Source organism: Amycolatopsis keratiniphila (genome assembly GCF_000400635.2).
GTDB lineage: Bacteria > Actinomycetota > Actinomycetes > Mycobacteriales > Pseudonocardiaceae > Amycolatopsis > Amycolatopsis keratiniphila.
Genome location: NC_021252.1, coordinates 2451942 through 2677462, shown reverse-complemented (window position 1 = coordinate 2677462; position 225521 = coordinate 2451942). Strand labels below are relative to the sequence as shown.

217 protein-coding genes and 1 tRNA gene (2 of these 218 cut by a window edge) are annotated in these 225521 nt (G+C 69.7%); 83 read left to right on the top strand and 135 right to left on the bottom strand.

What is annotated here, in order from left to right; genetic code table 11:
• The 3 genes in view from AORI_RS53530 to AORI_RS53520 are tightly spaced (at most 19 nt apart) and all read left to right on the top strand, a layout consistent with a single transcriptional unit that may run on beyond the window.
• Positions 1-267 carry the final stretch of a ferric reductase-like transmembrane domain-containing protein gene (locus AORI_RS53530; protein WP_016332878.1) on the top strand. Its footprint begins 339 nt before the window's first position, so only the last 267 of its 606 coding nucleotides appear in the window; its start codon lies beyond the left edge, outside the window; the stop codon is at positions 265-267.
• Between the two features lie 19 nt (positions 268-286).
• Complete coding sequence (locus AORI_RS53525) at positions 287-523, top strand: ferredoxin (RefSeq protein ID WP_007033644.1); 237 nt, start codon at positions 287-289, stop codon at positions 521-523.
• Complete coding sequence (locus AORI_RS53520) at positions 516-1835, top strand: NAD(P)/FAD-dependent oxidoreductase (RefSeq protein ID WP_016332877.1); 1320 nt, start codon at positions 516-518, stop codon at positions 1833-1835. The genes AORI_RS53525 and AORI_RS53520 overlap by 8 nt, the downstream gene beginning before the upstream one ends.
• A 300-nt stretch (positions 1836-2135) precedes the next feature.
• On the opposite strand, the gene AORI_RS53515 is transcribed toward AORI_RS53520, so the two are convergent.
• A complete protein-coding gene (locus tag AORI_RS53515) occupies positions 2136-2585 on the bottom strand; it encodes a winged helix-turn-helix transcriptional regulator (RefSeq protein WP_016332876.1) in 450 nt (149 codons plus the stop codon).
• A 67-nt stretch (positions 2586-2652) separates the two neighbouring features.
• Here AORI_RS53515 and AORI_RS53510 point away from each other — a divergent pair, with 67 nt between their 5' ends.
• The gene (locus AORI_RS53510; RefSeq protein ID WP_016332875.1) at positions 2653-3795 is read left to right on the top strand and encodes an MFS transporter; all 1143 of its coding nucleotides are present in this window, start codon (positions 2653-2655) and stop codon (positions 3793-3795) included.
• Here the strand turns inward: AORI_RS53510 and AORI_RS53505 are convergent.
• The 4 genes from AORI_RS53505 to AORI_RS53490 are packed head-to-tail and all read right to left on the bottom strand — an operon-like array spanning position 3779 to position 7415.
• Positions 3779-4930, bottom strand: a complete 1152-nt coding sequence (locus AORI_RS53505; protein ID WP_016332874.1) for an acetyl-CoA C-acetyltransferase — start codon at positions 4928-4930, stop codon at positions 3779-3781. The genes AORI_RS53510 and AORI_RS53505 overlap by 17 nt on opposite strands.
• Positions 4923-5525: a TetR/AcrR family transcriptional regulator gene (locus AORI_RS53500; protein ID WP_016332873.1), complete on the bottom strand. Its 603-nt coding sequence runs from the start codon at positions 5523-5525 to the stop codon at positions 4923-4925. Before AORI_RS53500 ends, AORI_RS53505 begins: the two co-directional genes overlap by 8 nt.
• Before the next feature lie 7 nt (positions 5526-5532).
• Positions 5533-6300 (bottom strand): SDR family oxidoreductase, encoded by a 768-nt coding sequence (locus AORI_RS53495; RefSeq protein ID WP_016332872.1) that lies wholly within the window; start codon positions 6298-6300, stop codon positions 5533-5535.
• Positions 6297-7415, bottom strand: a complete 1119-nt coding sequence (locus AORI_RS53490) for an acyl-CoA dehydrogenase family protein (RefSeq protein WP_016332871.1) — start codon at positions 7413-7415, stop codon at positions 6297-6299. Before AORI_RS53490 ends, AORI_RS53495 begins: the two co-directional genes overlap by 4 nt.
• 72 nt (positions 7416-7487) lie before the next feature.
• Between AORI_RS53490 and AORI_RS53485 the strand changes: the two genes are divergently transcribed.
• From AORI_RS53485 to AORI_RS53460, 6 genes are read left to right on the top strand one after another with little or no spacing between them, the layout of a single operon-like run.
• On the top strand, positions 7488-8978 hold the full coding sequence (locus tag AORI_RS53485) for a FadD3 family acyl-CoA ligase (protein WP_016332870.1): 1491 nt from the start codon (positions 7488-7490) through the stop codon (positions 8976-8978).
• On the top strand, positions 8975-9808 hold the full coding sequence (locus AORI_RS53480) for an enoyl-CoA hydratase (RefSeq protein WP_016332869.1): 834 nt from the start codon (positions 8975-8977) through the stop codon (positions 9806-9808). The genes AORI_RS53485 and AORI_RS53480 overlap by 4 nt, the downstream gene beginning before the upstream one ends.
• On the top strand, positions 9808-10941 hold the full coding sequence (locus tag AORI_RS53475; protein ID WP_016332868.1) for an acyl-CoA dehydrogenase family protein: 1134 nt from the start codon (positions 9808-9810) through the stop codon (positions 10939-10941). Before AORI_RS53480 ends, AORI_RS53475 begins: the two co-directional genes overlap by 1 nt.
• Entirely contained in the window at positions 10938-11867 is a 930-nt protein-coding gene (locus AORI_RS53470) for an acyl-CoA dehydrogenase family protein (RefSeq protein WP_016332867.1), read from the top strand. The genes AORI_RS53475 and AORI_RS53470 overlap by 4 nt, the downstream gene beginning before the upstream one ends.
• Complete coding sequence (locus AORI_RS53465; protein ID WP_016332866.1) at positions 11864-12835, top strand: acyl-CoA dehydrogenase family protein; 972 nt, start codon at positions 11864-11866, stop codon at positions 12833-12835. The genes AORI_RS53470 and AORI_RS53465 overlap by 4 nt, the downstream gene beginning before the upstream one ends.
• Before the next feature lie 4 nt (positions 12836-12839).
• The gene (locus tag AORI_RS53460) at positions 12840-13247 is read left to right on the top strand and encodes an HIT family protein (RefSeq protein WP_016332865.1); all 408 of its coding nucleotides are present in this window, start codon (positions 12840-12842) and stop codon (positions 13245-13247) included.
• Here the strand turns inward: AORI_RS53460 and AORI_RS53455 are convergent.
• Positions 13238-14143: an RNA polymerase subunit sigma-70 gene (locus AORI_RS53455; protein WP_016332864.1), complete on the bottom strand. Its 906-nt coding sequence runs from the start codon at positions 14141-14143 to the stop codon at positions 13238-13240. The two genes, AORI_RS53460 and AORI_RS53455, sit on opposite strands and share 10 nt — an antisense overlap.
• Before the next feature lie 63 nt (positions 14144-14206).
• Here AORI_RS53455 and AORI_RS53450 point away from each other — a divergent pair, with 63 nt between their 5' ends.
• Positions 14207-14578 (top strand): nuclear transport factor 2 family protein, encoded by a 372-nt coding sequence (locus AORI_RS53450; protein WP_016332863.1) that lies wholly within the window; start codon positions 14207-14209, stop codon positions 14576-14578.
• 230 nt (positions 14579-14808) lie between these two features.
• Here the strand turns inward: AORI_RS53450 and AORI_RS53445 are convergent, their stop codons facing one another.
• Positions 14809-16002, bottom strand: a complete 1194-nt coding sequence (locus tag AORI_RS53445) for an HNH endonuclease signature motif containing protein (RefSeq protein WP_228688341.1) — start codon at positions 16000-16002, stop codon at positions 14809-14811.
• A 237-nt stretch (positions 16003-16239) separates the two neighbouring features.
• Between AORI_RS53445 and AORI_RS53440 the strand changes: the two genes are divergently transcribed.
• Entirely contained in the window at positions 16240-17286 is a 1047-nt protein-coding gene (locus AORI_RS53440) for a fatty acid desaturase family protein (RefSeq protein WP_016332861.1), read from the top strand.
• A 31-nt stretch (positions 17287-17317) separates the two neighbouring features.
• Positions 17318-17668, top strand: coding sequence for a hypothetical protein (locus AORI_RS53435; RefSeq protein ID WP_016332860.1), 351 nt, complete (start codon positions 17318-17320; stop codon positions 17666-17668).
• Here AORI_RS53435 and AORI_RS53430 read toward each other — a convergent pair.
• The 6 genes from AORI_RS53430 to AORI_RS53405 form a co-directional block, all read right to left on the bottom strand.
• Positions 17656-18819 carry a S8 family peptidase gene (locus AORI_RS53430; RefSeq protein WP_420806977.1) on the bottom strand — a complete coding sequence of 388 codons (1164 nt, stop codon included), beginning with the start codon at positions 18817-18819 and terminating at the stop codon, positions 17656-17658. The two genes, AORI_RS53435 and AORI_RS53430, sit on opposite strands and share 13 nt — an antisense overlap.
• A gap of 92 nt (positions 18820-18911) precedes the next feature.
• Positions 18912-19466: a 3-hydroxy-9,10-secoandrosta-1,3,5(10)-triene-9,17-dione monooxygenase reductase subunit gene (hsaB, locus tag AORI_RS53425; RefSeq protein ID WP_016332858.1), complete on the bottom strand. Its 555-nt coding sequence runs from the start codon at positions 19464-19466 to the stop codon at positions 18912-18914.
• Entirely contained in the window at positions 19463-20377 is a 915-nt protein-coding gene (gene hsaC, locus AORI_RS53420) for an iron-dependent extradiol dioxygenase HsaC (protein WP_016332857.1), read from the bottom strand. Before hsaC ends, hsaB begins: the two co-directional genes overlap by 4 nt.
• A complete protein-coding gene (hsaD, locus tag AORI_RS53415; protein ID WP_016332856.1) occupies positions 20377-21225 on the bottom strand; it encodes a 4,5:9,10-diseco-3-hydroxy-5,9,17-trioxoandrosta-1(10),2-diene-4-oate hydrolase in 849 nt (282 codons plus the stop codon). The genes hsaC and hsaD overlap by 1 nt, the downstream gene beginning before the upstream one ends.
• Complete coding sequence (gene hsaA, locus AORI_RS53410; protein WP_016332855.1) at positions 21225-22400, bottom strand: 3-hydroxy-9,10-secoandrosta-1,3,5(10)-triene-9,17-dione monooxygenase oxygenase subunit; 1176 nt, start codon at positions 22398-22400, stop codon at positions 21225-21227. The genes hsaD and hsaA overlap by 1 nt, the downstream gene beginning before the upstream one ends.
• Positions 22401-22443: 43 nt before the next feature.
• A complete protein-coding gene (locus tag AORI_RS53405; protein WP_016332854.1) occupies positions 22444-24042 on the bottom strand; it encodes an FAD-binding protein in 1599 nt (532 codons plus the stop codon).
• A 99-nt stretch (positions 24043-24141) separates the two neighbouring features.
• On the opposite strand from AORI_RS53405, the gene kstD reads away from it, so the two are divergent.
• The 7 genes from kstD to AORI_RS53370 all read left to right on the top strand — a co-directional run bounded on the left by kstD (position 24142) and on the right by AORI_RS53370 (position 30462).
• A complete protein-coding gene (kstD, locus tag AORI_RS53400) occupies positions 24142-25812 on the top strand; it encodes a 3-oxosteroid 1-dehydrogenase (protein ID WP_016332853.1) in 1671 nt (556 codons plus the stop codon).
• Positions 25809-26948: a 3-ketosteroid-9-alpha-monooxygenase, oxygenase component gene (locus AORI_RS53395; protein WP_016332852.1), complete on the top strand. Its 1140-nt coding sequence runs from the start codon at positions 25809-25811 to the stop codon at positions 26946-26948. Before kstD ends, AORI_RS53395 begins: the two co-directional genes overlap by 4 nt.
• Positions 26945-27205, top strand: a complete 261-nt coding sequence (locus AORI_RS53390; protein ID WP_016332851.1) for a hypothetical protein — start codon at positions 26945-26947, stop codon at positions 27203-27205. The genes AORI_RS53395 and AORI_RS53390 overlap by 4 nt, the downstream gene beginning before the upstream one ends.
• Positions 27202-28227, top strand: coding sequence for a ferredoxin--NADP reductase (locus tag AORI_RS53385; protein WP_016332850.1), 1026 nt, complete (start codon positions 27202-27204; stop codon positions 28225-28227). Before AORI_RS53390 ends, AORI_RS53385 begins: the two co-directional genes overlap by 4 nt.
• An 11-nt stretch (positions 28228-28238) precedes the next feature.
• The gene (locus AORI_RS53380; protein ID WP_016332849.1) at positions 28239-29102 is read left to right on the top strand and encodes a MaoC/PaaZ C-terminal domain-containing protein; all 864 of its coding nucleotides are present in this window, start codon (positions 28239-28241) and stop codon (positions 29100-29102) included.
• 52 nt (positions 29103-29154) lie between these two features.
• Positions 29155-29904, top strand: a complete 750-nt coding sequence (locus tag AORI_RS53375) for a class I SAM-dependent methyltransferase (protein WP_043848007.1) — start codon at positions 29155-29157, stop codon at positions 29902-29904.
• Positions 29905-30003: 99 nt separating this feature from the next.
• Positions 30004-30462 (top strand): riboflavin kinase, encoded by a 459-nt coding sequence (locus AORI_RS53370; protein WP_016332847.1) that lies wholly within the window; start codon positions 30004-30006, stop codon positions 30460-30462.
• An 81-nt stretch (positions 30463-30543) separates the two neighbouring features.
• Here AORI_RS53370 and AORI_RS53365 read toward each other — a convergent pair whose 3' ends face one another.
• From AORI_RS53365 to AORI_RS53335, 7 genes are all read right to left on the bottom strand, one after another.
• Positions 30544-31113: a DUF5134 domain-containing protein gene (locus tag AORI_RS53365; protein WP_016332846.1), complete on the bottom strand. Its 570-nt coding sequence runs from the start codon at positions 31111-31113 to the stop codon at positions 30544-30546.
• A 73-nt stretch (positions 31114-31186) separates the two neighbouring features.
• Positions 31187-32356 carry a lipid-transfer protein gene (locus tag AORI_RS53360; protein ID WP_016332845.1) on the bottom strand — a complete coding sequence of 390 codons (1170 nt, stop codon included), beginning with the start codon at positions 32354-32356 and terminating at the stop codon, positions 31187-31189.
• Positions 32356-32751, bottom strand: a complete 396-nt coding sequence (locus AORI_RS53355) for a MaoC family dehydratase (protein WP_016332844.1) — start codon at positions 32749-32751, stop codon at positions 32356-32358. Before AORI_RS53355 ends, AORI_RS53360 begins: the two co-directional genes overlap by 1 nt.
• On the bottom strand, positions 32748-33662 hold the full coding sequence (locus tag AORI_RS53350; protein WP_016332843.1) for a bifunctional MaoC family dehydratase N-terminal/OB-fold nucleic acid binding domain-containing protein: 915 nt from the start codon (positions 33660-33662) through the stop codon (positions 32748-32750). The genes AORI_RS53355 and AORI_RS53350 overlap by 4 nt, the downstream gene beginning before the upstream one ends.
• Entirely contained in the window at positions 33659-34831 is a 1173-nt protein-coding gene (locus AORI_RS53345) for an acyl-CoA dehydrogenase family protein (RefSeq protein ID WP_016332842.1), read from the bottom strand. Before AORI_RS53345 ends, AORI_RS53350 begins: the two co-directional genes overlap by 4 nt.
• 4 nt (positions 34832-34835) lie before the next feature.
• The gene (locus tag AORI_RS53340) at positions 34836-35900 is read right to left on the bottom strand and encodes an acyl-CoA dehydrogenase family protein (RefSeq protein WP_016332841.1); all 1065 of its coding nucleotides are present in this window, start codon (positions 35898-35900) and stop codon (positions 34836-34838) included.
• Between the two features lie 87 nt (positions 35901-35987).
• On the bottom strand, positions 35988-37379 hold the full coding sequence (locus tag AORI_RS53335) for a WS/DGAT/MGAT family O-acyltransferase (protein WP_016332840.1): 1392 nt from the start codon (positions 37377-37379) through the stop codon (positions 35988-35990).
• Positions 37380-37445: 66 nt separating this feature from the next.
• On the opposite strand from AORI_RS53335, the gene AORI_RS53330 reads away from it, so the two are divergent.
• The gene (locus tag AORI_RS53330) at positions 37446-38693 is read left to right on the top strand and encodes an alpha/beta hydrolase (RefSeq protein ID WP_016332839.1); all 1248 of its coding nucleotides are present in this window, start codon (positions 37446-37448) and stop codon (positions 38691-38693) included.
• A gap of 272 nt (positions 38694-38965) precedes the next feature.
• Here the strand turns inward: AORI_RS53330 and AORI_RS53325 are convergent, their stop codons facing one another.
• The 3 genes from AORI_RS53325 to AORI_RS53315 form a co-directional block, all read right to left on the bottom strand.
• Positions 38966-40150 carry an SWIM zinc finger family protein gene (locus AORI_RS53325; protein ID WP_016332838.1) on the bottom strand — a complete coding sequence of 395 codons (1185 nt, stop codon included), beginning with the start codon at positions 40148-40150 and terminating at the stop codon, positions 38966-38968.
• Positions 40150-42915: a DEAD/DEAH box helicase gene (locus AORI_RS53320; protein ID WP_016332837.1), complete on the bottom strand. Its 2766-nt coding sequence runs from the start codon at positions 42913-42915 to the stop codon at positions 40150-40152. The genes AORI_RS53325 and AORI_RS53320 overlap by 1 nt, the downstream gene beginning before the upstream one ends.
• A 115-nt stretch (positions 42916-43030) precedes the next feature.
• Positions 43031-45106 carry an acyl-CoA dehydrogenase family protein gene (locus AORI_RS53315; protein WP_016332836.1) on the bottom strand — a complete coding sequence of 692 codons (2076 nt, stop codon included), beginning with the start codon at positions 45104-45106 and terminating at the stop codon, positions 43031-43033.
• Between the two features lie 145 nt (positions 45107-45251).
• On the opposite strand from AORI_RS53315, the gene kstR reads away from it, so the two are divergent.
• Positions 45252-45899 carry a cholesterol catabolism transcriptional regulator KstR gene (gene kstR / locus AORI_RS53310; protein ID WP_038523880.1) on the top strand — a complete coding sequence of 216 codons (648 nt, stop codon included), beginning with the start codon at positions 45252-45254 and terminating at the stop codon, positions 45897-45899.
• A gap of 253 nt (positions 45900-46152) precedes the next feature.
• Here the strand turns inward: kstR and AORI_RS53305 are convergent, their stop codons facing one another.
• From AORI_RS53305 to icmF, 3 genes are read right to left on the bottom strand one after another with little or no spacing between them, the layout of a single operon-like run.
• Positions 46153-47142 carry a TIGR03557 family F420-dependent LLM class oxidoreductase gene (locus AORI_RS53305; RefSeq protein WP_007033688.1) on the bottom strand — a complete coding sequence of 330 codons (990 nt, stop codon included), beginning with the start codon at positions 47140-47142 and terminating at the stop codon, positions 46153-46155.
• Complete coding sequence (locus AORI_RS53300) at positions 47139-47984, bottom strand: LLM class F420-dependent oxidoreductase (protein ID WP_016332833.1); 846 nt, start codon at positions 47982-47984, stop codon at positions 47139-47141. The genes AORI_RS53305 and AORI_RS53300 overlap by 4 nt, the downstream gene beginning before the upstream one ends.
• 43 nt (positions 47985-48027) lie before the next feature.
• Positions 48028-51264: a fused isobutyryl-CoA mutase/GTPase IcmF gene (gene icmF, locus AORI_RS53295; RefSeq protein ID WP_016332832.1), complete on the bottom strand. Its 3237-nt coding sequence runs from the start codon at positions 51262-51264 to the stop codon at positions 48028-48030.
• 135 nt (positions 51265-51399) lie between these two features.
• Between icmF and AORI_RS53290 the strand changes: the two genes are divergently transcribed.
• The 3 genes from AORI_RS53290 (at position 51400) to AORI_RS53280 (ending at position 53052) form a co-directional block, all read left to right on the top strand.
• The gene (locus tag AORI_RS53290; RefSeq protein ID WP_016332831.1) at positions 51400-51738 is read left to right on the top strand and encodes an ArsR/SmtB family transcription factor; all 339 of its coding nucleotides are present in this window, start codon (positions 51400-51402) and stop codon (positions 51736-51738) included.
• Positions 51731-52384, top strand: coding sequence for a DUF899 domain-containing protein (locus AORI_RS53285; RefSeq protein WP_016332830.1), 654 nt, complete (start codon positions 51731-51733; stop codon positions 52382-52384). Before AORI_RS53290 ends, AORI_RS53285 begins: the two co-directional genes overlap by 8 nt.
• A gap of 110 nt (positions 52385-52494) precedes the next feature.
• The gene (locus tag AORI_RS53280) at positions 52495-53052 is read left to right on the top strand and encodes a dihydrofolate reductase family protein (RefSeq protein WP_016332829.1); all 558 of its coding nucleotides are present in this window, start codon (positions 52495-52497) and stop codon (positions 53050-53052) included.
• A 37-nt stretch (positions 53053-53089) separates the two neighbouring features.
• Here the strand turns inward: AORI_RS53280 and AORI_RS53275 are convergent, their stop codons facing one another.
• From AORI_RS53275 to AORI_RS53260, 4 genes are read right to left on the bottom strand one after another with little or no spacing between them, the layout of a single operon-like run.
• Positions 53090-53653 carry a GTP-binding protein gene (locus AORI_RS53275; RefSeq protein ID WP_007033694.1) on the bottom strand — a complete coding sequence of 188 codons (564 nt, stop codon included), beginning with the start codon at positions 53651-53653 and terminating at the stop codon, positions 53090-53092.
• A gap of 28 nt (positions 53654-53681) precedes the next feature.
• Complete coding sequence (locus AORI_RS84255; RefSeq protein WP_228688340.1) at positions 53682-54428, bottom strand: DUF742 domain-containing protein; 747 nt, start codon at positions 54426-54428, stop codon at positions 53682-53684.
• A 7-nt stretch (positions 54429-54435) separates the two neighbouring features.
• Positions 54436-54888 carry a roadblock/LC7 domain-containing protein gene (locus AORI_RS53265; RefSeq protein ID WP_005166055.1) on the bottom strand — a complete coding sequence of 151 codons (453 nt, stop codon included), beginning with the start codon at positions 54886-54888 and terminating at the stop codon, positions 54436-54438.
• Entirely contained in the window at positions 54885-58298 is a 3414-nt protein-coding gene (locus AORI_RS53260; protein ID WP_043848006.1) for a sensor histidine kinase, read from the bottom strand. The genes AORI_RS53265 and AORI_RS53260 overlap by 4 nt, the downstream gene beginning before the upstream one ends.
• Positions 58299-59276: 978 nt before the next feature.
• Between AORI_RS53260 and AORI_RS53255 the strand changes: the two genes are divergently transcribed.
• Together AORI_RS53255 and AORI_RS53250 are read left to right on the top strand one after the other, a co-directional pair.
• A complete protein-coding gene (locus AORI_RS53255; protein ID WP_016332826.1) occupies positions 59277-59702 on the top strand; it encodes a DUF485 domain-containing protein in 426 nt (141 codons plus the stop codon).
• On the top strand, positions 59699-61273 hold the full coding sequence (locus AORI_RS53250; RefSeq protein ID WP_016332825.1) for a solute symporter family protein: 1575 nt from the start codon (positions 59699-59701) through the stop codon (positions 61271-61273). The genes AORI_RS53255 and AORI_RS53250 overlap by 4 nt, the downstream gene beginning before the upstream one ends.
• A gap of 51 nt (positions 61274-61324) precedes the next feature.
• On the opposite strand, the gene AORI_RS53245 is transcribed toward AORI_RS53250, so the two are convergent.
• The gene (locus AORI_RS53245; protein ID WP_016332824.1) at positions 61325-61894 is read right to left on the bottom strand and encodes a TetR/AcrR family transcriptional regulator; all 570 of its coding nucleotides are present in this window, start codon (positions 61892-61894) and stop codon (positions 61325-61327) included.
• Between the two features lie 136 nt (positions 61895-62030).
• On the opposite strand from AORI_RS53245, the gene AORI_RS53240 reads away from it, so the two are divergent.
• Positions 62031-63452, top strand: a complete 1422-nt coding sequence (locus AORI_RS53240; protein ID WP_043848700.1) for an MFS transporter — start codon at positions 62031-62033, stop codon at positions 63450-63452.
• Here AORI_RS53240 and AORI_RS53235 read toward each other — a convergent pair.
• The 5 genes from AORI_RS53235 to AORI_RS83765 form a co-directional block, all read right to left on the bottom strand.
• Positions 63449-63802 carry a DUF3817 domain-containing protein gene (locus tag AORI_RS53235; RefSeq protein ID WP_016332822.1) on the bottom strand — a complete coding sequence of 118 codons (354 nt, stop codon included), beginning with the start codon at positions 63800-63802 and terminating at the stop codon, positions 63449-63451. The genes AORI_RS53240 and AORI_RS53235 overlap by 4 nt on opposite strands.
• Positions 63803-63825: 23 nt before the next feature.
• The gene (locus AORI_RS53230) at positions 63826-64197 is read right to left on the bottom strand and encodes a hypothetical protein (RefSeq protein ID WP_016332821.1); all 372 of its coding nucleotides are present in this window, start codon (positions 64195-64197) and stop codon (positions 63826-63828) included.
• Between the two features lie 635 nt (positions 64198-64832).
• Positions 64833-65717 carry a lytic transglycosylase domain-containing protein gene (locus AORI_RS53225; RefSeq protein WP_016332820.1) on the bottom strand — a complete coding sequence of 295 codons (885 nt, stop codon included), beginning with the start codon at positions 65715-65717 and terminating at the stop codon, positions 64833-64835.
• 131 nt (positions 65718-65848) lie between these two features.
• Positions 65849-66331, bottom strand: coding sequence for a hypothetical protein (locus tag AORI_RS53220; RefSeq protein WP_016332819.1), 483 nt, complete (start codon positions 66329-66331; stop codon positions 65849-65851).
• Positions 66332-66685: 354 nt separating this feature from the next.
• Positions 66686-66841: a hypothetical protein gene (locus tag AORI_RS83765; protein WP_162182762.1), complete on the bottom strand. Its 156-nt coding sequence runs from the start codon at positions 66839-66841 to the stop codon at positions 66686-66688.
• 133 nt (positions 66842-66974) lie between these two features.
• On the opposite strand from AORI_RS83765, the gene AORI_RS53215 reads away from it, so the two are divergent.
• Positions 66975-67760, top strand: coding sequence for a crotonase/enoyl-CoA hydratase family protein (locus tag AORI_RS53215; protein ID WP_016332818.1), 786 nt, complete (start codon positions 66975-66977; stop codon positions 67758-67760).
• A 10-nt stretch (positions 67761-67770) separates the two neighbouring features.
• Positions 67771-68295 carry a GNAT family N-acetyltransferase gene (locus AORI_RS53210; protein WP_016332817.1) on the top strand — a complete coding sequence of 175 codons (525 nt, stop codon included), beginning with the start codon at positions 67771-67773 and terminating at the stop codon, positions 68293-68295.
• Positions 68296-68369: 74 nt separating this feature from the next.
• On the opposite strand, the gene AORI_RS53205 is transcribed toward AORI_RS53210, so the two are convergent.
• Positions 68370-69518: a CaiB/BaiF CoA transferase family protein gene (locus AORI_RS53205; protein ID WP_016332816.1), complete on the bottom strand. Its 1149-nt coding sequence runs from the start codon at positions 69516-69518 to the stop codon at positions 68370-68372.
• Between the two features lie 28 nt (positions 69519-69546).
• Positions 69547-70698 (bottom strand): acyl-CoA dehydrogenase family protein, encoded by a 1152-nt coding sequence (locus AORI_RS53200; protein WP_043848699.1) that lies wholly within the window; start codon positions 70696-70698, stop codon positions 69547-69549.
• A 104-nt stretch (positions 70699-70802) separates the two neighbouring features.
• Between AORI_RS53200 and AORI_RS53195 the strand changes: the two genes are divergently transcribed.
• The 4 genes from AORI_RS53195 (at position 70803) to AORI_RS53180 (ending at position 74969) form a co-directional block, all read left to right on the top strand.
• Positions 70803-71417, top strand: a complete 615-nt coding sequence (locus AORI_RS53195) for a TetR/AcrR family transcriptional regulator (protein ID WP_016332814.1) — start codon at positions 70803-70805, stop codon at positions 71415-71417.
• Positions 71418-71426: 9 nt separating this feature from the next.
• On the top strand, positions 71427-72344 hold the full coding sequence (locus AORI_RS53190; protein ID WP_043848005.1) for a hypothetical protein: 918 nt from the start codon (positions 71427-71429) through the stop codon (positions 72342-72344).
• 103 nt (positions 72345-72447) lie between these two features.
• Positions 72448-73239, top strand: coding sequence for a hypothetical protein (locus AORI_RS53185; RefSeq protein WP_016332812.1), 792 nt, complete (start codon positions 72448-72450; stop codon positions 73237-73239).
• 116 nt (positions 73240-73355) lie between these two features.
• A complete protein-coding gene (locus AORI_RS53180) occupies positions 73356-74969 on the top strand; it encodes a succinic semialdehyde dehydrogenase (RefSeq protein ID WP_016332811.1) in 1614 nt (537 codons plus the stop codon).
• Positions 74970-75017: 48 nt separating this feature from the next.
• On the opposite strand, the gene AORI_RS53175 is transcribed toward AORI_RS53180, so the two are convergent.
• The 8 genes from AORI_RS53175 to AORI_RS53140 all read right to left on the bottom strand — a co-directional run bounded on the left by AORI_RS53175 (position 75018) and on the right by AORI_RS53140 (position 84834).
• Entirely contained in the window at positions 75018-78044 is a 3027-nt protein-coding gene (locus AORI_RS53175) for a helix-turn-helix transcriptional regulator (protein WP_043848004.1), read from the bottom strand.
• A 63-nt stretch (positions 78045-78107) separates the two neighbouring features.
• Positions 78108-78320, bottom strand: a complete 213-nt coding sequence (locus AORI_RS53170; protein WP_016332809.1) for a hypothetical protein — start codon at positions 78318-78320, stop codon at positions 78108-78110.
• A 161-nt stretch (positions 78321-78481) separates the two neighbouring features.
• Positions 78482-78691, bottom strand: coding sequence for a DUF397 domain-containing protein (locus tag AORI_RS53165; protein WP_016332808.1), 210 nt, complete (start codon positions 78689-78691; stop codon positions 78482-78484).
• A complete protein-coding gene (locus tag AORI_RS53160; RefSeq protein ID WP_016332807.1) occupies positions 78688-79590 on the bottom strand; it encodes a helix-turn-helix domain-containing protein in 903 nt (300 codons plus the stop codon). The genes AORI_RS53165 and AORI_RS53160 overlap by 4 nt, the downstream gene beginning before the upstream one ends.
• Positions 79591-80033: 443 nt before the next feature.
• Positions 80034-80933 (bottom strand): acyl-CoA thioesterase, encoded by a 900-nt coding sequence (locus AORI_RS53155; protein ID WP_043848003.1) that lies wholly within the window; start codon positions 80931-80933, stop codon positions 80034-80036.
• A gap of 289 nt (positions 80934-81222) precedes the next feature.
• Complete coding sequence (gene pyk, locus AORI_RS53150; RefSeq protein ID WP_043848002.1) at positions 81223-82647, bottom strand: pyruvate kinase; 1425 nt, start codon at positions 82645-82647, stop codon at positions 81223-81225.
• Positions 82648-82758: 111 nt separating this feature from the next.
• Positions 82759-83424 carry a DUF2461 domain-containing protein gene (locus AORI_RS53145; protein ID WP_016332804.1) on the bottom strand — a complete coding sequence of 222 codons (666 nt, stop codon included), beginning with the start codon at positions 83422-83424 and terminating at the stop codon, positions 82759-82761.
• Positions 83425-83613: 189 nt separating this feature from the next.
• Positions 83614-84834 (bottom strand): glycoside hydrolase family 18 protein, encoded by a 1221-nt coding sequence (locus tag AORI_RS53140; protein ID WP_016332803.1) that lies wholly within the window; start codon positions 84832-84834, stop codon positions 83614-83616.
• A gap of 164 nt (positions 84835-84998) precedes the next feature.
• Between AORI_RS53140 and AORI_RS53135 the strand changes: the two genes are divergently transcribed.
• Complete coding sequence (locus AORI_RS53135) at positions 84999-85307, top strand: ArsR/SmtB family transcription factor (RefSeq protein ID WP_016332802.1); 309 nt, start codon at positions 84999-85001, stop codon at positions 85305-85307.
• Here AORI_RS53135 and AORI_RS53130 read toward each other — a convergent pair.
• Positions 85301-85504 carry a winged helix-turn-helix transcriptional regulator gene (locus AORI_RS53130; RefSeq protein WP_016332801.1) on the bottom strand — a complete coding sequence of 68 codons (204 nt, stop codon included), beginning with the start codon at positions 85502-85504 and terminating at the stop codon, positions 85301-85303. The two genes, AORI_RS53135 and AORI_RS53130, sit on opposite strands and share 7 nt — an antisense overlap.
• 83 nt (positions 85505-85587) lie before the next feature.
• On the opposite strand from AORI_RS53130, the gene AORI_RS53125 reads away from it, so the two are divergent.
• Positions 85588-86058: a group II truncated hemoglobin gene (locus AORI_RS53125; protein WP_016332800.1), complete on the top strand. Its 471-nt coding sequence runs from the start codon at positions 85588-85590 to the stop codon at positions 86056-86058.
• Positions 86059-86096: 38 nt separating this feature from the next.
• Positions 86097-87539, top strand: a complete 1443-nt coding sequence (locus tag AORI_RS53120) for an aromatic amino acid ammonia-lyase (protein ID WP_016332799.1) — start codon at positions 86097-86099, stop codon at positions 87537-87539.
• Between the two features lie 11 nt (positions 87540-87550).
• Here AORI_RS53120 and AORI_RS53115 read toward each other — a convergent pair whose 3' ends face one another.
• Positions 87551-89053, bottom strand: coding sequence for an amidohydrolase family protein (locus AORI_RS53115; RefSeq protein ID WP_016332798.1), 1503 nt, complete (start codon positions 89051-89053; stop codon positions 87551-87553).
• Positions 89054-89187: 134 nt separating this feature from the next.
• On the bottom strand, positions 89188-90213 hold the full coding sequence (locus AORI_RS53110; RefSeq protein ID WP_016332797.1) for a 6-phosphofructokinase: 1026 nt from the start codon (positions 90211-90213) through the stop codon (positions 89188-89190).
• Positions 90214-90496: 283 nt separating this feature from the next.
• Here AORI_RS53110 and AORI_RS53105 point away from each other — a divergent pair, with 283 nt between their 5' ends.
• Positions 90497-91573, top strand: a complete 1077-nt coding sequence (locus AORI_RS53105; RefSeq protein ID WP_016332796.1) for a 3-deoxy-7-phosphoheptulonate synthase — start codon at positions 90497-90499, stop codon at positions 91571-91573.
• 345 nt (positions 91574-91918) lie between these two features.
• Here AORI_RS53105 and AORI_RS53100 read toward each other — a convergent pair whose 3' ends face one another.
• Together AORI_RS53100 and AORI_RS53095 are read right to left on the bottom strand one after the other, a co-directional pair.
• Positions 91919-92404, bottom strand: a complete 486-nt coding sequence (locus AORI_RS53100; protein ID WP_016332795.1) for a polyadenylate-specific 3'-exoribonuclease AS — start codon at positions 92402-92404, stop codon at positions 91919-91921.
• Positions 92405-92424: 20 nt separating this feature from the next.
• Positions 92425-93186 carry a lysophospholipid acyltransferase family protein gene (locus tag AORI_RS53095; RefSeq protein ID WP_016332794.1) on the bottom strand — a complete coding sequence of 254 codons (762 nt, stop codon included), beginning with the start codon at positions 93184-93186 and terminating at the stop codon, positions 92425-92427.
• A 214-nt stretch (positions 93187-93400) separates the two neighbouring features.
• On the opposite strand from AORI_RS53095, the gene AORI_RS53090 reads away from it, so the two are divergent.
• Genes AORI_RS53090 through AORI_RS53080 form a run of 3 tightly spaced genes read left to right on the top strand, consistent with a single transcriptional unit; the run spans position 93401 to position 95834 of the window.
• Entirely contained in the window at positions 93401-94171 is a 771-nt protein-coding gene (locus AORI_RS53090; protein WP_016332793.1) for an alpha/beta hydrolase, read from the top strand.
• Positions 94168-94671 carry a hypothetical protein gene (locus AORI_RS53085; protein WP_016332792.1) on the top strand — a complete coding sequence of 168 codons (504 nt, stop codon included), beginning with the start codon at positions 94168-94170 and terminating at the stop codon, positions 94669-94671. Before AORI_RS53090 ends, AORI_RS53085 begins: the two co-directional genes overlap by 4 nt.
• A gap of 20 nt (positions 94672-94691) precedes the next feature.
• On the top strand, positions 94692-95834 hold the full coding sequence (locus AORI_RS53080; RefSeq protein WP_016332791.1) for a glutamate--cysteine ligase: 1143 nt from the start codon (positions 94692-94694) through the stop codon (positions 95832-95834).
• On the opposite strand, the gene AORI_RS53075 is transcribed toward AORI_RS53080, so the two are convergent.
• Genes AORI_RS53075 through AORI_RS53045 form a run of 7 tightly spaced genes read right to left on the bottom strand, consistent with a single transcriptional unit; the run spans position 95831 to position 100937 of the window.
• Positions 95831-96694, bottom strand: a complete 864-nt coding sequence (locus AORI_RS53075; protein WP_016332790.1) for an NUDIX domain-containing protein — start codon at positions 96692-96694, stop codon at positions 95831-95833. The two genes, AORI_RS53080 and AORI_RS53075, sit on opposite strands and share 4 nt — an antisense overlap.
• A 4-nt stretch (positions 96695-96698) precedes the next feature.
• Positions 96699-97658: an ROK family protein gene (locus tag AORI_RS53070; protein ID WP_016332789.1), complete on the bottom strand. Its 960-nt coding sequence runs from the start codon at positions 97656-97658 to the stop codon at positions 96699-96701.
• A 16-nt stretch (positions 97659-97674) separates the two neighbouring features.
• A complete protein-coding gene (locus AORI_RS53065; RefSeq protein WP_016332788.1) occupies positions 97675-98094 on the bottom strand; it encodes a hypothetical protein in 420 nt (139 codons plus the stop codon).
• Entirely contained in the window at positions 98091-99233 is a 1143-nt protein-coding gene (locus AORI_RS53060; RefSeq protein ID WP_016332787.1) for an ArsA family ATPase, read from the bottom strand. The genes AORI_RS53065 and AORI_RS53060 overlap by 4 nt, the downstream gene beginning before the upstream one ends.
• A 14-nt stretch (positions 99234-99247) precedes the next feature.
• Positions 99248-99688, bottom strand: a complete 441-nt coding sequence (locus AORI_RS53055; protein ID WP_016332786.1) for an SRPBCC family protein — start codon at positions 99686-99688, stop codon at positions 99248-99250.
• Between the two features lie 26 nt (positions 99689-99714).
• The gene (locus AORI_RS53050; RefSeq protein ID WP_016332785.1) at positions 99715-100503 is read right to left on the bottom strand and encodes a metallophosphoesterase family protein; all 789 of its coding nucleotides are present in this window, start codon (positions 100501-100503) and stop codon (positions 99715-99717) included.
• 23 nt (positions 100504-100526) lie between these two features.
• Positions 100527-100937, bottom strand: a complete 411-nt coding sequence (locus tag AORI_RS53045) for a hypothetical protein (protein ID WP_016332784.1) — start codon at positions 100935-100937, stop codon at positions 100527-100529.
• A 125-nt stretch (positions 100938-101062) separates the two neighbouring features.
• On the opposite strand from AORI_RS53045, the gene AORI_RS53040 reads away from it, so the two are divergent.
• The gene (locus tag AORI_RS53040; RefSeq protein ID WP_016332783.1) at positions 101063-102853 is read left to right on the top strand and encodes an AMP-dependent synthetase/ligase; all 1791 of its coding nucleotides are present in this window, start codon (positions 101063-101065) and stop codon (positions 102851-102853) included.
• Positions 102854-102920: 67 nt separating this feature from the next.
• Here AORI_RS53040 and AORI_RS53035 read toward each other — a convergent pair whose 3' ends face one another.
• The 4 genes from AORI_RS53035 to AORI_RS53020 form a co-directional block, all read right to left on the bottom strand.
• A complete protein-coding gene (locus tag AORI_RS53035; protein WP_016332782.1) occupies positions 102921-103301 on the bottom strand; it encodes a hypothetical protein in 381 nt (126 codons plus the stop codon).
• A gap of 106 nt (positions 103302-103407) precedes the next feature.
• Positions 103408-104505 carry an FAD-dependent oxidoreductase gene (locus AORI_RS53030; protein ID WP_016332781.1) on the bottom strand — a complete coding sequence of 366 codons (1098 nt, stop codon included), beginning with the start codon at positions 104503-104505 and terminating at the stop codon, positions 103408-103410.
• Positions 104506-104571: 66 nt separating this feature from the next.
• Complete coding sequence (locus AORI_RS53025; RefSeq protein ID WP_016332780.1) at positions 104572-105522, bottom strand: ferritin-like domain-containing protein; 951 nt, start codon at positions 105520-105522, stop codon at positions 104572-104574.
• Between the two features lie 581 nt (positions 105523-106103).
• Positions 106104-107348 (bottom strand): aspartate aminotransferase type Ic, encoded by a 1245-nt coding sequence (locus AORI_RS53020; RefSeq protein ID WP_016332779.1) that lies wholly within the window; start codon positions 107346-107348, stop codon positions 106104-106106.
• A gap of 175 nt (positions 107349-107523) precedes the next feature.
• Between AORI_RS53020 and AORI_RS53015 the strand changes: the two genes are divergently transcribed.
• A complete protein-coding gene (locus AORI_RS53015) occupies positions 107524-107994 on the top strand; it encodes a hypothetical protein (protein ID WP_016332778.1) in 471 nt (156 codons plus the stop codon).
• Here the strand turns inward: AORI_RS53015 and AORI_RS53010 are convergent.
• The 13 genes from AORI_RS53010 to AORI_RS52950 form a co-directional block, all read right to left on the bottom strand.
• Positions 107991-108485 carry a hypothetical protein gene (locus AORI_RS53010; RefSeq protein ID WP_016332777.1) on the bottom strand — a complete coding sequence of 165 codons (495 nt, stop codon included), beginning with the start codon at positions 108483-108485 and terminating at the stop codon, positions 107991-107993. The two genes, AORI_RS53015 and AORI_RS53010, sit on opposite strands and share 4 nt — an antisense overlap.
• Positions 108482-108970, bottom strand: a complete 489-nt coding sequence (locus AORI_RS53005; RefSeq protein ID WP_016332776.1) for a hypothetical protein — start codon at positions 108968-108970, stop codon at positions 108482-108484. Before AORI_RS53005 ends, AORI_RS53010 begins: the two co-directional genes overlap by 4 nt.
• Positions 108970-110205: an MCE family protein gene (locus tag AORI_RS53000; RefSeq protein WP_016332775.1), complete on the bottom strand. Its 1236-nt coding sequence runs from the start codon at positions 110203-110205 to the stop codon at positions 108970-108972. Before AORI_RS53000 ends, AORI_RS53005 begins: the two co-directional genes overlap by 1 nt.
• Positions 110202-111404 carry an MCE family protein gene (locus tag AORI_RS52995; protein WP_016332774.1) on the bottom strand — a complete coding sequence of 401 codons (1203 nt, stop codon included), beginning with the start codon at positions 111402-111404 and terminating at the stop codon, positions 110202-110204. Before AORI_RS52995 ends, AORI_RS53000 begins: the two co-directional genes overlap by 4 nt.
• On the bottom strand, positions 111401-112582 hold the full coding sequence (locus tag AORI_RS52990) for an MCE family protein (RefSeq protein ID WP_016332773.1): 1182 nt from the start codon (positions 112580-112582) through the stop codon (positions 111401-111403). Before AORI_RS52990 ends, AORI_RS52995 begins: the two co-directional genes overlap by 4 nt.
• Positions 112579-113610, bottom strand: a complete 1032-nt coding sequence (locus AORI_RS52985; RefSeq protein WP_016332772.1) for an MCE family protein — start codon at positions 113608-113610, stop codon at positions 112579-112581. The genes AORI_RS52990 and AORI_RS52985 overlap by 4 nt, the downstream gene beginning before the upstream one ends.
• Entirely contained in the window at positions 113607-114644 is a 1038-nt protein-coding gene (locus AORI_RS52980) for an MCE family protein (protein ID WP_016332771.1), read from the bottom strand. The genes AORI_RS52985 and AORI_RS52980 overlap by 4 nt, the downstream gene beginning before the upstream one ends.
• Before the next feature lie 247 nt (positions 114645-114891).
• Positions 114892-116214 carry an MCE family protein gene (locus AORI_RS52975; protein ID WP_016332770.1) on the bottom strand — a complete coding sequence of 441 codons (1323 nt, stop codon included), beginning with the start codon at positions 116212-116214 and terminating at the stop codon, positions 114892-114894.
• Positions 116215-116222: 8 nt separating this feature from the next.
• Positions 116223-117071 carry an MlaE family ABC transporter permease gene (locus AORI_RS52970; RefSeq protein ID WP_016332769.1) on the bottom strand — a complete coding sequence of 283 codons (849 nt, stop codon included), beginning with the start codon at positions 117069-117071 and terminating at the stop codon, positions 116223-116225.
• 1 nt (position 117072) lies between these two features.
• Entirely contained in the window at positions 117073-117858 is a 786-nt protein-coding gene (locus AORI_RS52965) for an MlaE family ABC transporter permease (protein ID WP_016332768.1), read from the bottom strand.
• A gap of 91 nt (positions 117859-117949) precedes the next feature.
• On the bottom strand, positions 117950-118711 hold the full coding sequence (locus tag AORI_RS52960) for a glucose 1-dehydrogenase (protein WP_043848695.1): 762 nt from the start codon (positions 118709-118711) through the stop codon (positions 117950-117952).
• 16 nt (positions 118712-118727) lie between these two features.
• Complete coding sequence (locus AORI_RS52955) at positions 118728-119612, bottom strand: 3-oxoacyl-ACP reductase (protein ID WP_016332766.1); 885 nt, start codon at positions 119610-119612, stop codon at positions 118728-118730.
• Positions 119613-119683: 71 nt separating this feature from the next.
• Positions 119684-119875 (bottom strand): ferredoxin, encoded by a 192-nt coding sequence (locus AORI_RS52950; RefSeq protein WP_043847999.1) that lies wholly within the window; start codon positions 119873-119875, stop codon positions 119684-119686.
• A gap of 103 nt (positions 119876-119978) precedes the next feature.
• Between AORI_RS52950 and AORI_RS52945 the strand changes: the two genes are divergently transcribed.
• The 4 genes from AORI_RS52945 (at position 119979) to AORI_RS52930 (ending at position 124915) form a co-directional block, all read left to right on the top strand.
• Entirely contained in the window at positions 119979-121160 is a 1182-nt protein-coding gene (locus tag AORI_RS52945) for an acyl-CoA dehydrogenase family protein (protein ID WP_016332764.1), read from the top strand.
• A gap of 9 nt (positions 121161-121169) precedes the next feature.
• Positions 121170-122243: an acyl-CoA dehydrogenase family protein gene (locus AORI_RS52940; protein ID WP_016332763.1), complete on the top strand. Its 1074-nt coding sequence runs from the start codon at positions 121170-121172 to the stop codon at positions 122241-122243.
• The gene (locus AORI_RS52935) at positions 122240-123751 is read left to right on the top strand and encodes a long-chain-fatty-acid--CoA ligase (protein ID WP_016332762.1); all 1512 of its coding nucleotides are present in this window, start codon (positions 122240-122242) and stop codon (positions 123749-123751) included. The genes AORI_RS52940 and AORI_RS52935 overlap by 4 nt, the downstream gene beginning before the upstream one ends.
• A 66-nt stretch (positions 123752-123817) precedes the next feature.
• Positions 123818-124915: an alpha/beta hydrolase family protein gene (locus tag AORI_RS52930; RefSeq protein ID WP_016332761.1), complete on the top strand. Its 1098-nt coding sequence runs from the start codon at positions 123818-123820 to the stop codon at positions 124913-124915.
• Here AORI_RS52930 and AORI_RS52925 read toward each other — a convergent pair.
• Positions 124867-125472 carry a TetR/AcrR family transcriptional regulator gene (locus AORI_RS52925; RefSeq protein WP_016332760.1) on the bottom strand — a complete coding sequence of 202 codons (606 nt, stop codon included), beginning with the start codon at positions 125470-125472 and terminating at the stop codon, positions 124867-124869. The two genes, AORI_RS52930 and AORI_RS52925, sit on opposite strands and share 49 nt — an antisense overlap.
• Positions 125473-125535: 63 nt before the next feature.
• Here AORI_RS52925 and AORI_RS52920 point away from each other — a divergent pair, with 63 nt between their 5' ends.
• Positions 125536-125973: an SgcJ/EcaC family oxidoreductase gene (locus AORI_RS52920; protein ID WP_016332759.1), complete on the top strand. Its 438-nt coding sequence runs from the start codon at positions 125536-125538 to the stop codon at positions 125971-125973.
• Here the strand turns inward: AORI_RS52920 and AORI_RS52915 are convergent.
• The 3 genes from AORI_RS52915 to AORI_RS52905 are packed head-to-tail and all read right to left on the bottom strand — an operon-like array spanning position 125957 to position 130721.
• The gene (locus tag AORI_RS52915) at positions 125957-128650 is read right to left on the bottom strand and encodes a bifunctional acetate--CoA ligase family protein/GNAT family N-acetyltransferase (protein ID WP_016332758.1); all 2694 of its coding nucleotides are present in this window, start codon (positions 128648-128650) and stop codon (positions 125957-125959) included. The two genes, AORI_RS52920 and AORI_RS52915, sit on opposite strands and share 17 nt — an antisense overlap.
• Before the next feature lie 2 nt (positions 128651-128652).
• Complete coding sequence (locus AORI_RS52910) at positions 128653-129825, bottom strand: acetoin utilization protein AcuC (RefSeq protein ID WP_016332757.1); 1173 nt, start codon at positions 129823-129825, stop codon at positions 128653-128655.
• A 47-nt stretch (positions 129826-129872) separates the two neighbouring features.
• A complete protein-coding gene (locus tag AORI_RS52905; protein ID WP_016332756.1) occupies positions 129873-130721 on the bottom strand; it encodes a sulfurtransferase in 849 nt (282 codons plus the stop codon).
• Positions 130722-130829: 108 nt separating this feature from the next.
• Here AORI_RS52905 and AORI_RS52900 point away from each other — a divergent pair, with 108 nt between their 5' ends.
• The 3 genes from AORI_RS52900 to galE all read left to right on the top strand — a co-directional run bounded on the left by AORI_RS52900 (position 130830) and on the right by galE (position 133795).
• A complete protein-coding gene (locus AORI_RS52900; protein ID WP_016332755.1) occupies positions 130830-131549 on the top strand; it encodes an iron-dependent transcriptional repressor DtxR in 720 nt (239 codons plus the stop codon).
• On the top strand, positions 131546-132724 hold the full coding sequence (galK, locus tag AORI_RS52895) for a galactokinase (protein ID WP_016332754.1): 1179 nt from the start codon (positions 131546-131548) through the stop codon (positions 132722-132724). The genes AORI_RS52900 and galK overlap by 4 nt, the downstream gene beginning before the upstream one ends.
• A 117-nt stretch (positions 132725-132841) precedes the next feature.
• Entirely contained in the window at positions 132842-133795 is a 954-nt protein-coding gene (galE, locus tag AORI_RS52890) for a UDP-glucose 4-epimerase GalE (RefSeq protein WP_123798858.1), read from the top strand.
• A 164-nt stretch (positions 133796-133959) separates the two neighbouring features.
• Here galE and AORI_RS52885 read toward each other — a convergent pair whose 3' ends face one another.
• The 3 genes from AORI_RS52885 to AORI_RS52875 form a co-directional block, all read right to left on the bottom strand.
• Entirely contained in the window at positions 133960-135009 is a 1050-nt protein-coding gene (locus tag AORI_RS52885) for a DUF4192 domain-containing protein (RefSeq protein WP_016332752.1), read from the bottom strand.
• A 149-nt stretch (positions 135010-135158) separates the two neighbouring features.
• On the bottom strand, positions 135159-136013 hold the full coding sequence (locus tag AORI_RS52880) for a M23 family metallopeptidase (protein ID WP_016332751.1): 855 nt from the start codon (positions 136011-136013) through the stop codon (positions 135159-135161).
• A gap of 156 nt (positions 136014-136169) precedes the next feature.
• Complete coding sequence (locus AORI_RS52875; protein WP_016332750.1) at positions 136170-137981, bottom strand: Xaa-Pro dipeptidyl-peptidase; 1812 nt, start codon at positions 137979-137981, stop codon at positions 136170-136172.
• Positions 137982-138064: 83 nt separating this feature from the next.
• Here AORI_RS52875 and AORI_RS52870 point away from each other — a divergent pair, with 83 nt between their 5' ends.
• Positions 138065-139630 (top strand): DUF4139 domain-containing protein, encoded by a 1566-nt coding sequence (locus tag AORI_RS52870; RefSeq protein WP_016332749.1) that lies wholly within the window; start codon positions 138065-138067, stop codon positions 139628-139630.
• An 81-nt stretch (positions 139631-139711) separates the two neighbouring features.
• Here AORI_RS52870 and AORI_RS52865 read toward each other — a convergent pair whose 3' ends face one another.
• From AORI_RS52865 to AORI_RS52855, 3 genes are read right to left on the bottom strand one after another with little or no spacing between them, the layout of a single operon-like run.
• Entirely contained in the window at positions 139712-140143 is a 432-nt protein-coding gene (locus AORI_RS52865) for a CBS domain-containing protein (protein WP_016332748.1), read from the bottom strand.
• A 47-nt stretch (positions 140144-140190) separates the two neighbouring features.
• On the bottom strand, positions 140191-140673 hold the full coding sequence (locus AORI_RS52860) for a hypothetical protein (RefSeq protein WP_016332747.1): 483 nt from the start codon (positions 140671-140673) through the stop codon (positions 140191-140193).
• Positions 140670-141590 carry a neutral zinc metallopeptidase gene (locus AORI_RS52855; RefSeq protein ID WP_016332746.1) on the bottom strand — a complete coding sequence of 307 codons (921 nt, stop codon included), beginning with the start codon at positions 141588-141590 and terminating at the stop codon, positions 140670-140672. Before AORI_RS52855 ends, AORI_RS52860 begins: the two co-directional genes overlap by 4 nt.
• Before the next feature lie 85 nt (positions 141591-141675).
• Here AORI_RS52855 and AORI_RS52850 point away from each other — a divergent pair, with 85 nt between their 5' ends.
• Positions 141676-143682, top strand: a complete 2007-nt coding sequence (locus tag AORI_RS52850) for a prolyl oligopeptidase family serine peptidase (RefSeq protein ID WP_016332745.1) — start codon at positions 141676-141678, stop codon at positions 143680-143682.
• A 65-nt stretch (positions 143683-143747) separates the two neighbouring features.
• On the opposite strand, the gene AORI_RS52845 is transcribed toward AORI_RS52850, so the two are convergent.
• Together AORI_RS52845 and AORI_RS52840 are read right to left on the bottom strand one after the other, a co-directional pair.
• The gene (locus tag AORI_RS52845) at positions 143748-144062 is read right to left on the bottom strand and encodes a DMT family transporter (RefSeq protein WP_016332744.1); all 315 of its coding nucleotides are present in this window, start codon (positions 144060-144062) and stop codon (positions 143748-143750) included.
• Positions 144062-144709, bottom strand: coding sequence for an FMN-dependent NADH-azoreductase (locus AORI_RS52840; RefSeq protein ID WP_016332743.1), 648 nt, complete (start codon positions 144707-144709; stop codon positions 144062-144064). The genes AORI_RS52845 and AORI_RS52840 overlap by 1 nt, the downstream gene beginning before the upstream one ends.
• Positions 144710-144803: 94 nt before the next feature.
• Here AORI_RS52840 and AORI_RS52835 point away from each other — a divergent pair, with 94 nt between their 5' ends.
• Entirely contained in the window at positions 144804-145388 is a 585-nt protein-coding gene (locus tag AORI_RS52835) for a TetR/AcrR family transcriptional regulator (protein ID WP_016332742.1), read from the top strand.
• Here AORI_RS52835 and AORI_RS52830 read toward each other — a convergent pair whose 3' ends face one another.
• Complete coding sequence (locus AORI_RS52830) at positions 145389-145787, bottom strand: SRPBCC family protein (RefSeq protein WP_016332741.1); 399 nt, start codon at positions 145785-145787, stop codon at positions 145389-145391.
• A gap of 55 nt (positions 145788-145842) precedes the next feature.
• Here AORI_RS52830 and AORI_RS52825 point away from each other — a divergent pair, with 55 nt between their 5' ends.
• From AORI_RS52825 to AORI_RS52815, 3 genes are read left to right on the top strand one after another with little or no spacing between them, the layout of a single operon-like run.
• Positions 145843-146442 carry a CGNR zinc finger domain-containing protein gene (locus tag AORI_RS52825; protein WP_043847998.1) on the top strand — a complete coding sequence of 200 codons (600 nt, stop codon included), beginning with the start codon at positions 145843-145845 and terminating at the stop codon, positions 146440-146442.
• Between the two features lie 18 nt (positions 146443-146460).
• Positions 146461-147510: a DUF2293 domain-containing protein gene (locus tag AORI_RS52820; protein ID WP_016332739.1), complete on the top strand. Its 1050-nt coding sequence runs from the start codon at positions 146461-146463 to the stop codon at positions 147508-147510.
• 39 nt (positions 147511-147549) lie between these two features.
• Positions 147550-147906, top strand: a complete 357-nt coding sequence (locus AORI_RS52815; protein ID WP_016332738.1) for a DoxX family protein — start codon at positions 147550-147552, stop codon at positions 147904-147906.
• Here the strand turns inward: AORI_RS52815 and AORI_RS52810 are convergent.
• The 4 genes from AORI_RS52810 to AORI_RS84250 form a co-directional block, all read right to left on the bottom strand.
• Positions 147894-148586, bottom strand: a complete 693-nt coding sequence (locus tag AORI_RS52810) for a hypothetical protein (RefSeq protein WP_046199771.1) — start codon at positions 148584-148586, stop codon at positions 147894-147896. The genes AORI_RS52815 and AORI_RS52810 overlap by 13 nt on opposite strands.
• A gap of 38 nt (positions 148587-148624) precedes the next feature.
• Positions 148625-151441 carry a vitamin B12-dependent ribonucleotide reductase gene (locus AORI_RS52805; protein WP_016332736.1) on the bottom strand — a complete coding sequence of 939 codons (2817 nt, stop codon included), beginning with the start codon at positions 151439-151441 and terminating at the stop codon, positions 148625-148627.
• Between the two features lie 34 nt (positions 151442-151475).
• Positions 151476-151964 (bottom strand): transcriptional regulator NrdR, encoded by a 489-nt coding sequence (gene nrdR, locus AORI_RS52800; RefSeq protein ID WP_034311932.1) that lies wholly within the window; start codon positions 151962-151964, stop codon positions 151476-151478.
• Between the two features lie 301 nt (positions 151965-152265).
• Positions 152266-152760 carry a LysM peptidoglycan-binding domain-containing protein gene (locus tag AORI_RS84250; RefSeq protein ID WP_016332735.1) on the bottom strand — a complete coding sequence of 165 codons (495 nt, stop codon included), beginning with the start codon at positions 152758-152760 and terminating at the stop codon, positions 152266-152268.
• Positions 152761-153078: 318 nt separating this feature from the next.
• On the opposite strand from AORI_RS84250, the gene lexA reads away from it, so the two are divergent.
• Positions 153079-153795: a transcriptional repressor LexA gene (lexA, locus tag AORI_RS52790; RefSeq protein ID WP_037343289.1), complete on the top strand. Its 717-nt coding sequence runs from the start codon at positions 153079-153081 to the stop codon at positions 153793-153795.
• A gap of 82 nt (positions 153796-153877) precedes the next feature.
• Here the strand turns inward: lexA and AORI_RS52785 are convergent, their stop codons facing one another.
• The 3 genes from AORI_RS52785 to AORI_RS52775 form a co-directional block, all read right to left on the bottom strand.
• Positions 153878-154891 carry an SdiA-regulated/phytase-like domain-containing protein gene (locus AORI_RS52785; RefSeq protein ID WP_016332734.1) on the bottom strand — a complete coding sequence of 338 codons (1014 nt, stop codon included), beginning with the start codon at positions 154889-154891 and terminating at the stop codon, positions 153878-153880.
• 202 nt (positions 154892-155093) lie between these two features.
• On the bottom strand, positions 155094-156527 hold the full coding sequence (gene hflX / locus AORI_RS52780; RefSeq protein ID WP_016332733.1) for a GTPase HflX: 1434 nt from the start codon (positions 156525-156527) through the stop codon (positions 155094-155096).
• A gap of 43 nt (positions 156528-156570) precedes the next feature.
• Positions 156571-157068: an ArsR/SmtB family transcription factor gene (locus AORI_RS52775; protein ID WP_016332732.1), complete on the bottom strand. Its 498-nt coding sequence runs from the start codon at positions 157066-157068 to the stop codon at positions 156571-156573.
• 61 nt (positions 157069-157129) lie between these two features.
• Between AORI_RS52775 and AORI_RS52770 the strand changes: the two genes are divergently transcribed.
• Positions 157130-158374, top strand: coding sequence for an MFS transporter (locus AORI_RS52770; protein ID WP_016332731.1), 1245 nt, complete (start codon positions 157130-157132; stop codon positions 158372-158374).
• Here the strand turns inward: AORI_RS52770 and dapF are convergent.
• Genes dapF through AORI_RS52755 form a run of 3 tightly spaced genes read right to left on the bottom strand, consistent with a single transcriptional unit; the run spans position 158371 to position 160791 of the window.
• Positions 158371-159195 carry a diaminopimelate epimerase gene (gene dapF / locus AORI_RS52765; protein WP_016332730.1) on the bottom strand — a complete coding sequence of 275 codons (825 nt, stop codon included), beginning with the start codon at positions 159193-159195 and terminating at the stop codon, positions 158371-158373. The genes AORI_RS52770 and dapF overlap by 4 nt on opposite strands.
• Positions 159196-159205: 10 nt before the next feature.
• Positions 159206-160108 carry a tRNA (adenosine(37)-N6)-dimethylallyltransferase MiaA gene (miaA, locus tag AORI_RS52760; RefSeq protein WP_016332729.1) on the bottom strand — a complete coding sequence of 301 codons (903 nt, stop codon included), beginning with the start codon at positions 160106-160108 and terminating at the stop codon, positions 159206-159208.
• Positions 160105-160791 (bottom strand): class III extradiol dioxygenase subunit B-like domain-containing protein, encoded by a 687-nt coding sequence (locus AORI_RS52755; protein WP_043848692.1) that lies wholly within the window; start codon positions 160789-160791, stop codon positions 160105-160107. Before AORI_RS52755 ends, miaA begins: the two co-directional genes overlap by 4 nt.
• 235 nt (positions 160792-161026) lie before the next feature.
• On the opposite strand from AORI_RS52755, the gene AORI_RS52750 reads away from it, so the two are divergent.
• Both AORI_RS52750 and AORI_RS52745 read left to right on the top strand, forming a co-directional pair.
• On the top strand, positions 161027-162340 hold the full coding sequence (locus AORI_RS52750; protein ID WP_016332727.1) for a DUF349 domain-containing protein: 1314 nt from the start codon (positions 161027-161029) through the stop codon (positions 162338-162340).
• A gap of 174 nt (positions 162341-162514) precedes the next feature.
• Positions 162515-162967 (top strand): hypothetical protein, encoded by a 453-nt coding sequence (locus AORI_RS52745; protein WP_016332726.1) that lies wholly within the window; start codon positions 162515-162517, stop codon positions 162965-162967.
• On the opposite strand, the gene AORI_RS52740 is transcribed toward AORI_RS52745, so the two are convergent.
• Positions 162964-163425 (bottom strand): Rv2732c family membrane protein, encoded by a 462-nt coding sequence (locus tag AORI_RS52740; protein WP_016332725.1) that lies wholly within the window; start codon positions 163423-163425, stop codon positions 162964-162966. The two genes, AORI_RS52745 and AORI_RS52740, sit on opposite strands and share 4 nt — an antisense overlap.
• Positions 163422-164936, bottom strand: a complete 1515-nt coding sequence (gene miaB, locus AORI_RS52735) for a tRNA (N6-isopentenyl adenosine(37)-C2)-methylthiotransferase MiaB (protein ID WP_016332724.1) — start codon at positions 164934-164936, stop codon at positions 163422-163424. Before miaB ends, AORI_RS52740 begins: the two co-directional genes overlap by 4 nt.
• 16 nt (positions 164937-164952) lie before the next feature.
• Here miaB and AORI_RS52730 point away from each other — a divergent pair, with 16 nt between their 5' ends.
• Complete coding sequence (locus AORI_RS52730) at positions 164953-165864, top strand: TAXI family TRAP transporter solute-binding subunit (RefSeq protein ID WP_123798361.1); 912 nt, start codon at positions 164953-164955, stop codon at positions 165862-165864.
• Here the strand turns inward: AORI_RS52730 and AORI_RS52725 are convergent.
• Together AORI_RS52725 and AORI_RS52720 are read right to left on the bottom strand one after the other, a co-directional pair.
• Positions 165850-167250: a sensor histidine kinase gene (locus AORI_RS52725; protein ID WP_016332722.1), complete on the bottom strand. Its 1401-nt coding sequence runs from the start codon at positions 167248-167250 to the stop codon at positions 165850-165852. The two genes, AORI_RS52730 and AORI_RS52725, sit on opposite strands and share 15 nt — an antisense overlap.
• Positions 167251-167254: 4 nt before the next feature.
• Positions 167255-167944 carry a response regulator transcription factor gene (locus AORI_RS52720; protein WP_016332721.1) on the bottom strand — a complete coding sequence of 230 codons (690 nt, stop codon included), beginning with the start codon at positions 167942-167944 and terminating at the stop codon, positions 167255-167257.
• A gap of 396 nt (positions 167945-168340) precedes the next feature.
• On the opposite strand from AORI_RS52720, the gene AORI_RS52715 reads away from it, so the two are divergent.
• The 5 genes from AORI_RS52715 (at position 168341) to AORI_RS52695 (ending at position 172229) form a co-directional block, all read left to right on the top strand.
• Positions 168341-169069 carry an amino acid ABC transporter ATP-binding protein gene (locus AORI_RS52715; protein WP_007029281.1) on the top strand — a complete coding sequence of 243 codons (729 nt, stop codon included), beginning with the start codon at positions 168341-168343 and terminating at the stop codon, positions 169067-169069.
• A gap of 79 nt (positions 169070-169148) precedes the next feature.
• Positions 169149-169982 carry a glutamate ABC transporter substrate-binding protein gene (locus tag AORI_RS52710; protein WP_016332720.1) on the top strand — a complete coding sequence of 278 codons (834 nt, stop codon included), beginning with the start codon at positions 169149-169151 and terminating at the stop codon, positions 169980-169982.
• Between the two features lie 84 nt (positions 169983-170066).
• The gene (locus AORI_RS52705; RefSeq protein WP_016332719.1) at positions 170067-170762 is read left to right on the top strand and encodes an amino acid ABC transporter permease; all 696 of its coding nucleotides are present in this window, start codon (positions 170067-170069) and stop codon (positions 170760-170762) included.
• Positions 170759-171664, top strand: coding sequence for an amino acid ABC transporter permease (locus AORI_RS52700; RefSeq protein WP_016332718.1), 906 nt, complete (start codon positions 170759-170761; stop codon positions 171662-171664). Before AORI_RS52705 ends, AORI_RS52700 begins: the two co-directional genes overlap by 4 nt.
• 121 nt (positions 171665-171785) lie before the next feature.
• The gene (locus AORI_RS52695) at positions 171786-172229 is read left to right on the top strand and encodes a class I SAM-dependent methyltransferase (RefSeq protein ID WP_016332717.1); all 444 of its coding nucleotides are present in this window, start codon (positions 171786-171788) and stop codon (positions 172227-172229) included.
• Between the two features lie 147 nt (positions 172230-172376).
• On the opposite strand, the gene AORI_RS52690 is transcribed toward AORI_RS52695, so the two are convergent.
• The 5 genes from AORI_RS52690 to AORI_RS52670 form a co-directional block, all read right to left on the bottom strand.
• Positions 172377-172448 (bottom strand) — tRNA-Glu (locus AORI_RS52690).
• A gap of 324 nt (positions 172449-172772) precedes the next feature.
• On the bottom strand, positions 172773-173525 hold the full coding sequence (locus tag AORI_RS52685) for a succinate dehydrogenase/fumarate reductase iron-sulfur subunit (RefSeq protein ID WP_005164720.1): 753 nt from the start codon (positions 173523-173525) through the stop codon (positions 172773-172775).
• Positions 173522-175438 (bottom strand): fumarate reductase/succinate dehydrogenase flavoprotein subunit, encoded by a 1917-nt coding sequence (locus AORI_RS52680; RefSeq protein WP_016332716.1) that lies wholly within the window; start codon positions 175436-175438, stop codon positions 173522-173524. Before AORI_RS52680 ends, AORI_RS52685 begins: the two co-directional genes overlap by 4 nt.
• A 51-nt stretch (positions 175439-175489) precedes the next feature.
• On the bottom strand, positions 175490-176320 hold the full coding sequence (locus tag AORI_RS52675; RefSeq protein ID WP_016332715.1) for a hypothetical protein: 831 nt from the start codon (positions 176318-176320) through the stop codon (positions 175490-175492).
• Positions 176317-176604, bottom strand: a complete 288-nt coding sequence (locus tag AORI_RS52670; RefSeq protein ID WP_016332714.1) for a hypothetical protein — start codon at positions 176602-176604, stop codon at positions 176317-176319. The genes AORI_RS52675 and AORI_RS52670 overlap by 4 nt, the downstream gene beginning before the upstream one ends.
• A gap of 264 nt (positions 176605-176868) precedes the next feature.
• Here AORI_RS52670 and edd point away from each other — a divergent pair, with 264 nt between their 5' ends.
• Together edd and eda are read left to right on the top strand one after the other, a co-directional pair.
• Positions 176869-178758, top strand: a complete 1890-nt coding sequence (edd, locus tag AORI_RS52665) for a phosphogluconate dehydratase (protein ID WP_016332713.1) — start codon at positions 176869-176871, stop codon at positions 178756-178758.
• Complete coding sequence (eda, locus tag AORI_RS52660) at positions 178755-179375, top strand: bifunctional 4-hydroxy-2-oxoglutarate aldolase/2-dehydro-3-deoxy-phosphogluconate aldolase (RefSeq protein ID WP_016332712.1); 621 nt, start codon at positions 178755-178757, stop codon at positions 179373-179375. The genes edd and eda overlap by 4 nt, the downstream gene beginning before the upstream one ends.
• 45 nt (positions 179376-179420) lie before the next feature.
• Here eda and AORI_RS52655 read toward each other — a convergent pair whose 3' ends face one another.
• The 7 genes from AORI_RS52655 to AORI_RS52625 form a co-directional block, all read right to left on the bottom strand.
• Positions 179421-179858 (bottom strand): GNAT family N-acetyltransferase, encoded by a 438-nt coding sequence (locus AORI_RS52655; protein WP_043848689.1) that lies wholly within the window; start codon positions 179856-179858, stop codon positions 179421-179423.
• An 89-nt stretch (positions 179859-179947) separates the two neighbouring features.
• The gene (locus tag AORI_RS52650) at positions 179948-180388 is read right to left on the bottom strand and encodes an iron chaperone (RefSeq protein WP_016332710.1); all 441 of its coding nucleotides are present in this window, start codon (positions 180386-180388) and stop codon (positions 179948-179950) included.
• 50 nt (positions 180389-180438) lie between these two features.
• Positions 180439-181062 carry a VOC family protein gene (locus AORI_RS52645; protein ID WP_016332709.1) on the bottom strand — a complete coding sequence of 208 codons (624 nt, stop codon included), beginning with the start codon at positions 181060-181062 and terminating at the stop codon, positions 180439-180441.
• Positions 181063-181680: 618 nt separating this feature from the next.
• Positions 181681-182208, bottom strand: a complete 528-nt coding sequence (locus AORI_RS52640) for a regulatory protein RecX (RefSeq protein WP_123798856.1) — start codon at positions 182206-182208, stop codon at positions 181681-181683.
• Positions 182209-182287: 79 nt separating this feature from the next.
• A complete protein-coding gene (gene recA, locus AORI_RS52635; protein WP_016332707.1) occupies positions 182288-183328 on the bottom strand; it encodes a recombinase RecA in 1041 nt (346 codons plus the stop codon).
• Between the two features lie 207 nt (positions 183329-183535).
• Positions 183536-183730 carry a DUF3046 domain-containing protein gene (locus AORI_RS52630; RefSeq protein ID WP_016332706.1) on the bottom strand — a complete coding sequence of 65 codons (195 nt, stop codon included), beginning with the start codon at positions 183728-183730 and terminating at the stop codon, positions 183536-183538.
• A gap of 46 nt (positions 183731-183776) precedes the next feature.
• Positions 183777-185687 (bottom strand): Hsp70 family protein, encoded by a 1911-nt coding sequence (locus tag AORI_RS52625; RefSeq protein ID WP_016332705.1) that lies wholly within the window; start codon positions 185685-185687, stop codon positions 183777-183779.
• 171 nt (positions 185688-185858) lie between these two features.
• Between AORI_RS52625 and AORI_RS52620 the strand changes: the two genes are divergently transcribed.
• Together AORI_RS52620 and def are read left to right on the top strand one after the other, a co-directional pair.
• Entirely contained in the window at positions 185859-190481 is a 4623-nt protein-coding gene (locus AORI_RS52620; RefSeq protein ID WP_200870995.1) for an ATP-dependent helicase, read from the top strand.
• A gap of 37 nt (positions 190482-190518) precedes the next feature.
• Entirely contained in the window at positions 190519-191022 is a 504-nt protein-coding gene (gene def, locus AORI_RS52615; protein ID WP_016332703.1) for a peptide deformylase, read from the top strand.
• 18 nt (positions 191023-191040) lie between these two features.
• Here the strand turns inward: def and AORI_RS52610 are convergent, their stop codons facing one another.
• From AORI_RS52610 to AORI_RS52595, 4 genes are all read right to left on the bottom strand, one after another.
• Positions 191041-192126: a GNAT family N-acetyltransferase gene (locus AORI_RS52610; RefSeq protein WP_016332702.1), complete on the bottom strand. Its 1086-nt coding sequence runs from the start codon at positions 192124-192126 to the stop codon at positions 191041-191043.
• 95 nt (positions 192127-192221) lie between these two features.
• Positions 192222-192905 (bottom strand): VOC family protein, encoded by a 684-nt coding sequence (locus AORI_RS52605; RefSeq protein ID WP_016332701.1) that lies wholly within the window; start codon positions 192903-192905, stop codon positions 192222-192224.
• A gap of 61 nt (positions 192906-192966) precedes the next feature.
• A complete protein-coding gene (locus AORI_RS52600) occupies positions 192967-193731 on the bottom strand; it encodes a maleylpyruvate isomerase family mycothiol-dependent enzyme (RefSeq protein WP_016332700.1) in 765 nt (254 codons plus the stop codon).
• A 24-nt stretch (positions 193732-193755) separates the two neighbouring features.
• Positions 193756-194238: an SAV_6107 family HEPN domain-containing protein gene (locus tag AORI_RS52595; RefSeq protein ID WP_016332699.1), complete on the bottom strand. Its 483-nt coding sequence runs from the start codon at positions 194236-194238 to the stop codon at positions 193756-193758.
• A 221-nt stretch (positions 194239-194459) separates the two neighbouring features.
• On the opposite strand from AORI_RS52595, the gene AORI_RS52590 reads away from it, so the two are divergent.
• A complete protein-coding gene (locus tag AORI_RS52590) occupies positions 194460-194981 on the top strand; it encodes a YbaK/EbsC family protein (protein ID WP_016332698.1) in 522 nt (173 codons plus the stop codon).
• The gene (locus AORI_RS52585; protein ID WP_016332697.1) at positions 194978-195541 is read left to right on the top strand and encodes a GNAT family N-acetyltransferase; all 564 of its coding nucleotides are present in this window, start codon (positions 194978-194980) and stop codon (positions 195539-195541) included. The genes AORI_RS52590 and AORI_RS52585 overlap by 4 nt, the downstream gene beginning before the upstream one ends.
• Here AORI_RS52585 and AORI_RS52580 read toward each other — a convergent pair.
• From AORI_RS52580 to AORI_RS52570, 3 genes are all read right to left on the bottom strand, one after another.
• Complete coding sequence (locus AORI_RS52580) at positions 195538-196419, bottom strand: DMT family transporter (RefSeq protein ID WP_016332696.1); 882 nt, start codon at positions 196417-196419, stop codon at positions 195538-195540. The genes AORI_RS52585 and AORI_RS52580 overlap by 4 nt on opposite strands.
• Positions 196420-196714: 295 nt before the next feature.
• Positions 196715-198400, bottom strand: a complete 1686-nt coding sequence (locus AORI_RS52575; RefSeq protein ID WP_043847995.1) for a DUF885 domain-containing protein — start codon at positions 198398-198400, stop codon at positions 196715-196717.
• A 42-nt stretch (positions 198401-198442) separates the two neighbouring features.
• Positions 198443-199327 carry a methylenetetrahydrofolate reductase gene (locus tag AORI_RS52570; RefSeq protein ID WP_016332694.1) on the bottom strand — a complete coding sequence of 295 codons (885 nt, stop codon included), beginning with the start codon at positions 199325-199327 and terminating at the stop codon, positions 198443-198445.
• Positions 199328-199463: 136 nt separating this feature from the next.
• On the opposite strand from AORI_RS52570, the gene merB reads away from it, so the two are divergent.
• Positions 199464-200141 (top strand): organomercurial lyase, encoded by a 678-nt coding sequence (gene merB, locus AORI_RS52565; RefSeq protein WP_016332693.1) that lies wholly within the window; start codon positions 199464-199466, stop codon positions 200139-200141.
• On the opposite strand, the gene AORI_RS52560 is transcribed toward merB, so the two are convergent.
• Entirely contained in the window at positions 200138-200443 is a 306-nt protein-coding gene (locus tag AORI_RS52560) for an AzlD domain-containing protein (RefSeq protein ID WP_016332692.1), read from the bottom strand. The genes merB and AORI_RS52560 overlap by 4 nt on opposite strands.
• Entirely contained in the window at positions 200440-201108 is a 669-nt protein-coding gene (locus AORI_RS52555; protein WP_016332691.1) for an AzlC family ABC transporter permease, read from the bottom strand. Before AORI_RS52555 ends, AORI_RS52560 begins: the two co-directional genes overlap by 4 nt.
• 47 nt (positions 201109-201155) lie before the next feature.
• On the opposite strand from AORI_RS52555, the gene AORI_RS52550 reads away from it, so the two are divergent.
• The 5 genes from AORI_RS52550 to AORI_RS52530 all read left to right on the top strand — a co-directional run bounded on the left by AORI_RS52550 (position 201156) and on the right by AORI_RS52530 (position 206050).
• Positions 201156-201704 (top strand): CGNR zinc finger domain-containing protein, encoded by a 549-nt coding sequence (locus AORI_RS52550; RefSeq protein ID WP_016332690.1) that lies wholly within the window; start codon positions 201156-201158, stop codon positions 201702-201704.
• 68 nt (positions 201705-201772) lie between these two features.
• Entirely contained in the window at positions 201773-202864 is a 1092-nt protein-coding gene (locus AORI_RS52545) for a polyprenyl synthetase family protein (protein WP_016332689.1), read from the top strand.
• Entirely contained in the window at positions 202864-204339 is a 1476-nt protein-coding gene (gene crtI, locus AORI_RS52540) for a phytoene desaturase family protein (RefSeq protein WP_016332688.1), read from the top strand. Before AORI_RS52545 ends, crtI begins: the two co-directional genes overlap by 1 nt.
• Positions 204336-205265, top strand: coding sequence for a phytoene/squalene synthase family protein (locus AORI_RS52535; RefSeq protein WP_016332687.1), 930 nt, complete (start codon positions 204336-204338; stop codon positions 205263-205265). The genes crtI and AORI_RS52535 overlap by 4 nt, the downstream gene beginning before the upstream one ends.
• Positions 205262-206050, top strand: a complete 789-nt coding sequence (locus AORI_RS52530; RefSeq protein WP_016332686.1) for an LLM class F420-dependent oxidoreductase — start codon at positions 205262-205264, stop codon at positions 206048-206050. The genes AORI_RS52535 and AORI_RS52530 overlap by 4 nt, the downstream gene beginning before the upstream one ends.
• A 59-nt stretch (positions 206051-206109) precedes the next feature.
• On the opposite strand, the gene AORI_RS52525 is transcribed toward AORI_RS52530, so the two are convergent.
• Positions 206110-206670 carry a CGNR zinc finger domain-containing protein gene (locus AORI_RS52525; protein WP_016332685.1) on the bottom strand — a complete coding sequence of 187 codons (561 nt, stop codon included), beginning with the start codon at positions 206668-206670 and terminating at the stop codon, positions 206110-206112.
• A 22-nt stretch (positions 206671-206692) separates the two neighbouring features.
• Between AORI_RS52525 and AORI_RS52520 the strand changes: the two genes are divergently transcribed.
• Positions 206693-207859 (top strand): MFS transporter, encoded by a 1167-nt coding sequence (locus AORI_RS52520; RefSeq protein WP_016332684.1) that lies wholly within the window; start codon positions 206693-206695, stop codon positions 207857-207859.
• On the opposite strand, the gene AORI_RS52515 is transcribed toward AORI_RS52520, so the two are convergent.
• Positions 207828-208196: an Rv2175c family DNA-binding protein gene (locus AORI_RS52515; protein ID WP_016332683.1), complete on the bottom strand. Its 369-nt coding sequence runs from the start codon at positions 208194-208196 to the stop codon at positions 207828-207830. The genes AORI_RS52520 and AORI_RS52515 overlap by 32 nt on opposite strands.
• Positions 208197-208381: 185 nt before the next feature.
• Here AORI_RS52515 and pknB point away from each other — a divergent pair, with 185 nt between their 5' ends.
• Together pknB and AORI_RS52505 are read left to right on the top strand one after the other, a co-directional pair.
• Positions 208382-210439, top strand: a complete 2058-nt coding sequence (pknB, locus tag AORI_RS52510) for a Stk1 family PASTA domain-containing Ser/Thr kinase (RefSeq protein ID WP_016332682.1) — start codon at positions 208382-208384, stop codon at positions 210437-210439.
• A gap of 123 nt (positions 210440-210562) precedes the next feature.
• Complete coding sequence (locus AORI_RS52505) at positions 210563-211327, top strand: hypothetical protein (RefSeq protein ID WP_016332681.1); 765 nt, start codon at positions 210563-210565, stop codon at positions 211325-211327.
• Between the two features lie 58 nt (positions 211328-211385).
• Here AORI_RS52505 and AORI_RS52500 read toward each other — a convergent pair whose 3' ends face one another.
• Complete coding sequence (locus AORI_RS52500; protein ID WP_016332680.1) at positions 211386-212219, bottom strand: NAD(P)H-binding protein; 834 nt, start codon at positions 212217-212219, stop codon at positions 211386-211388.
• A gap of 95 nt (positions 212220-212314) precedes the next feature.
• Between AORI_RS52500 and AORI_RS52495 the strand changes: the two genes are divergently transcribed.
• A complete protein-coding gene (locus AORI_RS52495) occupies positions 212315-213064 on the top strand; it encodes a TetR/AcrR family transcriptional regulator (protein WP_016332679.1) in 750 nt (249 codons plus the stop codon).
• Between the two features lie 84 nt (positions 213065-213148).
• Here the strand turns inward: AORI_RS52495 and AORI_RS52490 are convergent, their stop codons facing one another.
• The 9 genes from AORI_RS52490 to AORI_RS52450 all read right to left on the bottom strand — a co-directional run.
• On the bottom strand, positions 213149-213985 hold the full coding sequence (locus AORI_RS52490; RefSeq protein ID WP_016332678.1) for a cell division protein FtsQ/DivIB: 837 nt from the start codon (positions 213983-213985) through the stop codon (positions 213149-213151).
• Between the two features lie 26 nt (positions 213986-214011).
• On the bottom strand, positions 214012-215421 hold the full coding sequence (murC, locus tag AORI_RS52485; RefSeq protein WP_016332677.1) for a UDP-N-acetylmuramate--L-alanine ligase: 1410 nt from the start codon (positions 215419-215421) through the stop codon (positions 214012-214014).
• Positions 215414-216541 carry an undecaprenyldiphospho-muramoylpentapeptide beta-N-acetylglucosaminyltransferase gene (gene murG, locus AORI_RS52480; RefSeq protein WP_016332676.1) on the bottom strand — a complete coding sequence of 376 codons (1128 nt, stop codon included), beginning with the start codon at positions 216539-216541 and terminating at the stop codon, positions 215414-215416. Before murG ends, murC begins: the two co-directional genes overlap by 8 nt.
• Positions 216538-218016, bottom strand: a complete 1479-nt coding sequence (ftsW, locus tag AORI_RS52475) for a putative lipid II flippase FtsW (RefSeq protein ID WP_016332675.1) — start codon at positions 218014-218016, stop codon at positions 216538-216540. The genes murG and ftsW overlap by 4 nt, the downstream gene beginning before the upstream one ends.
• On the bottom strand, positions 218003-219406 hold the full coding sequence (gene murD / locus AORI_RS52470; RefSeq protein ID WP_016332674.1) for a UDP-N-acetylmuramoyl-L-alanine--D-glutamate ligase: 1404 nt from the start codon (positions 219404-219406) through the stop codon (positions 218003-218005). The genes ftsW and murD overlap by 14 nt, the downstream gene beginning before the upstream one ends.
• A 3-nt stretch (positions 219407-219409) precedes the next feature.
• The gene (gene mraY / locus AORI_RS52465; protein ID WP_016332673.1) at positions 219410-220495 is read right to left on the bottom strand and encodes a phospho-N-acetylmuramoyl-pentapeptide-transferase; all 1086 of its coding nucleotides are present in this window, start codon (positions 220493-220495) and stop codon (positions 219410-219412) included.
• Positions 220492-222012 (bottom strand): UDP-N-acetylmuramoyl-tripeptide--D-alanyl-D-alanine ligase, encoded by a 1521-nt coding sequence (locus tag AORI_RS52460; protein ID WP_016332672.1) that lies wholly within the window; start codon positions 222010-222012, stop codon positions 220492-220494. Before AORI_RS52460 ends, mraY begins: the two co-directional genes overlap by 4 nt.
• Positions 222009-223514 carry a UDP-N-acetylmuramoyl-L-alanyl-D-glutamate--2,6-diaminopimelate ligase gene (locus AORI_RS52455; RefSeq protein WP_016332671.1) on the bottom strand — a complete coding sequence of 502 codons (1506 nt, stop codon included), beginning with the start codon at positions 223512-223514 and terminating at the stop codon, positions 222009-222011. The genes AORI_RS52460 and AORI_RS52455 overlap by 4 nt, the downstream gene beginning before the upstream one ends.
• 365 nt (positions 223515-223879) lie before the next feature.
• A protein-coding gene (locus AORI_RS52450) for a peptidoglycan D,D-transpeptidase FtsI family protein (RefSeq protein ID WP_016332670.1) crosses the window boundary here: on the bottom strand, positions 223880-225521 show its 3' portion. 287 nt of this gene lie beyond the right edge of the window; the window shows 1642 of its 1929 coding nt (coding positions 288-1929); its start codon lies off the right edge, out of view; its stop codon occupies positions 223880-223882.

Below are 225521 nucleotides of genomic sequence, written 5' to 3'. Positions count from 1 at the left end.
CTCGAGGTCATGATCGCCGTCGCGCTGACCGGCGGGATCAGCCGGTTCAGTTCCTATCGCCGCTTTCTGTGGATCCACCGCCTCGCCTATCCGGCGGTCGGGATCACCGCGCTGCACTCGTTCTTCGGCGCCATGGCCAACGGGCATCTCGGCCTGCTGTGGTTCGGCGGGATCACGCTGCTGGTCCCCGTGGTGCTGCTGACCGCGCTGCGGTTCACGCCGACCCGGTACCTGGAACGGCTGGGCCTGGTCGAAGAGCTGGTCTGAAGACTTGGAGAGACGAAAGATGATCTTCGGAAGCATACGGCGTGGCACCCGCGTCAGCGTCGACAACGAGCGGTGCGAGATCTTCGGCTTCTGCGAGATGGAGGCGCCGTCGACGTTCAAGATCGGGCCGGACGGCAAGCTCCGCATCCGCCGCATGGTCGACCGGGACGGACTGGACCAGGCCATCTCCGCCGCGCGGCTCTGCCCGAAACAAGCCATCAGAGTCAAGGGAGAAGGAGCGTACGACGATGAGTGACGGAGATCGGATCGTCATCGTCGGCGCGGGCGTCGCCGGGCTCCGCTCCGCGGAACGGTTGCGGGAGCTCGGTTTCGACGGCGAGATCGTGCTGGTCGGCGACGAGCCCCGGAAGCCGTACCACCGGCCGATGGTGTCGAAGGAGCTCATCACCGGCGGGGTGAAACCGGTCGCCGCGAGCCTGGAGCCCTACGTCGACCTGGACGTCCACTGGCGGCTCGGCACCCGCGCGACCTGGCTGGACAGCAAGGAGCGCACGGTGCACCTGCCGGGCGGGGAATCCCTGTGGTACGACGGGCTGATCATCGCGACCGGGGTGTATCCCCGGCATCTCCCCGGCTCGCCGCGCCACGACCCCCGGGTCCGGGTGCTGCGCACCGTGGAGGATTCACTGGCCGTCCGGCGGGCTTTGGGCAACAGCAGCAAATCCGTCGTGGTGATCGGCAGCGGCCTGATCGGGAACGAGTTCGCCGCGTCGATGCGGTACATGGGCCGCGACGTCACGCTCATCGGCCACGCGAAGGCGCCTTTGCACCGCTTCGGGGAGCGGATCGCGTCGGCGCTCACCAAGGAGCATCAGCACCATCGCGCCAAGCTGGCGATGAACACCGAGGTGCGGAACTGGATCAGCACCAAGGAGACGGTCGGGCTGCACCTGACCAACAATCAGTTCCTGGTGGCCAGTTGCGTGGTGCTTTCGATCGGCAGCGTGCCGGCCGTGGACTGGCTGCGCGGGTCGGAGCTGACCATCGACGACGGCGTCCTGTGCGAAGCGACGCTGTTCGCCACCGGGGCGGAGGACGTCGTGGTCGCCGGTGACGTCGCGAAATGGCCGAACCTGCGGATCGACGAGACCCCGCGGCGGGTCGAGCACTGGATGAACGGCGTCGAATCCGGGCGCGCGGCGGCGGAAAGCCTGATGCTGGGCCGGGGCAACGCGCGGCCGTACACGCCGCTCCCCCGCGCCTGGTCCTCCCTCTACGACGCGCGGTTGCAGACCGTCGGGATGCCGTCGCTGGGCAAGGACACGATCGAACTTTCCGACGGGGTCACCGGTTTCGTCCGCGACGGCAGGCTGATCGGCGCCGCGGGCTGGGACCGGCCGAAGGCGATGATCCACTGGACCGCCGAACTCGAGCGGCGGCTTCCGGTGCCCGAGCCGGTGTTCCCCGCGCCCGTTCCTTCGCCGGCGGACACGCCGATCGGGGAGGACATCCTCGCCCCGTTCGAGCGGGACTTCCTGTCCGAGACCCCGACCGAAGCCGTTCCGGCGCCGGAAAGGATGCCCTGGGCTCGCGTTCCCGCCGGGTGACCCGGGAGCGCGAACGGACCGGGGCCGCGCGCGGCGGCCGCGGTCCCCTCAGGTGGCGGTGGGCAGCTGGGCCTCCGCACCCACCGCCACCCCCTGGGGACGCCGGGAGGTATCCGGCCCGACGGTGATTCGGGCTCCGTCGGGTACCGCCTCCGGGCTCCCCGTCTCCGGTCGGGGCCCTTCCAGGCTTGACTCACCTGGGAGGGCCCCGATCTACGGCGGCCGAAGGGGACTTTCCCCTCATTACACGCAGCGAAGGGCGCTTTCCCCGCATCGCATGCGGGGAAAGTCCCCTTCAGCTCACGAGGACGGCTTCACGACGACGGTGTCGTCCGGCCCGACCACACGCCCGTCCGCGGCCCGGATCTCCAGGCCCCGCAACGGAAGCCCGCCGTCGCGGTCCACCAGTTCCGACCGCGCCTCCCCGTCGGCGAAGAAGTGCGCCTCGCCCCATTGCCGCAGCGCGACGATCACCGGGAACAGGTCTCGTCCCTTCGGCGTCAGGACGTACTCGCTGTACGTGCTGCCGTCCGAAGCCGGGACCACTTCGAGCACGCCGTGCCCGACGAGCGCCCGCAGCCGGGCGGACAGGATGTTCTTCGCGACGCCCAGGCTGCGCTGGAACTCCCCGAAGCGGCGCACCCCGTCGAAGGCGTCGCGCACGATCAGGAGCGACCACCAGTCGCCGATCGTGTCGACCGAGCGCGCCACCGGGCAGGAGGCGTCGTCGAACGTCGTCCGCTTGACCATGGTTGCATCTTACAACCGCAGTGCCCTAACGTCATTCGGTAGCAACTTGAAACCACCTGGAGGGTCTGTGCATCGCGGTGTCGTCCTGTTGTTCGCCGTGGCCGCCGGGACGGCCGTCGCCACGATCTACTTCGCCCAGCCGTTGCTCGTCACCATGGGCGAAGAGCTCGGTATCGTCTCCTCGACCGTGGGCGGCATCGTCACGCTCACGCAGTTCGGCTACGGCCTCGGCCTGTTCTTCCTGGTCCCGCTCGGTGACCTGCTCGACCGGCGGCGGCTGGTCGCCGGCCTGCTGACGCTGCTGGCGATCGCCGAACTGGTCGCCGCGACCGCCGTGAACGGCTTGACGCTGTTCGCCGGGATGGCGGCGATCGGCGTGCTCGCGGTGGTCACGCAGCTTCTGGTCGCGTTCGCCGCGTCGCTCGCGGACCCCGGCGAACGCGGGCGCGTGGTCGGTCTCGTGACGACCGGCGTCGTCCTCGGGATCCTGCTCGCGCGCACCGTGTCCGGCACACTGGCCGACCTCGCCGGCTGGCGCGCGGTGTACGTCGTGTCCGCCGCGGTGACGGTGGTGATCGCGATCGTGCTGTATCGCATCCTTCCCGCCACGGCCCCGGGCGAGACCATGAACTACGGGCGGCTGCTGCGGTCCACGTTGTCCCTCTTCGCCGAGGAGCCCGTCTTCCGGACACGCGGAATGCTGGCGTTGCTGATCTTCGCCGCGTTCGGCACGTTGTGGAGCTCGGTCGCCTTGCCGCTCAGTGAAGACGGCCTGTCGCACACCGCCATCGGCGCGTTCGGGCTGGCCGGGGCCGCGGGCGCGCTGGCGGCGGCACCCGCGGGACGGCTCGCCGATCGCGGCCGGGCGCGGTCGACGACCGGGCTCGCCCTCGGCCTGCTCCTGTTTTCCTGGGTACCGCTGGGTTTCACCCGCTCGTCACTGTGGGCGCTGGTGGTGGGCGCGATCCTGCTCGACCTCGCCGTCCAGGCCGTGCACGTCACGAGCCAGACCCTGATCTACCCGCTCCGGCCGGACGCCGGAAGCAGGCTGATCGGCGGGTACATGATCTTTTACTCGGTCGGCAGCGGCCTGGGCGCCATCGGTTCGACTGCCGTCTACGCCGTCGCCGGCTGGACTGGCGTCTGCCTGCTCGGCGCGCTGTTCAGCGCGTCGGCACTCGCCGTGTGGGGTGTCAAAGCCGCTCGATGATGGTGACGTTCGCCGTGCCGCCGCCCTCGCACATCGTCTGCAACCCGTAGCGGCCGCCCCGCCGTTCGAGTTCGTGCAGCAGGGTCGCGAACAGTTTCGTCCCGGTCGCCCCGATGGGATGACCGAGCGCGATCCCGCCGCCGTTGACGTTGACGCGGTCCGGATCGGCGCCCGTTTCTTCGATCCACGCCAGGACGACACTCGCGAACGCCTCGTTGACCTCGAACAGGTCGATGTCGTCGATGCCCAGCCCGGTCTTCCGCAGCGCGTGCGCGGTCGCCGGGATGGGCCCGGTCAGCATCCACACCGGATCGGCCGCCCGCACGGAAAGGTGGTGGATCCTGGCGCGCGGGGTGAGCCCGTGGTCCTCGACGAACTTCTCCGACGCGATGAGTGCCGCGCTGGCGCCGTCCGAGATCTGGCTGGCCACGGCCGCGGTGATGCGCGAACCCTCGCTCAGCGGTTTGAGCCCGGCCATCCGTTCCATGCTGGTGTCGCGCCTGGGCCCCTCGTCCAGGGCGGCACCGGCGAACGGAGTGATCTCGGCGGCGAAACGGCCTTCGTCGATGGCCGCGATCGCACGCTGATGGCTGCGGAAGGCGAACTCCTCCATCGCCTCGCGGGTCAGGCCCCAGTGTTCGGCGATCATGTCGGCACTGCGGAACTGCGAGACCTCGACGCTGCCGTACCGTTCCTGCCAGCCCTTCGAGCCGGAGAACGGGTCTTCGAAGCCGTACTCGCGCCCGGCCAGCATCGCCGCGCTGATCGGGATGGCGCTCATGTTCTGCACGCCGCCGGCGAGGACGAGGTCCATCGTCCCGGACAGCACCGCCTGCGCGGCGAAGTGGACGGCCTGCTGGCTCGAACCGCACTGCCGGTCGATCGTCACACCCGGCACGTGGTGGCCGAAACCCGCGGCGAGCCACGCCGTGCGCGCGATGTTCCCGGACTGTGGGCCGAGCGTGTCGCAACAGCCGAGGATGACGTCGTCGACCAGGTCGGCCTCGACGCCCGCTCGTTCGACGACGGCCTGGATGACGTGGGCGCCGAGGTCGGCGGAATGGACACCGCTGAGCGCTCCCCCGCGTTTGCCGACCGGGGTCCGGACCGCGTCCAGGACATAAGCTTCAGCCACGTCGCCTCCTCTTCGTCGCGATGCCGTCCAGCAGGATCCCGAGGTATTGCTGCGCGACGTCGTCCGCGCTGAGCGTGCCGCCGGGGTTGTACCAGCGCACCGCCACCCAGACGGTGTCGCGGATGAACCGGTAGGTGAGTTCGACGTCGAGGTCCTCGCGGAACACGCCGGCCGCGATGCCGTCGGTGAGGATCCCGTTCCACAGTTTGCGGAATTCGGTGTTGCGGTCGTTGAGGTAGCCGAACCTCGGCAGCTGCATGAGGTGCTTCGCCTCGGATTGGTAGATCGCCACCTCGGCCGGCCGCCGGTGAATGGATTCGAACGACGCCACGACGACGGCTTCGAGGGTTTCCCGCGGGCCTTTCCCTTCCGCGACGATCTCGGCGTAGGCGCCGAACAGTTCGTCGAGGAAGCCGGTGAGGATCTCGTCGGCCATCGACTCCTTCGAGTCGAAATGGTGGTAGAGGCTGCCGGAAAGGATGCCCGCCGCGTCCGCGATGTCCCGCACGGTGGTGGAGACGTACCCGCGCTCGGCGAACAGCTTCGCCGCCAGGGCGAGCAGTTCGGCGCGGCGGGACCCTGGGCTGGCTTTCATCGCTACCTCACGCATGCTGGGAACTCACGGACACGACCTCGCCGGTGAGGTACGACGAGTACTCACTGGCGAGGAACACCATCACATTCGCCACTTCCCAGGGTTCCGCCGCCCTCCCCGAGACCTCGCGCGCGGTGAGTTCGGTCAGCAGTTCCTCGCTGGTCACCTTGGCCAGGAACGGATGCATCGCCAGGCTCGGCGCGACCGCGTTGACCCGGATGCCGTGTTCGGCGACGTCGACGGCCGAACACCGGGTGAGCGCCATGACGCCCGCCTTCGCGGCCGCGTAGTGGGCCTGCCCGGCCTGCGCGCGCCAGCCGATCACCGACGCGTTGTTGACGATCACCCCGCCGTCGCCTTGGGCGATGAACCGCTTCACCGCGGCCCTGGTCGCGCGGAACGTACCGTTGAGGGTCACGTCGACGACCCGCGCCCATTCGTCGTCGGTCATGTCCACAATGGACTTGGTACCGCCGAGCCCGGCGTTGTTGATGAGCACATCGATCCGGCCGTAGTGCGCGGCGGCGCCGTCGATGAGCGCCTGTACCTGATCTTCCTGCGTGACATCGCAAGGGATCGCGTGGACGTCACCGAGCTCGGCGGCCTTCTCGCCCAGCCGTCGCTCGTGCCAGTCGCTGATCACGACGCGCGCACCTTCCTCCAGCGCGCGTTTCGCCACCGCGGAACCGATCCCGGTGCCGGCCGCCGCCGTCACCACGACCACCTTGTCCCGCAGGAGATTCGCCCCCTCGGGGTACTTCGGCACCGGGATCACGGACGTACCTCCCTTGGCAGGCCGAGCACCCGCTCGGCGATGACGTTGCGCTGGATCTCGTTGGAGCCGCCGTAGATCGTGTCCGCGCGCGTGAAGAGGAAGAGCCGCTGCCAGGCGTCGAGCCCGTCTTCCGCGACCATTCCCCGCGCGCCGCGGACGAGCATCGCGAGCTCTCCAAGGTCACGATGCCAGTTCGCCCAGACCAGTTTGGACACTTCGGCCACGCCCGGCGACGAGTCGCCCAGAGTGCGGATCGCCTGCGCCCGCATGACCTCCAGGCCCACCCAGGCGCGGTCGATCCGTTCGGCGATCACCTGATCGTCCGGCGCGATCCTGGTGAGTTCCTCGAGTTCCCGGCGGAAGCCGACCTGCTGCCCGAGCGTCGCGACACCACGCTCGAAGGCGAGGGTGCCCATCGCCACGCGCCAGCCGTCGCCGGGTTCGCCGACCACGAGGTCCTTCGCCGTCCGCGCGCCGTCGAAGAAGACTTCGTTGAACTCCGAAGTCCCGGTGAGCTGCTGGATCGGCCGGACCTCGACGCCGGGCTGGTTCATCGGGACGAGCAAATAGGACAGTCCTTTGTGGCGTTTCGAGCCGGGCTCGGTGCGGGCGAGGACGAAGCACCAGTCGGCGACGTGCGCGAGGGACGTCCACACCTTCTGGCCGTTCAGCACCCACTCGTCGCCTTCGAGGGTCGCCGTGGTCGCCACGGCGGCGAGATCGGAACCCGCGCCGGGTTCGGAATACCCTTGGCACCACAGTTCTTCGACGGCCACGATCGGCGGAAGGAACCGCTTCCGCTGCTCCGGCGTGCCGAACGCGATCAGGGTGGGGCCGAGGAGTTCTTGGGCCAGATGACTGACCCGCGCCGGCGCGTTCGCTCGCGCGTACTCCTCGTGGAAGACGACCTGCTGGTCGAGCGTCGCGCCCTGTCCGCCGTGCTCGACCGGCCAGCCGACGCAGGTCCAGCCCGCCGCCGCGAGCCGCCGCTCCCACTCCACGCGTTCGCCGAAGGCCTCGTGCTCCCGCCCCGGACCGCCCAAGCCGCGCAGTTCCGGCGGCAGGTTCTCCGCCAGCCAGGTGCGCACACGGTCACGGAAACCGTCCTGAGCCACGCCTGCCTCCTCTAGCCAAACCAGAGCCTGCTGCGTAGGCTACCCTACCAAGCACTTGCTAGGGAGACTTCGATGACTGAAGGAACCATCCCGGCGGCGCTCGACAGGGCCGCGGAGCGCTTCGCCGGCCGGGAAGCGCTGGTCGACGGCGAAATCCGGCTCACCTATGCCGAACTCGCCCGCCGGGTGCGGCAGGCCGCGCGGTTCTTCGAGGGCCACGAACGGGTCGCGATCTGTTCCCCCAACACCTGGCATTGGGTCGTCGCCGGGCTCGGCGCGTTGTACGCCGGTGCGACGCTGATCCCGGTCAACACCCGCTTCACCGCGCGCGAGACCATCGACGTCCTCGAGCGCGCGAAGGTCTCCGCGCTGGCGATCACCGGCACGTTCCTCGGCACCGACCGGCTGGCGGACCTCGGCTCCTCGCGCCCGGGCACCGTGGTGCGCATCCCCGTCGAGGGCGTCGAAGACCCCGTCGACGGCGTCACCGAATGGGACGCGCTCGCCGATCTCGACAGTGATCTCGTCAGCCCCGCGCGCCCCGGCGACGTCAGCGACATCCTGTTCACCTCCGGGACCACCGGCCGCAGCAAGGGCGCGATGAGCAGCCACCGGCAGGCGCTGAGCGTCGCCGAAGCCTGGGCCGAGTGCGGCGGGCTGGCCGAAGAGGACCGGTACCTCGTGATCAACCCGTTCTTCCACAGCTTCGGCTACAAGGCGGGAATCCTCGCCGCCGTGCTGCGGGGCGCGACCCTGCTGCCCCAGCGCACCTTCGACGTCCGGGAGACCTTGCGGCTCATCGAAACCGAGCGGATCACCGTGCTGCCCGGCGCGCCCACGATCTACCAGGTCCTGCTGGAGGCGCCCGAACGCGGGAACCACGACCTCTCCAGCCTCCGGCTCGCGGTCACCGGCGCCGCCACCGTGCCGGTCACGCTCGTCGAGCGGATGCGGACGGACCTGGACATCGACACGGTGCTCACCGCGTACGGCCTCACCGAAGCGGTGGTGGCCACGATGTCCCGCCCCGAAGACGACGTCGAACTGGTGGCGAACTTCTCCGGCCGCGCGACGGCCGGCTTCGAGGTGAAACTCGGCGAGCACGACGAAGTCCTGCTGCGCGGGCCGAACGTGATGCTGGGCTACCTCGACGATCCGGACGCCACTGCGAAGGCCGTCGACGCCGACGGTTGGCTGCACACCGGCGATGTCGGCGTGCTGAACGAACGCGGGTATCTGAAGATCGTCGACCGGATCAAGGACATGTACGTCTGCGGTGGGTTCAACGTCTACCCGGCCGAGGTCGAGCAGGTGCTGAGCCGCCTGGCCGGGGTCGCCGAAGCCGCCGTCGTCGGTGTGCCGGACGAACGGCTCGGCGAGGTCGGCAAGGCCTTCATCCGGCTCGCCCCCGGCGCTTCACTGTCCACAGAGGACGTACTGACGTACTGCGAAGGCCAGTTGGCCAACTACAAGACACCTCGATTTGTCGACTTCGTGGCGGAGCTTCCGCGAAATCCGTCGGGGAAGATCCTGAAACGCGTGTTGCGGGAGGAGAACGGATGACCGTCGAGTACGAGCGGCGCGGGCCGGTGGCCGTCGTCACGATGAACCGGCCGGAGTACCGGAACGCGCAGAACTCGGCGATGACCTACGCGCTCGACGCCGCGTTCACCCGCGCCGTCGACGATCCCGAGGTCAAGGTGATCGTGCTGGCCGGGGCGGGTAAGCATTTCTCCGCGGGGCACGACATCGGGACACCGGAACGCGACGTCGACGTCTCGTTCGAGCGCAAAGCGGTGCTGTGGTGGGACCACGTCGGTGCCGAGGGCGGTGATCAGCGGTTCGCCCGCGAGTCCGAGGTCTACCTCGGCATGTGCCGCCGGTGGCGCGAGATCCCGAAGCCGACCATCGCGAGTGTGCAGGGCGCGTGCATCGCGGGGGCGCTGATGCTGGCGTGGGTATGCGACATGATCGTGGCCTCCGACGACGCGTTCTTCGCCGATCCCGTGGTGCGGATGGGAATTCCCGGTGTCGAGTATTTCGCGCACCCCTGGGTCCTCGGTCCACGCGCGGCCAAAGAGGTGCTGTTCACCGGTGAACGCTTCACGGCGCAGCAGGCCAAGGAATGGGGCATGCTGAACCGCGTCGTCCCCCGTGCCGACCTCGAAACCGAGACGATGGCGCTGGCGGAGAAGATCGCGGTGATGCCAAGGATGGGGCTCGCGCTCGCCAAGAAGGCCGTCAACCAGGCGGAGGATCTGATGGGACTCCGGTCCGGAATGGACTCCGTGTTCGGGCTGCATCACTTCGCGCACGCGCACAACGCCGAGATCTCCGGCGGCGACTCGCTGGGCGGGCAGGACGCGCGCTCGATGCGGGACGCGAGTTCGTGATGGACCTCGAACTGGACGAGCGGACACTCGCCTTCCGCGACGAAGCCCGTGCCTGGCTCGCCGCGAACGTTCCCGCCGAGCCGCTGAAGTCGTTCGACACCGCCGAGGGATTCGCTCAGCACCGCGAGTGGGAATCCCGGCTGGCCGACGCCCGCTGGTCGGTCGTCTCGTGGCCGCGTGAATTCGGCGGGCGGGACGCGAGCCTCCTGGAGTGGGTGCTGTTCGAGGAGGAGTACTACGCGGCGGCGGCGCCGTCGCGGGTCAACCAGAACGGCATCTTCATGCTCGCGCCGACGTTGTTCTCCCATGGCACGGAAGAACAGCAGGCCCGGATACTGCCGAAGATGGCGCGTTCGGAGGAGGTCTGGGCGCAGGCTTGGTCGGAACCCGAGGCGGGCAGCGACATCGCCGCGCTCCGGAGCACCGCGGTCCGCTGCGACGGCGGCTGGCGGGTGAGCGGGCAGAAGACGTGGAGCTCGCGGGCGGCGTTCGCCGATCGCGCGTTCGGCCTGTTCCGCAGCGACCCGGATTCGGCACGGCACAAGGGACTCACCTATCTGATGGTGGATCTGCGGGCCGAAGGCGTCACCGTGCGGCCGATCCCGCAGCTGGACGGCGAACCGGGGTTCGCCGAGATCTTCTTCGACGACGTCTTCGTCCCCGACGAGGACGTGATCGGCGCGCCGGGCGAGGGCTGGCGGGTCGCGATGACCACGGCGAACAACGAACGCGGCCTCTCCCTGCGCAGCCCCGGCCGGTTCCTCGCCGCGGCCGACCGGCTGGTCTCGCTCTGGCAAGAGGCGGGTCGTCCCGCGCACACCGCGGACCGGGTCGCCGACGCGTGGATCGGCGCGCGGGCCTACCAGCTGTACACCCTGGGCACGGTCACCCGGCTCGCCGGCGGCGCCGAACTCGGCCCGGAATCGAGTGTCAACAAGCTGTTCTGGTCTCATCTCGACGTCACCCTCCACGAAACCGCGCTCGACATCCTCGGCCCGGACGCCGAACTGCGGGGCGGCTGGAGCGATGGCTGGCTGTTCTCCCTCGCGGGACCGATCTACGGCGGGACCGACCAGATCCAGCGGTCCATCGTCGCCGAACGGTTGCTCGGCCTGCCGAAGGGGGCTCGATGAGGTTCGCACTCTCCGGTGAGCAGGAGCAGTTCGCCCGCAGCCTGCACGATCTTCTGTCCGGTGTGGACACCGACTCGGCCAACCGCGCGTGGGCGGCGGGTGATCCCGGGCCCGGGCTCAAGATCTGGCGGCGTCTGGCGGAACTGGGCGTGACCGCGCTGGCGGTCCCCGAGAAGTACGACGGGCTCGGCGCCACGCCGGTGGATCTGGCCGTCGGCTTCGAACGGCTCGGCTACCACTGTGCTCCCGGGCCGTGGACCGACACCGTGGCCGTGCTGCCGTCCTTGCTGGACGACGAGCTGCTGACTTCGGTCGCGTCCGGTGAGACACTGGCGTCGGTCGCCTACGCGCCACATGTGCCGTACGCCTTGGATTCCGATGTCGCGGACGCTCGTTTGGCGGTCGAGAACGGCAGGCTGCGCGCGTTCACGCCCGGCTCAGTCCTGTCCTCTGTGGACGGTTCACGACGGCTGTTCCCGCCGATGACCGGCGACGATCTCGGCACGGCGCTCGACGCGGACCGCGCGTTCGAACTGGGCTGTCTCGCCACCGCCGCGCAGCTCCTCGGCACGGGACGGTGGCTGCTCGACACGTCGGTCGCCTATGCGTCGCAACGCAAGCAGTACGGCCGCGAGATCGGCGGGTACCAGGCGGTCAAACATCTGCTCGCCGATGTGGCGACCGCGCTCACGCTGGCGGAGCCGCTGCTGTTCGGCGCCGCGGTCACCCTGGACCGGCGCGACGTCTCCGCGGCCAAGGTGGCGTGCGGCGATGCCGCGCACCTCGCCGCCCGGACGGGGCTGCAGGTGCACGGCGCGATCGGCTACACCGCGGAGCACGCGCTCGGCCTGCGGCTGACCAGGGTCCGCGCGCTGACCGGCGCCTGGGGTACGCCGCGGTTCCACCGGGAGCGGGTGCTGTCATGACGTTCACCGCCGAACAGGACGCGCTACGGGACAGCGTCCGGAAACTGCTGGACCGGGAAGCGGATCCCTGGCCGGAACTGTGCGAGCAGATCGGCGTGGCGGCACTGGCCGTGCCCGAGCGGTTCGGCGGGCTCGGCGCCGGGACGGCGGAACTGCAGGTGGTCGCCGAAGAACTGGGCCGGGTGCTCGCCGACGTCCCGTTCCTCGGTTCGGCCGTGCTCGCCGTGCACGCCCTCCTGGCCACGGGCAACGACGAAGCCTGTGAGCGTCTGCTCCCCCGCCTCGCCGAAGGCACCGTCGGCGCGGTGGCCTGGACCGACGCCGACGGCCGGTGGGACACGCCTGCTTGCCATGCCGTCGGCTCCGCGGTGGAGGGCGAGGCGCACTACGTCCTCCACGGCGACGCGGCCGAGATCCTGCTGGTCGTGGCCGACGGCTCGCTGTACGAGGTCTCCGATGCGCGGCATGTGCGGACTCCGACCATGGACGAAACGCGTCGGCTGGCCCGTGTGAGCTTCGAGCACGCTCCCGCCCGGCTGCTCGGTCCCGTCGACCTCGGCGCGCTGCGGGACGTCGCGTGTGCCGTCCTGGCCGCCGAGCAGGCCGGTGCCGCGGCGCGGGCGTTCGAACTGACGGTGGAGTACAGCAAGCAGCGGCACCAGTTCGGCAGGCCGATCGGCGGGTTCCAGGCGCTGAAGCATCGGATGGCGGACCTCCACGTGCTGGTGGAAACCGCGCGTTCGGCGGCCTACGCGGCTCCGGAGTCGAGCAGGCTGGCGGCGGTGGCGAAGGTGCATTGTTCGGAGGCGCTGGCGACGGTGGCGGGCGAGATGATCCAGCTGCACGGCGGGATCGCGATCACCTGGGAGCATCCGGCGCATCGGTATTTCAAGCGGGCGCATGGCGCGGCGCGGTTGTTCGGCTCGCCTGGAGACCACCTCGGGCGGGTGCGGCCGCCGTTATCGTGAGCCGGTGGAGTGCGCGATCTGTGCCAAGCACCGTGGTGAAGGCCCGCTGGTGGGGCCGGTCGTCTGGGCCGATGACGTGGTCGTGGTGTCGCACCGTCCCGGCGAGTTCCCCGGGTACCTGTTCGTGGAGACCCGGCGGCACGTCGCGGCGCTGGACGGACTGACCGCGGACGAGGTGGCGGCGGTGTCGCAGGCGGCCTGGTGCGCGGCTCGCGGCCTGCGGGCGGAGCTGGCTCCGGAGCACGTGTTCTCCGCCATCGCCGGGCGGAGCGTCGCGCATTTCCATCAGCACGTTTTCGTGCGGTACCGGGGAACGCCCTCGGAGATCGGGTGGATGGACGGTCCCTCGTCGACGGGCGCGCCGGTCGTCGACATCGGCGCGCTCTGCCGTCGCCTGGCTGACTACTTCTGATCCAGGAACCGGGTGATGGCGCGGATGCGATCACCGTCGAGGGTGAGGACCATCAGCCCGGCCGGTGTCTCACCGTGACGGCAGCGGAAGGCGGGCTGGTTGTTCGCCCGCGTCGGCGTCATGGTGAAACGCTCCACGGGAACGGCCATGGTGACGCGGAGGAAGCCCGCGATCGCTTCGCGGCCGTGGTACTCGTGCGGTGCCGGCGGCATGGCGAGCCAGGCGTCGTCGGTGAGCAGGCCGAGGACGCCGTCGAGGTCGCCCGCGGTGAAGGCGTCGGCGAATCGCCTGGTCAGCTCGCGTTCGCCGGGTGACGGCCGGTGCCCGGCGCGGTCGCGATGCTTGTCGAGTGAGGCGCGGGCGCGCTGAAGGATGCCTTTGACCGCCGTCTCGGTGGTGCCGAGCATGCTCGCGACCTCGCCGGCGGGGAAGCACAGGACGTCGCGCAGGACGAGCACGGCGGCCTGCCTCGGCGGGAGAAGCTGGAGGCCAGTGATGAAGGCGAGTTCGATCGCCTCCTTGGTGCTGTAGCGCGCTTCGGGACCGGGTTCGCTGTCGGCGAGTTCGTCCGGATACGGCTGCAACCAGGTCACTTCACCGCGACGGCTCGGTTCCGGCGGGTCGAACGGCGGCACCGGCTCCGGCGGGCGACGGCGGCCCGCGTCCCTCAGGGCGTTGAGGCAGCGGTTGGTGGCGATGCGGTACAGCCAGGTGCGCAGCGACGAGCGCCCCTCGAAGCCGTCGAGGCCCCGCCAAGCGGCCAAGAGCGTCTCCTGGACGGCGTCCTCGGCGTCGGTGAGGGAGCCGAGGATCCGGTAGCAGTGCAGGTGGAGCTCGTGCCGGTACGTCTCGGCGAGCTCGCGAAACGACTGCTCGTCCGTTGCCCTGATGCTCACAGACCGTTCCTTTCGCGGCGGGGGTGGTGTCTGACCGGGTGAAGACCGACGAAAGGAACCATCATGACCAGTCCCGCCTTGGATGTCGCGCTCTCCTACCACCACGCGTGGACGGGCAAGGACTTCGAGAAGGCGATGACCTACGTCGCCGACGACATCGTCTGCCACACACCCGGCGGACCGCTTTCCGGTGCGGAGGCGTTTCGCGGGTTCATGGGCCCGTTCACCGAGATCCTGACCGGCTCGACCCTGCTTTCGGCATTCGGGGACGAGACGACGGCGTTGCTGATGTACGACACCGCCACCCTGCCGGTGGCGAGCGCGCCTGGAGCCGAGTTGCTGACGGTGCTTGCGGGGAAGATCGTGGAGTTGCGGATCGTTTTCGACCGGGCTCCTTTCGAAGCGGCTCGGGCGGCTGCTGCTGCTGGGGCTTAGGGGCTAAGCGGCCACCTCAGTCGCGCGTGAAGGACTCCTTCCCTCGGCTCAGCGAAGGGAAGGGGACCTTCACGCGCACGGTTTCGGGCGCGTGGGGGTCGCCGTCTGACGGCGCTCGGGTGGCCGTCAGGACGCGCCTGTTCTCTGTGCGGTTTTCAATCGGACGGCCCTTGGGCACGCTGGTGTTGCCACCCGGGCCGTGTCCGGGGTGGTTCTGGGTGCCGCGCCTGTCAGAAGGGTGGGGTGTCGTCCTCGGGTTGGGGTCGTGGGTCGTGGAGTGGTTCAGGTGTCGCGGTGTAGGTGCGGCCGGTGGGGGTGGTGATGGTCATGCCGCCGTTGCCGGTGGGTTCTGCGGTCCAGCCGGGTTCTTCTTTGAGCATGTTGTGGATTTTGCAGGCGGCGTGGCAGTTGTGGTGGTCGGTGCTGCCGTTGCGGGCCCAGGTGGTGATGTGGTCGATCTCGGAGAACTCGGCCGGGCGGTGGCATCCGGGGTGGGTGCACTCCCGGTCCCGGGCCTTGATCAGGCGCGCCAGCGACGCCGGGGACCGATAGGTGCCGGAGCTGGCTTCGAGGAGTTGCCCCGTGGAGGGGTCGGTGATCAACCGCGACCAGGTGGAGCCGGGATCGGCGGCGATCTCCTGGGCGAGCCAGCCAGGAATCGGCCCGTAACCAGCCAGCGTCGCGGGATCCTCCCGGACGCCGGTCAGGGTCAGCAAGTCGACATAGACATGGACATGCGCCCGAGGCGCACCACGACCGTCCTCGGCCAGCAGCCGTTCGGCGAAGATATCCGCACGATGCTGATCCAGCGTGCGGGACTGGTCGGATGCGCGGCGGGCCTTGGCCGCGCGGGACAGCGACGCGTACACCGAACTGGCGACTTCGGCGGGAAGATAACCCGACAGCTTCGACATGGTCTCGTCCTCGTGGTCCAGCGACACATGCCGCAGTGCCCGCTTGTTCTCGGCGCGTTCCCGGTAGCCGTCGGGGTCGAACTTCTGCACCGCGTGATCCACCGATTTCCGGATCGCCGTCGGGTCACGCCCGGCCAGACGGCCCGCCATCCACGCGTCCACCTGGGCGGCGACCTCGTCGGACACCTCCCGGGTCAACTGGGACACTTTCGACGCCTTGTACAGATCGATATCACCGCGCTCCAGCGCCGCCAACGTGTTCGGCAACCGCGCCATCAGCGCACAGGAGGTTTCGACCAGCAGATAGGCCTGATTACGAGAGACCGAGAAGGCCAGAGCGACCTCCTCGGTCACCGATCTTCGAGAGCCACCCACCCTGGCGAACTGGGCTATCGAGTGCACCTGCCGCCCCTGCGCACGGCGAAGCACCACCTCCTCGTCGTAGGCGGCGTCGAGAAAACGAGCGGCTTTCGGGTTAAAAGCAAGAGATTGGGTCATGACCAAGATCATACTCGAACGTGCGTTCGATCGCCATTGAATCGGCGTCGAGCGATAGAGAAACCGAAAGCGACAGTTCACCGGTCACCGACTCTCGACGCCAGGAACTCCCGCCGCGCGTTGATCTCGGCAAGGCCGATCCGCAGGTCCCACATCCGCGAACGGAATCCAAAGGTAGGGCCAACCCCCGCACCAACCCACCGGCGCACCGCATTCACCCTGCCCCCGCCCCGAACCAGACTCACAACGGTGACCGCAAACCTCCGCACAGGCAGCGATTTCGCCCGTCTGTCCCGCCGCGTCAGCGAAGCGGGCCTCCTCGACCGCCGTCCCGGCTACTACGTCTTCCGCATCGGCCTGGTCGCCACGCTCTTCGTCGGCGGCTGGATCACCTTCTTCGCGATCGGGGATTCCTGGTGGCAGCTGGGGATCGCCGTGTTCCAGGCGGTGATGTTCGGCCAGATCGCCTTGCTGTCGCACGATCTCGCGCACCGCCAGGTGTTCCGCACCCGCCGTCCGAGCGAGATCGCCGGGCGGATCGCGGGGAATCTCGGCGTCGGCATGAGTTACGGGTGGTGGATGGACAAGCACACCCGCCATCACGCGAACCCGAACCACGAGGACCTCGATCCCGACGTCGATCCGGACATCCTCGTGTGGTCGAAAGAGCAGGCACGGGCCAGCAAGGGACTCCCGCGGTTCATCGGCCGCTACCAGGCGTTCCTGTTCTTCCCGTTGCTCACGCTCGAAGGCCTGAACCTGCACTTCTCCGGGATCCGCGCGGTGTGGAAGCCGGGCCTGCGGCGGCGAGGGCTCGAAGCGGCGTTGCTGCTGACGCATTTCGCGCTCTACTTCAGCGCGCTGCTCGTGGTCCTCTCCCCCGGCAAGGCGCTCGCCTTCTTCATCGTCCACAAAGCACTGTGGGGTGTCTACATGGGATCGATCTTCGCGCCCAACCACAAGGGCATGCCGATCCTGTCCGGTGACACCGAGCTCGACTTCCTCCGCAAGCAGGTGCTCACGTCCCGCAACGTCCGCGGCGGCCGCGTCGTCGACGTCGCGCTCGGCGGGCTCAACTACCAGATCGAGCACCATCTGTTCCCGAGCATGCCGTCACCGCATCTTCGCCGCGCCCGGCCCATCGTCCAAGAATACTGCGCGGAAATCGGCGTCCCGTATCACGAGACGGGTCTCCTGGAGTCGTACGCACTCGCGTTGCGGAGCCTGCACGAAGCGGGTGAGCCGATCCGACTTTCGTCGGGTTCACCGGCTGAGACGCCCGCCGGACGCCGTTGACACTCCAGATACGGCTTCTTACGTTCAGTGCATGTCGCCCCCGAAGATCTTCCCCGGCGCCACCCTGCATCCGGAACCGTTCCCGCGCGCCCTGCGCGCGGCGATCACAGCCAGCGGGCTCCCGCTCGACCGGATCCGCCATCGCCTCGAACTCCGCGGCGTCTCCATCAGCGTGCCGACGCTGAGCCATTGGCAGTCCGGCAGACGGAGACCCGAACGCCCGGAATCGCTCCGGGCGCTCGCCGAACTCGAACAACTGTTGTCCTTGCCGCCGTTGGCCTTGCGCTCCTTGCTCGGCCCGCCCCGGCCCCGCGGACGGAAGAGCTCGGTCCCGGCACAGCGCCGGGACCGAGCCACCCCCGAGGGAACCTATCCGACGTAGAGCGTGCGGTTCGGGCTGCCGCTACCGGGGTTGGTGACCTTCCCCGGAGTCGAAGCGCCGATCAGCGCCTGGGCGACCTGCGCCGCGGTGGCGCCGGTGTGCGACGAAAGGTACAGCGCCGCGGCACCCGCCACGTGCGGCGCGGCGAACGAGGTGCCGTTACCGGTGTAGGTCGCGGTGTCGTTGTCGTTCCAGGCCGAGGTGATCGAGACGCCCGGCGCGAACAGGTCGACCACGGAACCGTAGTTGGAGAAGGAAGCGCGGCGGTCGGTGCGGTCCGCCGCGGCGACGGTGAGCGCCTCGGTGACCCGGGCGGGCGAGGTGTTCGCGGCGTTCACGTTGGAATTGCCGGCGGCGACCGTCCAGGTGATCCCCGCCTTGATGGAGTTCCGCACCGCGGTGTCCAGCGCGGTCGACGCGCCACCACCGAGGCTGGCGTTGGCCACGGCGGGTTTCTTGGCGTTCTTGGTGATCCAGTCGACGCCCGAGATCACCCCCGCGGTCGTACCGCTTCCGTCGGAGCCGAGGACGCGCACCGGATACAGCGAAGCCCCCTTGGCCACACCGTATTTCGCACCGGCGATGGTGGCCGCGACATGGGTGCCGTGACCGTAACCGTCGTCCGCGTTGGTGTCGTTGTCGATGAAGTCGTAACCCTGCTTCACCCGGCCGCCGAAATCGGTGTGCGTGGCGCGAATTCCGGTATCGAGGACGTACACGTTCACATTCGAAGCGGTCGTCGAGTAGTTGTACTTGCTGTCGAGCGGAAGATCGCGCTGATCGATGCGGTCGAGCCCCCACGACGGCGGATTCGTCTGCGTCGCCTCGGCGCGCAGCACCTTGTTCTGTTCGACGAAGGCGACCGCCGGATCGGCCGCGAGCCGTTTGGCCTGCCGCTCCTTCAGCGCCACCGAGAAACCGCTGATCCCCTGCGTGTACTGCCGCCCGATGGCACCGCCGAACTTGCTTGCCAGCGAAGGCTTGTCGGCGGTCGAGCCGTCCTTGAGCACGACGATGTAGCTGTCGGCGACGGCGCCTTCCGCACCGGCGCCGACGATCGCGCCCTCGGCCGCCTGCGCCGGCGTCACGCCTGCCAAGACCGCGGCGACGGCGGCGGCCAACCCGATTCCGGCCAGTCTGCGAGAATTCACGTTGCTGTCCCCATTCCTTGGTGAGCTTCCGCCGAAAACGCTAAGCGGAAGCCACCGGAAAGGACAGCTTTACATTTTTTCGTTTATACGGATTAAAGCCAATCATCGGGACGCGGCCACGGCATGAGCGCGGCCAGCGCGTCCGTCACCGGTTCGGTCACCGTGTACCGCCCGCGGTGGAACAGCAACGGCCGACCGTCGGACGGGTCCCCGAGTGCGGTGACCCGGCCGACGACGACGTAATGGTCCCCCGCCTCGTGCACGGCTTCGAGCGTGCAGTCGATCCACGTCAAAGCCCCGGTCAGCAAGGGAGATCCGGACGGAGCGGGCGTCCAGTCGACCGACGCGAACTTGTCCGCGCCCCGCGCACCGAACACCGCGCTGATCTCCTGCTGGTCTTCGGCGAGCACGTTGACGGCGAACCGGCCGGACTCGGCGAGTACCGCCCACGTGCGGGAAGTCTTGGCAGGACAGAAAAGCACCAGCGGCGGATCGAGAGAGAGCGCCGCGAAAGACTGGCAGGCGAAGCCCACCGGAGCTTCGCCGTCGTGTCCGGTCACCACCGCGACGCCGGTGCAGAAGTGCCCGAGCACCGTGCGGAACCGTGCCGGATCGATGTCCGCGCCGAGGTCCGTCACCGGGGTCACGACTGCCCCGGCGGCCTGGCGCCGACTGAAAAGTCGTGTCCCCACAACGAAACCGCCGTACTCTCTCGGGCGATCCAGCTCTCGTCGTCCACCTGACGCCCCTCACAGCCGTATTCGACATCGAAGCCGCCGGGGGTCTTCATGTAGAACGAGAGCATCAGATCGTTGACGTGCCGCCCGAGGGTCGCCGACATCGGCACCTTCCGGCGGATGGCCCGGTCGAGACAGAGACCGACGTCGTCGGTGTTCTCCACTTCGACCATGAGGTGCACGATGCCGCTCGGAGTCGGCATCGGCAGGAACGCGAGGCTGTGGTGCCGCGGGTTGCAGCCGAAGAACCGCAGCCAGGCCGGTGCCCCGTCGGCGGGCCTGCCGACCATCTGCGGTGGCAGTTTCATCGAGTCCCGCAGCCGGAATCCGAGCACGTCGCGGTAGAAGCTCAGGGACGCCTCATCGTCGTGTGTGGACAGGACGACGTGCCCGAGCCCTTGCTCGCCGGTCACGAACTTGTGCCCGTACGGGCTTACCACGCGCCGATGTTGCAGCGCGACACCGTGGAACACTTCGAGCGTGTTGCCGGAAGGGTCCTCAAAGGACACGAGACCGTCGACCCGGCGATCGGCCAGCTGATCCGGCGTGCCTTCCTTGTACGGCACCGAGTGCGCGTCCAGCGACGCCCGGATCTCGTCGAGTTCGCCGGCGTTGGCGACCTCCCAGCCCGCGACGGCGAGCCTGTCCCGCTCACCGGGGAACACCACCAGTCGCGCCGGGAAGTCGTCCATGCGCAGGTAAAGGGCTTCGGGATTCGTGCCGGAGCCCTCGACCATGCCGAGGACCTTCAGCCCGTATTCGCGCCACGCTGCCATGTCCGTGGCTTCGATACGCAGGTAAGCGAGCGAACGGATACCCATCAGGAGGCTCCCAGGAAGTCGAGTGCCAGCCGGTTGAATTCGTCGAATTTCTCCAGCTGCGCCCAGTGGCCGCAGCCGCCGAACACGTGCAACTGGGCACGCGGGATCGTCTTGAGCGCGAGCAGCGCGCCGTCGAGCGGGTTCACCCGGTCTTCCCGTCCCCAGATCAGGAGCACGCGCTGACGCAGGCGATGCGCCTCACGCCACAGCATGCCCTCTTCGTAGGTGTCGGGCTGGGCGAACGACTTCCCCATCGCCTTCATCGCGGCCAGCGACTCCGGCGCGCTCGCGGCGGCGAACCGCTCGTCGATCAGCTCGTCGGTGATCAGCGACTGGTCGTGCACCATGATCCGCAGGAAGGCTTCCAGCTTCTCGCGGCTCGGCCCCGGCGGAGCACTGAACCGGCCGAGGTTCTTGATGCCTTCGGTGGGATCGGGCGCGAACAGGTTCACGCTCAGGCCGCCCGGTCCCATCAGGACGAGCCGCCCGGCCCGCTTCGGATGGTTGAGCGCGAGCCGCACGGATGTCCCGCCGCCGAGCGAGTTCCCGACGAAATGCGCCCGCTCGATCCCGAGTTCGTCCATCAGCCCGGCCACGGCGTCCGCGCTGTGCCGGAAATACTGCGGATGCTCGGTCGGCTTGTCCGACCGGCCGAACCCGGGCTGGTCGATCGCCAGGGTCCGGTAGTTCTTGCCGAACACAGGGAGGTTGCGGCCGAAGTTGCTCCACGCCGACGCGCCGGGCCCGCCGCCGTGCAGCAGGATCACCGTCTCGGAATGTTCCGCGCCCGCCTCGTGGTAGTGCAGCTTGAGTCCACCTTGGACGGTGACGTACTTGCCTTCGGTCATCAGACCATCGCATTCTCGACGGGCAGCCCGAAGGCGCCGGTTCCGAACATGACGTAGGCGCGCTCGGCGTCGTTGGCCGCGTGCACCCGGCCGGCGTGGGCGTCGCGCCAGAACCGCTGGATCGGGGTTCCGGCCCGCAGCGCACGCCCGCCGGAGTTCTCGAAAAGCCGGTCGATCGCGAAGATCGCGCGTTCCGTGCCGCGGACCTGGTCACGGCGGACCCGCAGCCGCGTGGGGAACGGGAGCTTCTCCCCCTTGCACGCCAGCTGGTACAGCTCGTCGATGTTGTGCGTCAGCTGGAGCCAGGCCGCGTCGATCTCGCTGGCCGCCTCGGCGATGCGCACCTTCGCGAAAGGGTCCTCTTTGGACTGTTCGCCCGCGTACGCCGCGCGGACCCGCTTGCCCTGGTACTCCACGTGCGCGTCGTACGCGCCCTGCGCCATCCCGATGATCGGCGCGGTGATCGTGCTCGGATGCACCGAACCGTAGGGGAGTTTGTACAGCGGCCCGGGGTTGATCTCCTGCCCGGGCGTCTTACACTTCGACGTCGCGATGAAGCTGAGCGCACGGTGCGCCGGGACGAACACGTCGTTCACGATGATGTCGTTGGACCCGGTGCCGCGCAGGCCCACGGTGTCCCAGACGTCTTCGATCGTGTAGTCGGAGATCGGCACCAGGTAGGTGCAGAAGTCGACAGGCTTGCCATCCTTGAACGTCGGCCCGCCCAGCAGCACCCAGGTCGCGTGGTCACAGCCGGAGGAGAAGCTCCAGCGCCCGCTGAGCCGGTAGCCGCCCTCGACGACGTCCGCCTTGCCCATCGGCGCGTACGACGACGAGATCCGTACGTCGGTGTCGTCACCCCAGACGTCCTGCTGCGCCTGCGCCTCGAACAGGCCGAGGTGCCACGGGTGGACGCCGAGGATGGAGGCGACCCAGCCGGTGGACCCGCACGCGCTCGCGACGAGTTTGACCGCGGTGTAGAAGCTCACCGGGTCGGCTTCGATGCCACCGAAGGTCTTCGGCTGCAGCATTTTGAAGAACCCGGTCTCCTGCAGGGATTTGACGGACTCCTCGGGAACGCGCCTGGCGTCCTCCGCCTCCTGCGCCCGTTCCCGCAGGACCGGCAGCAGCTCCCGGATCCCCGCGATCACGTCCTGCGCGGCGTGCTCGCTCATATGCGTTCCCTCTCTCGCCATACTCCGTGAACCGGATCCAAGACTAGAACACGTTCTCGTTTTTGTCGACCGATCCCCGGTCGAGCGCACTGTGCAGTCCGGCACGCCGACCGGAAAACACGCAGTCGGCCAGCGACAGACCGCTCACATAGGACCTAGAACAGATTCCCACCGCGGTCCGGCCCGCCGCGTACAGACCACGGATGGGGACACCGGCCCCGGAACGCACGGCACCGGTCTCTTCGTCGACGACCAGGCCGCCCAGCGTCAGCATCGGGCACGGATAGCCGAGGTTCGGCTTGATCGAGACGTCGATCAGCGAATACGGCGCCCGATCCAGCGGCCGCGCGAATTCCGCCGGCTTACCCGTCGGATCCGCACCGGAACGCGCGGCCTCGACGGTGGCGGCCAGCCCGCCCGGGTCGACGCCCGCCTTGCGCGCGACCTCGTCCAGAGACCCGGCGACGACCCGTTGCCGCAGGAGATAACGCACCTGAAGCCCTTGGAACCATTGGCTTTGCCCGCGCGCGTCGCGTTTGACCTCCCCGACGATGGCGTCGTCGACCAGCAGCCAGCCGCGTCCGCCGTGCGCGGTGATCATGCGTTCGCCGACGGCGGCGCCGTAGCGGGATTCGTCGATGATCCGGCCGCCCGTCTCGTCCACGAGCAGGCCACCGAGGAACGCCGACGGCGGGGTGATGAACCGCCAGGCGGAGATCCGCCCGAGTTCGGCGGTGGCCCCGCCCGCCTCGACCCCCATCCGGATACCGGACCCGTCGTCGGCCGACGTCCCGAGCGCCAGCCCGCCCCGGTACGCGGGCGCGTGCTCGCGCACCATCTCGCGGTTCGCGATGAACCCGCCCGCGGCGAGAACGACCCCGCGCGTGGCGGAAATCCGCAGCTCACGGCCGTATCGGCGTTCGATCCGCTCCGCCCGCCGGTGCAGTGACTTCCGCAGCGAGGGCACGTAGATCCCGGGTTTCGCGGCATACGCGGCCAGCTTCCGGTGCGCGGCCCGGACGCGAGCGGGAGCGTTCCGCAGGGTGGACACCACGACGCCGGTGACGGTGCCGTCGTCGCTCACGATCAGGTTCCGCGCCGCCGTCTGCGGCAGCACCTGGATCCCGCGGCTCCGGACCGCCTCGGCCAGGCGTTTCATCAGCAGTTTCCCGGAAGTGCCGGGCCCCTTGACGCGATGTCCGCGTGGCGCGGGCTTGGCCGCCTCACGGAAACCGCCGGCCGCCTCGCTGCCCGAGTAGTACAGATAGTGCTTGTCGCTCGGATAAGACGTCTTGTACGGGCACAGACTGCCCTCGAAGGGGACGCCGTTGCCTTCCAGCCACGAGATCATCTCCGTACTCCCCGCGCAGAACCGCCGCAGGGTCTCTTCGGAGACGACGTCGCCGACCTCGAGCCGCAGGTAGTCGTACATCGCGTCGACACTGTCGTCGACGCCCGCGTCCCGCTGCTGCGCCGTCCCGCCACCGGCGTAGACGACACCGCCGCTGACCGCGCTCGCGCCACCGCCGGAGAACCGGTCCAGTACGAGCACCCGGGCACCGGCGTCGGCCGCTTCGATCGCCGCGCAGGCGCCCGCCGCACCGAAACCCACGATCACCACATCCGCGACGAGGGAGTCCATGGCCCCACCCTAGAACTAGAACACGTTCTCGTCTATGGTGACTGGAGCAGCGCGGATGCTGCTCGTTGCTTCCTACAACGTGTTTCAGGTGAGGGGCGTATGGAGTACGACGTGATCGTGGCGGGCACCGGTGCCGCCGGGATGACCGCCGCACTGTCCGCAGCCCACCGGGGACTCGAGGTCCTGGTCGTGGAGAAGGCCGCCCACTTCGGCGGCTCCACCGCGCGCTCCGGCGGCGGCGTCTGGATCCCCGGTAACCACGCGCTGCGGGCGGCCGGGATCTCCGAATCCCCGGAGCGGGCGCGCGAATACCTCGAAGCGATCGTCGGTGACGTGGTCCCCGCCGAACTCCGGTCGGCCTTCCTCGACCGCGGCCCCGAGGTGCTGTCCTTCGTCTGCGACCACACGCCGTTGCGCTTCCGCTGGGTCCGCGGCTACTCGGACTACCACCCGGAGGCTCCCGGCGGGCGCGCCGGCGGACGCTCGGTCGAACCGGTCGCGCTCGACGGCAACCTGCTCGGCCCGGAACTGGCGAATCTGGAGCCGCCGTACAGCGCTCCCCCGCTGGGCGCGCCGATCACCCAGGCGGACTACCGGTGGCTGAGCCTGCTCGCCCGGCACCCGCGCGGGATCCTCCGCGTGCTGAGCCTCGGCGGCCGCTGGCTCGCGGGCCGGATCCGCCGTCAGCGGCTGCTGTCCATGGGGCAAGCGCTTGCGGCCGGGCTGCGTGAAGGGCTCCGGCGGGCGGAAGTCCCCGTCTGGCTGAACACTCCCCTGGTGGATCTGGAGATCGAAGGCGACCGGGTGACCGGCGTCGTCGTCCGCCACGAGGGTGAGGACAAGACGATCCGCGCGCGGCTCGGTGTCGTCCTCGGCGCGGGCGGGTTCGAGCGCAACGAGGAGATGCGGGTCAAGTACCAGCGGGCGCCCATCGGTACGGAGTGGACCGTCGGCGCGGAGGCCAACACCGGCGACGCCATCGACGCCGGACTCAAACTCGGCGCGGCCGTCGACCTGATGGACGACGCCTGGTGGGGTCCGTCCATCCCGCTCACCGGCGGCCCGTGGTTCGCGCTCGCCGAACGGTCGCGGCCGGGCTGCCTGATGGTCAACGGGCGGGGCGAGCGTTTCGTCAACGAGTCGGCGCCCTACGTCGAGGCCGTGCACGCGATGTACGGCGACGGGGACGGCCCCGGCGAGAACTTCCCGACCTGGCTGGTGTTCGACCAGCGCAACCGCAACCGGTACATGTTCACCGGCCTCGGGCCCCGCCAGCCGCTGCCCGGCCGTTGGTTCAAAGCGGGCATCGCGGTCAAAGCGAGCACCATCGCGAAACTCGCCGAGCGGATCGAGGTCCCGGCCGACGCGCTGGAGAACACCGTGCGCCGGTTCAACGGTTTCGCGAAAAGCGGCGTGGACGAGGACTTCCACCGCGGGCGCAGCGCCTACGACCACTACTACGGCGACCCGCGGAACAAACCCAACCCGAGCCTGGGCCCGCTGGACGTCGCGCCGTACTACGCGGTGAAGATCGTGCCCGGCGACCTGGGCACCAAGGGCGGATTGAGGATCGACCCGCACGCGCGCGTCCTGCGCGAGGACGGGTCGGTCATCGACGGGCTTTACGCGGCGGGCAACACGAGCGCGGCGGTGATGGGCCGCACCTACGCCGGCCCCGGCGCGACGATCGGCCCGGCGATGGTGTTCGGCTACCTTGCGGCCGAGCACCTCGCGCAGCAAGATCACACCAAAGCGGGAGGCAGCCGATGACGACGGAATCCGTACGGCAGATCGACGCGGGCGCGCCCCCTGCGCGGTTCGCGCGCGGGTGGCACTGCCTCGGCCTCGCCGAGACGTTCCGCGACGGGAAACCGCACGCCATCACCGCGTTCGGGACGAAACTGGTGGTCTTCGCCGATTCGTCCGGCAAGCTGAACGTGCTCGACGGGTACTGCCGCCACATGGGCGGCGACCTCACCCAGGGCGAGGTCAAGGGCGACGAGATCGCCTGCCCGTTCCACGACTGGCGCTGGAACGGCAACGGCAAATGCGTGTCGATCCCCTACGCCAAACGGGTTCCGCTGCGGGCGCGCACGAAGTCGTGGCAGGTGCTGGAGGAGAACAAGCAACTGTTCGTCTGGCACGACCCGGAGGGCAACCCGCCGCCGGACGACGTCGTCATCCCACGGATCGAGGGCATCTTCACCGGCGAGTGGAGCAACTGGACCTGGGATTCGGTGCTCATCGAGGGCTCCAACTGCCGCGAGATCATCGACAACATGGTCGACATGGCGCACTTCTTCTACATCCACTACGCCTTCCCGACCTACTTCAAGAACGTGTTCGAGGGCCACATCGCCACCCAGTACCTGAACACGAAGGGCCGCCCGGACAAGGGCATGGCGTCGAACTACGGCGGCGAGGAGAACCTGCTGCGGTCCGAGGCGTCGTACTTCGGCCCGTCGTACATGATCAACAAGCTGCTCAACACCTACCAGGGTTTCGAGATCGAGAACGTGCTGATCAACTGTCACTACCCGGTCACCGAGAACTCGTTCGTGCTGCAGTGGGGCGTGAGCGTGAAGAAGTTCGAGGGCGTCTCGGACGAGCACGCGGACAAGATCGCGGGCAAGTTCGCCAAAGGCATCGGCGTCGGGTTCCTGCAGGACGTGGAGATCTGGCGCAACAAGACCCGCATCGACAACCCGTTGCTGTGCGAGGAGGACGGGCCGGTGTACCAGCTGCGCCGCTGGTACGACCAGTTCTATGTGGACGCGGCCGACGTCACCGAAGACATGACACAACGTTTCGAGTTCGAAGTGGACACCAGCCGCGCCAACGAGGTCTGGGCGGCGGAGGTGGCCGAGAACCTGGCACGGCAGCAGGCGGAAGAGGCCGGGGTGTGAAGCCCGAGACCGTCGAATTCCTCACCGCCGGACTGCGGCCGCTGAACTGCCGCTCGTGCGGGACCTGTGTGCTGGTCAAGAAGAACAGCATGCAGCACACCAGCATCCAGTGGACGAGCGACGCGTCCCGGAGCTGCCCGGTGTTCGCCGAGCAGAAGGCTTCCGGAGCACAGACGGCGTTGCTCGACACGTGCGGCAATCTCAGCGAGAGCATCGAAGCCGCGTTGAAGGACGGCTTGCTGGAGGTGCCCGAATGAGCGGTCCCGTCACCGTGACCGTGGCCGAGGTGATCACCGAGACGGCCGACGCGCGCTCGATCGTGTTCGACATCCCGGCCGAGCACGTCTCCGCTTTCGCTTACGTCCCAGGGCAGTTTCTCACCGTCCGAGTGCCGAGCGACCGGACCGGTTCGGTGGCCCGCTGCTACTCGCTCTCCAGCGCGCCGCACGAGGGCCGGGTGCAGGTCACCGTCAAACGCACCGCCGACGGCTACGGGTCGAACTGGCTGTGCGACAACCTCCGGGCGGGGCAAGAGGTCCAGGTGCTCCCGCCGGCCGGGGTGTTCAGCCCCGCGTCGCTCGACGAGGACTTCCTGCTGCTCGCGGGCGGCAGTGGTATCACGCCGGTGATGTCGATCCTCAAATCCGCGCTGGAGCACGGCACCGGCAAGGTGGTGCTCCTGTACGCCAATCGCGACGAGAGCTCGGTGATCTTCGCGAGGGAGCTGGCGGATCTCGCCGCCCGGTACTCCGACCGGCTGGTCGTCGTGCACTGGCTGGAAAGCCTGCAAGGACTGCCGACGGAGGCGCATCTGCGCGCGCTGGTGGCGCCGTACACCGCGCACGAGGCGTTCATCTGCGGACCCGGCCCGTTCATGGACGCGGCGCGCGCGGTGCTCAAGGAGCTCGGGCTGCCGCGCAAACGGATCCACCTGGAGCGGTTCCTGTCGCTGGGCGGGAACCCGTTCGAGGTGGCCGAGCCCGTCGCCGTCGAAGAGGCCGAGACCCCGGCGTCGGTCGAGGTCACCCTCGACGGCGAGACCAGGAACCTCGCCTGGCCACGCCGGACGAAGCTGCTGGACCTGTTGCTGGAAAAGGGTTTCGACGCGCCGTACTCGTGCCGCGAGGGTCAGTGCAGCGCGTGTGCCTGCCGGGTCACCTCCGGCGAGGTGAAGATGCTGAACAACGAGGTCCTCGACGGCGACGACATCGCCGAAGGCATCGTGCTGGCGTGCCAGTCCCTGCCGCTGACCGACGAGGTCACCGTCACCTACGAGTAGGAGTTCCCCCCGTGCCCATCGATCCTTCGGTCGCGATCGGCGCCGACCTCGGCGAGGTGAGTTTCGCCTGGACCGCGTCGGACGTGCAGCTCTACCACCTGGCGCTGGGCGCCGGCGCGGACCCGATGAGCCCGCGCGAACTGCGCTACACCTACGAGGACGGCCTCCAGGTGCTGCCGACGTTCGCCACCGTCGCGGCGAACCTGCGCGTGTTCGAGCCGCCCGCGGTCTCGTTCCCCGGCGTCGAGGTCGACCTCGGGAAAGTGCTGCACGGCAAGCAGGAGGTGATCGCGCACCGGCCCATCCCGGTCTCGGGGAAGGCCGTGGCGCGGACGCGGATCGTCGACGTCTTCGACAAGGGCAAGGCGGCCGTGATCGTGAACGAGACGGTCGCCACCGACTCGGACGGAGCTCCACTGTGGACACTACGGTCGAGCATCTTCGCCCGTGGCGAAGGAGGTTTCGGCGGCGAACGCGGCCCGTCCGACCGGGCCGAGCCCCCGACGCGGGAGCCGGACGCCGTCATCGACACCCCGACGCTGCCGCAACAGGCACTGCTGTACCGGCTCTGCGGGGACCGCAACCCCCTGCACGCCGACCCCGCGTTCGCCGCGGCGGCCGGGTTCGACAGGCCGATCCTGCACGGCCTGTGCACCTACGGCGTCGTCGCGAAGGCGGTCACCGACGCGTGCCTCGACGGCGGCACCGCCCGCGTCGCGTCGTTCTCGGCCAAGTTCGCCGGCGTCGTCTTCCCCGGCGAACCGCTGCGGACCCGCGTCTGGCGCGAGCCCGCCGGGCTGCTGATCGCGACCACGGCGCCGGACCGGGACGACGCGCCCGTCCTTTCCGACACTTTCTTGACCACGACAGACTGAATCATCGTTCCCGCAGGTAGCGCTCCTGGCTAGACTCGGCCGGGTGCGCCCCTTGATCTCGGACCCGTATGCCGAACTCGGCCGGGACTACGCGCGATCGAGACGGCCGGATCCCCGCGTCGCCGCCGCCATCACCGCGGCCCTCGGTGACGCGCGCTCGGTGGTCAACGTCGGGGCCGGAGCCGGTTCCTACGAGCCGGAAGACCGCGACGTGGTGGCCGTCGAGCCGTCTCTGCGGATGATCGCGCAGCGTCCCGCCACGGCGGCGCCCGCCGTCCAGGCGTGCGCGGAAGGGCTGCCCTTCGCCGACGGCGCCTTCGACGTCGCCTTGGCGGTGCTCACCGTGCACCACTGGACGGACGTGACCGCCGGGCTGGCCGAGTTGCGGCGCGTCTCCCGCCGCCAGGTGATCGTGACCTGGGACCAGGCGGTGTTCGCGCGGTTCTGGCTGGTGCGGGACTACCTGCCGGAGATCGCCGAACACGAGAGCAGGCTGGCCTGTCTCGACCGGGTCGTCGAAGAACTGACCGAGGCGGGTTCGGCGCCCACGGTGGCGCCACTGCCGGTGCCGTCGGACTGCGTCGACGGATTCCTCGGCGCGTATTGGCGCAGGCCGGAGGCGTATCTGTCCGAGCGCGTGCGCGCGGGGATGTCCGGGGTGGCCCTGCTGGACCAGAACGTCGTCGCGACGGCGGTCGAGCGGCTGCGCGCCGATCTCGCGGACGGGCACTGGCACCGGCACCACGTCGGGCTGCTCGGCCGGACGGAACTCGACCTCGGCTACCGGCTCGTGATGACGTGACCGAGTACACAGTGGACACTCTCGCGGCGTGAACGGCGGTCGACCTCGGCAGCGAGGCATGGTATTCATGGCTCTCGTGACGGCAGCGACGGGAGCGGCATGACGACGGAGTACTTCGTGGTCCGTGGCCAGGTGGAGAAGGGCGACCAGCGGGGCAGGGAGCTGGGCTTCCCCACCGCCAACATCGCGCTGCGCGACCAAGACGGCCAGGTCGGCGACGGAGTGTGGGCGGGCTGGGCCGAACGCGCCGACGGGACCCGGATCGCGGCCGCGGTCTCGGTCGGCAGGCGCCCGACCTACTACGGCGCGGACGGCTACCGGCTCGTCGAGGCGCATCTGCTGGACTTCAGCGGCGACCTCTACGGCGAGGTGCTGACCGTGTGGCTGGGCCACCACCTGCGCGAGCAGGAGGCGTACCCGTCTTCGGAGGCGCTGATCGTCGCGCTCAACAAGGACATCGCCGACGCCCGCAAGTGGGCCGCGGAAAACCCGGCCGACGGCTTGCCGGACGCGGGTGCCGCGGAGGCCGGTGTCGTGCGGCGCGTCCCCCGAGACTGAGCTGAAGGGGACCTTCCCCGCGTAAGACGCGGTGAAAGCTCCCTTCACCGCATGAGATGAGGGGAAAGTCCCCTTCGGCCCCTAGACCGCCGCGCCCAGCAGCATGTAGCCCATGCCGAGCCCCATGATCACCCGGCACACCCGCCGCGACGTCTGACCGGAGGCCGAGGCGCCCCGCGCCGCCAGCACCCCGGCGCGTACGGCGTCCGCCGCGAAATACGCGGCGACTGCGCCGAAGATCAGCGAAAGCCACAGCGCGGAAGTGCCGCCGGGGCCGGACATCACCAGCCACGGCCCGTGGGTCACGTCGCTGTGCGGCATGAAGGTCACCATGAACAGCATCGCGACGGCGGAGACCGCGTGATGCCCGCACGACGTGTGCCCGGAGCGCCGCCCCTTCCACCACGAGACGGCGAACCAGCCCGCGGTCAGCGCCAGCACCGCCTGCCAGCCCGCCGCCGGGATCGGGCCGCCGACCGGGGACAGCATCGCGACCATGGCGACGACGAGCAGCAGTTCGGCCAGGTCGCCGTTGCGGACCGCCGCGCCCTGCCTGCGGTAGTCCAGCCGGACGAGTCTCAGCACGCAGGGCAGCACGAGCGCGGCGAACACCGCGGTCGGGGTCCACGCGACGACGATTGGTCCAGACATGGCACCTCCCGGCCGGTAACCCCTTCACCGTGGCAGGTACCGCTCTAGTACACCATCGGGCATTGAGGTGATCTCAGCCCGCGGTCAGGACCAGTCCGCTCGTAGGTACGCCGGTGCCGGCGGTCACCAGCACACGCGCGGCCCCGTCCACCTGGTTGACGGCGTCGCCCCGGAGCTGCCGGACACCTTCGGCGATCCCGTTCATCCCGTGGATGTAGGCCTCCCCCAGCTGCCCGCCGTGCGGGTTGAGCGGGAGCTTCCCGTCCAGTTCCAGGGTGCCGCCACCGATGAAGTCCTTGGCCTCGCCCTTCCCGCAGAAGCCGAGTTCTTCCAGCTGCATCAGGACATACGGGGTGAAGTGGTCGTACAGCACCGCGAGGTCCATGTCGCCGGGGCCCAGCCCGGACTGCTCCCACAACTGCCGTCCGACGACACCCATTTCGGGCAGCGCCGGCAGATCGTCGCGGTAGTAGCTGGTCATCACGTACTGATCCGGCCCGCTCCCCTGCGCGGCCGCCGCGATCACGGCGGGCCGGTGCGGCAGGTCACGCGCCCGCTCGGCGCCGACGATCACCAGGGCGACCCCGCCGTCGCTCTCCTGGCAGCAGTCCAGCAGGTGCAGCGGTTCGGCGACCCAGCGGGAGGCCTGATGTTCTTCGAGCGTGATCGGCTTGCCGTAGAACCACGCCTTCGGGTTGGTCGCCGCGCGGGCGCGGTCGACGACGGCCACCCGGCCGAAGTCCTCGCTCGTCGCGCCGTACTCGTGCATGTAGCGCCGGGCGAGCATGGCGACGGTCGCGGCAGGCGTCGCGATGCCCATCGGGTAGTGGAACGCGTTGTCGACGCCGGACGAGTTCACCTGCCCCGCCGCGGCCGAGGACACCTGCCCGAACCGCATCCCGGACCGTTCGTTGAAGGCCCGGTACGCGACGACGACGTCCGCGACCCCGGTCGCGACGGCCATCGCGGCCTGCTGCACGGTCGCGGCCGCGGCCCCGCCGCCGTAGTGGATCCGGCTGAAGAACTTGAGCTCGGGGATGCCGAGTTCCCGGGCGACGGCGATCTCGCTGTTGCCGTCCATGGTGAACGACACCAGACCGTCCACATCGGACGGAGTGAGCCCGGCGTCCTTCAGCGCACTCGAAACCGCTTCCGCCGCCAGCCTCAGCTCACTGCGCCCGGAGTCCTTCGAGAACTCCGTCGCACCGATCCCGGCGATGGCCGCCCGTCCGGAGAGGGTCATCACTCGCCTCCCAGCGTGATCGCCACGGTGCCCACCACATGTTCACCCAAACTGTCCACACCGGACACCGCGATCACGACGTCGTCGCCGTCCCGTTCGGTGACCCGGCCGGTGAAGGTCAGCGTGTCGTAGGCGTAGCAAGGTACGCCGAGCCGGATCTTGATCGACCGCACGAACACCTCCGGGCCCGCCCAGTCGGTCACGAACCGTTGCACCAGGCCGGTGTCGGTGAGGATGTTGAGGAAGATGTCCTTCGAACCGCGCTGGACGGCGGCGTCGCGATCGTGGTGGACGTCCTGGAAGTCCCGCGTCGCCAGCGCGGTGCTCACCACGAAGGTCGGGGTGGCCTCGATCGTCAGCGGAGGCAGCTCGGTGCCGACCGAACAGTCCTTCATCGCGCGACCCTCCAAGCGGGCAACGTCAGTTCCTCGTCGATCTTCACGAAGGCCGCTTCCACCGGGAGTCCGATGTGGACGGTCTCGGGATCGGCGTCGAGCAGCTCGCCCATCACCCGGACACCCTCCTCCAGCTCGACGAGCGCGACCACGAACGGCAGATCCTTGCCGGGGACCTTCGGATGGTGGTGCACCACGTAGCTGTAGACCGTGCCGCGTCCGCACGCGACGACGTAGTCCGGCTTGGCGTCGAAATCACCGTCCGGCGGCATGGGCCCGGGCGGATGCCGCAGGGTCTCGCCCCACCGCTGGATCCGCAGTTCCCCTTCCCGCAGTCCCGCCCAGAAGAACTCGGTGTCCTTGCTGATCACCGGCCGCAGCACGGGCGCGGCCGCCTTGGCGGGCTCCGCGCCCGGCGGACGGAATTTCAGTACCCGGAACACCATGTCCGCCACGGCCTCGTCGCCGACGTACCAGGTGGTCTTCGTCGTCACGAACCAGCCTTCGCCCAGCGCGGTGGGTTTGGGCCCGACGACGCTTTCGAGTTTCGCGGTCGCGGCGACGCGTTCGCCGTGGCGCAGATACCGGAAGTAGTTCTGTTCGGAGTTCGTCGCGACCACCGAGGTGAACCCGGCCTCGTCGAGCACCTCCATCATCGCGCCGAGCGGATCGTCCGACGCCCTCGTCCAGTGCAGCCCGCCCATCGTCCACACCTGCGCCATCGCGGGCGGCGCGACGAGTCCCTTATGGACACTCGTGGCGGCGAACTCCTCGTCGACGTACACCGGATTGCGGTCGCCGATGGCTTCGACCCAGTTGTTCACCATCGCCTGGTTGACCGCGTCACGCGCGGCCCTCGGCGCGGATTCCCCGCGCGCGGCGATGCGTTCGGCCGCTTCCCGGATGCTCATCGCGGCACCCTCGGCAGGCCGAGCCCGGCGGTCGCGATCAGCTCGCGCTGGATCTCGCTGACGCCGCCGCCGAAGGTCAGCACCAGATTGCGTTTGGCCACCACGTCCAGCCACTGCGCCAGTTCCGCGGTTCCGGCGTCGGCCTGATCGCCGTGTCGCGCCACGATCTCCTCCAGTTTCCTGGTCAGCCCCTGGATCCGCTCGGAGCCGACGATCTTGGTGGCCGACGCGTCGGCCACCGCCACCGGCCCGGTGGCGGACGACGCCGCGACCTGCCAGTTGAGCAGTTCGTTGATCCGGGCGGTCGCCAGGGTTTCCGCGAGGACGGCCCGGACGTCGGGCAGCTGGAGCAGCGGCGTCCCGTCCGGGGTCTTCCTCGCCGCCGCCCACTCGCGGACGCGGTCGTGGAGACCGCCGATCCGCCCGGCGGGGCCGAGCATGACGCGTTCGTGGTTCAGCTGCGTGGTGATCAACCGCCAGCCCTCGTTCTCCTTGCCCACCAGCATGTTCGCGGGCACGCGGACGTCCGAGTAGTAGGTGGCGTTCACGTGGTGGGCGCCGTCGCAGGTGATGATCGGCGTCCACGAATAGCCCGGATCGCGGGTGTCCATGATGAGGATCGAGATGCCCTTGTGCCTGGGCACGCCGGGATCGGTGCGCACGGCCAGCCAGATGTAGTCGGCGTCGTGCCCGCCGGTGGTGAAGATCTTCTGGCCGTTGACGACGTACTCGTCCCCTTCGCGCACCGCCGTCGTGCGCAGCGCCGCCAGGTCCGTTCCCGCCTCGGGTTCGGTGTAGCCGATGGCGAAATGCACCTCGCCCGCGAGGATCTTGGGCAGGAACAGGGCTTTCTGCTCCTCGGTGCCGAACGCCTGCAACGTGGGGCCGACGGTCTGCAGGGTCACCGACGGCAGCTGGACGTCGGCACGGGCGGCCTCGTCGACGAAGATGTGCTGCTCGATCTCGCCGAAACCCCGGCCGCCGTACTGTTCCGGCCAGCCGACGCCCAACCAGCCGTCACGGCCCATCCGGCGCACGATCTCGCGGTACACCGGCCCGTGCCGCTCTCGCAGCATCGCGCGCCGCTCGTCGGCGCTCACCAGCCCGGCGAAGTACTCGCGCAGTTCGGAGCGCAACTCGTGTTGCGCCGCGGTCAGTTCGATCAGCATCGGTTCACCCCGCCACCAGTTCGCCCAAGCCGGCCAGCCGATGCGAGGCGCCGCCGAGCGTTCGTCCCAGATCCTTGACCGCCGACGAGAACCGGTGCAGTGGATACGTTTCGTCCACGCCGATCCCGCCGTGCAGGTGATGGCAGACGGCCAGCGCCGCGGGCGCCTCCTCCGCCAGCCAGTAGGCCGCGATGTCGAGTTCCGTGTCGGCGTCGAGCCCCGCCGCGAGCCGCCAGACCGCCGACCGCGCGGCCAGCTGGACCGTCCTCGAAGCGACGTAGACGTCCGCGATCTGTTGTGCCACCGCCTGGAACGCCGCCAAGGGGCGCCCGAACTGTTCCCGTTCGCCGACGTGTTCCGTGGTCAGCGCGAGCGCGCCGGCGAGCAGCCCGTCGCCGAACGCCACGGCACCCGCGAGCGCGAACCGGTGCAGCGTCGCGATCGACTCGCCGGGGCCGTGCCCGTTGAGGAGGTCGGCGTCGGTGACGGTCACCGAGTCCAGCGTCATCGTGTAGTCCGGTGTGCCGGAAGAGGTTCTCGTCGGCGTCAGGGTCACGCCGTCCGCGCGCGGATCGACGAGGAAGACGCCGGTGCCGCCGGGCAGCGAAGCGGGCGTCAGGATCCGGTTCGCCTCCGCCGCGAACGGCACACCGACCTTGACCCCGCTCAGGCGCCAGTCCCCGGCCGATTCCGCGGCGGTCGCGGGCCGGGTGGTGAACGGCGCGGACGGTTCGTGCAGCGCGGCGGTGAGCACGGATTCGCCCGCGGCGACCGGCGGGAGCAGCGCCGACCGCTGATCCGGCCCGCCGAGCGCGGTGACCGGCAGGACACCGAAGGCCAGCGACGCCAGCGCGGGCGCCGTCGAGGCGACGCGGCCGAGTTCGGTCAGCACCAGGGCGACTTCGGCGACACCGAGGCCGTCGCCGCCGAGTTCGGCGGGCAGCGCCAGGGCGAGCAAACCGGCGTCGGCCAGCGCGCGCCACGTGTCCGCGGGCTCACGCTCCTTGCCGAGCACACGCGCGGCCAGCGCGGTGACCTCGGTCTGCGTCTCGTCGAACTGGAAGTCCACACTGGCTCCTCACCGGGGCGAACGGGCACAATATTGAAACCTGTTCTAGTCTTAACCGGAAGGAGCCGCGACGGCAAGGGGGAGGATCTAGGAGGTGGCCTCGAGCAACTCCGCGAGCGCGTCGGCGAAGTGGTCGGCGAGCGGCCACAGGTCACCGGTGAGCTCGCGGGCGCCGAGCAGTCCGACGTCGACCCTGCCCGCGTTGGACAGCACGGTGATGTTGAGCCCGGCGCCGTGGAACACCGGCCCGAGCGGGTACAGCCCGGTGATCCGGCAGCCCAGCAGGTACAGCGGCATCGGCGGCCCCGGCACGTTGGAGACCACCAGGTTGTGCACCACCGGATGCCGTTCGGCCAGCCGCAGTGCGGAATACGCGCGGACCGCGAGCCCGAACATGGTCGCCGCCGAGAACTGCGCCCAGTCCTGGAGCATGTCCGCGTCGATGTCGTGGTGATGGTCCTTGGACAGCCGGTTCGACTCCGCGAGCATGAACACGCGCGCGGCGGGATCCTCCAGATGGGTGGGCAGCGACGCGAAGAACGCCGAGACCTTGTTGATCCCGTGCTCGCGCTCGGTGCGTCCGTGTACCGACACCGGAACGGTCGCCACCAGCGGATCCTCCGGCAGTTCACCGCGATCCCGCAGGAACTGCCGCAGGGCACCGGCGACCACGGCGAGGACGACGTCGTTGACGGTCACCCCGAAGGCGTTCTTGACCCGTTTGACGTCTTCGAGGTCGAGCGAGGCGTAGGCGACGCTGCGGTGCGCGGTGATCGTCCCGTTGAACGACGTCCGCGGCGCGGTGAACGGGACCGGCATTCCCTTGCCCTGCAACGCTTTGCCCAGCCATCTCGGCACGAGTTCGAGCAGGCCGGGGAGCAGTTTCGCCACCTCGACCGGACGTTTCGCGAACGACGTCAGCCCGGCGCCGAACAGCGCGCGCCTGCCGGGAACGTCCGCGTTGCGGCGTTCGTCCCGCGCGATCTCCGGCGGCGGGGCGTCCGGTTCGAGCCCGGCGAGGGAGGCGATCAGGCTGGCGCCGCCGACCCCGTCGACGCTGGCGTGGTGCATCTTCAGCAGGACCGCGATCCCGCCGTCCGCCAGGCCTTCGATGACGTACAACTGCCAGAGCGGCTGCGCGCGGTCCAGCCGTTGTCCCGCGATGTGGGCGCAGAGCTCGGCCAGTTCCCGCCGGTCGCCGGGCGCGGGTACGCCGATGCGGTGCACGTGGGCTTCGAGGTCGAAGTCGTCGTCCTCCACCCAGACCGGATGCGCCAGATTCCAGAGTGGATTGTGCAGCTTGCGCCGGAACGCCGGGATCAGCTCGACCCGTTCGGCCAGTTTCTCCTTGAAGCGCTCGAAATCGTAGCCGCCGGGCATGGTCGAACCGTCCAAGGTGAGCAGCCCGCACACGTGCAGTACCTGGGCCGGTGTCTCCAGGTACAGAAAACTCGCGTCCAGACCGCTCAATCTCTGCATGAGAATCACCTTAAGTGAACTTTGCAACCCGTTCTAGGCGGTCACCCGGCGGTAGGATCGGTCGCCATGCAGCCGAGTTTCGTCCTCCGCCAGGCACTCCAGCTCGCGCTCACCGCGAACGCGCTGAAGCCGCCGCGAGGCGCCCGGACGGCGGTCCCGGCGTTCTTCGCGGGCTGGCTCACCGGGGAGCTCGCCCCGCATCTGCTCGCGCTCACCGCGGCCGACGCGGCGGCGCACGTCGCCCGGCACCGCGGCGCGTCGAGCAAGACGGGGCTCGCCCTCGCGGCGGCGTCGGCGGCCGGGCTCGGCACGCTGATCGCGCAGTCCCAGCGGGCCCGCGACGAGATCGAGACGGCGCTGACCGAAGGCATCGGCGAGGCGTACACCGACGAACTCGAGCACCCGCCGAGCCCGACCGACCTCGCGACGCCGTGGGGCCAGCTGGCCCTGCCGTTCCGCATGCGCGACCCCGAGGTCCGGCGGACCCGCAACGTCGCCTACGCGCCCGGCGGGAAACGGTTCCTGCTCGACATCTACGCCCCGCGGGAACCGGTCACCGGCGCGCCGATCCTGCTCCAGGTGCACGGCGGCGCCTGGGTGATCGGCAACAAGGACCAGCAGGGCCTGCCGCTGATGCTGCACATGGCCAAACGCGGCTGGATCTGCGTCGCGATCAACTACCCGCTCTCCCCCGCCGCCCGCTGGCCCGCGCACATCGTCGCCGCGAAACGCGCGCTGGCCTGGATCCGGGACAACGCGGAGACCTACGGCGGCGACCCGTCCTTCGTCGCCGTCACCGGCGGATCCGCGGGCGGGCATCTCGCCGCGCTGCTGGCGCTGACCGCCAACGACCCGGCGCTGCAGCCCGGCTTCACCGAAGCCGACACGAGCATCCAGGCGTGCGCCCCGCACTACGGCGTGTACGACTTCGCCGCGACCAGCGGGCGGCGCTCCAGCCAGACCCGGCTGAAGACGCTCATCGCCCGGCACGTCTTCGAGGCGGACCGGGATCCAGTGAACTTTCTCGACGACTACATCGCGGCCTCCCCGCTCGACCGGATCACCGAGGACGCGCCGCCGTTCTTCGTCATCCACGGCGTCCACGACTCGCTGGTGCCGGTGGGCGAGGCGCGCGAATTCGTGCGGCGTCTGCGGGACAAGTCCCAGCGCGAGGTCGCGTACGCGGAGATCTCCGGCGCGCAGCACGCCTTCGACGTCTTCCCCTCGATCCGCAGCGCCCACGTGGTGCGCGGGGTGGAACGGTTCCTGGAGTGGAGCTACCGCACCTGGCGGCGCCGCTCCAGCTCCGCGTGAGCGGCGTCCGACCTTGGTCCCGGTCCGTGAAGGCCTCCTTGAGGGACAGCGGGGGCGAGCGAGCGTGCCAACGGCGTGGTGTGGCGCGTCTCGTGACTGGCTGGACGACACACGTGATCAGACGGACGACACACGTGTCTGGCCGGACGACTCGCGGCGAAGGCTCCGCCGCAGGCGTGTCGTCCATCTGATCACATGTGTCGTCCGTCGGATCACAGGTGCCGTCCGGTCAATCACGCGAAACCACCGGCTCGGAACAGTGGTCGTGAGTGTTAGGGCGGGTAGATCACGTCCATCGGCCGGGCGGAGGACGGGCCGTCGACCCGCCAGCCTTCGCCGTCGCGCACGAAGCGGTACCACCGTTCGTCACGGCCGTAGCGCAGTTGCAGATCGCCCTGGGTGATCCGGTTCCGCCAGGTCTTGGGCTCTCCCGGCAACCCCGACTCGGCGAGGTCCGCCTTGGCCTGGGCGAGCGGCGCCTGCGTGGGACGCCACGCCTCCCGGACCACTGCCATCCCGCCCCTGCCGGCCTCACGCCAGGCCTGCGCCCACAGGGCAAGATCCCGCACCGCCACGCCGGCTGCTTCGGCGAGCTCGACGAGCACGTGCGGATCGCTCGCCGCCGCGCGACGGGCGAGGTCCTCCTCGAACGACAGCTCCGCTTCACGCTCGGGCCCCATCACCAGCAGCTCCCAGGCCCTCGCGGCGGCGTCGGCGGCCAGCTCGACGAACATCTCCCCGCTCCAGCCGGTGCGGTGCGGCGGGTCGACGTCGAGGACCGCGGGCGGCCCGACCGTGCTCGGGACGGCCGGACGCGGCGGCAGCGAGGCGATTCGCCGGGTGTACGCGCGTTTCGGGTCCACCCCGGGCGCCGCGGGGGCGCGCACCCGCTTGCCCTGCTCGCTCGCGGGCGCGCGGCGAGACCGCAGTTCGGCGAGCACGGCCTCCCTCGGCCTGCCGCGCAGCAGGAACAGCACGAACGGATCGGCGTCGACCTCGTCCGCGACCAGGTAGTACACCGCCGCGACGTGTTTGCACGGGTTCGCGCTGTCCGGACAGGAGCACTTCGGGCGCAGATCGCCGGGGCCGGGCAGCAGGTCCGCGCCGGTGGCCCGCGCGTCCTCGGCCAGCTCGCCGGGCAGTTCGCCGTCGAGGAGGGCGGCGACGTGCCCGAGCCGCGAGCCGACCATACCGAGCAGGCTCTCCCACTGCGGCTCGGTGAACGCCCGCATGTGGATGGTCACCCGGTACGGCACCGCCCGGCTGCCCTGCACCCAGGCCGTCACCTCGCCCGCGCCGACCGCGAGCTTGCTGACGGTGCCTTTGCGCGCGTATGTCCGCCCTCGCGGCAATCGGTTCGGATCGAGCTTGGCGCGTTCCTCCAGCGCCTCGACCCACGCCTTGCCCCACCACGTGTTGCCGAAGGTGCGCCGTTTCCGCCCTGTCGCGCCGGGCATCACGTCCCCCCGAGCCGGACCAGGTCGGCCAGTTCGTCGTCGGAGAGCTCGGTGATCCAGTCCTCGCCCGCGCCGATGACCGCGTCGGCCAGGCCGCGTTTGGTCTCGAGGACCTTGGCGATGCGCTCCTCGAGCGTGCCTTCGGCGATCAGCCGGTGCACCTGGACCGGCCGGTCCTGCCCGATCCGGTACGCGCGGTCGGTGGCCTGGTCCTCGACGGCCGGGTTCCACCAGCGGTCGTAGTGGATCACATGGGTGGCCTTGGTCAGGTTGAGCCCGACCCCGCCCGCCTTGAGCGAGAGCAGGAACACCGGGACCTCACCGGCCTGGAACCGGGCGACCATGTCCTCCCGGACCTTGGGTGTGCTCGCCCCGGACAGCAGCATCGTCGGCAGCCCGCGTTCGGCCAGGCGTTTCTCCAGCAGGCGGCACAGCTGGACGTACTGGCTGAACACGAGCACGCTGTCGCCCTCGTCGAGGATGACGTCGAGCAGTTCCTCGAACGCGGCGAGTTTGCCGGACCGGCCGTGCAGCACGCCGGGTTCCTTGAGGTACTGCGCCGGATGGTTGCAGATCTGCTTGAGCTCGGTGAGCAGTTTCAGCACCTGCCCGCGCCGGGCCACCCCGTCCAGCTCGCGGATCATCGCGAGGTTCTCCCGGACCACGGCCTCGTACAGCGTCGTCTGCTCGGCGGTGAGCGGGACGAACCGGTCGGTCTCGGTCTTGCGCGGGAGCTCGGGCGCGATGTCCGGGTCGGTCTTCTTGCGGCGCAACAGGAACGGCCGGACGGTCGCGGCGAGCCGTTCGGTCGCCGCGGTGTCCCGGTCCCGCTCGATCGGGCGCGCGACCTTGCGGCGGAACCCGTCGAGCGAACCGAGCAGGCCCGGCGTCGTCCAGTCGATGATGGACCACAGTTCGGTGAGCCGGTTCTCCATCGGCGTCCCGGTCAGCGCGACCTTCGCGGCGGCCGGGATCTTCCGCAACTCCTTGGCGGTGACCGAAAGCGGGTTCTTGACGTGCTGTGCCTCGTCGGCCGCGATCATCCCCCAGTCCACTTCGGACAGTGCCTCGCGATCGCGGCGGAGCACACCGTACGTGGCGAGCACGACCTCGTCCGGCGCGACCTCGTCGAGATGCCGTCCGCCACCGTGGAACCGGCGCACCGGGATGTCCGGCGCGAACCGGGCGAACTCCCGTTCCCAGTTGCCCAGCAACGACGTCGGGCACAGGACGAGCGTCGGCCCCTCGCCGCGCGGGCGGCGGTGCAGGTGCAGGGAAATGAGCTGGATCGTCTTGCCGAGCCCCATGTCGTCGGCGAGGCAGGCGCCGAGACCGAGCCCGGTCATCGTCGCCAGCCAGGCGAGCCCGGCCTTCTGATACGGCCGCAGGGTGGCCTTCAGTTCCGCGGGCTGCTCGATCGGTTCCGCCGCGCTGTCGCGGATCCGCTGGAGCAGCCCCGTCAACGCCGACGGGGCGGTGAACTCGACCTTTTCCCCGTCCAGCTCCAGTTCGCCGGTGAGCGCCGCGGCCAGCGCCTCGGCTCCGGACAGCTTCTTAGCCCGGTGGGCGCGCACCTTGGCGATCAGGCGCGCGTCGACCTTGACCCATTTGCCCCGCAGCCGCACCAGCGGCCGCTTCGCCTCCGCGAGCGCGGTGACCTCGGCGTCGGTGAGGTCCTCGTCGCCGAGACTCATCCGCCAGCGGAACCGCAGCAGGCTCTTGAGCGTGAACTCGGGCCCGGTGACGCTGCCCGGGGCCTGCGTCGCGCTCGCCTTCGCCTTGAGCTCGCCCGCGAAGAGGTCTTTCGGCCACTGCACCTCGATGCCGGCTCCGCCCAGCGCCGCGTCCCCGTGGGTCAGCAGGTCGACGACCTCGTCGTAGTCCAGCGCCAGCCCGGTCGGCGCGGCGGACTGGAGCATGCGGCCGAGCGGCGCCCACGCCCTGGCTCCCCGGCGCAGGCCGAGCAGCAGCTGCGTCTCCACCTGCTCACCCATGCGTTCCAGCACCGCCTCCGGCGCGTCCCACAGTGTCGCCGCCTCGACGATCAGGCTCGGGTCGGCGGCGCTCCGCACGGCGAGGACGGCCTCGAACGTGGGATCGTCTTCGGGATCTTCGGGTTCGTGGACCTCCATGCGCAGGACGAGATGCGCGCCCTGGGCCTGCCGGGCGCTCAGTTCCGCCAGCCACGCGGCACCGTCCGGCCCGACCAGCGTCGGCTGGGCGGCCGCGAACGCCGGACCACCCGCCGCGACACTCGCGGCGGGCGTGCGGACCAGCACGTCCGCCGTCGCGTCCCACAGCGCGCGGATCAATGACTCCGGCGAATGCAGCCGGATCCGTTTCAGCCCGGACAACGGCAGCGCGTGCGCCTCGGGTGGCAGCGCGGCGGCGAGCCCGCGCAGCATCTCCTCGTCGGCGACGTCGAGCGGGCCGACCCGCCACGAATCCACCCCACCGGGTGAGGCCGCGGGCAGCAGCCTGCCGCGGGCGATGAGGTTCACCCCGGCCTCGGCGACGGCCGACCACGCGGCGATGGCCGGGCTCAGCTCGCCCTCCGCGGTGAGCAGCCGCGGAATCGCGCGTGACAACGGGACGAGCGCCGCGTCGACCTTCGTGCGCCGGAAGACCTTGCCCGCCGGCAGCACGAGTTCGATCGCGGTGTCACCCGCTACGCCGTCTCCCCATAGCGCCAGCACTCCGTCCCGCGGGGGATCCGAGGGGACGAAGGTGGCTTGGGTTCCTGTGCCGAACTCCACGACCCGCACGCTAGAGCACCGGACCGACATCCCTCGGGCGGCGGTGTCATGAAAGGGTCGTTCAGGACACAAAACGTCCTGAACGGCCCTTTCATGACACTCGGAACCGGCGTGACAGGGACTTTCAGGACCGCGGCAGCCCCAGCAACCGCTCCGCCGTCAGCGACAGCAGCACCTGGGTCGTCCCTCCCGCGATACTGAGGCACCGGGTCAGCAGGAATTCGTGCTGCGCCGGGTCGCCGTCCACGAGGGCGCGCTCACCGAGCGACTCCAGCGCGAACTCCGCCACCGCCTGCCGATGCCGTACGCCCAGCAGTTTGCGCACACTCGACTCGGCGCCGGGGTCCTGCCCGTCGAGCCGCCGCAGCGTCGCCCGCAGGTCCAGCACCGAACACGCGCTCCCGTCCGCGATCAACGCGCCGAGTTCCTCCAGGTCTGCGCCGTCGCCCAGGGTGGCGAGCAGGTTCTCGACGCCCTCCCCCACCGCCGAGCCGCTCCCGAGCGCTACACGTTCGTTCGCCAGCGTCGTCCGCGCGAGCCGCCAGCCGCCGTCGACCTCCCCGACCACCATCTCGTCCGGGACGAACACGTCGTCGAGGAACACCTCGTTGAAGACGGCGTCGCCGGTGATCTCGCGCAGGGGCCGCGTGCTGATCCCGTCGGCGGTCATGTCGACCAGGAAGTAGGTGATCCCCTTGTGTTTCGGCGCGTCCGGATCGGTGCGCGCCAGGCAGATCGCCCAGTCGGCTTCGCGCGCGAGCGAGGTCCACACCTTCTGGCCGTTGAGCAGCCATCCGCCGTCGGCGCGCCGAGCCGTCGTCCGCAGCGACGCGAGATCCGAACCCGCCCCCGGCTCGCTGAACAGCTGGCACCAGGTGATCTCGCCGCGCAAAGTGGGTACGGCGAACCGTTCGCGCTGCGCCGCGGAGCCGTGTTCCAGTAACGTCGGCACGGCCCAGCCGCCGATGACCAGATCCGGGCGGCGGACCCCCGCACCGTCGAGCGCGGCGTCGATCCGCAGTTGCTCGGCGGCCGTCGCGCCCCTGCCGTACGGAGCAGGCCAATGTGGGGCCAGCAGCCCCGAATCGGCCAGCGCGACCCGCCGTTCCGGCTCGGGCAGGGCGGCGATTCCGCCGACCAGGTCACGGAGTTCGGCGTCCTCGCCGACGTCGACGCGCAACGTCCGGCGGTCGCCGCGCAGCGCGAGTTCGGCCGCGCGCCGGCGCCAGCGGGTGGAACCGCCGAGCCACTGCCGCAGGGCTACAGCGCGGCGCAGGTAGAAGTGCGCGTCATGCTCCCAGGTGAATCCGATGCCGCCGAGGACCTGGATACAGTCCTTCGCGTTGGCCACGGCCGCGTCGAGCGCGTACGCCGCCGCCGTCGCGGCCGCGAGGGCGTGCTGCGCGGGGTCTTCGGCCGCCCTCGCCGCGTCCCACGCGAGCGCGTCGGTGGCTTCGGCCCGGCACAGCATTTCCGCGCACAGATGCTTGATCGCCTGGAACGACCCGATGGGCCGGCCGAACTGCTCCCGGACCTTCGCATACTCGACAGCGGTCCGAAGACACCATCGGGCGATCCCCGCGGCTTCGGCGGCACCGAGCGTGGCGGCGTAGGCATCCACCGGCAGCGCCTCGAAAACCGCTTCGGACCGCACCTTCTCGCACCGTACCCGGCCGACCGGCCGTGACAGGTCGAACGGCTCCTCCTGCTGAATGTCCATTCCGGACGCTCTAGGCGGGATGAGCGCGGAGACGGCGCCGTCGGAGACGAGCGTCCACGCCGACAGGTGAACATCGAGCGCCGGTCCCGATTCACCGTCGACGACCGAATCCTCGACGCGGAAACCGCCGCCCAGCACCACCGCCAGCCGCTCGGTCCCGTCGGCGAGACCGGGCAGGATCTCCTTGGCGGTCTGGGGAACCGTCGCGAGCAACGCCCCGCCCAGCACTGTCCCGAGGACAGGGCCGGGTACGAGCGCTTCGGCTGCTTCGGCGAGCCCGGCGGCCAGATCGGCGAGCGTGCCGCCGGCGCCGCCGACGTCTTCGGGGATCGCCACACCGAACAGCCCGAGTTCCGCCAGCCCTGGCGGAACTTCGGCGATCCGGCCACTTCGGACGGCGTCGACGGGACGGGCGGAGGCCGCCCAGGCGCGGATCGACGCGGCCAGGGCCGCCTGTTCTTCGGTGAGCGCGATCGACACGGGTGAGACCTCCTCGCCGGACCTACCCGCGAGTGTAGAACGTGTTATAGTTTCTTGCCCAGTGGGTCTCGTCTTGAACAGTTCGTCCGCTTAGGTACGCTACGTGAGGAAAGTGGAACAAGTTCCGACGAAGGGGGACGTGGCGATGCCAGGGAAGGCCAAGGCACCCACGAGCGCGAAAGCGCGAAGCGGCAACGGTCTCTCCGCGCTGGGCGGCGAGGAACTCGGCTCCGCGGCCCAGCGCGACCGGCGGCGCCGCATCATCGACGCGACCCTGACGCTCGCCGCGAAGGGCGGGTACGACGCCGTCCAGATGCGGGCGGTCGCCGAGAAGGCGGACGTCGCGCTCGGCACGCTGTACCGCTACTTCCCCTCGAAGATCCACCTGCTGGTTTCCGGGCTGGCCAGGGAATTCGAGCGCGCGCAGGAGAAACTCGACCGCGCCGCCATCCCCGGCGACACGCCGAGCGAGCGGCTGATGTTCGTCCTCGGCCGCAACACCCGGCTGATGCAGCGGGATCCGCACCTGACCGAGGCGATGGTCCGCGCGTTCATGTTCGCCGACACGACCGCGGCCGCCGAGGTCGAACAGGTCGGACGGCTCATGGAGAACATGTTCGCCAAGGCCATGGGCATCGAGGACCCGACCGAGGCCGATCGCGACATCTTCCACGTCATCGCCGACGTCTGGATGGCGAACCTGGTCGCCTGGGTGACGCGGCGCGCGTCGGCGGCCGACGTCGCGAACCGGCTGGAGCTGTCGGTGCACCTGCTGCTGGACAAGAACGTCTGAAACCTCGTGAGTGGTAAGGGCGGTTAGAGCCAAGGGTGTCTTAAGTACCTACGCGGAGCGCGGCTGCGGCCGATCCAACCTGCGCCAGTAGGCACCAGCGGAGTTGTGTGGGCTGAAGGCTCCCTTCGCCGAGTCTGATGCGGCGAAAGGAGCCTTCGCTCCCGGTCGGCTACGGGGAGCGGCGGTTCGGTCGCAGGTGTCGCCTCGTGAGTGTTTGGGTCGTTAGAACCGCCCTTACCACTCACGAGGCGGGTCAGGCGGTCAGCTTGGGCAGTACGTCCCGCCCGAAGGTCTCGATGAACTCGTCCTGGTTCCGCCCCACGTTGTGGATGTAGATCCGGTTGAAGCCCGCGTCGACGTACTTCTGCAGCGCCGCGCGGTGCACGTCCGGATCGGACGAGACGACCATGCGCCCCTCGAAGTCCTCACGCCGCACCAGTTTCGCCATCTGCGCGAAGTCGAACGGCGAGCGGATGTCGGCCTTCGGGAACTTCATGCCGCCGTTGGGCCACTGGTCGAGCGCGTTCGCCCACGCCGTCTCGTCGTCCTCGGCCCACGACAGGTGCACCTGCAGCAGCTTCGGCATCGAGTCCGGGTCCTTGCCGGCCTTGCGCGCGCCGGTGCCGAAGTTGTCGAGGATCCCCGCCAGCTTCTCGATCGACGCGCCCGGCGTGATCAGCCCGTCCGCGAGCTCGCCGGTCTTGCGCGAGGTGTACGGGCCCGCCGACGCGATGTAGATCGGCGGCGGCTCGTCCGGCAGCGTCCACAGCCGGGTCGTGTGCAGTTTGAAGAACTCGCCGCTGTGCTTGACGTCCTTGCCGGTGAACAGCTTCCGGATGACCTCCAGCGCCTCGAACATCCGCCGGACGCGCTCGGGTGCTTCGGGCCAGTAGCCGCCGATGATGTGCTCGTTGAGCGCTTCGCCGGACCCGATACCGAGCCAGGTCCGGCCCGGATAGGTCGCCTCCAGCGTCGCCGCGGCCTGCGCGACCATCGACGGGTGCAGCCGGAACGACGGGCACGTCACGCCCGGTCCGAGGTCGCCCGTGGTGTTCTCCGCCAGCGACGCGAGCACGCTCCACACGAAGGACGCTTCACCCTGTTGAGGGACCCACGGCTGGAAGTGATCGGCCGCCATCTGGCCGGAGAACCCGTGCTGTTCGGCCAGTGCGGCCAGCCGGATCGACTCGCGCGGGGAGAACTGCTCCAACGCCGCGGCCAAGCCGATTTGAACCTCAGTCACGCCTGCTGCCCCTTTCGAAAGCTCTCGGCGACCTTCGCGAACTGGTCGAGTCGGTCCAGTGTCGCCGCTTCGGGCTCGGTCGGCAGGAAGAGCGTCGCCTCGTCGACGCCGCCCTCGACGAGCCTGCCCAGCGCGTCCTCTTCCGGTGTCGCGCCGAAGGCCGAGAACTTGACGTCCTCGCGCCCCTGGTCGGCCAGCCACTGACGCGCCCGGCGAAGCTCCTCCGGCGGGGTGTACGCGTGCGGCAGCCAGCCGTCGCCGTACTTGGCGATCCGCTCCATCGCCTTCCGCCCCGCGCCGCCGATGTAGATGGGCGGATGCGGCTTCTGCACCGGCTTCGGCCACGCGAAGATCGGGTCGAAGTCGACGTGCTCGCCGTGGAATTCGGCCTCGTCCTTCGTCCAGATCTCCTTCAGCGCGGCGAGTTGCTCGTCGACGAGCGCGCCTCGGGTGCGCGGATCCGTGCCGTGATTGCGCATTTCCTCCCGGTTCCAGCCGACGCCGACACCGAAGACGAACCTGCCTCGCGAGACCAAGTCCAGCGAAGCGACCTCTTTCGCCGTGTGGATGACGTCGCGCTGCTGAAGCAACGCGACGCCCGTCCCCAGCTTCAGGGTCGACGTGGCCCCGGCCGCCGCCGTCAGCGCGACGAACGGATCCAGGGTCCGGTAGTACACGCGCGGAAGTTCGCCGCCGCCCGGGTACGGCGTTTCCCGGCTCACCGGGATGTGCGAATGCTCCGCGATGTGGAGCGAGCTGAATCCGCGCTCTTCGGCGGCTGCGGCGAGGACGTCCGGCCTGATGCCCTCATCGGTGATGAAGGTGGCGATTCCGATCTCCATGTCCAGCAACTACCCGGACACGCACCGCGATATTCCCGGCCCGCTAGACGTTGCGGCGGTACTGCCCACCCACCTCGAAGAACGCCTCGGTGATCTGGCCGAGCGAGCACACCCGCGCCGCGTCCATCAGGACACCGAACAGGTTGCCGCCCCGGGTCGCGGCCTCGCGCAGCGTCTTGAGCGCGACCTGCGCCTCGGCGTGGTGGCGGCGCTGGAAGTCCTCCAGCCGCTCCAGCTGCGAACGCTTCTCGTCCTCGGTCGCCCGCGCGAGCTCCACCTCGACGTCGTTCTCGCCGCCGTTCGGGTTGCGGAAGGTGTTGACGCCGATGATCGGCAGCGTGCCGTCGTGCTTCTGGCGTTCGTACAGGATCGACTCGTCCTGGATCTTGCCGCGCTGGTAACCGGTCTCCATCGCGCCCAGCACACCGCCGCGCTCGGAGATCCGGTCGAATTCCAGCAGCACGGCCTCTTCGACCAGGTCGGTCAGCTCGTCGATGATGAACGAGCCCTGCAACGGGTTCTCGTTCTTCGACAGGCCCCATTCCTTGTTGATGATCATCTGGATGGCCATCGCGCGGCGCACCGAGCTCTCCGACGGCGTGGTGATCGCCTCGTCGAAAGCGTTGGTGTGCAAGGAGTTCGCGTTGTCGTAGAGCGCGCACAGCGCCTGCAGCGTGGTGCGGATGTCGTTGAAGCTCATCTCCTGCGCGTGCAGCGACCGGCCGGAGGTCTGCACGTGGTACTTGAGCTTCTGCGAGCGCTCGTTGGCGCCGTAGCGCTCCCGCATCGCGACGGCCCAGATCCGGCGCGCGACCCGGCCCAGCACCGAATACTCGGCGTCCATGCCGTTGGAGAAGAAGAACGACAGGTTCGGCGCGAAGTCGTCGATGTCCATCCCGCGCGCGAGGTAGCTCTCGACGTAGGTGAAACCGTTCGACAGGGTGAACGCCAGCTGCGAGATCGGGTTCGCCCCTGCCTCGGCGATGTGATAGCCGGAGATCGACACCGAGTAGAAGTTCCGGACGCCGTGCTCGATGAACCATTCCTGGATGTCGGCCATCATCCGCAGGCTGAACTCGGTGGAGAAGATGCAGGTGTTCTGCCCCTGGTCCTCCTTGAGGATGTCCGCCTGCACGGTGCCGCGGACGTTGCGCAGCGCCCATTCGCGCAGTTCGGCGGCCTCGGTTTCGGACGGCTCGCGGCCGTGCTCGGCCTTGAACGCCGCCATCCGCTGGTCGATCGCGGTGTTGAGGAAGAACGCGAGGATCGTCGGCGCCGGCCCGTTGATCGTCATCGACACCGAGGTGCTCGGCGAGGTCAGGTCGAAGCCGTCGTAGAGCACCTTCATGTCTTCGAGCGTCGCGATGGAGACGCCCGAGGTGCCGACCTTGCCGTAGATGTCGGGGCGGGTGTGCGGGTCGTGCCCGTACAGCGTCACCGAGTCGAAGGCGGTCGAAAGGCGCTTCGCGTCGGAATCGGCCGACAGAAGCTTGAACCGCTTGTTGGTCCGGAACGGGTCGCCCTCGCCGGCGAACATCCGCGCCGGGTCCTCACCCTCGCGCTTGAACGGGAAAACGCCCGCGGTGTAGGGGAAGTATCCGGGCAGGTGCTCGCGGCGCAGGAACGACAGCAGCTCGCCGGATTCGGTGTAGCGCGGCAGTGCCACGCGCGGGATCCGGTTGCCGGACAGCGTGTCGCGCCAGAGCTGGGTGTGCAGTTCCTTGTCGCGGATCTTCACGACCAGCTCGTCGGCGCGGTAGGACTCGGCGAGCTCCCGGAACCGCGCCAGGAGATTCGTCGTTTCACCGTCCACATCGGACTCGGCGGCGGCGAGCAGGCCGTCGAGCGCGTCGGTGTTCGCGTCGACGGCGGCCAGCGCCTCCTTGGCGGCGGCGAGGTGCTCGCGTTTGCGCAGCGCGGCGACCTGCCGCTCGGTTTTGGCGTGGTAGCCGCGGACGGTCTCGGAGATCTCCGCGAGATAGCGCGTCCGGTTGGCCGGGATGATCGTGCTGGCGTCGGTGGAGACCTTGCCTTCGACCTGCGGCAGCACCCCCGCCGAAACGGTCAGCCCGCGTTCGGCGAGCGTGTCGCGCAGGTGCTGGTAGAGCGCGGTGACGCCGTCGTCGTTGAACTTCGCGGCGCTGGTGCCGTAGACCGGCATGTCCTCTGGCGAGGAGCTGAACGCCTCGCGGTTGCGCACGAGCTGGCGCGCGACGTCGCGACGGGCGTCTTCGGCGCCGCGGCGCTCGAACTTGTTGATCGCCACCGCGTCGGCGAAGTCGAGCATGTCGATCTTCTCCAGCTGCGACGCCGCGCCGAACTCCGGCGTCATGACGTACAGCGACTGGTCCACGTAGTCGACGATGCCGGCGTCGCCCTGGCCGATACCGGGCGTCTCGACGATCACGAGGTCGAAGCCCGCCGCCTTGCAGGCGAGGATGGACTCGGAAAGCCCGGTGGGGATCTCGCCGCTGGTGGTCCGCGTGGCGAGGGACCGGAAGTAGACCGGGCTGCCGTCGAGGCAGTTCATCCGGATGCGGTCGCCGAGCAGCGCTCCCCCGCCCTTGCGGCGCGACGGGTCGACGGCGAGCACGGCGATGCGGAGCTTGTCCTCCTGGTCCAGCCGGAACCGGCGGATCAGCTCGTCGGTGAGCGACGACTTGCCGGAACCACCCGTCCCGGTGATACCGAGGACCGGCACGGTCCGCGACTTGGCGGCCTCCGTGATCTTGTCGAGCACGTCCTGCGGCAGCGACTCGCGCTGCAGCTGCGTGATGACCCGCGACAGCGCCGGGATGTCACCCGAGAGCAGTTTGTCCAGCGAGCCGGGCGACTGCGCCGCGAGGTCGGTGTCGCAGGCCTTGATCATCAGGTTGATCATGCCCGGGAGGCCCATCTCGTAGCCGTCTTCCGGCGAGAAGATCCGCGCGACACCCCGCGAGTGCAGCAGGTCGATCTCCTCGCGGACGATGACGCCGCCACCGCCGCCGAACACCTTGATGTGTCCCGCGCCGCGCTCGTTGAGCAGCTCGACCAGGTAGCTGAAGTACTCGACGTGCCCGCCCTGATAGGCGCTGATGGCCACACCCTGGACGTCCTCCGCGATGGCCGCGGTGGCGACCTCGTCGACCGACCGGTTGTGCCCGAGGTGCACGACCTCCGCGCCCTGCGACTGCAGGATCCGCCGCATGATGTTGATGGACGCGTCGTGCCCGTCGAAGAGGCTCGACGCCGTCACGAAACGAACGGGGTTCACCGGCCGGTGCAGGTCGCTGCTCATCCCTCCAAAATACTAGGACTTCCTACTGTTTTAAACCCATCCACTCGCGTGACGACGCTCTCACTCGTCCTTGACAGATCGACTCGCACCAGTATATTCAACCTAAGGGTTAAACAACCGATTGATTGAGCAGCGATGACCACTGATCAGCTCAGCGCCACGTTCGCCGCACTGGCGGACCCCACCCGGCGGGCGATCCTCGCCCGGCTCGCCACCGGCGAGGCCAGCGTCAACGAGCTGGCCGAACCCTTTCCGGTCAGCCTCCAGGCCATCTCGAAACACCTCAAGGTCCTCGAGCGCGCGGGCTTGATCAGCCGGAGCCGGACGGCGCAATGGCGGCCCTGCCGGCTCGAGGCCGCCCCGCTCGGCGACGTCTCCGAGTGGGTCGAGCGCTACCGGCGCTTCTGGGAAGGCGGTTTCGACCGCATGGAAGAGCACCTGGCCGAACTTCAGAAAGGCGAAAACGATGTCTGAGACCACCACCCTGCCCGCGGTCGTCTCGCACGACGAGTGGCAGATCGCCCGAGACGCGTTGCTGGTGAAGGAGAAAGAACTCACCCGCGCCGCGGACGCGATCGCCGCCGAACGGCGACGGCTGCCGATGGTCCGCTTCGACAGCGGATACGAATTCGAAGGGCCTCAGGGCAAGATGACCCTGCTGGACCTCTTCGAGGGACGACGTCAGCTGATCGTCTACCACTTCATGCTCGCGCCCGGGCAGAAGGCGGGCTGCCCCGGCTGCTCGATGCTCGTGGACAACATCGGCCACCTCGCCCATCTGCACGCCCGCGACACCACGCTGTACGTCGTCGCGCCGGCGACGCTTCCCGAGATCGAGCGGTACAAGGAGCGCATGGGCTGGACCGTGCCCTGGGTCTCGACCCTCGGCTCCTTCAACCCGGACTGCGGTATCGACGGTGGCTTCGGCGTCAGTGTCTTCCTGCGCGACGGCGACGATGTGTTCCGCACGTACTTCACCACCGGCCGCGGCGGGGATCAGCTGGTGGGGACGCTGCGCTACCTGGACCTGACGCCGTTCGGACGGCAGGAGGCCTGGGAGGAAGGCGGCCGCGGGACCGACGGCCCCGGGTACTGGTGGAAGCGCCACGACGAGTACTGACGCATTTGGTCCTCTGAATGCGTCGGGGGCATGTCGAGAACTCCTCGACCGCTCCGACCCCTCGGTGTCCGGCGCCCGGAAGGCGGGCGCCACACCGAAGGGATCAAGCCATGCGCAAGCTCGTCTACGCCGTCCACACCTCGCTCGACGGCCGTATCGAAGGCCCCGGCGGCGAGTTCGACTGGGCTGACATGGGCCCGCAGCTGTCCGCCCACTCGCAGGAGCTCACCGACCGCGCCGACACCCTCGTCTACGGGCGGCGTGTCTGGGAGATGATGTCGTCGTACTGGCCGGAGGCCGAGACGATCTCGGACCACCCGCACGACCTGGAGTACGCCCCGATCTGGCGCGAGACGCCGAAGATCGTGTTCTCCCGGACGCTGGACAAAGCCGGCTGGAACACCGAAGTGGCGGGCGGCGACCTCACCGAGCGGGTCACCGAGCTCAAAAGCAAGCCCGGTAAGGACCTGCTGCTGATGGGCGGGGCCGGACTCGCCACGGCGATGTCGGACCGCGGCCTGATCGACGAGGCCCACGTGGTCGTGCACCCGGTGGTGCTCGGCGGCGGGAAGCAGGTGTTCGGGGGCGGCGTGCGCACGGACCTGCGGCTCACCGGCACCCGGACGATGGACGGGCGCGCGGTACTGCTGACCTACGAAAAGGCGTGAAACCTGGGCGGCAGCCCCTACGCTGCCGCCGTCAGGGTCACCTCGCGTTGCTCGCCCGCAACGCGATCCACTGCCGCATCGCGTACTCGACCAGCGTGATCAGCGTCTGCTTCGTCGACTCCCGCTCCCGCGCGTCACAGCGGACGATCGGGATGTTGGGGTCGATGGACAGCGCTTCACGCACGTCGTTGATGTCGTGCTCGAGGATGCCGTCGAAGGTGTTCACCCCGACGATGTAGGGCAGGCCCCGGTCCTCGAAGAAGTCGATCGGCGCGAACGAGTCGGCCAGCCGTCGCGTGTCGGCCAGCACCACGGCGCCGATCGCGCCGCGGACGAGGTCGTCCCACATGAACCAGAACCGCTGCTGCCCGGGCGTGCCGAACAGGTAGAGGATCAGGTCCGCGTCCAGGGAGACCCGGCCGAAGTCCATCGCGACCGTGGTGGTCGATTTGTTGGGCGTCTGGTCGAGGTTGTCGATCCCCCGACTGGCGTCCGTCATCATCGCCTCGGTGGTGAGCGGGACGATCTCCGACACCGAACCGACGAAGGTCGTCTTACCCGCCCCGAAGCCACCCGCCACGACGATCTTCGCGGATGTCATGGTCGGGGGCGCGGTTTCCCGCGGTGCCTTAAAGCCGACGGAGTCCACTCAAAACCCTTTCCATCAACACCAGATGTGCCTCGGCGCCGTCATTGCCCGAAATCGTCTTGTGCACGCTGACCAGCCCCGCGTCCGCCGCGTCGCTGATCAGCACGCGTGCCACACCCAGTGGTACGCGCAGGGTCGCCGCGATCTCGGCGACCGAACGCGGGGTGCGGCACTCCTCGATGATCGAGACGCACTCGATCTGGTCCGCGGCCACCGCGGGGAGGCTACCCGCCACGACATGGTCCTTGGTGGAGATGAGGGTCTCCAGCTCGAGAGCGTAGTTCGCCTTGGTCCGGCCCCCGGTGAGGGCATAGGGGCGGACGATCGCCGTCTCCTCGAGCGGCGACGGCGGCTGCTCGAAGACGGCGGGCATGATGAACTCGCCACTGGGCGGGCCCGGGTCGAAAAGACCACCTGGTCTCGGCCCGACGGCACCTGCGCCGCTGTCGGGTGGAGAGGCAAGTGAGGTCACGCGGTCTCCTTGATCGGTCGGCTGCGGGACTGCCGGTTCCCCGGTGGCGTGTGCCCCGCCCACCTGGGAATCCTCTGACTGCTTGCTCTTCTTGCGCTTCCGACGACCACGACCCGAATCCAAGGTGAAGCCGTTCAGGACGTCGGCGAACGTGCCGTCGTCCCGTGAACCGGCAGCATGGGCAGCCCCCGCGTGCGGAGGCTGGTGTTCACCCGTCCCCGGCGGTTCGCCGAAGGATCCGGATCCGGTGCTCATCGGGACATCATCCCACCGGTTCGCCGATCAGCGACCCACCGGCGCCCTGCAATTGTGCGCGGAGTTCCGGAGTGAGGATCTGGCCGACGCGATCGACGAGCATCGTCATCTCGTAGGCGACCTGTCCGATGTCGCAGTTGGGCGCGGCGAGGATGGCCAGGCAGGAGCCGTCGCTGATGGACATCAGCACCATGATGCCGAGTTCCATCTCGACGACGGTCTCGTTGACCGCGCCCGCCTCGAAGCAGCGCGCGGCGCCCTGGGTCAGGCTCACCAGGCCGGAAGCGACGGCGGCCAGCTGATCGGCGCGGTCCAGCGGAAGCCTGCTGGACGCCGTGAGCAGGAGGCCGTCCGCCGACACGACCACGGCGTGCGCCACTCCGGGTACCCGCTCGGCGAAGTCGTTCACCAGCCACCCGAACTGGTTCTGCTGGGGCTGGGCCGGGTTCGGCGAGGTCATTCACCCTCCAGGGTTTCGTGGTTGGCTTCGGTCGCCTGGGCTGTGTGGTGCCGTCCGCGCTGGATGCCCTGCTGGAAACTGCTCAGGCGACCGCGCACGTCGTGCGCGTCTCGCTGTGGTCGGGGGGTGACCGCCCCGGAGGGCGGTCCCGCGCTGCCCGGGAGCAGTTGCTCCCCGCGACGGCGCCTGGGTAATCCTGCCGAAGTCATCCGCGAGGGCACGGACTGGGACACCGCTTGGGCGGCTTTCCAGCCCTCGTCGGAGCCGAAGTTCCAGGCGTCCGTCCGCTCGGTGGCGGCGACCGGCTCCGGTTCCGGGCTCGCTGCCTGCGGTTTCCGGCTGGGCAACGCGGCGGGCGGGGCCGCCGGACGCTCGGCGGTCTCCGGCGTCTTCGTGGGCTCGGCCGCCTTCGCCGCTTCAGGTGCCTTCGACGGCTCGGGCGCCTTCTCGGGCTCGGGCTTCGTGTCCGGCTTGGCGGTCGCCGCCTCGGCGGCCGGCGCCGCCTTGTCCGCGGCTTCCTTGCGGCCTCGTTTGACGCCCTGCTGGAAGCTGCTCAGCCTGCCGCGCACGTTCGCGGGGTCGCGGACCGGCAGTTCCGCTTTGGCCGCGGGTTCGGCGGCCGGGACCGACGACGCCGCGCTGCCCGGCAGAAGCTGCTCGCCCTTGCGGCGACGCGGCAACCCGGCCTGGGTGAACGTCGACGGGGCGTTCTGGGAGACCTCCTGCACCGTGCGGAAGGCCTTGTCGCTGGCGAAGTCCCAGTTGCGGGCTTCCTGTTCGGCGGTAGGCGCGGCCTCGGCCGCCTTCTCCGCTTCGGGCTCCTTCGCGCCCGGCTTCTCCTTCTTGGCCGCGGATTCGGCCGCGGCCTTTTCCGGAGCGGGCGCGGGCGAACGGAACCACGCCGAGAGCATCTCGTCGAAGATCGGCGTCGTCTCCGATTTGGGCGCCGCGGTGGGCGCCGCCGGGGCGGCAGGCGCCGGGGTGGCCGCCTGGTTCCACCACTCGCTCAGCGTGGTGTTGTTCTTGGCCTCGAACAGTTCCTTGCCACTGGGCAGGTCGCCGTCCGCCGGGGCGGGCCTGTCCGCTTCCTTGGCGACCGGCTCTGGCTCGGCGGCGGGCTCCGGTTCGGGACGGCGGGGCTCCGGCGCGGGCGGTGTCGTCTCGTCCTTGGGGATCGGGCTGAACAGCGCCGTTCCCGAGATCTCCAGATCGGACGGTGGCCGCGCCTCCTGCTGGTGGCTGTGCCCGTTCACCCCGGATTTGGTGTGCCCGGCCAGATCGCCTGCCGACGGCCACCGCTCGCCGCCCTGCGACGGGACGCTCGGCATCGCCGGTCGTGAACCGTTCGCGGGCCGCTGGCGGCGGGGCAGGCCACCCGGCTGCTGCGGCGGCAACGGCGCGAGCCGCTGGGTGATCGGGCCGGTCGCGGGGCCCGGGTCTCCCCCGGGCGGGACCATCACCAGATCCGCCGGGACCGAGACGGTGGCGCGCACGCCGACGATGTCCTTGCCGCCGTGCAGCGAGACACCGATGCGGTGCCTGCTGGCCAGCCGTCCGACGACGAACAGGCCCATCCGGCGCGAAGTGGTGAGGTCGACGTTGGGGGCTTCGGTGAGCCGGGCGTTGGCCTCGGCGACCTCGGCCTCGTTCATGCCGATGCCCTTGTCGAGGATGTCGATGCCGAACGAGCCGTCTTCGACGAGTCTGGTCGCGACGGTCACCTGGGTCTCCGGCGCGGAGAACGCCGTGGCGTTGTCCAGCAGTTCGGCGATCAGGCGCATCAGGTCGTTGGCCGCGTACCCGACCAGCCGCACCGGCGGCGGGTTCTGCACGGTGACCCGTTGGTACTGCTCGATTTCGGAGACCGCCGCGCGCACGACGTCGGTGGCGGAGACGGGCTGACCGGAGCGCCTGCCCGGCTCGGCGCCGGAGAGGACCATCAGGTTCTCGTTGTTGCGGCGCATGCGGGTGGCGAGGTGGTCCAGCTGGAACAGCGTGGCCAGCTGGTCGGCGTCCTCCTCGTCGCGCTCCAGCCGCTCGATCAGCTGCAGCTGCCGCTGCACGAGGCTCTGGCTGCGGCGGGAGAGGTTCACGAACACGTTGCTGTAGCCGGTGCGCATCGAGGCCTGCTCGGTGGCCAGGCGCAGTGCCTGGTGGTGCACCTTGTCGAAGGCCCTGGCGACCTCGCCGATCTCGTCGTCGCTGCCGACCGGCACCGGCCGCACGTCGGTGCCCTGCGAACGGCCCTCCTGGATGTTGCGGACCGCGTCGGGCAGCTGCTTCTCGGCGACGTCGAGGGCGCTGGCGCGCAACACCTTCAGCGAACGCAGCAGCTGACGGGTGATGAGGAAGACGACGGCGACGGCGAGCACCATCGCGCCGAACAGCAGGACCGCGAGCAGACCCGCGCCGCTGCTGGCGTCGTCGACCAGTTCGGCCGACACCGCGCTCGTCTCGGCGCCGAATTTGTTCGCGACCTCGCCGACCTTGCCGATCACCGCGGTCGACGCGTCGGTCCAGCCCTGCGCGGACAACGTGCGGAACGCTTGCGCCGACGGGGTTCCCTGCTCGCCGAGCGCGGTTTTCGCCAGCCTGTCACGGTTTTCCATCGCCTGGTCGGTGACGGCGGCGCTGAATTCCCGGCGCTGCTGTTCCGACGCGGCGGCGCGGAAGTCGGTGAGCCGGTCGGTCAGCCGGAGTTCGGCGGTGCGCAGCTGGTCGAGCTCGCTCGGCGCGAGGCTCGACCGCGCGATGCCGAAGGAGACCAGCGCCTGGCTCAGCGACAGCTGTTCCTTCATCATCGCGAGGTCGTGCAGCGCCGTCGGGGTACCGCCGAGGTCGTCCTGGCCGGCACCGGCGGCCAGCGCGGTGTCGAGGGCGAGCAGCGCGGTGGTCACCTCGGTGTACTCGCCGATCGCCTGGACGGGGTCGAGCTGCCCGGAGGAAGCCCGCTGCCGGATGTCGGGCAGCCGGTCGAGCTGGGCGGCCGCCGCTTCACGCGCCTGGCGGAGCGACGGCTCGTTCTCCACCGCCCGCGACGCGGCGGCACCGTAGAGGGGGATGGCGGTGTCGACGTCGGCGCGGGCCGAGCCGAGCTCCAGGGTCCCGCCGACGGTGCCGGCGGTCAGCCCGGCGGCGGACTGGGTGCGTTCGCGGCCGAGGCCGTCGGCGAGCGTGCGGATGTGCCCGCTCAGCGCGACGAGACGGTCGAGCCGTTGGTAGCCGTCGGAACGGCCGACCTGGCCGGCGATGGTGGCGATGCCCAGTGCCAGCGCGATGAGGATCGGCACCAGCGTCACGGCCGACAGCTTCACTGGCAGGCTCCAGTCCCGCCAGCGCACGAGCGTGCGCCAGCCGGTGGCCCACCGAGATGGCCGGGGAGTGCGTCCCAGCAGCTCCCCGACCGGCACTTGGCCTTCTCCTGCAACGGTCACGTAGGTGACTCCCTGTCCGGCGTCCTGGCACGGTCTGAGGCGTCCGTTCCCGCGAGGTACCTGCCTGCGGGGAACTCGACCCCGGCCTGACCACGTGATCGATCGCGACGTGAGGGACCCCGTCCGGCGATCCTGGTGTTCTCTGTGTCCCCAGGAACACCGGTCCGCTTCGGGAGGTCTTGCACCTGCACGTGCAGGTCGCAACCTGCGAAGTGCATGGTCGTCGAGATCAACTTTTCTTTGCCAATCGATCACTGCGGGTCGGCCGGGCCAAAGAATCGTACACCAATCCGGGTGCCGTCAATTCCGTTCAGTACACGGGTGCTGACCAGCGAAAAGTGTGCTTCCGAACGATCCGCGAGGCCGGAAAACCGCCCGTGCGTCACAAACGAGGGAATTCCGGTTACGGGTTGCGCGGATGCACAGGGTGTCCTAATCACCCGATCAGCCTACGTACGGTAGCCGCGTCGCCCGGTCGAACTACTTTCCGTGCCCCCAACGGGTGGGTCAAGCTCAAATATGTGCCCGATGTTGTGGCCTTGCCGCCCAAGCCGGTTCGATGTCGCCCGACATGGTGATTTCTTTCGAGACAACCCCGTGAAGCGGGGGATCTTCCCCGGTCCGGGATGGCGGCACGGTATCGAAACCCGGCGCCCGCGGGTAGCGAAACTACGATCTGTCACCAATTTGAGCGACAGAGCGTGGTCATCGTCCATCGTTTGCCGCAGTGGGCCGTTCGGGCGACGACCGCGCGTGACAACTCCGCTCACTATGACGAGTGAGAAAGCCGGTTCATTCCGGCCGAAACGATTTTCCGAAACACTAATACGAGGTAAAACGGAATACCGCCTCACGCCTTCGCGGAACCGGGGTCGCCTATTCAGAGCGGGTGAAGCCGTAGTTAGTATGTGCGCTCCCCGTACCGCGCCACGGATGCAAGCCCCGGAGGAACCCATGCCCGACGTCGCGCGTCCCTACGCGGCGAGCAACGCCCTGGAGGACACCGGGCAGATGCCCGCGCTGTTCGTCCGCGAGCGCCAGCCCACTCCCCCGCCGCCGCCGCGCGCCACCGGCCCGGACTTCGACCGGATCCAGCACGGCAAGGAGTTCGTCGCGCTGCGCAAGACCTTCCGCCGCTTCGTGTTCCCGATGAGCCTGCTCTTCTTCACCTGGTACATGACGTTCGTGCTGCTGGCGGCCTACGCGCACGACTTCATGAGCCGGAAGGTGTGGGGCGAGGTCAACGTCGGCATGCTGCTCGGGCTCGGCCAGTTCGCCAGCACGATCCTGATCACGATCGCCTACCTGAAGTTCGCGAACAAGCGGCTCGACCCGAAGGTCGAGGCGTTGCGCGCCTCCGTCCGGGCGGGTGAGCGATGAGCATCCCCGACAACAACCCGGTGCTGAACATCGCGGTCTTCGCGCTGTTCGTCGCCATCACCCTGTACGTGGTGTACCGCGTCAGCACGCGGAACTCGTCCACTTCGGACTACTACGCGGCGGGAAGCGCCTTCACCGGACGCCAGAACGGCATCGCCCTGTCGGGTGACTTCCTCTCGGCGGCGTCGTTCCTCGGCATCGCCGGGGCGATCGCGATCCACGGCTACGACGGCTTCCTGTACTCGATCGGGTTCCTCGTCGCGTGGATGGTCGACCTGCTGTTGATCGCGGAACTGCTGCGCAACACCGGCCGCTTCACCATGGGCGACGTGCTGAGCTTCCGGATGAAGCAGCGCCCGGTCCGCGCCGCGGCCGCGACGTCGACCCTGGTGATCTCCTTCTTCTACATGCTCGCGCAGATGGCGGGCGCCGGCGGGCTGGTGGCACTGCTGCTGGACATCCACGGCGGGATCGGCCAGGCGCTCGTGATCGGCGTGGTCGGTGTCGTCATGGTGCTGTACGTGCTGGTCGGCGGGATGAAGGGCACCACGTGGGTGCAGATCATCAAGGCGACCATCCTGCTGCTGACCGGCGCGCTGATCACCGTGTTCCTGTTCGGCAAGTTCGGGTTCAGCTTCTCGAACCTGCTCTCGGCCGCCGCCGACAACAGCCCGCTCGGCGACGAACTGCTGGAGCCGGGCGGCTCCTACGGCAAGAGCGAGGTCACGAAGCTCGACTTCGTCTCGCTGGCGCTGGCGCTGGTTCTGGGCGCCGCCGCGCTCCCGCACGTGCTGATGCGCTTCTACACGGTGCCGAACTCGCGCGAGGCGCGGCGCTCGGTGGTGTGGGCGACCGCGTGCATGACGATCTTCTACCTGTGCACCCTGGTCATCGGCTTCGGCGCGGCCGCGCTGGTCGGCCCGGAGGCGATCAAGAACGCGCCCGGCGGGGAGAACTCGGCGGCGCCGCTGCTCGCGCTGAACATCGGCGGCACCCTGCTGCTCGGCATCGTGTCGGCGGTGGCGTTCGCGACCATTCTCGCCGTCGTCGCCGGGCTGACGATCACCGCCTCGGCCTCCTTCGCCCACGACGTCTACGCCAACATCTTCAAACGCGGCAAGGCGGAACCGGCCGCGGAGGTCCGTGTCGCGCGGCTGACCGCGGTCGCCGTCGGGGCGCTCGCGATCATCGGCGGCATCCTGGCGAACGGGCAGAACATCGCGTTCCTGGTGGCGCTGGCGTTCGCCGTCGCGGCGTCGGCGAACCTCTCGACGCTGCTGTACTCGCTGTTCTGGAAACGCTTCAACACCACCGGGACCCTGTGGGGCATCTACGGCGGGCTGATCGCCAGCCTGGTGCTCGTGTTCTTCTCGCCGGTGATGTCCGGCTCCGCGGACTCGATCATCTCCAGTGTCGACTTCCACTGGTTCCCGCTGAAGAACCCGGGCCTGGTGTCGATCCCGTTCTCGTTCCTGTGCGGGTTCGTGGGCACCTTCGTCGGCCGGACGAAGGCCGATCCGGTCAAGCACGCGGAGATGGAGGTGCGGTCCCTCACCGGGATCGGCTCCTGACGCGCGCCATGAACGGTCCGTTCCTTGCAAATTTTGCAAGGAACGGACCGTTCATGGCATCCGGAGACCGTCCAGCACGATCGTGAGAAGCCGCTTCGTGTCCTCCTCCGAAGCCTTGCTCGCCGCCGACCCCAGCCCGTGCCCGAGCCGCAGGATGTCGACACCGGCGACGTCGGCCCGGAGCACTCCCTCGTCCTGCGCCGCCTTCACGATCGTGTCGGCCGCCGCCCGCAACCGTGCCTGACACCAGGCGAAGACCTCGGAGCCGGCGTCGACCGACGCCTTCAGCGTCATCGCGAGCCCGTGCTTCTCGACCACGTAGATGACGTGCGTGGCCAGCCACGTCTCGAGCGCCTTCCCCGGCGGCAGCTCGTCGAGGAGGTCGTACGCCTGCTGCGCCAGCCCGTCGATCTCGTCGCGGTAGACGGCCTCGATCAGCTTGTCGCGGGTCGGGAAGTGGCGGTACAACGTGCCCGCGCCGACCCCGGCGCGTTTGGCGATGTCGTCGGCGGGCACGTCGACGCCGTCGGCGGTGAACGCCTCCTTCGCCACGGCCACGATGCGCTCGTAGTTGCGCCGCGCGTCCGCACGCATGGGGCGGGCCGGATCGGCCGTGACCATCTGCACCTCCTCGGGCGACGAAAACGGAGAAGCTCTCCGAATTCACTTGCGTAAGCGGAGAGCGTCTCCATATCATCGCTCCGACCTCAAGTGGAGAGTCTCTCCGCTTCATCTCGTTACGTCTTTGGAGTATTCCTTGACCGAGCGAACCCTGCGTGCCGAGCCTAGGCCGGAGGCGGCCGGGACACCGCCACCTCCGCACCGGCTGGTCCTCCCGATCATCCTGACCTGCCAGCTCATGCTCATCCTCGACGCGACGGTGATGAACGTCGCGCTCCCCCGCATCCAGTCCGAACTGGGCTTCACCGACACCGGCCTGTCCTGGGTGATGACGGCGTACAGCCTGGTCTTCGGCGGTCTGCTGCTGCTCGGCGGCCGGGCGGGCGACCTGTTCGGCCGCCGCCGGACGTTCGTCGCCGGCGCGGCCGTGTTCACCGCGGCCTCCCTGCTCGGCGGCCTCGCCGGGTCGGCGGAACTGCTGATCGCCGCCCGGGTAGCGCAGGGCGTCGGCGCCGCGCTCGCCGGGCCTAGCACGCTGGCGCTGATCACCAGCACGTTCACCGAAGCCAAGGCGCGAGTGCGCGCGCTGGCGCTGTTCTCGGCGATGTCCAGCAGCGGTTTCGCGATCGGCCTGCTGCTCGGCGGGCTGCTGACCGAATGGATCTCGTGGCGCGCGGCGCTGTACATCAACGTCCCGTTCGGGCTCGCGATCGTCCTGCTCACCTCGCGGTACGTGGCCGATCCGCCCCGGCGGCGCGCCCGGCTCGACCTCCCCGGCGCGTTCACCGGCACCCTCGGTGTCGGCTCGCTGGTGTTCGCCTTCACCCACGCCGCGTCACACGGCTGGGGCGACACGATCACCCTCGGCAGCCTCGCCGCCGGGCTCGCCTTGCTCGCCGCGTTCCTCACCATCGAGACCAGGGTGAGCGAGCCGTTGATCCCGTTGCGCCTGTTCGCCGAACGCGACCGCGCCGCGGCCTACGTCAACTTCTTCCTCGGGCCGATGGCGATGATGTCGATGTTCTTCTTCCTGACCCAGTTCCTGCAGGACATCGCGGGTTTCGCCGCGCTGGAGACCGGCTTCGCGTTCCTGCCGATGGCGGTCTGCATGTTCCTGCTGAGCAGGCTGATCCCGAAACTGCTCCCCCGGTTCGGGCCGAAGCCGCTCGCGCTCACCGGCACCGCGCTGATGACCGGCGGCGTCGTCTGGCTGACCACGCTCACCACGGACAGCGGCTACTTCTCGCATCTGCTCGGGCCGATGCTGCTGATGGGCGTGGGCGCGGGGCTGGCGTTCTCCCCGCTCAGCGTGATCATCATGGCGACCGTGCCCACCGGCGACGCGGGTGCCGCGGGCGGAGCGTTGCAGACGTTGCAGCAGGTCGGGGCGACCTTGGGACTGGCGATCCTGATCACCGTGTTCGGCGCGGTGACCCGCACTCCGTCCGGAAGCCCGTCCGAGACCACCGTCGACGGGATGACCGCGGCCTTCACCGCCGCGGCCGTGGTGACGGCGCTGTCCTTCCTGGTGGCGCTGACCTTCCGGCGCCGGGCTTAGAGCTTCGCGCCCGCCTGGACCTTGTGCGTGACCTTGCGCTCCATCACGAACGAGAAGAACGGGATGCAGCCGGCGATCAGCACGAGCAGGGTGCCCTTCATCGACCAGCGGGCCTTGATCGCGAGGTCGACCGCGAGCAGCAGGTAGATCAGGTAGAGCCCGCCGTGGACCATGGGGATCAGCTTCACGAACTGGGGAAGCTCCACGCGGAAGACGTACTGCAGCAGCATCTCGACGACCAGCCCGAGCAGGGCCACACCGGTGGCGTACGCCGCGACGCGGAACCGGATCAGCGGTCCGCCCAGCGAGACCGGGCGGGCCGGGGCGGCGTCGTCAGTTCGGGTGGTCATAGGGTCTCGAACCTCTCTGGGGACTACTTGTCGCGGGCGTTGAGTTCGCGCAGGTACCTGTTGTACGCGGCGAGCTCGTCGTCCTCGGGGGGCGGCGGCACCGGGGCACGCCGCCGCCGGGGCGCGGGCACCTCGGGCACGGCGGTCTCGGCCACCGTCTCCTGGGCGTCGGCCTCGGCGGCGCGGCGGCGGAGCTTGCGGATCCGCCAGAACATGAACGCGGGGAACAGCCCGAACAGCGGCCACTGCAGGACGTAGCCGAGGTTCTGGAACGTCCCGCTGGCCGAGGAGAACCGCTCCCACTGCCACCAGGCGAGCCCGCAGCACAGCGCCAGGCTCACCAGGCAGACGCCGGCGATGCCGAGACGGCGCAGGATGACGGGCGAAGCGGACACACATCGACGCTAGCACTGGGTGCGCGGCGAATCGTCGCCGACCTGGGCGTTCGGGACCTTGGTCCCGGGTCCGGTCTCGTGAGTGGTAAGGACGGTTAGAGCGGACCGGTATTTGGCTACCTACGCCTGACTGGGCGAAAGTGGTGGTTCCGCGGCTGCCGGGCGCGACGGTGGAGGATTTGGGACGTTCAACGTCCCAAATCCTCCACCGTCGCCAGGGACTCCCGGTCTTAGACCTTGATCAACGGAAGGATCGGGACACTCAACGTCCCCGATCCTCCGTTGATCAAGGTCGCGCCAGGCGCGACCGGTGGCAGACGAGGTGACGGGGGAAGATTCCGGACGTTCAACGGCCGGAATCCTCCCCCGTCGACCGCCAATCACACCAGTGGGCAGGTAAATACGAGTCCGTTAGAACCGTCCTTACCACTCACGAGACGTGCCGCGACGGCGATGTCACGTGACTGGACGGACGACTCGCGTGATCAGATGGACGACACGCGTGACTGGACGGACGAGACGACCGCGGCCACGTCCCGGGATCACGCGTGTCGTCCGTCTGATCACGTGTGTCGTCCGTTCCGTGCACCTGCGGCAGGTACTCAAGACGCTCTTGCCCTAGCCGTCCTCAACACTCACTTGGCGGCGGCCACGGACTTCGCGTAGCCGTCCGCCAGCCCGAAGACCTTCTGCGCGTACTCGGTCGAGTTGTTGTACGACAGGATCCCCTGCCACCACCCCGAGGCGGCCGACATGTCGCGGTTGTTCACGCACAGGTAGCGCGCCGCCGCCAGCGTCGCGTCGTCGATCTGCTGCGGGTCGCCGAGGCCGTCGCGGTTGCCGTCGGCGGCGTACCGGCGCCAGGTGCTGGGGATGAACTGCATCGGGCCGACCGCCCGGTCGACGGACGCGTCGCCGTCGAACTGGCCGCCGTCGGTGTCGCCGATCGCCTTCACCCCGGGCGATCCGTCGAGCGGGACGCCGATGATCGGCTTCGACGGCCGTCCGTCCTGGCCGAGGACGGCGCCGCCGTACTGGCCGTGGTTCGACTCGATCCGGCCGATGCCCGCCAGGGTCGCCCACGAGATCTTGCAGTTCGGCTGCATCTGCCGCATCGCCAGTTCGGCGTTGCCGTAGGCGAGCAGTGCCCTGGCCGGGATGCCGGTGGCCTGCGCGGCCCGCTCGGTCCAGGCGGTCAGCGGGTCCTTGCCCGGCTTCGGCTGCGCCTGCTGCGGCGAGGTCTGCTGGGTCGCACCACCCGCGAGGGTGGCGTTCACCGGGGCGACCGAACCGGGTTTGACGTCCGCCGCCTTGACCTGCAGCGCGGGGATCTCCATCGTCGTGGGGCTCGCGACCGGGGCGGACGCCTTGGTCACCAGCCAGATCCCGCCCCCGGCGAGGCCGAGCACGGCCAGCACGATCACCAGCCTGCCGAGTACGGCGGCGCCCACTCCGCGGCGTGGCGGAGCGGGCGTGGCCGGGTCGTCGACGAGCTCGTCGTTTTCCGGGGTGGTGCGCACGAAGCGGGTCCTCCAGCGTGGGCGGCGATCACGACCGATGCTCGAACAACGAGCCCGCGCAGGTTAGCGTTACGCGGTAGCCGAGATCGCTCTTGCCACGCCGGTTCACCCGCGCGTGCGAGAAGTTCTCATCAGGCGGACTTCTGCTGCCTCGCCAGCCGCGCGACGCACCAGGCCGGGGCGCTGCCGCGGCGGAGGTGCTGCAAAACGGTCATCGGGCCGAGACGACGGCTCAGGTCGGACGGGGCGAGCCCGGCCGCACGGTAGTCGAGCGCACGCTGGTCGAGCGGGCTGATGCCGGCGTCCCACCAGGCTTCGGCCTCGGCGACGCCGCCCACCATCTGCCACCAGCCGGCGGCCGCGACGAGGAGCTCCTGCGGGACCTCCGGGAGACGACGGCTCATGGCGTCGAGGTAGCCGGGGTCGGCGGCCTCGACCGGCGCCCAGCGCGCCTGGCCGGACTGCTGACGCTGGCCGGGGATTCCGGGAGCCTGCCTTGGCACGTCGGCCAGCCACGCCGACGCGATGCGGTCGGCCTCCTGCTCCTCGGGGGTCTGCTCACGCTCGGCCGCCCACTGCCGGATCAACGCATCGACTCCGGGATCTCCGGTCATCCCTGCCTCCTCATGATTCCCCGACTGACAAGTCCTGACTTACTTGCCCGGCTGGAAGTTCCCGCTGCCCTGGGGCTTGCACCTGCGGAAACTCCTCGCCCAGGAGGCCGGCTCCGGCGCCTGGAGGACCAACCGATCACGCAATGTGAGCACCGTAGGGGCGCGGAGGTCTCTTCCGCCAGAGCTTCCAGGGCACGAATTCGTCGACCAGCGGGTTTTCGGGGGCAATCCACCCGGATGGTCGAGTCGTCCGACCGAAATCCGAGACGGGTGACGCTGAGTGATAACCGCAGGTGGCTGCGCACGGTGATCACCGGCGCCACCGAGGACACCGGTGATCACCCGGACGAGGGGTCAGGAGAAGAGGCTCCGGACGAAGGTCACGATGGCTTCGGCACCGGACCGGAGCCAGCCGAGGGCGGTGTGGACGGCATCGGCGGATTGCGTCGGCCTGCTGATCAGAAAGAAGAGCACGAGCGCGACGACGGCGATCACAACGAATTTCTTCAAGCCGGGCGACATGGCTCCATCCCATCACACCGTAGTGTCCAGACGATGACTCCGCGCGCACTGCGGACTTTGTCACCACTTTAAGGAGAATCGGGCCCTGTTGCCCACCCGTATCCGCCTGAGGGAGCGATCGATGAGCGAAAACGTTCTCGTCCACCGGGAAGGGCCGGTGACGACGATCACGCTGAACCGTCCCGCGTCCCGCAACGCGGTGGACGGGCCGACCGCGGCCGCGCTGGCGGACGCGTTCCGCGCGTTCGACACGGACGAGGAAGCCTCGGTCGCCGTCCTCACCGGTTCGGGTGACGCCTTCTGCGCCGGAGCCGATCTGAAGGCCGTCGGGACCGACCGCACCAACGCGCTCAGCCCGGCGGGTGACGGGCCGATGGGCCCGACGCGCATGGCCCTGTCGAAGCCGGTGATCGCCGCGGTCCGCGGGCACGCCGTCGCGGGCGGGCTGGAGCTGGCGCTGTGGTGCGACCTGCGGGTCGCCGACACCACGGCCGTCTTCGGCGTCTTCTGCCGCCGCTGGGGCGTGCCGCTCATCGACGGCGGTACCGTGCGCCTCCCCCGGCTGATCGGCCACTCGCGGGCGATGGACCTGATCCTCACCGGCAGGCCGGTCGACGCCGACGAGGCGCTCGCCATCGGGCTTGCGAACCGGGTCGTGCCGGACGGCGAGGCCTTGGCGGCCGCGCAAGCGCTGGCGCGCGAACTGGCCGCGTTCCCCCAGGCGTGTCTGCGCGCGGACCGCAAGTCCGCGTACGGCCAATACGGGCTCACCGAAGACGAAGCGATGCGGGCGGAGTTCTCGAACGCGCTGATCGGCGGAGGGCTCGCCGAGGAGGCTGTCGCGGGCGCCAGCCGATTCAGTGACGGCGCGGGGCGTCACGGCAGTTTCGACGGCCCGCGACCCTAGGGTCTGTCGGATGACAGAAACCGGAGTCGCGCTCAGACCGGTGTCCGAAGACGACCTGCCGATGCTCGAAGCGCTCACGAACGATCCGCGGGCCGCGGGCCCGTTCGAGTGGCACGGCTGGCACGATCCGCATTTCCTGCGCCGCCGCTGGTCGGAGACCGGCATGCTCGCGGCGGACAACGGGATGCTGATGATCGACCTCGGCGGGCAGCGGCTCGGGTTCGTCTCGTGGCACAAGACCAGGACCGGCTCGACGTCCTATTGCTGGAACGCCGGGCTCGTGCTCATCCCCGAGGCACGCGGCCACGGCTACGGGACCGAGGCACAGCGGCTGCTGGTCCGCTACCTCTTCGCGCACACGCAGATGAACCGGGTCGAAGCGTCGACGGAGACCGGCAACGTCGCCGAGCAGCGCTCCCTGGTGAAGGCGGGCTTCACCCGAGAGGGTGTGCTGCGCGGCTACGGGTTCCGGGACGGGGCCTGGCGCGACCACGTCCTCTACTCGGTGCTGCGGTCCGATCTCGACGTGGGCTGAAAGCGTCCTTCACCGCATGAGACGCGGCGAAGGACGCTTTCGCCGCGTCTCATGCGGGCAGAGCGTCCTTCAGCTCACGCGATGGTGCCCGCGGCCCTGAGCCGTTCGATCCCGTCGGCGTCCACGCCGAGTTCGGCGAGGACCTCGGCGGTGTCGCCGCCCTTGGGGCGCGGCGGTTCCGGCGTCTCGGCCGGCGTGCGGTCGAACCTCGGCGCCGGAGCGGGCTGCAGCATGCCCCCGACGTCGACGAACGTCTTGCGCGCGACGTTGTGCGGATGCGACGGCGCCTCCTTCGGGGAGAGCACCGCCGTCAGGCACGCGTCGGTGCCCTCGGCCTTCGCCACCAGCTCGTCGCGAGTGTGCTTCGCGACGGCCTCGGCGACGATCTTGCGCAGCTTCGGCCATTCGTTCTTGTCGACGTGGACCGGCGTCTCCTCGGGATCGAGCCCGAGCACCTTCACCAGATCGCCCCAGAACCGCATTTCGATCGCGCCGATGGCGACGTATTTGCCGTCGGAGGTCTCGTAGGTGTCGTAGAACGGCGCGCCGCCGTCGAGCATGTTCTCGCCGCGCCCGCCGGACCACAGCCCGGAGTCCAGCAGTCCGTGCAGGCTGGTGGTCAGCAGCGCCGCACCGTCCACCATGGACGCGTCGACCACCTGTCCCTTGCCGGACGTCTGGCGTTCGAACAGCGCCGCCAGCACACCCATCGCGAGCAGGAGGCCACCGCCGCCGAAGTCACCGACGAGGTTGAGCGGCACCACCGGCCGCTGCCCGGCGTGCCCGATGGGTTCGAGCGCGCCGGAGATGCCGATGTAGTTGATGTCGTGCCCGGCGACGGTCGCCAGCGGGCCGTCCTGGCCGTAGCCGGTCATCCGGCCGTAGACCAGCCGCGGGTTGCGGGCGTGGACCTGTTCCGGCCCGATGCCCATCCGCTCGGCGACACCGGGACGGAAACCCTCGATGAGCACGTCGGCGTCGTCGGCGAGTTTCAGCACCAGTTCGACCCCCTCGGGGGTCTTGGTGTTGATCCCGATCGACCGCCTGCCGCGGGCGAGCGGATCGTTCGGGAACCCGATGACGTCGTCGCCCGGTGTCGCCCGGTCGATCCGGACGACCTCCGCGCCGAGATCGGCGAGGATCGTGCAGGCGAACGGTGCCGGGGCGAGCCCGGCCAGTTCGACGACCTTGAGCCCGCTCAGCGGGCCGGCCTTCTTCGCCACGTCTTTCCTTCCTACGCCAACGGTTTCGCTACAGCGTGCGGGAGATGATTTCCTTCATGATCTCGCTGGTGCCACCGAAGATCCGGGAGATCCGGATGTCGGCCCACGCGCGCGCGATCGGGTACTCGGTCATGTAGCCGTAGCCGCCGAAGAGCTGCAAGCAGTCGTCGACGACCTTGTTGACCCGTTCGGTGGTCCACAGCTTCGCCATCGCCGCGCCCTGCACGTCGAGTTCCTTGCGCAGATGCCGTTCGATGCACTGGTCGAGGAAGGCGCGGGACACCGCGGCCTCGGTCGCGGCCTCGGCGAGCTTGAACTTGGTGTTCTGGAAGTTGTAGACCGGGCGGCCGAAGGCCTGGCGGTCCTTGGTGTAGGCGATGGTCTGGTCGATCGCGGCCTCCATGCCGGCGACCGCGGTGACGGCGATGATCAGCCGTTCCTGCGGCAGCTGCTGCATGAGCTGGATGAAGCCGAGACCTTCCTGCGCGCCGAGGAGGTTGGCGGCGGGGACGCGGACGTCGTCGAAGTTCAGCTCCGCGGTGTCCTGGCCCTTGAGGCCGATCTTGTCGAGGACACGGCCACGGCTGAAACCCGGCGTGTCGGTCTCGACGGCGATCAGCGAGACACCCTGCGCGCCCGCGTCCGGGTCGGTCTTCACCGCGACGACGACGAGGTCGGCGTGGAAACCGTTGGTGATGAACGTCTTCGCGCCGTTGATCACGTAGTGGTCGCCGTCGCGTACCGCGCGGGTCTTGATGCTCTGCAGGTCCGAACCCGTGCCGGGTTCGGTCATCGCGACCGCGCCGACCATCTCGCCGGAGGCGAACTTCGGCAGCCACGCCTTCTTCTGCTCTTCGTTCGCGTACTCCAGGATGTAGTGCGCGACGATTCCATTGTGGACGGTGACGCCCCACGCGCTGTCACCGGACCGGGCCTGCTCCTCGTAGAGCACGGCCTCGTGGGCGAACGTGCCGCCGCCACCGCCGTACTCCTCCGGAATGGACAGAGCCAGCAGGCCGACCTCGCCCGCCTTCGTCCACAGCTCGCGGTCGACCTTCTTCTCGGCCGCCCAGCGCTCCTGGTTCGGCGCGAGTTCCTTCTGGCAGAAGGTCCGGGCGAGGTCCCGGAGGTCTTCGAGCTCCGTCGTGCTCCACGAACTCTTCTGGATCTGCAAGGGCACGGCCAACGCCTCCTGATCGGACCTGGAAAACATGACGCTTAGGATGTAAGTTCCATGCGGAATGTACATCCGTACCGAGCTGCACGTAAAGGGGGCCGGAACCGGTGAGCGTGCTCGGCAGGACCCACCGAACGCAGGCCGAGCGCCGGGAGCAGACCCGCACCGCCCTGCTCGACGCGACCATCGACTGTCTCGTCGACCTCGGCTACGCGCGCACCTCGGTGCAGGAGATCTGCGCCCGCGCGGGCGTCTCGAAGGGCGCCGTGCAGCATCACTTCTCCGCGAAGGCCGAACTCATGGCCGCGGCCGTCGAACATCTGACGGAGAAGCTGCGCGGACGCCTCGCGAAGTCGATCTCGGCGCTCCCCGGCGGCGCCTCGGGTGTCGCGGCGGCCATCGACCTGCTCTGGGAGGGCTACTCCGGCACGCTGTCCACGGCCGCCACGGAACTGTGGGTCGCGGCACGCACCGACCCCGAACTCCGCGAGGCGATCCGCCCGGTCGACCGGGCGCTGGGCCGCTCGACCCTGGAGCACGTCACCGCGGTCGCCGGCGATCTCCCGAAGGAACGCGCGGAGATCCTCTTCTGGCTCACCGTGAACCTCACGCGCGGGCTGGCGCTGGACGCCGAACTCGGCGGCGATCCCCAGCGGCGGCGGCAATTGCTCGACGAGTGGAAGCGTGTCGCGGTCATGTTGTACGAGGACACTTCACCGTAGGCTTCGCCCATGGGGAGACCGAGGGTGTTCGCCGCGCTGTCCGCCGCCGTCCTGATGCTCGCCGGGTGCGCGGCCGCACCGGAACCTTTGCCTTCAAGCCCCTTGACACTCCACGAAGCGCTCGGCGATCCCACGACCGTGGACTTCTGCGGCCTGCTGGACTTCGCCGAGATCGAGAAGACCCAACGGCTGGTGGCGGTCCCGATGCCCAGCATGGGCGCCTGCTCGTTCCAGACCGGAAGGACCCTGGTCAGTTTCGGTTTCCCGGACGACCGGGCGAACGAACGTCTCACCGGCGCCGCCCCGGTCGGCGAACCCTCCCTCCCCCGCGGCCTGCGTGTGGTCCGCACGGACCTCCAAGGGCAGCCCGTCCTCCACTTGCTGTTCGCCGACGACACCTCCTTGCGCATAGGCACGTTCTTCGAATCCCGTGAAGGCGCCGGACCCGACGCGCTCGCCGTGGCGACGAAAACCGCCGAAACCGCCGCCAGGGCCCTCGCCGCGGGCAAGCGGGCGAAACATCTCGACTACCGCGGCGATTCCCTGGCACGGCTGACCGCCTGCACCGCCTTGTGGTCCGATGCCGAGATCTCCGCCCGACTGGGCGCCGCCGTCACCGGGAAAGGCGACCTGTCCCGGCACTCCTGCCGCTGGGGCGAGGAGGACGCGGAACGGCTCGTGCGACTGGAGTTCGGTCTCGGCCCGCGCCCGAAGGCCGCGGCGGGCGTCCGCGAGGAAACGGTGGGCGGGCACAGGTCTTTGGTGCAGGAGGCCGGCGACGGCTGCACGATCCTGACCGGCCACATCGGCGGCCCGGACGCGAGCCGGGATCAGGTCGAGCATGCCGTTCTCGCCGTGCGGGCGCCGGACGCGTGCGGCGTCGCCAGGGCACTGGCGGCCACGGCGTGGCCGAAACTCCCGGCGTAGCACGCGCGAAAGCCGTTGACCAGAGCACAGGTGACACTTATCTCCTCGGCCGATTCGTGGTGGAATTCCTTGCTGGCCAACAAAACCGGCGGAGGAGCCGACCATGAGCGCGCCGCAGCAGCAGCCGTACCAACCGACTGGCCCGTTCAGCGCAATCCCGCCCTCCGACACGCGGCTTCCCCGCCTTTTCGCCGCGATGATGGGGGTTTTCGCCGGCCTGCTGGTCCTTCTCGCGACTTTTCTCCCGCAATCGACCTACGAACAGCTTTCCGACGGCAAACCGGTGTCGAAGTTCGCCGAAACCGGCTGGACACGGACCTTCGACATCGAGCCTTCGGCGGAGGAAAAGGAGTTCTACGACAAGACCCATGTCGCCCGCTACGGAATCCCGCTGTCGGCCGCCGCGCTGACGCTGTTCACGGGGGCCGCGGTGGGCTTCGCCGCGTACCGGCGCAGTTCGACCTCGATCGCCGCGACGACGTCGAGGACGCTTCTGGTCGCCGGCGGGGCGGGGACCGCGATCGGCGTGTGGATGCTCGGCATGGACATCTCGGCGAGCCTGAGCTTCGGGCAGGACACCGGCCGCTTCGTCTCGCGGTATGGGACCGGCGGCGGTTTCTGGATCCTGCTCGCGGGCGGGCTCGTGGCGTTGCTCACCATCGGGCTGGCGGTCGTGGCCAACCGGCGTGAACCGGCGCCGCCCCGGCAAGTCCCTTATCCGGTCGCCTATCCCCCTTACGCGCCCGGCGTCCCCCAGCAGCATTATCAGCAGCAACAGCAGCCCCGGCCCGATGAGCCGCCGTCTCCCCCGACCCCGCCCGCGGGGTCCGCGTTGCAGCAGCAGGACATCCTGCGCCCGTCCCCGGACAATCCGCCCCGCGCCGACAATATGTGAAACTTATTCATATCAGCGGTGGACAGTCTCCATACCGGCAGTATGCTGTACTCGTCGGTAACACCTGGGCTCTGCGTGGCGCCTCCCGGCTCCGCGCGGTATGGAACGGAGACGGCATGACGAGCACGACACCGGCGAGCGCGGGCCACCACACCGAAGGACCGGCCACCATCGGCGACGTCCCCGGCGCCCCGGCCGCGGCCAGGGCGGAACGGCTCGTGCACCGGGTCGTGGGCGGCGCGGATTCCGCGCCGGTCCAGATGCGCGCGCCCTTCACCGGGCAGCCGATCGCGACCCTCCCCCAAGCCACCGACGCCGACGTCCGCGCCGTGTTCGACCAGGCGAGGGAAGCGCAGCGCGCCTGGGCAGAGCGGCCGGTCGAGGACCGCCAGCGCATCCTGATCCGCCTGCACGACCTGGTCCTGAAGCGTCAGGAAGAGGCGCTCGACCTCGTGCAGATCGAGGCGGGCAAGGCCCGGATGGACGCCTTCGACGAGGTCAGCGCCACCGCCCTCGTGGCCGCCTACTACGGCAAGCACAGCGCGAAGTTCCTTTCGCCGCGCCGTGCCGCCGGGCTGATCCCGGTGCTGACCAAGGTCGGCGAGATCCGGCATCCCAAGGGTGTCGTCGGGATCATCTCGCCGTGGAACTACCCGCTCGCGCTGACCGCGATGGACGTCCTGCCCGCGCTCGCGGCCGGCAACGCCGTCGTGCAGAAGCCGGACAACCAGACCGCGCTTTCGGCGCTGTGGCTGCAGGAACTCGCCGAGGAGGCCGGGCTGCCCGCCGGTGTCTGGCAGATCGTGCTCGGCCGGGGTTCGCAGATCGGCGACGCGCTGGTCGAGGAGTCGGACTACCTGTGCTTCACCGGGTCCACGCCGACGGGTAAGGGGCTCGCCGCGAAGGTGGCGGAGCGGCTGACGAGCTACTCGCTGGAGCTCGGCGGCAAGAACCCGATGATCGTGCTGCCCGACGCGGACATCGCCAAGACCGCCACGGGCGCGGTGACCGCGTGCTTCTCCTCCGCGGGGCAGCTGTGCGTCTCGGTCGAGCGCATCTACGTCCACGAGTCGATCCGCGAGGAGTTCACCCGCGCCTTCGTCGCCAAGACCGCCGCGCTGCGACTGGGTGGCGCGCTGGACTACCAGGCGCAGATGGGATCCCTGACCTCCGAGGCGCAGCTCGAGACGGTGTCGGCGCACGTCGAGGACGCCCGGTCCAAGGGCGCGACGGTGCTCACCGGCGGCAAGGCGCGGCCCGACCTCGGCCCGCTGTTCTACGAGCCGACCGTGCTCACCGACGTCACCGAGGACGTGAAGCTGTTCGCCGAGGAGACCTTCGGGCCGGTCGTGTCGATCTACGGCTACACCGACGTCACCGACGCCATCGAACGCGCCAACGACACGAAGTTCGGGCTGAACGCGAGCGTCTGGTCGCGTAACGGCCGGGCGGGCTGGGAGGTCGCGGCACGACTGAAGGCCGGGACCGTCAACGTCAACGAAGGCTTCGCGGCGACCTTCGGGACCGTGGGGCTGCCGATGGGCGGGATGAAGGAGTCCGGTGTCGGACGGCGCAACGGCGCCGAAGGCCTGCTCAAGTACACCGAGGCCCAGGCCATCGCGGTGCAGCGCGGGATGCCGCTGCGCCCCGGCAAGGGAATCCCGCCGAAGCTGTGGGTGCGGACCCTGAGCACGAGCCTGAAGGCCCTTCGCCGACTCCCCCGCCGCTGACCCCCTCCCGCGTTTCGTCCTCTGAATGCGGCAGAGGACGAAATGCGATCAGGAGGAGGAAGACGGAGCGGCCAGCAGGCCTCGGTCGTAGGCGATCGCGACGGCCTCGGCCCGGCGGCTCGCGCCGAGTTTCGCCATCACGCGCGAGAGGTGGACGCTCACCGTCTTCTCGCTGATGTACAGCTCTTCGCCGACCTGCCGGTTGGTCCGGCCGAGCGCGACGCGCTCCAGCACGTCCCGTTCCCGGTCGGTCAGCGGGTCGACGACGTCACGACGCGGCGCCACGGCCTCTCCGGGCAGCTCGACGCGCGCCCGGTGGCTGAGCTCCCGGACGGCTTCCCGCAGCGGGCAGGCGCCGAGCCGGTCGGCCACCGCGTGCGCGGCCAGCAGCTCCGACGCGGCGAGCGCGGTGTCGCCGTCCGAGGCCAGCAACGACTTCGCGTGCTGCAGGCGGCACATGGCCTGCTCGTACACCGCGCCGTAGCCGAACGCCTCGACCGCCTTCGCCCACAACTCGGGATCCCCCGCGCCACGCAGGCAGGCGCCGAGCGCCTCCAGCCGGGCGAGCCACGCCAGCGCCTCCGGGCCCAGCGACACCGAACGCGGGATGCCGTGTTCGGCGCAGTGGCGGCCGTGGGCGAGCAGCTTCTCGCCGGCTTCCACCGCGGCCTCGGCGGTCGCCAGGTCGCCGCGCACCCGGGCTTCGGCGGCCTGGGCGACGGCCGCGGTGAGGCCGTGCACGCTGATCCGGATCCCGCCGAGCAGCGCGGGTTCGATCTCTTCGAGCCAGTCGATCAGTTCCCGTGCCTGCCGCACCGCGCCCGCGTGGTCACCTCGCCACGAGGCGAGCTGGATCGCGGCGTCGGCCGACGCGAGCGCGATCGAGTAGTCCGCGCCCCAGTGCTGGCGCAGGCTCGGCAGGATCTTGTCCGCGTCCGCGAACCGGCCCCGGCCGACGACGAACTGCGCCCAGATCCCCAGGAAGCGTCCGGCGACGACACTCGACACCCCGCGGCCCGCGCGGCCCGCGTCGTCGTCTTCCGGCCAATCCCCGCTGACGTACCGCAGCGTGAGGTGCTTGGTCCGCAGCTCGATGCCGAACGAGCTCCAGGTCAGCCCGGTCTCCTTGGCCCGCTGGATGCCCTTGGCGTAGTACTTCAGCGCGGACCGGATCTCGGCGCGGTCGTCGTAGCTCAGCCCGAGGAAGTGCAGCGCCCGCAGCTCGCCGTTGAGGGCGCCGGCATCCCTGGCCTTCCGCTCGGCCTCGCGCAGCCGCTCCCGTGCCAGCTCGACGTCGCCCGCCGAATCGGCCAGCGTCCCGAGCGAGACCAGCGCCGCCGCCTCCGCCCCGCCCGCGCCGACGGCCCTGGCGTCGGCGACCGCGGCCAGCGCGCACTGCAGGGCCTCGTCGTGCCTGTCGATCAGCCGCAGGATGCCGGCGCGGGTGGCGAGCACCCAGGCCCGCGCGGCACTCGCCTCGGTGTGTTCGACCAGCTCCCAGGCCTTGTCGATCGCCTCGACGACCTCGTCGAGCGTGCCGTCGACCGAAAGCAGCGCCTCCGCGTGCCGTCGCCAGACCTTGGCGGCCCGCTCGTTGCCGGTGTCCGGGCCGAGGGCCTCGGTCGCGGACCGCGAATAGGCGACCGCGCGCTCCGGCTCCCCCGACGTGCTCGCGAAATACGACGCCTCGTGCAGGAGGCGGAGCTCGTCGACGTCCGACGGCCGGTCCGCCGCGGGCACGGCGTCCCAAATGGACAGTGCCTGCTCGACGTGCCGCAACGCGGAACCGGGCGCGCCCAGCTTCTCCGCCTCGTCCATCGCGCGCAGCAACGCGGCCAGCGCGGAGACGAAATCCTTGCTCTCCAGGCTGTGGTGCGCGAGCCGCGCCTGCTGGCCGCGGCCCTGTGCCCGGTCACGGATCCGCGCCGCGTACGCCGCGTGCATGCGCACCCGCTCCCCCGGCAGCAGGTCGCCGTACACCGCTTCCTGCAGCAAGGCGTGGCGGAAGGTGTAGAAACCGTTCTCGATCACCAGGACGTGATGCTGCACGGCCTCGCGCAGCGCCTCGTCGAGTTCGAGCTCGTCCAGCCCGGAGATCTCGGCGAGCGCGGCGTGCGCCACCGAATCCTTGGCGACCGAGACCACGCGCAGCACCCGGCGCGTGATCTGGGAAAGCTGCTCTACCCGGGCGAGGAGCACTTCGGCCAGCCCGGCGGGGAGGTCCCGGCAGTCCTTCGCGGACGCGAGCAGCTCCTCGACGAAGAACGGATTGCCCTCGGAGCGGGAGACGATGTCGGCGATCATGTCCTGGCCGATCGGCTCGTCGGCCAGTGCCTCGACGAAGGCGCGCGCGTCCTCGGCGCCGAACGGCTTGACCTCGACGCGTTCGACCGCGCCCAGCCGGACCACCTCGGACAGCAGCGCGCGGAGCGGATGCCGCCGGTGGACGTCCTCCTCGCGATAGCTCGCCACCACCAGCAGCCGCTGGGTGCGCAGCCTCGTCAACAGGAAGGACAGCAGGTTCCGGGTGGAACCGTCGGCCCAGTGCAGGTCCTCCAGGAGGATCACCACGGGCCGGCGCTGAGCGATGACGGTCAGCACCCCCAGTACCGCGTCGAACAGCTGGAGCTGGCCGAGGTCCTGCTCGGGCCCGAGCCGTTGCGTCGACATCCGTTCGCTCGCGGTGAGCTGACCGTCTTCGATGGCGGGATAGTCCTCCGCCTGCTGCATCTGCGGGAGCAGCCTGCCCAGCGCCGGCCGGGCCCGGACCGCGGCGGTGACCGCGGGATCGGAGGTCGTCGCCAGCGGCGCCAGCGCCTCGGCGAACGGAAGATAAGGGAGACCGCCCTCATGGACGTCGATACAGCGCCCGGTGAGCACCAGGGCGCCCGCGCCCGCGGCGTACTCGCCGAGCGCGGTCAGCAGACGGGTCTTGCCGACGCCGGCGTCACCGGAGAGCAGCACCGCGCCGGCCTCGGCCCGTTCTGCACGGGCGAAGGCGGCGCGGAGCTGCCGCATCTCCTGTGTGCGGGCGACGATCGGGATTCCGGAGCCAAGACGGGGCACGAGGTGCATTCTTGCCTACCGGACCGACAACTTCGCCTGTGTTTTCGCCGAGAGCTTCATCGCACTCGACCTCTACCGGGTGATGTCGCCGCTGCGGGCGGGCACCTGCCGGACCTCGCGGCGCTCCTGGGCGGGCACCTGGACCTCGGCGCGCTGCGCGCGGATCCGCTTGCTCGCCCGGCGGGCCCGCTCGACCCACATGCTGCGGCCCGCTCGCTGCAGCTCTTCCCTCCGGTATTCGACCTCGGCCAGTACGCCGGTGAGGAGGGCGTCGTTCGTGTTCATCTTTTCCCCTTAGGAACTTCACTGCGTTGTTGGTAGTGAAGAGATTCGTCCTGAGGGGTGGCCTGAGGCATCGGGTGATCACCTACACCCGGACGTGATTCGACCCCTTACGCCAGCCCATCCCCTGCTCGGGGGGCGTAAGGGGTCGAGTACGAGGGTGTCTAGCCGTGATCCGGGCCACTCGCGCGCACCGCGCCGAGCAGCCCGCGCCAAGCCTGCGGCGAGAGGCGGAAGGCACCTCCCTCGGGGTCCTTGGAGTCCCTCAGCGCGGCACCGTCACCGGTGAAGGCGACCTCGACACAGTCGTTGCCGCCACCGCTGTGGCTGCTCTTGAACCACCGGGCCTGGGAAAGGTCATCGTTGGGCGTCATGCTCCCCACTCCTTACTTGTTTCCAGGGACTTCTCCGGAAGGGCCGCCTGTTCGGCGAACCTCCCGGCGGCCTCGGCGATCACCTCGACCGAGTCGTCCGGTTTCAACGCGGCGGCACGGAGATGGTCGAACATCAACGCGTATCGCCGGACGTCCGGGGGTTCCTCCAGGTAGAGCCCGCTGGAGGTGCTGTCGACGTAGACCACATCGGTGTCGGCCAGTTCGGGGAAGCCCATGATGAGGAACGGACCCTCCATCCCGGGATGGGCACCCGCGCCGAACGGCACGATCTGGATGGTGACGTTCGGCTGGGCAGCCATCGTGACCATCCGGTACAGCTGTTCCGCCATCACCTCGGGCCCGTCGACCACGCGATGCAGGACCGCTTCGTCCATGACGGCCCAGTACTCCGGTGGCGAAGGATCGGTCAGCAGCTCCTGCCGCGCCATCCTCGCCGCCACCCGGCGCCTGATCTCGGCGTCCTCGGCGTCGGGCCGCATCGCCCTGATCACGGCCTTGGCGTAGCGCTCGGTCTGCAACAGGCCCGGCACCAGCAGCGCCTGGAACGCCCGCAGCGAACTGGCGTCCGCCTCCAAACCGACGAAGGTGCCGGTGAACACCTCGTTGTACGCATGCCACCAGCCGCGTTTGCGGGCTTCCCTCGCCAGCTGAACGAGCGCCTCCTGCTCGTCACCGGCGATGCCGTAGAGCTCCAGCATGTCGCGCGCGTCGCGCGGGGTGACGCCGACGTGTCCCGTCTCGATGCGGCTGACCTTCGACGCCGAGCATTCGAGCTTCTCGCTCACCTCGTCGATGGTGAGGTCGGCCGCCTCGCGCAACCGCCTCAGTTCGCTCGCCAGTCTCCGGCGGCGCACGGTGGGTCCCTGACCCCTCGTCATCACGGCACCTCCACAAGCTGTCCGAGCAACACCGATCGGGACACGGCGAGGAGAACAGTGTTCAGCAACCCCGCACGAAGCACATCTAACCAGCCCGAGACACATTCGGTGAGATGGTCACACGACCATTTTCACCCACGCGTCGATTTTCATCCTGCAATTTGCAGATTGCCGTTGTAGGTTGAGCATTGTGCAACGCGGTACGCCCGCCCTCACCGGCGTCGGCGGATCCGCTCGCGGCACGGGCGCGGGGCCGCGAGCTGCACCGATGGGCTTTCGCAAGGATACCCGTCGAAGCCGGATTCACCCCCGGTGCAGGGCCGGAGCCGTCCCCCGATCGGTTCCGGCCCTCCCTTTAATTCGTAATGCTCTGGCTCCAGATGTTAATGCGTTTCGCCATTCCCTCTAAAGGGTGGACAAGCCTGGATCCCGACTGCGGAACGTCACACGACTCGGAGAAGACCTTCCTGCACGACGGTGGCGATATGCGTTCCGTCCGCGGCGAAAAACCGGCCGGTCGCCAGCCCCCGGGCGCCTGACGCCGTCGGCGAGGCGCTGTCGTAGAGGAACCACTCGTCGGCCCGGAACGGGCGGTGGAACCAGAGCGCGTGGTCGAGGCTCGCGCCGAGCACCTTGTCGAGATCCCAGTAGACGCCGTGGCGCGCGAGGACCGAGTCCAGGAGCGTCATGTCGGAGGCGTAGGTCAGGACGCAGACGTGCAGCAGCTGCTCGTCCGGGAGCTTGCCGTCGGCCCTCATCCAGACCTGGTTCCTGGCGGGCCGGTCGCCCGTCTTCCGGGTGACCCACGGCGGATCGTTGACGTACCGCAGGTCGATCGGACGCGGCCGGTCGAGATGCCCCATGAAGTACCCCTCGGCGCGTTCCTGCAGCGTCGGCAGCGAGTCGGGGGCCGGGACGTCGGGCATGGCCTCGGAGTGTTCGATACCGCCCTCGTCCTTCTGGAACGAGGCCGACAGGGAGAAGATCGCCTTGCCGTGCTGGATGCCCACGACGCGGCGGGTGGTGAACGAGCGGCCGTCGCGGATGCGGTCGACCTCGTAGACGATCGGGACGCTCGGGTCGCCGCCGCGGATGAAGTACGCGTGCAGCGAGTGGACCTTCCGCTCCTCGGGGACCGTGCGGCCGGCGGCGACCAGCGCCTGCCCCGCGACCTGCCCGCCGAACACCCGCACCGGCGAGTGGGCGGGCGAGACGCCGCGGAAGATGTTCTCTTCGATCTTCTCCAAGTCCAGCAGCGCGACCAGCCGGTCGAGCACGGGCTGTCCGCCCACCCCGCCGGCGTTGTCGAAACCGGCCGCGGCTTCCCTGGCCATCTCAGTCATGTCCTGAACTTTAGGCCGTGCGGGTGCCGGGAGCCTCCGTGAGGCGGGACGTTTGTCGCGAAGGCCACCTTCGGGACACCTGGGACGCTAGGAACGGTCCTTTCCTGGCGAAATTTGCCAGGAAAGGACCGTTCCTAGCACGTGCCGACGGGCCGAAGGGGCCTTTCACCGCATGGCATGCAGCGAAAGGCCCCTTCAGCACACGGCCGGGACACCTCGAACGCTATGAAGGACCCTTTCCTGGCGAATTTTGCCAGGAAAGGGTCCTTCATAGCGTCGGCAGGGAGGGTCAGGCGTGGTCGTCCTCGCCCAGGCGGTGCACCCGGATGAGGTTGGTCGACCCGACGGTCCCGGGCGGGGAACCGGCCACGATGACCACCAGGTCACCCTTGGCGTACTTGCCCATTTCGAGCATCGCGTGGTCGACCTGCTGGATCATCTGGTCGGTCGAGCCCACCTTCGGCACGATCCGCGTCGTGGTGCCCCAGGTCATCGCGAGCTGGCTGCGGACGCTCTCCTCCGGTGTGAACGCCAGCAGCGGCAGCCGCGTGTGCAGCCGCGCGAGCCGCCGGACGGTGTCACCGGACTGGGTGAAGGCGACCAGGGCCTTGGCGTTCAGCCGCTCCCCGATGTCACGGGCCGCGTAGGAGATGACGCCTCGCTTGGTGCGCGGGACGTGCGACAGCGGCGGCACGACCGGCGAGTCGGTCTCGACGGCTTCGATGATCCGGCCCATGGTCTTGACCACGTCGATGGCGTAGCGGCCGACGCTGGTCTCGCCCGAGAGCATGAGCGCGTCCGCGCCGTCGAGCACCGCGTTCGCGACGTCCGAGGCCTCGGCGCGGGTCGGGCGGGAGCTGTTGATCATCGACTCGAGCATCTGCGTCGCGACGATGACGGGCTTCGCGTTCTCGCGGGCGATCTGGATGGTGCGCTTCTGCACCAGCGGGACCTGCTCCAGCGGGAGTTCGACGCCGAGGTCGCCGCGGGCGATCATCACCGCGTCGAAGGCGAGCACGATGGCTTCGAGGTTGTAGACCGCTTCGGGCTTCTCGATCTTCGCGACCACCGGGAGTCGTCCCTTGCCGACGCGGTCCATCACCTGGTGGACCAGGTCGATGTCGGCGGGCGAGCGGACGAACGACAGCGCGATGAAGTCCACGCCGAGTTCCAGTGCGAACTCGAGGTCTTCGATGTCCTTTTCGGACAGCGCCGGCACGGAGACGTCCATGCCCGGCAGGGAAACGCCCTTGTTGTTGCTGACGGGGCCGCCTTCGGTGACCTCGCAGACGACGTCCGGTCCGTCGACCTCCTTGACCACGAGGCCGACCTTGCCGTCGTCCACGAGGAGACGGTCGCCGGGCTTCGCGTCGTCGGCGAGTCCCTTGTAGGTGGTCGAGACGCGGTCGTGCGTACCGGCCACGTCCTCGACGGTGATGCGCACGATGTCGCCGTTGTGCCACTCGACCGGCCCGCCCGCGAAGGTGCCGAGACGGATCTTCGGCCCCTGGAGGTCGGCGAGAATGCCCACCGCGCGGCCCGATTCGGCGGCGGCGGTGCGGATGAGGTCGTAGACCTGCTTGTGGTCGCTGTGCGTCCCGTGGCTGAAGTTCATCCTCGCGACGTCCATCCCGGCGTCGACGAGTTGCCGCATCTTCTCCGGCGTAGCGGTCGCGGGGCCCAGGGTACAAACGATCTTCGCGCGTCGGCTCACGTTCGCACAGCGTAGTCCCTCATCGTGGCTACGTCTGTACCGATACCGAAAGTTCAAGAAAAGTGTCAGTTGACCTGGGCGACGAGGAAACCGCCGAACCTGGTTCGGCGGTTATCGGCGCGGCTTCTCGCTCGGCCCGACGCGGTCCCGCGCCCATTCGTTGAACGCGCGGACCTGCCGCCACGCCTTGCGCACCCGGTCGAGGGCGCCGCGTTCGTGCAGGACGTCGTCCGGCTCCCAGCCTCGGACGGCGTACACGGAGCGGTACTTCAGCAGGTCGATGCGGGGATGGTCTTCGGCGAAGCCGCGCGGCTTCGACTTGAGCCTGTCCCCCTTGATCTCCCAGCCCGCCTTCTCCAGCTTCGCGAGGATCTTGGCGAGCTCGGCGCCCCGGAGTTCCGTGTCGACGGCCTTGCGGAAGCGGGCGAGCTGATCGGACTCGAAGTGGAAGCAGCCGCCGCCGACGCGCAGCCCGGCCGGGCCGACCTCGACGTAGTACGCGCCGCCGCCGCGGCCCTGCTCGATCACCGCGCCGCAGTGGGTCTTGTACGGCGTCTTGTCCTTGGCGAACCGGACGTCGCGATACGGGCGGAAGACCTTGCCCTCGCCGAAGCCGTCGCCGAACTCCGGGACGAGTTCGGCGAGCAGCGCCTCCATCGGCGCGCGCACGTCGGCCTTGTAGGTGGCGAGGTTCGCGTCCCAGTAGGACTTGGAGTTGTCCGCCTCGAGACCGTCGTAGAAGTCGATGGCGTACTCGCCGAAACCCTCGAAACCCATGGGGTGACCGTAATCCTCGCCACCGGCATGTCCCTGAAGGCCCCACGATCCCCGAGGCAACCGCGCCTGATTCGAGTGCTTTGCCTGGTTTGCGATGGGGTCGTGAGTGCTAATGAGGGTTCTAACCCTCATTAGCACTCACGACCCCCTCACCTCGCGCGAGGAAGGGGACCTTCACGCACTTCGGCCTTACTTGGCCAGGGCGGTGATCAGTTCGCCGTCGGCCGTGTCACCGGACAGCTCCCAGAAGAAGGCGCCGCCGAGCCCCTGGTTCTTGGCGTAGGTGACCTTGCCGCCGATCGTCGCCGGAGTGTCGTAGCTCCACCAGTCGCTGCCGCATTTGGCGTACGCGGTGCCCGCCACGGTGCCGGTGGCCGGACAGGTGGTCTTCAGGACCTTGTAGTCCTGGATGCCCGGCTCAGTGCCCGCCGCCGGACCGGTCGCGGTGCCGCCCGGGGCCTCCTGGGTGACGCCGGTCCAGCCTCGGCCGTAGAAGCCGATGCCCAGCAGCAGCTTGTTCGCCGGGACGCCCTTGCTCTTCAGCTTCTGGATCGCCGCGTCGGAGTGGAAGCCGGCGGTCGGGATGCCCTCGTAGCCGGTCAGCGGCGAATGCGGGGCCGTCGGGCCCTGCGCGGCCCAGGCGCCGAAGTAGTCGTAGGTCATGACGTTGTACCAGTCGAAGTACTGCGCCGCGCCGCCGTAGTCCGCGGCGTCGATCTTGCCGCCGTCGGTACCGTCCGCCGTGATCGCGGCGGTGACCAGCTTCGAGCCGAACTTCTCCCGCAGGGCCTGCGCGAGGTTCTTGATCGCGGCCGGACCGCTGGTGTCACACGAGAGCCCGCAGGCGTTCGGGTACTCCCAGTCGATGTCGATACCGTCGAAGACACCGGCCCAGCGCGGGTCGTTGACGAGGTTGTAGCAGGACTCCGCGAACTTGGCGGGGTTCTTGGCGGCCTCGCCGAACCCGCCGGACCAGGTCCAGCCGCCGAACGACCACAGCACCTTGAGGTTCGGGTACTTGGCCTTGAGCTTCTTCAGCTGGTTGAAGTTCCCGCGCAGCGCGCCGGTGTCCCAGCTGTCGGCGACGCCGTCCACACTGCCCGCGGCGTCGTAGAACTTGCTGGTCGCCGCCTCGGCGTCACCGATCGCGCAGCCACCGTTCGTCACGTTGCCGAACGAGTAGTTGATATGCGTCAGCTTGCTCGCCGAGCCCGACGTGTCGATGTTCTTCACATGGTAGTTCCGCTGGTAGACGCCCCATTCGGCGAAGTACCCGAGTACCTTGCCGACCGAGGCGTCCGGCGTTTCCGGTGCGGCGGAGGCCTGCTGCGCCGGCGCGGCGACAGCCAGCGCGCCGAGCGCGACGGCCGCGGCACCCAGGATCGCGGTGAGCCTTTTCGAACGGGGCATGCGTTCTCCCTTCACGGTCACCAGGGGTGACGAGAGGACTGCGGCGGGACACGCACAAGCTAAGTGGACTAGACCACTCCGTCAATGGTTCAGACCAAGACTTTCGGATGGACATTTTCGAACATTCCTTGACGGAAATATGCCGCACGGGGCACATTCCCCGGATGATGCAGACCTTCGAGATCCTCGCCGAACCGCGGCGGAGGACCATCCTCGACCTCTTGCGCGGCGGCGAGAAATCGGTCAACGAGCTGGTCGAGGTGCTCGAATTGAGCCAACCGGCCGTATCGAAGCACCTGCGCGTCCTACGCGAGGCCGGTCTGGTCACCGTCCGCGTCGCCGCCCAGCGCCGCTGCTACCGGCTCCGCCCGGAACCGCTCGCGGAGGTCGACGCGTGGCTCGCGCCGTACCGCCGGTTCTGGGAAGGACGGATCGACGCGCTCGAACGGCACCTCGACGACGACAGTCAGTGAATAGGTAACGGCTCGAACGCGATGCCGCGGTCGGCCGCGCGCCGCGTCCCCCAGTCGTAGAGCGCCTGGAGTGCGGGGCGTAACCGCTCCCCCTCCTCGCTCAGCCGGTACTCGACGTGCCGCCGCCAGAGTTCGCCGTAGCGGTGCACGCCCTCCTTGATATGCGCCAGGATCACCGGCTCCCCCTTGGCACGCACCGGAAAGTAAGCGGTTGTCCCCGCCGATCCGGGGTGGTTGCCTGTGCCGGACCGGAAGATCGTCGCCGCTGGGAGGACCTTACGTGACCGGGACACCGACGTTGTACGAATGGGCCGGCGGGCTGGACGCCCTGCGCAGGCTGACCACCGTCTTCTACGGCCACGTGCTGAAGGACCCGTTGCTGGAGCCGGTCTTCCGCCACATGGACCCCGGCCATCCCGAGCACGTGGCGGTCTGGCTGGCCGAGGTGTTCGGCGGGCCGGAGACCTACAGCGGCGAACACGGCGGGCACCGGCACATGGTCGGACGGCATCTGGGCCGGGCCATCACCGAGGAACAGCGCCGCCGCTGGGTGAACCTGCTCTTCGACGCCGCCGACGAAGCCGGGCTCCCGGCCGACCCCGAGTTCCGCTCCGCGTTCGCCGCGTACGTCGAATGGGGCAGCAGGCTCGCGGTGATGTTCTCCCAGCCGGGCCGCGAGGTCACCGTTCCCGAGCCGATGCCTAAGTGGGACTGGGGCAACCGGCCGCCCTGGCAGCCTCCGTCGGACTGAAGGCGTTCATAGTGGGGCGGTCGTGAAAGGAGGCCGCCGTGATCCGGGTGGACGGCCGGACCCTGCGCTGCGCGGACGTCGTGACCGCCGCGAGCACCGAGGGCCCGCTGGGCATCGACGTTTCGATCGCCGCGCTGCGCGGCGCCGAAAGCGCGTGGAAGCTCGCCGAAGAACTGAGCACGCGCAGGATCGTCTACGGCCGCACCACCGGCGTCGGCGCCAACAAGGAGGACCCGGTCGGCGAGGGCGAGTCGCCGGATCACGGGCTGCGGCTGCTGCGCAGTCACGCGGGCGGCAGCGGCGACGTCATGTCCCCCGGCCAGACCAGGGCGATGATGCTCATCCGGCTCAACCAGCTGCTGGCCGGGCGCGCCGGGCTCAGCCCCGTGCTGATCGGGGCGCTCGCCGACGCGGTGCGGACCGGGGCGCTGCCGCTCGTGCACCGGCTCGGCGCGATCGGCACCGGCGACCTCGCGCCGCTCGCGGAGACCGCGCTCGCCCTCACCGGCGAACGGCCGTGGCTGACCGGCGGGGTGCCCCCGGTGCCGGTGCAGGCGGGTGACGCGCTCGCGTTCATGAGCAGCAACGCCGCGACGCTGGCCGAGGCGACCCTCGCGGCGATGCGGCTCGACACGCTGACGCGGGCGAGCCACGTCGTCGCGGCACTGACCTACATCGCGCTCGACGGAAACCCGGAGGCGTACGCGACCCCCGTGCACGAGGCGCGTCCGCACGCCGGGCAGGTCGCGTGCGCGGCGGAGATGCGGCGGCTGCTCGGGATGGAGGGCACACCCAAACCCGGCAGGCGGATCCAGGACCCGTTCGGGCTCCGCGCCTTCCCGCAGGTGCAGGGGCCCGCGCTGGACGCGATCCACTACCTGCGCGACGTCCTCGCGGTGGAGATCAACGCCAGCACCGAGAACCCGATGATCTCGACGGTGCACCAGGACGCCTATCACCACGCGCATTTCCACACCGCGTACGTCTCGACCGCGCTCGACCAGGTGCGCGCGACCGTCCATCAGGTCGCCGAGCTGTCGGTGGCCCGGCTGGGTGATCTGGTGGAGCCGGAGTTCACCGGGTTGCGGCCGTTCCTGGCGGCCGGGCCGTCGGGCAGCTCGGGCGTGATGATCCTGGAGTACGTCGCGCACGACGCGCTCACCGAACTGCGGCAGGCCGCGCTCCCGGCGACGCTGGGCACGGCCGTCGTCTCACGCGGGATCGAGGACCACGCGAGCTTCTCCACCCAGGCCGCGCGTGCGGCGACGGCGGCCGGGGCGGCGTACCAGCAGGTGCTGGCGTGTGAACTGGTCGCGGCCGTCCGGGCACTGCGGATGCGCAAGGCCGAACTCGTCTCCCTGCCCGCGCGCGACGCCTACGAGACCGCCGCGGCCGTGCTCGACCCGAGCGTCGAAGACCGGCCGCTGACCGACGACATCGCGCGCGCCGTGTCCCTTTTGGACACCTTCGCCCGCGTCTGAACCCCGCGAGGTCAACAGCAGCAACCGCGGCGCGCGAGGGAGCGGAGCCGGGCATTCACCGGCGCCGGCCGGTTCGCGGCGGCCTCGACGGCGTCGAGCATCCGCCGCCGCTCCGCCCGGTCGAGCACCCGGCCTCGAGTGATCACCGTGTCGATCTTCGCGACGTTGCGGATGTCCGCGGCCGGGTCCGCGTCCAGCAGCACGAGGTCCGCCTCCTTCCCCACCGCGACCGTGCCCGACGTCCCTTCCCGGCCGAGGAACCTCGCCGCGTCGGCCGTGACGGTCTTCAGCGCCCGCACCGGCGAGAGCCCGGCCTCGACCAGGAACGCGAGCTCCTCGTGCAGCCCGCTGCCGGGGAAGGTGTACGGATTGAGGCAGTCGGTGCCGCCGATGAGCCCGACACCCGCTTCGTGCGCGACGCCGACCAGCCGCAGCGTCTCCCGCAAGTACCGCTCCTGGAGGGCGACGTCCGCCGGGGTCTTCGGCGCGAAGCGTTCGATGCCGACGGCCCAGCTCTCACGCACGTCCACGGGGACGTACTTCAGCCGCGGGTCCCGCTGGTGGGTCTCGGCGGGCTGCGTGACGACCCGGTTGATCGTCAGCGTCGGCGAGTGCCAGGTGCCGTTGCACCGCAGCCGCTCGAAGTAGGCCCGCGCCGCGCCGCGGTCGTACGTGGTGACCGACTCGAACTCCAGCCGCCGCGCCAGGTTGAAGAAGTCCCGCGGCGCCGCGGGGTCGTAGGGCGTCGCCTTCAGCCTGGCCAGGATCTCGTCGCGCCGGGACGAGCAGTGGATGGACACCCCGAAGAAATGCTCCAGGCTGTGCTGGCCGAGGTCGCTCGCCTGGAGGTGCGACAGCTTGTACGGCCAATGCCCGGAGAACCGCAGGCCCTGAGCGCGGGCCTCGTCCGCGATCGCGCGCACGGCCTCGGGTGCGAGGTAGGAGTAGATCTTGACGAGCTCGGCGCCAGCGGCCTTCTCGGCACGGACGGCGGCTCGCGCTTCGGCCTCCGTCGCCACCTGGAGCACCGGCGGCCCCAGGAGCGTGACCGGCCCGTCGACGATCCCGCTCGCCAGCACGACACGCGGGCCGAGCAGCTCGCCGCGTTCGATCTTGCCCTTCGTGGCACGGTTTTCCGCGTACCCCCACATCTCGCGGACACCCGTGACGCCGTGCGCCAGATGCAGCGGCGGGACGATGTCCTCGAGGTCCGCGCCGTGGGTGTGCATGTCCCACAGTCCCGGGATGAGGTACTTGCCTCGGCCGTCGATCACCCGCGCGCCGCCGGTTTCCGGGACCGGACCGGAGCCGACCCAGGCGATCCGGTCGCCGACGAGCACGACCGAGACGTCACGCCGGGGCGCCGACCCCGTGCCGTCGATCAGCGTGACGTGGGTGATGACGACGATCGCGCCCGTTTCCGCGGCGGCCGTACCGGGCAGCAGCCCGGCGAGCGCCACCCCGGTCCCGCCGGCGGCCAGCCACCTCAGGAACTCGCGTCTGCTGGATCCCATGCGAACCGCCGCCCTTCCACCCCTGATCCCCCAGGTGGCCGATTCAACTCGCCGCGATGGCGGGGCCGCAAGAAAAGCGAAGGCCCCTTACCCGAGGTCAGCACAAAGTAAGGGGCCTTCTCCTGGAACAGGGCTCAGCCGAAGAAGACTTCGGCCTCTTCGTACCGTTCGACCGGGACGGTCTTCAGTTCGGCGGTCGCCTCGGCGAGCTTGACGCGGACGATGTCCGTGCCGCGCAGCGCCACCATCACGCCGAAGTCGCCGTCGGCCACGGCGTCGACGGCGTTGAGCCCGAACCGGGTGGCGAGCACGCGGTCGTATGCCGTCGGGGTGCCGCCGCGCTGGACGTGCCCGAGCACGACCGCACGCGACTCCTTGCCGGTGCGGGCGGCGATCTCGTCGGCCAGCCAGGTGCCGATGCCGCCGAGCCGGACGTGCCCGAAGGCGTCCTTCTCCCCGGTCAGCAGCTTCTCCTCGCCGCCCTCGGGCAGCGCGCCCTCGGCGACCACGATGATCGGCGCGTACTCCTTCTCGAAACGGCGCTCGACCCACGAGACGACCTGGTCGACGCTGAAGTGCCGCTCCGGCACCAGGATCACGCTCGCGCCGCCGGCGAGGCCCGAGTGCAGCGCGATCCAGCCCGCGTGCCGCCCCATGACCTCGACGACCAGCGCGCGATGGTGCGACTCGGCCGTGGTGTGCAACCGGTCGATGGCCTCGGTGGCGATCGAGACGGCCGTGTCGAAGCCGAAGGTGTAGTCGGTGGCGCCGAGGTCGTTGTCGATCGTCTTGGGCACCCCGACGACGCCGACGCCGTCGTCCGTGAGCCGCTTCGCGACGCCGAGAGTGTCCTCGCCGCCGATCGCGATCAGCGCGTCGACCTGCTGCTCGGCGAGCACGGCCTTGATCTTGTCGACGCCGCCGTCGACCTTGTACGGGTTGGTCCGCGACGAGCGCAGGATCGTGCCGCCGCGGGTCAGGATGTCCTCGACGTCGTTCAGGCCGAGCGGGCGGCTGTCCCCGGTGAGGGGACCGTTCCAGCCGTTGCGGAACCCGACGATGTCCCAGCCGTGCACCTCGATGCCCTTGCGCACCACAGCGCGGATCACCGCGTTGAGCCCCGGGCAGTCCCCACCGCCGGTCAGCACACCGACACGCATCAGAAGCCTCCGTCTTGTGTTCCGTAGAGATGACAGTCACATGTCCCGACGCCAGCGTAGCGGCAGTTCTCTGGATCGGTGCAGGGCGGACCACCTCGGGAATCGGTCCGCGCGGCGGATGTGCTAGCTTGGCGTCGTGCAGCGCTATTTCTGGTTTACGAAGCCGGCCCCGGGTGGGCACGGCGGCGTGAACCTGCGCTGACCTCCACCCCGAGCCGGATTTCCCACCGGCTCGGCGAGTTCCCGCGGGTCGGTATCCCTTTCGAAAGGAACCAGACCCGCGATGTCTCCCTCCGCTGACACCCTGATCGCCCTCGACGGGCACCGCACGGCGGCCATCAACCCGCTGCTGTCGCCCGCGATGCTGCGGCACGAACATCCGATGACGGCGGAAATCGCCGATACCGTCCTAGCCGGGCGGGCCTCGGCCGTCGACATCCTCGACGGCCGGGACGACCGGCTCCTCGTCGTCGTCGGGCCCTGCTCGGTGCACGACGCGGACGCCGCGCTCGACTACGCCCGCCGCCTCGCCGCCAAGGCCGAAGAACACCGCCGCGACCTGCACATCGTCATGCGCGTCTACTTCGAGAAGCCGCGGACCACGCTCGGCTGGAAGGGCCTCATCAACGACCCCGGTCTCGACGGCACCTACGAGGTCAACCAGGGCCTCCGGATGGCGCGCAAACTGCTGCTCGACATCTCCGCGCTCGGCCTGCCGGTGGGTTGCGAATTCCTCGACCCGATCACCCCGCAGTTCATCTCCGACACCGTGACCTGGGGTTCCATCGGCGCGCGGACCGCGGCGAGCCAGGTGCACCGGCAGCTGTGCAGCGCGCTGTCGATGCCGGTCGGGATCAAGAACTCGACCGAGGGCGACGTCCAGGTCGCCGTCGACGCCACCCGCGCGGCCGGCGCGAGCCACGTGTTCGCGGGGATCAACCCCGACGGCCTCGCCGCTTTGATCACCACGGCGGGCAACGAGGACTGCCACGTCATCCTGCGCGGCAGCTCCGCCGGGCCGAACTACGACCCCGCGACGGTGGCCGACACGCTGGCGCGGCTGGCGAAGTCGGGGCTGCCGGAACGCGTGATCATCGACGCGAGCCACGGCAACAGCGCGAAGGACCACGTGCGGCAGGCTTCGGTCGTGCGCGAGCTCGCCGGGCGGATCGGGGCCGGTGAGCGGGGCATCGCGGGGCTGATGCTGGAGAGCTTCCTGGTGGAGGGGCGCCAGGACCTGACGCTGGGGTCGGCCGCGTCGCTGACGTACGGGCAGTCGATCACGGACGCCTGCCTCGGGTGGGAGACGACGGCGGAGCTGCTGGACACCCTCGCCGAGGCGGTCGACTCACGCCGCTGAGTGCCCCCTCGCGAACGCTAGGAACGGTCCTTTCCTCGCAAATTTCGCAAGTAAAGGACCGTTCATTGCACGGCACTCGGGGCGGCGAGGGGCTGGAGGGGCTCGCGTCTCGTGTTGCGAAGGGGGCCTTCGCCGCATGGCACGCGGGGATGGCGCCCTTCACCCCGGGATCGTCAGGCCGATGTCGTGGCCGTGAAGGACTCCTTGAGGGACCCAGAGTCCCTCAAAGTTCCCCTCACCCCGCCGGAACCGGCAACTCCAGTCCCACCAGCCACAACGGCCTCGCGTGAAGGCCCCCTTCCCTCGGCTGAGCCGAGGGAAGGGGGCCTTCACGCGCTCAAGGGCCTACCGGTGCCAGTAGGACTCGATGATCTGCCACCGCTGGTAGTTGTGCCGCGCGTCCGCCAGCGCGTCGTGCTGGTCGTCCGGGGCCGACGGCAGCTTCGGCTTGCCCGCGTCCTCCCAGCGTTGCCGCAGGTCACGGGTGAAGCGCGGCAGCTGGCGCGGCAGCGCGGGCATCGGCCCCCACAGCTGCGCCAGCGCGACGTGGTCGTAGGCGGCGAACCAGGCCCACAGTTCGATCCCGCCGGGCGGTTTGCCGAAGAACTCGAGCAGGTCCGTGCGGATCTTCTCGCGGCTGCGCCACGCCGGGTCGGCGGGCGACGGGAGTTTCGGGAGCACGTTGTCGCGGACCCAGGGGCCGGCCTTGCCGGGATCGAAATCGGTCGAGACCGCGTAGAACTCGCGGCCTCTTTCGTCCACGACACCGATCGACACCAGATCGATGGTCACGCCGTCCTCAATGAATTCGGTGTCGTAGAAAAAGCGCACCGGAGAACCCTAGTGGGGCCTCAGCCGACCTTGGTGTCCGGGATACGGGCGACGTCCTGGGCGGAGGGCTGCGCGGGCACCTTGGGGCGGACTCCCGCCTCCTCGGCGGCGAGCAGTTCCTTCGCCTTGGCGGCGTAGATGTCGACGTACTCCTGGCCGGAGAGCTCCATGAGCGCGTACATGATCTCGTCGGTGATGGACCGCTCGATGAAGCGGTCGCCGGCGAGGCCCTCGTAGCGCGAGAAGTCGAGCGGCTTGCCGAAGCGGATCTCGAGGCGGCGCGGCCACCACATCTTCGAGCCGATCGGGTTGACCTTGTCGGTGCCGATCATGGCGACCGGGACCACGACGCCGCCGGATTCGAGCGCGATCCGCGCGACGCCGGTCTTGCCCTTGTACAGGCGGCCGTCCGGGGAACGGGTGCCTTCGGGGTAGATGCCGAGGAGGTGTCCTTCGCGGACCAGCCGGGTCGCGGTGTCGAGCGCGGCCTGCGCGGCGTTGCCGCCGGAGCGGTCGATCGGGAACTGGCCGACGCCGGTGAAGAACCACTTCTTCAGCAGGCCCTTGAAGCCCTTTTCGGTGAAGTACTCCGATTTGGCCGGGAAGGTCACCTTGCGCTTGACGCGCAGCGGCATGAAGAAGGAGTCGGCCACCGCGAGGTGGTTGCCCGCGAGGATCGCGCCGCCGTCGTCGGGGATGTTCTCCGCGCCGACGACTTTGGTGGGCCACAGCGCCTTGAGCAGTGGCCCGATAAACACGTGTTTCATGAGCCAGTACAGCACTGCGAAAACTCCTCCTAGCAGCTCAACCCCTGCGCCCGATGGTCAAGACTACGAATCGCGCACCTCAGGCACAACGAAGTCCACCCGGTTACCCGCACCCAGCGACGGATCTCACACCCGATCCGGCCCGATTCCGGCAGTGGCCGGGGCCCCACAAGCCGCTCCGGTCGTGCGAACATAGTAGACCTACCCAGCTCTCACGGAAGGCGATCGCATGGCCGTCCTCGCCGGCGCGGAACCGTTCGCTCACACCGGTTCGACCGAAGCAGGGTTCCTGCTGTGCCACGGATTCACCGGCACTCCCGCGAGTATGCGGCCGTGGGGCGACCATCTGGCCGAAGCCGGTTACACGGTGCGCTGCCCGCTGCTCCCCGGGCACGGGACCCGGTGGCAGGACATGAACCGGACAGGCTGGGAGGACTGGTACGGCGCGGTCCGCGAAGAGCTGCTGGCGCTCTTCGCGACCTGCGACACGGTGTTCGTCGCCGGGATGTCGATGGGCGGGACGCTGACGCTGCGACTGGCCGAGGAGTTCGGCGACCGGATCGCCGGCATCGTGCTGGTGAACCCGTCGGTGCTGACCCTGCGCTGGGACGCCAAGCTGCTGCCCGTCCTGTCGCGGATCCTGCCCTCGGTCCCGGGCGTGGCCAACGACATCGCGAAGCCCGGCGAAACCGAACTGGCCTACTCGCGGACGCCCGTGCGCGCCGCGGCGAGCCTGGCGAAGCTGTGGAAACTCACCCGCGCGGATCTGCGCAAGGTGACCCAGCCGGTGCTCCTGCTCCACTCGGCCGTCGACCACATCGTGGAACCGGTCAACTCCCAGGTGATCCTCGACGGGATCGGCAGCGACGACGTGACCGAGGTGGTGCTGGAGAACAGCTTCCACGTCGCCACCCAAGACCACGACGCAGGCCTGATCTTCACGCGTACGGTGGACTTCGCCCGGTCCGTGCGCCGGGCGGGACAGGTGGACGCCGGATGAGCAGAGGCAAGGACGGGCCGGAGGACGTCGACGCGACGTTCGCCGAGATCGTGGCCGACCTCCGTGCGGAGGGCGTCGGCCTGTTCCCGGAAGACGACCTGGAGAAACCGGCCGGGAAGACGGCGGAGAAGCCCGCTGAGAAGACACCCCGCCCCGAACCGTCGGACGCCGAACCCGAACCGGGCTGGCGCGGCGGCGGCACCAGCTGGGACAAGACCCTCTTCGAGGACGACCCGGCCGGGCCGGGCGACGACGAGGGCCACTTCGTGCCGCCCGAGCCGCCTCCCCTGCCGCGTCCGCGCAAGGGCGCTTTCATCGTCCTGTTGTTCTTCCTGCTCGGACTGCTGCTGCTGATCGCGCCCACCCTGATCGGCATGGGCACCCGGCTCGGCACGCCGCTCGGGATCCTCGCCCTCGCGACCGCGATCGCCCTGCTCCTGCTGCGGGTGCGCCAGGGGCCGCCGCCCGGCGCGGATCCGCACAACGGCGCTCAGGTCTGATCTGCCGGACAATTCGGAAGATGAAGATCGACTTCACTCCCTCGCGCCGGTCGACGGTCGGCGCGGAATGGGAACTCGCCCTCGTCGACCGGCGGACCGGTGAGCTCTCGTCGGTCGCGGAACAGGTGCTCGACGCCGTCCGGCCCGACGGACAGGAAGAGCATCCGAAGATCAAGCAGGAACTGCTGCTCAACACCATCGAGGTGATCAGCGGGATCTGCGACACGATCGCCGAGGTCAAGGCCGATCTGAACGACTCGCTCGACGTGGTGCATTCGGTGCTGGACCCGCTGGGCGTCGAGCTGTTCTCCGCCGGGTCGCATCCGTTCTCGACCTGGTACCAGCAGAAGGTCACCGACAAGGAGCGCTACGCCAAGCTCATCGACCGGACCCAGTGGTGGGGACGGCAGATGCTGATCTACGGCGTCCACGTGCACGTCGGCGTCGACCACCGGGACAAGGCCCTGCCGATCCTCGACGCCCTGCTCAAGTACGCGCCGCATCTGCAAGCGCTTTCGGCGTCTTCGCCGTACTGGGGCGCGGAGGACACCGGGTACGCGTCGAACCGCGCGCTGATGTTCCAGCAGCTGCCGACGGCCGGGCTGCCGTTCCAGTTCCGGAAGTGGACCGAGCTGGAGAGCTACGTCGACGACATGTTCACCACGGGCGTGATCGACCATTTCTCCGAGATCCGCTGGGACATCCGGCCCGCGCCGCATTTCGGGACGGTCGAGATGCGGGTGTGCGACGGGTTGCCGACGCTGGAGGAGGTCGGCGCGATCTCCGCGCTGACCCAATGCCTGGTCGACGACTTCAGCGCGCGCCTCGACGACGGCGAGATCCTGCCGACGCTGCCGCCGTGGCACGTCCAGGAGAACAAGTGGCGCGCGGCGCGGTACGGCGTCGACGCGATCGTCATCCTCGACGCGGCGGGCAACGAGCGGCTCGTCACCGACGACACCTACGACCTGCTGAACCGGCTCGAACCGGTGGCCCGGCGCCTGGACTGCGCCGACGAGCTGCGGTCGGTGGAGACCATCCTGGCCTACGGGCCCAGCTACCTGCGCCAGCGCGCGGTGGCGAAGCAGTACAACGGCAGCTTGCGCGCCGTCGTCGCTTCGCTGATCGCGGAGATGCGGGACGGGAAGATCGCGCGTCCCTAGCCGAGGTGCCCCAAAAGGGTGCCCGGGCCGAAGGTCGAAGCGCCCAGTGCCTCGACGCGGGAACGCAGCTCCCGGTCGGCGGTCACCACGACGACGTGGTCGTCCGGGCCCGCGGCACGGGCTTCACGCGTGACGGCGACGATCGTGTCGTCGCCTTCGCCGTCGGCCTCGACGACCTCGACACCCGGCACCGGCTCGACTCCCCGCGCCTTGCCCTCGACGACCAGCACGACCTTCGGCCACCACGACCATCCGCCGCCCCCGGGCAGGGCCGGATCGACGAGCCCGGTCTCGGACAGGGGCACCAGCTTGTCCCGCAACCGTTCCGCGGCGCCGCGCCGGTCACGCCACCAGCCGTCCGGCCGCGATCCGACGACGTTCGCGCCGTCGACCACCAGTACCAGCCCGCGATCCAAGTGTTCCCTCAATCCCGGCCACGCCGCCGCGAAGTCGCGATGCAGCCGGAAATCGGCGACCTCGCCCGCGTGGACCCATCGCAGTTCCGCGCTCTCCGCGCTCTTCACCCTGGCCGAAAGCGGGCCGATCGGCGCGGCGAGCACCGTGGTGTAGCGCCAGTTCCCGTGGTCGACGTGCGACGCGGCCAGCGGCCGGACCCGGGCGGGCGGGATGTCGGCCTCCTCGTGCGCCTCACGGGTGGCCGCCTCACGCGGGCTCTCCCCCGCCTCGACGGCGCCACCGGGCAGCGCCCAAGTACGTCCATGGTGGACCCACCAGGCCCGCCGCTGCAGCAGGACCCCGCGGGCGGGATCGGACAGCAGCAAGCCGGCCGCGCCGTGCAAACCCCAGTGAAGATGCCCGAAGTCGCACTTCACGAAGCCGTTGCCGTCCTGCCGGGTCACCGCTTCAGCGTGTCACACCGATCTCGGCGCCGGGAGCCTTCGCCGCGTCGGCGGCGAGGGCGGCGGCGCCGACGATCGCCGAATCGTCGCCGTGGTGCGCGGCCCGGATCCGTGCCAGCGGACGGTGCCCGGCGCCGGTGATCTTGTCCGCGTAGTGCTCACGGGCCTCGTCGAGGAACAGCGGAGCCGATTCGGACACGCCGCCGCCGATCACGATGAGCTCGGGATCGAAGACGTCGGCGACCAGCGCCAGCCCCTCGGCGAGCCACTTCGCCAGCTCGGTCATCGCGCGCTGGGCGATCGGGTCGCCGTCGCGGGCGGCCCCGGCGACCCGGCGGCCGGTGACCGAGCCGGGGTCTCCCCTGGTCTCGCGTGCCAGCACGGTCGAGCGACCGGGATGCCGGGCGAGCAGTTCCACCGCCGTCGCCGCCAGCGCCGTCCCGCTGCAGTACCGCTCCCAGCAGCCGTACTTCCCGCACGGGCAGGGCCTGCCACCGGGGACGACGGTCAGGTGCCCGAGTTCCGGCGCGACGCCGTACGCGCCCCGGTAGATCTTGCCGTCGAGCAGCAGTCCCGCGCCGATCCCGGTGCCGAGGGCGATCAGCGCGGCGACATGAGCGCCGCGGGCGGCCCCGAAGCGGTATTCGCCGACCGCGGCGGCGTTCACGTCGTGCTCCAGGGTCACCGGCAGGCCGACCCGCTTTTCGATGCGCTCGGCGACCGGCGCGGCACGCCAGGACAGATGCGGCGCGAACATCACCGTCCGCCGGTCCTTGGCGACGAATCCGGCGACCGCGAGGCCGACGCCGGACACGTCGTGCCGGTTGCGGAGGTCTTCGACGACGCCGGCGATGGCGTCTTCGAGCGCGTCCTCCCCGCTGGGCGTCCCGACCCTGGCGGTGTCCATCAGCGAGCCGTGCTCGTCCACCACGCCGGCGCGCACACTCGTGCCCCCGACGTCCACCCCTACCGTCAGCAACTCAGTTCTCCCGGTCCGGCTGCCAAGCGTCGCGCCTGGTCACCGTGATGTGCTGGACCCGCGAAGCTCCCATCGGCTCATCTTCGGCCGCGGGCTCCTTCCGCGCAGGCTGGAACCCCGGCATGTGCACGCCTGCCTCGGGTTCCCACCGATCGGCGAGCACCGCCCGCAGCAACGCGACGAGCTGCGCGGCCTGCTCCATCAGGCGGGCCACGAACTCGGGCCGTTCCCCGCGGAAGACCCCGACGATCGCGCAGAGCGGGCACCACCCGTCGGCGTCGTGGTCGGTGCAGCCGTGCCCGGCGGAGATCAGGCCCTCCAGCCACGGCGCGGCGTGCTCGACGACCAGTTCGACCAGGAGCCGGATCTCTTCGGCCAGTTCGAGCGGCTTCGATCCGGTGTACTCGTTGTTCTCGCTCACCCGGGTCCCCGGTTCCCGGCCAGGCTCACGACCAGGCCGTGCGCGTCGGATTCCGCACCGGTGATCCGGCACGGGCGCAACATCTCCGGCAGCGCGATCAGCCGCCGGAAACCATCCACGGTGACGGCGAGATCATCGTCCACTCTGGCCAGGTCCACTTCGGAATCGAGGTGCAGAGGCACCGCGATGCGCAGCTCGTAGCCGCCGTCCGATTCGGACACCTGCAGCAGCGGGGTCACCCCTTTTTCGTTCCCTGCCAAGGGATCCAGCCCTTGGTAAAGCTCATACGCGATTTCCTGCAGAGCTTCGAGCCCCACCGGCTCGACGGCACGATGCTCGACGGGTTTCACCTGTCCCGGCCCGAAACCGGCGTCGGCGAGTTCGGCGAGGACGGCGTTCTGCTGGGTGCGCCGGGTCCGCATCCACGTGGCCGCGGCGCCGCGCCAGAACCCGGGCGCGGGCATGAGCCGGTTGACGATCAGGCCGTCGACCGAGATTCCGCGCAGGGCAAGGGAACTGAGCGTGCGGCGGGCTTCGGCGACGACGACGCGCTCCGGTGTCAGCACGAGCCGCACGGTGGTGGTGGCCGGATCGGTCAGCAGCGTGCGCAGCGACTCCAGATGCGCGCCGAGCCGCCGCACCGCGGCCGCCGTCCGCCGCGCGCCCGGTTTGAACATCCTCGACAGGTAGCCGGAGACGGCTTCGGGCAAGGCCAGCAGGCGCAGGGTTTCCGCGGTCGGTCCACAGTCGACGACGACCGTCTCCCAGGGACCGTGCTCGGCGAGACGCTGGACTTCGGTGAGGGCGAGGAGTTCGTCCACGCCGGGCACCACGGTGAGTTCCTCGGCGTCGAGCGAGTCGAGGCCCACTCCCGCGAGCGCGGTCTGCAGTTCCCGCCGGAGTTCGCGCCAGGTGCTGTCGACGAGGCCGCGGGTGTCGATCTGGGCGGCGTGGAGCAGCGTGTCCACTTCGGACGGTTCACCGCCGAGCGGGCGGCCGAAGGCGTCACCGAGGGAATGCGCCGGGTCGGTCGAGACCACGAGCGTCTTCCTGCCCCGCCCGGCCAGTGCCGCCGCCGTCGCCGCGGCCAGCGTGGTCTTGCCGACACCCCCCTTGCCGGTGAACAGCAGGATCCGCATGCCTACCCTTCGACTCAGGATGCTTCAGCGCGCTTCTTGAGCTCCTTGAGCGCGGTGTCCATGACCATCTTCTCGGCCTTGCGGCGCAGCAGCCCGATCATCGGCAGCGCCAGCTCGACGGACAGCGTATACGTGACCTTGGTGCGTCCGCCGCCCAGCGCTTCGAGGGCGTAACGGCCGTTCTGCGCCTTCTGCATCTGGCCCTTGACCAGGTGCCAGCTGACTCCGTGGCCGTCGGCGTCCCAGTCGTACTCGAGGGTGTAGACGTCCTTGATGGGTCCGGCGTCGAGGGTGAGTTTCACCTGCTTGGCGCGGCCGTCGGCGTCCTCGCCGAGCACCTCGGTCTCCCGGACGGCCTTGGCCCATTCCGGGTACGCGGGAAAGTCGGCGATGACGGCCATGACCCGCTCGGGCTCGGCGTCGACCTCGATGGATTGCGTGGACTGCTCGGCCATGAACGCAGCCTAGCCGGAGCCGAGGGTCACCAGCGCAGCACGTACGGCTGTGCGGTCTCTTTGAAGTGACCGACGTTACGGCATTCGGTCCTGCCGAGCCTCGTCCTCGGGGTCAGCGGCTGGTGGACGTGCCCGAAGACCGACCAGCGCGGCCGCTGCTCGCGGATGAGGTCCACCAGCGCCGCCGAGCCGATCTCGGACCGCCGCGCGATCACGTCGTAGGTCAGTTCCGGGACGGCGGGCGGGATGTGGGTGCACAGGACGTCGACGTTCTCCAGCCCGGCGACCGCGGCGTCGTACTCCTCGCGGGTGCGCAGGTACGGCCGCCAGAAGCCGTTGCGGCGCGGGACCACGTTCGGCGGGAGCAGCGCGCCGCCGATGAACCCCAGCCGCAGGCCGCCGAACTCGGCGACCTCGCCGTCGAGGACGGTGATGCCGTCGCCGGCGAACTCCGGCCACAGCGAGGGGTCGTCGACGTTGCCGGGGGTCGCGAACGTCGGCGCGGTCAGCGCGCCGAACAGGACGCCGTACTGGTCGTGGATCGCCTCGCCGACGGCGGCGGCCGGATCGGCCAAAGTGGCCCACAACGATCGCGAGAAGGCAACGGTCTCATCACGAGTGCCCTCACGCCGCAGGCGCGCGAACTCGCCGACCTTCTCGGCGCCGAACAGCGCGCCCATGATGCCCTTGTCGTGCTCGCGGTAGTCGACGAAGTCCAGCAGGTCGCCCAGGACGACCAGCGCGTCGGCGCCGTCACCCGCGCGTTTGAGCGCGTCGGCGTTGCCGTGCACGTCCGACACCACGTGAACCCGCATGCTCTCCCCTGTGCTCCCCGTGCCTACTGAGCCCGGGGGCCGACCCCGGGCTCCCGCCCGTCCTCCAGGATCTCCTTGAGCCCGAGCGCGATCGCCTTGGCGGCACGGGCACGGCGGTCGAACTCGCGGCGCAACTCCCGTGGTGCCAGGCCGATCGGCTCCCCGCCGGGACCGGCGGGGGTGGCGCGCAGGAAGTAGTGCAGCAAGGTGCCGTCGAGCACCGGCTCGAGCCAGACCTCCATCGTACCGATCAAGGCACCGCGCACGGTCCAGCGCAATCCCTGGTCCCCGCGGTCGGTGTAGACCTCTAGGACGAGGTCCGGCCAATAACGTGACCAAGATCGCGGATCCGCGAAAGCGGCGGCCACGGTGGAGGGCGGGACCACGAGGAAGGTCTCGTCGACGATGTCGAGAGCTGGCGGCGCCTGGTTCACAGCGGCAGAATGTCATGCCCTGGGTATGGCCGATTCGTCAGCATGGTCTTAAGGTGCACGGCACGCTAAGTTGACTGGCGGGTAACACCGGTCACACCACTTGCACGCGAACACGGAGGTTCCTCGTGCGCGAATACAGCGCCCCCGCCGCCACTCCGGTGACCGACGACGAAAATCTCGCCGACGTCGTCTGGGCGAACGCCGAGCGGTTCTCCGATGTGGTGAGTTTCCGCCGTCAGGTCGACGGTACCTGGTTGGACGTCACCGCCAAAGACTTCGCCGCCCAGGTTCTGGCCGTGGCCAAGGGAATGGCACAGGCGGGCATCGCTCCGGGCGACCGGGTCGGGCTCATGTCGAAGACCCGCTACGAATGGACCCTGATCGACTTCGCGATCTGGGCCGCCGGCGCCGTCACCGTCCCGATCTACGACACCTCGTCGGCCGAACAGGTCCACTGGATCCTCTCGGACTCGGCCGCGAAGGCCGTCTTCGTCGAGACCGACGAGCACGTCGCGACGCTGGAAACCGTCAAGGGCCGCCTCGACGCGCTGGAGCACACCTGGCAGATCGAGGCGGGCGCCGTGGACCAGCTCACCGAGCAGGGCGCCGACCTCGGCGACGACGACCTGCACGAGCGCCGCCGCACCGTGAAGGCCGGCGACCTGGCCACGATCGTGTACACCTCGGGCACGACCGGCCGCCCCAAGGGCGTCGAGCTGACCCACCGGAACCTCCTCGCCGAGATCCGCGCCGACATCGCCGCGTTCCCGCAGCTGATGGAGCAGGGCAACTCGCTGCTGGTGTTCCTGCCGCTCGCGCACGTCCTCGCGCGCGCCATCGCGGTGACCGCGCTCAGCGCGCGCGTGACCCTCGGGCACACGTCGGACGTCAAGAACCTCGTCGCCGACCTCGGCACCTTCCGGCCGACGTTCGTCGTCGCCGTGCCGCGCGTGTTCGAGAAGGTCTACAACGGCGCGAAGCAGAAGGCGCACGGCGACGGCAAGGGCAAGATCTTCGACGCCGCCGAAGCCACCGCGGTCGCGTACAGCCAGGCGCAGGACACCGGCGGCGCCGGGCTGGGCCTGAAGGTCAAGCACGCGCTGTTCGACAAGCTGGTGTTCAGCAAGCTCCGCGCGGCCCTCGGCGGCCGGTGCGTCGCCGCGGTGTCCGGCGGTGCCCCGCTCGGCGTGCGGCTGGCGCACTTCTTCCGCGGCATCGGTGTCCCGGTGTTCGAGGGTTACGGCCTGACCGAGACCTCCGCGGCGGCCTGCGTCGGCACCCAGACCGGGTTCCGCGTCGGCACCGTGGGCCGCCCGGTCGCCGGCACTTCGGTCCGGATCGCCGAAGACGGCGAGATCCTGCTGAAGGGCGACGTCGTGTTCGGCGGCTACTTCAACAACCCCGAAGCGACCGCCGAAGCGCTGGAGGACGGCTGGTTCCACACCGGCGACCTCGGCGAACTGGACGACGACGGGTTCTTGAAGATCACCGGGCGCAAGAAGGAGATCATCGTCACCGCGGGCGGCAAGAACGTCGCCCCGTCCGGGCTCGAGGACACCATCAAGGCCAGCCCGCTGGTCAGCCAGGCGATGGTCGTCGGCGACCAGCGGCCGTTCATCGGCGCGCTGATCACCATCGACGAGGAGTACTTCCCGTCGTGGAAGTCGCAGCACGGCAAGCCCGCCGACGCGTCGGTGTCCGATCTGGCCGACGACGCCGAACTGCGCGCCGAGATCCAGACGGCCGTGGACCAGGCCAACAGCGCGGTGTCGCAGGCCGAGGCGATCAAGAAGTTCACGATCCTCTCGAAGGACTTCACCGAGGCGGGTGGGGAGATCACGCCGAGCCTGAAGCTGAAGCGCAACATCGTGAACAAGAACTACGCGACCGACATCGAGGCCCTGTACAAGAAGTAGCCTTTCGCGCGTGAAGGCCCCCTTTCCTCGGCTGAGCCGAGGGAAGGGGGCCTTCACGTACTTCTGGCTACCAGTTCTGGTAAGTCCCGGTCTGCGGTCCGTTCGCGTTCGCGTCCTTCACGAGACCCCGGAAGCCGGCGCCACCCTTGTTGCACAGCGACTGCGTGTTGACCGAGACGCCGGTGGCGTTGGCGCGCTGCACATCGTCGTCGATGAGCATGCCGCCGCTGACCACCTGCAGGATCACCTCGTCACCGATGCGCATGCTCTTGCCCTGCGCGTGGATGCACCCGTTGTCGTTGTTACGCCACAGGTACACCTGCCTGCCGAACGAGCTCGCATAGCCCACCTGCGTGTACGTGGCGGCGTGTGCGGCCGGCGCGCTCACCACGGCCAGCCCCGTCACCGCGAAGGTGGCGAGCAGGAGCGCACGAACCTTGTTGTACATCATTAACCCCCCAGGGTGATTTGGTCGGTACGCCGCGTACCGTACTGATGATCGACAAGCGTCACCCGGAAATCTCGCGACGTATGACCGGCATCACAGGGCTGGTTCACCCGGTGATCTTCGCGTCCCACTCGATGTGGTGCCGATAAAGCCAATTCCGGTCCCGATCGGACGTCGTGCTCGCGGACACCGCCGCGCTGCTCGCCACCAACTGCTCCACCCGCGCCCGCCGCAGCCGCTCGTAGGCCGCGAAAGCCGTTGGCGCGTCAGGAAGATCCCGCAAGCACTGGGCCAGCACGACACTGTCCTCCAGCGCCATCGACGCCCCCTGCCCCGCGGCGGGCGACGCCGCGTGCGCCGCGTCGCCGACGAGCACCATCGACTCGGTGAACCACACCGGTGTCGAGGGCACGTCGTAGGAATGTCCGCCGAAGACCTCGTCCCCGGTGGACTGGATGATTTCCGCGGCGGGCAACGGTTCCCCGTCGAAAGCGGCGAAAGCGGCCGCGCGCCATTCGGCCGGGGTCAGGCCGGAGCGCACGCCTTCGGCCGTGGGAAGCCGCGCGAACCAGTACGTCGAGCCGTCGGGAGTGCTGGTGTAGCCGAAGTAGGCGTGCAGGCTTTGGATCATCCGATAGAGGGAAGGCGCCTGCGGGATGCTCGTGTCGGTCGTGTAGCCGTAGACGACGTCGAGCCCCGTCGAACGCGGCGGCGGGCAGTCCGGGTCGATGATCGTCCGGACGACCGACCGCAGGCCGTCGGCGCCGATGAGGATGTCGCCCTCGGCCACGGAACCGTCCTCGAACCGGGCGATCCCCGGCGAGGCGGAAACCAGCCGCTTCCCGCGTTCGAAGGTGATCCCGCGCGAGATCACCTCCTCCTGCAACGCGCGGTAAAGCGCCGCCCGCTTCATCGTGCGCGGCCCGGCGAGGCCGTCGATGTCGAAGGAACGCCGATCGACGGTCCGCCCGTCCGGCGTCACGAGTTCCAGGCCCGCCGCACCGAACGAAATGTCGATCACCGGTGCCTCGGCGCCGATCGCGCGCAGGGCGTCCATGCCGTTGTGCATGATCGTCAGGAACGCGCCCGCGTCCTCGCCGCCGGACGGGTACGCCTCGTGGACGCTCGCCTCGATCCCGGCCCGGTGCAACGCCATCGCGGTCACCGTGCCGGAGATGCCGCCGCCGATGATCACAGCCTTCACCGCGTACCCCCTGTCGTGTCGCCGGCCCTCGACGGTACCGGGAAACGGCGACACGACAGAGGGAGATCACGCGCCGCCGCTGGCGACGATGTCGCCGTTGACGCCCTTGGGGAAGAACCCGCCCTCCTTCACCGCGCCCGGGTTCAGGTAGACGACGTTCAGCACGCGGTCGGCGCCGCGGCCGAAGCAGATGCCGTTCTGGTCGGTCGGCACGATGTTGGCCTGGTTGCCGAGCAGGACACCCTGGTCGTCGTCACCGGGGCCGTCGAGGGCGTCGCGCGCGTTGGAGATCTTGGCGGCCGCGTCGCCGAGTTCCCGGTCGAACAGCGCGGTCCGGATGGTGGCGGCGTGGTAGGCCTCGGCCGCCAGGATGCCCGCGGCCGCGTCCAGGAACGTCTTGTTGGTGATCAGCGGCGCGGCGCCCTTGTAGGCCGTCACGCCGACGTCCTCGAACAGGAACGCCGCCAGCAGGAAGTTCTTCTCGCTGGCGAACGGGTCGAACTGCTGGTACTCGCTGATCAGCCCGGCGGCGCGAGCGGCGGCTGTGAAGCTGTTCTTCAGGTCGATTTCGGGTCGCGAGACCGCGGCCTCGCCGAGCGCCCCGCGCAGGAATTTGACGTGCGCGACCTCGTCGCCCGCGATCTCCTTCGCGAACTGGTGCAGCGCCTTGTCGTGGAACATCACCTTCTTGCCGCCGGAGACGCCGCCCTGGGTGCCGGCGCCACCGGTGAGGTCGTCCGGCAGCCCGCGGCCGTGGACGGCGAAGGAGTAGAACTCGGCTTCGAGGTACTCCAGGTTGAGCGCGAAGTTGAGCACGGCGGCGTCGCTGGGAGCACCCGCGGCGGCAGCGGCGGCGTCACCCGTGGCCGAAGCCGACGAAGTGGCCTGGACCCCGAGGTAGGTCGCGCCGACCACACCGAGCCCCGCCGCGCCCGCGGCCTTCAGGAACCGGCGGCGATCCGTGGGGTTCTCCGCGCTGCGGGAGATCAGGGTACGAACGAAGGGCTTTCCGAACACGAGTGGTTCCTCTCGTCTTTGCGGTGCACACCCACCCACTCGGACGTTCGGAACCACCCGTGACCCGGATTGGAGAAGATCTCGAACTTATTTCTTCGCTGCCGCGGCAAGGCGAAGAGTGACTGTGTCACGCCACGCTCCTTGTCGAGGGCTCTGGTGAACCTGTATTCGCTTACCCACCCGGCCTGACCTTGATCAACCCCTCGACGATGCAGGAATTAGGACACTCAACGTCCCGATTCCTACATCGTCGGCACCTGGCCTGCCGAGCTTCCGACGCCCCGAGAGTCTCGCGACCCTCGACATTCGCCCTGCTCAGGAGCCGCTCTAACCGTCTTACCACTGACGCCCCGCGTCGGGCACCTGAAGTACGTGACGCTCAAGTACGTGAAGGCCCCCTTCCCTGCGCCAGGCGCAAGGAAGGGGGCCTTCATGTACTTCTGTGTGGTTGCTGGTGCAGGTGACGAAACAGCCAAAGTCCAACAGGTACTCAAGGCACCCTTGGTTCCAACTCGAAACGCCACTCCCGAGACTCGACCGGCGACGTCACCAAGCCACCGGTCACCTTGCCTTACGGTTGCCTATTTCTTCGTCGCCGCGGCAAGGCGAACGCAGACCGCGAGACCGCGGATGGCCTCTTCCACCTCGGCCAGCTCGGGGTACGTCGGCGCGATGCGGATGACGGCGTCCTCGGGGTCGTCGCCGTACGGGTGGGTCGCGCCGGCGGGGGTCAGGGCGATACCCGCCTCCTTGGCCAGCCGCACGACCTCCTTGGCGGTCCCGGACGGCACGGTCAGCGAGATGAAGTACCCGCCGGTCGGCTTGGTCCAGGACGCGAGGCCCGATTCGCCCAGTTCCTTGGTGAGGATCTCGTCGACGGCCGCGAACTTCGGCCCGATGAGTTCGGCGTGCTTGCGCATGTGCTCGCGGACGCCGTCCTCGTCGCGCAGGAACTGAGCGTGGCGAAGCTGGTTGACCTTGTCCGGGCCGATGGTCCGCTTGCCGATGAGGCCGGTCCACCAGGCCAGGTTCGCCTCGGACGCGCCGAAGAAGCCGACACCGCCACCCGCGTAGGTGACCTTCGAGGTGGAGCCGAAGACGAACACGCGGTCGGCGTTGCCCGCCTCGGTGGCCAGCGCGAGCAGGTCGGCCAGCGGCGCCTCGTCCTCGGTGAGGTGGTGCACGGCGTAGGCGTTGTCCCAGAAGATCCGGAAGTCCGGGGCGGCCGTGGTCATCGTCGCCAGGCGGCGCACGGTGTCGTCGCTGTAGGTGACACCGGTCGGGTTGCTGTACTTCGGCACGCACCAGATGCCCTTGACCGCGGCGTCCTCGGCGACGAGGCGTTCGACGACCTCCATGTCCGGGCCGGTCTCGGTCAGCGGCACCTGGATCAGCTCGATCCCGAAGCGCTCGGCCAGCGCGAAGTGGCGGTCGTAGCCCGGCACGGGGCACAGGAACTTGACGCTCGGCTCGTCGGCCCAGCGGCGCTCGGCGCCCGGGAGCTTGCTGAGAAAGGCCTGCACGATCGAGTCGTGCATCAGCTCCAGGCTGGAGTTGCCCGCGGCCAGCAGCTGCTCGGCCGGGACCTGCAGCGGCCCGGCGAAGATGCGGCGGAGCTCGGGCAGGCCCTTGAGGCCGCCGTAGTTGCGGACGTCCGTGCCGTCCTCGGCCTTGCGCACGTCTCCGGGGAGGGCGAGCAGCCCGTCGGCGAGGTCCAGCTGACGAGGGGACGGCTTGCCGCGGGTGATGTCCAGGGAGAGGCCACGGTCGACGAGGGCCGCGTAGTCGCGGCGGGCGCTCTCGACATCGACAGGTGCAGTGGTCATGCCTAACGCTAAACCCGGCGGCGGTCCGGCGTGAGACGAGGGTGGCCCTAGCCCCGCGCGCACATGATCCGATAACGGTTCCGGCGCGTTTTTCAGCAATCGTAACGAGGCCTAATCCCCTATTGACGGCGCCGCCGTTCCCGCATTCTCGGTAGCGCGAGGGAAAGGGGAGGAAATGGGACCGAAGAAGTGGTTGACGGCGACCTTGGCGGCGGGCGCGCTGGCCTCTTGCGCGGTACCGAATCAGGGAACCGCGCTGCCCGCCGTCACGGTGGCCGTTCCCCCGAACACGATCGTGATCCAGCCACCCGCGGTGGCGGCGCCGCCGCGAACGGTCTATGTCACCCCCTCGGTTCCCGTGGCGCAAACGGTGATCGCCTTCTACGACGCGATCAACCGGCGTGATTTCCTCACCGCGTGGAATCTCGGTGGGCAACGGCTGGCGAAAGGCGGCACTTATGCCTCGTGGTCCAGTGGATACGCGACGACTTCGTGGGCCGACGTCACCGTGCGGAGCGTGAGTGGGAACACCGTATACGTCGACCTTTCGGCCCGGCAGACCGACGGTTCACTCCGCACTTTTTCCGGTTCTTACACCGTTTCCGACGGCGTGATCACCGGAGCGAAGATGAAACGCCTCTCCTAGAGCGGAGTGAGCTGGGAGATCTTCCACCGGCCGTCGATCCGCACCGCCGTGACCGAGAGCTGGGACACCGAAGACTGCGGGGCGCCACCGCCCGCGGTGAGCGTCTGCTGGTCGAGGAACAGCAGCACCTCGGCCTGGTCTCCGCGCAGGGAGCGGACGCCCAGCGACCGCACCGTCGTCGTGCGCACCAGCTTCCCTTCCTCCGCCCGCTTCCGGGCCGACGCGAACTGGTCCCGGTACTGCCCGGTCGCCTCGCCGGTCAGCACGTCGGCGGCGGCCCGCTCGGTGCGCGCGAGGTTGCTGTAGTCGTAGGAGAACACGGCCTTCACCCCGGCGCCGACCTGGTCCGCGACCTCGGCCGTGGCGGCCTGGTCCACCAGCGCGGCGTTGCCGTCCGAACCCAGCGAGGACGCCTGGAGGCCGAACCACACCGCGCAGCCGGTGGCCAGCACGATGATCGCGAGCAGGATCCGCGGGACGCGTCCGGTCATGAGCCCGCCGCCTGGACCGCGCCGACCTTCCAGCCGTCCTCGACGCGCTGGTAGTCCACGGTCAGCCTGCTCACCTTCGGCACGGCCGACCCGCCGCCGGTGCTGACCCGCACGTCCAGCACGGCCATCAGGCGCGCCGTCCCGGCGGCGGCGTCGAGTTCGGTGACCGCGGCCTGCTTGAGCTTCGCGGTGGCGACGGTCTTGCTCGCGGTCGCCCGGTCGATCTGGATCTGCCGGTCGCCGGTGAGGTCCTTGCCGAGCCGTCCGGTGGTGACGCCGAGCCAGCGGTCGACGTCCTTCGCCCCGCTGCGGTAGTCGATCGTGTTGAGCACTTCCAGCTGGCCGGACGCGGCGGCGAGGACGGCCTCGCGCTCCCGGCCCCTGGCCAGGCCGTCGTCACCCGCGGCGCGCCACCACGACCAGCCGGACCAGGCGGCCGCGAGGACCGTCAGCGCGGCCACGACGGTGAGGGCGCGGGTGAGCATCACTTCCCGCCCAGCAACGCGCCGAGCCCGCCGGGCGCTGATCCGGTGAGCAGGCTCAGCACACCCGGCAGCTGGGCGGATTCCGCCGCCTGCGGGGTCTGCTTCGGCCGCTCCGGGACCGCCGGTGGCTTCCCGGCGTACGGGGCGTTCTGCGAGCCTCGCACGCCTGTGGGACTTCCTGGCGGCTCGGCGCAGTACGCCTGGGTGTTCACCGGTGCTTCGGTGGTGTCGTTGGCGGGACGCTGCTTCGTGCCCTCGTAGCCCTTCGTGCACGAGACCGGGTCGAAGAAGTTGAACACGACGCCGAGGTGGCCGGTGCCGTCCGGCGACGTCGAACGCGAGAACGCCGAGATGATCGGGTACGCGACCAGCAATTCCTCGATGGCGTCGGTGCGGGCGGAAGTGATTTGGGCGGTCGTGAGCGTGTTCGCGAACAGCACCCCGAGGTCGGTCCCGGACACCGCGAGCACGTCGCTGATCTGGCGGCTCAGCTTCGGTGCCTCGTCGATCACGCGCCGCAGATCCGGGTCGGAGGTCTTCAGCTGCGCGGCGATCGTCTTGAGCCCGCTGGAGAACTGGGTGATGTTGTCCGCCTGCCGCCGCTGCGTGTCCAGCACCGTCCGCGAGTTGGCGAGCAGGCCCTGGGTTTCGGGCAGGTACTGCGTCGCGGTCGCGGTGAGCGAACCGGTGCTGTTCAGCAGCTGCCGCAGATCCGGGCCGGCGTTCGCGAACGCCTCGTAGGTCTCGTCGACGACGGTCCGCAACGATTCCGGCTTCACACTCGACACCAGTTTGTCCAAATTGGACAGCACGGTGTCCGGGGCGAGCGGGATCGAGGTCTTGTCGCGTTTGATGACCGAACCCTCGGCCAGGTACGGCCCGTTTTCGTGCATGGGCAGCAGATCGACGTACTGCTCCCCCACCGCCGACCGGTTCGCGACCGCGGCCTTGGTGTCGGCGGGGATCTTCGGCGCGCCCGAATCGATGTCGAGGCCGAGGTCGATGCCGTGTTCGGTGAGCGTCATCGACGCGACCTTGCCGACCGCGACGCCGCGGTAGGACACCTCGGCGTTGACGAAGATCCCGCCGGAGTCCACGAGCTGCGCGGTGACGAGGTAGCCGCGGGTGCCGAAGAGCCGGTCCAGCCCGGCGTAGTTGCCGCCCGCGTAGACGACCGAAACCACCGCGATGACGACGAAAACCGCCAGCTGGATCCTGATCTTGCGCGTGATCACCGGCCACCTCCCAGCAGCGGCCCGAGGATCCCGCCGAGCACGCCGCCCAGCACGTCCCCTTGCGCGGCCGGAGGCGCTTGCGGGAGGTCACCGGGCAACGGCAGCACCGGCGGGGCGGCACCGCCAGAGAACGGGATAGCCCCGGGCGTGCCGGTTCCCTGGGTGCCCGGCAGCTGGATGATCGGCTGCGACGAGTTGTTCATGTTCTCCAGGAAGGTGTCCAGGTTCAGGTCGATCTTGGCCTCGACGTTCGCGTAGTCGCCCTTGATCACGTTGCCCGCGTAGTCCGGGAACGGATACGTGAGCAGGATCCGCAGCGCCGTCGGCAGGTCCTGGCCCGCCTCGGTCAGCTTCTTCAGCGTGGGCTGCAACGCGCGCAGGTTCGCGACCAGCGTGTCCTTGCTCGCCTTGATCGTCTCGGTCGCGACCCCGGAAAGGGTGTTCAGCGACTGCAGCATGCCGACGAGCTGATCCCGTTGCTCGGTCACGACCTTGAGCCCCGGCGAGAGGTTGTCGAGCGCGTTCGTGAGGTTCTGCGTCTGGCCGGCCAGGGTGTTGGACAGCCGGTCGAGACCGTCGATGGCGCGCAGGATCTCACCCTTGTGCCCGTTGAGTTCGGTGGCCAGCTTGTCCACCCGGGACAGCAGGGAGCGGACCTCGGCCTCGTTGCCGGTGAGCGCTTCGTTGAGTTCGTGGCTGATCTTCTGGATCTGTTCGACCCCGCCGCCGTTGAGCAGCAGGGAAAGCGCGCCGAGGACCTCTTCGACCTCGGGGTTGCGGTTCGTGCGGTCCAGCGGGATCTTCGCGCCCTCGGCGAGCGTTCCTTCGGGCTTTTCGGGGGCGTGCAGGTCGACGAACTTCTCCCCCAGCAGGCTCGACTGCCGCAGTTCGGCACGCGCGTTCGCGGGCAGCGCGATGTCGCCGTTGACCACCATGCTCACCCACGCCGAACGCGTGTCCGGCGCGAGGTCGATCTTCTCGACGCGGCCGACCGGGACGTCGTTGACCTTCACGCTCGCCTGCGGCACGAGGTCCAGGACGTCGGAGAACTGCGCGGTGAGCCGGTACGGATGGTCGCCGAGATCCGCGCCACCCGGCAAGGGAGTGTTGTACAGCCCCGAAAACCCGCCGTCACTGCAGCCGGCGAGCACGAGGACGCCCGCCATCACCCCGGCGATCTTCTGCCGCTGCCGCCTCATTTCGGGAGTCCTTTGGTCATCACGTCGACCAGCGGGAGCGGCAACGGCGGCAGTTCACCGCTCTGCAGCGAGGCCAGCACCTGCGGGACCGACGGGAGTTTCAGCGTGCCGTCGAGGACGGGCGCGAGTTGCTTGCAGATGTTGCCCAGCGCGTCCGGGATCGGTTTCGGCGTGCTCGCGCTGATCAGGCGGCACACGGTCAGGATCGGCGGGTGGGTCAGCTCGTTCAGGTTGTCCCGCACCGCGATCGTGCCGGACGCGGCGTCGTAGGAGTTGATGAAGTTGGTCGCCCCGGTCGGCGCGATGTCGATCACCTCGGCGAGCGAGGCACGCTGGTCCACGAGCACCTTCGTCAGCCCGGCCAGCTTGTCCACATTGGACGAGAGCAGCTCCTTGTTCTCCGCGACGAACTTCTCGACGTCGCCCATCGCCGTCGCCAGTGAGCTCAGCGCGGAGCCGACGTCGGCGGAGTCCGCGGCCAGGAACCCGCTCACGTCCGCCGCCCGGCGATAGAACTCGTTGAGCTGCTTGTCGCTTTCGGCCAGCGCTCCGGTGAAGGAGTTCAGATTCTGCACGGTGGTGAACAGATCACCCTTGGAGCTGTCCAGCGTCTTGGCCAGTTCCGACAGCCGCGTCACCGTGGTGTTGAGGTTCTTCCCGTTGCCGGCGAGGTTCGCCGCCGCGGTGTCGAGCACGCCGGACAGCGCGCCGTCCTTGTTGGCACCATTGGGCCCGAGGCTGGTCGAGAGCTTGTCGAGGCTCGTGTAGAGGTCGTCGAGTTCGGCGGGCGTCGCCGTCTTCTCCTTGGCGATCACCGTGTCCGTCGCCATTTCGGGGCCGCTCTCGTAGGCCGGGGTCAGCTGGACGTAGCGGTCGCTGACCAGGCTCGGCGCGACGACGACGGCGCCCGCGTCGGCCGGGATCGGCGTGTCGGCGTCGATCCGCATGTCGACCCGGACCGCCTCGCCCTGCGGGGTCACGCCGGTGATCTCCCCGACCTTCACCCCGAGCACCCGGACCGACGAACCCGCGTAGAGCCCGACGGTCTTGCCGAAGTAGGCGCTGATCCTGGTCCCGCCCGGTTCCTTGAACGCCAGCCACAGCCCGGCGGTCAGGAGCAGCACGAGGACGCAGGCGAACGCGACCCAGTCGTAGACCGTGCGGGTGCGAGTGCTCATCGTCCGCCCACCCCCTGGTTCGGCGCCGCGATCGGCGGGGTGCAGCCCTCCGGGTTCACCTGGAACGCGCCCGCGATGATCGTCGGCGGCAGCAGGCCGCACAGGTAGCCCTCGAACCAGCGCCCGTTGCCGGTCGCGTTGGCGCCGACGCGGGCGAACGGCGCCATCAGCGCGAGGCTGCGGCTGAGGTTGTCCTGGTTGCGCTGCAGGATGTCGGTGACCTTGCCGAGTTTCTCCAGCGTCGGCTTCAGCTGTTGCCGGTTGTCGGCGACGAGACCGGACAGCTGCGCGGAAACCTGTTGCGTGCCCTTGAGCAAGGTGCTGATCGCGTCCTTCCGGTTCTGCAGTTCGGCGAGCAGGAGATTGCCGTCGTCGAGGATCCGTTTCAGCTGCGCGTTGCGCTCGGACAGCGTCTTGGAGACCTTGCTCGTGTTGGCCAGCAACGACTTCAGGTCACTGTCGCGTGAGGACACCGTCTTGGACAACGCGGAAAGCCCGCCGAGGGCGTCCTTGAGGTACTGCGGGCTGTCCTTGAGCGCGTCGGACAGGACGGTGAAACTCGTCGCCAGCTGCGCGGTGTCGATCTCGCCGACCGTGCCCGACAGCTCCTGGAACGCGTCCTGCAGTTCGAACGGCGTCCGCGTGCGATCGAGCCCGATGGTGGTGTTCGGGTCCTGATTCCCCTTGCCCTTCGGCGTGAGCGCGAGGAACTTCTCGCCCAGCAGCGTCTTGATCTCGATCGACGCCGCGGTCGCGTCGCCGACCCGCACGCCGGAGACCCGGAACTTCACCAGCACCTTCTTGCCGGCGAGCTCCACCGAACTGACCTGCCCGACCTTGACCCCGGCGACCTGGACTTCGTTGTCCGGCGCCAGCCCGGCCGACTCGCCGAAGTACGCGGAGTACGTCGTCCCGCTGCCGAACAACGGGATCCGGTCGGAGAAGTACGTCGTCGCCGTGATCAGCACGATCAGGATCAGCGTCACGCCGCCGACCACGGCCTGGTTGCGTTCCTTGAGCGGCTTCACGGCCCGCACCTCTCCGGTCGCTGCGTGCCGGGCAGCGGCGTGATCGGCAGTTCGATGTTGAGCGACTTGATGCCGATGCTGCCGGAAATCCCGCACAGGTAGTAGTTGAACCAGCTGCCGTAGCTCAGCGTCCTGGTGAACTTCTGCAGGTTGCCCGGCAGCACCCCGAGGAGATGGTCGAGCAGCTGTTCGGAATCGCCGAGGTTCTGCGACAGCGCGCCGAGCTGGGCGACGTCTTCCTTGAGCGCGGGCCGCGCGTCGGCGAGCAGGCCGGTCGTGGCGACGGTGAGATCGCCCAGCGCCTTGACCGCTTCCCCGATCGGCCGGCGCTGCTCGGAAAGCCCGGTGACCAGCTGCTGGGTCTGGTCGATCAGCTCGCCCAGCTGCGGCGAGCGTCGCTCGACCGTGCCGAGCACGGTGTTGAGGTTCGCGATGACCTCGCCGATGATCTTGTCCTTGCCCGCGATGGCCGACGTGACCGACGCGGTGTGCGCGAGCAGGCTGGTGATCGTGCCGCCCTCGCCCTGGAAGACCTGGATGATCTCGTAGGACAGTTTGTTGACGTCCTCGGGGTTCAGCGCGCGGAAGAGCGGTTTGAACCCGTTGAAGAGCACGGTCAGGTTCAGGGCGGGTTTCGTGCGCTCGGGCGGGATGATCCCGCCGCGCGGCAACGACTTCTCGTCCCCGATGTCCGTGCCGAGCGAGAGATACCGCTGCCCGACCAGGTTGCGGTACTTGATGGTCGCGGTCACCGAGGCGGGCAGCCGGTGCGAGGTCTGGACGTCGAAGTGGACCTGGGCGAAGTTCCGTTCGCCCTCTTCGACCTCGATCTTGCCGACCTGGCCGACCTTCACGCCGACGATGCGGACGTCGTCGCCCTCCTTGAGACCGGACGCGTCGGTGAACTTGGCCGTGTAGCCCGAGGTCTCGCCGAAGTTGGTGTTCGCGATGGTGGCGCCGAGGATCGCGGTGAGCAGCACGGTCACCACGGCGAAGACGAGGATCTTGACCAGATCGGGGACGAAGGACCTCATCGGGTGCCCCTCCCGTCCGCGGTGGGGTGAGCGCGTTGTGAGAGCCACTTTCGCAACGCTGGGTGGGCGAAGGGCCCCATAACCGCATCAGACGCGACGAAAGTTCCCTTCGCCGCATCCTGCGCGGCGAAGGGCCCCTTCAGCCCGGCCTTGCTCCAGGGGGTCGTGAGTGGCGATTCGGGTTCTAACCCGAATCGCCACTCACGACCCGCCGCAGCGGACCCGGACCCGACGTTCGGCACAGTCCTCATCGCAGTTCCACCTCCGCCCCGCGGTACAGCGGCCCCACCAGCAGGCTGCCCCAGTTCGGCACCTGGTCCGGCGTCGTGCCCATCGCCGGCGACACGAGCAGGTCGATCAGCCGCTGCTCGTCCGGCGAGTTCACCACCGAACCACCCGCGTTCCCGCCCGCGGGAATGGTCCCGTTCGAGGGCAGGGTGCCGTCGGGGTCGCGCGGCGGCGCGGGCTTCGACGATCCGTCGTCGATGGCGCCGTCCGGCGGGTACTGCGGCCAGCGGCCCGGCGGCGGGACCTCCGGGTAACACCGGGGGCCGCGTTTGTCGTTGTACTTCGGCTCGTCGACGCCGGGCAGGTACTTGCCGCGGCTCGGCGTGAATTCGATCGTCACCCGGCTGACCTCGGGATGCGCGGTGCCCTTGCCGAACGCGAGTTCCGCGCGCGGCACCGATCCGGCGAGCTGTTTGAGCAGGCACGGGTACTCCGGCGCGTATTTCGCGAGGACGTCCAAAGTGGGCTGGAGATTGGTGGTGAGGCGGATCAGGTTGTCCTGGTTGACCTTCAGGAAGCTCGTCAGGTCGATCGAGGCCGCGGTCACCGTCGAGTAGACGTCGGCGAGACCGCGCTGGCTCTCCACCAGCGTCTTGCTCGTGGTGGTCAGATCCGCAAGCGCCGCCAGCAGATCCGGCGCGGCCTTGTCGTAGATCGCGGCGGCGTCCGCGACTCCGGTGATGTCGGCCTTGAGGTCCGGCAGCGACGGGTTCACCTTGCCCAGGTACTCCGAAAGCCCCGCCATCGTCGCACCGAGCTGCTTGCCCTGACCGTCCAAAGCGGACGCGACGGCGTTGAGCGTGCTGGCCATCTTCTCCGGCTGGACGGCCTGCAGCAACGGCATCACGTTGCCGAGCACGGTTTCCAGCTCGATCGCGCTGCTGCTGCGGTCCTGCGGGATGACGTCGCCCTCGGCGATGTGCCGCTCCGGCTTCTCCGGTACCTGCAAAGCGACATACCGCTCGCCGAACAACGTCTTCGGCAGCAGCCGCGCGGACACGTTGGACGGGATGACCGGCGTCTTGTCCGGTTGCAGCGCCAGCTCCATCGTCGCGCGGTCACCGTGGGCCTGGATCGACCGGACTTCGCCGACGACCATCCCCCGCACCTTCACGTCCGCGCCCTCGCGCATCTGGTTGCCGATGCGGTCGGTCTCCAATTTCACCAGGGTCACCGAAGTGAAGGCCTTCTGGTAGAAGGCGATGGTGGTGACGAAGAACAGCACGACCACCACGAGGAAGATCAGCCCCAGCACCTGGTGCCGGAGCCGCTGCAGCAGCATCCTCCTGTTCACCCGGAAATCCTCACTGTCGTGGTGGCGCCCCAGATCGCGAGGCTCAGGAAGAAGTCGAGCACCGAGATCAGCACGATCGACGTCCGCACCGCGCGGCCGACCGCGACGCCGACCCCGGCGGGCCCACCGCTGGCGGTATAGCCGTAGTAGCAATGGGACAGGATGACGAGCACGCTGAAGATGATCACCTTGAGGAACGACCAGAGCACGTCCTCGGGCGGCAGGAACAGCGTGAAGTAATGGTCGTAGGTGCCCGCGGACTGGCCGTAGAGCCAGATGGTGATCTGCCGCGAGGCGAGATAGGACGAGAGTAGGCCGACGGCGTAGAGCGGGATCACCGCGGTGACGCCGGCGATCACCCTCGTCGTCACGAGATACGGCATGCTCGGCACGCCCATCACTTCGAGCGCGTCGATCTCCTCGGAGATCTTCATCGCGCCCAATTGCGCCGTGAACCCGCAGCCGACGGTGGCCGAAAGCGCGAGCCCGGCCGAAAGCGGCGCGACCTCACGGGTGTTGAAGTAGGCCGAGATGAATCCGGTGAGCGCGGCGGTGCCGAGCTGGTTCAGCGCCGAATACCCCTGCAGGCCCACGATGAGACCGGTGAACAGCGTCATCCCGATCATCACGCCGAGCGTGCCGCCGATCACCGCGAGCGCGCCGGTGCCGAAGCTGACTTCGGTCAGCAGGCGGAAGATCTCCCGGCCGTAGCGCCGGATCGTGCGCGGGGTCCAGGCCAGCGCTCGGAAGTAGAACGACAGCTGGCCGCCGAAGCCTTCCAGCATCGCGCCAGGTCGCGCGATGATCTCGAGCGTCCGGTCGGAGACAGCGGGTTCGCCTGCCATGTCACATCGCCTTCGGCGGCACGATCCGCAGGTAGATCGCGGTCAGCACGACGTTGATCAGGAACAGCAGCAGGAACGTGATGACCACGGCCTGGTTCACCGCGTCGCCGACGCCCTTCGGCCCGCCCGCCGGGTTCAGCCCGCGGAACGCCGCGACCACCCCGGCGACGAAACCGTAGAGGAACGCCTTGATCTCGCTGATCCACAGGTCCGGTACCTGCGCGAGCGCGTTGAAGCTGGCGAGGTACGCGCCCGGCGTGCCGCCCTGCATGACGACGTTGAAGAAGTAGCCGCCGAGCACGCCGACGACACTGACCAAACCGTTCAGCAGCAACGAAACCACGATCGCGGCGAGCACGCGGGGCACGATCAGGCGCTGGATCGGGTTGACCCCGAGTACCTCCATCGCGTCGATCTCTTCGCGGATCTTGCGGGCACCGATGTCGGCGCAGACCGCGCTGCCGCCCGCACCGGCCACGAGCAGCGCGGTGATCAGCGGGCTCGCCTGCTGCACGATCGCGAGCGCGCTCGCCGCGCCGGTGAACGACTGCGCGCCGATCTGCTGGGTCAGCGAACCCAGCTGCAGCGCGATGACCGCGCCGAACGGGATCGCGACGAGCGCCGTGGGCAGGATGGTGACACTGGCGAAGAACCAGCACTGCTGGATCCATTCGCGGAACTGGAAAGGTCGCTTGAAGATCGCGCGCAGCACTTCCCACGACAGCGTCGCGAGCCTGCCGACCTGTGTGAGCGCACCCGTACCGGGGACGGACACCGTCGCTCCCACAGAACCTCCCAGTCGCCTGCCCCGAGTCTTACTCCACCTGTCAACGCCCCATTGCGTTAGCGGTGTTCACTTTGCTCTCGGCACCTCCGCGCTAGAACTTGAGAGCGTGCGTCGCGGTCGCGCCGCCGTCGGCGACGAACTCCGCGCCCGTGCTGTACGAACTTTCGTCACTGGCCAGGAACAGCACGAGTTTCGCGATGTCCTCCGGCTGCCCGACGCGGCCGAGGGCGACCTTCTTGCCCACCCACGACATGTCGACTTTCTGCCCGCCCGCGGCGGCGGCGACCATCGGGGTGTCGATCGCGCCGGGGTGGACGGAATTGACCCGGATGTTCTTCGCGCCGAGTTCGAGCGCGGCGACCTTGGTCATCCCGCGGATCGCGAACTTGCTCGCGGTGTAGGCGACGAGGAACGGCATCCCGGCGAGCCCCTCCACTGAGGACACGTTGACGATGGAGCCGCCTCCGGCCCCGGTCATCGGTTCAACGACCGAGCGCATCCCGAGAAACGCCCCGATCTGGTTGACCCGGATGACGCGTTCGTAGTCGGCGAGCGTGGTCTTGCCCAGTTCCGAGAAGTGCAGGATGCCCGCGTTGTTGACCAGCACGGTCGGCGGGCCGAACTCCGCTCGGGCGCGTTCGATCGCCGCGTCCCATTCGGCCTCGTCACCGACGTCGAGGTGCTGGTAGACCGCCGCTTCGCCGAGCTCGGCGGCGAGTTTCTTGCCGTCGAGGTCGTTGATGTCCGCGATCACCACGCGCGCGCCCTCGGCGACGAACAGCCGTGCGGCCGCCTCGCCCTGCCCGCGGGCGCCGCCGGTGATCAGCGCTACCTTGCCGTCGAGCCTGCCCATCGTCATCTCCTCTGATTCACGGCAGCGACATGATCTCGGAGGCGGAGAACATCCGTTCCGGGTCGCGGTCGGCGAAGTAGCCGCCCACGCTGGTGGCGAGTTCTTCGGCGGTCCAGGTGCCGTTGACGGTGTCGAACCGCTGTTCCACCGACGGCGGCCGCATCAGCGCGACCATCCCGCCGTAGACGAGGAACACCTGGCCGTTGACGCGATCGGCGTCCGGCGAGCAGAGGAAGGACACGAACGGCGCGACGTGGCCGACCGAAAGCGGGTCGATCCCCTCCGGCGCGTCGGCACCGAAGACGCCTTCGGTCATCGCCGTGCGGGCGCGCGGGCAGATCGCGTTGGCGCGGACGCCGTAACGGGAGAGACCGCGCGCGGTGGAGACGGTCAGCGCGGCGATGCCCGCCTTGGCCGCACCGTAGTTCGGCTGGCCGGGGGCGCCGAGCAGGAACGACTCCGACGCGGTGTTGACCACCCGGCCGTACACCGGCGCGCCGTCCACTTTGGACTTGTCACGCCAGTACGCCCCGGCGTTGCGGGAAAGCAGGAAGTGCCCGCGCAGGTGGACGCGGAGCACCGTGTCCCATTCGTCGTCGGTCATCGAGAAGAGCATCCGGTCGCGCAGCACGCCCGCGTTGTTGACCAGCACGTGCAGCCCGCCGAAGTGGTCGACGGCGGCGGTGAGCAGCGCGTCGGCGGTCGCGGATTCCGACACGTCGCCGGTGACCGCGATGGCCTTGCCGCCCTCGGCCTCGATCTCGTCGGCCACCGCCCGCGCGGCGGCGGACACGTCGTTGACCACGACCGACGCTCCCGCGGCGGCCAGCGCCAGCGCCTCGGCCCGGCCGAGTCCCGCGCCGGCGCCGGTCACGATGGCCGTCTTGCCGTCCAAACTCACTCCGGGCCTCCTTGCCTCTCCGCACACACTAGAATCTGTTCTTGCTGGATGCAAGCATTAAATGAACGGCGCTAACCACGTATGAGCAGGGCATTCTTTGGGCAGCTCGCCACAGCTTGAGTAACACGTTCTACTTGATCCTGCGGAACTTCCCCCGACGCGAGGACAAGCTCCTCGTCGTCGTCGAGATCGAAGACCTCGGGCGCGAAGCCGACACAGATCGCGTTCGCCTCGCAGAGCGAGCGATCGACGCCGATCTCCATATTCCCTCCTCGCCACCACACCTGGTACAACTAGAACAGGTTCTACCCTACCGCCGCGAGCGGCCATGGCACCAGTAACGAGCACCGACGGCAGAGGTGACGGATGCGGATCGACTACACGCCGGAGCAGCGGGCACTGGCGGGCGAACTCCGGGAGTACTTCGCCGGGCTGATGACCCCGGACCGCCGCGAAGCCCTGGCCGGCGATGGCGGCGAGTACGGCAACGGCCTGGTGTACAAGGAAATCGTTCGCGACCTCGGCCGTGCGGGCTGGCTCGCGATCGGCTGGCCGCGCGAGTACGGCGGGCAGGACCGGCCGATGCTCGACCAGCTCATCTTCACCGACGAGGCGGCCGCGGCCGGGGTGCCCGTCCCGTTCCTCACGGTGAACACCGTCGGGCCGACGATCATGCGATACGGAACCGAAGAACAGAAGGCGTTCTACCTGCCGAAGATCGCCGCGGGCGAGCTGCACTTCGCGATCGGCTACTCCGAACCGGGCGCGGGCACCGACCTGGCGGCGCTGCGCACCCGCGCGATCCGCGACGGCGACGACTACGTCATCAACGGCCAGAAGATGTGGACGAGCCTGATCGAGTACGCCGACTACATCTGGCTGGCCGCCCGCACCGATCCCGACGCGCATCGGCACAAGGGGCTGAGCATGCTGATCGTGCCGACGTCGGCCCCCGGTTTCTCCTGGACGAAGGTGCACACGGTCGCCGGGCCGGGCACGAGCGCCACTTACTACGACGACGTCCGCGTCCCGGTGACCTCCCGGGTCGCCGGGGAGAACGAGGGCTGGCCGCTCATCACGAACCAGCTCAACCACGAGCGGGTCGCGCTGACCTCGGCCGCGCCGATCCAGACGTCGCTGCGCGAGGTGCGCGCCTGGGCGCAGACCACGAAGCTGCCCGACGGCACCCGCGTCGCCGACCAGCCGTGGGTGCGGCTGCACCTGGCGCGGATCCACGCCCACGCCGAGTACCTGAAACTGCGGAACTGGCGGATCGCCTGGGCCGCCGCCAGCAGCGAGCTGGGCCCCGAGGAGGCGTCGGCGACCAAGGTGTTCGGCACGGAGTTCGCGACCGAGGCCTACCGGCTGATGATGGAGATCCTCGGCGCGGGCGCGGTGGTCCGCGAAGGCTCCCCCGGCGCCCAGCTGCGCGGCCGGATCGAACGGCTGCACCGCTCGTCGCTGATCCTCACCTTCGGCGGCGGCGCCAACGAGATCCAGCGGGACATGATCGCCGCGACCGCCCTCGGCCTGCCCGTCACGCGCTAGGAGATATCGATGGACTTCACGCTCACGGAAGCGCAGCGGGATCTCGCATCGCTGACGCGCCGGATCCTGACGGACAAGGTCACCCCCGAAGTGCTGGGACCACACGGTTCCGGTGGTTTCGACGCTCCACTGTGGACCTCACTCGCCCAGGCGGGGGTGCTCGACGCGGCGCTGCCGCAGTCGGTCGGCGGTGGCGGGTTCGGGCTGCTGGAGCAGTGTTCGGTACTGGCCGAAATCGGCCGCGCGGTCGCGCCCGTGCCGTATCTGACCTCGGTGGTCATGGGCGCGGCGGCGGTCGCGGAATTCGGGGACGGGCGGCTCGCGGAACGCTGGATCGTCCCGGTCCTGCGCGGTGACCACGTCCTCGCCGTGGCGTTGCCGGACTACGGCGTGCCGTGCGGTTTCACCGCCGAGGCCGACGGCGACGGCTGGCGGCTGACCGGCGCGCAGACCGCGGTGCCGTCGGGCGCGTTCGCGCACGGATTCCTTGTCGAAGCCGCCATCGACGGCGGTCGTCAGGTGTTCCTGCTCGACCGGGACGCCGTGACGGTCTCGCCGCAGCGGACCGTCGACCACGCCGACGCGGCGCTCGTCGAACTGTCCGGCGCGAAGGCCACGGCCTCGCTGGGCGACGTCGGCGAATGGCTGCGGCTCCGGGGCACGATCGGCGTCTGCGCGCAGCAGCTCGGCGTCGTCGAACGGGCGCTGGAGCTGACGGCGGCGTACGCACGGGAACGCAAGCAGTTCGGCCACCTGATCGGGAGCTTCCAGGCGGTGCGGCAGCGGCTCGCCGACGCCTACGTCGACGTCGAAGCCGTCCGGCTGACGTTGTGGCAGGCCGCCTGGCGGCTGAGCGAAGGACTTCCGGCGGCCGAAGAGGTCGCGACGGCGAAGTTCTGGGCGGCCGAGGCCGGGCACCGTGTCGCGCACACCGCCGTGCACATCCACGGCGGGGTCGGCATCGACGTCGACCACACGCTGCATCGCTACTTCGTCGCGGCGAAGCGGCTCGAGTTCACCCTCGGCGGGGCGACCGCGCAACTGGGCGGGCTCGGCGATCTCCTGGCCGCGGCTCCGGCATGACCCCCACGGTCACGGAACTCCTGCTCGCGCGGGCGGAGGACCGCTCGACCGGGTTGCTGTTCGAAGACCGGCGCTGGACCTGGGCCGAACACGTCCGGGCATGCGCCGGCCACGCGGCCGCACTCGCCGGGACCCTGCGTCCCGGCGGGCATTTCGGGTTGCTGGCGGACAATGTCCCCGAGTTCTCGTTCCTGCTCGGCGGGGCGGCGCTCTCGGGGCACGTGCTGGTCGGCCTGAACCCGACGCGCCGGGGCGCCGCGCTGGCCCGTGACATCGCGCTGGCCGACTGCGAGCTGGTGTTCGCCGAGGAGAAGTACCTCCCGCTGCTGTCCGAGGCCGGCGTTCCGGTGCTGCCGCTGAGCGATCTCGAACCGGCCCGCGAGGCCGTCGTGCCGGTGGCCGCGAAACCCGAAGACCTGCTCATGCTGATCTTCACCTCCGGGACCAGCGGCGACCCGAAGGCCGTCCGGTGCACCCACGGCAAGATCGCCTACCCCGGCGAGATGCTCGCCACGCGGTTCGGTTTGTCCACAGAGGACACCGTCTACGTGTCGATGCCGATGTTCCACTCCAACGCCATCATGGCGGGCTGGTCGGTCGGGCTCGCGGCGGGTGCGGGGATCGCGCTGCGACGGCGGTTCTCCGCCTCCGGTTTCCTGCCGGACGTCCGGAAGTTGGGGGCGACCTATGCCAACTACGTCGGCAAGCCACTGTCCTATGTGCTCACCACACCCGCGCGGGACGACGACGCTGACAACCCGCTGAAGCTGGTCTACGGCAACGAAGGCGCGGAAGCCGACCTCGCCGCCTTCGGCAGGCGGTTCGGCTGCCACGTGGTCGACGCGTTCGGTTCGACCGAAGGCGGCGTGAACTTCGGCAGGGACGCCACCACCCCGCCCGGTTCGCTCGGCCGCCTGCTCGACGGCGTGGCCGTCCTCCATCCGGAGACCGGGAAACCCTGTCCCCCGGCTGAATTCGGCGAAGGCGGGAAGCTGCTCAACGCCGCCGAAGCGGTCGGCGAACTGGTCAACACCGGTGGTCCCGGCTTCTTCGCCGGGTACTACGGCGATCCCGAGGCCGAGGCCGAGCGGATGCGCGACGGGATGTACCACACCGGCGATCTCGCGTACCTCGACGCGGACGGGTACTGCTATTTCGCGGGCAGGCTCGGCGATTGGCTGCGTGTCGACGGCGAGAACCTCGGCACCGCCCCGATCGAACGCGCGCTCCTGCGGCATCCCGCCGTCAGCGAGGCGGCCGTGTACGGCGTCCCGGATCCGCGTGTCGGCGACCAGGTGCTGGCCGCACTGGTCTGCCGGGCGCCGATCGACGCGGACGAGTTCGCCGCTTTCGTTGCCGCACAAGGTGATCTCGGGCCGAAACAGTGGCCCCGGTTCGTCCGCGTGCTCGACGCACTGCCGCGAACGGCCACGCACAAGGTGCTCAAACGGGAACTGGCCGCGGACGGCACCACAGACGCCTGGGAAGTCCGTTACCCCCGGGAGTGATCCCAGGGTCGGGACCAGTGATCTTCCCGATGTCCGCGGCCGCGCGGGCTCCCTACGTTCGGTGCCATGAAAAGAACAACGCGCCGCATCGGCGTACTCGCCACCGTGCTCGCCTTCCCCGCCGTCCTCCTCGCGCCGTCCGCGTCGGCGGCGCCCGTCCGCTTGAGCCTGCCCGCGCCGACCGGCCCGTTCGCGGTCGGCAGCACCGACCTCCACCTGATCGACCACTCCCGCCAGGATCCGTGGGTTCCCGGCACCACAAGGGAATTGATGGTCACCGTCCGATACCCGGCGTTGCCGAGCGGGAAGCCGAAAGCGCCGTACATGGCGCCAGGCGTCGCGAAGGTGGTGGCCGAAGGCGACGCCGCCAAACTGGGCATGCCGTCGGACCGGCTCGATTACCGTTTCCCCACCCACTCCCGGGTCGGCGCGCCCGCGATCGGCGGCAAGCGGCCTGTCGTGCTGTATTCACCCGGGGGCACGTTGTCGCGTTCGCACGGCACCACCCACCAGGAACAGCTCGCGAGCGAGGGCTACGTCGTGGTGGCCATCGACCACACCCACGAAGCGGAAGCGGTGGAGTTCCCCGGCGGCCGCGTCGAAAAGAAAGCCTTGCCGCCGTCGAGCATCGAGGTGTCGAAACGCGTGATCGAGACCCGCGTGCGGGACACGCGTTTCGTCCTCGACTCGCTCGGCCTGACCCGAGTGGGCATGTTCGGCCACTCCGCAGGCGGGTTCACCGCGGGCGAGACCATGGTGAGCGACCGGCGCATCGTCGCCGGGGCGAACCTCGACGGCAGCATGGCCCACTCGCAGTCTCAGCGGATCTTCGGCCGCGTCGCCGACGAGGGACTGGACCGGCCGTTCCTGCTGATGAGCGCCGGCGACCACAGCGCGGCGTCGGACGCGTCCTGGCAGGAGTTCCAGCGCAATCAGCGCGGCTGGACCGGGGAAACGCGGCTGCCGGACGGTGAGCACTTCAGCTTCACCGACTATCAGACTCTGCTGCCGCAACTGGGGAACGCCCCGGCCGCGTTCGTCGGCACCATCGACCCGGCGCGAAGCGTCGCCGTCCAGCGTGCCCGGCTCTCGGCGTTCTTCGCCGAGCACCTGCGTCACCGGAGCAGCGACGTGACCAAGGTGTCCTTGAGCCAGGCTTCGTAGTCGTCGTGACTCCACCCGGCCTCGGCGACGAGGCTGGTGTGGACGTCGGCGCTCATCAGCGCCACGGCGATGTCCGTGGCCCTCGGCGCCAGGGTGCGGCCGCTCTTCCGGACGCGGTCCACGACCATCTCGACGCCGAGCCGGTTGCGCCGCGCGCCCTCCGCCTGGGTCGCGGCGATGTCCGGATCGACGGCCGCACCCGAGCTCAGCATCACGACGATGTCCCCGCAGCGTTCCCGGACCTGCCGGGCGACGGTGGCCAGCAGGCCGAGCAGCGCGACCGGATCCTCGGTCCGCTGCGCTTCGGCGACGAGGTCGGGAATCCCGGCCTCGTCGTCGAGGAGGTCGACGAGACCGCCGACGACACCGGCCTTCGAGCCGAAGTGCGCGTAGATGGTCTGCGGGGAGACGCCCGCCTCCTGGGCGATGAGGCGGATCGGCGTCCGCGCGTACCCACGCTCGGCGAACAGGCCGCGGGCCGCCGTCAGGATCGTGCGCAGCGTCAGCGCCTCACGCCGATCGCGCAACCGGACGATGCCGGGAAGGTCCGCCGACATGTATGCTCCTCGAAAGTTGGAACGTTGTTCTAACTAATGGATCGTTGTTACAGGAGGATAGCGATGACCACCGAGGAGATCATCACCGCGCTGGAACGCGCCTGGAACGCGGGCGACGGCGAGGCATGGGCGGCGAACTTCGCCGAGGACGCGGACTTCGTCGACGTCGTCGGCCGGATCCAGCGCGGCCGCGCGACGATCGCGCGCGAAAGCCAGAACATCTTCGACACCATCTACCGGGGAAGCACGCTGCGGATCCGTCAGGTGTCGAGCCGCCCGCTCGGCGGCGGGTTCGACCTCGTGCACACCGCGACCGTGCTGACCATCCCCGCCGGCCCCCTCGCCGGGGAGAAACAGGCGGTGCAGACGAAACTCGTCCGTGACGGGCGGATCGTCGCGTTCCACAACACGATCCGGGGCGATATCGCGACGTTCACCCAGCACGACGAGGACCTCGCGGCCCGCGCGCCCCAAGAGTGGGAGCTCAAGCAGGGGCGTTGATCGGCCGCAGCCGTCGCGGCCCGGTGTCGGGACGGGACGGTGGCGGGCCGAGCACGATCCGGGCGTTGGCCACGAAAGCGCCGTCCGGCGAGGCCAGGATCGGGTCGAGTGTCATCGACCGGACCTCGGGGTTGTCCTCGGCGAGCGCCGCGACGCGCAGCACGATGTCCTGGAGCGCGGCCAGATCCGCCGGTTCGTCGCCGCGGTAGCCGGTGAGCAGCGGCGACGTCCGCGGTTCGCGCAGCAGGGTGGCGGCGTCGACGTCGGTCAGCGGGACGGCCCGGTAGGCCCGGTCCCCCAGCAGCGTGCTGACCAGACCGGAGAGCCCGAACGACACGAGCGTGCCGAACGACGGGTCGTCCTGCAGCCCGATCACGCAGGACAACCCCTTGGGCGCCATCCGCTGGACGTAGACATCGTCGTCGCCGGAGATCTCCCGCAGGTCCAGGTACGCCCGGCGCACTCCGTCCACAGAGGACAGATCGAGCCGCACCCCGGCGAGGTCCGGCCTGCCGCGCAGCCGTTCGTCGACGGCCTTGAGCGTGACCGGGAAGCCCAGCTCCTCGGCTGCTTTAACCGCTTCGTCCGCGGACGTCACGACCCGGAAGGGGACGACGTCGATGCCGTAGCAGCCCAGGAGCCGGACCACGTCGTCGTCGGAGAGCAGTGTCGTCTTGCCGCCCTCGGCCGCCAGCAGTTCGCCGACGATCACCTGCGCCTGCTCGGCGTGCAGGCCGGCGGGACGCACCAGGTTGCCCTGCGGCCGCTGCCGCCAGGCGGCGTAGCGCACGACCCGCGCGAGCGCGTTCACCGCGCGTTCCGGGCTCGGGTACGACGGCACCGAACCCCGCGTCGGCACGCCGTCCTCCGACAGCACGGCCAGCTCGTCCGGAACACCCTCGACGGCGAGGAAGGTCGACACGATCGGCTTGTTCTTGTCCATCTCGACGACGGCTTCGCGCAGCGCGCGAGCGTAGGCGGTGCCGGGGATCGCCAGAGGCGGCACGAAGACCACGACGAGCGCGTCGGTCTCCGGGGAGTTGAGCGCCTCGCGCACGGCGGCGGCGAATTCCTCCGGACTCGCCTGCGGCCCGACGTCGACCGGATCGGCGGTCAGCCGGAGACCGTGCGCGCGTGCGGTATCGGCGGCGAGCAGCCCGATGGCGCTGGAGTTGCCCACGATGGCGATCCGCGGGCCGGCGGGCAGCGGCTGATGGGCGAAGACCAGCGCGGTGTCGAAGAGTTGCGCGAGGGTGTCGACGCGGACGACGCCCGCCTGCTCGAACAGGGCCTGGACGCTGGATTCGTCGACCTCCGCCGAGGTCGCGGCCAGCTGCGGGCGGACGGCGTGCCTGCCGGATTTCACCGCCACCACCGGCTTCGTCCGCGCCAGCCGCCGCGCGAGACGCGCGAACTTGCGCGGGTTGCCGAACGACTCCAGGTACAGCAGGACAAGGTCGGTCGCCGGATCGGTCTCCCAGTACTGGAGCAGGTCGTTGCCCGAGACGTCGGCCCGGTTCCCCGCCGAGACGAAGGTGGAAAGCCCGAGGCCGCGTGCTTCGGCGTCGGCCAGGATGGCGGTGCCCAGCGCGCCGGACTGGCAGAAGAACCCGGTGCGACCGCGCGCGGGCAGGCGGGGCGCGAGGGTGGCGTTGAGCCGGACCGAGGCGTCGGTGTTGAGCACGCCCAGCGCGTTCGGGCCGACGACGCGCATGCCGTGCGCCCTGGCCTCCCCGACCAGCCTCAGTTCGGCGTGCAGCCCGTGCGGCCCTGCCTCGGCGAACCCGCCGGAGACGATCAGCAGGGTCTTGACCCCCTTGGCCAGCGCACCGTCCAAAACGGACTCGACGGCCTCGGCGGGGACGGCGACCAGCGCGAGGTCGACGTCTTCCGGGATGTCCACGACGGACGGATAGGCACGGACACCGCGGACGGATTTGTGCTCCGGGTTGACCGGGTAGACCGTGCCGGCGAAGTCGGCGCTGAGCAGGTTGGTCAGGGCGACGTAGCCGATCTTCGTCGGATCGGTGGACGCGCCGATCACCGCGACCGACTTCGGATGCAGCAGGTTGTGCACGCTGCGGGCCTCGGCGGCCTGCTCCCGGGAACGGGCGACCGCGAGCGACTCCTCGGTCGGGTCGATGTCGAACTCCAGGTGCAGCACGCCTTCTTCGATCTCGCGGCTGACCTGGTAGCCCGCGTCACGGAACACCCGGACCATGCCCGCGTTCTCGGCGAGCACCTCGGCGACGAAGCGGCGCAACCCGGATTCCGAGGCGGCCGCGGCCAGATGCTCCAGCAGGATCGACCCGAGCCCGCGGCCCTGGTGGGCGTCGTCGACGACGAACGCGACCTCGGCCGACGGTCCCTGGTCGAGCCGTTCGTACCGGCCGACCGCGACGATGTCGTCGCCCAGCAACGCGACGAACGCGACCCGGTCGTGGTGGTCGACGACGGAGAACCGTTCGAGGTCGCGCTGCGGGATCCGCGGATAGGCGCCGAAGTACCGGAAGTACCGGGTGCGTTCGGACAGCCGGCCGTGGAAGGCGACCAGCCCGTCGGCGTCGCTCGGGATCACCGGGCGCAGGTGCACCGTGCCGCCGTCGGAGAGCAGGACGTCGGCCTCCCACTCGCGCGGGTAGTCGTAGGGGTCGCGCTTGGTGTCCTCACTGGCCATGTTCAGTCCCTCGGATCGTCCGGATCGAGGCCGTGCAGGGGGAAGATCGCGCGGCGGGTGTCGCGGATGGCGATGTCGACCGGCTCGTCCTCTCCGTCCCCCCAGGGGACGAAGGCGGTGTCGCGGTCGTCGGACATGCCGGGCGGTATCTCGGCCTTCGGCGCCGCCCTGGTGATCGACGCGACCCAGTTCGGCGGCAGCGACGTCGCCGGGTCGACGTCGCGGTCGAGCACGGTGGCGAGCAGATGGGTCCAGGACCGCGGCACCACCCGGATCAGCTGGTAGCCACCGCCGCCCACGGCCAGCCAGCGGCCGCCGGTGTGCGTCTCGGCCAGTTCGCGCAGCCGCCGGTAGATCGCGCGATGGCCGTCCACCGACAGCGAGAGGTCCGCCAGCGGGTCTTCCTCGTGCGAGTCGACGCCGCATTGGGTGACGAGGATCTGCGGCCGGAACTGCTCCAGCAGCGACGGCACCACCGCCTCGAACGCCCGCAGCCAGCCGCCGTCACGGGTGCCGGGCGGCAGCGGCAGATTGACCGAGGTGCCCTCGGCCCCGCCCTTGCCGATCTCGGCCGAATAGCCCGTGCCCGGCCAGAGCGTGAACGGGTGCTGGTGCAGGGAAACGGTCAGCACCCGCGGGTCGTCGTAGAACGCCGTCTGCACGCCGTCGCCGTGATGGACGTCGGTGTCGACGTACGCGACGCGCTCGAAGCCGTGGTCCAGCAACCACGAGATCGCCACCGAGCAGTCGTTGTAGACACAGAAGCCCGACGCCTTGCCCGGCATCGCGTGGTGCAGCCCGCCGGCGATGTTCACCGCCCTGGTCGCCTCGCCCTCGGCGATCTTCCGCGCGGCCAGCAGCGTCGACCCGACGACCAGCGCGGAAGCCTCGTGCATCCCGGTGAACACCGGGTTGTCCTCGGTACCGAGCCCGTGCGCGAAGTCGGCACCGGTCATCGGCGCCTGCCGGACGGCCTCGATGTACTCGCCGAGGTGCACGCGGCGCAACTCGTCCTCGCCCGCCGGGCCGGGGATCAGCAGTTCGACCCCGTCGAGCACGCCGAGTTCGGTGGCGAGCCGGATGGTCAGTTCGAGCCGCACCGGATTGAACGGATGCTCGCCGCCGAGGTCGTAACCCAGCAGCGAGGAGTCCCATACGACGGCCGGTGCTCGCATGGTCCGAACTCTAGTGCCCGGAAGCGGCTCGTGCGCCGTTCCGCGGGTCAGCCGGGCAGATCCCCCGTGGCCGCCGGGCGCTCCGGATCGCGGGACCAGTGCGACCACGAACCCGCGTACAGCGCGGCGGGCTCCGGATGACCGGCGACCTCCAGCGCGAGCACGACGGACGAGGCGGTGACGCCCGATCCACAGTAGACACCGACCGGTGTCTCCGGGGTCACGCCGAGCCCCTCGAACCGCTCGGCCAGCTCCGAGGCGTCACGCCAGCGGCCGTCCTCACCGACGTGCCCGGAGAAGGGCGCGTTGACCGCGCCGGGGATATGCCCGGCGCGCGGGTCGATCGGCTCGGTCTCCCCCGCGTACCTCGGCCGGGCCCGCGCGTCGAAGAGCAGACCGTCCCTGGCGAGCGTGGCGGCCCCGGCCGCGTCGAGCACCGGCATGCCGCCGGGCACGACGACGATGTCGCCCTCCTCGGGTGACGGGACCTCGTCGGTGAGCGGGCGCTCTTCCCCGGCCCACGCGGCGAACCCGCCGTCCAGCACGGCGACCTCGGTGTGCCCGGCCCAGCGCAGCAGCCACCACGCCCGGGCCGCGACCGAACCGTCGGAGTCGTCGTAGACCACCACCGGGTGACCGGCGCGGACCCCGGCCGCCCGCAGGTGCCGCTGCAGCGTCTCCGGTTCGGGCAGCGGGTGACGGCCGCCCTCACCCGGTTCCCCGGCGAGCGCCGTGTCGAGATCGACGTACACCGCGCCCGGAAGATGTGCCTCACGGTAGGAATCGGCGCCGGGCGGCCCGGCGAGCCGCCAGCGGACGTCGAGGACTACTGAGCGTGCCGATTCCGGCCCGGAGAGCCGCTCGGCGAGTTCGCTGGTGGTGATCATGGGGCGCATGGGCCCATCTTCCCGTGACGCACGGCTCCATGCCCAGCTTGGGGGACTTTTCCCGCCTCGGTGCTTGTTCTCCCCACGCCTGCGTCGCTGTCGGTGCCAGCGACTACGATGAGCAACGCGGACGAAGGGGACAGCGTGAACGATCTCATCGACACCACAGAGATGTACTTGCGTACCATCTACGAGCTCGAAGAAGAAGGTGTCGTCCCGCTGCGGGCCCGGATCGCGGAGCGGCTGCAGCAGAGCGGCCCGACCGTGAGCCAGACCGTCGCCAGGATGGAGCGCGACGGACTGGTCGTGGTCGCGGACGACAGGCACCTGCAGCTGACCGAGCACGGTCGCGAACTCGCCATCGCGGTCATGCGCAAGCACCGGCTGGCCGAGCGCCTCCTGGTCGATGTCATCGGCCTGGAATGGGAGCACGTCCACAACGAGGCCTGCCGCTGGGAACACGTGATGAGCGAGGCCGTCGAGCGCAAGCTGGTGAAGCTGCTCGACCACCCCACCACGTCGCCCTACGGCAACCCGATCCCGGGGCTGGACAAGCTCGGCGACGGTGATCCCGCCCCGCCCGCCGAAGCCGACCTCGTGCGGCTCGACGAGTTCGCCCGCATGGGTGGCGGCGAAGTCGAGATCCGCCGCATCGCCGAGCACGTGCAGCTGGACGAGACGCTGATGACGGAGCTCAAGTCGGTCGGCATCGTGCCCGGCAGCCGGGTGAAGGTCGGCAAGACGGCGCCCGGCGGGACCATCGAGGTCACCGGCGGGAGCAGCACCGCGCAGGTGCCCGTCTCGGCGTTGCACGCCGTGCTGGCGCAAGCCAGGTGAGCGCCGCGTCCGACGCCGCGGAGACCTTCCAGGCCCTCCACGGCCGGGCTCCGGCCGGCGTCTGGTCCGCACCGGGCCGGGTGAACCTGATCGGTGAGCACACCGACTACAACGACGGTTTCGTGCTGCCCTTCGCCCTCCCGCACCGGCTCGCCGCCGCGGCGACGCCGCGCGAGGACGGCGTGCTGACCGTGGCCACCCTCGGCTCGGACGGCCGGGTGCAGGAATCCGGCCCGCTCACCATCGCGGATCTGCGGCCCGGCTCGGTCGAAGGGTGGGCCGCGTACCCGGCCGGGGTCGCGTGGGTCCTGCGGGACCAGGGCCTCGGCGGCGCGGACGTGATGATCGCGGGGGACGTGCCCTCGGGGGCGGGCCTGTCCTCCTCCCACGCGCTCGAATGCGCGGTCGCGCTCGCCCTCCTGGGGCTGGCGGGTATCACCCCGGGGACCGGCGCGGGTGCGCCGACCCTGCACGAGGTGGCCCGCTGGGTGCAGCGTTCGGAGAACGACTTCGTCGGAGCGCCGACCGGCCTGCTCGACCAGACCGCTTCCCTGTGCTGCACGGAATCGAACGTGCTGTTCCTCGACGTCCGCTCCGGCGAGATGGAGCAGGTGCCGTTCCCGCTGGAGGAATCCGGCGTCCGGATCCTGATCATGGACAGCCGCACGAAGCATTCGCACGCCGAGGGCGGCTACGGCGAACGCCGCAGGGGTTGTGAACGCGCCGCGGAACTGCTCGAGGTGAAGGCGCTGAGGGACATCGGCGTCGACGGGCTGGACACCGCGCTCGCCAAGCTGCCGGACGAACTCGTGCCGCTGGTGCGCCACGTGGTGACGGAGAACCAGCGCGTCCTCGACACCGTGGACCTGTTGCGCGCGGGCCGGATCACCGAGATCGGCCCTCAGCTGGACGCCTCGCACGTGAGCATGCGCGACGACTACCGGATCTCCACCCGCGAGCTCGACCTCGCCGTCGATTCGGCCCGCGAAGCCGGGGCGCTCGGCGCGCGGATGACCGGCGGCGGCTTCGGCGGATCGGCGATCGCCTTGGTCCGGGAGTCCGATGTGGACACCGTGGGCCGAGCGGTGAAGGCCGCGTACGAAGCGGCGGATCTGCGCCACCCCAGGCTGTTCACCGCCGTGCCGTCGCGTGGCGCGGGCCGCGACGGGCTTTAGCCGCCGCACCACCCCCGGGCGCGCACCGTGCCCGGGGGCGAGGACACTGGGCCGCGACCGCATCCGCAGCAGAAAGGCGCGAACGTGACCGACGAACCGACCAAGACCCTGAAGCTGATGGTGACGGGCGGAGCCGGTTATGTGGGCAGTGTCTGCGCGGCCCGCCTCATCGAGGCCGGGCACGACGTCACCGTGGTCGACGACCTCTCCACCGGGCACGCCGACGCGGTGCACCCGGACGCCACCTTCGTCGAGGGCGACGCCGCCGAAGTCGCCGGGCGCCTGCTCGGCGACGGCTACGACGGTGTCCTCCACTTCGCCGCCAAGTCGCTGGTCGGCGAATCGATGACGGATCCGGCGAAGTACTGGGAAGGCAACGTCCTGACCTCGCTCCGCCTCCTCGAAGCGATGCGCGACCACGGCACGAAGCGGCTGGTGTTCTCCTCCACCGCGGCCACCTACGGCGAACCCGAGTCCTCCCCCATCCCGGAGACCGCGCCGACCCAGCCGACCAACACCTACGGCGCGACGAAGCTGGCGATCGACCACGCGATCACGTCGTTCTCGCGCGCCCACGGCATCGCCGCCGTCAGCCTGCGCTACTTCAACGTCGCCGGCGCCTACGGCTCCTTCGGCGAGCGGCACACCACCGAAACCCACCTGATCCCCCTCGTGCTCCAGGTCGCCACCGGGGACCGCGAGCGGATCCAGATCTTCGGTGACGACTACCCGACCTCGGACGGCACCGCCATCCGCGACTACATCCACGTGGTCGACCTCGCCGACGCGCATCTGCTGGCCCTGCGGCACGCGGCCGACGGCGAACACCGCATCTACAACCTCGGCAGCGGCACCGGTTTCTCGGTGCTCGAGGTGATCGAGGCGTGCCGCCGGACCACCGGTCACGAGATCCCCGCCGCGGTCGCGCCGCGCCGCGCGGGCGACCCGTCGGTGCTCGTGGCCTCCAGTGAGCGGGCCGGTGACGAACTCGGCTGGAAGCCCGAGCGCACCGACCTCGACGGCATCGTGGCCGACGCGTGGGCGTTCACCCGGTCCCGCCGGAACGTCTGAGTGCCTGTTGGTGAACCCGCGTCCGCTATCGACGTCGGCAGGGCGCGACCTGGTTATCCACGTCACGGATGCGGACAAGGCGCCCTGCCCCCGCGATCGCGGGGCCTTCGGCCGGGCGGGTTCACGCGTCTGGCGACTTCCCGGACGAAACCTCACCTCCGCCATCAGGCTCTGAGCCGGATCTCCGGTGGTCCTTCGGCCTGCTGCCGCAGGATCACCTCGATCAGGTCGTCCGGCGGCACCATCGCGTTGAGGGCCGTGCTCAGCAGCTTCGCCAGCCCGTGCCCGGGGTCGGCCTCACCGGCCCTGGCCAAGGCCATCCCGGCGGTCGCCAGGTCGCCTCGGACATAGGCGGCGTGCGCCTTCAGGACGAGCGCCTCGGCCGCTTCGGGCGCCGGGAGCTCCCGGGCCAAGGTGAGCCAGAGGTCCTCCGCCGCGCGGGCGAGCGCCGAATCCGCGGGGACGGCGGTGAGCAGGCAAGCGCCGCGGACCTCGACCAGGGAAAGCGCCCAGGCCAGCCGGACGGCCTGGTCGTCGGTGATCGCCCGGTCGCCGCCGTCGGCACGGGTGAGGGCGGCGTTCACCTCGGCGACTCCGGCCGGGACGGGATCCGCCCCTCGCCACGGCGGATCGGCCATCCTGGTGAGGAGATCGGCCCGTCTGGCGAGGGTCTCCGGCTCGACGGGGTCGAAGAGCCGCTCGACCTCGTCCCGGCTCGCGTGGGTGACGTGCCCGGCACCGGTGACGACCGCGGCGGCCACCGAGTCCCGCGGATCCGGCAGGAGACCGCCACAGGTTCTTTCCCGGTAGCAGCCCCAGCGTACGTCGGCGGCGATCCGGGGCGCCCACACCGAATGCGTCACCGAGATCTCGTACTCGGCCAGCGCGGCTTCCAGGCGCCGGACGAACCGGCGGCGCGGTGGCCGTCCCGCCTTGTTCGCGGTGCCGCCGCCGACCACCGCGAGGGTGGCACCGGTGTGCCCGGACACGGCGAGCCTGATCGCCAGGTCACGCGCCTGGTCTTGTTCCAGGCCGGGCGGCGGCAGGTCCACGCGCATGACGAGGCCTTGTTTCATCCGTCCCGGGCCGCGCAGGCCGAAGACGACGACGGAATCCTCGGGGTGGAATCCGAGGAGGTACGGGATCGCGGCGAGCAGGTCCGCCGGATCCGTCAGATCGACCTTGGTCCTGCCGGTCGGGGTGGAAGTGGTCATGCCCCCACCCTGCGGCGGGAATGGGGCCGCTGGGTGGGGGCGGGACAGATCTGTGGACAGCCGGGACCGTTGTGGACAACCGCCGCGGGACCGATCGCGGGACGCCGATCCTGTCGCCTGCGTGGTCTACAGTGCCCGGCCCCGCGGGATCAGCCGCAGTGTTCGAACGGGCTCTCGTAGGCGTTCGACCCGACCGAACCGCCCCACTTGACGCAGGTCGCGGCGGCCGTCTTCTTCACCGGTCCGGCGTAGTAGGTGAAGCTGCCGGAGTCGGTCACGCGAGCCGAGCCCTGCACCTCGAGGAACGCCGAAACCGGCGAAGCGGTGCCGAGCGAAACGGCCTTCAGCGTGGTGACGCAGTTGGCCTTGGTCGAGGAGTTGTACAGCAGGTACGCGGTCCCCGAACCGTTCGCGAGGCCCTGGGAGTCGACGACGGAGAAGCCGCTGCCGCACACCTCGGTGGCCTCGTAGGGGTTGCCGCTGCACGAGTTCTTGCTGGTGAAGTTGGTGTGGCCGTAGTACGGCACCGCGACCCCGTTCAGCACCGCCTTCTGCACCACTCCGTTGAGCCGCTCTTCGAAGTGCAGGTGGGGGCCGGTGACGCCGCCGGTCGCGCCTGCCGTGCCGATCTGCTTGCCGAGGCTGACGGCCTGGCCGACCGAGACGGACTGCGTCGAAAGGTGGGCGTACCGGGTACGCCAGCCGCCGCCGTGGTCGATCTCGACCCAGCGCCCGTAGCTCGTGCTGCCTTCGTTCGCGACCCGGGTGACGGTGCCGCCCGCCGACGCGAGCACCGCCATCCCGGTGATCCCCGACTTCTGGAAGTCGACCGAGTTCGCCGGGCTGTGCCCGCTGAACGTCGCCGCCGTGACCGTGACGCCGCATTTGAAGGGGACCTGGAAGTTCGGGGCGGCCGACGCCTGCGTCGTACCGGCGAGGGTCAGGCCGAGCGCGGGGAGAACGGCGGCCGCGGCGAGCACTGCGAAACGGCGCAACCTGGACATGGAGACCTCCATCAGGTGGGGAAGCCGGACAGGACGGAGCAAAGCCGGGGGAAATACATTTTCCGTACAAGCCCGAGGTCGGGTCGGCGTTTTCCATCCGAAACGCCGGATGCCACGTCCCGAGGGGGACGTGGCATCCGGAAAGCGCGGCCTCGCTCAGCCGAAGGCGGCACGCAGCGCGGGCTTGCCGCCCGCCACCGGTAGCACCAGCGAAGTGCGGTTCAGCTCGACCGAGACACCGGCGCCCGGCTTCGGGCGGAGCGTGTAGTCGTGGTCGCTGGAGGCGACCAGGAACTCGATCTTGTGCCCGGCCGCGAGCAGGTAGTCCTTCGCGACCAGTTCCACCTCGACCTTGTAGTTCTCCCCGGGGGTGATCGGGTCGGTGCGGGCGGGGTCGCGCCGGTTCTGCGGGTCGGTCCAGCCCCGGGTGATCACCTTCGCCGTCCCGTCCGGGGCACGGTCGAGGAGTACGGCGGTCACGTTCGCGGCCGGCTTGTCGAAGGACAGCGACAGGTCGGTCTTCACGGTCCCGGAAAGCCGCACCGGCTGCTTCGCCGCGGTGGTCGAGTACAGCAGCCGGTTGCCCGACGAAGGCGCGGCGGCCAGTTGTTCGATCGTCTTGCTCGCGTCGTCCGCCAGCGTCTCGACGGCGGCCTTGCCCGGGACGGGGTTACGCGTGTCGAGCTTGCCCTTCGAAGAACCGCCGGGCCACGGGTAGAGCTTGACGTCCTGGGTGCCGGGCAGCGGCCACTCCGGCTCGTCCACCCACGACTTGTCCTCGCGCTGGATGGTGGCCTTCGGCTCGCGCTCGATGCCGTTGTCGATGCCGTAGAGGTAGTGCGACATCCACTTGTTCAGCGTGGCGAGCCAGACGTCGCGGCGGAGGCTGTACGGATCGGCGTGCCCGGCCTGGTGCAGCCAGATCTTGTGCTCGACACCGCGCGCCTTGAGCATTTCGTACCAGCGGGTGCCCTGGTCGGTCTTGACGTTCCAGTCGCCGAGGCCGTGCACCACGAGCACCGAGGCCCGCACCTTGTTCACGTCGTTGCGGTAGTTCCGCACGTCCCAGAAGCGGCTGTAGTCACCGGTCACCCGGTCCTGGTCCACCCCGATCCGGTCGATCAGCGGGCGGCAGACGGCGCGGTCCTGGCGCGTGTAGACGTAGTCCGCGAGCACGTCCGCGTCCTCGCCCTGGAATCCGCCGGCCGCGACGACGGCGCCGTCGTTGCGGTAGTAGTCGTACCAGCTGGAGATCGCCGCGATCGGGACGATCGTCTCCAGCCCCTCGACCCCGGTGCTGGCCACCGCGTTGGGCAGCGTGCCGTTGTAGGAGACGCCCGTCATGCCGGTCTTGCCGGTGCTCCAGTCCGCGACCGCGGCCTTGCCCGCCGCGTCGCGCGCCGTCGCGCGGCCGTTCAGCCAGTCCACAATGGACTTCGCGCCGATGGTCTCGTTGACGTCGCCGGTGCTCGGGCAGCCGGTGGACTGACCGCTGCCGAGCGATTCCCCGTACACCACGGCGAACCCGCGGGCGGTGAAGTAGTCCTGGTAACGCCAGCTGATCGGGGCCGCGTTGGGGCCGACGGTCTTCGTCGCGATCCGCGGACCCGCCGGGGCGCGCTTCGCTCCGGGCACGTACAACTCCACGTCGACGTTGTGGTTCGCGACGTCGTTGCCGCCCGCGTAGTACGGGCTGGCCTGGTAGACGACCGGGACCTTCATGCCCTGCTGCGTCGCGCGGGGCCGCACGACCTCCGCGTGCACGAGGTCGTCCTTGCCGTCGTGGTCGCTGTCGACCGGCGCGGTGACCCAGACGTTTTCCCGGATGACGTCCGCCGGGTCGAACACCGGCTGGGCTTGGCCGTCCTTGAAGACCGGCGCCGGCGGCGCGTCGGCTTGGGCGGGCAGCGCCGTCGCCGGAAGGACCAGGACGGCGGTGAACAGGGCGGCGAGCCTGGCGACTCTCACAAGACCCCCAAAAGGCTGGTGGGCAAGACGAAGCTGAGGCTTCCGGCCACCCGAACGGGTGTCAAGAGACTAACGTCGGAGGCATGCCGAGCACCCTGGAAGCACCGATCGTCGCCGTCACCGTCTACCCGCACCACGCCCGGATCACGAGGCGGGCTTCGGCGGCCCTCGACGGGGAAACGCGTTTCGCCTTCGCGGGCCTGCCGTGGAACCTGGACACGGATTCGGTCCGCGTCACCGGTTCAGGTCCGGCGGTCATCGCCGGGGTCGACGTCGCCGTCGAGCGCCATCCCGCGCCGGCGGACGCTTCACTGCGCGCGCTGACCGAACAGCGCAAGGCCGATCAGGCGGTGGTCGACGAGGTCGCGGACGCGGTCTCCGCCGAGACGGCGAAGGTCGACCTGCTGACCAGCCTGGCGACGCGCAGCGGCAAGAGTTTCGCGAAGGCGCTCGCGGCGGGCACGGCGGAACCGCCCCGCGTCGCCGAGGTCACCGACGCGCTCGGCGCGCAACTGGCCGAGGCGCTGGGCAAGCGCCGCGAACTCGGCATCCGCCTCGCCCGGCTCCGTGACGACCTCAAAGCCCTGGACCGCGAGATCGAGGCGAAACGAGGGGCGTCCGAAGTGGACAGCGCGACGGTCACGGTCGAACTGGAGCCCGGGGAGGACGGGGCTGAGATCGGCCTCGAACTGTCCTATGTGGTCGCGAACGCGAGCTGGGAACCCGGCTACGACGTGCGTGTCCGCGGCGAGGACGTCTCGCTGACCTGGTACGGGCGGATCACCCAGCACACCGGCGAGGATTGGCCGGAATGCGAACTGGCCCTCTCGACCGCGCGGCCGGCGAACACCGTCGAGGTACCGGAACTCGAACCCTGGTTCCTCGACCGCGTGCGTCCGGTCCAGCCGCTGATGGCGCGCGCGGCGTACGGCAGCGCGGCACCCGCGGGCGGCGGGATGCCGGAGTCGGTGGGCATGCCGGCGCCCGCCGGCCCGCCGATGGCCGCGCGGACCGCGTCCGTCGAACAGGGCACCACCGCGGTCACCTACCGGCCGGGCCGCCCGGTGGCGGTGCCGTCGGGAGCGCAGGGCCACCGCACGACGCTCGCGCAACTGGAGCTGACGGCGAAACTGGGTTACATCACCGCGCCGGCGGTGTCCCCGGAGGCGTTCCTGCGGGCGACCGTGGTCAACACTTCGGAGCACACGCTGCGGCCGGGGAAGGCGTCGGTGTTCCACGAGACGGAGTTCGTCGGCACCACGCGGCTGGACGTCTGGGCGCCGGGCGAGGAACTCGAACTCGCCCTCGGCGTGGACGACCGGATCCGGATCGAGCGCGAGCTCACGCACCGCACGGCGAGCAAGGCGACGCTGTCCGGCGTGCGCAAGCGGGAAGCCGCGTACACCACGACGATCGTCAACCACAGCCCGCGCGAAGCCGTCGTGACCGTGCTGGACCAGGCGCCGGTCTCCCGGGACGACGCGATCACCGTCCGGGACGTGCGCACCACGCCGGAGCCGGTGGAGCGGACCGAGCTGGGCGAGTTCACCTGGCGGCTGACGCTCGCTTCGGGCGCGAAGGGCGTTGTGACGCTCGGGTACCGGGTGGACGTCGCAAAGGGGGTCGAGCTGTCGGGGTGGCGCGAGTAGCCGCCACCGGATGTCATGAAAGGGTCGTTCAAGACATCTTTCGTCCTGAACGACCCTTTCATGACACTTGGCGGACCGGGGTCAGCCCTGGGAGATGTACGCCTCCAGCTGTTCCTGACTCTTCTCCAGCTGCTCCATCCGGGTCTTAACGACGTCACCGATGCTCACGATCCCCGCGAGCCTCCCGTCCACCACCACCGGGACGTGCCGGATGCGGCGTTCGGTCATCAGGACCGACAGCTGGTCCACCGAGTCCTCGGGGGTGCAGCTCGCGACCATCTTCGTCATGATCGCGGACACCGATCCGTCGAGCAGCTGGGGTCCGCGCTCGTTGAGCCGCCGCACCACGTCCCGTTCGGAGACGATCCCGACGATCCCGCCCTCGGGGTCGACCACCACCAAGGCGCCGACGTTGTGCTCCGCCAGTCTCTCGAGCAGTTCGGTTACGTTCGTCTCCGGCGAGACGGTCGCGACGGCCGCCCCCTTGTTCCGCAACAGATCGGAAATCCGCATACGCGCTCCTCCCGGATGGGTGACCTGAGTCACTCCAGGTTATGGCCTCACCGCCGAGCGCGAAAGTCCGGAGAGTCCGGTTCGAGACCGAGCCGTTCGGCGAGCGCGCGGTACGCCTCGATGATCCCGAGGCCGTAAGGGTCGTCGCCGAGCGCGCCGAGTGTCCCCCGGCCGAGTTCCCAGTGCTTCTTCGCGGACTCGTGATCGCCGAGTTTGCGGTAGTCCTCGGCGAGGTTCAGGTGCAGCGAGGGGTAGAACCCGCGCACGGCGAGCGTCGCGTGGTACTCCTTGGCGCGTTCGTCGGTGAGGGAATCGGCCGCGGCGAGCGCGCGGAGATCCCAGGCGAGTTCGTCGGCCGGATCGTCCTGGACGTCGGCCATGTAGTGCGCGAGCGCGCACCGGTGCAGCGGGTCGCCGTCCTCGCCGATCCGTGCCCACAACGCCGCGAACTTCTCGCGCGCGCCTGCCCGGTCGCCGGAGATGTGCGACTGGAGGCCGGTGTTGATCTCGGCCATCACCTCGTCGGTCATTTGACGTCCGAGGCGGGCGCCGCCCAGGTGTTGCACGCCGACGTCGTCTTCCCGGAGAACCCGGCCTTCGCCCATTTCAGCTGGTTGCGACGGCTGCCGTGGGTGTCACTGTCGTCGGCGCGGCCGTAGTCGTCGAGGGCCGCGTTCGCCAGCGACTTGCTGATCGAGCCACGTCCGGCGGCGGCCGCGAGGGCGAGCGCGCCGAAACAGTTCGCCTGCAGTTCGATGCGGCGGACCAGTTCCTTGTCGGCCGGGCTGTCCTCACCCGGCGACGACATCTTCTCCGCGGCCGCCGACAGGATCCCGCTGGACCGCTGGACGTGGTGCCCGTACTCGTGGGCCATCGTCGCGAGGTGACGAGACCGTTCGAGGCCCGCGTCGCCCAGCATCCACTCGGTCGGCGCGTAGATCGTCGTGTCACCGCCGCAGTAGTAGGCGACGGCCTCGTTCTCGCTCGGCGCCTTCCCGCACGCGCTGGTCTCGGGCAACGTCACCTGAACGGTCGCCGTCAGCGTGGGTTCGTTCGCCTGCTCCAAGGCGGGTTTCCAGGATTCGGCGAGACAGGACACCAAGGTCTTGTAGTACGTCTCCAGTTTCGCGGGCTCACGGCTGATCGCGGGCAGGCGGCAGGTGACGGCGCCGAGCGAGATTCCCTCCGCCAGCAGCGGGTTCGTCTCCAGTTCCCGCACCTCCTTGGGCGCGGGTTTCGCGTTCCCGGCGGGCACTTTGGCCCCTTCGGAGGCGTACGCGCCGGACGCCGGGAGTGCCCGGCCGTCGATCTGCCGCGGTCCGCCCGCCATCGCCATGCCGGTGGTCGTCAGCGCGGCGACGATGAGCAGACCGACGACGGCCGCCCCCGGGTTCCGGCGAGACGGCGAGGGCGCGAACGGTCTGGGTACCTCGTCGGTGCCGGTCATGGTGTCCCCCAAACGTGCGAGCCCACAGCATACGGAATGCCACACCTGGTGGCGCCGGGACGGAGCACCCGGCGAGACTGTGGGCATGAGTGACGAGGACCCGTACCTGTGGTTGGAAGACGTGACCGGCGACGAAGCGCTGGACTGGGTGCGAGCCCGCAACGCCGAGGCGCTGGCGGAACTGTCCACCGGTGAGCGGTTCGCCGCGATCCGCGACGAGGTCCGCGAGGTCCTCGACGCCGACGACCGGATCCCGTACGTCCGCCGCCGCGGCGAATACCTGTACAACTTCTGGCAGGACTCGGCCAACCCTCGCGGCCTGTGGCGCCGTACCACCCTGGAGCAGTACCGGCTCGACACGCCGGAGTGGGAACTGCTGCTCGACGTCGACGCCCTGGCCGAGGCCGACGGCGAGAACTGGGTGTGGCAGGGCGCGGCCGTCCTCCGTCCGGGGTATCACCGCGCGCTGGTCGAGCTGTCGCGCGGGGGCGCCGACGCGACCGTCGTCCGCGAGTACGACCTCGACGAACGCCGTTTCGTCGACGACGGGTTCTTCGTCCCCGAGGCCAAGACCAGGATCGGCTGGATCGACCAGGACCGCGTGTACATCGGCACCGATTTCGGTCCGGGGACGCTGACCAGTTCGGGCTATCCGAGGCTGGCGAAGGAATGGCGCCGCGGCACGCCGCTCGAAGAGGCGACGGTGGTCTTCGAGGGCAAACCGGACGACGTCTCGGTGTCCGCGCACCACGACCCGACCGAGGGCTGGGAACGCGACTTCGTCTACCGGTCGATCGACTTCTACCGCACGGAAAGGTATGTCCGGACGGCCGCCGGTCTCGACCGCATCGAGGTCCCCGAAGACTCCCAGACGTCCTCGCACCGCGAGTGGCTGCTGATCCGGCTTCGCTCGGACTGGACTGTCGAAGGCACGACGTATCCTTCCGGCACCCTGCTCGCTTCAGGCTTCGACGCGTTCATGGCGGGCGAGCGCACCTTCACGACCCTCTTTACCCCGGACGCGCACACGTCGCTGGAGTACTGGGTGTGGACGCACAACCACCTGCTGCTCTCGACGCTGTCCGACGTCCGGACGGAACTGCGCGTGCTCACGCCGTCCGATGGCTGGGCCTCCCAGCCGCTCGCCGGCGCCCCCGAACTGGGCACCGCGCAGATCACCGGCACCGACCCCGACGTCAGCGACGAATACCTGCTCGACTCCAGCGGCTACACCCAGCCGTCGACGCTGAGCTACGGGCACGTCGGCGGTGACGTCGAGGTCCTCAAGCGCGCTCCGTCGTTCTTCGACAGCGAAGGCATGACGGTCTCGCAGTACTTCGCGACGTCCGAAGACGGCACGAAGATCCCGTACTTCGTCGTACGCCCCTCCGGTGCCGAAGGCGGGCCGACACTGCTGACCGGCTATGGCGGCTTCGAGGTCTCACTGACCCCCGGCTACAGCGGCGTCATCGGCCGCGGCTGGCTCGCGCGGGGCGGCACCTACGTCGTCGCGAACATCCGCGGTGGCGGCGAATACGGGCCGGACTGGCACACGTCGGTGACGAAAGCCAAGCGGTACAAGGTCTACGAGGATTTCTCGGCCGTCGCCGCCGACCTCGTCGAGCGCGGGATCAGCGAGCCGTCCCGGCTCGGGATCCAGGGCGGCAGCAACGGCGGGCTGCTGATGGGTGTCATGCTGACGCGCTACCCGCACCTCTTCGGCGCGATCGTGAGCCAGGTGCCGCTGCTGGACATGAAGCGGTATCACAAGCTCCTCGCGGGCGCGTCGTGGATGGCCGAGTACGGCGACCCCGACGACGCGGCGGAATGGGACTTCATCGGGAAGTACTCGCCGTACCAGAACGTCCACGCGGACCGTGAGTACCCGCCGGTCCTGTTCGTCACCTCCACCCGGGACGACCGGGTGCATCCCGCGCACGCCCGCAAGATGGTCGCGCGGATGGTGGAGCAGGGGCACGACGTGCGGTACCACGAGAACATCGAGGGCGGGCACGGCGCGGCGGCCGACAACGAGCAGCTGGCGTTCAAATGGGCGCTGATGTTCGAATTCCTGTGGGAGAAGCTCGCCTGACGTGTCATGAAAGGGTCGTTCAGGACATCTTGTGTCCTGAACGACCCTTTCATGACATCCGGGGCTCACTCGGTCACCTTGGCGAGCACCACCCCTCCCACGATCAGCGCCATCGCGGCGAACCGGCCGAGGCTGACCGGGTCCTTGTGGATCACGATGCCGAACACGATCGCGCCGATCGCCCCGATGCCGGTGAAAACGGCGTACGCGGTCCCCACCGGGATCGAGTCCATCGCTTTCGACAGCAGGTACACCGCGGCGACGCCGAGCACGAAGCACAGCACGGTCGGCCAGAACCGGGTGAAGTTCTCCGTCGGCTTGATGCTCTGTGACCAGGCGACCTCGACGGCTCCCGCCAGCAGCAGGATTCCCCAGCCCATCAGACTTCCCTTCCGGCTTTTTCGGCGCCGAGGAGCGCCTGCTCCCGCGACGCGATCCGGTCGGGGTCACGCGGGCTCAGCCGCGGGTCGACCAGGGCGTTCGTCAGTTCGGAGTGCAGGAACGTGACGTCCCGGACGTCGTAGTGCCCGGCGAAGAAGTCGCGCAGGTAGCGCTCGTGGTGGTCGACCGGCTCGCGCGGCGTGCCCGGCAGATAGGTGCCGCCACGCGCTCCCGCGACCACGAAAGCCTTGCCCGCCAAGGACATCTTCGGGAACGTCACCTGGTCGATCCACAGCTTGAGCGTCGCGGGGATCGAGAAGTTGTACATCGGCGCGCCGATCAGCACGACGTCCGCGGCGAGCAGTTCGGCCAGCAGCGGCTCGACGACAGTCCAGGCCTCGCGCTGTTCCGGCGTCTTCACCACGGAGGCGTACCCGGCCGGATCCGTGATCCCCGCCTGGAGGAGGGCGTCGCAGATCTCGGTCCAGGCCTGCCCGATCGGCGGCACCGGGTCGGCGGCCACGTCACGGTAGGTGTAGGCCGCCCCCGGGTTCGCGGCGCGCCAGGCGTCGGCGAAGCGAGCGCTCAGCTCGCGGGAGAACGACGCGCTGCGGGCACTGGAGTCGAGGTGGAGAAGGTGGCTCATCGGGGCCTCCCGGACCAGGAAGTGGACACGGCGTCCACTTGCTTCGCCGGGTACAAGTGGACGCCGCGTCCGGATATTCCCTAGGCTGCGGACCATGCCGGAAGATCTGCTCGCGAACGGCCCGGGACGGGAACGCTCGGATGCCGCCCGTAACCGCGCGAAGATACTGAAGGCGGCCGAAGAGCTCTTCGCCGCACGTCCGGCGGCCGACGTCACCATGGAGGACATCGCCAAGGCGGCCGGAGTCGGTCGCGCGACGTTGTACCGCCGCTACCCGGACCGCTCGGCGATCGCCGTCGCCCTGCTGGACGAGCACGAACGGGAGCTCCAGGAGCGGCTGCTCACCGGCCCTCCCCCGCTGGGGCCCGGCGCGCCACCCGCCGAGCGGCTGGCCGCGTTCTACACGGCGATGATCGGGCTGCTCGCCCGGCACGCGCATCTCGTCCTCGGCACCGAGGTCGGGCACTCGCGGTTCACGACCGGGCCGTACCAGCTGTGGCGTACCCATGTCCGCCATCTCGCCGAGCAGGCGAGTGCCCCGGATCCGGACGTGCTCGCCGACGTCCTGCTGGCACCGCTCGCCGTCGAGGTGTTCCTGCACCAAACAGGCGAGCTCGGCCTGAGCGTCGAACGGATCACCGACACCCTGGCCGAGCTCGCCCGGCGAACGCTCTCCTGATCAGCCGGCGAGACCGTCGACGACCAGCTTCATCACGGCCTGCCAGTGCTCGCGCTGCGCGGCGCGCTCTTCCGGGCCGGTGAGCCGCTCCTGATGGAAGACCACGGTCGTCTTGCCCAGACCGGCCGGACGGAGGCCGACCTGAACCGTGCTTTCGTGGTCCCAGTCCTTCGGCCGCCAGGTGAGGCGGATCTTCTCGCGTTCGCGGTAACCGCGGACCTCGCCGACGGTGCCCTCGGCCGTCTCGTACGGCGCGCCCTTCTCCGGCTCCAGCCGTACGTCACCCAGCCAGGCCGCGAGGCCCGGACCCGAGAGGTACTCCCAAACCTCGTCCAGCGGATACGCCACCGTCTTGGACACGCCGATCTCCCAGCCCGCGTCCTTCGTCTTGCCGATCATCACGCCTCCGCTGTAACCGTCTTACCTGGTTTCTGAAACCGACTATAGTGGTTACATGACTCCGGGAACAAGAGTGCTCGTCAACGCCCAGGGCGAGCGGTACCGGTTCGACCCGGGCAGCCTCAGCCTCGAACTGATGCTGACCGGTGGCCCCGGCCCGTACGAGCGCTACGAGATCGCGCATACGCCGTCCGCCCTCGCCGACTGGTTCACCGGCTCCCGGCTGGCGCTGACCGCTCCCCTGACCGACGTCCGGATCCGGCCCGCCGAGCTCACCGCGCTCAAGGAACTGCGGGACACGCTCTACCGCGTCGCACCCGCCCTCGCCCGGGGCGAAACTCCGTCGGCCGGCGACCTCGCCGTGCTGAACAGCGCGACCGAAGCCACCCCGAGGCCACTCGTCGACCCGGAGACGCGGCGGCTCGCCTGGGCGCCGCCCGTCACCGGGAAGCAACTCCTCGGCGCCGTCGCCCGCGACGCCATCGGCCTGGTCGCGGGTGAACGCTCCGGCCGCGTCCGCGAGTGTTCCGCGAGCGACTGCTACCTGCTGTTCTTCGACACCTCGCGATCGGGCAACCGCCGCTGGTGCTCGATGGAGCGCTGCGGCAACCGCGCCAAGATCCGGGCGTACCGGGCCCGCACCGAAACCGCGTGATCGCTAGGATTCCCGGCGATGCAGGGTGAAGCGAAACTGGAGCAACGCGTCGTCGAGACGGCGGAAAAGCTGCTGGCCAAAAAGAAGTCGGTGACCGCGCTCGGCATCCTCACCGGCATCGGCTGGCTCTCGGAGAACATCGTCGACGCCTGGCAGCGCGGCCGGATCCCCGTGCTGACGGGGGCGCTGTCGGTGGCACCGGAGAAGCTGGCCTTCGCTCTCGATGCCCTGCAACGCTGGGTCGCGGCCAATGACCTCGAAGCGTCGGAGATCGAGCACGTCGGTGCGACCCGGGACCGGACGGCCCTCCAGGTGACCTCCGGCGAGCTCGCCGGTCTCGAACCGCTGTTCCGGACGCACTGGATCATGCCGGGGCTGTCCGAAGCCAAACGCGCGCAAGTCGAAGCCAGGCAACGGAAAGCACCCGACCTCATGGTGTCGGTGGCACTGCGGGATTGGACGTGCGCCGACTGCGGCGGCACCGGCGACCTGTGGTTCGCGGAGAACGAAAAGCCGCATTGCCTCGACTGCGCCGACCTCGGCCATCTGGTCTTCCTGCCCTCCGGAGACGCCACCCTGACCCGCCGGGCGAAGAAGGCGAGCCGGCTTTCCGCCGTCGTCACCAAGTTCAACCGGCCCCGGAAACGCCATGAGCGGCAAGGGATCCTGGTCGAAGAAGCGGCATTGCGCGCCGCCGAGGAACAATGCCTCGCCGACGAGGACATCCGGGAACGGCGCCGCGGCCGCGATCGGGAACGCCGCGCCCACGAAGACGTCGAGTTCACCGCCCGGTTCCACACCGCGATCACCGAGATGTTCCCCGGCTGCCCGCCGGACCGGGCATGCGCCATCGCCGAACACGCGGGCCTGCGCGGCAGCGGCCGGGTGGGCCGGTCCGCCGCGGGACGGGAACTGGCCGAACGAGCGGTGTTCCTCGCCGTCGTCGCCTCGATCCGGCATCTGGACACCGAGTACGACGACCTCCTCATGGCGGGCGTGGCACGCCAGGCCGCCCGCGACCGCATCCGGCCGACCATCGACGCGGTGCTCGAACGCTGGCGATCCTGACCGCTGTCACGTTTCGGGCGAGGACCTCGTCCAGGGGGCATGTTCACCGCATATCTCATCGTGACCATCGTGACGATCGCGATCAACGCCGGGATCGCCGCCGCCGACTTCGCACGGATCCCGTTCGTGCTCAAGAACTCCGCCGAGGTCGACGTCCCACCGTCCTGGATCCCGCCGCTGGCCTCGCTGAAGGCCGCGGGCGCGGCCGGGCTGCTGCTCGGCCTGTTCGGGGTGCCGTACCTCGGGACCGCGGCGGCCGCCGGGCTCGTGCTGTTCTACCTCGGCGCCGTCATCACCCATTTGCGGGCGCGCGTCCTCTACAACATCGCCTTCCCCGGTGGATTCCTCGCGCTGGCGGTGGCGGCCTTCGTCCTCGATCTCGCTCAGACCAGGTAGAGACCGAAGTGTTCGCCGACGACGTCCGCGACCACTTCGGCGTCCCTTGAGCCATCGATTTCCAGTACGCGGATACCGAGCCCCTTCGCGGTCCGGACGGCGTCTTCGGCGACAAGACGGTCTCGCGCGACCCGGTTGCGCTGCGCGCGCTCGGGATCACTGACCCGCTGCGCCATCGCGGCGGCACGGGGCAGCACCCGCAGCTGATGCTCACGGAACTCGTCCGTGGGTACCAGCACGATCATCCGCCGGGGTGAATCCAGGAGAGGCGCGACCAGTTCCGGGCGTAACCCCCAGCCCTCGGCGAGGATCGGGCGCCCGGACACCAGCGCGCGCAGATCGTCCAGAGCCCATTCGAACCGCAGCGGGAACCCGGCGATCGTGTCGGCGGCCATCCGTTCGGGTGTGGGCTCGACCCACACGGTGTCGGGGTCGGGATCCTCGGCGGGCGAACCGTTCCGGACGCGGTGGGCGATGCGCCGGTCCTGATGGGCGCGGGCGTCGTGGAAGTCGTAGTGGTAGACGGTGATGCCGTGGCGGCGGGCGAGCAGACGGGAGACGGTGGACTTGCCCGCCCATTGACCGCCGCAGATCCAGAGCGCTTGCTTGAGTGTGCCGAAGGGATCGACGTTGGTCACGCACTCGCCTCCAGTGTCATGAAAGGGCCGTTCAGGACACATATCGCCCTGAACGACCCTTTCATGACATTCGCTGTGACCTAGCTGCAGCCGGAGGTCGCTCCGCACCCTTCGCAGGCGTAGCAAGAACCGGCGGGCCGCATCTTCGTGCCGCAGGTCATGCAGAGCGGCGCGTCAGAAGCCGTGCCCAGGTTCAGCTCCACGAGTTCCGCCGTCGAGTGCGCGACCTTGGCGGGCTCCGCGGACGAAGAGTCCACAGTGGACCGGAGGGCGTCGATGTCGACGTTCTCCGGTTCCGCGGCGGGCGCGCCGCCGTAGCTCGCCTCGACCTGCGCCGAACGTTCGTCGGCGGTGAAGATGCCGAGCTGCGAACGCTTCTCGTACGGCAGGTAGTCCAGCGCCAGCCTGCGGAACAGGTAGTCCATGACGCTGGTGGCGATCCGGATGTCCGGGTCGTCGGTCATGCCGGCGGGCTCGAAGCGCAGGTTGGAGAACTTCGAAACGTAGAACTCCAGCGGGATCCCGTGCTGCAGGCCGACGGAGATCGACATCGAGAACGCGTCCATCACGCCCGAGAGGGTCGATCCCTGCTTGCCGAGCTTGACGAAGATCTCGCCGAGGCCGTCGTCCGGGTACGAACCGGCGTGCAGGTAGCCCTCGGCGCCGCCGACGGTGAACGACACCGTCTGGCTCGGGCGCTTCTTCGGCAGGCGCTTGCGGACCGGCCGGTATTCGACGACCTTTTCGGCCTCGGGCTCGGCCTTCTCCTTCTTGCCGCTGGACAGCGGCTGGCCGACCTTGCAGTTGTCGCGGTAGATCGCGAGCGCCTTGAGGCCGTACTTCCAGCCCTGGAAGTAGATCTCCTCGACCTCTTCGACGGTCGCCGACTCCGGCATGTTGACCGTCTTGGAGATCGCGCCCGACAGGAACGGCTGCACCGCGGCCATCATGCGGACGTGCCCCATCGGCGCGATGGACCGCTCCCCCACCGCGCAGTCGAACACCTCGTAGTGCTCCTGGCGCAGGACGGGGGCGTCGACGACGTGGCCGTGCTGGGCGATGTACTCGACGATCGCTTCGATCTGCTCGCCCTGGTAGCCGAGTGCGGCCAGTGCGCGCGGGATCGTCTGGTTCACGATCTGCATCGAGCCGCCGCCGACCAGCTTCTTGAACTTGACCAGCGAGAAGTCCGGCTCGATGCCGGTCGTGTCGCAGTCCATCATGAAGCCGATGGTGCCGGTGGGCGCGAGCACGGAGGCCTGCGCGTTACGCCAGCCGCTCTTCTCGCCCAGCTCGATGCCGTGCTTCCATTCCTGGGTCGCGAGCGCGCGGACCGCGGCGTCGTTCGAGTGGTAGGTCCGCACGAGTTCGTTGGCGGCGGCGTGCTTGCGCATGACCCGCTGGTGCGCCTCGGCATTGCGCGCGTAGCCCTCGTACGGCCCGACGACCGCGGCGAGTTCCGCGGAACGCCGGTACGAGACGCCGGTCATCAGCGACGTGATCGCGGCGGCGAGCGCGCGGCCACCGTCGGAGTCGTACGCGTGCCCGAGCGCCATCAGCAGCGCGCCGAGGTTCGCGTACCCGATGCCCAGCTGACGGAACTTGCGCGTGGTGTCGCCGATCGCCTCGGTCGGGAAGTCGGCGAAGCAGATCGAGATGTCCATCGCGGTGATGACCAGCTCGACGGCCTTCGCGAACAGCGGCGCGTCGAAACCGCCGTCCTCGGTGGCGAACTTGAGCAGGTTCAGCGAGGCCAGGTTGCAGCTGGAGTTGTCCAGGTGCATGTACTCCGAACACGGGTTGGAGGCGGTGATCCGGCCCGATTCGGGGCAGGTGTGCCAGTCGTTGATCGTGTCGTCGTACTGCAGCCCCGGATCGGCGCATTCCCAGGCGGCCTGCGCGATGGTGCGGAACAGCTTCTTGGCGTCGACCCGGTCGATGACCTCGCCGGTGGTCCGCGACCGCAGGCCGAAGTCGCCCTCGGTCTCGACGGCCTGCATGAACTCGTCGGAGACACGGACCGAGTTGTTCGCGTTCTGGTATTGGACGGAGGCGATGTCCGAGCCGGAAAGGTCCATGTCGAACCCGGCGTCGCGGAGGACCTTGATCTTCTCCTCTTCGCGGGCCTTGGTCTGCACGAACTCCTCGACGTCCGGGTGGTCGACGTCGAGCACGACCATCTTCGCCGCGCGCCGGGTGGCGCCACCGGATTTGATGGTGCCCGCGGAGGCGTCGGCGCCGCGCATGAAGGAGACCGGGCCGGACGCGGTGCCGCCGGAGGACAGCAGCTCACGCGAGGACCGGATGCGGGAGAGGTTCAGCCCGGCACCGGAGCCGCCCTTGAAGATCAGGCCCTCTTCGCGGTACCAGTTGAGGATCGACTCCATGGTGTCGTCGACCGCGAGGATGAAGCAGGCGCTGACCTGCTGCTTCGATGTCGTGCCGACGTTGAACCACACCGGCGAGTTGAAGCTGAACACCTGGTGCAGCAGCATCCAGGTCAGCTCGTGCTCGAAGACCTCGGCGTCGGTGGGGCTCGCGAAGTAGCCGTGTTCGCGGCCGGCGTTGACGTAGGAGTGCACGACGCGGTCGATCAGCTGCTTCAGGCTCTGCTCGCGCTGAGGCGTGCCCACGGCGCCGCGGAAGTACTTGCTCGTGACGATGTTCGTCGCGTTGACCGACCAGAAGCCGGGGAACTCGACACCGCGTTGCTCGAAGTTGACCGTGCCGTCGCGCCAGTTCGTCATCACGACGTCCCGGTTCTCCCAGGTGACCTGGTCGTACGGGTGGACGCCCTCGGTGGTGAAGACACGGCGCACGGTGAGCCCGCCCGCCTGCTTCTTCTTCCCGTTCGTCCGCGCTGTGGCCGGGTTGCCTGTTCCCACGGTCTCGGTCATGGGTCTTTCCCTCACTCCCACGCGGGAGGCGGCATCAGCCGTCTTTCGCGTCTTGATCGCTCTCGTCCGGTGTGGCAGCCATGGCCTCGCGGAGGTCCGAGATCTCCTTCTCGAAGTCCTCGACCGAGGAGAAGGAGCGGTAGACACTGGCGAACCGGAGATAGGCGACGCCGTCGAGTTCGCGCAGGGGGCCCAGGATCGCCAGGCCGACCTCGTGACTCGGGATCTCCGCCAGCCCCGCCGACCGGATCGACTCCTCGACCCGCTGCGCGAGCTGCTGCAACGCGTCGTCGTCGACCGGCCTGCCCTGGCAGGCGCGGCGCACCCCCCGGACCACCTTGTCCCGGCTGAACTGCTCGGTGACCCCGGATCGTTTGACGACGGCGAGCACCATCGTCTCCGAGGTGGTGAAGCGCCGGCCGCAAGCGGCACAGGAGCGCCTCCGCCGGATCGCCTGACCCTCATCCACCTCTCGGGAGTCGACGACCCGAGAGTCCGCATGCCGGCAGAACGGGCACCTCATCCGCCGATCACCTTCCCCTCCGCGCCGGCCGGTCCCGAGTGGACGCCCGCCCCCGTCGCCACGCAACGACGGGAAAGATCGACATGTGGATCGATCTGTGGACATCCGGTGGGTGAACACCGGCCAGCTGTGGACAACTGGTACCGAGTCTACCCCAAGCTATGGACCAACTACAGCCATGTAACTACTACATATAGCGGTGGAGACTAGATCGCTGGTCGGACGCACGCAAGCGCAACCGGCGGGTCGATCAGACACGAAAGAGGAGCTCACCCACGACGGGTGAGAGCGTCCTCCGGGATCACCTCCCGCCTTCCGCGACCTCGGCCGCGACGGGGACCGTGAGCGGCAACCCGGGCACGAGGACGGCGTTTTCCAGGGAGTTGAGCTCCTTGATCCTGGCGACGACCGCGCCCGTGTCACTGCCTGGCGCGAATCGCGCCGCGAGATCCGTCAGCGTCTCGCCCGCGGAAACGGACACCGTGGTGGTCCGTTCGGGTACCGCGGCGCCGGGAGCGCCGGCCAAGAACAGACCCAATCCGGTGACGACCCCGGCGACGAGCAAGGCCATCCCGGCGAGCGAGGGCCACCTGAGCGGGAGCCGCCGCGGCGCCGGGCACGCCGGGGCGACGGTGGCGACGCCGGGGCGGCGGCCCGCCACGACCCGCGCCCTGGTCGGCGGACGCAGTGGCTCGGCACGCCTGCCCCGCACCACCCGCACGGGCCTGGTCGCCCCTGCCGGAACGGGCCCGGGGGAACTGGGCCGCACCAGTCCTCGATCGGCCAGAATCGACATCGGAACCTCCTCGCAGTCCTGCTGCACTCGCCGCCGGGCCGGGACCCGGCATCAAGATCGAACACGCGTTCTATCGAACGCCCGTGCGAATGTGTACCACCTCCCACCGACAAAAATCGAGCGACACGGCGTGTCCATCGAACAGATGTTTGAAATCGTCGTCCCGGCGGGCTAACGTCGTTGACCAGGGCGTCTGCTGCGCGGACGCCGCCGGTGCCGTGGGCGGGGAAGATCGTCCACCACCGGCGAAGACACGCGAAGTCGGTCCGGGCGACCGGACGTACTGGGAGGCGACGCAGGAGATGAAGGAGCGAGACGGTGGCTAAGGAGAGCAAGGCGGGGAACGCGCCTAGGGGCTCGGGCAAGGTGCGCGCCTTGCCCGAGGTCTACGAGGTGGACGAGACCCTGACCGTGCGGCAGCAGCAGGTGCTCGACGTGATCAAACTGTGGGTGAGCCGGTTCGGCTACCCGCCGAGTGTGCGTGAGATCGGCGAGGCGGTCGGGCTGACCTCCACTTCGTCGGTGTCGCACCAGTTGCAGGCCCTGCAGCGCAAGGGTTATCTGCGACGCGACCCGAACCGCCCGCGTGCGGTGGGGGTGCTCGCCACGACGGACGACAACCCGATGGGCATCGACGTCGAGCAGCCGCAGTCGGCCGCGAAGGCCGCGTACGTACCGCTCGTCGGCCGGATCGCGGCCGGTGGCCCGGTGCTGGCGGAGCAGGCGATCGAAGACGTCTTCCCGTTGCCGAGGGAGATCGTCGGCGAGGGTGAGCTGTTCCTGCTCAGCGTCACCGGTGACTCGATGGTCGACGCCGCCATCACCGATGGCGACTGGGTCGTCGTGCGCCAGCAGCCCACGGCGGACCCGGGCGAGATCGTGGCGGCGATGATCGACGGCGAAGCGACGGTCAAGACGTTCAAGCGCAAGGACGGCCACATCTGGCTGATGCCGCACAACGAGGCGTACGAGCCCATCCCGGGTGACGACGCCACGATCCTCGGCAAGGTCGTCGCCGTTCTTCGCAGGCTGTAGCCCCAAGCCGGAGCACGCCGGGATCCCGGGTCAGCCGACCCGGGTCAGGCTCGGCAGCTTCGGCAGCCCTTCCGCTTCTCGGTCAAGCGCGCCGCTTGCGCAGCCTGCCGACCAGGAGAAGGCCGCCGATCACGACGACCGCGGCGATACCGACCTGCACGTACGGGAAGTCGGACCCCTGGCCCGTGCCACCGGCCGCGGAGGTCCCGCCCGACGTGCTGCCCTCGGATTTCGCCGCGTCCACCGCGAGTGCGGCCGCGCCCTTCACCGCCCGGATCTGCTCGCCGACGCCCTCCCCGCCGGACAGCAGCGTCCCGTCCGGGTCGAAGGCGATCGCCTCGCCCTGTTTCTCGTTCGGCAGGGGCACGCGTACGGGCTCGCGCTGCAGCGCGCTCTTGAGATCCCCGTCGGTGACGGCGTAGAGGTAGGCGTCGGTGTAGGTGCGCAACGCGACCACCGAGCCGTCGGCCATCGACGCCGCGCCGGTGACGGTCATCGAACCGATCGACCCGACGGGCCCGCCGGGGGTCGAGGTCTCCTTGATCTGCAGTGACCCCACGCTCTCCAGCGGGGTCGGCCCGGGACTGGCGAGCGGCCCTGTCGGCCGGTACACCTTCGCGTCGCCGAAGACGTCTTTCGTGATCAGGTACGGCGCACCGGAGCGGTCCATGATCAGCGCCTCGACGTCGTGCTGCCCGTCGGGGTACGTGAGCCGGTGCAGCGTCGCTTTGCCTTGCGGCGTCAGCGAGATCAGCGCGACCGTGTCCCGCCGCTTGCGGTTGTCGCCGGTGTCGGAAAGCCAGAAGGTGCCGTCCGCCGTCCGGGCGAGGTCTTCGGGGTCGTACGGATCCGTGGCCGCCGAAATGACCTTCTGGACCTTGCAGTCGCGGCCGAGCACGAAGACCTGCGTCTTGGTCCCGCCGTCGTTGAGGGCGTACAGGTGCTCGCCGTCGGAAACCAGACCGGAGAGCTCGCTGAGCCGGGAGTCGCCGTTCTTGCACACCGGCTGCGGCGCCGGGACCTCCTGCGCCAAGGCGGGAGCCGTCCCGCCGATGAACGCCGCCAGCATGACCGCCGCCGCGACAATCCCCCGCACATCCACCTCCGTACCGTGGAACCCCTGAAGCCCCACACTACGGAGACGTGCGGGACGGCGCGCAGTTCGGTGCGGACGCCGAGATGGGGCGGAATGTCGCGAAGGCCACTTCCAGTGACCGGCCACGGTGCCCCAACGCCTGGGTACGTGAAGGCCCCCTTCATCGCGTCCAGCGCGATGAAGGGGGCCTTCACGTACTTGCCTACAGAGCCGAACCGTTCGTCTGGAAGTCGCTCAGCGCCGCGGCCAGCTCGGGCCTGCCGCGGACGACCAGCCGGGTACCGGTCTCGACGTGCTCTTCCTCCAGCACCTCACCGTCGGCGTGGGCGCGGGAGACGAGTTCGCCCCGCGAGTACGGGATCAGCACCTCGACCACGACCTCCGGCCTCGGCAGCCGCTCCGCGATCACCTCGGCCAGCTCGGTGATGCCGGTACCGGTCCGCGCCGACACCTGCACCGAACCGGCCATCTGGTGCCGCAACCGGGCCAGCGACACCTCGTCGGCGGCGTCGGCCTTGTTGATCACCAGCAGCTCCGGCGGGAGCGGCTCGGAACGGCGCTTCGTGATCTCGGCGAGCACTTCGCGCACCGCGTTGACCTGCTCTTCCGGCGTCGGGTCGGAACCATCGACGACGTGCACGAGCAGGTCGGCGCTCGCCGCCTCCTCCAGCGTCGACCGGAACGCGTCCACCAGCTGGTGCGGCAGGTGCCGGACGAAACCGACGGTGTCGGTCAGCGTGTAGGTGCGGCCGTCGGGCGTCTGCGCCCGCCGGGTCGTCGGATCCAGCGTGGCGAACAGCGCGTCCTCGACCAGCACCCCGGCGCCGGTCAGCGCGTTGAGCAGGCTCGACTTGCCGGCGTTGGTGTAGCCGACGATCGCGACGCTCGGCACCTCGTTGGCCACCCGGCGACCGCGTTTGGTCTCGCGGATGGTGTCCATCGCGGCGATCTCGCGGCGCAGCTTGGCCACGCGCTTGTTGATCCGGCGGCGGTCGGTTTCGAGCTTCGTCTCACCGGGACCGCGCAGACCCACACCACCGTTGGCGCCGCCCGCCCGGCCACCGGCCTGCCGGGACAGCGCCGCACCCCACCCGCGGAGCCGCGGGATCAGGTACTGCAGCTGGGCCAGCTCGACCTGCGCCTTGCCCTCCTTGGAGCGGGCGTGCTGCGCGAAGATGTCGAGGATCAGGGCGGTGCGGTCGATGACCTTCACCTTGACCTTCTCCTCCAGCTGGCGCAGCTGGCCGGGCGAGAGCTCACCGTCGCAGATCACCGTGTCGGCCCCGGTGGCCGCCACGATCCCGCGCAGTTCCTTGACCTTGCCCGAGCCGATGTAGGTGGCGGGATCCGGGCGGATCCGCCGCTGCACCAGGCCTTCCAGCACCTCGGAGCCCGCCGTTTCGGCGAGCCGGGCGAGTTCGGCGAGCGAGGCCTCGGACTGGAGGGCGCTGCCCTCGGTCCACACACCGACCAGAACGACGCGCTCCAGGCGCAACTGCCGGTATTCGACCTCGGTGACATCCGCGAGTTCGGTGGACAGGCCCGCTACCCGGCGGAGCGAGGCGCGGTCCTCGAGCTCCAGTTCGCCGGTCGAAGGGTCCATGTCGTTCAGATCGTTGTGTGTCAGTTCCGTCATCGTGCCTCCATGGTCCCACGTTTCGGCGGCGGGACCGAATTCATTACCTGCTGGGATACTTCGACAGGTAGATGGCCGTGCGTTTCGCTTCCGGGTCGACCGGCCGTGCCATGAAGTCGTCGACGAGCTCCATCAGCCGCGTTTCGAACTCGGTGATCTGCTCGTCGGGCACCTGGACGACCAGGCGCGTCTGCTGCACCTCGTCGAATCCCACATCGGCGATCTCGGCCAGATATGCCTCGAAGATCGCCTGATCGATCCCCCTGTCGCGGGAATCAAGATGCCACGACAACCCGGTCGAGCGATACGGAATTTCTTTCGCACCGCGCGTGCCGCGTCGCGGCGGGAGCGCTTCGAGGAACCCCGTGTCGACGAGTTTGCGCACGTGGTGCAGCGTCGTCGCCGGGTCGCGATCGAGCCGTTCGGCGAGCTCCTTGTTGGTCAGCGCCTCGGAATAGGTCAACCGGATGATGCGCAGCCTTATTCCGGAGGCCATCGCGGCGATCTCGGCCTCGGTGGCGGCGCGTCGTGGAGTGGGCACCAGGACAGCCTAAAGCCGAAAGTGATTGACAGTTTCCAATCACTCGCGCCAAGGTGGCGTCGTGCGCAGAGACTCCCTCTTCTTCCACGCGGACTTCCGGCGGCTCTGGGCGGGTGACACGGCCAGCCAGGTGGGTGCCTTCGCCGGCCACACCGTGATTCCCCTGCTCGCGGCCACCGTGCTGGCCGCGACCCCATTCGAGATGGGGCTGCTGACCGCGGCCGAGACCATCGCGTTCCTGATCATCGGGCTGCCCGCCGGGGTGTGGGTCGACCGGATGCGACGCCGGGTCTTGATGCTGCGGGCCGACGTCGTGCGCGCCGCGCTGCTCTTCAGCATTCCGCTGGCGTGGTGGGCGGGGATCCTGTCGCTGACGCAGCTGGTCATCGTCGCCACGCTCGTCGGCGTCGCGACGGTGTTCTTCGACGTCGCCTACCAGTCGTATCTGCCGTCGCTGGTCGGCCGCGAGCACCTCCTCGAAGGCAACGCGAAGCTCCAGGCGAGTCAGTCGGTCGCGTTCCTGACCGGGCCGGGCATCGGCGGCGGGCTCGTGCAGCTGGCGGGCGCCGCCAACGCCGTGCTGATGACCGGCATGGGCTTCCTGACCTCGGCGCTGTGCCTGCTGCGGATCCGCACCGTCGAGGAGATTCCCGAACACCACGAGGACGCGAAGCTGCTCCCTCAGATCGTCGAAGGACTGCGATTCGTGTTCACCGACGCGGCTTTGCGCTCCATCGTCGCCTGCACCGCGACCGCGAACCTGTTCAACGGCGCCTTCACCGCGGTGGAGATCCTGTTCCTGCACCGGGAGCTGGGCCTGTCACCCGCGGTCGTCGGCGTCGTACTGGCGACCGGTGGCGTGGGCGGGATCATCGGGGCGATCCTCGCCGGGCGGATCACCCGGCGGATCGGACAGGCACGGTCGATCTGGTTCGTCCCGCTGCTGACGTGGCCGTTTCAGCTGCTGCTCCCGCTCGCCGCGCCGGGCTGGCGGATCGTGCTGTTCCCCGCGGCGCTGGCGATCGCGGGGTTCGGGATCATCGTCTACAACGTCGCGCAGGTCTCGTATCGGCAGGCCGTCTGCCCGGACCGGCTGCTCGGCCGGATGAACGCCAGCGTGCGTTTCGTGGTGTGGGGGATGTTGCCGTTGGGAGGGCTGATCGGCGGCGTATTGGGCGAGGCGATCGGGATCCGGGGGACGCTGTGGTTCGTCGCGGTCGGCGAGACGGCCGCGCTGCTGTGGGTGGTCTTCTCGCCGATCCGGAAGCTTCGCGACCTTCCGAAGGAGCCGATCGCGGTCGGCTAACCGAGCCCGGCCCACCAGGTTTCGTCGAGTTCCCCTCGGGCGACGATCTCCGCCGGGCCGGTCAGCGTGGACCCGCCGCGACGGACCTCCACCACCACGCGGCCGCCGGGGATGTCGACGGTCGCCTCACCGGTGTCGGTGCCCGCGAGGTGCAGGGCCGCGGCGACCGCGGCGACCGTGCCGGTGCCGCAGGACCGCGTCTCGCCGACGCCGCGTTCGTGGACACGCATCTTCAGCACGCCCTCGCCCAGCAGGTTGATGAACTCGAGGTTCACGCCGTCGGGGAACACGTCGGAGTCGAAGTCGGGCTGGTCGCGCAGGTCGAGCACGTCGACGTCGTCGTCGACGACCGACACCAGGTGCGGGTTGCCGACGTTCACCGCGACCCCGGAGAACGGCTTGCCCGCGACCACGGTGACCGACGTGCCGGTGATCGTCGCCGGACCCATCTGCACGGTCACCGAGCCGTCGGCGTGCATCCGCACCGGACGGTCTCCGGCACGGGTGCCGATGACGAAGTCGCGTTCGGGCACCAGCCCGGAATCGACGAGGTGGCGGACGAAGACCCGGACGCCGTTGCCGCACATCTCCGCGATGGACCCGTCGGCGTTGCGGTAGTCCATGAACCATTCGCCGCCGGACTCGGCACCCAGTGCGGCCGACCGCACGATCCGGAGCACACCATCGGCGCCGAGACCGCGCTGACGGTCGCACAACGCGGCCACCCGCGCTTCGGTCAGATCGAGGCGGCCGTCGGGGTCGGGAAGCAGCACGAAATCGTTCTGTGTGCCGTGTCCCTTGAGGAATTCGATGCCGCCCATGGCGCCAAGATTACTGGGCCACCGCTTCGAGGACGCGCTCGGCCAGCCGCTCCGAACCGCCGTCGAACCACTGGATGCGCTTGTCCCGCCGGAACCAGGAACGTTGCCTCCGCACGAACCTCCGGGTGGCCTGTGCGGTGGCCGCCGACGCGGCCGCGAAGTCACCGTCGCCGTCGAGCGCGGCGATCACTTGTTGGTAGCCCAACGCCCTCGATGCGGTGAGCCCGTCACGGAGTCCTTGGCCCAGCAACGTCCGGACCTCGTCGACGAGCCCGGCTTCGAACATGAGCTCCACGCGGCGGTCGACGCGGGCGTCGAGTTCCGCCGGTTCGCGGTCGATGCCGATCAAAACCGTGTCGTAGCGCGCGGGCCCCGGTTTCGGCAGGTTCGCCGAGAACGGTTCGCCGGTGATCTCGATGACCTCCAGCGCGCGCACGATCCGGCGGCTGTTGGTCGGCAGGATGGCCGTGGCGGCGACGGGGTCCAGTTCCGCGAGCCGGGCGTGCATCGCGGGGACGCCGATTTCGTCGGTCTCGGCGGTCAGCCGGGCGCGCACATCCGGATCGGTGCCCGGGAATTTGAGGTCGTCGAGCACGGCTTGGACGTAGAGGCCCGACCCGCCGGTGAGGATCGGCACGCGGCCGGCATCGAGGAGTTCTTCGACGCGCTGACGCGCATCGCGCTGATAGGCGGCGACGGACGCCGTCTCGGTGACGTCGAGGACGTCGAGCAGGTGATGCGGCACGCCGCGCCGCTCCTCGACGGTCGCCTTGGCCGTCCCGATGTCCATCCCGCGGTAGAGCTGCAGCGCGTCGGCGTTGACGACCTCACCCCCGAGGGTGAGGGCGAGTTCGACCGCCAGTGCGGTCTTCCCGGTCGCCGTGGGTCCGACGACCGCGACCGGCCGGATCACGCGTGGTCCCAGACCGCGACGTGGTAGCCCACGCCGAACGGCGCGGCCGAGTAGAGGACCTCGGCGGTCCAGTCGCCGTCCGCCAGACCGGCGAGGACCTGCCAGGGCGCGCGGCCGCCGGCCCCGAGCTCGGCGGCCAGTGCGGGGTCGAGCGCGGCCAGCGCTCCCGTGTCGGCCTTGGCCAGGGCGTCGCGGATCCCGGCGTCGAACCCTTCCGCGCGCGCGTCCTCGCCGCCGGGGGAACGGGGGCCGTGCCTGCTCGAACCGTCGCCGAGAATGAGCACGGCGGGGTGGTCTCCCACCGCGCGGGCGAACTGTCCGCACTGGTCGGAGGGGGTGGCGGGCTCCACGAGATGGACTCGGACGGAGGACGCGCCGGCCTGTTCACGTAGCCAGCCGGCGACGAGCGCGGGCAACGGCAGCTCGGTTTCGGGCGCCGTCACCCGGCTGAGTGAGACTCCGAGGTCGACGCCGAAACCGCGGAAAGAGCCGCTCGCGTGTTCCGGCACTTCGGGCGCACCGGCGGCCGCGCCGACGACGACCCAGTCCGGTGAGGCACTGGTCAGGCGCCTCGCCGCGGCGAGGCAGGCTTCGCGCAGCTCGGCGCACTCGTCTGCCGCTCCGGCGGCCAGTTCGGGGATGAGCAGCGGGGGTTGCGGGAGCACGGCGACACGGCGGATCACGGCCGCCGACGTTACCTTCCCCGCCATCCACGACCCGCAACCGACCGACACGGAGGGTCCTCCGGAAGTAGGATCACTGCCCTCTGGTGGTTCATCCGGTTCCACGGTGGACGCTGAGCTGCTTGAATGCCGCAAGGGGCTGATGCCCCGGAAGCAAGACGGCAACGCATTACCCGGCCCCGTCGCTAGGCGGGGCGCCCGCGCCAGCGGGCGTACAGGCGATAAGGAGCCTGCGATGGCCCAGGAGAACACGTCCACCGGTACCCCGGCACCGCACCCGGTACCGCACGCGCTCGGTGGCGGGCATCCCGCACCCCCCGTGCCGCCCGCCGAGCCCAGCCCGTCCGCTTGGGGCAGGGTCGACGAAGAAGGAACGGTCTACGTCACCACACCCGACGGCGAACGCGCGGTCGGTGTCTGGCAGGCCGGGAGCCCGGACGAGGGTCTGCTCCACTACGCGCGCCGCTTCGACGACCTGCGCACCGAGGTCGAGCTGCTGGAGACCCGGCTGGAGTCCGGCGCGGGCGACCCGAAGCACGCGCTGGCGACGGCCACGCAGCTGCGTGACGGCCTCGCCGAAGCCGCCGTCGTCGGCGACATCGCCGCGCTGAGCGGCCGCATCGAACAGGTCATCGCCCACGCCGAGAAGGCGCTGGCCTCGGCCAAGCAAGAGCGTGAGGAGGCCCGCGCGGCCGCCGTCGTCCGCAAGCAGGCCCTCGCCGACGAGGCCGAGAAACTCGCCGCCGAGTCGACGCAGTGGAAGGCCGCCGGAGACCGGCTGCGCGCGATCCTGGACGAGTGGAAGACCGTCAAGGGCGTCGACCGCAAGACCGACGACGAGCTGTGGAAGCGGTTCTCCAAGGCCCGTGAGGCGTTCAACCGCCGCCGAGGCTCGCATTTCGCCGAGCTCGACAAGCAGCGCGCGGGTGCCAAGCACCGCAAGGAAGAGCTGATCGCCGAGGCGGAATCGCTCTCGGAGTCGTCGGACTGGGGCGAGACGGCGGGTCGCTACAAGGACCTGATGACCGAGTGGAAGGCCGCCGGCCGCGCCCCCAAGGACAGCGACGAAGCGCTCTGGCAGCGGTTCCGCGCCGCGCAGGACAAGTTCTTCGCCCGGCGGTCCGCGGTGTTCTCCGAGCGGGACGCCGAATTCGCGACCAACGCGCAGCAGAAGGAAGAACTCCTCGTCGAGGCCGAGAAGATCGACCCCGCGGCGAACCTGGACGCGGCGAAGCAGCACATGCGCCGCATCCAGGACCAGTGGGACGAGATCGGCAAGGTCCCGCGCGAGCGCATCCGCGAGCTGGACGGGCGCCTGAAGGCCGTGCAGGACGCGATCAAGTCGGCCGAGGACAGCAAGTGGCGACGGACCGACCCCGAGGCTCAGGCCAGGGCGGCGCAGTTCCGCGAGCGGGTCGAACAGTTCGAGTCGCAGGCGGCCAAGGCCCGTGCGGCGGGCGACGAGCGGCGTGCGAAGAAGGCGGACGAGCAGGCCGCGCAGTGGCGTGAGTGGCTCGAGGCGGCGGAAGCGGCCATCGCGGACCGGTAGGTCTTCGGCGTTCTGTAGTGCCATGAAAGGTCCTTTCCTTGCAAAATTTGCAAGGAAAGGACCTTTCATGGCGTTCGGGGGGACGACTCACGCGTCACTCCACTGTGGAGGGATGGCTAGCACCTTCGTGCGTATTCGAGCGCTCTCCGCGCTCAACCGTGGTCGACTTCGATCATGAACCAGACACTGATTCCCCCAGTACGCCGGGCGTTCGCCGCCCTGGCGATCAGTTGTGCTCTGGTGGCCGGGCTCGCCCCGGCCGCGTCGGCGACGGCCGCCCCGGCACCGGCCCCGATCTCCGCCGAAGCGGGCAAGAAGAAGGTCAAACTCGACGCCTCGCTCAGCAAGAAGCAGGTCAAGGTCAACGAAAAGGTCACACTCAAAGGGACGCTGCAGGCCGCGGAAGGCGCCGACGGCACGGACAGCCTCGAAGCGATCATCGTGCAGCAGCTTCAGGGCAGCGTGTGGGTGAACATCGCCGACACCACCTGCCGTCCGAACTCGACGTTCTCCCTGAAGCTGAGCTTCTCCTTCAGCGCGGTGGTCACGCTGAGGGCCTACCACCCCGAAACGACGCTCTACGCGAGCGCGTACACGTCCAGCAACCTCACCTTGCGGGTCGGCTAGCTGCGGGAGAAGGCCGCACGCATCCAGTAGACGGCCAGCGCGACGGTGGCGATCCAGGCGACGATCAACCCGAAGCCCGGACCGCCACCGGCCGCGCCGGTCGCGTTCGAGGACTGCTGTGACCAGATCGCGAGCATCCCGTCGACGGAGGCGAACCAGCCGCCCGCGGCGCAGACCCAGGCCAGCCACCAGCGCCGGGTCACCAGCGTGACGGCGCCGACGAACACCCCGATCCCGGTGGAGGTCGCGGCGAACAGCTGCGGGATCCCGCCGCCCCGGCCGAGCAGCACCTCCCAGCCGGCGTGCTCGCCGACCCAGGGCAGCAGCTGGGCGATCAGCAGCACGAACACCAGCACGGCGATGGTGAATCCGCGCCTGCCCAGCTCGATCGTCTTGGCCGCGCGCTCACCGACCTCGTCGATCTCGGCGGCGAGTTCGTCGATCTTCGGTTCGGTCACAGTGCACACCCGCTCACCGGTTCCGGCGTGACGGCCGGGGCGCCGAAGCCCGGCAGGCCCAGCGTCACGCCGTTGGTCTTCGGCCGCAGCCCGGCCTCGGAGTTGTCGCCCGCCTTGGTGCGGCGGTGCGAAAGCAGGTCGCCGTCGGCGACGAGGTGGTGCGGCGCGCCGTAGGTCACCACGGTCTCGACGACGTCGCCGGGCCGCACCGAGCGGTCCACCAGCGGCCCCGTCGGCGTGAAGTGGACGAGCCTGCCGTCACGGGCGCGGCCGCTCATCCGCTGCGTCTCGGTGTCCTTGCGGCCCTCGCCGGAGGCCACCAGCAGCTCGACCCGCCGTCCGACGATCTTCTTGTTCTCGTCCCAGGAGATGTCGTTCTGCAGTTTCACGAGCCGCTCGTAGCGCTCCTGCACGACCTCCTTCGGCAGCTGCCCGTCCATCTCGGCGGCGGGCGTGCCCGGCCGGATCGAGTACTGGAAGGTGAACGCGCTGGAGAAGCGCGCCTGCGCGACGACGTCGAGCGTCGCCTGGAAGTCTTCCTCGGTCTCGCCGGGGAAGCCGACGATGATGTCGGTGGTGATCGCGGCGTCGGGCATGGACTCGCGCACGCGGTCGAGGAGCTTGAGGTAGCGCGCCGACCGGTACGACCGCTTCATCTCGCGCAGCACCCGGTCCGAACCGGACTGCAGCGGCATGTGCAGCTGGTGGCACACGTTCGGGGTCTCGGCCATCGCGTCGATGACGTCCTCGGTGAACGCCGCCGGATGCGGCGAGGTGAACCGGACGCGCTCCAGCCCGTCCACCGAACCGCAGGCGCGCAGCAGCTTCCCGAACGCGAGCCGGTCGCCGAATTCGACGCCGTAGGAGTTCACGTTCTGGCCGAGCAAGGTCACTTCCAGCACGCCTTCGGCGACGAGCGCCTCGACCTCGGCCAGGATCTCGCCGGGACGGCGGTCGCGTTCCTTGCCGCGCAGCGCCGGGACGATGCAGAAGGTGCAGGTGTTGTTGCAGCCGACCGAAATCGACACCCAGCCCGCGTACGCCGAGTCGCGCTTCGCCGGGAGCGTCGAGGGGAAGGTCTCGAGCGATTCGAGGATCTCGACCTCGGCCTCGGCGTTGTGCCGCGCGCGCTCCAGCAGCGTCGGCAGCGAACCGATGTTGTGCGTGCCGAAGACGACGTCCACCCAGGGCGCGCGCTTGACGATCTCGCCGCGGTCCTTCTGCGCGAGGCAGCCGCCGACGGCGATCTGCATGTCCGGCTTCGCGGTCTTCTGCGGGCGCAGATGGCCGAGGGTGCCGTACAGCTTGTTGTCCGCGTTCTCCCGCACCGCGCAGGTGTTGAACACGATCAGGTCGGGTGTGGCCTCGCCGTCACCCGGGACGTAGCCGGCGTCCTCGAGCTGCCCGGCAAGACGTTCGGAGTCATGCACGTTCATCTGGCAGCCGAAGGTGCGGATCTGGTAAGTGCGCGCGCTCATCTCGCCTTCGAGGGTACGCGGGCGGGGTTCCATGGCACGATCGACCCTCATGAGGAGACCAGGGGTGCTGGCGGCGGTGATCGCCGTGGTCTGTGCCCTGGTCGCCGGGTGCGGGCCGGATCTGTCCGGGACGAAGGTGCGGATCGCGGCGGGTCTCAACGGGGGCGTCTACGACAAACTGGCCGAGGCGCTGGCCGACGCGTGGGCCGCGCAACTGGACACCGAGCGGCCCGTGATCCAGGAGACCCAGGGCTCGCCCGACAACGTCGGACGGGTGCGGGCGGGGAAGGCCGACGTCGCGTTCGTGGCGGCCGACGTGGCCGCCGACGACACCGCCGGGCTGGCCGCGCTGGCCCGCGTGCACGACGACTACCTGCACGTCATCGTGCGGGCCGACTCGTCGATCAAGTCGTTCGCGCAGTTGCGCGGCCACAAGGTCGCGATCGGCTCGCCGGACTCGGGGGTCGAGTTCCTCTCGAAGCAGCTGCTGAAGGCGGCCGGGCTGACCGGCGCGATCGACCGGCGCAACCTGGGCCTTCCCGAGGCGCTGCCCGCGCTGGAGAACCGGCAGATCGACGCCGTCATCTGGTCGGGTGGCCTGCCGACGCCGTCGATCACCGAGAAGGTGCACACGGTCGGCCTTCGGCTGCTCGACATCACCGATCTCGCGGACGCGCTGCGGGCCACCAGCCCGGTGTACCGGACGGCGACCATCCCGGTGACCGCCTACAACCTGCCGTCGCCGGTGACGACGCTCGTGCTGCCGAACTTCCTGGTGGTGCCCACGTCGATGCGCGACGACGTCGCCGAGGCGCTGGTGCGCGGGCTGTTCGACGCGCGGGATCAGCTGGTCAAGGCGGCCGGGGCGGCGTTGTCGATCGACGTCCATCCCGCCATCGAGACCGCTCCACTGCCGCTGCACCCTGGGGCGCTGCGTTACTTCAGGTCAATCAAGGATTAGAGGCAGGGTCACGGTCACCTGAAGACCGCCGCCTTCGGGTGAACCGAGCCGCAGCGAACCGTCCGATCGGGCCAGGATCTCGGTGACGATCGCCAGGCCGAGGCCGGAGCCGGGCACGTTCTGATGCGCGGTGCTGCGCCAGAACCGGTCCGCCGCGCGGTCCAGTTCGTCGTCGCGCAGGCCGGGGCCGTGGTCGCGGACGGCGATGTCCACCTTCCCGTCCGCGGTCGTGACGTCGACCCGCACCTCGGTCCCCGGTTCGGTGAATTTGAGCGCGTTGTCCAGGAGGGCGTCGAGGACCACTTCGAGGCCGCGCGCGGGCGCGAGCACCCTCAGCCCGCCGCCCAGCCCGGACGCGACCAGCGTGATGTCGCGCGCCGCGCCGACGACGGTCCAGTCGGCGACCCGGGCGCCCACCGTCTCGTCGAGGCCGACCGGCACCAGTTCGCCGCCCGAGGATTCGGCCCTGGCCAGCGAAAGGAGCTCGTCGAGGATCTGGTTGAGCCGTCGCGCGTCGACGAGGGCGGCTTCGAGATCCGCCGCGGCCAGGTCGTCGTCGACGTGCCCGTCGAGGTTGCCGAGCCGGATCTTCAACGCGGTCAACGGGTTCCGCAGCTGGTGGGAAGCGTCGGCGACGAACGCGCGCTGCGCCGACAGCGCCTCGTCGACGCTGGCGGCCATCCGGTCGAAGGAGCGTTCGAGCTGCCGCAGTTCCGGCGGGCCGCCCGTCTCCCCCACCCGTTTGACCTCGCGGCCGCTGACCACGGCGGCGACCAGCTCGCCGGTGGCGTCGTCGAGCCGCCGGACCGGGCGCAGGATCCAGCGCACCACCGGCACCGCGACCAGCAGCGCGAGGCCGAACGCCAGCACCCCGCCCGCCGCGATGAGCAGCCACCACCACAGCAGTTCGGTCCGCGCCTTGTCCGTCGAGGACACGGTGATCACCGCGCCCCGCACCTCGCCGTCGATCAGGATCGGCTCGGCCAGCACCAGCGGCTCGGTGGCCCACGGCATCAGCAGCGGCCCGGGTTCCGAACGCCGCCCGGCCAGCGCCTGCTGCAGATGCGAGGCGATGACGGGATCCTTGAGGTCGATCCCGTCCGTCTCCCCCGGCCCCCTGGCGACGGATTCGCCGTCCTGGTCGACGATCGCCACCGGCACCCCGTACACCTCGGTGTAGCGGCGGAGCTCGTCCTCGATCAGGTCCGGCCGGTTCTCCACCAGCGGCCGCTGGGCCAGCGACGCGAACCGGGAGGTGTCGGTGAGCCGGTCGAGGAAGAGGTCGAGCTGCGCGCTGGCCGCCACGCTGAGCGAGAGCGGGATGCCGAGGCCGAACACGAGCGCCGCGACCAGCGTCAGCACGATCGCCTGGAGCCGGACGCGCACCGGCTCAGCCCTCCTCGGCCGGGGCGTAGGCGCCGCCGAGGCGGTACCCGACGCCGCGGACCGTCTCGATCAGCGCGGGCCTGCCCAGTTTGGTCCGCAGGGTGGCGACGTGGACGTCGAGCGACCGGCTCTCCGCCGGGCCGCGATGCCCCCAGACCTCGTTCAGCACGTGGTCACGGGCGCAGACCGCGCCGCGGGCGGTGACCACCAGCGCGAGCACCTGGAATTCCTTGCGGGACAACGAAACCGGCTGCCCGTCGACCTGCACCTCATGCCGCCCGATATCGACCGAGACATCACCCGCCCGGATGACACCCGCCGGCTCGGGCGCGGCAGGCCGCTCCCCGCGGCGACGGCGCACGGCCTCGACGCGGGCGACCAGTTCGTCGACGTCGTAGGGCTTCACCAGATAGTCGTCGGCGCCGGACCGCAACCCCTGGATCCGGTCGTCGACCTCGCCCCGCGCCGAAACGACGATCACCGCGACGTCGCTGACCGCGCGGATCCGGCGGCACAGCACGATCCCGTCGATATCGGGGAGCCCCAGGTCGAGCAGCACGACGTCGACCTCGTGCACCAGATCGAGCACCCCGGCGCCGGAGGCCAGGCGTTTGATCGTCAGGCCGCGCCGGGTCAGCGCGGGCGTCAAGGCGCCCGCGACCCGGTCGTCGTCCTCCACCAGCAGTACCCGCACCCGTGTTTTCCCTTTCACGCCGTCCCCGCACCGCGACGAGGTGAAGAACGACTCTATGGGGTGAGTCACCCCTCGCGCTGCCCGTACCGGTGGGCCGTCCGGCCGAGTGAGGGATCCGTCGCGAGCGGTAATGGTCACGATGCGTCACAGATCTCGTGTGACCCCGGTTACGAGGCACCCCCGCTTTGTCTAGGCTGATCAGCGCCGGACGGAGGTGGACCGGGGCCGTCCGGTGGCTTGAGAACGATACGGACTTGAAACCCTAAGTATTGGTCAAGCCGTCTTTACAAGCGGTCCGACGGGAGTAGGTTTCCGCCATCGCGTGGTGCCTGACCCCGCAGTCCCCTGCAAACGAACGCTCCTGGAGGCCAGATGACCGCGGAGGTGGCGGCGCCGATGATCAAGGCGGCCGCCGTGAACAAGTACTTCGGCGACCTGCACGTGCTCAAGGAGATCAACCTCGAGGTGCCGCGTGGGCAGGTCGTGGTCGTGCTCGGGCCGTCCGGGTCTGGCAAGTCGACGCTGTGCCGGGCGATCAACCGGCTGGAACCCATCAACTCGGGTGAGATCGCGGTGGACGGCGTTCCGCTGCCCGCCGAGGGGAAGGCGCTGGCCGCGCTGCGCGCCGACGTCGGCATGGTGTTCCAGTCGTTCAACCTGTTCGCGCACAAGACGATCGTCGAGAACGTCATGCTCGCGCCGATGAAGGTCCGCAAGGTCAACTCGGCCGAGGCCCGCAAGACCGCGATGGACCTGCTCGAACGTGTCGGCATCGCCAACCAGGCCGACAAGTACCCCGCCCAGCTCTCCGGCGGGCAGCAGCAGCGGGTGGCGATCGCCCGCGCGCTGGCCATGCGCCCCAAGGTGATGCTGTTCGACGAGCCGACCTCGGCGCTGGACCCGGAGATGGTCCAGGAGGTCCTCGACGTGATGACCACGCTCGCCAAGGACGGGATGACGATGCTCGTCGTCACCCACGAGATGGGCTTCGCGCGGCGCGCGGCGAACCGGGTGGTGTTCATGTCCGACGGCGAGATCGTCGAGGATTCCACCCCGGACGACTTCTTCACCAAGCCGAAGACGGATCGCGCCAAGGACTTCCTCGGCAAGATCCTGACCCACTGAGGTCTTCCCCGCCGGCCGGTATGGCTGGACAAGATTCGGAAGGAAACTGAGAACAATGCGGTTGAACCGAGTTCTGCGAATGAGCGCGGCCGTCGTGGCGGCCGGTCTCGCCCTCTCCGCCTGTGGCGGCGGCGGGTCGGACGCCGGCAGCGGCTCCAGCGGCGCCAAGAACGTGGTGGCGAAGGCCAAGAACGACAAGAAGCTGACCATCGGCATCAAGTTCGACCAGCCCGGTCTCGGCCAGAAGCAGGCGGACGGCACCTACGCCGGATTCGACGTCGACGTGGCGAAGTACATCGCCAAGGAGCTCGGCGTCGAAGAGTCGGGGATCACCTGGAAGGAAGCGCAGTCCGCGCAGCGCGAGGACCTGATCAAGAAGGGTGAGGTCGACTTCATCGTCGCCACCTACTCGATCACCGACAAGCGCAAGAACGAGGTCTCCTTCGCGGGCCCGTACTTCATCGCCCACCAGGACCTGCTGGTGCGCGCCGACTCCACCGACATCACCGGCCCGGAGTCGCTGACCGGCAACAAGAAGCTCTGCTCGGTCAAGGGTTCGACCCCAGCGCAGAACGTCAAGGAGAAGTACGCCAAGGACGTTCAGCTCCAGGAAGTCGGCAAGTACACCGACTGCGTCACCTCGCTGCTGAACAAGACCGTCGACGCGATGACCACCGACGACGTCATCCTGGGCGGCTACGCCGCGCAGCAGCCCGGCAAGCTGAAGCTGGTCGGCAAGGGCTTCACCGACGAGAAGTACGGTGTCGGCCTGAAGAAGGACGACGCCGAGAGCATCACCGCGATCAACAACGCGATCAAGAAGATGCAGCAGGACGGCGCCTGGAAGGCCGCCCTGGAGAAGAACGTCGGCCCGTCGGGCTACAAGATCCCGGAGCCCCCGGCCATCTCCTGATCCCAGGCTCGCTGAGCCGCTGAACTGAAGGAATCGAACGGTGCGCCGTGTACCGCGGCGCACCGTTCCCATACCGAGGCTGGGTTGAGCACCTTGTTCGATTTCCTCGACAATCCCAATTACGACTTGCTCGGCGCCTTCTGGATGACGATCAAGCTGACCTTCTTCTCCGCCATCGGTTCCCTGATCTGGGGCACCATCCTGGTGGGGATGCGGGTCAGCCCGGTTCCGATCATGCGGGCGTTCGGCACCGCCTACGTCAACATCTTCCGGAACACCCCGCTGACGGTGATCATCGTCTTCACGTCGCTGGGACTGTCCTCCACCCTGGGGATCAACCTGGCCTCGGCGGACTCGACGACGTCGTTGGACGACAACGCCTTCCGGCTCGCGATCCTCGGCTTCGTCGCCTACACCGCCACGTTCGTCTGTGAATCGCTGCGATCGGGTATCAACACCGTCCCGGTAGGCCAGGCGGAGGCGGCCCGCGCGCTGGGCCTCGGCTTCTTCCAGGTGCTGACGCTGATCGTGCTGCCGCAGGCGTTCCGATCGGTGATCGCACCGCTGACCAACGTGATGATCGCGTTGCTGAAGAACACCACGGTCGCGTCGATCATCGGTGTCGCCGAAGCGTCACTGCTGATGTCGGACATGGTAGAGAACGAGTCCGACTCTCTGCTGCTGGTCTTCCTCCTGTTCGCCGTCGGGTTCGTCGTCCTGGTCCTCCCCCTCGGCCTGCTGCTGGGCTGGGTCGCCAAGAAGGTCGAGGTCAAGCGATGAGCGCGCAGACCGTTCTCTATGACATCCCCGGGCCGAAGGCGCGGGCACGGAACTGGCTCTACACGATTCTTTTCATCCTCGTCCTGGCACTGGCCGCGTACTACGTCTACGTGGGTTTCGACGAGAAGAACCAGTGGGCCGGCGCACTGTGGGATCCCTTCCTCAAGGGCTCCACCTGGTCCGAGTTCATCGTGCCCGGCCTGCTCAACACCCTGAAGGCCGCGGCGCTGTCGATCGTGATCGCGCTGCCGATCGGTGCCCTGCTGGGCATCGGCCGGTTGTCGGAACACAAGTGGATCCGGGTCCCGGTCGGCGCGGTCGTCGAATTCTTCCGGGCGATCCCGGTGCTGCTGCTGATGGTCTTCGCCGCGGCGTTCTACGCGTTCTACACCGACATCGACGCCGAGATCCGCCCGCTGTTCGCCGCGGTGACGGGACTGGTGCTCTACAACGGTTCGGTCATGGCCGAGGTGTTCCGTGCGGGCATCCTGTCGCTGCCCAAGGGCCAGGGTGAGGCCGCGTCCGCGCTGGGCATGCGCAAGACCCAGATCATGATGACCGTCCTGCTGCCGCAGGCGGTCACCCTGATGCTGCCCGCGCTGGTGAGCCAGCTGGTGGTCATCCTCAAGGACACCGCGCTGGCCGGTCAGCTGACCATCGGCTTCAACGAGCTGATCCGGAGCACCGGGCCGCTCACCGGTCTCTACGGCAACACGATCCCGACGCTGATCGTCGTCGCGATCATCTTCATCGTGCTGAACCTGATTCTGACGAAGTTCGCGAGCTGGCTGGAGAACAAGCTGGCCCGGCGGAAGAAGGCTCCCAAGGGCGCCAAGCCGGTGCACTCCGCACCGTCCAGCGTCGTCATGCAGCGCGACGACGCGAGCGGTGGGGCTCTGTAGCTCCGTAAGTACATGAAGGCCCCCTTCCTTGCGCCTAGGTACAGGAAGGGGGCCTTCTTGTACTTCGAGATAGGCCTCTTGGTCCTGTCGGGACAGCAGCCGCTCGGCTAGCGTCGGCCGTATGGCGGACCAGGTCACGACGCTGCTCGAAGCGCTGCCGGACCTGGCGGGCAGGGCGGTCCTGGTCGTCGGGTGCGGCGATGGCCGCTATCCGCGCCTGTTGCGACGAGAGGGCGCGCGCCGTGTGGTCGGCGTCGACGCCGACCAGGCCTTGATCGCGGCCGCCCAACGCGAAGAGGAACGCGACCCCGTCGGGATCTCCTACGAGGTCCACCAGCTAGGCCGGCTGCCGGTGATGGGCGCCTTCGACGTCGTGCTGGCCTTTCTGGACTCCCCCGCCCATCTCGGTCGCGTCGCCGGGAGCCTGGTGACGGGCGGGCTGCTCGTGGTCGTCGCCACGAACGGGCTCAACCTGGAAGAAGGACTGCGGGACAACGGTTTCCAGGACCTCGTCCTGCGCCGCCACGAGAGCGGCGACGTGCACAGCGCCCGCAAGACGGGCTGAGTCGCGCACCCTGGTGTCGAGCCAGGCTGGCCGGGGCTATGAATCCCGGCCGGTCGCCGGACCGTGCGCGTCTGGCGGTATGGGACACACGGACCCCACACCGCCGCACCGGTACGACGGAACAGGTTTCCCCGCCGTGCCGGGGCGTAGCGCGTGTGGGAGTCGAACCCACGTCACCGGGGTGAAAACCCGGTATCCCTTCCGCTGGACCAACGCGCCTTGGCCTGGAACACAGTCCGGCACGCATGCGCACCGGACTGCTTCGTTCCAGAAATCAGGGTCACCGAAAAGAAAAGCCGCCCGGTTCGGTTTCCCGAGGGGCGGCTCCACGTACGCGACGTCCGGCTAGGACGGCGGCGTGGAGCCGTGTTTCTCTTCCATGCCAAGGAACATGGCGTAACAACGTCGCGTCATGTGTCCTCCTTGGTCGGTGTGCGGTAAGTGTGGGACAGGCGAGTGAGTGGGTGCAACCGATTAAAGCCGTGAAGGCCTCCTTTCCTACTCTCAGGGTAGGGAAGGAGGCCTTCACGGACTTCCTCGTGGCTACTTGTCCCGCCGGAACAGCTTGTTCCCCAGCCACACGATGGGGTCGTACTTCCGGTCCGCGACGCGTTCCTTCATCGGGATCAGCGCGTTGTCGGTGATGTGGATGCCCTCCGGGCACACGTCCGAGCAGCACTTGGTGATGTTGCAGTACCCGAGCCCGTGCTCCTCCTGCGCCTCGTCACGCCGGTCGGCGACGTCGAGGGGGTGCATTTCGAGTTCGGCGATCCGCATCAGGTACCGGGGCCCGGCGAAGGCCTCCTTGTTCTCCTCGTGGTCACGCACCACGTGGCAGGTGTTCTGGCACAGGAAGCACTCGATGCACTTGCGGAACTCCTGCGAGCGCTCGACGTCCACCTGCTGCATCCGGTACTCCCCCGGCTTCAGCTCCGGGGGCGGCGTGAACGACGGGATCTCGCGGGCCTTGGTGTAGTTGAACGACACGTCGGTCACCAGGTCGCGGATCACCGGGAACGTCCGCATCGGCGTCACGGTGATGACCTCGTCCTCGGTGAAGGTCGACATCCGCGTCATGCACAGCAACCGCGGTTTGCCGTTGATCTCCGCCGAACACGAGCCGCATTTGCCCGCCTTGCAGTTCCACCGCACCGCCAGATCCGAAGCCTGGGTGGCCTGCAACCGGTGGATGATGTCGAGGACGACCTCGCCCTCGTTGACCTCGACGCTGTAGTCCTGCAGCTCACCCGAATCGGCGTCGCCGCGCCAGACCCGGAAACTCGCCTTGTAGCTCATGCCGGACTCCCGGGGTGCGAAGCCAGTTCTTCGTCGGTGTAGTACTTCCCCAGCTCGGACAGTTCGAACAGCTCCAGCAGGTCCTGCCGCAACGGGACCTGGGCCTTGACCTCGATGCCGATCTCCGGCACCACCGGGTTGTCGCCCGGCGTGGCCGAGCAGACCAGGAGTTTGTTGCGCCACTGGGAGTCCATGCCCGGGTGATCGTCCCGCGTGTGCCCGCCCCGGCTTTCGGTCCGCATCAGCGCGGCCCTGGCGACGCATTCGCTGACCATCAGCATGTTCCGCAGGTCGACGGCGAGATGCCAGCCGGGGTTGAACTGCCGGTGCCCTTCGACGGTGACCCGCTTGATCCGCTCGCGCAGCTCCCCGAGCTTCTCCAGCGCCCGCTCGATCTCCTCCGCCTTGCGGATGATGCCGACCAGGTCGTTCATCGACTGCTGCAGTTCGGTGTGCAGGCTGTACGGGTTCTCCTCGACGCCGTCACCCGGCGGGTCGAACGGCGCGAGCGCCATCGCCGCGGCGGCGTCCACATCGGACTGACTGACCTTCGGGCGATCCTTCAGGTCCGCGACGTAGGACGCGGCGCCGAGGCCGGCGCGGCGGCCGAAGACGAGCAGGTCCGACAGTGAGTTGCCGCCGAGCCGGTTCGAGCCGTGCATCCCGCCCGAGCATTCACCGGCGGCGAACAGCCCGGGCACGCTCGACGACGCGGTGTCCGGGTCGACCTCGATCCCGCCCATCACGTAATGACAGGTGGGTCCGACCTCCATCGGTTCCTTCGTGATGTCGACGTCGGCGAGTTCCTTGAACTGGTGGTACATCGACGGCAGCCGCTTGCGGATCTCCTCCGCGGGCAGCCTGCTGGCGATGTCGAGGAAGACCCCGCCGTGCGGCGATCCGCGGCCCGCCTTGACCTCCGAGTTGATCGCGCGCGCCACCTCGTCGCGCGGCAACAGATCCGGGGTGCGCCGGTTGTTGTCGGCGTCGGTGTACCAGCGGTCGGCTTCTTCTTCGCTGTCCGCGTACTGGCCCTTGAAGACCTCGGGTACGTACTCGAACATGAACCGCTTGTCCTCGGTGTTCTTGAGGACCCCGCCGTCACCGCGGACGCCTTCGGTGACCAGGATCCCCTTCACACTCGGCGGCCAGACCATGCCTGTCGGGTGGAACTGGACGAACTCCATGTTGATGAGCTTCGCCCCGGCCCGCAGCGCCAGCGCGTGCCCGTCACCGGTGTACTCCCACGAGTTCGAGGTGACCTTGAAGGATTTCCCGATGCCGCCGGTGGCCAGCACCACCGCCGGCGCCTCGAACAGGATGAACCGGCCGCTCTCACGCCAATACCCGAAGGCACCGGAGATCCGGCCGTCTTCGGTGAGCAGCTCGGTGATCGTGCATTCGGCGAAGACCTTGATCCTCGCCTCGTAGTCGCCGGTCTCCTTGAAGTCCTCTTGTTGCAGCGAAACGATTTTCTGCTGCATCGTGCGGATCAGTTCGAGCCCGGTGCGGTCGCCGACGTGCGCCAGCCTCGGATACGTGTGCCCGCCGAAGTTGCGCTGGCTGATCCGGCCGTCGGCGGTGCGGTCGAACAGCGCGCCGTAGGTCTCCAGTTCCCAGACCCGGTCCGGCGCCTCCCTCGCGTGGAGTTCCGCCATCCGCCAGTTGTTGAGGAACTTCCCGCCACGCATGGTGTCGCGGAAGTGCACCTGCCAGTTGTCGTTCGAGTTCGCGTTGCCCATCGACGCCGCGCAGCCGCCTTCGGCCATCACGGTATGCGCCTTGCCGAAGAGCGATTTGCACACCACCGCGACGCTGAAGCCGCGTTCACGGGCTTCGATGACCGCGCGGAGGCCGGCACCGCCGGCACCGATCACCACCACGTCGTAGCTGAGCCGTTCGACCTCGGTCATGAAAAGAGCCACCTCAAAGCTTGTCGCCGGGGACGGGAGATTCCCGCGCCGCTAGTTGATGAACCGCAGATCCGAAATGGCGCCGCTCGCCACGAGCATCACGTAGAGGTCGGTCAGCACGAGCGTGCCGAGCGTCGTCCACGCCAGCGCCATGTGGCGGGTGTTGAGCTTCGTGATCTGCGTCCAGATCCAGTAGCGGACCGGATGTTTGGAGAAGTGCTTGAGCCTGCCACCGGTCACGTGACGGCACGAGTGGCACGACAACGTGTACGCCCACAACAGGATCACGTTGCCGAGCAGCACGATGTTGCCGAGCCCGAAACCGAATCCGCCGGTCTTGCCGTGGAAGGCGGTGATCGCGTCGTAGGTGTTGACCAGCGAGACGACCACGGCCACGTAGAAGAAGTAGCGGTGGGCGTTCTGGATGATCAGCGGCAGCCGGGTCTCCCCGGTGTACTTCGCGTGCGGCTCGGCGACCGCGCAGGCGGGCGGCGAGAACCAGACGGCCCGGTAGTAGGCCTTGCGGTAGTAGTAGCAGGTCAGCCGGAAGCCCAGCAGGAACGGCAGGACCAGGAAGCCGAGCGGGATGAAGCCCGGCAGTTCGCCGAACCAGGCCCCGAAATGCCGGGAGCCTTCGACGCAGGATTCCGAGACACAGGGCGAATAGAACGGCGTCAGGTAGTGGTACTCGGGCACCCAGTACGCGGTGCGCACGAAGGACCTGATCGTCGCGTAGATGATGAAGGCGGAGAGGCCGAGGACGGTCAGCAGCGGGGACAGCCACCACCGGTCGGTGCGCAGCGTTTTCTCGACGATGAGGGCCCGCGACGGCGCGCGGACCCCCGTACCCCGTCCGGCCTCTTTGCCGGCGGGGGCGCTCACCGCTGGTCGCGCTTGTAGCCGCCGACGCCTTCGTCATCGGCGCCTTGCCACAGCGCCGGGTCGTAGGGCGTATCGGGAACTTGAACACGATCGGCGGCCTTCGCCTGCGCGGGCACCGCGTTCGGGGTCGTGTCGAGGTCCGTCGCGTCGATGTCGAGCCGCTCGACGTCGTTCGCCAGGCGACGTACCGCCGAGGCGTCGCCGTATCGGGACCGCAGCGCGCCGACGCACTGCCTCAGCTGACCGATGGCTCGCCGAAGTTCGGCGATCTCTGTGGTGGACATCGGTACCTCCCGATGGTCGGTTCGGTTGGCCGCTTGAGCCGTCGCGGGCAAGCGATTCCTCGCCAACCCGACTCTGCCGCGCGTTGTGCAATGTGACAAGTAGCACAGTAGAACCCAGGGACGTGACGGAGGTCACGCGAGTCGATCTTCTGTATCGATTTTGATTCGGGCTTTCCCCTGAGCTACTGTGGCCACTGTCACGACCCAGCGACGTCAGCGTTGCCGTCCCGCGGACCACCACGACCAGTGATCCGGAGCCGGACAATGAGCACCGCCCCGAACGTCCACCCCATCATCGCCGAAGTCACCGAGCGCATCTCCGCCCGCAGTGCCGAAACCCGCACCGCGTATCTCGAGCGTGTCGCCGCCGCCCACGAAGAAGGGCCGGTGCGGCGCGGCCTCGACTGCAGCAACCTCGCCCACGGCTTCGCCGCGATGGAAGGTGTCGACAAAGCGGCACTGCGCGCCGCGCGGGCGCCGGGCGTCGCGATCGTCTCGTCCTACAACGACATGCTTTCGGCGCACCAGCCGATGCAGGAGTACCCCGCGATGCTGAAGGGCTCGGTCCGCCAGGCGGGCGGCGTCGCCCAGTTCGCCGGCGGCGTGCCCGCGATGTGCGACGGCGTCACCCAGGGCCGCCCGGGGATGGAGCTGTCGCTGTTCAGCCGCGAGGTGATCGCGATGTCGACCGCGATCGCGCTGTCCCACGACATGTTCGACGCGGCGCTGCTGCTCGGCGTCTGCGACAAGATCGTGCCCGGCCTGCTGATCGGGGCGCTGTCGTTCGGGCACCTCCCGGCGATCCTCGTGCCCGCCGGGCCGATGAACTCCGGCCTGCCGAACAAGGAGAAGGCGCGCGTGCGCCAGCTCTACGCCGAGGGCAAGGCGACCCGCGAAGACCTGCTGGACGCCGAAGCGGCTTCGTACCACTCGGCGGGAACGTGCACCTTCTACGGCACCGCCAACTCGAACCAGATGGTCGTCGAGGTGATGGGCCTGCACCTGCCGGGCGCCAGCTTCGTGCAGCCGAACTCGCCGCTGCGGCGGGTGCTCACCGAAGAGGCCGGGCGTCGCGTCGTGCAGCTCTCGCGCGGCGAGGAGTACACGCCGGTCTCGCGCGTGATCGACGAGAAGGCCGTCGTCAACGGTGTCATCGCGCTGCTCGCGACGGGCGGCTCGACCAACCACACGATGCACCTCGTCGCGATCGCCGCGGCCGCGGGCATCCAGCTGACCTGGGACGACTTCTCCGATCTGTCGTCGGTGATCCCGCTGCTGGCCCGCGTGTACCCGAACGGCAGCGCGGACATCAACCACTTCCACGCCGCCGGCGGCATCCAGTTCCTGGTCGGCACGCTGCTCGACGCCGGCCTGCTGCACGAGGACGTCCAGACCGTCGCCGGTCCGGGCCTGCACCGCTACCGGCAGGAGCCGATCCTCTCCGAGGGCGAGCTGGTCTGGCGTGACGTCCCGACGCGCAGCCTCGACGAGGACGTCCTGCGCCCCGTGTGGCGGCCGTTCGCCGCCGACGGCGGGCTGCGGATGGTCGCGGGCAACCTCGGCCGCGCGGTGATCAAGGTGTCGGCGGTGGCGCCGGAGCACCGGATCGTGCAGGCCCCGGCGCGGGTGTTCACCGACCAGAAGTCCTTCAAGGACGCTTTCGAGGCCGGCGAGCTGGACCGCGACGTCGTCGTGGTCATCCGCCAGCAGGGTCCCCAGGCCAACGGCATGCCGGAACTGCACGGGCTCACCCCGGCGCTGGGCGTGCTGATGGACCGCGGGCACCAGGTGGCGTTGCTCACCGACGGCCGGATGTCGGGTGCGTCCGGCAAGATCCCCGCGGCGATCCAGGTGACCCCGGAAGCCGCTGCGGGAGGCCCGATCGCGCGGATCGCCGACGGCGACGTCGTCCGCCTCGACGCCAAGGCCGGGACGCTCGACGTCCTCGTGGGTGACGAAGAACTCGCCCGTCGTGAACTGGTGGACTCCCCGCCTTCGGAGGCATCCTGGACCGGCACCGGCCGGGAGCTGTTCGCGGCGCTGCGCCGCGCGGTCGGCCCCGCCGATCAGGGCGCGAGCGTGTTCGGATCGCTCACGCCGGAACACTTCGGCGCTCCGGCGCACACGTTGACCCCTGTGGAGGTAACCCAGTGACCACCGGCGCCGACCTGCTCGGCCTGTCCCCCGTGATGCCCGTCGTCGTGCTCGACGACGCCGCCGACGCCGTGCCCACCGCGCGGGCCCTGCTCGCGGGCGGGATCGGCGTGATCGAGCTGACCCTGCGCACCCCGGCGGCACTCGCCTCCATCGAGCGGATCGCCGCGGAGGTCCCGGAGATCGTCATCGGCGCCGGGACCGTCACGGCGCCCGAGCACGCCAAGCAGGCGGCCGACGCCGGCGCGAAGTTCCTGGTGACCCCGGGTTGCACGGACGCCGTGCTGGACGCCGCGTTCGACACCGGCCTGCCGTTCCTGCCGGGTGCGAGCACGGTTTCGGAGGCGATGCGGCTGGCCGAACGCGGGCTGACCGCGCTGAAGTTCTTCCCCGCCGAGGCCAGCGGCGGCGTGGCGTACCTCAAGTCGATCGGCGGGCCGCTGCCCGGGCTGAAGTTCTGCCCGACCGGCGGGATCACCGTGAAGACCGCGCCGGATTATCTCGCACTGTCCAATGTGGGCTGCATCGGCGGTTCGTGGCTGACGCCGAAGGATGCCTTGGCCGCCAAGGACTTCGGGAAGATCGAAGCCTTCGCGGCGGAGGCTTCGAAGCTCTGATCCGTGTTGTGAAGGCCACCTTCGCGAAGGTGGCCTTCACTGCTTTCAGAGCGGGAGCTGGTACTGGATGAAGCCTCTGTTCACCGCGACCCGGTCGTACAGGCGGCGCGCGGTCGCGTTGGATTCCTTGGTGTGCCAGTAGACCCTGCCGCATTCACGGGTGCGGGCCCAGTCCGCGACGGCCTCGATCAGCGCCCGCGCGACCCCTTTGCCGCGGGCTTCCGGCGCGGTGAACAGATCTTGCAGGTAGCAGACATCGGTGAGGGCGGACGTGCTGGGGTGCACCAGGAAATGCACGATCCCGGCGAGTTCGCCGCCCACGTGGGCACCGAGCGAGTGCATCCGCTTCCCCGTTTGGAACTCGCGCCAGGCTCGGTCGTAGACCTCTTGCGGCGCAACACGTTCGTAGAAGGCGATGTACGCGCGGAACAGGTGTTCCCAGGCTTCGCGGTCTTCGGGCTTCAAGGGCTCGATGGTGATCATGTCCGTCCTCCCGGTGATCACCCGAGCCTAGGGTTTCTCCGCCGTCCCGCGTGTGGCCACTCACGCGGTAAAGCGGGCTGCCACTCCGGTCAGCTGACGGCTTGCTTCACCAAAGCGGCGACGCGCTTCTTCACCGCGGGGGTGGCTCCGGTCAGCGCGAAGGCCGTCGCCCACATCGCGCCGTCGTCGAGCTGGGCGGCCTCGTTGAAGCCGAGCGTCGCGTACCGCGTCTTGAACTTGGCGGCAGCCTGGAAGAAGCAGACGATCTTGCCGTCCAGCGCGTAGGCGGGCTGCCCGTACCAGAGCTTCGGCGCGAGCATCGGCGCGTTGGTCTTCACGACGTCGTGGACCAGCTCGGCCAGCACACGGTCCTCATCGGACATCTCGGCGATCTTCGCGACCACGTCCTGCTCCGCCGCCGCGGCCTTGTCGGCGGCCGAGCCGCGGCGCGCGGCCTTCTTCATGTCCTGGGCGTGTTCCTTCATCGCGGCCTTCTCTTCGGCCGTGAATCCTTCGTACGTGGTGCTCATCGTGGTTTCTCCAAGGTAGGCGGCGAGCGGGGGCATCCGGAAGTGGCACATCAGGACTGGGCGGCGAGCGCCGAGGTCTCCCAGGCGAATCCGTCCGGATCGGTGAACGGGGCGGCGCCGCAGATCGCGATGCGGTGCGAGCCGGAGCCCTCGGGGGCCACGCCGGCGTCCTTGGCCAGCGACTTGCGCTTGTACAGCGCCAGCTTCACGGGGCTGGTACCGGCATCGAACTCGACGTACACGCGGCCGAAGCTCTTCCCGACGGTGAGCCCGTGCTCGACGTAGAACTTCTTGCTCGCGGCCACATCGGCGACGCCCAGCAGGAGGACGATGTCGTCGATCTCGCGGGAGGCCGGCGCGGTGTTCTTCTTCGCCGAGGTGGCGATCTTCCAGATCGCGCCGTCCGGAGCCTGGACGGTTCCGCCGTAACCCCACATCGACTTCGCGGCGGGCTTGATCACGGTCGCCCCGGCGTCGACGGCGGCCTCGATGAGCGCGTCGGCGTTGGCGGGCTGGGAAACCGTCAGGGAAAGGGTGTAGCCGCGGAAGCCGGTGGACGGCTCCTGCGACGCCCGGAAGCGCAGTTCCGAGCCGAGCCCGAAGGCGGTGGTGTAGAAGCGTTCGGCGGCCTCGGTGTCGGCCACTTCGAGGGTGATGGCGTCGATGAAGTTCATGCCGGTAACGCTATTTCCCGGCGGGCTTCCGGCGCTTCTCGATTCCTGATCGGTCGTATCGGCGCTGTTCAGAGGCCTGCAGGAGGGCGATCCGGGTCGTTCGGGGGCACTCGGCCTGGCTGCCGTGGCGGCAGGGGCGGCGCGTCGTGAGTGGCGTTTCGGGTTCTAACCCGAAACGCCACTCACGAGGTTTGCAGGGCCGGGGCTTGGCTTGCGCGGTGATCCCGGTTGAAGCTCGACGGTGCTTCGGGCGCGTTGGTGACGCAGCACCGCACTCACGTGATTGAGGCCGGAACTCGCGTGATCAGAGGCGGAACACCGAGTGCGGCGCCCGATTGCGCGAGTCACGGACTTCGGACGAACGCCACTCACGACCACCGTGCGCCCAGGCGGCACTTTCGCGTGACTGAGCGGACGGCGCGTGTGATCAGATGGCCGACACACGTGACTGGACGGACGACACGCGCGTAGCCCCGAGGCGTCCGCCTGGACACGCGTGTCGTCCGTCTGCTCACGTGTGTCGTCCCTCTGGTCACGCGAAAGCGCCCGGGAACGTGAAACGCCGGCCGCACGGGCAAGGGTGCCTGCACGGCCGGCGAGCGGCTCAGGTGAGGAAGCTCAGTCGAGGGTGGCGTCGTCCAGCAGTGCCGACTCGGCGCCGAACTCGCGGAGTTCGTCGCGGATCACGGTGTAGGCCAGCCCTTGGGGATAGCCCTTGCGGGCGAGGAAGCCCAGCAGGCGGCGGATCGCCGTCTGCTCGTCGACGTTGCCCAAGGAGCGCATGCGCTTCCGTACCAGCTCTCGGGCGCGCTGCTCCTCTGCCTCTCGATCCACCTCTTCGGCGGCCTGGACGGCGATATCCCCATCGATTCCTTTGCGTTTGAGTTCGGCCACGAGGGCGGTCCGTGCCAGGCCCATGTTGGCATGGCGGGAACGCACCCACATCTCGGCGAACTCGGCGTCGTTGATGAGCCCTGCCTTGTCCAGCTTACCGAGCAGGGTCTCCGTCGTCTCCTCGTCGAAGCCCTTGCGCTTGAGGGCCTGACGCAGTTCCTCCGTGGAACGCGGGCGCGCGGCCAGGAGATCGAAGCAGATCTCCTTGGCCTTCTTCCTCCGCTCGTCCGGCGGCAGCTCCGCCGGATCCACTTTGGGCGCACGCATTCAGCTCTCACTCCAGTCGAAACGATCGATCGGTGACTTCACCCCTGGCGGGGCTGTGAGGAACTCAGAAGTCGACCGGCGCGGGGGCGGCTTCGGCGTCGACGGCGGCACCGATGCCGAGCTTCTCCTTGATGCGCTTCTCGATCTCGTTGGCGATGTCCGGGTTGTCCAGCAGGAACTTGCGGGCGTTCTCCTTGCCCTGGCCCAGCTGGTCGCCCTCGTAGGTGTACCAGGCGCCGGACTTGCGCAGGATGCCCTGGTCGACACCCATGTCGATCAACGAACCCTCGCGGGAGACACCCTTGCCGTAGAGGATGTCGAACTCGGCCTGCTTGAAGGGCGGCGCGACCTTGTTCTTCACGACCTTGACGCGGGTGCGGTTGCCGACGGGCTCGCCGCCGTCCTTCAGCGTCTCGATCCGGCGAACGTCCAGGCGGACCGACGCGTAGAACTTCAGCGCCTTACCACCGGTCGTGGTCTCCGGGGAGCCGAACATGACGCCGATCTTCTCGCGCAGCTGGTTGATGAAGATCGCGGTGGTGCCGGAGTTGTTCATCGCACCGGTCATCTTCCGCAGCGCCTGGCTCATCAGGCGGGCCTGCAGACCGACGTGGTTGTCACCCATCTCGCCCTCGATCTCGGCGCGCGGCACGAGCGCGGCGACCGAGTCGATGACCAGGATGTCGAGCGCGCCGGAACGGATCAGCATGTCCGCGATCTCGAGCGCCTGCTCACCGGTGTCCGGCTGGGAGACCAGCAGCGCGTCGGTGTCGACGCCGAGCTTCTTGGCGTACTCCGGGTCCAGCGCGTGCTCCGCGTCGATGAACGCGGCGATGCCGCCGTTCTTCTGCGCGTTGGCGACCGCGTGCAGGGCGACGGTGGTCTTACCGGAGGACTCCGGGCCGTAGACCTCGATGACCCGGCCGCGGGGCAGGCCGCCGATCCCGAGCGCGACGTCGAGCGCGATGGCGCCGGTGGGGATGACCTCGATCGGCGCGCGGCCCTCTTCGCCGAGGCGCATGACCGAGCCCTTGCCGTACTGCTTGTCGATCTGGGCGAGGGCCAGTTCGAGCGCCTTGTCCTTGTCGGGTGCTGCTGGTGCCATGGAGTCCACCTCGTTGGTTGAGCCGGGTAGGGCTTGATTCAGTTCTGAGCTGTCGGGTCCGACGCTACGGGCGACCACCGACAATTCCAGGCCTCGCGCCCAAGCTGTGGATCGCTGACCCCGTTGTGGACAACACCATAGACGAACGTGTGTTCGAGGCCGTCGCCGACACGCCGTTGCGCTCGGGTTCTTGCCCGTTCTTCGAGGTCAGCGCCGCTCGGGCGGGATCTCGAAGGCGTCGCAAACCGCCCGCCAGACGTCCTTGGCCGAGGTTCCCGCGTCGAGGGCCTGTTCGACAGTCCGGCCCCCGAGTTCGCCGAAAACGTGATCCCTGGAGAGGGTTTCCGCACGTCCGGGACCGAATTCGTCGGCCATCAGCCGCCGGAAGACCGTGATACGCATCGGGCGGAGTCTAGCCCGGGCACCCGGCGGGAAACGCGTGAAGGGGCTACTCGCCCGGCTGGACGCTCTTCTCGAAGTAATCGGCCAGCTCACCCGGCGTCGGGGTCTGTCCTTCGGCAGGCACCTGGTAGATGAAGCCGACCAGCGGCCGGTCGGTCACGGTGAACACCAGCACGGCGGCGTTCCGCCCGGCGGCCGAGGAGTACTGGCCTTCCAGCGCGTTGCCGGCCCATTTGGCCTCGGTGCGGTCCCCGCCCGCCGACTTGAGCAGTCCGTCGGTGTAGGCCTTGAGCTTCTCCGCCGAGTCGCTCTGCAGATAGGTCACCTGGGTGCCGGCGCGGCCCGGCGCGGAGCAGGTCGACGTCACGCCGAGGTCTTCCGCCGGTTTCGCCGGCCCGTTGCCCATGCCGGGTTTGCAGTCCCCGGTGTCGGCGATCTTCCCCGCGAGCTGGCGAAGGCAGCCGGTGAGGCCCTTGTCGTCGGCCGCGCCGGGCACCTTGCACTCGTCGGCCGTGTAGGTCGTCGACGAGGAGGACGTCAGGAAGAACGTGAGCCCGGCGGCGAGCAGCACGACGACGGCCACGATGGCGCCGATGACGAGCGGCTTCTTCTTGCTCGCGGGTGCCTTCTCGGCGGTGGTCTGCCCGGCGAGGGAGTATGTCGGGAAATTCGTCGGCGCGGGCTGCTGCGCCGGCTGCGGGCCGCTGCTCGGATAACCCGACTGGGGGAAACCGCCGGACTGGCCGGGTGCCCCGCCCGAGTAACCGGGGATCGACGCGACCTGCTGCGGCGGCGCGTACGGGCCCGTCGCGCCGGGGCCGACCTGATGCGCCCCGGTTCCCGCCGCGACCTGCCCTTCGACGCCCTGCGTACGCGAGCTGATGCCGTCGGAAGCGACGTGCTGGGCGCCGAGCGCGACCGCGGTCTCTGGCTGGTCGAGGCTGCCGGGGACGACGCCGAGCTTCTCCGCGATCAGGCTGCCGACCAGCGGGAGACGGCTCGAACCGCCGACGAGGTAGATACCGGCGAGCCGGTCCGGGGTCATCCCGGCCGAGCGGACCACCCGCGACATCAGCTCGACGCTGCGCAGCATCGACGGCCGCACCAGCGCTTCGAGTTCGCCTCGCGTGACGAGGACGTCCTCGAACGGCTCCGGCATCGGGACCTCGGTCTGCGGGTGCCGCGAAAGGGCTTCCTTCGCCGCCTTCACGTCCTCCTGCAGCGCGCGCCGCGTACGACGGTCCGGAGTGGACTCGGGCCGCAGGACCCGCTGCCAGCGCTGAGGGTCCCGGTGCGAGACCTCACGGCCGACGTGCACCAGCAGCGCCTGGTCGACGTCGAGACCACCGAGGTCGGGAAGACCGTCTTCGGCGACGACGGTGAAGCCGCCGTTCGGGGTGGCGCCGACGATCGCGACGTCGAAGGTGCCGGCGCCGAGGTCGTACACGGCGAGCGCCTGGCCCGGCGCGAGTGTCTTGCCGGGGAACGACGCGAAGTGCGCGGCCGCGGCGACCGGCTCGGGGACGAGCACGATGTTGCCGCCCATCCCGGCGAGCCGGGCGGCGGACAGCAGCACGTTGCGGCGGGTCTGCCCCCACTGCGCGGGGTGGGTGAGCCGGACCTCGTCGGGCAGTTCGCCGCCGAGCTGGCGGGTGGTCTCGTCGAGGACGCGGCGCAGGATCGCGGCCAGCACCTCGGTGACCGGGATGACGTCCGTGCCCAGCAGGAGCGTCTGCTCGTCGATACGGCGTTTGGGGTTGGGCTCGAAGCGGGTCGGGTCGAGCCGGGCCCGGCGTTCGGCGTCGCGGCCGACCATGATCGTGCCGTCCTCGGTGGCGAACACCGCGGACGGCATGTTGGCCGAACCGTCGACCTCGACCACCCGCGGCGGCCGCCCGTGCGCCGATAGGACGGCCACGGTGTTGGACGTCCCGAGGTCCACCGACAGGATCCGCACAGCTCATACCCCTTCACAGACGAACGGCGGCCGCCCCAGTACTGATCCGGCCGCGCTGGCCGTGATGCTCCCATGAGCGAGGTCACCGCACGTGCGGAACCCGCCGATCTCGTCCCGACCGGGTGCCTCGTCACAGCCCTCGGAGCGAAACTGTCGGTGGTCCGGCGCAGTATGGAGGGCGTGGCAGACGTACTCGACCTCTTCTCCCCCGCGACCAGGGACTGGTTCGCCGGGGCCTTCGCCGCGCCCACCCGCGCGCAGGAAGGGGCGTGGCGTGCCGCGCACGCCGGGGAACACGCGCTGGTCGTGGCCCCGACGGGATCGGGCAAGACGCTGTCGGCCTTCCTCTGGGCGCTGGACAGGCTTTCGGTCGAGCCTCCGCCGTCCGAGCCGCGGAAACGCTGCCGCGTCCTCTACGTCTCGCCGCTGAAGGCGCTGGCGGTCGACGTCCAGCGCAACCTGCGGGCGCCGCTGGCGGGCATCTCGCAGGCCTCGCGGCGGCTGGGGCTGCCGGTGCCGGACATCGGCGTCGGCATGCGCACGGGCGACACCACGGCCGCCGAGCGGCGCTCGTTCGGCAAGACCCCGCCGGACGTGCTGGTCACCACGCCGGAGTCGCTGTTCCTCATCCTCACCTCCTCCGCCCGCGATTCACTGCGCGGCGTGGAGACGGTGATCATCGACGAGGTGCACGCGGTCGCGGGCGGCAAACGCGGCGCGCATCTGGCCTTGTCCCTGGAGCGGCTCGACGCTTTGTTGGAGAAGCCCGCCCAGCGGATCGGGCTGTCGGCGACGGTCCGGCCGATCGACGAGGTCGCCTCGTTCCTGGCCGGTGGCAGGCCGGTCACCATCGTCCAGCCGAAGCTCGCGAAGACGATCGAGGTCCGCGTCGAGGTCCCGGTCGAGGACATGTCCAATCTCGACGGTCCTCAGGGGCCGAAGCAGAACGAAGACCTCGACGCGGGCCTCGCGCGCCTGCCCGGCTCGCTGGAGGACATCGACGGCGCGCCGCGGCGGCCGTCGATCTGGCCCGCGGTGGAGGAGCGGGTCCTCGAACTGATCCAGGCGCACCGGTCGACCATCGTGTTCGCCAACTCGCGGCGGCTCACCGAGCGGATGACGGCCCGGCTCAACGAACTCGTCGCGGAACAGAGCGAGCTGGAGCCGGATCAGCGGTATCCGGCCGAGGCGATCGGCCAGTCCGGGCTCACCACCGGCGCGGCGCCGGTGATCGCGCGGGCCCACCACGGCTCGATGTCGCGCGAGCAGCGCACGCATGTGGAAGAGGAGCTCAAGTCCGGCCGGCTGGCGTGCGTCGTGGCGACGTCCTCTTTGGAGCTGGGCATCGACATGGGCGCGGTCGATCTCGTCGTGCAGATCGAGGCGCCGCCGACGGTCGCTTCGGGGCTGCAGCGGGTCGGCCGGGCCGGGCACCAGGTCGGCGCGGTGTCGAGCGGGGTGATGTTCCCGAAGTTCCGGGGCGACCTCGTCTCCTGCGCGGTGGTGGCGGAGCGGATGGCGTCCGGGGCGATCGAGGCGGTGCGGTATCCGCGGAATCCGCTGGACGTGCTCGCGCAGCAGGTCGTGGCGATGGTGGCGCTCGAATCGTGGACGGTCGACGAACTGGCCGCCCTGGCCCGTCGCGCGGCGCCGTTCGCGTCCCTGCCGGACGACGCGTTGCTGGCCGTGCTCGACATGCTCGCCGGCCGGTACCCCAGCGAGGAGTTCGGCGAGCTGCGCGCCCGGATCACCTGGGACAGGGTCACCGGCGAGCTGCACGGCCGCCCGGGTTCGCAGCGGCTGGCGGTGACCTCGGGCGGCACGATCCCCGACCGCGGCCTGTTCACCGTCATGACGCCGGGCGGCGACGACAAACCCGGGTCGCGCGTGGGCGAGCTCGACGAGGAGATGGTCTACGAGTCCCGCGTCGGGGACACGATCTTGCTCGGCACCTCCTCCTGGCGGGTCACCGACATCACCCACGACCGGGTGATCGTGGTCCCCGCGCCGGGTGAGCCCGCCCGGATGCCGTTCTGGAAGGGCGACGCCCCCGGCCGTCCGCTGGAACTGGGGCGGGCGCTGGGCGCGTTCGTCCGTGAACTGTCCACTTCGGAGCCCTCGGCGGCCAGGGAACGCGCCGCCGTCGCCGGGCTGGACGAGTACGCGTGCGACAACCTGCTGGCGTACCTGGAAGAGCAGAAGTCGGCCACCCGCCATGTGCCGAACGACAAAACCGTGCTCCTGGAACGGTTCCGCGACGAGCTGGGCGACTGGCGCGTCATCCTGCACTCGCCGTTCGGCGCGCAGGTCAACGCGCCGTGGGCGCTCGCGATCGCGGCCCGGCTGCGGGAGAACCGCGGGGTAGACGCCCAGGTGGCGCATTCCGACGACGGGATCGTGCTGCGGCTGCCCGAGGCGCTGGACATGGACGGCGCCGAGGTCACCATCGGGGTCGAAGACGTGTTGCTCGATCCGGAGGAGGTCGAGCAGCTGATCGTCGCCGAGGTCGGCGGTTCGGCGCTGTTCGCCGCACGGTTCCGGGAATGCGCGGCGCGGTCGCTGCTGCTCCCCCGCCGGGATCCGCGCCGACGCACCCCGCTGTGGCAGCAGCGGCAGCGCGCGTCCCAGCTGCTTTCGGTCGCGGCCAAGTACGAGCGGTTCCCCGTGGTGCTCGAAGCGATGCGGGAAGTCCTGCAGGACGTGTACGACGTCGGCGGGCTGCGCGAACTGATGACCGACGTCCGGTCGCGGAAGGTCAAGCTGGTCGAGGTCGAGACGCCGTCCGCGTCCCCGTTCGCGCGCAGCCTGCTCTTCGGCTACGTCGGGATGTTCCTGTACGAGACGGACGCACCGCTCGCGGAACGGCGCGCGGCGGCGCTGGCGCTGGATTCGACACTGCTGGCCGAACTGCTCGGCACCGAGGCGATCCGGGAACTGCTGGACGCCGAGGTCGTCGCCGAGGTCGAGCGCTCCCTGCAACGGCTCGACCCGGACAGGCACGCCCGCAACGCCGAGGACGCCGCGGATCTGTTGCGGTTCCTCGGTGATCTCTCGATCGAGGAGGCCGCCGCGCGCGGTATCCAGCGGGAATGGCTGGAGGAGCTGGAAGCCGCGCGACGGGTGATCCGGGTGCGCATCGGTGGCGGTGAGCGGTTCATCGCCATCGAGGACGCGGGCCGGGTGCGGGACGCGCTGGGCACCGCGCTGCCGGTCGGGGTGCCGGAGGCGTTCACCGAACCGGTCGAGGATCCGGTCGGAGACCTGCTTTCCCGCTATTCGCGAAGCCGTGGCCCGTTCAGTGCCCGTCAGGCCGCCGAGCGGTTCGGGCTCGGGACGGCCGTGGTCACCGGCGTGCTGGACAGGCTGACCGCGCAGGGCAGGCTGGTCCGGGGCGAGCTGAGCCCGGTCGGGCATCCGGAGACCCACGGCGTCGGCATCGAGTTCTGCGACGCGTCGGTGCTGCGCAGGCTCCGGCGGGCGTCCCTGGCCCGGCTGCGGGCTGAAGTCGAGCCGGTCGAGCCGGCGGCGCTGGGCCGTTTCCTGCCGTCGTGGCATGGCATCGGCGCACGGGTGCGGTCGGCGCCGACGGCGGACGACGTGCTGTCCGTGGTCGAGCAACTGGCCGGCGCCCCGCTCCCGGCGAGCGCGGTCGAGTCGCTGATCCTGCCGAGCAGGCTGCCCGGCTATACCCCCTCGCTGCTGGACGAGCTCACCACGGCGGGCGAGGTCACCTGGTGCGGTTGCGGTTCCCTGTCCGGCGGGGACGGCTGGCTGGCGCTCGCGCCCACCGACGTCGCCGATCTGCTGTTGCCGGATCTCGACGACGATCTGCCGTCCGGTCCGCTCCACGAGGCCATTCTGTCCACTTTGGAGGGTGGTGCTCAGTTCTTCCGCCAGCTCGTGGACCGGGCGTCGCCGTTGGTCGAGACCCCGCCCAACGACGGCGAAGTCGTGGCGGCGCTGTGGGATCTCGTGTGGGCCGGGCTGGTCACCGGGGACACGCTGGGCCCGCTGCGGGCACAGGTCTCCGGTTCCGGCGCGGCGCACAAACCACGGCGGCAGGCTCCTCGCGGGCGGTACGCGCGGCTTCGGGCAGGGCGTCCGGCGATGCCTTCGCGCACCGGGCCGCCGACGGTCGCGGGCCGCTGGGCCCTGACTCCCGCGCGCGAACCGGATCCGACCAGGCGCGCGCACGCGCGGACCGAGGCCTTCCTGGAGCGGCACGGCGTCCTCACCCGCGGAGCGCTCGACACCGAGCGCGTGACGGGCGGTTTTTCCGGGATCTACAAGGTTTTGCGCGGTATGGAGGATTCGGGTCAGGTCGTCCGGGGGTACGTGGTCGAGGGGCTCGGCGCGGCGCAGTTCGCGGCGAAGGGCGCCGTCGACAGGCTGCGCGCGCAATCCGGGAACCAGCGCACGACCACCGAAGGCGCCGTCGTGCTCGCCGCCGCGGATCCGGCCCAGCCCTACGGTGCCGCGTTGCCGTGGCCCGCCGCGACGGGCGACACGAAGCACCGTCCGGCAAGGAAAGCGGGCGCGCTGGCGGTACTCGTGGACGGTGTCCCGGCGATGTACGTCGAACGCGGCGGCCGGTCGCTGCTGAGCTTCACCGAGGATCAGGAGACGTTGCGGTCGGCGGCGCGGGCGCTGTCCACGGCGGTGCGGGAGGGCTGGCTCGGGCAGCTCGCGGTGCAGAAGGCCGACGGCGAGGTGGCGCTCACCTCGGAGCTTTCGACCGTCCTCCAGGAGGCGGGATTCCGGGCGACTCCCAAGGGTCTGCGCCTGCGGGCCTAGAATCACCGCTCAGGCCTGCGGAAAAGGACGTTCGAACATGGTGATGCGCGACCTGCGCTATTTCGGGGATCCCGTGCTCAAGACCGTATGCGACCCGGTCACGACCTTCGACAAGAAGATCGAGTCGCTGGTGACCGATCTGATGGACGGGGTGAAACCCGCCGGGCGCGCCGGGCTCGCGGCGCCACAGATCGGGGTCGGGCTGCGGGTGTTCAGCTACGACGTCGGCGGGCTGAGCGGGTACGTGATCAACCCGGAGATCGTCGAACTGTCCGAGGAGACGCACGAGATCGGCGAGGGCTGCCTGTCGGTGCCGGAGCTGTGGTTCCCGGTCGTGCGCGCGAAGCACGCCGTGGTGCGCGGTGTCGACCTGCGTAACGAGCCGGTCGAGGTCGAGGGTGTCGACGTGCTCGCCCAGTGCCTGCAGCACGAGACCGATCACCTCGACGGCAAGCTGTACCTGGAGCGGCTCACTCCCGAGCGCAAGAAGCGCGCGCTGGGCGAGGCCCGGGGCAAAGACTGGTTCTGGAACCGCAAGTAGTCCTCCGCGATCAGAGGACTAAACGCGGGGGCCGGGGAGCGTGAAGCGCAGGGTGCCGGAGTCGCCGGCGACGCGTTCGGGGCGGAGCCCCACGCGGACGGCGGTGCGGTACAGGGAATCGTCGCCGGGCAGGCAGACGGCGGTGAGTTCGCGCTCCCCCTTGGCCGTGGCGAGCGTGGCGAGCCGGGCCAGCAAAGCCGTGCCGATGCCTTGGCGCTGCCAGGAATCCTCGACGAGAAGCGAGACTTCTGCCGCGCCGCCGCCGGCCGCCGGGATCAGCTGTCCGAGGCCGATCACGTCGCGTCCGCAGACCGCGAGCAGGCTGATCCCGCGCGGCGGCATCAGGAGCCGGTGCAGCCAGCGACGCGGTACGGCACGCATCCCGGTGTGATAGCGGTGGAAGAGCGTCGTCATCGAGCATCTCTGGTGCAGCGCGGACACCGCTTCCGCGTCACCGGGGACCCCCTTGCGCAGGACGATCGCGGCGCCGTCGGCCCGGTCGAGCACGATCGGACCGGTCACGTTGTCGCGGACGGCGGCGACCAGGCCGATCAGTGCGACGGCGCGGCTGAGTTCCAGTTCGACGAACGGCGACCACCGGCGGCGGGCGACGAACGCGGCGCCGTCCCCCGCGGGGAAGACCGCCCGGTGCCCGCCTTCCGTGCGGGCCGGGTTCGACTCGATCGACGGGACCTTCGTGACGACGTCGGCCGCCAGGATGCCGCGCAGTACCTCCGCGAGACCACCCGGTTCCTCGACGGCTCGTTTGGCCGCGGTGAGCGTCGCGGTGGCCGGATCGACCAGTTCCGCCAGATCCGCGTCGACGACCGCGGAGCATTCGCATCCTTCGTCGCGGATCGCGTCGATGAGCAGCTGCCGAGGCAGGCCGGTGGCCGGACGCAGGACGATCTCGTCGAGCACGCCGCCGGGCACCGGCAGCACCGACAGCCCGAGGATGTTGCACTCGAGGTCGGCCAGCCGGATCGCGATCCTGGCCAGCGTGCCGGGCCGGTCGTCCACGCGGATCCGGACACGCCAGGCCGACGCGGCCGCCGTCTCTTCGCCGGGATGGACCAGGGTGGGCCGGACTCGATAGGTCTCCATGACCTCAACGGTCCCGGCCGGTTGTTGCCTGCCCACGGCGCGGGTGTTTCGCTCAGGTCAGCGTTCGACGCCGCCGCGCAACCGGGGCGAAACACTCAGCGGGGCGTGAGCACGCTGAACTCGTTGCCCTCCGGATCCACCAGGGACACGGCGCCTCGTCTCGCCGTACCGCGCCCGATAGCGCCCAGCCCCAGCAGGCGCCGGACTTCGGCCGCCCGGCTTCCGCCCGGCCCCGGCGCGATCTCGAAGCGCAGCCGATTCCGCTCCACCTTGTCCGCTTTCGTGGCGAGAAACTCGACCCAGGGGCCGCGACCGTCCGGCGGCCGCAGGCCCACGATCGTCTCTTCCCGGACGCCGATCTCCCAGCCCAGCGCGGCCGCCCAGAACCGCGCGAGCCGCTCCGGGTCGAGGGCGTCGACGACGACCGCCGCGATGGCGCCGGTGCCCTCGTACTGCTCTCGAGGCTCGAGGACGCAGAACTCGTTGCCCTCGGGGTCCGCGAGCACCACCCACGGCACCCGCTTCTCCTCCGGCGGCCCCTGGCCGACGTCGATGTGCCGGGCGCCGAGGGACAGCGCACGGTCCACCAGCTCGGCCTGATGCCCGGGCGAACGGCTCGCCAGATCCAGATGCAGCCGGTTCTTGCGCCCTTTGGGCCGCGTTTCGGACCGGAACGCCGGCTCGAACGGCGCGTCCCAGCTGAACAGCCCTTCCCAGAAACCCGCCAGATCTCTGGGAAGGGCCGAATCGAAGACCAGGTTCACCAGATGTGCCACCACACCGGTGAACCTAGACGGCACCACCGACACTTCTGACCGGTTTGGCTTCCCCACCGACCGGTCATCGGGTCGCGAGCCGCAGAAGGGCCCAGAGTTGTCCCGCCATGTCCTGGTCTCCGCTGACCGTCACCGCCGTCGGACCCGCCCGGCCCCACAGCCAGCGGTAGATCTTGTCCGGCTTCCCGGTGATCAGATCGTCCGCGCGCTGGGCTTCCTCGGCCGAGCACCGCCAGGCGACCGTCTCCGTGGGCCCGGCTCTGGCGATCCAGGTGTGGCCCGCGGTGCGCACACCGACCGATCCGGTCTTGGTGCCGGACAGCCCGAGCAACGGCAGCCGCTGGCCGAACCACAGCACCAGTGCCTCGTCGATCCCGTCGACCGCCACGTCTTCGGGGATCTCCGAGACCTCACGGCCGGCCGCGCTTTCCGCGTCGATCCGGTGGATCGTCGTCTCGTGCGCCATCCGGCGCCGCCAGAACCCGTAACTGCGGTCCGCCGGCCACCAGGTCGGCGCCAGTTCGTCCGGATCGTGTGCGGACAGCTCGGCGACGAGCTCGTCCCGGCCCTCGCGGAAGAACTCCTCCAGGCTCTGCCCCGGCCCCGGTTTGCGCTGCCAGTGCTCGGGACGCCGCCCGTCGGTGATCCAGCGGCGGGTGACCCGGTACACGCTGCCCACGTGCCGGAGGACCTCGCCGAGTGTCCAGCCGGGGCAGGTCGGGACCGGCGCGTCGGCGGACGCGGTGTGCGCCACCTGAGCCATCAGCTCGGTTTCGGCGCCGATCACCTCCAGGAACCTGCCCTGGTCGATCATGGCCTGCCCGGCCATCGGGCACCCCCTCTCCCCGGTCGCTCAGGCCACATACGCCGAGTCACCCATCGGCAGCCCGTGCACCACCCGTCGCACCAGTTCCAGGAACACCGTGGCGGCCCGCGTCAGCTCGTCCGCCAGTTCGACGGTGACCTTGCCGGTGATCCCCGCCTGCGCGGCGGCCCGCGTCGCCGAGTTGGCCGCGAAGAACGCCGCCCACTCCTTCAGCTCGGGCGCGACGGAGTCGAGCAGCACCCAGCCGCTCGCCGGCCGGGCACGGCCCCGGTGCGGGCGGCCGCGGGCCTCCAGTACCGCCGCGGCGCCCCGCAGCGCGGCGAGATAGGCACCGATGAACCGCTCCGCGGGATCGCTTTCCCGCTCTGCTTCGGCGAGCCCCCGCCTCGCCTGTGCGTACAAGGAGACCGCCGCGGGTGGTGCCGGCGGGCGCAACGACATGGGCAGGGCGGGCTGCGCGGTGCCCCCCGGCCTCTCGGCTTCGTCGGGGGACACGACCGAAACGGACATGACGACCCTCCTCCTGTACGTGAGCGCCGGCCGGTGCCCGGCGCCGAGGCGCTTCCCCCGCCCCCGCGCCGGGCACCTACCGGTGCGCGCTCACCGAATGTCGAACGTCTGTTCGAACAAGTCCAATGTAACCCCGAAGTGCCCACTTCTTCAACCCTGTAGCGGGGTGATCGCCGCATGTGGTGCGGGACACGGCATCGGCCACGTGATCTCATAGGCGTATGAGCACCATCGACCATCCCTCGGTGGCCAAGGTCGCGGCCGCGCTCGCCGAGGCGGGCCAGCAGGCCGCCGCGGACGGGATCCGGATCCTCCCCGCCGAAGTCCGCACGGCCGCCCAGGCCGCCGAAGCGCTCGGTGTCGAGGTCGGCGCGATCGCGAACAGCCTCGTCTTCCGAAGCGGCACGGGCGACGCCGAAACGGCCCTGCTCGCCCTGACCTCCGGCGCGCACCGCGCCGACACGGGCCTCCTCGCTTCGCTGACCGGCGCCGACGAGATCGGCAAGGCGGACGCGGATTTCGTCCGCGCGCACACCGGGCAGCCGATCGGCGGCGTCGCCCCGGTCGGTCACCCGAAGGCGTTGACCACCCTCGTCGACACCGCGTTACGCGCCCACGAAGTCGTCTGGGCGGCCGCCGGGCATCCGAAGTCGGTGTACCCCACGACGTTCGACGGCCTCGTCGCGCTGACCGGGGGCACTCCCGCGGACGTCGCGGGCGACGGGCAGGATGGGCGCCCGTGACCGCGATGTCCTCGGAATGCACCCGTTACGTCCAGCTGTCCGCGGACGAGTTCCGCGCCCGGCTCCCCGAGGCGCTGACCATCTACGTCAACGCCATGCGCTACCCCGAAGGCACGGCCGAGCAACGCGCGCCGATGTGGCTCACGCACGCGCTGCGCGAAGGCTGGCGCTGCATGGCCGCGCTCGACGCGGACGGTGTCCTGCTCGGGCTCGCCTACGGCTACAAGGGCCGCGGCGGCCAGTGGTGGCACGAACAGGTCCGCCACGGCCTGACCCGGCGTGAAGGCCAGGCCGCCGCCGAGCACTGGATGTCCGACTACTTCGAGCTCACCGAGATCCACGTCAGCCCCGAAAGCCAGGGGAAGCGGATCGGCGAGGACCTCCTGCGACGGCTGCTCGACGGCGTGCCCAGCGCGCATGTCCTCCTTTCCACGCCGGAAGGCACCAGCCGGGCCTGGAACCTGTACCGGCGCGTCGGATTCGTCGATGTGCTGCGGGACTACCACTTCGCCGGGGATCCGCGGCCCTTCGCGATCCTCGGCCGGACGCTGCCGCTCTAGGGTTTGGTGTAGGCGACCGCGAGCGCGGCGATGAGCACCACCGCGCCGCACCAGCCCACGGCGCCGAGCCGTTCCCCGAGCACGGCCATGGACAGCAGCGCGGCGGTCAGCGGTTCGAGCAGGGCGGACAACGCGGCCAGCACCGGATGCGCGCTTTCGAGACCGCGGAAGTACGCGGCGTACGCCAGCGCCGTGGGCACGACGCCGAAGTAGACGACGAGCGCGAGCACGTCGGCCTGAAGCGGCACGGCCATCCCGAACCACAAGGCGGCGGGAGTGAGCGCGGCACCGCCGATCAGGCAGCCGAAAGCCGTGGTGGGCAAGGGATCCAGCCCCTCGACGCGGGTCGCGGTCACGAGCGTCAGCGCGGCGAACCCGGCCGCGGCGAGCAGGGCGAACAGCACGCCGGCGACGTTGACCTCTTGCCCCGGCGTCCATTGCAGCAGCGCGAGCCCGGCGAGCGACCCGGCCAGGGACACCGCCGTCCACGCTCCGGGCAGGCGGTGGGTTTTGACGACCGTCGCGACGGCGAGCAGCACCGGCGCGCTGCCGATGGTGGTCATCGTCGCGACGCTCACGGAACTCAGCGAGACCGAGGCGAAGTAGCTGGTCTGGAAGAGGGCGAACAACCCGCCGACCGCCAGGAGGCGGCGACGGGCCTGTGGCGTGCGGGGAAGGCCGCGAAGGCCTCCGGTGAGCCAGAGATAGCCGGTGGCGATCACGCCGCCGATGAGCAGCCGGTACGCGGCGACACTCAGCGGATGGAGCCCCGCGCGGGAGGCGAGCAGGGATCCGGCGAGGCCGCCGGTCCCCCAGAGGACCCCGGCGAGGACGAGCGCGGCCGACGATCGGGCGCGCGTGGGTACGGCAACGGACATGGGGAAACGCTCCTGCGTCTGTGTCTGTCGGAAAGGACATCGACGACGCGGGGTGCTTCAGTGCAGCACGGATCGGCCGGGCGGCTGGAGCGCCGCGCGGCCGGACACACCCCGCTCAGGAGGCGGGTGGTGGGGTGACGAGAAAGATCCGGTGCACGGGAGGGAACGTATCAAGGTCGCGGTAGCGGGGGCACGTGAATTACGGCACGCCGAGGGTGAGATGTCATGAAAGGGTCGTTCCTGACATTTTTCGTCAGGAACGACCCTTTCATGACATTCGGGGAAGAGCGGCGGCTCAGTCCAGGGCGGCCAGCATCTCCCGCAGCGTGTCCAGCCCCATCCCGCCGAGCGCCAGCGCCCGCGTGTGGAACTGCTTGATGTCGAACGCGTCGCCCTGCCTCGCGCGAGCCTCTTCGCGGGCGGTGAGCCAGAGCCGTTCGCCGAGCTTGTACGACGGCGCCTGCCCCGGCCAGCCCAGGTAGCGGTCGATCTCGTCGTGCACGTGGGCCGGGTCGGTGACGGTCCGGGTGAGCATGAACTCCAGGCCCAGCTCGGGCGTCCATCGCTCGCCCTCGTGGAAACCGGTGCCCGACGGAATCTCCAGTTCCAGGTGCATGCCGATGTCGACGATCACCCGCGCGGCGCGGAACAGCTGCTCGGACAGCATGCCGAACAGTTCGCCGTCGTCGGCGAGGAACCCGAGGTCCTCCATGAGCCGCTCGGAGTACAGCGCCCAGCCCTCGGCGTGCCCGGAGGTGAACGCCAGCAGCCGCTGGTACTTGTTCAGCGACTCCGACTGGTCGACCGCGGTCGCGATCTGGAGATGGTGTCCCGGCGCGCCCTCGTGGTAGACGGTGCTGACCTCGCGCCAGGTGGTGAACTCGTCCCGGCCCTGCGGCAGCGACCACCACATGCGGCCGGGACGGGAGAAGTCCTCGCTCGGGCCGGTGTAGTACGCGCCGACGGTGCCGCCGGGCGGGGCGATCTTGCACTCCAGCGCCATCACCCGGTCGGAGATGTCGAAGTGCTTGCCGCGCAACGACTTCAGCGCGTTGTCGGACAGGTTCTGCATCCAGGCCTGGAACTCCGCCCGGCCGCGGACGAGGTACTTGGGATCGGCGTCGAGGGCGGCGGCCGCCTCGGCGAGGGTGGCGCCGGGCTTGATCCGGCCGGCGACCTCGCGCATCTCCGTTTCGAGGCGGGTGAACTCGGCCCAGCCCCAGGCGTAGGCCTCGTCCAGGTCGAGGGTGGCGCCGGTGAACACCCGGGACCACAGCTGGTAGACCTCGGCGCCGACGGCGTCCTTGACCGGCGCCAGCGGGGCGAGTTCGGCGCGGAGGAACCCGGCGAACTCCGCGTACGCCTCCTGGGCGGCGTGAGCGGCCTGGCCGAGTTCGGCGCGGAGCTTCTCGTCGACGTCCTTCGCGTCGGCGACGAGGGTCTCGAAGAAACCGGTCTCGTCCTTCAGCCCGGCCCAGGTTTCGGCCTGTTCGGCGACCTTGCCGACCTGCCGCAACGCCGACACCCGGCCCGCGTCGGCGGCCGCGAGCAGCGACGTACGGAGACCATCGAGCGCTTCGGGCACCCTCGCCATCCGAGCGGCGATCGTCGCCCAGTCCTCCGCGGTCTCGGTGGGCATGAAGTCGAAGACCATGCGCAGCTCCTGCACGGGGCTTTCGATCACGTTCAGCGCCGCGAGGTCGAGGCCGGCTTCGTGGATCTCGAGGTTCAGCGCGATCCGCTCGCTGAACACCGCTTTGGCCGCGCGCTCGCCGTCGCCGACCGGTTCGGCCGCGGCGATCTCGGCCAGCGCGCGCCTGGCGATCGCGGCCCTGGCCGCGTGCCCGGCGGGCGAGTAGTCGGTCAGCTGGTCGTCGTATCCGGAGATACCGAAAGTCGTCGCGGCGACCGGGTCGGCCGCGGCGTACTCGTCGACGTACCGGTCACAGATCTCGTGCACACTTCGCGCGGTTGAAGCCATGACCGGCACGCTACCGGGATCGAAGGCGACTTCGGTACGGAGTTACGCCCGGGCGGGGACCAGCCCGAGCCTGCCGACCACCTCACGCGTGGCCTTGGACCGGTTGAACGTGTAGAAGTGCAGGTCGGGGACGCCTTCGGCGATGAGCCGCTCGCACAGCTCGGTCACCGCGTCGATCCCTTCGGCGCGGAAGGCCTTCGGGTCGCCCGCCAGCGGTTCGAGCCGGTCCAGCAGCCGCCGCGGGGCGGGCGCGCCGGACAGCTTGATGGATGTGTGCAGCGTCCGCGGCGTGGTCAGCGGCATGATGCCGGGGATGACCAGGGCCTCGCAGCCGGTGGCCGCCACCCGGTCACGCAGGCGGAGGAAGTCCTCCGGCTCGAAGAACAGCTGCGCGATCGCGAAATCCGCGCCCGCGCGGAGCTTGCGCACCAGGTACTCGGTGTCGGCTTCGAGGTTCGCCGATCGCGGGTGGCCATAGGGGAACGCCGAGACGCCGACGCAGAAGTCGCCGAGCGAACGCACCAGTTCGACGAGTTCTTCGGCGTAGTTCAGCCCGTCCGGATGCGGGACCCAGTCGCCGTAGACGTCGCCCGGAGGGTCGCCACGCAACGCGAGGATGTTCCGCACGCCGACGGCGGCGTACCAGCCGATGACATTGCGCAGTTCCGCGACCGAGTGATTGACGGCGGTGAGGTGCGCCATCGGCACCAGCGTGGTTTCGGTGGCGACGCGGGCGATGCTGCGGATCGTGCCGTCCCGGCTGGAGCCGCCCGCGCCGTAGGTGATCGACATGTACGCCGGATCCAGCGGCTCGAGTTCCCGGATCGACTTCCACAGCACGGCCTCGTCGGCCGCGTCCCGGGGCGGGAAGAACTCGATGGAGAACACGGGTCCATCACCCTGCAATCGCTCGACCACCGACGTCATACGGCCATGTTAGGGGGGAATGTCCGCTGGCTGGGAGCCCCCTCTCAGGCTATGGGCGTGCGATCTGAGCCACGTACGAGCGGTTGCCGAGCGGTGCCCGGCTGGGGAGACTCGGTGGTGAGCACAGGGAGCCGCCATGAGCGCCGAGACCGACACCAGCTGGGATGAGGACGTCCGCGTGGCGGTCTACCGCGCGTTCGCCGAGCACGGGAGGCCGCCGACGGCGCCGGAACTGGCCGACGCCGCCCACGGCTCGCTCGCGGTGGCGAAACAGGCACTGCACCGGCTCGCGGAGCGGCGGCATCTCGTACTCGACGAATGCGAGCACGTCGTGCTGGCGCATCCGTTCGCGGCGATCCCGCTCGGGTTCTCGGTGATGGGCGAGCGCACGTTGTGGTGGGGCGGCTGCGCGTGGGACGCGTTCGCGATCCCGCATCTGGTCAAGGCCGAACCCGAGGTGCTGGTGTCCACCCGCTGCCGCGGCTGCGGCGAACCCCAGGCGCTGATGGTGAACGACCGGACCCCGCCGAAGGGTGACCTGGTCGCGCACTTCCTGGTCCCGGTGGCGCGGATGTGGGACGACGTCGTGCACACCTGCGCCAACCAGCGCCTCTTCTGCGATGAGTCCTGTGTGGACGAATGGCTGACGGAAACGGGACAGGACAAGGGTTACGTCATGGATCTGGCGACGCTGTGGCGGCTCGCGGCGGGCTGGTACGACGGCAGGCTCGACCACGGCTACACCCGCCGGGACCCGGCCGCCGCGGCCGCGTACTTCGCACAGGCCGGGCTGAGCGGCCCGTTCTGGCACTAGACGAGGAACCGCAGCACGGCCGTGACGACGACCCCGCAGAGGATCGCGGCGAGCACCGGCACGCGCAGCATGTAGGTCACCGCGATCGCGGCCAGGCCGGCGCAGAGCGTCCAGTCGACCCCGGACCAGGCGGGGCCGGTGACGTCCGTGAGCACGAGCCCGGCCAGCAGCGCGGGCGCCAGCAGCGCGATCACGGCCGCGACCCGCGGCGGCAGCGTCCGATCGCCCAGCAGGACCGGTCCCGCCGCCTTGAACCCGATGCTGACCAGCGCCACCAGGACGATCGCGAGCCAGAGCGTCATCGCCGCACCCCCAGCCCGACCAGTGCGGCGGCCGAAGCGCCGATCAGCGCGAGCCCGACCGGGACGAACAGCACCAGGATCCCGGCGAGGCAGGCGGCGAGCACCGCGGTCAGCACCGCCTGGCGCGAACGGCGCAGTTCGTCGATGAGCAGGACCAGGAAGAAGCCGGGGAACACCACGTCGAGCCCGAACCGTGAGACGACGTCCGGTGGCGGCGCGGCCAGGACCCCGAGCACCGTCCCCAGCACCCACGCGGGCAACTGGACGAGCGTGCAGCCGATGAGTTTCTCGCGGTCGAAGCGCCCTTCGCCGAGGTGGGCGGCGACCCACGAACCGTCGACGACGGCTTGGCCTTCCCACGCGCGGCGCAGGCGTCCGCCGCGCAGATCGGCGGCGACGGCGGCACCCATCGGCAGGAACCGGGCGTTGATCAGGGCCGCCGCGCCGACCGCGACGGCGAGGTTGCCGCCGCCCGCGAGCGCGGTGGCCATCGCGAACTGGGCCGAGCCGGAGAACACCACGATCGAAGCGACGATCGGGGCGGCGATCCCCCAGCCGAGGGTCTGGCTGTACGCGCCGAAGGTGACTCCGAGGACGAAGGTCGCCACACCCAGTCCGAGCCCGACACGGGCGCCGGCCAGATAGTTGTGCCGGAGCGTTGTCATGGTTCGACCCTAACAAGCTAAACTAGTTTTGACCATTAGGAGAAGTCATGGACACCCACTGGGACGGGTACGACAGCATCGGCGGGAGCGTGCCGTTGGACCTGGTCAACACCGTTTCCTGGCGGCGCGATCCGGCCCGGCGGGAAGACCGGCTTTCCGCTCCGGAACGGCTGTCCGAGTGGGTCGTCCTGGTGGGCGCGGGCACCGAGCGGCTGGAGATCCCCGAGGCCGTCCTGGAGGCGGTGAAGGACTTCCGCGAGACGCTGTACCGCGTGCTGGTGTCGGATCCGCCGGACGTCACGGCGCTGCGCAAGCCGCTGCTGGCGGCGTACCGGCACGCCGGACTCACGCCCTCCCTGCCGCTGCGGTGGACGGTGCCGCTGGTGGACGGCACCGCGTTGCCGCATTTCCTGGCGCTGGCGGCCGAAGAGCTGCTCCGGTCCGGGGAGCTGGACCGGATCCGGGAGTGCGAGGGGCCCGGCTGTGGCTGGATCTTCACCGACCACACGCGCAACCGGTCGCGGCGCTGGTGCAGTTCGTCGGACTGCGGGAACCGGGCGCGGGTGAAGCGGCACTACGACAAGACCCGCGGCTGACGTCTAATTCGCCACATTCGAAGGCACCCGACTGGGTCACGACGACGTCCTTCCCGGAGGATGTGCTCATGGACACGTCCGCCTACGACGCCGATCTGCCCGCCCACGTCGAGCGGGCGCTGGCCGGGTTCCTCGAGCGCGCCGGTGCCGAAATCCGCCGCACCGAGCCGACGGTCGGGGCCGGGATCGACGCGCTGGCCGGATTCGTGCTGGGCGGCGGCAAACGCCTGCGCCCGACGTTCGCCTGGTGGGGCTGGCGCGGCGCGGGCGGCGACCCGGGCGGGCCGGACGTCGAAGGCGTGCTGCAGGCGGTGGCGAGCCTGGAGCTGATCCAGGCGTGCGCGCTGATCCACGACGACCTCATCGACTCCTCCGATTCGCGCCGCGGTTCGCCGACGGTGCACATCGCGGGCGCGAAACTGCACGCCGACAGCGGCTGGCTGGGTTCCCCGAGCACGTTCGGGCTCGCGACCGCCGTCCTGGTCGGCGACCTCGCGCTGGCCTGGGCCGACGACATGTTCGGCGAGGCCCCGCTCCCGCCCGCGGCCCTCGCGGCGGCGCGGCCGGCGTGGCGGGCGATGCGCACCGAGGTGCTCGCCGGGCAGTACCTCGACGTCCGCACCCAGGCCACCGGCGACGCCTCCCCCGAGGCGGCGCTGCACATCTGCAAGCTCAAGACGGCCGCGTACACCGTCCAGCGCCCGCTGCACCTCGGTGCCGCCCTCGGCGGTGCGGACGACGCGCTGATCGCGACGCTGCGCGAGTTCGGCGACGAGGTCGGCGTGGCGTTCCAGCTGCGCGACGACCTGCTCGGCGTGTTCGGCGACCCGTCGGTCACCGGCAAGCCCGCGGGCGACGACCTGCGCGAGGGCAAGCGGACCCTGCTGGTCGCGCTGGGTCTCCAGCGCGCGGCCGAACAGGGCAAGGACGCGGCGGCGAAGGTCATCTCCGACGCCATCGGCGACGCGCACCTGTCCGAAGACGCCGTCGAGACCGTGCGCGAGGCGCTGCAGGACGTCGGCGCCGTCGACGCGGTGGAACGCCGTATCGACGAGCTCACCGACTCCGCGATGGCCGCGCTCGACCGCGCCCACCTGGCCGAACCCGCTCCCGCCGCGCTGACCGGGCTGGTCGTCAAGGCGACCCAGCGGACTTACTGATGCGCACTGTCACCGGTCCGAGTGACCACGTGGTGGTGATCGGTGGCGGGCTCGCCGGGCTGTCGGCGGCGCTGCACCTGCTCGGCGCCGGACGCCGGGTGACCCTGCTGGAGCAGGACAAGACGCCCGGCGGCCGAGCCGGACAGGCCGATTTCGGCGGCAACACCGTCGACACCGGCGCCAGCGTGCTGACCATGCCCGAGCTGCTCGACGAGGCCTTCTCCGCCGTCGGCGAATCCCTGGCGGACAACCTGACGCTGACGCGGCTCGACCCGGCCTATCGCGCGAGGTTCGCCGACGGCAGCACGATCGCCGTGCACACCGAGGCGGCGGCGATGGAGGCCGAGATCCGCGAGGCCGCCGGTCCGGCCGAGGCCGAGGGCTACCGGCGGCTGCGCCGCTGGCTGACCGAGCTGTACGCGGTGCAGAAGGACCACTTCATCGGCGCGAACTTCGACTCGCCGTTCGATCTCGTGCGCCCGGAGCTGGCGAAACTGGCCGCGCTGGGCGGTTTCGGACGGCTCGGCCCGAAGATCGGCGGGTTCTTGCGCGACGACCGGGTGCGCCGGCTGTTCTCCTTCCAGGCGCTCTACGCGGGGCTCGATCCGGCGCGCGCGATCGGCGCGTACGGCGTCATCTCCTACATGGACACCGTCGGCGGGGTCTACTACCCGTCGGGTGGCATGGGCGAGATCGCGCGGGCGATGGCGAAGGCGGCCGAACGCGCCGGCGCGGAGCTGCGCTTCGGTACCGAAGCCGCTTGGCTGGAAAGGGTTTCCTCTCGGGTGCGTGCGGTGCGGACCCGCACGGGTGAGCGGATCCCTTGCGACACGGTGGTTCTCGCGACCGAACTCGGCACCGCGTACCGGCTGCTCGGCGCCCGCCCCCGGCGTCCGCTGCCGCTGCGGTACTCGCCGTCGGCCGTCGTCCTGCACGGGCACGCGCCGAAGTCGTGGCCGGATCTGGGCCACCACACCATCTTCTTCGGCCACGCCTGGGAGAAGACGTTCTCGGAGATCATCCGCGAAGGCAAGCTGATGAGCGATCCCTCGCTGCTGGTGACCCGGCCGACGGCGACCGAACCGGCCCTCGCCCCCGGCGGCGACCAGGTGATCTCGGTACTGGCCCCCGCGCCGAACCTCGGCCGCGGCAAGATCGACTGGGACCGCGTGGGCCCCGCGTATCGCGCGGAACTCCTGCGCACGCTGGAAAACCGCGGCCTCACCGGCTTCGCGGACGACTTCTCCGTCGACGAGATGATCACCCCCGCGGGCTGGGCGGAACGCGGGCTCACCGCGGGCACGCCGTTCTCGCTCGCGCACACCTTCGCCCAGACCGGCCCGTTCCGGCCGGGGAACCTGATGCGGGCGGTGGACAACGTCGTCCTGGCCGGCTGCGGGACCACGCCGGGTGTCGGCATCCCGCCGGTGGTGATCTCCGGCAGGCTCGCGGCGGGAAGGGTCACCGGCCGATGAGCGAACTCGACGCCGCGGGGATCACCGAGCCGGCGTTGCGGGCCGCGTATACCGAATGCCGCCGCATCAACGCGCACTACGGCCGCACCTTCTTCCTCGCGACCCGGCTGCTGCCGCCACGCACGCGGCCGTTCGCGCACGCGCTGTACGGCTTCGCCCGGATGGCGGACGAAGTGGTCGACAATCCCGCCCCCGGCACCGATCCCGCGATCGCGCTGGACGAGGTCGCCGCCATGGTCGCGCAGGTCTTCGAGGGCGGCACGCCCGCCGACCCGGTGCTGACCGCGCTCGCCGACACCGTTCGGCGCCACGACCTCGACCGCGAACTGTTCGACGCGTTCCTGCGCTCCATGGCGATGGACCTCAAGATCACCGAGTACGCGACCTACGCCGACCTCAAGGAGTACGTCCACGGTTCGGCCGAGGTGATCGGTCTGCAGATGTTGCCGATCTTCGGCACCGTCGTCCCGGCCGAGGAGGCGGTGCCCGGTGCCGCCGCGCTGGGCGAGGCGTTCCAGCTGACCAACTTCCTGCGCGACGTCGGCGAGGACCTCGACCGAGGGCGGCTGTACCTGCCGGCCGACGAATTGGCCGCGTTCGGCGTCGACCGTGAGCTGCTCGAATTCTCCCGCGCCCGCGGCCTGCCCGATCGTCGCGTCCGGCGCGCGCTCGCCGTCGCGGTGGCGCGCAACCGCGCCGTGTACCGCCGCGCCGAAGCGGGCATCCCGTTGCTGCGCGCGGAATCCCGCGAATGCGTGCGGACCGCGCTCGTGCTCTACGAAGGCATCCTCGACGAGATCGTGGCCCTTGGATACGACGTGTTGAACACCCGCGCGGTCGTCCCGCGCCGCCGTCGGCTGGGTGTCGCTCTGCCGGGGCTATTGGCGAGCACGTGGAGCAACTCCAGGCTTAGGCTGCGGTCATGACCTCTGCTTCGAACAGGAAGATCCGGATCGGCGTCCAGCTTCAGCCCCAGCACGCCGAATACAAGGCGATCCGCCGGGCGGCTTCGGAGGCCGAAGAGCTCGGTGTGGACATCGTCTTCAACTGGGACCACTTCTACCCGCTCTACGGCGAGCCCGAAGGACTGCACTACGAGTGCTGGACGATGCTGGGCGCTTGGGCGGAATCGACGTCGCGGGTCGAGATCGGCGCGCTGGTGACGTGCAACAGCTACCGCAATCCCGAACTGCTCGCCGACATGGCCCGCACCGTCGACCACATCTCCGACGGACGGCTGATCCTCGGCATCGGCTCCGGCTGGTTCGAGAAGGACTACGACGAATACGGCTACGAGTTCGGCACCGCGGGCGGCCGGCTCGACGACCTGGCCGAGGCGCTCCCGCGTATCGAGAGCCGGTTCGGCAAGCTGAACCCGGCGCCGACCCGCAAGATCCCGGTGCTGATCGGTGGCGGCGGCGAGAAGAAGACGCTGCGCCTGGTCGCGAAGCACGCCGACATCTGGCACGGCTTCGGCGACCCGGAGGTGGTGGAGCGCAAGGTCAAGATCCTCGACCAGCACTGCGCCGACGTGGGGCGCGACCCGAAGGAGATCGAGCGTTCGGTCGCCGTCGAGGGCGAGCCCGAGGAGCTGGGGCCGAAGCTGCTGGAGCTGGGTGTCTCGCTGTTCACCGTGGCGACCGGCGGGCCCGACTACAACCTGGACAAGCTGCGGTCCTGGATCGAGTGGCGGGACAAGCAGCAGTCCTGACCCGCTCGCAAATGTCATGAAAGGGTCGTTCAGGACATCTTTTGTCCTGAACGACCCTTTCATGACATCCGGGACCGATCGCGACGGTGAGCCGCCACCCGCTCCCGAGTGGCGCACCGCGTCGAGCAGTACCGACGCGGACTCCCCCCACCCAAGTACGCGAAGGGCTTCCCACACCCCGAAGCGGCACACAACCCGCCCGGCGGCGCCTGACGGTCCGACAGCAGCACGGCCAGCGCCAGCGCGGACGACGTCACCAGCCACGCGCCCCACGGCCCGTCGTCGGCGGCGTCCACGTGGAGATGCCAGCCGAACCCGTCCGCGTGATCGGTCAGCCGCGGCGGATGCGCGTAGCGGGCCAGCAGCCGGTTGAGCACATCGGCCGCCTCCGCGACATCCCGCGCCGCGAACACCTCCCGCAGCTGCAAGGCCGCCTCGCGTAACGACACCACATCCGACGGCGCCAGCTCGACCGAGGTCTCCCCGTGCGCTTCCAGCACGGAACGGACCGAGGAAACCGACGGATCCGGCGACAGTAGGACGACCAGGAGATCCACCGCCCGCTGTGCCGCCGCCCGCGCCGACCGGCCGGGCAGGAAATCCCGCTGCGCTGAAGTCATACCCCACTGTAACGTCTCGTCCATGAGAGGCCGTTACAGTCTCGCTGTCTACCTGGCCGGCGCGACGGTCGCCAGGACCGGCGACGAGTTGTCCGGGCCGGCTTTGCTCCTGCTCGGCGTGAGTGTCGGCGGCTCGGCCGCCACCGGATCCGCACTGCTCGCGGGCCTGACGATCTCCGCGGCGGCGGGCGGGCCGCTGCTCGGCGCCCTGCTCGACCGCAGTCCCCGGCCGGGACGGCTGCTGGCGTGGGCGCTGCTCGCGTACGCGGGCGGGCTCGGCGCGGTGCTCGCGCTGGTCGAAGTCCCCGCGGCGATCGCCGTGGCCGTCGCGGCCGGGTTGCTCAACCCCGCGTTGGCGGGCGGGTGGACGGCGCAGCTGCCGCAGGTGCGCGGCGCGACACCGCTGGAGCGGGCGAGCACGCTGGACGCGATGACGTTCACCGCCGCGAGCCTCGCCGGGCCGGGACTCGCCGGGCTCGTGGCCGCGTACGCCGGCGCACCGGCCGCGGTCGCGCTCGCGATCACGCTGGTCGCGGCCGCCTTCCCCGCCGCATGGTCGCTGCCCGCCACCGAAGCGAAGCCCACGAGACCGATCCGCCGTCAGCTCGCCGACGGGTTCGCGGTCCTCTTCCGCAACCGCGCGCTGCTGCGGGCCACCGCGACGTCCACCGTGTCCTTCGTCGGCATCGGGATCGCCGTGGTCTGCTATCCGCTGCTCGGCGCCCAGCGGCTGGGGAATCCGGGGTTCGGCGCGCTCCTGCTCACCGTGATGGCCGCCGCGTCACTGGTCGCGAACGCCGTGCTGGCCCGCAGACCGCCCCCGCCGGATCGCACCGTGCTCGTCAGCACCGTCCTGCTGGGCGCGAGTTTCCTGCTCGCGGCCACCGGGCCCGGCGTGGTGCCCCTGCTGGCCGCCGCCGTACTCGCCGGTTTCGCGGAAGGCCCGCAGCTTTCGGCACTGTTCGCCATCCGGCATCGCGAAGCACCCGCGGCGGTGCGGGCTCAGGTCTTCACGACGGCGGCGAGCGTGAAGATCACCGGGCTCGCGGTCGGAGCCGCGGCCGCGGGGCCACTGAGCGCACTCTCCGTAACCGCCGCGCTGGGTGCCGCGGCGGGATTCCAGCTTCTCGCGGCCGCCACGTATGCGCTGATGGGAGCTAGAAGGCCATCGCCTGCGCGCGCCGCTTGACCTCGGTGCCGTGGCTGGTGCGGAGCGCGTTGACCGGCGTGATCCCGGGCAGGGTCTCGTCTTCGGCGAAGAGCCAGCGCAGCATCTCCGTCCGGCTGAACCCGGCGTCCGCGAGCACGGTGATGGTGCCCGCCAGGCCTTTGACCACGCCGTCCTTCACCAGGAACGCGGCCGGGACGTACAGCTCGCCCTTGCGCCGGACGGCGATCAGGTGGCCGTCGCGCAGCATCTGGCGGACCTTGTTGGCCGAAACGTTCAGCGCGGTCGCGACCTCCGGAAGCGGGAGGACGGCCACATCGGCATCGAGAACGTCGTCGGCGACGGGAATACCACTCACAGGTGACACTGTGCCACATTCCGTCTCCCCCTCCGTTAGTGCGCACGGGTGACGAGCCGGGCCATGACGGAGAGTATCCACCCGGTCACGGATACCGCCGATTCGACGAAATGACGGGAATCGTGATCCCCGGCGACCCAGGTCCCGTACACCAGAACATGGGTACTTCCGTACGATCCATAGCCGTGACACGCACGGACCCCACGCTGGTGGGCACTCTGCTCGAGGGCCGCTACCGGGTGGACAAGCTGCTCGCACGCGGTGGGATGTCGTCGGTGTACCGCGGCGTCGACACCCGCCTCGACCGCCAGGTCGCCATCAAGATCATGGACCCGCGGTTCGCCGACGACAGGTCCTTCGTCGAACGCTTCGAACGGGAAGCCCGTTCGGCGGCCCGGCTGCACCACCCGCACGTGGTGGCGGTGCACGACCAGGGCTTCGACACCCCAGGCGGCGAGGAGTCCGGCCGCGCGTTCCTGGTGATGGAACTCGTCGACGGCGGGACCCTGCGCGAGCTGCTCGACGAACGCGGTCCCCTGGACGTCGCGCTCGCGCTGAGCATCACCGAACCGGTCCTCTCCGCGCTGGCCGCGGCGCACGCCGCCGGTCTGGTGCACCGCGACGTCAAACCGGAGAACGTCCTCATCGGCCGCGGCGGGACCGCGCTTTCGGGCGGTGTGGTCAAGGTCGGCGACTTCGGGCTGGTCCGCGCCGTCGCGAGCGCGGGCACCACGAGTTCGAGCGTCATCCTCGGCACCGTCGCCTACGTCTCGCCCGAGCAGGTCGCGACCGGCGCGACCACTTCGCGCGGCGACGTCTATTCGGCCGGGATCCTGCTGTACGAAATGCTCACCGGACGCCCGCCGTACACCGGCGACACCGCGCTCTCGGTGGCGTACCGGCACGTCAACGACGACGTCCCGCGCCCGAGCGAGCTGCGGCCGGGTATCCCGCCGCAGCTGGACGAGCTGATCCTGCGTGCCACCCGCCGCGACCCCGAGCAGCGCCCCGCCGACGCCGCGGCGTTCCTCGCCGAGCTGAACCATCTGCGCACCGTTCTCGGTGTCCCGGCGGTCCCGGTGCCCGTCCCGCTGCCCGCCGACGCCGACCGGGAGACCGACGCCGAGCGCACCACCCCCGGCATCCCCGCCGTCCCCGCGGTGGCTCCGGCCTCCGCCGCGACGACCGTGCTGCCCCCGGTCGCCGAGGCGACCCTTCCGGTCACCGGGCCGCGCGGAACGCAGGCGCTGCACCGCGAGCCGCAGATCCCGGCCGCGCAGCCGCCCCGCACGCCTCCCCCGCGCCCCAAACCGGCGGCCGGCGACGAGCAGCCGGGGTCGCGGAAGCGGCTCTACCTGATGATCGCGGCCGCGGTCCTGGTCCTCGGCGGCCTGATCGGCGCGTTCGCCTTCATCCTCAACGATTCGGGCCCGACGTCGTCGTCGGTGCCGAAGCTGGCCGGGATGAACCAGGCCGCCGCCGGCGACGCGCTCCGGTCGGCGAAGCTGACCCCGGCCTACACCGAGGAGTACAGCGACACCGCCGCGCAGCACACGGTGATCCGGTCCGACCCGGCGGAGGGCACGGCGCTCGCGCCGGGCGCCACGGTCAACGTCGTGCTGTCGAAGGGCCGTCCGATCGTGCCCGACATCCAGGCCGGGACGAGCCAGCAGGACGCGGAGACGGCGATCAAGGCCGCGCAGCTGACCCCGGTCCAGGGCGAGCAGGAGTACAGCGACGTCGCCAAGAACAAGGTGATCCGCGTCGACCCGGGCCCCGGTTCGCAGCTGAACATCGGCGGGCAGGTCACGATCATCCTGTCCAAGGGCCCCGAGCCGCTGCCGCCGGTCCCGGACGTCACGGGCCAGACCAAGGACGCGGCGTTCCAGATCCTGCAGCAGGCGGGCTTCCAGCCGTTCCAGGCGGGCGAGGAGTTCTCCGACCAGTTCGCCGCCGGTCAGGTGATCCGCACCGACCCGAAGGGCGGCGGCAAGGCGAGCAACCGCCGGATCGGTGTGTTCGTTTCGAACGCCGTCGAAGTACCGAACGTGACCTTCAAGCGGATGGAGGAGGCGATCCAGATCCTGAAACAGGCGGGTCTGGAGCCGGACCGTCAAGGTCGCGGAAACGGGAACGGTCACGGCGGCGGAAACGGTGGTTTCGACTTCGTCCTGGAGCAGGATCCGCAGCCGGGCACCAAGGTGCCCAAGGGCACGAAAGTGAAGATCAAGGGCTTCGGGTGACGCGAAAGGTGCTTTGAAACCGTTCAGTACCGGCATGGTCATCGGCTACCGTGAGCGCATGGTGGTCGTCGACGGCGTGAACGGCAGGTCGGACAGCTTCACCCCGCGTTCCGCCGCGCCGCGATGAGCTTCTTCACGGACGGTCCGCGCAGCCGCCCCCTGTTCCCGGTGCCGGAACAGGAGCTGTTCGGCTACAACGGCCGTCCCTGGGTGGAGACGCCGCACGAGTACATCGTCCCGGCGATCCTGCCCTGGTCGATGCCGCTGGGCCGGGCCGAACGGACCATCGTGGCGCTGCGCGGCATCGAGGTGTGGCCGGAGTCGGTGTCCTTCCAGCTGTCGGTGTACTCGCGGGATCTCCTGCTCGACGAACCCGGCGAAGGCCTGATCGACCACCGCCGGGTCCCGGACTACAACGCGTTGCTGGTCGGGGTGCTCTTCCCCGACGGGAGGCGGGCCAGTTCGGAGACCATCTCCGTGCCGTCGGCTACCAAACCGGATCAGCCGGTACTGCGCGCGCAGGGGCTGGGCGGTTCGGCGTTCCACGTCGACCACGAGATCTTCCTGTGGCCGCTGCCGCCCGACGGCCCGCTGGAGTTCATCGTCCAGTGGCTCGACCGCGACATCGAGGAGTCGCGCACCTCGCTCGACGGCACCGCCATCCGCGACGCCGCCAAGGAGGCGGGCGAGATCTGGCCGGGACTGCCCGCGCGGAAGTCGCACGGGCTGCCCGTCCGCCGGGTCGGGGCGCAGGCGATGATCACCCCGGCCTGGCCGCGCGAATCGCAGGCCCCGCCCCCGCTGCCCCAGCCATCGTCCCCGCCGCCCGCTTCGGACCAGCCGCGGGGCGCTCCGCTGCCGACCCGCCTCCCGCGCCGAGCCCGCTGAGGGCCTCGTGAGTGGTAAGGACGGTTAGAACCGTCCTTACCACTCACGAGGCCAAAGATCAGCGGAAGGCTTCGACGTTCGCCACCGCCCACTCCGCGTAGGTGACGCCGGGCCGCCCGGTGAGTTCCTGGACGACGCCGGTCGGCTTGTCGGGGTTCTCGGTGAAGTACGCGAAGCCGTCGAGCAGCCACTCGGCGATCTCGGCCGGGATCCCGGCGGCGGCCCACTGCTTGTTCGCCTCTTCCCTGGTGAGCTCCTGGAAGACCACCTCTTCGCCGAGCGCGGCCGAGATGGCGGCGACCTGTTCGCGCTGACTGATCGCCGTCGGCCCGCTCAGCGTGTGCTTCTTGCCGACGTGCCCCTCGGTGAGGATGACGTGCGCCGCGACGGCGGCGATGTCCGCGAGGTCGATCGGCGTCATCCGCGACTCGGGGTAGGCCTCGCGGACCACCCGCTCGGCCTTGATCGTCTCCGCCCAGCCGAGCGTGTTGTTCATGAACGCGCCCGGCCGCAGGAACGTCCAGTCGAAACCCGCCGCCTCGACGGCCTTCTCGATGATCGCGTAGTCCACACCGCTCGAATTCTCCGCCGGGTCGTCGGCGTTGCTGCCCGACAGCGCCACCACACGGCGCACTCCGGCCTCCTTCGCCAGCTTCACGAAGTCGTCCACCTTGGCCGCGAGCGGTGCCAGGTACACGGTCTCGATGCCTTCGAGGGCTTCCGGCAGCGTCTCCGGTTTGCCCAGGTAGCCCTTGGCGACCTCCACCTGCTCGGGCAGCGCCGCCTTCGCCGGGTTGACGGTCAGCGCCCGTACCGGCGCCCCGGCCTCCACCAGTTCGTCGACGAGCAGCCTGCCGACGCTTCCGGTCGCACCGGTCACCAGGATCGTCACGATTCCCCACTCCTTTTCGTACGCCCTACGGGATGAATTTAACCGTACCTCATACGAGAATGTAGAATCCAGCTTCACGGCCGAGTGGAGTGTGGATGGACTTCGAGCGCAGCCTCGATCTGTTGTGGCGTGACCGCGGCGAAGCCCGGCAGCCGACCAGGGGACGGAAGCCCAAACTGACCCTCGACCAGGTGATCGCCACCGCCGTCACGCTCGCCGACCGCGCGGGCGAGGCGACCGTGTCGATGAGCCAGATCGCCAAGGAACTCGGCGCCGGCACGATGACGCTCTACACCTACGTCCCCGGCAAGACGGAACTGCTCGATCTCATGGTCGACTCCGTGCTCGCCGAACGGAACCTTCCCGGCCCCGGCGATCCGCGGCCGGACGGCTGGCGCGAGCAGGTGCGGCTCTACGCCGAGCGCACCTTGGCCGTGTTCCGGGCGCATCCGTGGCTGCGTTCGACGTCGATGGTGCGCCCGGTGCTCGGCCCCGGGCTGATGGCGGGCCAGGAGTACGTGATCGCGGCGGTGTCGGATATCGGGCTGGAGCCCCGCAAGGCGGCCGCGGCCGCGAACAGCATCGAGATCTACGTGCAGGCCAACGCGACGCTCTTCGCCGAGACGGCGCAGGTCGAGCAGGAGACCGGGCAGTCGACGGACGCCTGGTGGGGGCAGCGGTCGGTGTTCTGGGAGAAGTACTTCGACGTGACGCGCCATCCGGCGATGACGCGGATCTGGGAGAGCGGCGGCTACGACGCGGACACCTGCGAAGCCGCCGACGAGACCTTCGCGTTCGGCCTGGAACGCATGCTGGACGGCATCGAAGCCCTCGTCACCCGCTGAGCACGCCCTGAAGTGTCATGAAAGGGTCGTTCAGGACAAAAGATGTCCTGAACGACCCTTTCATGACACTCGCGCGACAGGGAGTCAGGAGACGGTGGGCAGATCGGGGGCCGAGACGTCGAAGACCTTGCCCTCGCGGGTGAGCAGCGCGGCCAGGACCTTCGCCTTGCGTTCGGTGTCGGCCGAGGTCCCCCACCGCACGGTCTTCCCGTCGGCCAGCGCGAACTCGACGCTGCCGGGGGTCTTCGCCGTCGCGGTGGTGACCTGCTTGAGCAACTGCTGCGGGATCACGCCGAGGACGCCGGTCACCGCGCGGGTCACCGGGTCGTCGGCCGACACCAGCGGAAGCTTGAGCTCGGGCAGCCCGGCGGGCCGTTCCTTGACGGTCTTGAACACCACTCCCCCGCCGTCGACGAGGTGCACGCCGTCGCCGCCGGGCCCGCTGTCGAAGAACGCGATCGCGTTCCGTTCGGTCACGGTGATCTCGAGGGTGCTCGGCCACGACCGCGAGACGTCGACGGTGGCGATGCCGGGCATCTGCGCCACCTTGTCCCGGATCTCGTCGGTGTCCAGGCGCAGCATCGGCTTCTGGTCCGGCACGGCCGCCGCGGCGCGGATCTGGTCCGCGGGCACGGAGCTCGCCCCGACGACGTCGACCTGCCGCACCCCCAGCATCGAGCTGAACCACAGCAGGTAGACGAGCGCGACGGCGGTCAGCACCGAGAGCAGCGCGACCCAGCGTCGCCGCAGCTCCTTGTGCCGGTTCGGCCGGGCGGTGCGGCGGCGGTCGTACACCGACCGCCTGCCGCGCCGTTCCTTCAGCCGTTGAGTCCGTTCAGCCCGTGGGGTCCGCTTGACCCGTTCGGAGCGCGGACGCCGACCGGGTTCGGCCGGGCGGCGGCGTTCCCCGGTCTGTGTCATGGCTGGCCGCCGGGCGTTGTCATGGGCTAGCCCGCCCGCCGGTCCAGTTCGGCCAGGATCTCCGGGCCGAGCTGCGTGACGTCGCCGGCGCCCATGGTCACCAGCAGGTCGCCGGGTTGGACCAGATCCGCCGCGAGCTTCGCCGCGACGTCGAACGCGGGCTGGTAGTGCACCGGGACACCGGAGATCTGATCGGCGATGAGCGCGCCGCTCACCCCGGGCTCCGGCTTCTCGCGCGCCCCGAAGACGTCCAGCACGACGACCTCGTCGGCCAGCGACAGCGCGGCCGCGAACTCCTTCGAGAACGTCTTCGTGCGCGAGTACAGATGCGGCTGGAAGACCACGACGACCCGGCCCGAGCCCGCGGCCGTCCGCACCGCGCGCAGCTGCGCGTCGACCTCGGTCGGGTGGTGCGCGTAGTCGTCGTACACGCGGACGTCGCCCGCGCGGCCCTTGAACTCGAACCGCCGCCGGACGCCGCCGAACGCGGCGAGCCCCTCGGCCAGTCCTTCGACCGGCGCGCCGAGCTCGATCCCGGCCAGCAGCGCGGCGATCGCGTTCAGCGCCATGTGCTCACCCGGCACCGCGACCCGGAGGACGATCTCCTCGCCCTGCAAGGAGATCCGGACGACGCCGCCGTCCGGCGCGGGTGCGTAGTCGAGCACCTTCGCGTCGTCGGCGCCGGTGACCGAACGCCCGTAGCGACGGACGCGGATGCCCTGCTCCGACGCCCTCGCTCCCAGCTCCGAGGCGCCCTCGTCGTCACCGCAGACGATGAGCAGCCCGCCCGGCACGATCCGGCCGAGGAAGTCGCTGAACACCGAGACGTACGCCTCGGCCGTGCCGTGGTGGTCCAGGTGGTCCGGCTCGACGTTGGTCACCACGGCCACCGACGGCGAGTACGCCAGGAACGATCCGTCGCTCTCGTCGGCCTCGGCGACGAAGACGCCGCCCTCGCCGTGGTGCGCGTTCGCGCCCGACTCGTTGAGGTCGCCGCCGATGGCGAACGACGGGTCGAGACGGCACTGCTGCAGCGCGACCGTCAGCATCGACGTCGTCGACGTCTTGCCGTGCGTCCCGGCGATGCAGGCGACGCGATGCCCCTCCATCAGCCCGGCCAGCGCCTGCGCGCGGTGCAGCACGGTGATCCCGCGTTCCCGCGCGGCCATCAGTTCCGGGTTGTCGTCCTTGATCGCGGTCGACACGATCACCGAGGACGGCCCCTCGGGGAAGGCGTCGAGGTTCTCGGCGCGCTGGCCGACGGCGATCTCGGCGCCCTGGGCACGCAGCGAGAGGAACGCGCGCGACTCCTTGGCGTCGGAGCCGGACACCTGGGCACCGCGGGCGAGCAGGATACGGGCGATGCCGCTCATCCCGGCGCCACCGATCCCGATCAGGTGGGCACGCGTCAGCGTGTCGGGGAGTTGATCAGGCACCTGCGGCCTCCAGCACGATCTTGGCAAGGGTCTCGTCGGCCTCACGGTGGCCGAGGCCGACCGCGGCCGCGCTCATCTTCGCGACCCGGTCGGCGTCGGACACCAGCGGGATCACCAGCTCCGCGACCTTGGCGGGGGTGAGATCGGCGTCGTCGACCATCAGCCCGGCACCGGCCTCGACCGCGGGCCGGGCGTTGACGGCCTGCTCGCCGTTGCCGTAGGGCAGCGGGACGAACACCGCGGGCAGGCCGACCGCGGACACCTCGGCGACGGTCATCGCGCCGGAGCGGCACAGCACCGCGTCGGCGGCGGCGTACGCGAGGTCCATCCGCTCCAGGTACGGCACCGGGACGTACGCGGGACGCCCCGGGAACTCCTGGACGACCAGCGTGTTCTTCGGACCGTGGGCGTGCAGGACACCGACACCGGCGTCCGCGAACTCCTTGGCCGCGCCGGCGACGGCGCCGTTGATCGACACCGCGCCCTGCGAGCCGCCGAAAACCAGCAGCGTCGGGGCGTCGGGGTCGAGCCCGAAGTGCTCGCGGGCTTCGGCGCGCAGCGCGGCCCGGTCGAGCGAGGTGATGGAGCGGCGCAGCGGGATGCCGATGACCTCGGCCTTCGCCAGCGGCGTCCCCGGGACGGCGACGGCGACGCGGACGGCGAACCGCGCGCCGACCTTGTTCGCCAGGCCCGGCTTCTCGTTGGCCTCGTGCACCACGATCGGCGTGCGGCCGCGCGCGGCGAGGTACGCCGGAAGCGCGACATAGCCGCCGAAGCCGACGACGACGTCCGCGCCGACCCGGTCCAGGACCTCACGGGTGCGCTTGACCGCGTCGCGGACCTTCAGCGGCATCTTCAGCAGCTCGGGCGTCGGCTTGCGTGGCATCGGCACCGGCGGGATCAGCTCCAGCGGGTAGCCCCGCGCCGGGACGAGCTTGTTCTCCAGTCCGCGCTGGGTCCCCAGCGCGACCACCTTCGCGTCGGGACGCAGGCGCATCACCGCGTCGGCGAGGGCGAGTGCCGGTTCGATATGCCCGGCGGTCCCACCGCCGGCGACCACGACCACCGGCGCTTTGCCGGCGACCTCGCCTGAAGCGCCACCTCTGACGGGGTTGTTCACCTATGACCTCTCCGGTTTGCGGTACCCCGTTTCGCGGTACCGCGGTTCACCGCCGTTCGCGCGGCCGTCCTCCTGCCGGGCTCCCGTACCGAACGGCGCCGCTCCTGTGCGGGCGAAGGCCTCGCCGTCCTCGGCGCGGGCCTCGCCGCCTTGGCGGCGCCTCCCCTGGCCGCGCCGCCCTTGCGCTTGGCTGGCGGGCGGTACGGCTCGGGCGCGGGAAGCCTCAGCAGGCGTCCGAATTTACCTGGCCCCTGCGAGCGCAGTGCGGCCACCGCCTCCGGTTCGTGCCGGGCGGCGTTGGCCAGGATCCCCATGATGAGCATGGTGATCACCAGCGACGTCCCGCCGTAGGAGATCAACGGCAGCGTGACCCCGGTGACCGGCAGCAGGCCGACGACGTAGCCGATGTTGATCCCGGCCTGCGCGACCAGGAACACGGTCAGCGTGCCCGCCACGATACGGATCCACGGGTCGAGGTTGCGGGTGGCGATCCGCAGGCCGACGACGGCGACCCCGGCGAACAGCCCGAGCACCACCGCGCAGCCGATGAAGCCGAGTTCCTCGCCGATCAGGGCGAAGATGAAGTCGTTCTGCACGTTGGGCAGGTAGCCCCAGTTGGACTGGCCCTGGCCGAGGCCCTTGCCGAGGAACCCGCCGTCGGCGAGCGCGAGTTTCGCCTGGTTGGCCTGGAAGCCGTCCGCGCTGGTGTCCGGGTCGCCGGAGACGAACGACATGACCCGCGCCAGCCGGTACGGGGCGATGATGGCCAGCACCAGGATCCCGGCCAGGCCACCCGCGAGGATGACGCCGAACAGCCGTTTCGGCGCGCCCGCGAACCACAGCAGGGCCATCAGCACGACCGCGAGGGTGATCGTGCCGCCGAGGTCGGGCTGCATCATGACCAGCGCGAACATCAGCAGCGCGATCGGCACGACCGGCACGAGCAGATGGCGCCACTGGTTGATGATGTTGTACTTGATCACCAGGATGTGCGCGCCCCAGAAGGCCAGCGCGACCTTCGCCGCCTCGACCGGCTGGAAGGCGAACCCGCCGAGCCGGAACCAGCCCTGCGAGCCGTTGACCTCGGAGCCGAGCGGGGTCAGCACCAGCACGAGCAGCCCGAGGCACACCACCGTCGCCGTCGCCGACAACCGCCGGACGCGTTCCAGCGGCACCCGCAGCCCGATCCAGAACACCACCGCACCGATCGCGACGAACATGAGGTGCTTGCTGAACTGGGCGTACACGCCGGTGCCGGTCTTGGGGTTGTACGAGGCGACCGAAGACGCGGACAGCACCATCACGATGCCGATCACGGTCAGCACGCCGGTGAGCGCCAGGACCAGATGGAACGAAGCGAGCGGCCGCGAAAGCCAGGCCGTCAGCGCGGTGCGGAAGGCGACGAACGGACTTTCCTTGCGTTCACGTCGCTTGCGCTGCGCGGGCTCGCGCTTTCTTTCCTCAACCGCCGTCACTGGTCTCCCCCGCACCGTCGCGCAGGACACGGACCGCGCTCGCGAACGCGTCGCCGCGTGCGCCGTAGCTCGAGTACATGTCCAACGACGCCGCGGCGGGGGCCAGCAGCACCACATCTCCAGGGCGCGCCAGGGCGCGGGCCGCCTTCACCGCCGCAGTCATGGTGTCATCGTCACCCGAAGGGAGGCTGTTCACCGGGACATCCGGCGCGTGTCGCGCGACAGCGGCGGCGATCACGGGTGAATCCACGCCGAACAGCACGACTCCGCGCAGCCTTCCGGCGATCGAGCCGACGAGTTCGTCCACGGAAGCGCCCTTGAGCTGGCCGCCGGCGATCCAGACGACGTTCAGATGCGCGCGCAGCGATCCGCTCGCCGCGTGCGGGTTGGTCGCCTTGGAGTCGTTGATGTAGCGGACGCCGTCGATCTCGCCGATCTCCTCGGCCCGGTGCGGGGCGGGCCGGTACTCGCGGAGCCCCTTGGCGACGTCCTCGCCGGTGACGCCGTACGCGCGGGCCAGCGCCGCCGCGGCGAGCGCGTTGGAGACGTTGTGCGGACCGGCGGGACGCACGTCGGCCAGCGTGCCGAGTTCGTCGGCGCTGGTCGCCGGGTCGGCCACGAAGGCGCGGTCGACCAGCAGGTCTTCCACGATCCCGAGTTCACCGGGGCGCGGGGTGTCCATGCCGAAGGCGACGCGGCGGGCGTCGGCGGGCACGTGTTCGTCGGCGAGGCGGGCGGACCACTCTTCGTGGAGGTTGTGCACGACGGTGCGGGAGTGGGTGTGGACCCGCCCCTTCGCTGCCGCGTACTCCTCCATCGAGCCGTGCCAGTCGAGGTGGTCCTCGGCCAGGTTCAGCACCACCGACGCGAGCGGGGCCAGCGTCGACGACCAGTGCAGCTGGAAGCTCGACAGCTCCACGGCGAGCACCTCGTGCCCGGCGCGCACCGCGTCGAGCACCGCGAAACCGACGTTCCCGCACGCCACGGCGTCGACCCCGGCGGAACGCAGGATCGACTCCAGCATCCCGACCGTGGTCGTCTTGCCGTTGGTGCCGGTGATCGCGAGCCAGACCGGCGGCTTGTCGCGCAGCTGTCCGACGCGCCACGCCAGCTCGACGTCGCCGATCACCTCGACACCGGCTTCGGCCGCCGCCACCAGCAGCGGCGACGTCGGCTTCCAGCCGGGGCTGGTGACGACCAGCTCGACGTCTCCGGGCGGCTCGGTCAGGCCCGGCACCAGGTCGGCGCCGAGCCCTTCGAGTTCCGCCAGCCGCTCGGCGTTGCCGTCGGTGACGGTGATCCGCGCGCCCAGATCCTTCAGGACCGGGACGACGGACTTGCCGGTGACCCCGGCACCGGCGACGAGGACGTGACGCCCGGCCAGCTCCACCGCTTAACCCCCGAGACCGAGCTGCTCGCTGTAGAACAGGCCGAGCCCGAACATGCAGCAGATGGCCGAAAGCAGCCAGAAGCGGATGATGACGGTGGTTTCGGCCCAGCCCGCGAGCTCGAAGTGGTGATGGAACGGCGCCATCCGGAACAGCCGCCGCCTGGTCGTGCGGAACACGGCGATCTGCGCGACCACCGAGATCATCTCGACCATGAACAGACCGCCGATGACGATGGCGAGCAGTTCGGTGCGGGTGGTCATCGACAGCCCGGCGACGAGGCCACCGAGGGCCAGCGAACCGGTGTCACCCATGAAGATCTTCGCCGGCGCCGCGTTCCACCACAGGAAGCCGACACATGCGCCGGTCGCCGCGGCGGCCACCACGGCCAGGTCCAGCGGGTCGCGGACGTCGTAGCAGGCGGCCTGCGGGGTGACCGCGCACGAGAGGCGGGTCTGCCAGAAGGCGATGACGACGTAGGTCGCCAGCACCATCGCCGCGGTGCCGCCGGCGAGGCCGTCGAGGCCGTCGGTGAAGTTCACCGCGTTCGACCAGCCCGAGATGACGATATAGCAGAAGATCACGAAGAACACCGACGGGAAGGTGATCAGCGCGAGGTCCCGCACGTAGGACAGGCTCTCCGAGGCCGGGGTCAGCCCGCGCTCGTCGGCGAACTGCAGCGCCAGGATCGCGAAGGCGATGGTGACCACGAGCTGGCCGACCAGTTTCGCGGTCTTGTTCAGGCCGAGGTTGCGCTGCTTGCGGATCTTGATGAAGTCGTCGAGGAACCCGACGAGCCCGAGGCCGACGGCCAGCAGGAGGACCAGCAGCCCCGAGGCGGACGGGCCGCCGGTGCCGTTGCCGCCGCTGAGCGCGCTGATCAGATGCGCCACGAAATACCCGACGACCATCGCGACGATGATCGCGACACCACCCATCGTCGGGGTACCGCGTTTGGATTTGTGTCCCTGCGGTCCTTCCTCCCGGATCTCCTGGCCGAAGCCCTGCCGGGAGAACACCCGGATCAGATAGGGAGTGAGGAGGATGGAGACCAGCAGGCCCGCCGCGGCCGCGATCAGGATGCTGATCACGCGTCACCACCGTTCGAGCGTTCGTGAGAGGGGGAAAGGGATTCAGCGTCGGTTACGGGAGCGGCGAGCACGGCGTCGGCCACCCGCCACAGAGCGGCGGCCTTGGACGCCTTCACCAGCACCACGTCTCCCGCGCGGAGCTGATCATGCAGCAGGGCGATGGCGGCGTCGACGTCGGGTACCAGTACCGACTCCTCGCCCCAGGAACCCTCCTGCTGCGCGCCCTGATGGGCGGCCGCGGCGGCCTGGCCGATGACCACGAGCTTGTCGATGTTGAGCCGGACGACGAGCCTGCCGATGCCGTCGTGCGCCTCGACCGAGTTCTCGCCGAGGTCGCCCATCACGCCGAGCACGGCCCAGGAGCGGCGGTTCGCGCTCATCGACGCGAGCGCCTTGAGCGCGGCCCGCATCGATTCGGGGCTGGCGTTGAAAGAGTCGTTGAGGACCGTGACGCCGTCGGCCCGCGTGGTGACCTCCATGCGGCGTTCGGAGCGTCGTTCGAGGCTCGACAAGCGGGCGGCGACCTCCTCGACCGTCGAGCCCATCTCCAGTGCCACGGCGGCCGCGCTGAGCGCGTTGCCGACCTGGTGCTCGCCGTAGAGCGGCAGCTTCACCGGCGCTTCGCCGTCCGGGGTGACCAGGCGGAACGACGCGCGCGCCTCGCCGTCGAGGGTGATGTCGGCGGCGCGGACCTGCGCGGACTCGCTCTCGCCGACGAACACCACGCGGGCCTTCGTCCGGCTCGCCATGGCCGCGACGTACGGGTCGTCGAGGTTCAGGACCGCGACACCGCCGTCCTCGGCGCTCGGCAGCGCCTCCACGAGTTCACCCTTGCCCTTGGCGATGCCCTCGCGCGAGCCGAACTCGCCGACGTGCGCGGTGCCGACGTTGAGCACGACCCCGATCCGCGGCGGCGCGATGGCCGCCAGTTCGGCGATGTGGCCGGGTCCGCGGGCGGAGAGCTCCAGCACGAGCTGCCGTGTCGAGTCGTCGGCCCGCAGCGCCGTCCAGGGGTGGCCCAGCTCGTTGTTGAACGAGCCCGGCGGCGCCACCGTCGGGCCGAGCGGCTCCAGCAGCTGGGCGATGATGTCCTTGGTGGAGGTCTTGCCCGCCGAACCGGTGACCCCGACGACGGTCAGGTGGTCACCCGCGAGCTTCTGGATGACGTGCCGGGCGAGTTTGGCGAGCGCGGCCAGCACCGCGGCACCCGCCCCGTCCTTGTCCGAGACCAGCGCGAACGCCCGCTCGTGCCCCTCGCCGGCCGCCAGCGGCGGCACGATCACGGCCGGGGCGTCGACCTCGCGGGCCGCGAGCACCGCGACGGCGCCCGCCTCGACGGCCCGCGCGGCGAAGTCGTGGCCGTCGACCTTCGCGCCGGGCAGCGCGATGAATAGACCACCGGGAGTGACCTCACGGGTGTCGAATTCGACGCTTCCGGTGACCTCGGCGGTCCCGTCGGTCCGATGCAGCCGCCCGCCGACGATGGCGGCGATCTCGGCCAGGCTGAGCACGATCACACTGTCTCCAGACGTCTGCGGATGGCGGCGGCCAGCTCTTCCCGGTCGGAGAACGGGTGCACGACACCCTGGACCTCCTGGCCGGTCTCGTGGCCCTTGCCCGCGATGAGCACGATGTCGCCGGGCTGGGCCAGCTCGACCGCGTGGACGATGGCTTCCCGGCGGTCGGCGATCTCGAGGATCTCGCCGCCCAAAGCCGGCCCGGCGTTGCGGGCACCGGCCAGCATCGCCGCCCGGATCGCGGCCGGATCCTCCGACCGCGGGTTGTCGTCGGTCACGATCAGGACCTCGCTGCGGCGGACCGCCGCCTCGCCCATGACCGGTCGCTTGGCGGTGTCGCGGTCCCCGCCGCAGCCGAGGACGGTGATGATCCGGCCCTCGGTGCGGGCACGCAGCGCGTCGAGCCCCTGCGCGACCGCGGCGGGTTTGTGCGCGTAGTCGACCACCGCGGTGAACGGCTGGCCGAGGTACACCCGCTCCATCCGGCCCGGCACCTCGACCGCGGCGAGCCCGGCGACGATGGCGTCGAGCGGGACACCGGCGGTGTCGAGGATGGCGGCCGCGAGCACGGCGTTGGCCACGTTGAACTCACCCGGCAGCGGGATCTTGGCCGCGGCGGTGAGGCCCTCGGGACCGTGGAGGGTGAAGGTCTGCTCGCCGGCCGGGGTGGGGTTGAGGTCGGTGGCGCGCCACAGCGCGTCCGTCCCCGGCTCGGTGGACACGGTCACCGTGTGCGGGGTGAGGAGTGCCTGGCCCCAGGCGCTGTCGACGACGACCACCTCGGCGGTGGACCGGCCGTCGAACAGCAGCGACTTGGCGGCGAAGTACTCCTCCATGTCCTTGTGGAAGTCCAGGTGGTCCTGGGAGAGGTTGGTGAAGGCCCCGACCGCGAAACGCGTGCCGTTGACCCGGCCCAGCGACAGCGCGTGGCTGGAGACCTCCATCGGGACGTGCGTGACGCCGCGTTCCACCATCACCGCCAGGAGCGCCTGCAGATCCGGCGCCTCGGGGGTGGTGAACCCGCTGGCCAGTCGCTCCCCCGCGATCCGGGTCTCGACCGTGCCGATCAGCCCGGTGGTGAGCCCGGCGGCCTTGAGCCCGGCGTCGACCAGGTACGACGTCGTGGTCTTGCCGGACGTCCCGGTGATGCCGAGGACGGACAGCTCCAGCGACGGCTCCCCGTAGATCCAGGCGGCGATCTCGCCGAGGGCGGCCCGCGGGTCCGGGTGCACCAGGATCGGCACGCCGGCGTCGCGGAGCACCGGACGCTCGGCACCGGCCTCGTCGGTGAGCACGGCGGCCGCGCCGGCCGCGATGGCCTGGTCGCTGAAGTCCGCGCCGTGGGCGCGAGCACCGGGAAGGGCGGCGAAGAGGTCACCGGGGAGGACGTGCTGGGCGCGGAGCGTGCTGCCCGTGACCGTCAGCTCGGCCGCGGCCGGGTAGTCGTCGCCACCCACCACGAGCCGGGCACCCGCCCTGGCGAGCAGCGTGCCCAGCGGCATCGGCTCGATCCTGGCCGGACGAGGGGGTGCGGCGACGGCCTTGACCGGGCTGTCCGGGACCTGGGCAGCCGTCGCGCCGGACCCGCTTTCGACGGCGGGACCGCTGCGGGGATCTGAAGTAGGCACCGACACAGCCAAGGAGGTTACCGGCGCGGCATTCGGGTGACTGAAGCGGTGCGGGGTGTGAGCGCGGCGATCATGCTCGTGGTAATGGGTTTCGCGGGCTCTCCTTGGCACGCAAGGGCTTCCGACTGTCGCTTGAGGACTTCGGACGCGCCGGGGGCTGAAGGGGACTTTCCCCGCGTCTCACGCGGCGAAGGACGCTTTCCTCTCATGACATGCGGGGAAAGCGTCCTTCAGCGACGTCAGGAAAGCACCAGCGGCACCTGAGGCGACGGACCGTCCGACAGCGGGATCTGGAACCGCTGCGCCAGGTACGCGGCCACCGAGTGGAACAGCGGCGCGGCCGAGAGTCCTTGCTGCAGGGTCGCGTCCGGCGCATCGAGGCGGATGCCGACCACGAAACGCGGGTTGTCGGCGGGCAGGATCCCGGCGAAGGTGATGTTGTACAGATGGTTGCTGTACGTCTTCGTCTGCGGGTCGACCTGCTGGCCGGTGCCCGTCTTACCCGAGATCTGGTAACCCTCCAGCGCCGCCTTCGGCCCGGTGCCGCTCTGCTGCCCGCGGCCCTTCTGCGTCACCGCGCGCATCATCTCGCGTACGGTCTTCGCCGCCTGCGGGCTGATGACCTGCACGGTCTTCGGCGCCGGCTCCGGGACGAGGGTCCCGTCGGGATTGATCTTCGCCTTGACCACCCGGGGTTCCACCCGCAGCCCGTCGTTCGCGATGGCCTGGTACATCCCGGCCATCTGCACGACCGTCATCGAAAGCCCCTGCCCGATCGGCAGGTTTCCGAAGGTCGTGGCCGACCACTGGTTGCGCGGCGGCACGACACCCGGGCTCTCACCGGGGAGGCCGAGCCCCGTCCGCTGACCGAGACCGAACTTCTTGAGCAGATCCGCGTACCGGTCCTCGCCGAGTTTCTGCGCCAGCAACAGGGTGCCGACGTTCGACGACTTCGCGAAGATGCCGGTGGTGGTGAACTGCTGGGTGCCGTGGTGCCAGGCGTCCTTGACGATCTTGTCCGCGACCTGCAACGAACCCGGCACCGGCAAGGAGGCCTCCGGCGTGGTGATACCCGCGTCGATCGCGCCCGCGGCGGTGACGATCTTGTTCACCGAGCCGGGTTCGAACGGCGTGGTCACCGCACGGTTGTTCAGGTTCTCCGTCTCGCTGCGCGAAGCGGGGTCGTTGAGGTTGACGGTCTTGTCGTTGGCCAGCGCGTAGACCTCGCCGGTCTTCGAGTCCAGGATGACCGCCTGGCCGCCCTTGGCCTTCGACTTGGCGACGTAATCGCTCAGCTGCCGCTGCAGTTCGTACTGCAGGTCGGTGTCGATCGTGAGCTGCAGATCCGAACCGGGGACGGCGTTCTGGATGTCCCGTTCGGTACCCGGGATGACCAGGTTGTCGTTGCCGTTCCGGGTGTTGACGATCTTGCGGCCCGGTGTTCCGGCGAGGTCGTTGTCCCGCGAGGCTTCGAGACCGTAGCCACCGTGCAGGTTGTGCTTGGACACGTCCTTGTCGTCGGTGCGCCAGTTCGCGTAGCCGACGATGTTCGCGCCGACCGAGTCACCGGGATACTCCCGCTTCGAGCGCTTCTCGACGCTGATCCACGGGTATTCCTTGACGATCGCCTCGGCGACCGACGGTTCGATGTCGTGGACGAGGTAGGTGAAGCCGTCCGGCTTGTGGAACTTGTCCAGCAGTTCCTGCTCGGTGATCACCCCGGGCAGCTTGGCCGCGATCAGCTTCGCCGCGCCCGCCACCTCGGACTCGAAGTTCTTGCCCTTGGTCGGGTTCTTCGCGGCGAAGTCGTCCATCGTCTTGTGGAGCCAGTTCAAGCTCACCGCGAGCGTCCGCACTTCGACGCTGAACGCGATCTTCGTC

Excerpts from the sequence above, each read along its gene's own strand:
- AORI_RS53525 (WP_007033644.1), top strand. The coding sequence starts at position 287 with ATGATCTTCGGAAGCATACGGCGTGGCACCCGCGTCAGCGTCGACAAC.
- AORI_RS53520 (WP_016332877.1), top strand. The coding sequence starts at position 516 with ATGAGTGACGGAGATCGGATCGTCATCGTCGGCGCGGGCGTCGCCGGG.
- AORI_RS53515 (WP_016332876.1), bottom strand. The coding sequence starts at position 2,585 with ATGGTCAAGCGGACGACGTTCGACGACGCCTCCTGCCCGGTGGCGCGC.
- AORI_RS53500 (WP_016332873.1), bottom strand. The coding sequence starts at position 5,525 with ATGAAAGCCAGCCCAGGGTCCCGCCGCGCCGAACTGCTCGCCCTGGCG.
- AORI_RS53485 (WP_016332870.1), top strand. The coding sequence starts at position 7,488 with ATGACTGAAGGAACCATCCCGGCGGCGCTCGACAGGGCCGCGGAGCGC.
- AORI_RS53480 (WP_016332869.1), top strand. The coding sequence starts at position 8,975 with ATGACCGTCGAGTACGAGCGGCGCGGGCCGGTGGCCGTCGTCACGATG.
- AORI_RS53475 (WP_016332868.1), top strand. The coding sequence starts at position 9,808 with ATGGACCTCGAACTGGACGAGCGGACACTCGCCTTCCGCGACGAAGCC.
- AORI_RS53470 (WP_016332867.1), top strand. The coding sequence starts at position 10,938 with ATGAGGTTCGCACTCTCCGGTGAGCAGGAGCAGTTCGCCCGCAGCCTG.
- AORI_RS53465 (WP_016332866.1), top strand. The coding sequence starts at position 11,864 with ATGACGTTCACCGCCGAACAGGACGCGCTACGGGACAGCGTCCGGAAA.
- AORI_RS53450 (WP_016332863.1), top strand. The coding sequence starts at position 14,207 with ATGACCAGTCCCGCCTTGGATGTCGCGCTCTCCTACCACCACGCGTGG.
- AORI_RS53445 (WP_228688341.1), bottom strand. The coding sequence starts at position 16,002 with ATGATCTTGGTCATGACCCAATCTCTTGCTTTTAACCCGAAAGCCGCT.
- AORI_RS53435 (WP_016332860.1), top strand. The coding sequence starts at position 17,318 with ATGTCGCCCCCGAAGATCTTCCCCGGCGCCACCCTGCATCCGGAACCG.
- hsaC (WP_016332857.1), bottom strand. The coding sequence starts at position 20,377 with ATGGGTATCCGTTCGCTCGCTTACCTGCGTATCGAAGCCACGGACATG.
- hsaD (WP_016332856.1), bottom strand. The coding sequence starts at position 21,225 with ATGACCGAAGGCAAGTACGTCACCGTCCAAGGTGGACTCAAGCTGCAC.
- hsaA (WP_016332855.1), bottom strand. The coding sequence starts at position 22,400 with ATGAGCGAGCACGCCGCGCAGGACGTGATCGCGGGGATCCGGGAGCTG.
- AORI_RS53405 (WP_016332854.1), bottom strand. The coding sequence starts at position 24,042 with ATGGACTCCCTCGTCGCGGATGTGGTGATCGTGGGTTTCGGTGCGGCG.
- kstD (WP_016332853.1), top strand. The coding sequence starts at position 24,142 with ATGGAGTACGACGTGATCGTGGCGGGCACCGGTGCCGCCGGGATGACC.
- AORI_RS53395 (WP_016332852.1), top strand. The coding sequence starts at position 25,809 with ATGACGACGGAATCCGTACGGCAGATCGACGCGGGCGCGCCCCCTGCG.
- AORI_RS53385 (WP_016332850.1), top strand. The coding sequence starts at position 27,202 with ATGAGCGGTCCCGTCACCGTGACCGTGGCCGAGGTGATCACCGAGACG.
- AORI_RS53370 (WP_016332847.1), top strand. The coding sequence starts at position 30,004 with ATGACGACGGAGTACTTCGTGGTCCGTGGCCAGGTGGAGAAGGGCGAC.
- AORI_RS53365 (WP_016332846.1), bottom strand. The coding sequence starts at position 31,113 with ATGTCTGGACCAATCGTCGTCGCGTGGACCCCGACCGCGGTGTTCGCC.
- AORI_RS53360 (WP_016332845.1), bottom strand. The coding sequence starts at position 32,356 with ATGACCCTCTCCGGACGGGCGGCCATCGCCGGGATCGGTGCGACGGAG.
- AORI_RS53355 (WP_016332844.1), bottom strand. The coding sequence starts at position 32,751 with ATGAAGGACTGTTCGGTCGGCACCGAGCTGCCTCCGCTGACGATCGAG.
- AORI_RS53350 (WP_016332843.1), bottom strand. The coding sequence starts at position 33,662 with ATGAGCATCCGGGAAGCGGCCGAACGCATCGCCGCGCGCGGGGAATCC.
- AORI_RS53345 (WP_016332842.1), bottom strand. The coding sequence starts at position 34,831 with ATGCTGATCGAACTGACCGCGGCGCAACACGAGTTGCGCTCCGAACTG.
- AORI_RS53335 (WP_016332840.1), bottom strand. The coding sequence starts at position 37,379 with ATGCAGAGATTGAGCGGTCTGGACGCGAGTTTTCTGTACCTGGAGACA.
- AORI_RS53330 (WP_016332839.1), top strand. The coding sequence starts at position 37,446 with ATGCAGCCGAGTTTCGTCCTCCGCCAGGCACTCCAGCTCGCGCTCACC.
- AORI_RS53325 (WP_016332838.1), bottom strand. The coding sequence starts at position 40,150 with ATGCCCGGCGCGACAGGGCGGAAACGGCGCACCTTCGGCAACACGTGG.
- kstR (WP_038523880.1), top strand. The coding sequence starts at position 45,252 with ATGCCAGGGAAGGCCAAGGCACCCACGAGCGCGAAAGCGCGAAGCGGC.
- AORI_RS53300 (WP_016332833.1), bottom strand. The coding sequence starts at position 47,984 with ATGGAGATCGGAATCGCCACCTTCATCACCGATGAGGGCATCAGGCCG.
- icmF (WP_016332832.1), bottom strand. The coding sequence starts at position 51,264 with ATGAGCAGCGACCTGCACCGGCCGGTGAACCCCGTTCGTTTCGTGACG.
- AORI_RS53290 (WP_016332831.1), top strand. The coding sequence starts at position 51,400 with ATGACCACTGATCAGCTCAGCGCCACGTTCGCCGCACTGGCGGACCCC.
- AORI_RS53285 (WP_016332830.1), top strand. The coding sequence starts at position 51,731 with ATGTCTGAGACCACCACCCTGCCCGCGGTCGTCTCGCACGACGAGTGG.
- AORI_RS53280 (WP_016332829.1), top strand. The coding sequence starts at position 52,495 with ATGCGCAAGCTCGTCTACGCCGTCCACACCTCGCTCGACGGCCGTATC.
- AORI_RS53275 (WP_007033694.1), bottom strand. The coding sequence starts at position 53,653 with ATGACATCCGCGAAGATCGTCGTGGCGGGTGGCTTCGGGGCGGGTAAG.
- AORI_RS84255 (WP_228688340.1), bottom strand. The coding sequence starts at position 54,428 with ATGAGCACCGGATCCGGATCCTTCGGCGAACCGCCGGGGACGGGTGAA.
- AORI_RS53265 (WP_005166055.1), bottom strand. The coding sequence starts at position 54,888 with ATGACCTCGCCGAACCCGGCCCAGCCCCAGCAGAACCAGTTCGGGTGG.
- AORI_RS53255 (WP_016332826.1), top strand. The coding sequence starts at position 59,277 with ATGCCCGACGTCGCGCGTCCCTACGCGGCGAGCAACGCCCTGGAGGAC.
- AORI_RS53250 (WP_016332825.1), top strand. The coding sequence starts at position 59,699 with ATGAGCATCCCCGACAACAACCCGGTGCTGAACATCGCGGTCTTCGCG.
- AORI_RS53245 (WP_016332824.1), bottom strand. The coding sequence starts at position 61,894 with ATGGTCACGGCCGATCCGGCCCGCCCCATGCGTGCGGACGCGCGGCGC.
- AORI_RS53235 (WP_016332822.1), bottom strand. The coding sequence starts at position 63,802 with ATGACCACCCGAACTGACGACGCCGCCCCGGCCCGCCCGGTCTCGCTG.
- AORI_RS53220 (WP_016332819.1), bottom strand. The coding sequence starts at position 66,331 with ATGACCGGAGATCCCGGAGTCGATGCGTTGATCCGGCAGTGGGCGGCC.
- AORI_RS53215 (WP_016332818.1), top strand. The coding sequence starts at position 66,975 with ATGAGCGAAAACGTTCTCGTCCACCGGGAAGGGCCGGTGACGACGATC.
- AORI_RS53210 (WP_016332817.1), top strand. The coding sequence starts at position 67,771 with ATGACAGAAACCGGAGTCGCGCTCAGACCGGTGTCCGAAGACGACCTG.
- AORI_RS53190 (WP_043848005.1), top strand. The coding sequence starts at position 71,427 with ATGGGGAGACCGAGGGTGTTCGCCGCGCTGTCCGCCGCCGTCCTGATG.
- AORI_RS53185 (WP_016332812.1), top strand. The coding sequence starts at position 72,448 with ATGAGCGCGCCGCAGCAGCAGCCGTACCAACCGACTGGCCCGTTCAGC.
- AORI_RS53180 (WP_016332811.1), top strand. The coding sequence starts at position 73,356 with ATGACGAGCACGACACCGGCGAGCGCGGGCCACCACACCGAAGGACCG.
- AORI_RS53175 (WP_043848004.1), bottom strand. The coding sequence starts at position 78,044 with ATGCACCTCGTGCCCCGTCTTGGCTCCGGAATCCCGATCGTCGCCCGC.
- AORI_RS53170 (WP_016332809.1), bottom strand. The coding sequence starts at position 78,320 with ATGAACACGAACGACGCCCTCCTCACCGGCGTACTGGCCGAGGTCGAA.
- AORI_RS53165 (WP_016332808.1), bottom strand. The coding sequence starts at position 78,691 with ATGACGCCCAACGATGACCTTTCCCAGGCCCGGTGGTTCAAGAGCAGC.
- AORI_RS53160 (WP_016332807.1), bottom strand. The coding sequence starts at position 79,590 with ATGACGAGGGGTCAGGGACCCACCGTGCGCCGCCGGAGACTGGCGAGC.
- AORI_RS53155 (WP_043848003.1), bottom strand. The coding sequence starts at position 80,933 with ATGACTGAGATGGCCAGGGAAGCCGCGGCCGGTTTCGACAACGCCGGC.
- AORI_RS53145 (WP_016332804.1), bottom strand. The coding sequence starts at position 83,424 with ATGGGTTTCGAGGGTTTCGGCGAGTACGCCATCGACTTCTACGACGGT.
- AORI_RS53140 (WP_016332803.1), bottom strand. The coding sequence starts at position 84,834 with ATGCCCCGTTCGAAAAGGCTCACCGCGATCCTGGGTGCCGCGGCCGTC.
- AORI_RS53135 (WP_016332802.1), top strand. The coding sequence starts at position 84,999 with ATGATGCAGACCTTCGAGATCCTCGCCGAACCGCGGCGGAGGACCATC.
- AORI_RS53115 (WP_016332798.1), bottom strand. The coding sequence starts at position 89,053 with ATGGGATCCAGCAGACGCGAGTTCCTGAGGTGGCTGGCCGCCGGCGGG.
- AORI_RS53110 (WP_016332797.1), bottom strand. The coding sequence starts at position 90,213 with ATGCGTGTCGGTGTGCTGACCGGCGGTGGGGACTGCCCGGGGCTCAAC.
- AORI_RS53105 (WP_016332796.1), top strand. The coding sequence starts at position 90,497 with ATGTCTCCCTCCGCTGACACCCTGATCGCCCTCGACGGGCACCGCACG.
- AORI_RS53090 (WP_016332793.1), top strand. The coding sequence starts at position 93,401 with ATGGCCGTCCTCGCCGGCGCGGAACCGTTCGCTCACACCGGTTCGACC.
- AORI_RS53085 (WP_016332792.1), top strand. The coding sequence starts at position 94,168 with ATGAGCAGAGGCAAGGACGGGCCGGAGGACGTCGACGCGACGTTCGCC.
- AORI_RS53080 (WP_016332791.1), top strand. The coding sequence starts at position 94,692 with ATGAAGATCGACTTCACTCCCTCGCGCCGGTCGACGGTCGGCGCGGAA.
- AORI_RS53060 (WP_016332787.1), bottom strand. The coding sequence starts at position 99,233 with ATGCGGATCCTGCTGTTCACCGGCAAGGGGGGTGTCGGCAAGACCACG.
- AORI_RS53055 (WP_016332786.1), bottom strand. The coding sequence starts at position 99,688 with ATGGCCGAGCAGTCCACGCAATCCATCGAGGTCGACGCCGAGCCCGAG.
- AORI_RS53050 (WP_016332785.1), bottom strand. The coding sequence starts at position 100,503 with ATGCGGGTTCACGTGGTGTCGGACGTGCACGGCAACGCCGACGCGCTC.
- AORI_RS53035 (WP_016332782.1), bottom strand. The coding sequence starts at position 103,301 with ATGTACAACAAGGTTCGTGCGCTCCTGCTCGCCACCTTCGCGGTGACG.
- AORI_RS53020 (WP_016332779.1), bottom strand. The coding sequence starts at position 107,348 with ATGACCACTGCACCTGTCGATGTCGAGAGCGCCCGCCGCGACTACGCG.
- AORI_RS53015 (WP_016332778.1), top strand. The coding sequence starts at position 107,524 with ATGGGACCGAAGAAGTGGTTGACGGCGACCTTGGCGGCGGGCGCGCTG.
- AORI_RS53010 (WP_016332777.1), bottom strand. The coding sequence starts at position 108,485 with ATGACCGGACGCGTCCCGCGGATCCTGCTCGCGATCATCGTGCTGGCC.
- AORI_RS53005 (WP_016332776.1), bottom strand. The coding sequence starts at position 108,970 with ATGCTCACCCGCGCCCTCACCGTCGTGGCCGCGCTGACGGTCCTCGCG.
- AORI_RS52995 (WP_016332774.1), bottom strand. The coding sequence starts at position 111,404 with ATGAGGCGGCAGCGGCAGAAGATCGCCGGGGTGATGGCGGGCGTCCTC.
- AORI_RS52990 (WP_016332773.1), bottom strand. The coding sequence starts at position 112,582 with ATGAGCACTCGCACCCGCACGGTCTACGACTGGGTCGCGTTCGCCTGC.
- AORI_RS52980 (WP_016332771.1), bottom strand. The coding sequence starts at position 114,644 with ATGAGGTCCTTCGTCCCCGATCTGGTCAAGATCCTCGTCTTCGCCGTG.
- AORI_RS52975 (WP_016332770.1), bottom strand. The coding sequence starts at position 116,214 with ATGCTGCTGCAGCGGCTCCGGCACCAGGTGCTGGGGCTGATCTTCCTC.
- AORI_RS52970 (WP_016332769.1), bottom strand. The coding sequence starts at position 117,071 with ATGGCAGGCGAACCCGCTGTCTCCGACCGGACGCTCGAGATCATCGCG.
- AORI_RS52960 (WP_043848695.1), bottom strand. The coding sequence starts at position 118,711 with ATGGGCAGGCTCGACGGCAAGGTAGCGCTGATCACCGGCGGCGCCCGC.
- AORI_RS52950 (WP_043847999.1), bottom strand. The coding sequence starts at position 119,875 with ATGGAGATCGGCGTCGATCGCTCGCTCTGCGAGGCGAACGCGATCTGT.
- AORI_RS52945 (WP_016332764.1), top strand. The coding sequence starts at position 119,979 with ATGCGGATCGACTACACGCCGGAGCAGCGGGCACTGGCGGGCGAACTC.
- AORI_RS52940 (WP_016332763.1), top strand. The coding sequence starts at position 121,170 with ATGGACTTCACGCTCACGGAAGCGCAGCGGGATCTCGCATCGCTGACG.
- AORI_RS52935 (WP_016332762.1), top strand. The coding sequence starts at position 122,240 with ATGACCCCCACGGTCACGGAACTCCTGCTCGCGCGGGCGGAGGACCGC.
- AORI_RS52930 (WP_016332761.1), top strand. The coding sequence starts at position 123,818 with ATGAAAAGAACAACGCGCCGCATCGGCGTACTCGCCACCGTGCTCGCC.
- AORI_RS52925 (WP_016332760.1), bottom strand. The coding sequence starts at position 125,472 with ATGTCGGCGGACCTTCCCGGCATCGTCCGGTTGCGCGATCGGCGTGAG.
- AORI_RS52920 (WP_016332759.1), top strand. The coding sequence starts at position 125,536 with ATGACCACCGAGGAGATCATCACCGCGCTGGAACGCGCCTGGAACGCG.
- AORI_RS52915 (WP_016332758.1), bottom strand. The coding sequence starts at position 128,650 with ATGGCCAGTGAGGACACCAAGCGCGACCCCTACGACTACCCGCGCGAG.
- AORI_RS52910 (WP_016332757.1), bottom strand. The coding sequence starts at position 129,825 with ATGCGAGCACCGGCCGTCGTATGGGACTCCTCGCTGCTGGGTTACGAC.
- AORI_RS52905 (WP_016332756.1), bottom strand. The coding sequence starts at position 130,721 with ATGCGCCCCATGATCACCACCAGCGAACTCGCCGAGCGGCTCTCCGGG.
- AORI_RS52900 (WP_016332755.1), top strand. The coding sequence starts at position 130,830 with ATGAGCAACGCGGACGAAGGGGACAGCGTGAACGATCTCATCGACACC.
- galE (WP_123798858.1), top strand. The coding sequence starts at position 132,842 with ATGGTGACGGGCGGAGCCGGTTATGTGGGCAGTGTCTGCGCGGCCCGC.
- AORI_RS52885 (WP_016332752.1), bottom strand. The coding sequence starts at position 135,009 with ATGACCACTTCCACCCCGACCGGCAGGACCAAGGTCGATCTGACGGAT.
- AORI_RS52880 (WP_016332751.1), bottom strand. The coding sequence starts at position 136,013 with ATGTCCAGGTTGCGCCGTTTCGCAGTGCTCGCCGCGGCCGCCGTTCTC.
- AORI_RS52870 (WP_016332749.1), top strand. The coding sequence starts at position 138,065 with ATGCCGAGCACCCTGGAAGCACCGATCGTCGCCGTCACCGTCTACCCG.
- AORI_RS52865 (WP_016332748.1), bottom strand. The coding sequence starts at position 140,143 with ATGCGGATTTCCGATCTGTTGCGGAACAAGGGGGCGGCCGTCGCGACC.
- AORI_RS52860 (WP_016332747.1), bottom strand. The coding sequence starts at position 140,673 with ATGACCGACGAGGTGATGGCCGAGATCAACACCGGCCTCCAGTCGCAC.
- AORI_RS52855 (WP_016332746.1), bottom strand. The coding sequence starts at position 141,590 with ATGACCGGCACCGACGAGGTACCCAGACCGTTCGCGCCCTCGCCGTCT.
- AORI_RS52850 (WP_016332745.1), top strand. The coding sequence starts at position 141,676 with ATGAGTGACGAGGACCCGTACCTGTGGTTGGAAGACGTGACCGGCGAC.
- AORI_RS52845 (WP_016332744.1), bottom strand. The coding sequence starts at position 144,062 with ATGGGCTGGGGAATCCTGCTGCTGGCGGGAGCCGTCGAGGTCGCCTGG.
- AORI_RS52840 (WP_016332743.1), bottom strand. The coding sequence starts at position 144,709 with ATGAGCCACCTTCTCCACCTCGACTCCAGTGCCCGCAGCGCGTCGTTC.
- AORI_RS52835 (WP_016332742.1), top strand. The coding sequence starts at position 144,804 with ATGCCGGAAGATCTGCTCGCGAACGGCCCGGGACGGGAACGCTCGGAT.
- AORI_RS52830 (WP_016332741.1), bottom strand. The coding sequence starts at position 145,787 with ATGATCGGCAAGACGAAGGACGCGGGCTGGGAGATCGGCGTGTCCAAG.
- AORI_RS52825 (WP_043847998.1), top strand. The coding sequence starts at position 145,843 with ATGACTCCGGGAACAAGAGTGCTCGTCAACGCCCAGGGCGAGCGGTAC.
- AORI_RS52820 (WP_016332739.1), top strand. The coding sequence starts at position 146,461 with ATGCAGGGTGAAGCGAAACTGGAGCAACGCGTCGTCGAGACGGCGGAA.
- AORI_RS52815 (WP_016332738.1), top strand. The coding sequence starts at position 147,550 with ATGTTCACCGCATATCTCATCGTGACCATCGTGACGATCGCGATCAAC.
- AORI_RS52810 (WP_046199771.1), bottom strand. The coding sequence starts at position 148,586 with ATGTGTCCTGAACGGCCCTTTCATGACACTGGAGGCGAGTGCGTGACC.
- AORI_RS52805 (WP_016332736.1), bottom strand. The coding sequence starts at position 151,441 with ATGACCGAGACCGTGGGAACAGGCAACCCGGCCACAGCGCGGACGAAC.
- nrdR (WP_034311932.1), bottom strand. The coding sequence starts at position 151,964 with ATGAGGTGCCCGTTCTGCCGGCATGCGGACTCTCGGGTCGTCGACTCC.
- AORI_RS84250 (WP_016332735.1), bottom strand. The coding sequence starts at position 152,760 with ATGTCGATTCTGGCCGATCGAGGACTGGTGCGGCCCAGTTCCCCCGGG.
- hflX (WP_016332733.1), bottom strand. The coding sequence starts at position 156,527 with ATGACGGAACTGACACACAACGATCTGAACGACATGGACCCTTCGACC.
- dapF (WP_016332730.1), bottom strand. The coding sequence starts at position 159,195 with ATGGGCGGCATCGAATTCCTCAAGGGACACGGCACACAGAACGATTTC.
- AORI_RS52750 (WP_016332727.1), top strand. The coding sequence starts at position 161,027 with ATGGCCCAGGAGAACACGTCCACCGGTACCCCGGCACCGCACCCGGTA.
- AORI_RS52745 (WP_016332726.1), top strand. The coding sequence starts at position 162,515 with ATGAACCAGACACTGATTCCCCCAGTACGCCGGGCGTTCGCCGCCCTG.
- miaB (WP_016332724.1), bottom strand. The coding sequence starts at position 164,936 with ATGGAACCCCGCCCGCGTACCCTCGAAGGCGAGATGAGCGCGCGCACT.
- AORI_RS52730 (WP_123798361.1), top strand. The coding sequence starts at position 164,953 with ATGAGGAGACCAGGGGTGCTGGCGGCGGTGATCGCCGTGGTCTGTGCC.
- AORI_RS52715 (WP_007029281.1), top strand. The coding sequence starts at position 168,341 with ATGATCAAGGCGGCCGCCGTGAACAAGTACTTCGGCGACCTGCACGTG.
- AORI_RS52710 (WP_016332720.1), top strand. The coding sequence starts at position 169,149 with ATGAGCGCGGCCGTCGTGGCGGCCGGTCTCGCCCTCTCCGCCTGTGGC.
- AORI_RS52700 (WP_016332718.1), top strand. The coding sequence starts at position 170,759 with ATGAGCGCGCAGACCGTTCTCTATGACATCCCCGGGCCGAAGGCGCGG.
- AORI_RS52695 (WP_016332717.1), top strand. The coding sequence starts at position 171,786 with ATGGCGGACCAGGTCACGACGCTGCTCGAAGCGCTGCCGGACCTGGCG.
- AORI_RS52685 (WP_005164720.1), bottom strand. The coding sequence starts at position 173,525 with ATGAGCTACAAGGCGAGTTTCCGGGTCTGGCGCGGCGACGCCGATTCG.
- AORI_RS52680 (WP_016332716.1), bottom strand. The coding sequence starts at position 175,438 with ATGACCGAGGTCGAACGGCTCAGCTACGACGTGGTGGTGATCGGTGCC.
- AORI_RS52670 (WP_016332714.1), bottom strand. The coding sequence starts at position 176,604 with ATGTCCACCACAGAGATCGCCGAACTTCGGCGAGCCATCGGTCAGCTG.
- edd (WP_016332713.1), top strand. The coding sequence starts at position 176,869 with ATGAGCACCGCCCCGAACGTCCACCCCATCATCGCCGAAGTCACCGAG.
- AORI_RS52655 (WP_043848689.1), bottom strand. The coding sequence starts at position 179,858 with ATGATCACCATCGAGCCCTTGAAGCCCGAAGACCGCGAAGCCTGGGAA.
- AORI_RS52650 (WP_016332710.1), bottom strand. The coding sequence starts at position 180,388 with ATGAGCACCACGTACGAAGGATTCACGGCCGAAGAGAAGGCCGCGATG.
- AORI_RS52645 (WP_016332709.1), bottom strand. The coding sequence starts at position 181,062 with ATGAACTTCATCGACGCCATCACCCTCGAAGTGGCCGACACCGAGGCC.
- recA (WP_016332707.1), bottom strand. The coding sequence starts at position 183,328 with ATGGCACCAGCAGCACCCGACAAGGACAAGGCGCTCGAACTGGCCCTC.
- AORI_RS52630 (WP_016332706.1), bottom strand. The coding sequence starts at position 183,730 with ATGCGTATCACGGTCTTCCGGCGGCTGATGGCCGACGAATTCGGTCCC.
- AORI_RS52620 (WP_200870995.1), top strand. The coding sequence starts at position 185,859 with ATGGAGGGCGTGGCAGACGTACTCGACCTCTTCTCCCCCGCGACCAGG.
- def (WP_016332703.1), top strand. The coding sequence starts at position 190,519 with ATGGTGATGCGCGACCTGCGCTATTTCGGGGATCCCGTGCTCAAGACC.
- AORI_RS52610 (WP_016332702.1), bottom strand. The coding sequence starts at position 192,126 with ATGGAGACCTATCGAGTCCGGCCCACCCTGGTCCATCCCGGCGAAGAG.
- AORI_RS52600 (WP_016332700.1), bottom strand. The coding sequence starts at position 193,731 with ATGGCCGGGCAGGCCATGATCGACCAGGGCAGGTTCCTGGAGGTGATC.
- AORI_RS52595 (WP_016332699.1), bottom strand. The coding sequence starts at position 194,238 with ATGTCCGTTTCGGTCGTGTCCCCCGACGAAGCCGAGAGGCCGGGGGGC.
- AORI_RS52590 (WP_016332698.1), top strand. The coding sequence starts at position 194,460 with ATGAGCACCATCGACCATCCCTCGGTGGCCAAGGTCGCGGCCGCGCTC.
- AORI_RS52580 (WP_016332696.1), bottom strand. The coding sequence starts at position 196,419 with ATGTCCGTTGCCGTACCCACGCGCGCCCGATCGTCGGCCGCGCTCGTC.
- AORI_RS52575 (WP_043847995.1), bottom strand. The coding sequence starts at position 198,400 with ATGGCTTCAACCGCGCGAAGTGTGCACGAGATCTGTGACCGGTACGTC.
- AORI_RS52570 (WP_016332694.1), bottom strand. The coding sequence starts at position 199,327 with ATGACGTCGGTGGTCGAGCGATTGCAGGGTGATGGACCCGTGTTCTCC.
- merB (WP_016332693.1), top strand. The coding sequence starts at position 199,464 with ATGAGCGCCGAGACCGACACCAGCTGGGATGAGGACGTCCGCGTGGCG.
- AORI_RS52560 (WP_016332692.1), bottom strand. The coding sequence starts at position 200,443 with ATGACGCTCTGGCTCGCGATCGTCCTGGTGGCGCTGGTCAGCATCGGG.
- AORI_RS52555 (WP_016332691.1), bottom strand. The coding sequence starts at position 201,108 with ATGACAACGCTCCGGCACAACTATCTGGCCGGCGCCCGTGTCGGGCTC.
- AORI_RS52550 (WP_016332690.1), top strand. The coding sequence starts at position 201,156 with ATGGACACCCACTGGGACGGGTACGACAGCATCGGCGGGAGCGTGCCG.
- AORI_RS52545 (WP_016332689.1), top strand. The coding sequence starts at position 201,773 with ATGGACACGTCCGCCTACGACGCCGATCTGCCCGCCCACGTCGAGCGG.
- crtI (WP_016332688.1), top strand. The coding sequence starts at position 202,864 with ATGCGCACTGTCACCGGTCCGAGTGACCACGTGGTGGTGATCGGTGGC.
- AORI_RS52535 (WP_016332687.1), top strand. The coding sequence starts at position 204,336 with ATGAGCGAACTCGACGCCGCGGGGATCACCGAGCCGGCGTTGCGGGCC.
- AORI_RS52530 (WP_016332686.1), top strand. The coding sequence starts at position 205,262 with ATGACCTCTGCTTCGAACAGGAAGATCCGGATCGGCGTCCAGCTTCAG.
- AORI_RS52525 (WP_016332685.1), bottom strand. The coding sequence starts at position 206,670 with ATGACTTCAGCGCAGCGGGATTTCCTGCCCGGCCGGTCGGCGCGGGCG.
- AORI_RS52520 (WP_016332684.1), top strand. The coding sequence starts at position 206,693 with ATGAGAGGCCGTTACAGTCTCGCTGTCTACCTGGCCGGCGCGACGGTC.
- AORI_RS52505 (WP_016332681.1), top strand. The coding sequence starts at position 210,563 with ATGAGCTTCTTCACGGACGGTCCGCGCAGCCGCCCCCTGTTCCCGGTG.
- AORI_RS52495 (WP_016332679.1), top strand. The coding sequence starts at position 212,315 with ATGGACTTCGAGCGCAGCCTCGATCTGTTGTGGCGTGACCGCGGCGAA.
- AORI_RS52490 (WP_016332678.1), bottom strand. The coding sequence starts at position 213,985 with ATGACACAGACCGGGGAACGCCGCCGCCCGGCCGAACCCGGTCGGCGT.
- AORI_RS52455 (WP_016332671.1), bottom strand. The coding sequence starts at position 223,514 with ATGCCGCTGGGCACGCTGCTCGCCAGGGCGGGTGCCCGGCTCGTGGTG.